This is a genomic window from Bradyrhizobium lupini (assembly GCF_040939785.1).
GTDB lineage: Bacteria > Pseudomonadota > Alphaproteobacteria > Rhizobiales > Xanthobacteraceae > Bradyrhizobium > Bradyrhizobium canariense_D.
This window is the reverse complement of sequence record NZ_CP162553.1, coordinates 4,370,815-4,540,000: the sequence shown is the minus strand read 5'-3', so window position 1 is coordinate 4,540,000 and position 169,186 is coordinate 4,370,815. Positions and strand designations below refer to the sequence as shown.

The window sequence follows — 169,186 nt, the reverse complement described above, 5'->3', positions numbered from 1 at the left end:
TAAAAGGATCATTTACAACTCGCTTGTCTTTCAAAGCAGCCTTGTGAGCTACAATGGAAGACGCACGAGCGCCGAAATGATCCGGAGATAATGAAGTATCGCGCAACAATTACTTGTTGCCCGATCCAACTCGGATCGATCTCCTCTTTACGATGTCAGAAATCACGCAGCTTACTGTCCATCCGGACTAGTAAGTGCGAAGTGATGTTTCGCGGACGACGGTATGAGCAGCCGGTGATCAAACCATCTGGTGGAGCCAGACGGGATCGAACCGACGACCTCATGCTTGCAAAGCACGCGCTCTCCCAGCTGAGCTATGGCCCCGTAACCAGAAGACGAATGCTCACTCGATGAGTGTGGTGGGCCTGGGAAGACTTGAACTTCCGACCTCACGCTTATCAAGCGCGCGCTCTAACCAACTGAGCTACAAGCCCCTAACGCATATCCAGTCAAGGACCAGGGATTCTGCAAGGTTGCAGCCCCAGCGCGTGTTCGTCCGCGAAGAAAGAGAAACGAAGACGGCGAAATCCCGCCAATGCAGCTCAACGATCCTGACGACCGTTGGCCACTGATGTTTCTAAAACGGTTCGATAGAAGCAAGCTTCTGAAGAACCATCCTTAGAAAGGAGGTGATCCAGCCGCAGGTTCCCCTACGGCTACCTTGTTACGACTTCACCCCAGTCGCTGACCCTACCGTGGCCGGCTGCCTCCCTTGCGGGTTAGCGCACCGTCTTCAGGTAAAACCAACTCCCATGGTGTGACGGGCGGTGTGTACAAGGCCCGGGAACGTATTCACCGTGGCGTGCTGATCCACGATTACTAGCGATTCCAACTTCATGGGCTCGAGTTGCAGAGCCCAATCCGAACTGAGACGGCTTTTTGAGATTTGCGAAGGGTTGCCCCTTAGCGTCCCATTGTCACCGCCATTGTAGCACGTGTGTAGCCCAGCCCGTAAGGGCCATGAGGACTTGACGTCATCCCCACCTTCCTCGCGGCTTATCACCGGCAGTCTCCTTAGAGTGCTCAACTAAATGGTAGCAACTAAGGACGGGGGTTGCGCTCGTTGCGGGACTTAACCCAACATCTCACGACACGAGCTGACGACAGCCATGCAGCACCTGTGTTCCAGGCTCCGAAGAGAAGGTCACATCTCTGCGACCGGTCCTGGACATGTCAAGGGCTGGTAAGGTTCTGCGCGTTGCGTCGAATTAAACCACATGCTCCACCGCTTGTGCGGGCCCCCGTCAATTCCTTTGAGTTTTAATCTTGCGACCGTACTCCCCAGGCGGAATGCTTAAAGCGTTAGCTGCGCCACTAGTGAGTAAACCCACTAACGGCTGGCATTCATCGTTTACGGCGTGGACTACCAGGGTATCTAATCCTGTTTGCTCCCCACGCTTTCGTGCCTCAGCGTCAGTATCGGGCCAGTGAGCCGCCTTCGCCACTGGTGTTCTTGCGAATATCTACGAATTTCACCTCTACACTCGCAGTTCCACTCACCTCTCCCGAACTCAAGATCCTCAGTATCAAAGGCAGTTCTGGAGTTGAGCTCCAGGATTTCACCCCTGACTTAAAGACCCGCCTACGCACCCTTTACGCCCAGTGATTCCGAGCAACGCTAGCCCCCTTCGTATTACCGCGGCTGCTGGCACGAAGTTAGCCGGGGCTTATTCTTGCGGTACCGTCATTATCTTCCCGCACAAAAGAGCTTTACAACCCTAGGGCCTTCATCACTCACGCGGCATGGCTGGATCAGGCTTGCGCCCATTGTCCAATATTCCCCACTGCTGCCTCCCGTAGGAGTTTGGGCCGTGTCTCAGTCCCAATGTGGCTGATCATCCTCTCAGACCAGCTACTGATCGTCGCCTTGGTGAGCCATTACCTCACCAACTAGCTAATCAGACGCGGGCCAATCTTTCGGCGATAAATCTTTCCCCGTAAGGGCTTATCCGGTATTAGCACAAGTTTCCCTGTGTTGTTCCGAACCAAAAGGTATGTTCCCACGCGTTACTCACCCGTCTGCCGCTGACGTATTGCTACGCCCGCTCGACTTGCATGTGTTAAGCCTGCCGCCAGCGTTCGCTCTGAGCCAGGATCAAACTCTCAAGTTGGACTTGAACTTTGAACCGGCTGATCACAACGTTTTGACGAGGTCCCACCATTTTTCATCGACCGAAGTCGATGAGCTGCCCGCGATTCACATCGCTGGCAACGATGGTGTAACCTTAAAACGTGTACCGCCGAAGTCTTTCGTCCCCTCTCAGAACTCAAAAGCCGAAGCTCTTCAGTATCCGAGAGGCGCAAGGACTCCGCCGTCCACGTTTCTCTTTCTTCATCTTCACTTGTCAAACAGCCCGGGACCAGGAGGCCCCAACCTTCCAGAGAGGAAGGGTTCCGACACCCTTACCGACGATGGATGAACTCCAATCGACTTACGTCGACTGTTGTGTCACTCAACAAGGTGAGGAGCATCAGTGGCGCGTTCGCTCGCCTTGGTCAGTGACCCGGCGGCGCCGCGCTCAGTGGTCGGGTTATAGGCCCCACCCATCGGGGTTGTCAACGACCATTGTCAGAAAATCGTCGCACGGTGGATTGTTCGAAAAATCCACGCGATTACAGCAGGTTAGAAAGTCGCTGAGCGGCTGGATCGCGCCAGCGCGGAGAAAAAACTCAAAAAAAGTTTGGGCTCGAGAGGGCTCCGGAGGCGGCATGAGGCGACTTGGACGCGACTTGGATCGCTCGTCCCTGGAAGGCCCCTGACGCCCGGCCGTTCGGGAAACTTTTCCATATTAGGCGCCGTACTTGAGCCACAATCCCCCGGCGTTCTGGTACAGACAAAGCTTGAATCGCAGGGATGCCAGTGGGGGCTGCCGGCGGTTTGTGTGGGGTCAGAGGAAGGCGATCATACGATGAAGCGGCCTTCTTCAGACATTCGAGACACATCGAGAGATCTTTTTCCGCTTAGCTGTTCGTAAATTCGGCCGGTCCGACATCTGGGCCTTCTGACCGCGGACGCCTATGCGGCTTGCCTTTTCCAGAGACGCCCCGAAGAGGGCGGCTCAAGGAGGGGCTCGAAACAGGGTTGCTCGAAACGGGGCTGCTCGAAATCGGGCTCTCGGATCGTTGATTGGGGGACTTGGGTTGAACCATAGGACGTCACGCGGCGCTTACGGGCGTGAGACCGGGATCATCGATCTCGGCCACGAGCCGCCGCTGTCCGTCGATGGTTCGGAAGCCGCCGTCATCGATCGCCGCCGCGTCTCGGTGCAATGGTTCAGCGGGACGATTCTAACCGGACTTTGCGGCGCAGCCCTGATCGGCGGCGCCGTTTTCGCTTCGCTCGACGGCGAGATGACCTTCGCCAAGGTGCCGGAGCGCGTCGAAGGCGCGCTGCGCGGCGCATTCGGCGCAGCCGACCGCACCGCCACGCTGCACAAGAGCGACCGCCTGCCGCCGCCGAGCGAATCCACGGCCTCGCGCAACATCGTGCGCGTCTCGACCGTCGCCCGCGTCGGCAACCGCGACGTGATGCGGGTGCGTCCCTTCATCCGGATTGCCGGCAATCTGTCGATGACGACGAGCGATCTGTCGGCGAAGATCCCGCCATTCAACGCCCAGCGCCTTCTCACCGATGTCGGATCCGATCCGAAGGCGGCATCCGAGGATCCCAACAATCCGGAAGCCGTCGAACCCGACGCCGAGGTCTCGTTCGTCACCAAGGACCTCTCCCAGGTGCTGCCGAAAGCCAAGATTTCCGCAGTGGTGGCGCTCGACGACATCCTGATGCGGGTCCGCGATGCCGCCAACTGGCGCGGCAATGGCGGGGTGCGCTACGCCGCGCTCTCCAATGCTGCGGCCGACGTCTCCGGCGCGACCGGCCCGTCCGATATCAGAAGCGCCTACGCCACCGAAGTGTCGCCGTCCGATCCCTATGCCGGCTTCGAGACGCGCGTGGTGCCGGAAAACGTCACGCTGCTGCCGAAGACCAAAGAGCAGATCACCGGCGGAAATCCCAACGGCGAACGCGTCCACGTGGTCAAGAAGGGCGACAGCGTCGCCGGCGTGCTGCGCGATCTCGGCGCCACGGCCGAGGAGATCAAGGCGATCACCGCGACGCTTGGGCCGCGCGGCCGCGACGGCGGCCTGAAGGAAGGCGAGAAGCTGCGGATCCTGATGGCGCCCGCAAGCCCCGGCGCCCGCCTGCAGCCCTACCGCGTCGTCATCGCCAACGAGACCATGGTCGAGGCGATCGCGGCGCTGTCCGATCTCGGCAAATACGTCGCGGTCGACGTCTCCAGCATGAACACCGTCGCCGACGCGGCGGCGAACGCCAACAGCGACGACGATGACGATGATGACGGCACGGGCGTGCGGCTCTACCAGAGCATCTACGAGACCGCGATGCGCAACAAAGTGCCGATGCCCGTCATCGACGACATGATCAAGATCTATTCCTACGACGTCGATTTCCAGCGCAAGGTGGCGCCGGGCGATTCATTCGACGTGTTCTACGCCGGCGAAGACGAAGGCGTGACCGCGAGCGAAAAGAACGACGTGCTGTTCGCTTCGCTGACGCTCGGCGGCGAGACCAAGAAATACTACCGCTACCAGAGCCCCGATGACGGCGTCGTCGATTACTATGACGAGACCGGCAAGAGCGCGAAGAAGTTCCTGGTGCGCAAGCCCGTCAACAACGCCATCATGCGCTCCGGCTTCGGCGGCCGCCGTCACCCCATCCTCGGCTATGTGAAGATGCATACCGGCGTCGACTGGGCCACCTCCTACGGCACGCCGATCTTCGCCTCCGGCAATGGCGTGATCGAGAAGGCCGGCCCCGAGGGCGGCTACGGCAAATACATCCGCATCAAGCACAACAACGGCTACGAGACCGCTTATGGCCATATGTCGGCCTTCGCCAAGGGCATGGAGCCCGGCAAGAAGGTGCGGCAGGGCCAGGTGATCGGCTTCGTCGGTTCGACCGGCGCGTCGACCGGCCCGCACGTCCACTACGAAATCCTGGTCAACGGCCGCTTCGTCGATCCGCTGCGTGTGAAACTGCCGCGCGGCCGCTCGTTGGAAGGCCCGATGCTGGCCGGCTTCGAGAAGGAGCGCGACCGGCTCGACGGCATGATGAGCGGCCGCGCCGGTGCCATCGCCCGGATGTCGGACGCCACCGGCGGTCCGTTGCAGGTCACCAACAGGTAAAGCCGGCGAACCGGGCCGAGATCGGCCGGACATATTCAAGCACGATCCGGATTTGACGACGTCGCGCGGGGCCCGGCTTGGCCGCATCACAACGTCAAGTTTCGTTTGCCAAAGCGGCATGAGGAGCGAATACTTTCCAAAAAACGGGAGGTCTCGCCATGAAGAACAGGCTCGCCTGCGCAGCCTTCGTCGCTGCGGTCGTCTCCGCTACCAGTGTTTCGGCCGAAAACTGGGAGGTCACCAAGCTCGTTCCGGGCTCGGCGTTCCACGGCGTGCACGGGCTTGCGATCGACAAGGCCGGCCATCTGTTTGCCGGCAGCGTCGCGGGCGCGGCGCTCTACGAGGTCGACATCCCCGGCGGTAGCGCGAAGGTTGCAATCCCCGCCCCGATCGGAATGGCCGACGACATCGCATTCGCCCCCGACGGCACCATGGCCTGGACCGGATTCCTGGCCGGCGATCTTTATTCGCGCAAGGGCGACGGCCCGATCAAGAAACTCGCTTCAGGCCTTCCCGGCATCAACTCGCTCGCCTTCCGCAAGGACGGCAGGCTGTACGCCACCACCGTCTTCCTCGGCGACACGCTCTATGAGATCGACGTCGAGGGCGTCAAACCGCCGCGCCAGATCATGGAGAAGATGGGCGGCCTCAACGGCTTCGAGTTCGGTCCCGACGACAAGCTCTACGGTCCGCTCTGGTTCAAGGGACAGGTCGCAAAGGTCGACGTCGACAAGGCCGAGCTGACCGTCGTCGCGGACGGCTTCAAGGTCCCGGCCGCGGTGAACTTCGATTCCAAGGGCGATCTCTGGGTAGTCGACACCGCGCTCGGCCAGCTCGTTCGGGTCGATCCCAAGTCGGGCGCCAAGACCATGGTCGCACAATTGAAGCCGTCGCTGGACAATCTCGCGATCGACGACAAGGACCGAATCTACGTCTCCAACATGGCCGACAACGGCATCCAGGAGGTCGATCCGGCGACCGGCCAGGCGCGGCAGGTGATCATCGGCAAGCTCGCCTTGCCCGGCGGCATCGGCGTCACGTCAGAGAACGGCAAGGATACGATCCACGTCGCCGACGTGTTCGCCTATCGCACGGTGGACGGCGCGACCGGCGAGGTCACCGAGAAGGCGCGCATGCACGCCGCCGGCGTCACGCTCGAATATCCGATGAGCGCAACGGCGAAGGGCAACGATGTGGTCCTATCGAGCTGGTTCACCGGCACGGTGCAGGTGATCGACGGCAAGACCGGGGCCACCCGCGACATGCTGCACGGCTTCAAGGCGCCGCACGACGCGCTCGTGCTCGCGGACGGCAGCATCCTGGTGGCCGAGTTCGGCACCAAATCGCTGGTCCGCGTCAGCGGCGAGCACGGCAAGGATCGCACCACACTGATCGGCGGCCTCGAGGGCCCGGTCGGGCTCGTCGCTGGATCGCGTGGCGAGGTCTATCTCACCGAAGCCTTTTCCGGCGTGATCTCGATGATCGAGAGCAACGGCGAAAAGACAGTCGTCGCCAAGGACCTGAAAATGCCCGAAGGCATCGCCCGCGCCAGAGACGGCAAGCTGATCGTAGCGGAGGTCGGCGCCAAACGGTTGATCGAAATCGTGCCGGAGACCGGCACGGTTACCGAGATCGCGGCCAATCTTCCAATCGGCCTCGTGGGTGCACCCGGAGGACTGCCGACGCACATTCCGACAGGCGTCGGCATCGGGGAATCCGGCACGATCTATTTCTCTTCTGACATCGAGAACGCGATCTACAAGCTCACGAAGAAATAGGTCGCCGCAGTAAGTTCGCCAACAACCCGCAAAACAAACCGCCCCGGAGAGGTTGACATCTCCGGGGCGGCTTGTTGCTTCAGGCTTCGAATGCCGACGATCAGTTCAGCTTCCGCTTCGACACCGGCGCCTCGAACTGGGCGATCTCCGCGGTCTGCGGCGCCTTGCCGTTGAAGGTCAGCACGTTGCCTTCGGAGGAGATCGCAACGTTGTCGCCGTCCTTGACGTCGCCGGCCAGGATCATCTCGGCGAGCGGATCCTGGACGTGACGCTGGATCACGCGCTTCAGCGGCCGTGCGCCGTAGGCGGGATCCCAGCCCTTGGCGGCGAGCCAGTCGCGGCCCGCAGCGTCGAGCGTCAGCACGATCTTGCGATCGATCAAAAGCTTTTGCAGCCGTGCGAACTGGATCTCGACGATCCGGCCCATCTCGCTCCTCTGCAAGCGATGGAACAGGATGATCTCATCGACGCGGTTCAAGAACTCTGGCCTGAAGTGCGCCCGCACCATGCCCATCACCTGCTCGCGCACGGCCGAGGTATCCTCGCCCTCCGGCTGGTTCACCAGAAACTCCGAACCGAGGTTCGAGGTCATGATGATCAGCGTGTTGCGGAAGTCGACGGTGCGGCCCTGGCCGTCGGTGAGGCGACCGTCGTCGAGCACCTGCAACAGCACGTTGAACACGTCGGGATGCGCCTTCTCGATCTCGTCGAACAGCACGACCTGGTAGGGCCGGCGCCGCACCGCTTCGGTGAGCGCACCGCCCTCGTCATAACCGACATAGCCCGGAGGCGCGCCGATCAGCCGCGAGACCGAGTGCTTCTCCATGTACTCGGACATGTCGAGGCGGACCATCGCGGTCTCGTCGTTGAACAGATACTCGGCGAGCGCTTTCGTCAGCTCGGTCTTGCCGACGCCGGTGGGCCCGAGGAACATGAACGAGCCGGTCGGCCGGTTCGGGTCCTGCAGCCCCGCGCGCGAACGGCGCACGGCGGTCGCGACCGCACGCACGGCCTCGGCCTGGCCAACGACGCGCTTGCCGAGCGAGTCCTCCATCCGCAGGAGCTTGTCTTTCTCGCCTTCGAGCATCTTGTCGACGGGCACGCCGGTCCAGCGCGAGACCACCTGCGCGATGTGGTTGGCGGTGACCGCCTCCTCCATCATCTCGCCGGAGTTCTCCTTGGCCTCGATCTCCGCAAGCTGCTTTTCCAATTCGGGGATCCGGCCATAGGCCAGCTCGCCGGCCTTTTGGAATTCACCGCGCCGTTGTGCGTTGGCAAGTTCAACCCGCAAGCCGTCGAGCTCGGCCTTCAGTTTCTGAGCGTCGGAGAGCTTGTTCTTCTCCGCGCTCCAGCGTGCGGTGAGCGCCGCGGACTTCTCCTCGAGATCGGCCAGCTCCTTCTCCAGCGTCTGCAGGCGGCTCTTCGACCCGGCATCGCTTTCTTTCTTCAACGCTTCCTGTTCGATCTTCAGCCGGATGATTTCCCGATCCATCGAATCCAGCTCTTCCGGCTTGGAATCGACCTGCATCTTGAGCCGCGCGGCCGCCTCGTCCATGAGGTCGATGGCCTTGTCCGGCAGGAAGCGGTCGGTGATGTAGCGGTTGGACAGGGTCGTGGCGGCGACCAGCGCGGAATCGGTGATCCGCACGCCGTGGTGCTGCTCGTATTTGTCCTTCAGCCCGCGCAGAATGGAGATCGTATCCTCGACCGAGGGCTCGCTGACGAAGATCGGCTGGAAACGCCGCGCCAGCGCCGCGTCCTTTTCGACGTGCTTCTGGTACTCGTCGAGCGTGGTGGCGCCGATGCAGTGCAGCTCGCCGCGGGCGAGCGCAGGCTTGAGCAGGTTGGACGCGTCCATCGCGCCATCGCCCTTACCAGCGCCGATCAGCGTGTGCATCTCGTCGATGAACAGGACGAAATTACCATCGCTCCCGGTCACCTCCTGCAGCACGGCCTTCAGCCGCTCCTCGAACTCGCCGCGATATTTTGCACCTGCAATCAGCGAGCCGAGGTCGAGCGACAGCAGCTTCTTGTCCTTCAGGCTCTCCGGCACGTCACCGTTGACGATGCGCAGCGCCAAGCCCTCGGCGATGGCGGTCTTGCCGACGCCGGGTTCGCCGATCAGGACGGGATTGTTCTTGGTCCGGCGCGACAGCACCTGGATCGTGCGGCGGATCTCCTCGTCGCGGCCGATGACCGGGTCGAGCTTGCCGTCGCGCGCCGCCTGAGTGAGGTCGCGGGCATATTTCTTCAGCGCGTCATACGCGTTCTCGGCCGTGGCGGAGTCCGCCGTTCGGCCCTTGCGCAGCGCTTCGATCGCCGCGTTGAGGTTTTGCGGGGTGACGCCGCCGTTGGCCAGGATCGCGCCCGCCTCGCTGGTCTTCTCCAGCGCCAGGCCGAGCAGCAGCCGCTCGACGGTGACAAAGCTGTCGCCGGCCTTCTCGCCAGCCTTTTCGGCGGCGTCGAAGGTGCGCGCGAGTTCGGGCGCCAGATAGATCTGGCCGGCTCCGCCGCCAGAGACCTTCGGCACCTTGTTCAGGGCGTCCTCGGTCGCCTTCAGGATTGCGCGGGAATTGCCGCCGGCGCGGTCGATCAGGCCGGCAGCGAGGCCTTCATTGTCGTCCAGCAGCACCTTCAGGACGTGCAGGGTCGAAAACTGCTGGTGCCCTTCGCGCACCGCAAGCGACTGCGCGGACTGGACGAAGCCTCTGGAGCGTTCGGTATATTTTTCGATGTTCATTTCGTGGTCTTTCCCTCGGCCTGCCCCTGGAGCCCTCAAAGGCACTCCAAACGGCATCTTCATTGGGTTTCCGATTACCGCATTGACGTTTCTCAACCGGCAACGGTCGTTATCAGCCGGCGCTGGCGCCGGCCTGACCCAGATGTGGGAAGCGAGGCCTCGGACCGGAAGAGGCGAGTTCACAATTTCGTGCGCGGATCCGCCCGCTTGGCGCCGGTGGGCCGAATCCCCTAAGTAGCGGCATGACACCCAGCGCAATGACAATCAGCCAGACCGCCGAGATCACCGGGCTCTACCGCTACCCGATCAAGGGCCTGACGCCGGAGGCCCTGCCCCGCGTCTCCCTGCGAGCCGGCCAGACCCTGCCCGCCGACCGCCGCTACGCCATCGAGAACGGCCCGAGCGGCTTCGATCCGGAAGCACCGCAGTGGAAGCCGAAGATCCAGTTCCTGATGCTGGCGCGGAATGAGCGGCTAGCTTCGCTCGACAGCCGGTTCGAGGACGCGACCAATTGCCTGACCATCCGCAAGGACGGCCAGATCGTCGCCAGCGGCGATCTCGAGACCGCCGCCGGGCGCGCCGCCATCGAGGACTATTTCAGGGAAAATTTTCAGCCGGAGCTGAAGGGCCCGCCCAAGATCCTGTCCGGCCGCGACCACAGCTTTTCAGACGTCGCCCGCAAGGTCGTGTCCATCATCAATCTCGACAGCGTCCGCGCGCTCGAGACCATGCTCGGCGGCGCCGCCGTCCACCCGCTACGCTTCCGCGCCAATCTCTACGTGAAGGGCTGGCCGGCCTGGTCCGAGCTCGACCTCGTCGGCCAGACGCTCGCGATCGGACAGGCCCGGCTGCAAGTGGTCAAGCGCATCAAGCGCTGCCCGGCCACCAATGTCGACCCTGATACCGCCAAGCGCGATCTCGAAATCCCCGCCACGCTCTCGAGCAATCTCGGCCACATGGACTGCGGCATCTATGCCGAGGTGATCGCTGAAGGCGACATCGGCGTGGGCGACGCGGTTGCATTGGAACAGCCGAAGCTGGTGTGACGCTGCGCGCTGGCCCCGCTCCGCCATTGCGAGCGAAGCGAAGCAATCCAGGAATGCGCCCGCGGAGACAGTCTGGATTGCTTCGTCGCTTCGCTCCTCGCAATGACGGCCGTCAGTTCGGCATCACATACGCATAGATCCGGCCGCGCGAGACCGGTGCTTCGCGAACGCGGTTGCCGTTGTTGCCGGAGATCATGATCGGATTGCCCTGCGCGTCGACACCGGTGATGATGCCGACATGACCGCCCCGGCCACCACGCGACATCACTGCGATGGCGCCGACCTGCGGACCGGACACGCGCGTGCCGTAATGCGCGAACGAATTCGCCATGTCGGAGCCGGTGCCACGATGACCGGTCTTTTCGAGCACCATGTTCATGAAGCGCGCGCACCACAGGCTACCGCGACCGGTCGGATTGCCGCCGACATAGCGGCGTGCCTCGGACACGAGGCCCGACCCACCGCCGAAGCCGCCGCCGCTCGTCGCGCTATTGGCCATGCCGCCGTCATTCGCGTTAGTGGCTATCCCACCTCCACGCCTCATAATTCGACGGCTGGCGCGCGTGGTCATCTCACCGCTGGTAACCATTCCAGCGTTGCCGCTCATGGCCATTCCACGACTGCCGCTCATGGCCATTCCACCACTGCCGCTCATAGCCATTCCAGCGCTGCCGCTTATGGCGATGCCGCCGCTATTGGCGTTCGGATCATAGCTGGCGAAGGTGTTGCCGAAGCCGTTCGCCTGCAATTGCGCCGCGCCGCGCTCGAAGCGCGAGCCGCGTGCATGCCGGTAATGATGATGTCTGCTGGCGTGATGCGCGTAAGCGTGCCGCTCTGCGCTATGACGATGAGGTCGTGCTGACGCCGGAGAAGTGAAGGCGGCGAACGCCGCGAAGAAAACAGCCAGCGCAACGACACAGCGCGACAGGCGAGACGCAAACAACTCGAACATTCTTCATCCTTCGTTGACACCCCACTTCCCCGTCGGCCCGTGCGGTGGCCGACATCCGCGGGCTGTATCAGTATCCTGATGTGGCGAGAACAAGACGCGGCCCCTAAGAATCTGGACGATGATTAATAAGTGCTACCATCGTATGCGCTGACCGCAGGACGGCATTCCAAAGCCGCAGCCACCTCAGGGAGAAAACCGGATGCCTCACGCCCTCACGAAGGACAATTGTCGACTCTATTTCGAAGAAGCGGGCACGGGCACGCCGATTATTTTTCTGCACGAATTCGCGGCCGACTACACCAATTGGGAGCCGCAGATGCGCTACTTCTCGCGCGGCCATCGCTGCATCACCTATTCCGCACGCGGCTACACGCCATCGGACGTGCCTGATGGCGAGGTCTACGGCTACACGCATTTCTACACCGATGCGCTCGCGGTGCTCGATCATCTGAAGATCGATCGCGCGCACTTCGTCGGCCTCTCGATGGGCGCCTATTCGTCGCTCCAGATCGGGCTCAACGCGCCCCAACGTGCGCTGTCGATGACGCTCGCCGGCGTCGGCTCGGGCTCGGAGATCGAGAACCTCGACGCTTGGCGCCAGCAGTGCCGCGCCAACGCGGAGCAATTCGAGATGCTCGGCTCAGCCGAAGTCGCAAAAGTCACGCGCGAGGCGCCGAGCCGGATTCCCTTCCTGGTGAAGGACCCGCGCGGTCACGCCGATTTTTATGCCGCCCTGGCGCGGCACGACGCCAAGGGATCAGCGCGGACGATGCGCGGCTTCCAGGCCGGCCGTCCCTCGATCTTTACGATGACGGACGCGATCAGAGCGGCCACGACGCCGGCACTCATCATCTGCGGCGACGAGGACGATCCGTGCGTGGGCGCAAGCCTGTTCCTGAAGAAGCATCTGCCGGCGGCAGGGCTCGCCATGTTTCCAAAGTCCGGCCACGTCCTCAATCTCGAAGAGCCAGCGCTGTTCAACGAAACGGTGGAACGGTTCGTCACGCTGGTGGAAGCGGGAAGATGGCCGGTGCGCGACCCGAGGTCACTGGCGGCGCATTAGCGCGAAGGCGTCACCAGGTACTGGGTCGCGTAGATGGGGTAACGGGCCGGCCTACGTCCTGCCGCCCCGCGTCAGCAGAAACACGCCCTGCTCGCCGAACAGATTCCACACCCACCAGGGCATCCGCAGCCGCAGCGGACGGCCGTAGAGGTCGAGCGCCTCGGCACGTTCCATCTTGACGTCGATCGCGTCGCAGAGCTCGACGAAATCCTTGATGGTGCAGAAATGGATGTTGGCGGTGTCATACCAGCTTGCCGGCAGGTTCTCCGTGCGCGGCATGTGGCCGCCGATCAGGAGCTGGAGCCGCATCTTCCAGAAGCCGAAATTCGGGAACGACACGATGGCGCGGCGGCCGATGCGCAGCAAATTCTCCAGCACCACTTTCGGCTGCCGCGTCGCCTGCAACGTCTGCGACAGGATCACGTAGTCGAAGGCGTCATCCGGATAATTCACGAGGTCGGTGTCGGCATCGCCCTGCACCACCGCAAGACCCTTGGCGACGCAGCGGTTGACGCCCTCGCGCGACAGCTCGATGCCGCGGCCGTCGACGCCGCGGGTTTCCAGCAGTTGGAGCAGGTCGCCCTCGCCGCAGCCGACGTCGAGCACCTTCGAGCCCGGCTTGACCATGTTGGCCACCAGCACATGGTCCGCGCGAAAATCACCGGGCTGCCCGGTCGCAAGGCCGCCCAGCGGCAACGCTTCCTGTACAGACATGACTAGCCGTCCTTAAGCATTATTGGCGGTGAGCCCGCGCGCCTTGCCTGCCGATTGCAGGAAGGCGCGGGAGATATCAAGGAATTCGGGCACGTCGAGCAGGAAGGCGTCGTGACCGCGATCGGTCTCGATTTCGGCGAACGACACCCGCGCGCTCGACGCATTCAGCGCGTGCACCAGCGCGCGCGATTCCGAGGTCGGGAACAGCCAGTCGCTGGTGAAGGAGACCACGCAGAAGCGGGTCTGGATTCCCGCGAACGCCTTCGCCAGCACACCGCCGTGGTCGGCGGCGATGTCGAAATAGTCCATCGCGCGGGTCAGATAGAGATAGGAGTTGGCGTCGAAGCGCTCGACGAAGGACGAGCCCTGGTAGCGCAGATAGGACTCAACCTGGAAGTCGGCGTCGAAAGAGAAAGTCGGCAGCTCGCGGTCCTGCATGCGCCGCCCGAATTTTCGATGCAGCGCGGCGTCGGAGAGATAGGTGATGTGCGCCGCCATCCGGGCGACAGCGAGGCCACGATGCGGATGGATGCCTCGATCGGCATAGCCGCCATGGTGCCAGTCGGGGTCGGCCATCACCGCCTGACGGCCAAGCTCGTGGAACGCGATGTTCTGCGCCGAGTGTCGTGTCGAGCAGGCAATCGCCAGCGCGGAGAACACGCGACTCGGATACGCCGCAGTCCATTGCAGCACTTGCATGCCGCCCATCGAGCCGCCGACGACCGCGAACAGCGTGTCGATGCCGAGCCGGTCGATCAGCATCGCCTGCGCGCGCACCATGTCGGGGATGGTGATGACGGGGAAATCGAGCCCCCAAACCTTGCCGGTCGCGGGATTGATCGAGGCCGGGCCGGTCGAGCCCATGCAGCCGCCGATCACGTTGGAGCAGATGATAAAATATTCGTTGGGATCGAGCGGCCGGCCGGGGCCGACCAAGGTCTCCCACCAGCCGGGCTTGCCGGTGACAGGGTGCACGTTGGCGACGTGCTGGTCGCCGGTCAGCGCATGGCAGATCAGGATCGCGTTGGAGCGATCGGCATTCAGCTCGCCGTAGGTCTGGTAGGCGATCTGGAACGGGCTGAGATCGACCCCGCAGTCGAGCCGCAGCGGCTGCTCCGAGCCGAACTGCGCGACGTGCGAACTCGGATGATCCACCTCGTGCGACCGCTCGTCGGCGGTGATCGCGGGACTCGGAATGGACTGGACGCCAACCATCTGACCATCGACCTCGTTTGCGATCGTAGAAGTGACCGCATTGACATCAGGCCATGAAAAACCCGGCCTGAACGATAGGTTCGGCCGGGATCGAAAGCGTCCCCGGCCTGTTTAGCGAGTTTTTTAACGTGGCTGCAAGCCGGCCGGCTCAAATGACCACGGAACGGGTAAAAACTACCGTCTTGGACGGTTTTCGTCAAGTCACGGCCCGGATCAGCCAAATTCGCCTGTCGCGCCACGGGCGGAAAGGGCCCGATTTCTCTTTGCATTTCTCTTTGCTTTCGCAGCCCCGACTGCCTAATCAGGATATCCATCACAGCGGTGACGGCTCGACTGATCCGCATTGGAACGCCTCTCAGCAGCACCCGTCAGACATGTCCCAACGTCCGCCCGCGCCACCATCACTCCAGGAATTGCGTAAGGAGATCGACGCGATCGACGAAGGCATGCATCGCCTGCTGATGCAACGCGGCGACATCATCGACCGCCTGATCCAGGTGAAGCAGACCCAGGAGGTCGGCTCGGCGTTCCGCCCGGCACGCGAGGCCTCCATGATGCGCGACCTCGTGCAGCGTCATCGCGGCATCCTGCCGCTCGACACGGTCGAGAGCATCTGGCGCGTCATCATCGCGACCTTCACCTATGTCCAGGCCCCGTTCTCGGTCCACGCCGACATCTCGGCGAGCGAGCCGGCTATGCGCGATTCCGCGCGATTCCATTTCGGCTTCACCGTGCCTTACGTCGCGCATTTCAGCGCGCAGGCGGCGGTCGAGGCCGTCGCGAAGTCCAAGGGCGATCTGGCGCTGGTCTCGGCGACCTCGAGCCGCACGCCGTGGTGGCTGTCGCTGGAAGAAGCTGGCGCGCCAAAGATCATCGCGCGGCTGCCCTTCGTCGAGCGCGCCGACCATCCGGCGGCGTTGCCCGTGTTCGCGGTGTCGCGCGTCGCCGACAGCGCGCTGGTGACGGAGGTCGAGACCTTCAGCGTACGCGTCTCTGGGTGGAATGCGGAGGTCGCGCGCGCCCTGTCGCCGCTCGCCGAGATCGTGGCGGTGCCCGACACCGCCTTCGACGGCGCCGCGCTGCTGGTCTCGGTCACCGCGACAAGCAGCATCGACAAGATCAAGGCTGCCCTGATCGAAGCGGGGGCCTCGGTGCGCTCCACGGCCCTCGTCGGCAGCCACGCAACGCGCTATACGGTGCCCCCGACCGGGTCGAAATCGTAAGTCGCGAACCGCTTAAGCCAGTCCGGAGTTGAAGATGTCCCGCCCCGTGCCGAATCCCGGCATTCTCGATATTGCGCCCTATACGCCCGGCAAGACCCCGGTGGCAGAGCCCGGCCGCAAGGTGTTCAAGCTCTCGGCCAACGAGACGCCGTTCGGGCCCTCGCCGAAGGCGATCGAGGCGTTCAAGCAGGTGGCGGATCATCTGGAAGACTATCCGGAAGGAACCTCGCGCGTGCTGCGCGAAGCAATCGGGCGCACCTTCGGGCTCGATCCCAACCGCATCATCTGCGGCGCCGGCTCGGACGAGATCCTCAACCTGCTCGCCCACACCTATCTCAGCCACGGTGACGAGGCGATCTCGACTACGCACGGCTTCCTGGTCTACCCGATCGCGACCATGGCCGTCGGCGCGAAGAATGTCATCGCGGCCGAGAAGAACCTCACCTGCGATGTCGACGCCATCCTCAAGGCGGTGACGCCGAAGACAAAGCTGGTCTGGCTCGCCAACCCCAACAATCCGACCGGCACCTATGTGCCGTTCGACGAGGTCAAGCGCCTGCGCGCCGGCCTGCCCTCGCACGTGCTGCTGGTGCTGGACGCAGCCTATTGCGACTACGTCTCGCGCAACGATTACGAGATGGGGATCGAGCTGGTCGCGACCACCGAAAACACGGTGGTGACCCACACCTTCTCCAAGATCCATGGTCTTGCGGCGCTGCGCATCGGCTGGATGTTCGGCCCCGAGCACATCATCGACGCGGTCAACCGCATCCGGGGTCCCTTCAACGTGTCGACGCCGGCCATGTACGCCGCCGTTGCCGCGATCGAGGACACAGCGCACCAGGCCATGTCGAAGCAGTTCACCGAGACCTGGCGCAACTGGCTCGCCGAGGAGATCGGCAAGCTCGGGCTGAAGGTGACGCCGAGCGTCGCCAATTTCGTGCTGATCCACTTCCCGACCGAGGGCAAGACCTCGGACGCAGCCGACGCCTTCCTCACCAAGCGCGGGCTGGTGCTGCGCGGCTTGAAGAACTACGGCCTGCCGCATTCGCTGCGCATGACCATCGGCACCGAGGAGGCCAACCGCCTCGTCGTCGAGGGCCTGCGCGACTTCATGGCCGGACGATGAGCGCGACCCCGCACTTCCAGCGCGTCGCGCTGATCGGCTTCGGCCTGATCGGGGGCTCGATCGCACGCGCCGCGAAGCTCCAGGGCCTGGCTTCCGAGATCGTCACCACCGCGCGCTCGGAGAAGACGCGCGCACGCGTGATGGAGCTCGGCATCGTCGATCAGGTCGTCGCGACCAATGCGGAAGCCGTGAAGGACGCCGATCTCGTCATCCTCTGCATTCCCGTCGGCGCCTGCGGCCCGGTGGCGCAGGAGATCTCCGCGCATCTCAAACCCGGCGCGATCATCTCCGACGTCGGCTCGGTCAAGGGCGCCATCGTCAGGGATATGGCGCCGCACCTGCCGGAAGGCGTCCATTTCGTGCCGGCGCATCCCGTCGCAGGCACCGAGCATTCGGGTCCCGATTCCGGCTTCGCCGAGCTCTTCATCAACCGCTGGTGCATCCTCACCCCGCCGGAGGGCGTTGATGCGGCTGCCACCGATCGCCTGCGCGCGTTCTGGGCGGCGATGGGTGCCAAGGTCGAGATCATGACGCCGGATCATCATGATCTCGTGCTCGCGATCACCAGCCATCTGCCGCATCTGATCGCCTACACCATCGTCGGCACCGCCGACGAGCTGGCGCAGGTGACGGAGTCAGAGGTCATCAAGTTCTCCGCCGGCGGCTTTCGCGACTTCACGCGCATCGCCGCCTCCGATCCGACGATGTGGCGCGACGTCTTCCTCGCCAACAAGGAAGCCGTGCTGGAGATGCTCGGCACCTTCACTGAGGATCTGGCAAAGCTCACCCGCGCGATCCGCCGCGGCGATGGCGAGGCGCTGTTCGACCACTTCACCCGCACCCGCGCCATCCGCCGCGGCATTGTCGAAATCGGCCAGGATTCGGCCGCGCCCGATTTCGGCCGGCCGCATGCGCAGCTCGGCAACAAGCCGTAGCACCGAAGTGGCCCGGATGGAGCGCAAGCGTAATCCGGGACTTCCGTCGCTTGAGGCAGGATTCCCGGATCGCGCTTCGCTCCATCCGGGCTACGAGCCTGCGTGGCTCCGTGACTAGAATGGGTAGTACCGGATCTGCGTCATGACGACGTTGTCGTCGGTCTTCGGCGCGCCGCCGACGCCGGCGAACGCGAACCGTTGCGTGTAGGAATATTGCAGGCCGGCTTTGAGCGTCCCGAAATTGCCTTGGTAGATGGTGTCGTAGATCCCGGCCGTGATCTGCCGAACCTCCCTGGTGTTGCCGTTGCAGGTCGCGCCCGCCGAGTTTTCGGTGAAGCAGCCGGTGTTGTTGTAGAGCGGATTGCCGTAGCCGAACGGCACCGTTCCAACATTGGCGAAATTCGCCTTGGCCTTTTCGAGGCCTGCATAGGAGTAGACATCGAGGCTGGGAGTCGCGTGCCAGATCAGGCCGACGGCGGCCGCCGTGATCGTCAGCGGGAGGATGGTGCCGTCCTGCGCCACCGCCGCGTCGGGGAACGGTGTTGCCGTGAAGCGGCCCAGCACGCCGTGCGAGCCATAGAGCTGAAGATCGAGGGTTTTCGGAATCAGCTCGGCGAAGATGTGTCCACCAAAGCTTCCTGTGTCGTAGGTGTGGTTGGCGTTGTTGAAGCGGTCGGACAACTGGCGGTAGAGCGCCCACCCCTCGACATGCAACTTATAAGGCCCGAGCCTTGGGTCCCAGGCGGCCTTGACCGTGACGTCGGGCACCTGATTCAGGCCGACGTTGTTGAGGTTGTTGAAGAAGCTGCCGCCGGGACCGGTCAGATTGACCTGAAGGTTGGGGTTCAGCACGCCCTGCGGTCCGATGGCGGGTGTGCCGACGGCCGGGACATTGCCGCCGAAGAACGCTGTCTGGGCATTCTCGACCGACGCAGCCAGCTTGAACTCTGGTCCGATGTCCTGCCAGACGCGCAGCCCGGGCTGCCGTGCCGCAAGAAATCCCGGAACGGATTCGAAGTCGATCACGCCGGGCGCATCGACGCCACGAGGATCGATGCCGGACTTGGTCGGCGCGTTCAGCGACCAGGATTGCCCGGCGAGGAAGTGAAGACCGAGATCACTGCGGTCCAGTTCCAGGCTGAGCTGCCGCATGCGCGGATTGAACGAGTTGGTCGCAACCGAGCTCGCCGTCTGAGCCGCACCTTCGAAATCGATCTCGCCATAACCCGCGAGGTGCGTGTCGGCATCGGCATTGCCCTCGGCCAGCACCGAGAACCTGCTCTGACGTGCCGAGAAGCGCGTTTCCGGGATGTTGAAGTTGCGGCTCTGCTGATAGGGGATGAAGTTGTAGACCGAGCCGGTATCGGAAGCGAGATTGCGCGAGCGGTAGACGCCGGTGAGATCGACCCAGCCACCGAAGGTCAACGTCACGCCCTTGTAGCAGACCTTGCCGGCCGCACATGGATCGGCGGCGAGCGCCTTGTAACTTGCTGGTAACTGAACGGCCTTCGCCTGCGCTTCACCCTGTCGCGTCTTGCGCGCCTCGGAGTCCACGCGCTGCTGGAGCTCCTTCAGCTTCGCCTTCAGCGAGTGGATTTCAGTTGTGACATTGTCGTCGGCATGCGCCTGCCCTGAACAGGCAGCGAGAATACCCAGCATCAGTCCGCAATTGATGATCCGCACTTGAAGCTTCCTCCATTTGGGAAGCGGATTGGATTCCGCGCGCCATCTCCGGCGCATGCATGCTTCCCTGGTGTGGAGTGATTTGAATGCGGCTGCGGTTATTCGCGGCGCCGTGCATCTTCTGCATCACGTTTTCCTGACGATCCTGTTTGGAATATTTTCGTTGGCTGTCGATCCGCACGCGCGACTGTCGCGATTGTCCAAGGCAACTTTTCAAGGCCTCGTTCAAGGCAACGCGCATTGGGCCCGGCCGGGACATGACCGGGCCCAGTTCGCGACGGCCAAGTGGTGGATGGCGGCTATTTGCCCTTGGTCGCGCGCATCACCGTTGGGCTCGGTGATTTCGGCGAGGGGACGAAGGCCATCGTCTCCCGCGTCGTGGGATTCGAGACGTTGCGATCACCGTTCGGATACATCGAGGCGTATGCTGCCGGCTCCTGCGACTGCCATTGCCACCGCGCGAACGCGGGCGTCGCGAGCGTGGTCGAGATGGCGATACCGGCAATGAACAGCCTGGACTTGATCATGATATCTCTCCTGCCTGGGCGACCGCATCATCGTGCGGCCGACATGGAGAGAGAGCGGAGTTTGCGGCTCGGCATTCCCAGCCAGTCATCACGATCCGGCGAAGCGGCCGTGAGTTCAGCTCGTAACCCGCATGGAGGGAGTTACGACAGCTGAGGGCGATGAATGGGGAGAGGAGACTCTGAATCCATCCTACTGCTTCGCGCTACGACTAATCTTTCCCGGCTTGAACAGATCGAGGTCGATGGCCTGTCCCATCGCCAGATATCCGGTGCGGTTGGGATGAAGCTTGTCGCCGGCGCCACCAGTCGTGCTTTCGGGAACGAACTCCGGCTTGAGGCCACCCGAGGCCGGATCGAGCGTCGCCCGATCAAAATCGATTACACCGTCGAATGTCCCCGAGCTACGGATGAATGCGTTGAGCGCCTTGCGCTTGTCATCCTGCTCGGGAAAACCATGTGCCGCGCTGGTGCTACCCAATGCCGAAACGACGGTGGCGCCGATGATCCGGGCTTGCGGCCATTTCGCACGTAGCCTCGCGACGCCATCCTTCATCGCGGCGATGACTTGGTCGGCGGTAAAATTGCCGTTCTTGCTGAAATCGTTGATACCTTCCAGCCAGATCAGGCTCGATATGCCGGACAGCGACAGCACGTCACGCTCGAGCCGCTGGCCCGAAGCGGGGCCGCCCGCGTACGGTTTGTCGGGACCATATTCGGCCGGGCCTGCGATTTGGTTGCCACCGATGCGCCATTCACTACGGCAACCTTGTTGCCGTAGACCGCCTTCAGGCGACGCGACAGCACGTTGGGCCAGCGATCGTCGCCATTCATGGTTGAGGCGGTCCCGTCGGTAATCGAATCCCCAAACGCCATGATGGCGAAGGCATCGGCAGGCGCAGTCATCTCGATCGCATCGAGGAAGAACCATGACGCAGTCGCATAGGGGAAGGAAGCCTCGTCTTCCAGGGCGCCCTTCGCGCCGGCGCCGGGCGCACTGACATAGGAGGTGGTCAGCGCTTTGGCGTGCCAGGTCATCGGGCCGCTCTGGCCGGCGACATGAAAACTGACCGCAAGCCGGCGGCCGGCGAGGTCATCGGGCCGCTTTGCAAACGGCAGCGCGATCGCATCGCTCCAGACCGAATTCCCCGGCGACACCGTAACGGAAGCCGTGCCGGCGAACGTAACCGGAATGTTGGAGCCGCGGATCAACGCGGCACTGCCCGACTGCAGGCCGACGTAAACGCCGTCAAACGTGACGGGTTTGGTGCCGAAGGCGTTGCTGAGCCGGATGCGGGCCTGACGGCCCCAGATATCCGGCCGCACGATCAGGCGAAAGGTCTGGTCCCGCGCACCGGCCGCAGGCTCGGGAAACGCGAATTTCTGTTCGGGCTGGGCTGACGGATTGCCGACGGGGTATGGGCCCTGAACCGCGCCCGTCCAGGACACCACCCAATGTTCGCTATCCTTGGCGGTTGCGGTCTGAAGCGAGGCAACGAGCAGCGATGCTGCCACGAGACAATTCAACGCGCGCATTGTTTCCCCCGAACCCCAGATAATTTGGCCGCGACCTTAGAGCCGTCAGTTGGTCTTCAATAGGGCGGCAGAACGCTACCTGTCCAGACGCGCTGACGCACTCCTCGCCCGACGCAGGAGAGAACCTCGCAGGTTGCGTCACCGGCGCCGACAAGAAGCTCTTCGCAGAAGCGATCTGTTCACAGTTTCGAACGCATCAGACGGACCGAGCTGTCCGCCCGGCAGGTTTATGAATTCACGACCTTAATACAGCGGCGGGATCTGGCCGACCTTGACCGGGCCGAGCAGCACGGCGCCGTCGACGAACTTCAGCGGGAAGCTGCGAGCTTTCTTGCCTTCCAGCGTGCTCTCGGTGCCGATCGAATTGATGCCGGCGGCAACGCCGGCATTGGCGTTCTGCTTGATGACCTTGCCGAGGCCGGGAACGGCACGGTCGAGCGCACCGAACAGATTGTTGAGGTCCTGCGACTTCACGCCGGGCGCGACGCGATCGAGGGTCGCCTGCGGCACCCCTCCTCCAGCATCTTCTCGATGCCGAGCGCGGGGATCACGCGCTCCAGGCCCGTCACGGTCATCTGCAATTCGCCGTCGAGACGGCCGTTTGCCGAGAGCCCGAGCGTGCCGGCCGCAACCGCGATCATCTCGCCCTGCTGGATCCGGGACTGCACGATTTCGATATGGCCGCCGGCGGCCTGGATCTCGCGGAAGCGCTGCGGCCACGGCTTTGGCGTGAGGTCGGACAGTCCGGTGATCTTCGCCCGCGTGTCGGCCTCGAACGGCTCGGCGAGCAGCGGATGAACGCCCTGGACGCTGCCCTGCGCGATCTGGAGCACGGTCTCGATCACGGGATGATCGGACGGAGATCCATCCGCAAGGCGTCCATGCAGCTCGACCTGTTTTGCGCGCGCGAGCGGCACCTGCATGCTGCCGTCGACACGATTGACGGTCGGCTCCTCGAACACGATGGAAGCGCGCTCCGGCACGGCGGGCAGGCCGACCACACTGCTGCGACCCTTGCTCCAGTTCACCACGAAGGTGCTCTGCGTGACGCCGTCAGTGAGCGTCGCGGGTGCGGTAAATTCGGCGATGACGCGCTTGGGATCGTAGACTTGGGCGACGACCAGGATGTTGTCGAGCTTCGCCGTGAACGGCGTCTTGCTGGCGTTCTGCGACACCAGGGCGACGCTGGCGCCCGAACACCGGACCTCGAAGCGGAAGGGGAAGCCCGCGATCGAGCGCTTGGCGCAATCATAGACGCGGCCGGATTTGGCCTCCTGCGCGCGCCAGGCGTCCGCGGCGATTTCGGCCTGCGACGCCGCATAGAACCAGAAGCAGCTCCACGCCACCGCGAGGATCAGGAGGATGACAGGGGCGATGAAAAGGCCCCAACGGGAGCGCCGGCGCGCGGCAACGGTCATATCGGACATACGGCGACCCTTTGACCTCTGATGATGGCAAATGTAAGCGAGGTTGGCTTGCTCCGAAAGGCAGAGAATTCGCTTCGCTTGGGGGCGCGGTTCTGGTAGCCGTGCCCGAAATGTCGGAAATTACCCTCCCCTCCGTCACCACTGCCAAAGGCGACCTCTGGGTGTTCGGCTACGGCTCGCTGATGTGGCGGCCGGGCTTCGAATTCGAGGAGCGTGTCCCGGCGCGGCTGGTCGGCGAGCATCGCGCGCTCTGTGTCTATTCCTTCGTGCATCGTGGCACGCCGGAGAAGCCGGGTCTGGTGCTCGGCCTCGACCGCGGCGGCGCCTGCCGCGGCATCGCCTTCCGCGTCGCCGAAAAGAACCGCGCCGACGTCGTCGCCTATCTGCGCGCGCGCGAGCAGGTGACGTCGGTCTATCGCGAGGTCATGCGCTCGGTGTGGCTGGAGAACGACGCGCGTCAGCGCGTCTCCGCGCTCGCCTATGTCGTCGACCGAGGCCATGTGCAATATGCCGGCCGGCTGTCGCTCACCGACCAGCATCGCCACGTGATCCAGGGCCACGGCCAGTCCGGCGCCAACCGCGACTACGTGACCGCGACGGCGAAGGCGATCGAGGCCGAAGGTTTTCGCGATGCGCCCCTGCATCAGCTTGCCACGATGCTGCATGGTGATGCGCATTCTCCGCACGCGCCGGCTCCGGCGGACGATCGGGAAAACCGCTAGCTCTCCGACGGCGCATAGCTCGGCGCCGAGCCGATCAGCTGCTCCTGCTCCTTGCGGCCCGCTTCGACGAGGCGGCCGGTCGCGTCTTCGATCACCGTTTGCACACGGGAGAGAAACTCGTCCTTGGATAAGCCCGGCGGCAGCGGATCGAGGAATTCCACCACCAGCGTGCCGGGATAGCGCATGAAGGTGCGGCGCGGCCAGAACAGGCCGGAATTGAGCGCGATCGGCAGGCACGGCGCGCCGCAGGACGAATAGATCTGCGCGAAGCCGCTCTTGTAGTCCGGTGGCGCGCCCGGGGCGCGGCGCGTGCCTTCGGGAAAGATCACGAGCTGCCCGCCGCTGCGCACGGCCTCCCGCGCCCGCCGCGTCATGTCCAGCAGCGCCTTGACGCCGGCATTGCGGTCGATCGCGATCATCCCGGTCTTGACCAGGAACTGGCCGAACACCGGGATCTGCATGAGCTGACGCTTGAGGATGAAAATCGGACGGTCGAAGAAGCCCGGCAAGACGAACGTCTCCCAGAACGACTGGTGCTTCGCCACAACGACCAATGGTCCCCTCGGGATCTTTTCGAGGCCGCGGAATTCCACCTTGATGTTGCAGACAGCCCGCATCAGAAACAGCGTCGCCTTTGCCCACCATTGCGCGACCGTGAGCATGGCGCGCGGCGGCAATGCGAAGGTCGGCAGCGCCACGATCGCGAGGCACACCAGCACGGTGTAGAACAGCACGTTGAACACGAGCGATCGCAGGAAAATCAAGAACATCGAGGATCCGATCAATTGCCGATCAGTTGCCGATCAATTGGCCTGTGCGGTGGCGGGCCGCTTCGCCTGCAGCCCGGAAGGCTGCTCCGACATCTCGGGCGAAAGGTCAATCCCGAAATCCTCCAGCCGCACCCTGACCTCCGCCGCGATATACTTGACATATTCCGACAGCAGCAGCCGCAAAGTGGACGCCGAGGTCCACCACGGCTCGTCGCGCCATTTGTCGCCGACCACCACGAACGGGATCAGTGTCGCCTCCGGCATCGCATGCGAGAATTCCACCAGCGCGCGCGGCATATGATAGTTCGAGGTGACCACGATCAGCGATTTGAAGCCGCGTCCCGCGGCCCAGCGCCGCGCTTCCGCGGCATTGCCGCGGGTCGAGACCGCGGTGCGGTCGAGATCGACGCAGCAACGCATGAAAGACTGGTTCTCCGGCAGCGTCCGGGAGATGTCGCTCGCCGTCGAGGTCGGGTGTACGCCGGAGATCAGGAGCCTCCTGCCGTAGCCGGCAGCGAGCAGCTCCATCGCATCCGACACCCGCGAGGAGCCGCCGGTGAGCACCACGATGCCGTCCGCCTCGCGGTCCGGCGCGATCTCGGCGCCGCGCAATTGCGACAGAAACGCAATAAAGCCCGCCGCCGCGCCGACGAAGGCGAGCGCAATCGTCGACATCACGGCCGCGCGCAGCCACCCGCGCGGCAGTTTCGGCGATCGATCGGCGGTCGGCGCGCTCATGCGATGTCGGTGATCCCTTCCCAGAGGTGATTTTAGGACGTTTTGAGGCGAAGTGGAGTCCGGTTTGTCGGCCTCAAACTATGTGGCGAAGCGCTGGGGCCGCGAACCAGATTTCCCCTCTCCCCTTGTGGGAGAGGGTGGCTCGCCGCGATAGCGGCGAGACGGGTGAGGGGTATGTCTCCGCGAACTCGCCTCGACGTTCGTGCACGTGGATAGAACCCCTCATCCGGCGCTTCGCGCCACCTTCTCCCACAAGGAGAGAAGGAAGAAAACCATCTCAATCGACATCATTCAGCGTCGCGAACAGCGTCTGGCGCGAGGCGACCGCGGTGATGGCGCCGATCAGCACGGCCTGCACCGCGAGCACGATGTAGCCGGATGGCCGCAGCGAGAAGGTGCCGAGCAGCGCGGCGAACTGGTCGCCGACGGGAGTGCCCGAAAACCAGCCTGCAATCGACTCGGAGAAGCCGAACACCAGCATGGCGGCGCCGCCGCCGATCACGCCGCCCTCCAGCCCCAGCCTGAGGAAATGACGCAGGAAGCGGTTGGCGATGTAGCGGTCGCCGGCGCCGACGAAATGCAGCACCTCGACGATCGGACGGTTCGCCGCCATGGCGCCGCGGGTTGCGAACGACACCGAGATGATGGTGGCGACGATGACGAGCGCGAGGATGCCGAGACCGGCGAGCACGGTGGCGTTGGTCATCGAGCGCATGCGCTCGATCCAGGCGCGGTGATCGTCGACGCTGGCGCTTGGCGCCACCTGGGTCACGCGGGCGCGCAAGGCGCCGAGATCGAGCGCCGTGCCGGGCTGCACGCGCGCGATGATCATGCGCGGGACCGGCAGATCGTCCATCGACAGCCCGGTGCCGAGCCAGGGCTCGAGTAGCTTGCCGCTCTCGTCCTTCGTGAACGGCTTGACCTCGACGATGCCGGCTTGCGCGCGCATGGCCTCGGTCACCGCCGCGGTGTCGCGTTCGAGATCGCGGCCCGTCTGCGGCCGGACCTGAATGGTGATCTCGCTCGCGACATCCGACTGCCATTCGGCGGCGGAGGCGCTCACCAGCAGCACCGTGCCGGTCGTCATCGAGGCCAGGAAGGTCATGATGGCGACAACGGCGACCAGCGCGCGGCCGTGGATCGAGGCGCGCGGCACGATCGGCGACATATTGCGCGCCCGGGCCGGAAGCGGCGGCCCCTCCTGCCCGAGATCGACCAGCACGCCGCGCTCGTCGGGCCTATTCATAGACGTGCAGCCGTCCCTGGTGCAGCACGAAGCGTCGCGCCTCGTACTGGTCCATCAGGGCGATATCGTGGGTGGCGATGATGACGGCGGTGCCTGACTTGTTGAGCTCGATGAACAGCCGCAGCAGGCGGCGGCCGAGCGTCGGATCGACGCTGCCGGTTGGCTCGTCGGCCAGCAGCAGCTGCGGCCGCGAGATCACGGCGCGCGCGATTGCCGCGCGCTGCTTTTCGCCGCCGGACAGGATCGGCGGCAGCGCGTCCATGCGCTCGCCGAGCCCAACCCATTTCAGGAGATCGATGACCTCCTTGCGGTAGCTCGATTCGCTGCGGCCCATCACGCGGAACGGCAGCGCCACGTTTTCATAGGTCGTCATGTGATCGAGCAGGCGGAAATCCTGGAGCACGATGCCGATGCGCTTGCGCAAGTCTGCGATCTCGTCCTTGCCGAGCTGCGAGATGTCGTGACCGAACAAGTTGACGAGCCCCCGCGTCGGGCGATGCGAGAGGAACAACAGGCGCAGCAACGAGGTCTTGCCGGCGCCGGACGGGCCGGTGAGGAACTGGAAGGAATGCGCCGGGATCTGGAAGTTGAGGTCGCGCAGGACCTCGGGCCCCAGGCCGTAACGCAATCCGACATTTTCGAACCGAACCAAGCTCAGCTCCGTTCGAGAGAGGCCGCGGGCCGCACGGCTGTGCTCCGCCACACGCGATCCGCGGGTTTTGCGGCCGTTATGGTTTCCGGTTCGTTAACGGTCGTCCTGTAGCATAATTGGTAGCATCTTTCCGTCTCGGTTCTCCACGACCGTGTCACAGTCAAGACTTGTCCATGCATCAAGGCTCGTCCATGCATATCGTCTGCCCTCATTGTACGACATCCTACGCCATCAAGCCCGCGAGCCTTGGGGCGAACGGCCGGACCGTGCGCTGTTCCCGTTGCAAGGAAACGTGGGTCGCCCATGCCGAGGATGCCATCGAGGAGGCATCTGTGCCGGCCATGGCCGCGGCCAGCCGGGCCGACGACCAGGCCGATCTCGCCGAGCAATGGAACTCCTATGCCCAGGACGACGGAGCCGCTGACGCGCCTGTCGTTGGCAGCCCCTCGATCGCCAGCGACTGGCCGGACCAGGAAGCCGCCGACACCGAGGACGAATGGTCCGCGGCCGCCCGATCCGTTGAGGAGGAAGTCGGCGGCGAACAGCACCAGTCCTGGTTCCGTGGCCTGTTCGGCCGTCGCCGCGGCGCGCGAGTGCGCCGTCCGGAGGCCACGGCGGCCCCGCGAAAATCCCATTTCGGCCTGCCGACCGCCTGCGCCGCCATGGGCGCGCTGGTCCTGGCGCTGGTGATCTGGCGCGGCGACATGGTGCGGCTGCTGCCGCAGACGGCAGCCTTCTACAGGATGGTTGGCCTCGAAGTTAACCTGCGCGCACTCGCCTTCAAGGACGTCAAGCTCTCCAGCGAGACAGTAGACGGTAAGCAGGTGCTGGTGATCGAGGGCGTGATCGTGGGACAGGGCAAGAAGCCGCTCGACATTCCCCGCTTGCGCTTCGCAGTGCGCGACGCGCAAGGCGCGGAAATCTACGCCTGGAACGCCGTTCTGGAACAGACCGTGCTACAGCCCGGCGAGCGCGCCTTCTTCCGCTCGCGCCTGGCCTCGCCGCCGCCGGAGGGCCGCAATATCGACGTTCGCTTCTTCAACCGGCGCGACATCGCCGGCGGCAGCGTATAATCGATTTCGCAGGTCTCGCAGGCAAAGTTGGTGGCGAGATTGATCCCAAGGTTGGTCTCATGTCCAAGATCCTGATCGCCGACGACGAGGATTCTGATGCGCCAGCTGGTGGCGCGCGCCATCGCCATGGACGGCCACGAGATCGTCACCGCGCAAGACGGCGCCGAGGCGCTGGAGATCCTCACGCGCGCGGACGGCAGGTTCGACCTGCTGCTCACCGACATCCAGATGCCGGTGATGGACGGCATCGCGCTGGCGCTTTCCGTCGCACGCGATTTCCCCGATTTGACCATTCTGCTGATGACCGGCTTTGCCGACCAGCGCGAGCGCGCCTCGAACCTCAATGCGCTGGTGCATGACGTCGTGACCAAGCCGTTCTCGGTCGCCGACATCCGCACGGCGGTGGCGGACGCGCTGGCGGCGAAGAAGGGATAGCGGCGTCGGGGCGCCACGTATTCCGCTGTCATGCCCCGGCTTGACCGGGGCATCCAGTACGCCGCAGCCTCTCGATTGAATCACAACCGTGTCGGAGTACTGGATCGCCCGGTCAAGCCGGGCAATGACAGAGAACTCAAAAATCCTTCAGCAGCCGCTCGATGTAATCGAGCTCGATCTGCGGGCGCGAGCTGTCCCCCAAGCGGCGGCGGAGCTCCTCGAGGATGCGGCGGACGCGCTGGGCGTCGATCTCGCCGGGGATCTTGACCGTGTAGTCGTCGCTCAGATCGCGGCCGTGAAGTGGGCGACCGAGCGGATCGGTCTGATTGCCGCCGCTCTGCTGACGGCCGGGCCGATTGCCGGGGCCATCGCCCTGCCCGTCGCCATCGCCCTGCTGCATCGCCTCGGCCATCTTCTGCGCGCCCTTGCGCAAGGCCTCGAGAGCTTTCCCCTGCGAGTCCACGGCACCATCCGAATTGCCTTCGCCGAGCTGCGAGCCGGCATCGCCCATGGCCCCGTCGGCGGCGTCCAGACTGCCGTCGTCATCGCCCTGGTCACCGTCCTGATCGCCATCCTGGCCCGGCTGTCCCTGCTCGCCCTGCTGACCTTTTTGCCCCTTCTGGCCCTGGCTCTTCTGGCCCTTTTGCCCCTTCTGCGTGAGGCCGCGCTTGGCGAGCTCGTCCTGCAGCTTCTTCAGGCGGTCGCGCAGCGACTGCTGATCCTGCTGGAGATCCGACATCGACTGGTCGCCCTGCTGCTTGCCGCGCGAGCGCTCACGCCGGGAATCCTGTCCCTGCTTGAAAGTCTTGTCGCGCAATTGCTGCTGCTTGCGGATCATGTCGCTGAGCTCGTTGAGCGCCTGCTCCATGTCGCTGTCGCCGGATTGCCCGGGCTGCGCCATCTGGAGGTTTTCCATGATCTGCGCGAGCTGCTCGAGCAGGCGCTGGGCCGCCTCGCGATTGCCTTCCTTCGCGGCCTTCTCGATCTGCTTCAACAGCTCGTCGAGATCGCGCTGCGTGATGACGGAACGATCGCGATTGGAGGATTGGCTCTTTTCCGTCGCGCGCTTGTAGTCCTCGAGCTTCTGAATCGCATCGGATTGATTGTTCAGGCTCCGTCCGGACCCTTTTGCCTGAGGCTGTCGCCGGACTCCTGCATCGCCTTTTCCGCGCTATCGAGCAGCGCATCGGGATCCTGGTCCTGCTGGGCCGAGACGGCAGCGGGGAAGCCTCCCAGGAGGAGGGCAAGACAGGCGATCGAGATCGCCTTCACGACTGGCACGCGCGCTAGCTTCCGCATTTCCGGTCCCGCGTAAACTGATTGGCGCCGTCCTCGCCCCCTTCGCCCGGCTGTTCGCCGACTTCCGATAGGCCTGCAGCTGCTGGCGCAAGACGTCCTGCTGCTGCGCCAGCTCTTCGAGCTGCTCGGGCTTGGCATGCTGGGTCTTCTGTCGCAGCTCGACCGCCTTGTCGAGGATGAGCTGAACCTCTGCCGGGAAAGGCTGCCGGGGTCCAAGCGGATTCTGCTCGGCGCGCCGGGCGAGATCGCGCACCTTGCCGGCCATCGCCTCGCGAAGCTTTTGCGTCAGCGCTTTGATCTCGTCCTCGCTGGCGCCGCGTTCCAGCGCCCGCTTGAGCGCGTCCTGAGCCGAGCGCAGCGCGGCGTTGACGCTGCCGGCGACACCGTCGTCCTCGATGGTGACCGCGAACGCCCACATGCTTCCCACTACATCGCGCAGCGCGTCGTCAGTGCGGGCGGCTTCCAGCTGCAGCGCCAGACTGCGCAGGCCGAGATAGCAGCCCGCATCCGGCGTGAACAATTCGGGTGCGATCATCAGCGCGTCGAGCGCGGCGTAGACATCCGAATTCTTGTTGGCGTCGAGCGCCAGGATGCGGCGCTGCTCGACCAGCGCGCGCGCGAGCGAGTTGGTGAACAGCCGCTCGGGCAGGCGCATGTTGAAGGGCTCGCTCTTGGCCTCGTTGCCGGCCTCGTCCTTGGCGGTGAGGGTCAGCGTGACATCGGCACCGGCATAGGGATCCTCGCTGAGGTCCTTCACCGTCTGACCGACGCCGTTGCGGGTGCGCGCATTCGGCAGCACGAGCGGGAATTGCGGCGGCTGGAATAGCGGCCGCGCGGCGGCCTTGGTGTCGGCCTCCTTGCTGCCATCCTTGACACCATCTTTGGTATCGGCGGCACGCAGGCCGATTTGCGCATCGGCGCCGGTGACGCCGTAATCGTCCTCGATCTTGTAGGTGAGCTGGAGTCCGCCACGGGCCTGGCGCTCGGGATCCTTGGCCAGCGCGATCGTCGGCGCGCGGTCCGGCGTTGCCGCAAACGCCCATTGCGGCTGGCCGGAGGGCGCGCGGACATGCGCGGTGCCGTCGCCGCTGATGGCAAAATGCTTCTCGTTGGTGCCCTTGGGCGCGGCTTCGGTGGGCGCTACTTCCTTGAGGCCGCCGGAGACGACAAGATCAAGGCTGCCGCCGGAGGAGCGAACGATCAGGGTCGAGCCGGCGGGAACGGCAAGCGGGCCGCTGGCCGGCAGCGCGGCGGCCTCCTTGTTCGCGGCCGACAGAATGACCGGCGGCTTGCCGGTGTAGAGCGGCGGCGTGACCCAGGCATCGACGCGAACATTCGTCGGGGCCAGCACGCCGTTCCAGTGGAAGGCGGCCCCGAGCCGCATCGCACGCTCGTCGCCGGCAGCGAAGAAGGTCGCAACCAGCATCACCATGACCAGCGCGCGCAGCGCCCAGGGATCATGCAGAGCGAGCCGGGGCTTCGGCAGACCGGCGCGGATGCGCTTGATCGAAGCCAGCGTGCGCTCACGCTGCGCCCGCCACAAGGCCTGCGCAACCGGGTCCTGCGAGCTCAGCGTGTCCGTCAGCGTGGTGGCCGGCCGGTGACGGATGCCGGAGCCGCGGTCGAGTCGGGTCAGCGCCTCCTCGCGGCTCGGCCAGCGGAAGCGACTCAACGGGAACAGGGTGACAATCGCGACGCCGGCGAAAACGACGAGACCGATGGCGCGGGCAATGGACGGCAGCGCCAGCCAGAGGCCGGCCCAGGACACCACCAGGAACAGACCGACGACGGTGAGAAGCCGCGCCAAATTTGGCCAGGCACGCTCCCACGCGATGGCATAAGTGGCCCGCTGCAGGGCTTGCGCCAGCTTCAGCCGCGACAGAGCGTCGCCATCGCGGATCGGGTCTGACGGGTCGGGGGTGACGCCGTTCAATCAACTCTCCAGGTTGCCCGGTAGAGAAGCGTACCACAACGGCAGCACTGAGGCATCCGTTCCTGTACGGGAGACACCCCTTTTCCCGCATAACACGAGGACGTGACTGGCCCGCCGCAACCCCGTAATTTCCGCGCCGACAGCCAAGGAAACAAAGGAAACACCATGGACAAGAAGATGCACGACAAGGGCCTGGAAGTCCGCAAAGCAGTGTTGGGCGAGGCCTATGTCAACAACGCCCTGAAGACCGTCGACGACTTCAACCGTCCGTTCCAGGAGATGCTCAACGAATATTGCTGGGGCACGGTGTGGGGCCGCGAGGAGCTGCCGCGCAAGACCCGCAGCATGCTCAACATCGCGATGATCGCGATCCTCAATCGTCAGCACGAATTCCGCGCGCATCTGAAGGGTGCACTCACCAACGGGGTCAGCCGCGACGAGATCCGCGAGATCCTGATGCAGGTCGCAATCTATGGCGGCATGCCGGCCGCGGTTGACAGTTTTCGAATCGCACGCGAGGTGTTCGCGGAGATCGACGGCAAGGCGTGAGGGGTGCCGGCGTGAAGGACGGGGACGCGACGTCCCCATGTCGTCCTGGCGAAAGCCGGACCCATAGCCACTGGCAGGTGTGGTTACGGGCACTCGGAGTTGCCACTTCGCGCCAAAACGTCTCCCTGGGGTAATGGGTCCTGGCTTTCGCCAGGAAGACACCGAGGATGGATACGGGCCGATCAACAACAACGAATAATCACCACAAGGAAACACCATGGACATCGGATTCATCGGCCTCGGAAATATGGGTTTCCCGATGGCACGGCGGCTGATCGAGGCCGGCCACCGGCTCGTCGTATTCGACACGCGCCAGGAGGTCGTCGACAAGCTGGTGGCGCGCGGCGCCACTGCGGCGACGTCGCCGAAGGACGTCGCCGACCAGGTCGAGACCGTCATGGCGAGCCTGCCTTCGCTGCAGGCTTCGCTCGCGGTTGCGACGGGGCCGAACGGCGTGATCGAGGGAAGCCGCGTCAAACGCTTCGTCGATCTCTCCACCGTCGGCTCAGCGATGGCGGTGAAGATTCACGGCCTGCTCGCCAAGCATGACATCGTGCAGATCGACTGCCCAGTTTCCGGCGGCGTCGGCGGCGCCGAGAAAGGCACTCTCGCGGTAATGGTCTCGGGGCCGAAGACCGAGTTCGAGCTGCTCAAGCCCGCGCTCGATGTCATCGGGAAAGTGTTCTTCATTGGCGAGAAGCCCGGCGCGGCGCAGACCATGAAGCTCGCCAACAACTTCTTGTCGGCCACCGCGATCGTGGCGACCTCGGAAGCGGTGGTGATGGGCGTCAAGGCGGGGCTCGATCCCGCCGTGATGATCGACGTCATCAATGCCGGCTCCGGCATGAACACCGCGAGCCGCGACAAGTTTCCGCGCTCGGTGCTGCCGCGCAGCTTCGACTTCGGCTTCGCCACGGGATTGATGGTGAAGGACGTGCGGCTGGCGCTGGAGGAGATGAAGCAGCTCGGCCTGTCGATGGAGGTCGCGGAGGCGGTCTGCCGGTTGTGGGAGACGGTCATCAGCACGGAAGGCGCCGAGTCCGATTTCACCGCGGCGATCAAGCCGATCGAGAAGAGGGCGGGCGTTGTGGTGGGCGGCAGGCCACCCGGCTAGCGCCAACACGACAGCGCAGCGCCGACGACCGGCGCTGCGCTGTCCTCCTTGGATCGATCTGCTACGAGCGGCGTCTGCCAAGTTCCGGAAGGTCGATCGGCTGCTCCAGTTGCAGGGAGGCCGAGCCCCCGCTGCATTTGATATACTTCTCGTCGCACCTGCGCATGCACCGTCTCTCGCTCGAGCATTTCGCAGAGGTATTGTTGCAGCTGACCCACGTAATGTCGCACCGTGTGACCCGGGCCGACGCGACGCCGGAGAGTCCGAGCACGAAGGCCACGCTGCAAGCTACGAAAAGCATGCGAAGCAGGCCGGCGCCGGCGAGTGAATCGTTCATTCGATCTCCTGTGTTGGCCGGGCACGTCTGCGCCTGCGGCCGGGTTTTTGACGAAGACGCAGTTCAAGCCTTGGCGAGATAGGGGATCGTGCCGGCCAAGTCCGTATCGTCGATCAACTGGAAACGGCTCTCGCTGCCGCCCCTGCGCGCTGCCGCGAATCGGCCGTAGGCGGGATCAGTAACGAAGGACTCCGCCGCTTTCGCCGTGGGAAAAGACATGATCGCGATCAGCGATGTGTCGAGAGGGGCACCTTCAAGAGTTTTCACATTGCCGCTGCGGGAAAGATACTTGCCGCCATGCTTGTGCACCAGCTCGTGGACGGACGCGGCGTAGTCCGGCACCCACTTTCCGTCAGTCACTTTGATGTCCGCGATCAGATACGCTGTCATGTCGTGTCTCCTGGCTCGAGTTCAGCTCCGCGTTGAAGGGCGGGCATCACTTGGTGCCAGAACACGGCGCGGACTTGCCAGTACGGGAACTGTAGCGGGGCGATACAAATACTGAATTGCGCCGCCCTGGATCAGCTCGCCAGCTTGCGTTCCTTGGCGAACGGGCTAAGGCCGAGCCAACTTTGCATGGCCGCGGCAAGCTGCCGATCGCCGGTGAGCAGCATCCGCCGGCTTGCGGCGGCCGCCCGCACGGAATCGAGTCCCATCCAGATCGCCGTCATGGTGCGCAGATCAACCGACACGTAAAGGTCAACGTCGAAACCGGGATCAATCGAGCAGAGATCGACACTGTCGTCGGGATCGACGATCAGCCACCACAATCGCTGCGTCGAAGGTAATTCCGGATACGCGAACTGCAGCACGCTGCGGCGGGTCGGCATCGGCGTCGTGTTCAAATTCCGCCGCATGTCCCACATCAACAGCTGGACATCGAGATGCTGAAGCGACAGATCCGACTCGATGCGGCGCTGGCCCCAGATGCCGAACGCCTCGACGATGGGGCCGAGTTCGCGTCCGGAAGCGGTCAGCTGATACTCGATCACGCCGCGCTCGGAAGCCGACGGCTGGCGGATGATGATGCCTGCAGCTTCGAGTTCCTTGAGGCGCTGGGAAAGCAGCGCAGGCGACATGCGGGGAACGCCGCGGCGCAACTCGTTGAACCGGGTCGAGCCGGCGACGAGTTCACGTAGCAGCACGACGGTCCAGCGCGTGCACAATATCTCGGCCGCCATCGCGACCGGACAGAACTGCCTGTAGCTGCCGATGGTCATGCGGGCCTCCGTGACAAGCGAAGGCGCAACCTTAGGGCCGCGGCGCGCGGCTTCCTAGTTCAGTTTCTGTATCAGCAGCGATTCATTCTCTGAACTGGCCGCGGACCGTGGTGAGCGTCTATTCGACCGGCATTGGCAAGCCGGCTGCCGCAATCGCGGCCCGCCGGACACAGGAGATTACCATGAAGAAATACGATTCAACGGCTTCCAGATTGCTCGTTTCGGTTCGCAGCGCCGCGATTTGCACCCTCGGCCTGGGCGTCGGCGTCATGCCGGCGTCCGCCGCCAATCTGACGAGGAGCATCGAGGTCAGCAGTGCTGCGGCCGAGGTGTGGTCGTTCATCGGGCCGTTCTGCGCGATCAAGGATTGGCTGCCGCCGGTGGGGCAGTGCATTGCGGACGGCAAGTCGCCGCCAACCCGGACGCTCGTCACCAGGGACGGCAAGGCCTCGTTCGTGGAGACGCAGACTGCGCGGAACGACAAAGACTACAGCTACTCCTACGCGTTCCTGTCGAGCCCACTGCCGGTGAGCCAGTACAAGTCGACCATCAAGGTCACGGCAAAGGGTGAAGGCGCATCGGTGGTGACATGGACCGGCATCTACACGCCCGACCCGGGGCGGGAGAAGGAAGCGGTCGATGCCCTCGGCGGCGTCTATGATTCCGGCCTCGCCGCAATCAGGGACCGGTTCAAGAAGTAGGGTCAATGCAGCGATGGGCGCAGCGCTAGCTGCGCTCATCGTGGACAATCACAGCCTCACAGCCACGGCGCCGGCGTATCCATCGCGATCAATTGCTCGACCTCGATGCGCGGACGCACGACCGCGTACTGGTCGCCCTTCACCAGCACTTCGGGCACCAGCGGCCGCGTATTGTAGGTGCCGGCCTGCACTGCGCCGTAGGCGCCGGCGGTCATGATGGCGATGAGGTCGCCGGGCTTTGGCGTCGGTAGCGTGCGATCGAGTGCGAGATAGTCGCCGGTCTCGCAGACCGGGCCGACGACGTCGGCCATGATGGTCGCGGCCCCCGTCGCAGGCTGCGTCACCGGCAGAATGTCGTGATGGGCCTCGTACAGCGTCGGGCGGATCAGATCGTTCATGGCGGCGTCGATGATGACGAAATTCTTGCCGTCACCGTGCTTCACATAGATCACCTTGGCGACCAGGATGCCGGCATTGCCGACGATCATGCGGCCCGGTTCGAACATCAGCGTGCAGCCGAGATTGTGGCTGACGCGCTTGACCATCGCGGCATAGGCGTCGGGCGCCGGCGGCGCCTCGCGGTCCATGTAATAGGGAATGCCGAGACCGCCGCCGAAATCGACATGCGAGATGTTGTGGCCGTCGGCACGCAGCGTCTGCACGAATTCGGAGAGGATGCGGAACGCGATCTCCATCTTGGAGAGGTCAGTGATCTGGCTGCCGATATGTACGTCGGTGCCTGTGACCTCGATGCCCGGCAGCTTCGCGGCGCGGGCATAGACCTCGCGGGCATGCGCGATCGGGATGCCGAACTTGTTCTCGGACTTGCCGGTCGAAATCTTCGCATGCGTGCCGGCCTCGACGTCAGGATTGACACGGATCGAGATCCGCGCGGTCTTCCCGGTCTCGGTCGCAAGGCGCGACAGCAGCTCGAGCTCGGGCTCGGATTCGACATTGAGGCAGAGGATGTCGGCCGCCAGCGCAGCGCGCAGCTCGGCTTCCGTCTTGCCGACGCCGGAGAACAGGATCTTGCTTGCTGGAATGCCGGCGGCCAGCGCGCGCTTCAATTCGCCGCCGGACACCACGTCCGCGCCGGCGCCGAGCCTGGCCAGCGTGCGCAGCACCGACTGGTTGGAATTTGCCTTCATGGCGTAGCAGACCAGCACCTTCTCGTCCGCGAAGGCGTCGGTGAAAACGCGATAGTGCCGCTCGAGCGTCGCGGTCGAATAGCAATAGAACGGCGTGCCGACGGTTGCAGCCAGCTCGGACAGGTTCACCGCCTCGGCGTGCAGCACGCCGTTGCGATAGTCAAAATGATTCATGGCGTTGGCTCAGTTGCCCCAGCCTATCGGCTGGGTCTTTCGTCCAGGAGCGGGTCGAGGATAAACGGTTTCTTCCTGCCCTTGGTCGCCGCCGGTGCGGCGTCCGCGCCATAGGTGGGATTGAACACGCTCGGCGTCTTCTGGGCTTCGGTCTCGGTATCGGTCGGCGGCGCGACGTTGGCCGTTGACGCGCTGGAGGCGGTCGGCGGCAGATCCAGCGGGCCCTTGCGGCCACAGCCGGCAAGCGCGAGCGCCGTCAGGCTCAAGACAATGATGGCCCACCCCGAGCCGGCCGGGCGAAACTTTGACGTCACGACGAAATCCCCACTACGCGCGGCGCACCATACAGAGATTGGCGCGCTCTGGCGAGACCCGGATGACCATGAAACATAAGCGAAATTTTGCCCCTCAGCCCAATTTTCGCTCTTTTTCCAGCCGCTTCAGCCAGGCCTTGGCCTGCGATGCCACGTTCTTCGGCGAGGTACCGCCGAAACTGGTCCGGCTCTTCACCGACGATTCGACCGAGAGCACGCCAAGCACGTCTTTCGTGATCTTCGCTTCGATTGCCTGCATCTCCCTCAGCGGCAGCTCGTGCAGCGCCACGCCGTCCTCGGCGGCTTTCGCGACAATGCGGCCGGTGACGTGATGGGCCTCGCGGAACGGCATCTTCAGCGTCCGCACCAGCCAGTCGGCAAGATCGGTCGCGGTGGCGTAGCCCTCGCCTGCAGCAAGCTTCATCTTCGCTTCATCAGGCACGAGATCTCGGACCATGCCGGTCATGGCGCGGATCGCGAGCGACAGCGCGGCGAAGCCTTCCATGGCGCCCTGCTTGTCCTCCTGCATGTCCTTTTGATAGGCGAGCGGCAGGCCCTTCATGACGATCAGCAGCCCATTGAGCGCGCCGATGACGCGGCCGGTCTTGGCGCGCACCAGCTCGGCGGCGTCAGGATTGCGCTTCTGCGGCATGATCGAGGATCCCGTGGTGAACTTGTCGCTGAGGCGGATCATGCCGACCAGCGGCGAGGTCCAGATCACGATCTCCTCGGCAAAGCGCGACATGTGCACGGCGCAGATCGAGGCCGCCGACAGCGTCTCCAGCACGAAGTCGCGATCGGAGACCGCATCGAGCGAGTTCGCCATCGGACGCTCAAAACCGAGCGCCTTCGCCGTGGCGTGACGGTCGATCGGGAACGAGGTACCGGCGAGCGCTGCAGCTCCGAGCGGGGACTCATTCAGCCGCTTGCGCGCGTCCTGGAAACGGCCGCGATCGCGCGCGGCCATCTCGACATAGGCGAGCAGATGGTGGCCGAAGGTCACCGGCTGCGCGGTCTGCAGATGCGTGAAGCCCGGCATGACCGTTCCGGCGTGCTCCAGCGCGCGCTCGACCAGCGCCTGCTGGAACGCGGCGAGCGAGGCATCGGTCTCATCGAGGACATCGCGGACATAGAGACGGAAATCGGTCGCGACCTGGTCGTTACGCGAGCGCGCGGTGTGCAAGCGGCCGGCGGCAGGGCCGATCAGCTCGGACAGGCGGCTCTCGACATTCATGTGAATGTCCTCGAGCGCGCGCTTGAATTCGAAGGCGCCCTTGCCGATCTCTGACAAAATCGTGTCTAGACCCTTGCCGATATTTTTCGCATCAGAGTCCGTGATGATGCCCTGCGCGGCCAGCATCGCGGCGTGGGCCTTGGACGCGGCAATGTCCTGGGCAAAGAGGTGACGATCGACGTCGATGGAGACGTTGATCTCTTCCATGATCTCGTCGGGACGTTCCGAGAACCGGCCGCCCCACATCTTGTTGCTCATGATCCCCTGCTCACGCCTTGCCTGTGGCCGCCGCACGTTTGCTGACGGCTGCCAGCCGTATTAAGAGGCCTCTGATAGCCATATCTGCGACCGGATGACAAACGATATGCTCGACCCCAACGACAGGCTCGACCAAAGGACAGCACGGTCGGCCACGCGCCGTATCCCCGTGGTCATCGCCACCGTGGTGGTCGGGGGCCTGGCTGGCTTTGCCGCGCTGTACGGGCTGGGCCTGGGCCGGGCCCCCTCCGGCGATCCCGCCTGCCGGGCCGCGGTGAACACCGCACAGAAGATCGCGCCGCTTGCCCATGGCGAGGTGGCGGCGCTGACCATGGCGACCGCACCGCTAAAGCTGCCGGACCTGGCCTTCGAGGACGCCGACGGCAGGCCGAAGAAGCTGTCGGATTTCCGCGGCAAGACGCTGCTGGTGAACCTCTGGGCCACCTGGTGCGTGCCCTGCCGCAAGGAAATGCCGGCGTTGGACGAGCTCCAGGGCAAACTTTCGGGCCCGAATTTCGAGGTGGTGGCGATCAATATCGACACCCGCGACCCCGAGAAGCCCAAGACGTTTCTGAAAGAGGCCAATCTCATCAGGCTCGGCTATTTCAGCGATCAGAAAGCCAAGGTTTTTCAGGATCTTAAGGCGATAGGCCGGGCCTTGGGCATGCCCACCTCGGTGCTGGTCGATCCTCAAGGCTGCGAGATCGCGACGATCGCGGGGCCGGCGGAATGGGCGAGCGAGGATGCGCTCAAGCTGATCCGGGCTGCGACGGGCAAAGCCGCAGCGTCGTTCTAAGCGATGATGTTTTAGGCGGTGACGTTGAGGTTGCTGCCGACGCCAGCGCCGACATTGGCAAGCGAGGGCTGTCCGGCGCCGAGCAGCGTCAGGACGGTGGATTTCTCCGCATCCGCGTTCTGCTTCATCAGCGTCGCCGAGATATTCGACTGCAGCGCGCCTTGCTGAGAGGCCAGCATGCTGCTGACCATCGCCATCATGTCCATTACGCAAACCCTCGTACCGGCGGTAACCTAGAGGCGGGCGGTTAACGGGACATGAATTGTCGCGAGTCGCCGTAAGGTAGGCTTTCTCCGTCTCCCGGCTCTGCTGCGTATCGCTAACGCGCTGCGCAATGTCCCGGCACGAAACCCCTTATCTCGTCGGAATCGGCTTGGCGCCGCGGTAGTCGTAAAAACCGCGCTGGGTCTTGCGACCGAGCCAGCCCGCCTCGACGTATTTCACCAGCAGCGGGCACGGGCGGTACTTGGAGTCGGCGAGGCCCTCATGCAGCACCTGCATGATCGACAGGCAGGTATCGAGGCCGATGAAATCAGCGAGCTCCAGCGGGCCCATCGGATGGTGCGCGCCGAGCTTCATCGCCGCGTCGATCGCCTCGACGTTGCCCACGCCTTCGTACAGCGTGTAAATCGCCTCGTTGATCATCGGCAGCAGGATGCGGTTGACGATGAAGGCCGGGAAATCCTCGGAGACCGCGACCTGTTTGCCGAGCTTGCCTACGAATTCCTTTGACGCCTCGAAGGTCTGGTCGTCGGTGGCGATGCCGCGGATCAACTCCACCAGTTCCATCAACGGCACCGGATTCATAAAGTGAATGCCGATGAAGCGTTCGGGCCGGTCAGTGGCGGCGGCCAGCCGCGTGATCGAGATCGAGGAAGTATCGGAAGCGACGATCGCCTCGGGCTTCAACACAGCGCAGAGATCGTGAAAAATCTTGCGCTTGACCTCTTCCTTCTCGACGGCGGTCTCGATCACGAGATCGCAGTCCGCGAGATCGTCCAGCTTCTCGCCGGCTACGATACGCGCCATCGCCTTGGCTTTGTCGTCCTCGCTGACGGCCTTCTTGGAGACCTGGCGCGTCAAATTGCCGTTGATCGTGGCCATGCCTGACTTGAGGCGGTCGGTCGAAATATCGTTGAGCACCACGTCGAAGCCGGCCAACGCAGCGACATGCGCGATGCCATTGCCCATCTGCCCCGCGCCGATCACGCCGACCTTCTTGATTACTGCCGCCATAATGTCATCCACCGGAACGGCGCGCTATCAACCGCGCCTGCCTATCCCCCTGAGCCGGGAGGTCTGATTTAATCAGAACCCGGCCTCGAAACCTAGATTGGATCGCTTCGAAGGCGTGTCCCGCGCCAAAGAAAACGCCTCAAAAAGCAACACCGGCCGGAGTTTATAGCTCCGGCCGGTGTTTAGCGCGTTTTACTTGCCGAGCTTGCCGAGTTCGGCCGTCAGCTCCGGAACCGCTTGGTAGAGGTCGGCGACCAGGCCGTAATCAGCGACCTGGAAGATCGGCGCGTCCTCGTCCTTGTTGATCGCGACGATCACTTTGGAGTCCTTCATGCCGGCCAGATGCTGGATCGCGCCGGAAATGCCGACCGCGACATAGAGCTCGGGGGCCACGACCTTGCCGGTCTGGCCGACCTGCCAGTCGTTCGGCGCATAGCCCGCATCCACCGCCGCACGCGAAGCGCCGACACCGGCGCCAAGTTTATCGGCGAGCGGCTCGATGTACTTTGCGAAGTTCTCGCGGCTCTGCATGGCGCGGCCACCGGAGACGATGATCTTGGCCGAGGTCAGCTCGGGACGGTCACTCTTCGCGACCTCCTCGCCGACAAAGGACGACAGGCCCGGATCGGCCGCCGCCGCGACGCTCTCGACCGACGCGCTGCCGCCTTCACCCGCTGCGGCGAAGGTGGAGGTGCGCACCGTGATGACCTTCTTGGCGTCCTTCGACTTCACCGTCTGGATGGCGTTGCCGGCGTAGATCGGGCGCTCATAGGTGTCGGGGGCGATCACCTTGGTGATCTCCGAGACCTGCATGACGTCGAGCAGGGCCGCGACGCGCGGCATCACGTTCTTGAAGCGCGAGGTCGCGGGCGCGACGATGGCGTCATAGGACGGCGCCAGCGAGACGATCAGCGCGGCCAGTGGCTCGGCCAGATCGTGCGCGTAAAGCGCGCCGTCGGCGAGCAGCACCTTCTTCACACCGGCGAGCTTTGCGGCGGCGTCCGCCGCGGCCTTGGCGTTCTCGCCGGCCACCAGAACCTCGACGTCCGCGCCGAGCGCGGCCGCCGCGGTCAGGGCCTTGTTGGTCGCATCCTTGAGCGACGCATTGTCGTGTTCGGCAATCAGAAGCGTCGTCATCAGAGCACCCCGGCTTCGTTCTTGAGTTTCGACACCAGCTCGGCGACGTCCTTGACCTTGACGCCCGCCTTGCGGCCCGCCGGCTCGGTCGTCTTGAGAACCTCGAGGCGCGCGGTGAGATCGATGCCATAATCGGCGGCAGTCTTGTCCGCAATCGGCTTCTTTTTGGCCTTCATGATGTTCGGCAGCGAGGCGTAGCGCGGCTCGTTGAGACGGAGATCGGTGGTGACGATCGCCGGTCCCTTCAGCTTCACGGTCTGCAAGCCGCCGTCGACTTCGCGGGTGACCTTGAAGTCGCTGCCTTCGACCTCGAGCTTCGAGGCGAAGGTCGCCTGCGACCAGCCGAGCAGCGCGGCCAGCATCTGGCCGGTCTGATTGCTGTCGTCGTCGATCGCCTGCTTGCCGAGAATGATGAGGCCCGGCTGCTCTTCGTCCGCAATCTTCTTCAGGATCTTGGCGACCGCGAGCGGCTCGACCGCACCCTCGGCCTTCACCAGGATGCCGCGATCGGCGCCCATGGCGAGACCGGTGCGGATCGTTTCCGACGCCTGCGCCGGTCCGATCGAGACCACCACGACTTCGGTCGCCTTGCCGGCTTCCTTCAGGCGCAGCGCTTCTTCGACCGCAATTTCGTCGAACGGGTTCATCGACATTTTGACGTTGGCGAGTTCAACACCCGATCCATCGCTCTTGACGCGGACCTTGACGTTGTAATCGACCACCCGCTTTACCGGCACCAAGACCTTCATCGATCCTCTTTCACTCAATCTGGGAGGGGGTTTATCAACTGGCGCGGAACCTAAAGGCCTGATCCGGCCCGGTCAACGCGCGAAGGGGTCTAATTTTGGCGCCCAGAAATGCGCGGCCCAATGGGTCAGCGATTCTGGCCCGGAACCCAGAGCATGTCGCCGGCGCCGTCATCGTTGGCCGCGCGGCTGGCCACGAACAGGAAGTCCGACAGGCGGTTCATATACTGGATGCCAGCGGCACCAACAGGTTCTTCCGGCCGGGCCGCCAGTTCCACCATCACGCGTTCCGCCCTGCGGCAAATCGTACGGGCGACATGGAGGTAGGCGGCGGCTGGCGTGCCGCCCGGCAGCACGAAGGAGGTCAGGGGTGCCAGCTTGTCGTTGAGCGCGTCGATGTCGCGCTCGAGCCGCTCGACCTGGCTTGCCACCACCCGCAGCCGCTCCGCCTTGCCCTCACGTTCGGGCACCGCGAGGTCCGCGCCGAGGTCGAACAGATCGTTTTGGATGCGGCCAAGCATCGCGTCGAGCTCGGGCGCATCCCCGGTGTGAAGCCGGACCACGCCGATCGCAGCATTGGTCTCGTCGACCGTCCCATAGGCCTCGATGCGCAGATCGTATTTCGGCCGGCGCTCGCCCGAGCCGAGCGCTGTCGTGCCGTCGTCACCGGTTTTCGTATAGATGCGGTTGAGCACGACCATGTTAACGCCCCATCGCCCACACGGCGGCCATCGCGATGACGATCGCCACGAACTGAAGCAGCACGCGCCAGCGCATCAGCTTCTGCGAGGTGTTGGGCGAGCCGCCGCGCATCATGTTGATGAGACCGAGCAGCAGCACCAACGCCACGGCGCCGACCGCAATCGGCAGGATGAAAGTACTCAGGAGAGATGCCATTCGAGGGTAAATAACACCCTCCGCGCCGGTCCGCCATGGCGTTCCCGATCTGGCTTTTAAGCCAATAATATCAGAAGCTAGCTGGATGAATCTGGATTTGCGCCAATTGCCTATCCTCTTGACCTATCCCCGCCTGCGGGGAGAGGTCGGAATGCGTTTCCCGCGCGCGGGAAGCGGAAGCAGCAACAGCAGTGCAGGTGGTGCGTGAAGGCAATCCGCACCATCTACCTTGTCGTAATGGACGCGTTCTACACGTTCCTCGCCGATGACGGCTGGGCGATCGCGAGCCACATCGCGCTGTCGACGCTGATGGCGCTATTCCCGTTCCTGATCGTCCTGACATCGCTCGCCGGCTTCTTCGGCTCCAAGGAACTCGCCGATCAGGCTGCGAGCCTCATGCTCCAGGTCTGGCCCAAGCAGGTCGCGGATTCGATCTCGGGGGAAGTCCACGACGTGCTGACCACGACCCGCACCGGCCTATTCACCATCGGCGCGGTGCTGTCGGTCTACTTCGCCTCCAACGGCGTCGAGGCGCTGCGGGTCGCACTGAACCGCGCCTATGCGGTCGTGGAGATGCGGCCCTGGTACTGGCTACGGCTGGAATCGATCGCCTACACGCTGATTGCGGCCTTCACCGCGCTCGCCATGGCATTCCTGATCGTGCTCGGGCCGCTGCTCATCGAGGCCGCGCGTGCGCACATCCCGCTGTTCGTTGAATCCAACGAGAGGATCCTCACCTGGCTGCGCTACGGCATCACCGTTGGCGCGTTGGTGGTGGCGCTGATGATCCTGCATACCTGGCTGCCGGCGGGACGGCGCCGGTTCCTCCAGATCCTGCCCGGCATCGTCTTCACCATCGTGGCGTCGCTGATCTCGGGCATCGTGTTCGGGCAATATCTGGCGCGCTTCGCCAATAATTACGTGACGATGTATGCGGGGCTCGCCTCGGTGATCATCGCGCTGGTGTTCCTGTATTTCATCGCCGCGATCTTCGTTTACGGCGGCGAGCTCAACGCCGCGATCATCAAGTCGCGGCTTCCTCACGGCGTGTCGCTGCAAGCAGCGCAGTCGCTAGCGCCCGCGGAGACACAGGCTTGACCAGAAAGGCGTCGGCGCCGGCCTCGCGTGAGGCGACTTCATCTTCGCCCCGACCTGACACCCCGATGATGGGGATCTGAGCCAGCGGCGTCGCCATGGTGCGGATCCGCCTGATCGCCTCGACGCCATTGATGCCCGGCAGCACCATATCCATCAGCACCGCGTCGAAGGCGCCCTGCGCGAGCCGGTTCACCGCGTCCTCGCCGCGCCCGATGAACTCGGCATGATGACCGAGTTCGGTCAGGATGGTGTTGAGCACAACGCGGCCGAACGGATTGTCCTCGACGCTGAGCAAGCGCAGCGCCGGAACCGCATCCATCTCGGCTTCGCCCTTCGACTTGCGGGACTTGCCCGATCCCGTGGCACACACCGACACCGTCAATGTGAAGGTGGCGCCACCGCCGGGCCGAGGCGCGACCTTGATGTCGCCGCCCATCGCGCGCGCCAGTTGCTTCACCGACGACAGGCCCAGTCCGGCGCCGCCGAAGCGCGAGGCAATGGTGACATTGGCTTGGGTAAACGGCCGGAACAGCCGTTTGATCTCGGCCATGGTGAGGCCGATGCCGCTGTCGGACACCGCGAAGGCGACACCGACGCTGCCTTTGCCCTTTGCTTTGCCTTTGCTCTTGGTCTTGTCCTTGCTCTTGACGGAACGCCAAGGCGCGACCGTGAGCGCCACGCCGCCGTGCTCGGTGAATTTCACGGCATTGTCGATCAGGTTCTCGAGCGCGGCGCGCAGGCGGACGGGATCACCGACCACCAGCCCCGGCAGCTTCTCCGAGATATCGACCTCGGCCTGGAGACCCTTGGCCGCGGCGCGACCGGCCAGCGAATCGCCGGCGTTGCGGGCGAGGGTCCGCAGGTCGAACAAATCCTGCCGCAGCGAGCTTCCACCTCCGATGCCCTTGCCGGTCCCCTTGCCGGTTCTGGCGGCATCGACGAACAGGGTGGCAAGGTTCGCCAGATGCTCGGCACCGGCCTTGATCGTGTCGGCCCAGCGTCTTTCCCGTTCGCCGAGATCCGAAGTCGCGAGCAAGTCGCTGATCGCGAGAATGCCGGTCAGGGGGTGCGGACCTCATGGGCAAAGGCGGCAAGCGCGGCCTGGACGACGTCCGGCTCGACCCGCTTGGTGCTGCGCTTGCGCAACCGGGCGGTCGGCCCGGAGCGCTTCCGAGCCACTCGCTTGGACGTCCGCGTAGTGCGCGCTGCGCGCGTTTTCGCCGCCATAACTCCCCTTCGAAGTATCCCCTTCGAACCCCGCGCTGTCAGGCGAGCATGGCACGGCGGAACACCCGGAGTCACGGCGCCGTTTGGCTAACCCCCAGAGAAACTTAACCTAATCCCACCAACCGGCGGATACCGGCCGGCGTGGCGCCGCCGGCGCGCAGTTCACGAAGGCCGGTCGAGCTGGTTGATTTCGACAGCTTCCGGCCGCGCTCGTCGCGAAGTAGCCCATGGTGGCGGTAGACGGGTTCGGGCAGGTGGAGCAGAACCTGAAGCAGACGGTGGACCGAAGTGGCGTGGAACAGGTCCTGGCCCCGCACGATCTCGCTGATGTCCTGGAGCGCATCGTCGACAACAACGGACAGATGGTAGCTCGTCGGCGTCTTCTTGCGGGCCACAATGACGTCGCCCCAGGCTTCTGGCCGCGCCGGGACGACGCCACGCTCACCATCCGGCCCCTCGCCCAGTTCGTTCCAGCTCAGGCCCACAGCGCGGCGGCAGGCGGCTGCCATGTCGAGCCGAAGCGCGTAAGGCGCACCGGTGTCGATGAGGCGGTCGCGCTCGTCCGCGGACAGCGATCTGGCGGCGCCGGGATAGAGCGGCACGCCGTCGGGATCGCGCGGCCACGGCCCATCCGCTTCACGCGCCTTAACCAGCCTTGCGATCTCGGCGCGGCTTTCGAAGGCTGGATAGACCAGGCCGAGCGCCGAGAGCCTGTCCAGCGCCGTCCGATACGCATCGAGATGCTCCGACTGCCGCCGCACCGGCGTCTCCCAGGCGATGCCGAGCCAGGCGAGGTCTTCGTAGATCGCTGTCTCATATTCCGGCCGGCAACGCGTCGCGTCGATGTCCTCGATCCGCAGCAACAGCCGCCCACCGGTCTCGCGCGCGCGGTCGGAATTGAGCAGCGCGGAATAAGCGTGGCCGAGATGCAGGTAGCCATTCGGGCTGGGGGCAAATCGGAAAACGGGTGGCGACATGCTTCGGAACTCATCATGGCCGGGCATAGCCGTCTAGACGGATGGCGTCGCTTCCGCTCGCCTGTGTCCCGGCCATCCACGTTCTTCGGAGCGGCGCACCGATCGTGTCAAGGTCCCCGAGAATGCGATGATCACCAGCCGTGCTAACAATGATGCACGTTGGAAAGACGTGGATGGCCGGGTGGAAGCCCGGCCATGACGCCGGAGAGAGTTGACGATTGCCATGACCATCCACCTCGAAACCCAATCCGATCTCGAAGAGGCCGTCCACGCGCTGGTCAAGCGCGATCCGCGCCTGAAGCCAGTGCTGGCGACTGCCGGCATGCCGGCGTTGCGGCGGCGCGAGCCGGGTTTTGCGGGGCTTGCCCACATCGTCTGCGGGCAACAGCTCTCGACTGCGAGCGCCGCGGCGATCTGGGGACGGTTGTCCGCCGCGTTCGATCCGTTCGACCACGAGGCTGTCCGCCGCGCCCGCACCGACCGGCTGGGGCGGCTCGGCCTGTCCGCCGCCAAGATCAAGACGCTGAAACATCTCGCGCGCGAGATCACCGCAGAACGGCTGAACCTCGACGTGCTCGCGGAAGAAGACGCTGATGCCGCGCATCACACGTTGATCGCACTGCCCGGCATCGGACCCTGGACCGCGGACGTCTATCTGCTGTTCTGCCTCGGCCATGGCGACGCCTGGCCGGCCGGCGACCTCGCCGTGCAGGAAGGCATCCGCATCGGGCTCGGCTTGCAGGCGCGGCCAACGGAGAAGCAGATGGCGCCGCTCGCCGAACCCTGGCGCCCCCTGCGCGGAGCGGCGGCACATCTGTGGTGGAGCTATTATCGCGCGGTGAAAAAACGCGAAGGCGTCATCGCGGGATCAACCTAGAGCTAGTTCCGTTCCGATGGAATCGGAACGGGGCTCTAGTGTTTTGTTTTGACGCGTTTTCTTGACGCGAACCGGTGTCCACTTCGCTCGAACACGCTCTAGCCCCGCAGCCCGACGCGATCGGTCCGGGCGCAATCGGCGACGAAGTCGATGACGGCCCGCACCGCCGGCAGTTCGACGAGGTCGGGATGGGCGAGCAGCCACAGGTCCGCCACGCTAGCGAGCTTCTGCGGCGCGACACGCACAAGATCGGGATAGCTTTCCGCGACAAAGCACGACAGGGCGGAGATTCCGAGTCCGGCGCGGACCGCCGCCAGCATGTCGCCCTGGGACGAGCAGCGCATCACCACCCAGGCCTGACGCGTGACGACGTCGCTCCAGCGCGCAAGCTGGAGATTGGAGGTCTGATCGGCGAAACCGATGACGCTGTGCCCCTTCCACTCGCCGCGCCGTTCCGGCAAGGACCGCCCGCCGGCGTAGCCGCGCGAGGCGTAGAATCCCGTGCCGAGACGGCCGATCTTGCGGCCGACCAGATTTTCCTCGCCGCTGTCGAAGGGCCGCAACACCACGTCCGCCTCGCGCCGGCGCACGCTCGCCGGAAACGGATGGGTGATGATCTCGAGCTGGACGTGATCGTGCGCGCGCAGGAACGCAGGCAGGCGCGGCATCAGCCAATGCGAGGCCAGCGTTGCGCCGATCGATAGCTTGACGGTCCCGCGCGCCTTATGCCCTCCGGCCGAGACTGCCGTCTCCGCCCGCAGCGCGGCCGCCGCCATTACCTCGGCGTGCTCGCGCAGCGTCCGTCCATCCGCCGTCAGCGCAAGGCCGTCGGCGGCACGCGCCACCAGCCTGGTGCCGAGCTGGGCTTCCAGCGCCGCAATCTTGCGGCTGACGGTGGGATGGCTGCTGTGCAGCCGGCGCGCCGCGCCGGTGAAACTGCCGGTATCGGCGACCGCGAGGAAGGTCTTGCAAAGGTCCCAGTCCATGAGCGGCCTCTGTTCAAATCTGAATAGTTGTCCGTTCAATATTGAACGATAAGAGGCCCCACTCCAACCCCTATAATGACGTCAAATGAAACATGGGCGGCAACTCGCCCGCGACAATCAAAGAAGGAAACGCCTCGTCATCCGCCTGCCGGCGGGCTGCGTTTCCGGGAGGACATCATGGCGCTGCCCGCTCTCTTGAAGGATTCGCTCGAGCTGCCCGTGGTCGGCTCGCCGCTCTTCCTCGTCTCCGGCCCTGAGCTGGTGATCGCCCAGTGCAAGGCCGGCGTGGTCGGCTCGTTTCCGGCACTCAATGCCCGTCCGGTGGAAAAGCTCGACGAATGGCTGAGCCGCATCGAGGACGAACTCGGCGAATACAAGTCGCGCAATCCCGGCAAGAAGGTCGCACCCTACGCCGTCAACCAGATCTGCCACGCCTCCAACGACCGGCTGATGAAGGACATGGAGACCTGTGTGAAGCACAGGGCGCCCATCATCATCACCTCGCTGCGACCGCCCGCCGAGCTCGTCGAGGCCGCACACTCGTACGGCGGCCTCGTGTTCCACGACGTCATCAACGTCAAGCACGCGCGCAAGGCCGCCGAGCAGGGCGTCGACGGTCTGATCCTGGTCTGCGCCGGCGCTGGAGGACATGCAGGAACGCTCTCGCCTTTCGCACTGGTACGCGAGGTCAAACAATGGTTCGACGGTGCGATCCTGCTGTCGGGCGCAATCAGCGACGGCTTCGCGATCGCCTCCGCGCTGACGCTGGGCGCCGACCTCGCCTATATGGGCACGCGCTTCATCGCGACGAAGGAAGCCAACGCTGACGAAGCCTACAAGTCGGCGCTGACGCAGCACACCGCGCATGACATCGTCTACACCAACCTCTTCACCGGCGTGCACGGCAACTATCTCGGGCCTTCGATCGCCGCGGCCGGGCTCGATCCGGACAATCTGCCGGCGGCCGACAAGACGAAGATGAATTTCGGCTCCGGCGGCAACATGAAGTCCAAGGCGTGGCGCGACATCTGGGGCTCGGGCCAGGGTATCGGCCAGATCGCCGACGCGCCGCCGGTCGCCGAGCTCGTCGACCGGATGAAACGGGAATTCGACCAGGCCCGACAGGATTTCCTGATGCGCGTCAGCGCCTGACGTCTCGGACCGACAATAAAACGGGAGGACACCATGAAGCTGGCAGCCGCACTGATCGGGATGTCGTTGCTGATGCTCGCCGGCGGCAGCGCCCATGCCGAAGGCAGCGACGAGATCCGCATCGGGCAGACCCTGCCCTACAGCGGCCCGGCCTCCGGCTTCGGCGCGATCGGACGGACGCAGGAAGCGTTCTTCGAGAAGGTCAATGCCGAAGGCGGCATCAACGGCCGCAAGGTCAAGTTCATCACGCTGGACGACGCCTATTCGCCGCCGAAGACCGTCGAGCAGACCCGCAAGCTGGTGGAGCAAGAAGAGGTGCTGATGATGTTCGGCTCGCTCGGCACCGCCACCAACAGCGCCGTGCAGCGCTATCTCAACGCCAAGAAAGTGCCGCAGCTGTTCGTGCTCTCCGGCGCCACCAAATGGGCCGATCCGCAGAAGAACCCGTGGACCATGCCGGGCATGGCGGCCTACGAATCCGAGGGCGTGGTCTATGCCAAATACATTTTGCAGGCCAAGCCCGACGCCAGGATCGCGATCCTCTCGCAGAACGACGATTTCGGCCGCGACTATGTCGCCGGCTTCAAGCGAGCGCTCGGGCCTAAGGCGGCAAGCATGATCATCGCGGAAGCGAGCTACGAGACCAGCGCGCCGACGATCAGCTCGCAACTCTCGACCTTGAAGGCCTCGGGCGCCAACGTGCTGTTCGGCGTCGTGCTCGGCAAGTTCACCTCGCAAATGGTCAAGGGCGTGGCCGAGATCGGCTGGAAGCCGGAGCTGTTCTTCGTGCCGACCTCGGCGTCGTCGATCTCTTTCCTGGAACCGGCAGGGCTCGACAACGCGGTCGGCCTGATCTCGTCGAGCAATCAGAAGGACACGATGGACCCGCAATGGGTCGACGATCCCGGCGTGAAGGAATACTTCGCCTTCATGAAGCGCTACATGCCGGCCGCGGACCTCTCCAACTCCAACTACGCCGCGGGCTATCACTATGCCACGCTGCTGATGACGGTGCTGAAGGGGTGCAAGGATGATATCAGCCGCGACAACATCATGCGCCAGGCGGCCTCGTTGAAGGATGTGAAGCTGCCGCTGCTGCTGCCGGGAATGGCGGTTACGACCGGCCCCGACGACTATCTGCCGTTCCAGCAGCTTCAGCTCCGGCGCTTCAATGGCAAGAGCTGGGTCGGCTTCGGCGACGTGCTGGATGATCGCTAGACGAGCGGGATGAGGAGACGCCATGATCATCAGCGGCGAACGCCAGATCAGCTATGACGACATCCGGGCTCGGATCAGGCGGGCGATGAGCGGCTTCCGCGCCCTGGGGCTTGCCGAGGCCGCGCCGGTCGCGATGATGCTGCGCAACGATTTCGCTCTGTTCGAGGTGGTTGCGGCCTCGGCCGCGCTGGGCAGTCCGGTGGTGCCGATCAACTGGCATTTGAAGGCCGAGGAGGTCCGTTACATCCTGGCCGACAGCGGGGCGAAGATCCTGGTCTGCCACGCGGATTTTCTGCCGCAGATCCGCGACGGCGTACCGGCGGATGTCCTTCTCCTGGTCGTCGCGACGCCGCCCGAACTCGCAGCGACCTTTTCGATCCCTGGGGAACTGACTGAGATCCCGGTGGGACTGACCGATTGGGACCGCTGGCGCGACGACCATCCGCAAGCGCAGGAGCCGCCGCGGCGGGCCGCAGCGATGATTTATACATCCGGCACCACGGGCATGCCGAAGGGCGTGCGGCGCATGCCGATGCAGCCCGAACAGGCGGCCGCCTCCGAACGCGTGGGCGGGATCGCCTATGGCATCAAGCCGCGGGAAGACCAAATCGTGCTGATCAACGGCCCGATGTATCACTCGGCGCCGCATTCCTACGGCATGCTGGCGTTCCGCAGCGCTTGCACCATCATCCTCCAGGCGCGGTTCGATGCCGAGGAGCTGCTGGCGCTGATCGAGCGCCACCGCGTCACGCACATTCACATGGTACCGACCATGTTCGTCCGGCTGCTGCGGTTGCCCGAAGCGGTCAGGCAGCGCTACGACCTGTCGTCGCTGCGTTTCGTCGTGCACGGCGCCGCCCCCTGCCCGCCGGACGTCAAGCGCGCCATGATCGACTGGTGGGGACCGGTCATCAACGAATATTTCGGCTCCACCGAGACCGGGATCCCGGTGTGGCACTCGGCCGAGGAAGCACTGAAGAAGCCTGGCACGGTCGGCCGCCCCATCGAAGGCGGCATCGTCAGGATCTTCCGCGATGACGGCAGCCCGTGCGGTGCAAACGAAGTCGGCGAAATCTACATGCGCCAGACGTCAGTGCCCGATTTCGACTATCACGGCAGGTCGCAGGCAAGGGCCGAAGCCGGCCGTGACGGCCTGGTCAGCGTCGGCGACGTCGGTTACCTCGACGCGGACGGCTATCTGTTCCTGTGCGATCGCAAGCGCGACATGGTGATCTCCGGCGGCGTCAACATCTATCCCGCCGAGATCGAGAACGTGCTGATCGGAATGCCCGGCGTGCGCGACTGTGCCGTGTTCGGCATCCCCGACGCGGAATTCGGCGAACGGCTGTGCGCCTTTGTCGAGCCTGAATCGGATGCCGAGCTCTCGGCCGACGCCGTCCGATCGTTCCTGCGCGGGCGGCTTGCCAATTTCAAGGTGCCAAAGGACGTCGAATTCCGTCACGCGCTGCCGCGCGAGGCCACGGGAAAGATTTTCAAGCGCAAGCTGCGGGAGCCCTATTGGACGATGTGAGGACAGGCAACGCCGTCCGAGAGTGCCGGACCGCATAAACGGGAACGAGTGGCAATCGTTCCTGCGCCTCTCCAATATTCGGCAGATTGAAGACGCGCGCTTCCGTCGCAAATGGAAGAGCAACCAATTCGAATCTCGCCTGTTGTCGACCGGCACAATCAACAGCCGGAGAATAAAAAATGTCTCGTCTCACCATGCTCGCCGCAGCTCTGCTGCTGCTCGGATCAGCGCCTGTCAGTGCACAGTCACAGCCTGCGCAGAGCGGGCCGGGCAACAACGCCGTCAACAGCTCTGATCACAACAACTCCAACGCACCGGTCGCGGGCCGCAACAGCTTCACCGAGGGCCAGGCGAAGTCGAAGATCGAGGGCGCGGGTTATTCCAATGTTTCCGGACTGCAAAAGGACGACAACGGCGTCTGGCGCGGCAAGGCCGACAAGGCCGGGACCAAGGCGGACGTGAGCGTCGATTTCCAGGGCAACGTGAACCCCGCCAAGTAAGGAGGATGAAACATGACGACCACTATTTCTCGACTCTATGACACCTATTCGGATGCGGAACGTGCGGTCAGGCGTCTGGAGGCCGCGGGCGTGCCGCACTCCGACATCAGCATCGTCGCGAACAATTCCGATAACTGGTACGGCTCCTCCACCGGCAAGGTTGACCGTGATCGCGACGGCGTCGACGATCGCGCCGAAGGTGCCGGCACGGGTGCCGGCATCGGCGCAGGCCTCGGAAGCGCGGCCGGCCTGCTTGCCGGACTCGGCCTGCTGGCCATTCCGGGACTGGGACCGGTGGTTGCCGCCGGATGGCTGGCTTCGACCGCAGTTGGTGCCGCGGCCGGCGCGGCGACGGGCGGCATCGTTGGCGCGCTGACCGAAGCCGGCGTCTCCAAGGATGATGCGTCGCGCTACGCGGAGGGCGTCCGTCGCGGCGGAACGCTGGTATCGGCGCGGGTACCCGACCAGGACAGCACACGTCTCGATGCCCTTCTGCACGAGAAGGCCGTGAACCTGCAGGAACGGAGCGCCGCCTGGCAAAAATCCGGCTGGAACGGCTTCGATGCCGCAAGCCCGCCGTTGTCACCCGACGATGTCGGCCGTGAGCGTGAGCTGTACGGCGCCGGCACGCGGGTGAGGTAGGGATGTTCCGCTCGCCGCCACGCCAGCGGCTGTGAATCCCAAGAGCGCGAGGGAGGCTCCACCAAGGTGGAGCCTCTTTCGCGTGCCCCTCCTCGAACACCACGAGGGTGCCGCAGGTCTCTCTCAACGAGCGCATTCCGCTGAAGCAGGGCCACATGTTCTCACTGCTCGGGTAATCGGCTATTGGCCGTCTGCGAAACAGTATAGCTTTCGACCGTAGAGGAAACGCCGCGGAGACGGCACGAGGTCGCGCATGCTGGACAGGACCAAGGACATTGTCGCATCCGCGCAAGCCTGGCTCGATGAGGTCGAGCTAACGCTGGGCGCAGCCGATAGCGCTGCGCTGGATCGTCTTTTCCTCGCCGACAGCTATTGGCGCGATGTGCTGGCACTAAGCTGGAACCTGCAAACGATCGGCGGCGGCGACTCGATCAAGCGGGAGCTGACAACGCTCGCGGCAAAGGCTGCGCCGGGCAGCTTCAAGATTGCGCCGAACCGAGCGCCACCGCGCTGGGTGACGCGTGCCGGGACCAACACTATCGAGGTGATCTTCAATTTCGAAACCGCACTGGGGCGCGGCAGCGGCACCGTCAGGCTTGTGCCCGACGCCACCGACGGCGACCGCCTGAAAGCGTGGACGCTCCTCACCGCGCTCGACGAGCTCAAGGGCTTCGAGGAGCAGCTCGGCACCTCGCGGCCGCGCGGCCAGGCCTATTCGCGCGACTTCCGTGGACCGAACTGGCTGGACTTGCGCAACGGCTCGCGCGACTACGCCGATCGCGATCCCGCCGTGCTGGTGGTCGGCGGCGGCCAGGCCGGGCTCGCGATCGCGGCGCGGCTGAAACAGTTGAACATCGACACCCTGATCGTCGATCGCGAGGCGCGGATCGGGGACAATTGGCGCAAGCGCTACCACGCGCTGACCCTGCATAACCAGGTGCAGGTCAATCATTTGCCCTACATGCCGTTTCCGCCGAGCTGGCCGACCTATATCCCCAAGGACAAGCTCGCCAACTGGTTCGAAGCTTACGTCGAGGCGATGGAGCTGAACTTCTGGACCGGCACCGAATTCGAGGGCGGCGCCTACGACGATGCGAAAGACCACTGGACCGTCACACTGCGGCACACCGACGGCAGTGAGCGTATCATGCACCCGCGCCATGTGGTGATGGCAACCGGCGTCAGCGGCATCGCCAATGTGCCTGTCATTCCGACCCTGGATAACTTCAAGGGCACGCTGCTGCATTCGAGCCGCTACGAGGACGGCGAGACCTGGACAGGCAAACGCGCCATCGTCATCGGCACCGGCAATAGCGGCCACGACATCGCGCAGGATCTTCACTCCAGTGGTGCCGAAGTGACGCTGGTGCAGCGTTCACCTACGCTCGTCACCAATATCGAGCCGTCGGCCCAACTCGCTTATGCGACCTACAATGAGGGCACGCTCGAGGACAACGATCTGATCGCGACCTCGATGCCGACACCGCTCGCGAAAAAGACCCATGTGATGCTGACGGAGCAGTCGAAGGAGCTCGACAAGGAACTGCTCGACGGGTTGCGGCGCGTCGGCTTCAAGCTCGATTTCGGCGAGGCCGGCACCGGCTGGCAGTTCAAATATCTCACCCGTGGCGGCGGCTATTATTTCAATGTCGGCTGCTCCAACCTCGTCATCGAGGGCGCGATCAAGCTCAGGCAGTTTTCCGACATCGAGAGCTTCGTCACCGAGGGCGTTCGCATGAAGGACGGCACAACCCTTTCGGCCGACCTGATCGTGCTCTCGACCGGTTACAAGACACAGGAATATCTGGTGCAGAAACTGTTCGGCGACGCCGTCGCCGACCGGGTCGGCCCGATCTGGGGCTTTGGCGACGGCCTCGAGCTGCGTAACATGTATACGCGCACCAGGCAGCCCGGCCTCTGGTTCATCGCCGGCAGCCTCGCGCAATGCCGGATCAACTCGAAATATCTGGCGCTGCAGATCAAGGCGATCGAGGAAGGGATTTTGGGGCAGACTGGAGCGGCAGCGGCGAGCACCGCTTGAACAACACCGTAGAAGCAGTGTCGCACCACGATAACGAACAAGAGGAGAATTCATGCCAGCCATTCTCGGCACCGGCGAGCACCGCTACCGCGTCGTTGAAAACTTCGCAAAGCTGCCGGACGGATGGCAGCTCACCGACGTCGCCTCGGTCGCGGTCGACAGCAAGGACCGCGTCTACGTCTTCAACCGCGGGGCCCATCCGATGGTCGTGCTGGACCGCGAGGGCAATTTCTTGCGAAGTTGGGGCGAAGGCCTGTTCTCGCGCGCCCACGGCCTGCACATCGATGCCGACGACAATCTCTATTGCACCGATGACGGCGACCACACCGTGCGCAAGTGCACCACCGACGGCAAGGTGCTGCTGACGATCGGCATCCCCGAGAAACCGTCGCCGTTCATGAGCGGCGATCCCTTCCACCGCTGCACCCACACCGCGCTGTCGCCGAAGGGTGAAATCTACGTCTCCGACGGCTATGGCAATGCGCGCGTGCACAAATTCACGCCCGGCGGCAAGCTGATGACAAGCTGGGGCGAACCCGGCACCGATCCCGGCCAGTTCAACATCGTGCACAACATCGCCACCGACGCCGACGGCTTTGTCTATGTCGCCGACCGCGAGAACCACCGCGTGCAGGTGTTCGACGGCAACGGCAAGTACGAGACGCAGTGGAACAATCTGCACCGCCCTTGTGCGCTATGCTGTTGCGGTGGGGCTAAGAGCCCGACCTTCGTCATCGGGGAACTCGGCCCTGGCCTGGCCGTCAACCGCAAGGTGCCCAATCTCGGCCCGCGGCTCTCGATCGTGGACGCCAAGGGCAACCGCATCGCGCGGCTCGGTGGCGAGGAAGGCCCGGGCGTTGCGAGCGGCAAGTTCCTGGCGCCGCACGGCATCGCACTGGATTCCAGGGGCGACATCTATGTCGGCGAGGTCGGCGTCACCGACTGGAAGACCAGCTTTCCGGACGAGGAGATGCCGGCCGTGGTGCGCGCGACGCGATGTTTGCAGAAGCTGGAGCGCGTGCGGGAGTAGCTGCCTCGGCACATCCACGTCGCGCTGTCAGGATGACGCTGCCTCAACGGCCTCGGACTTGGAAATCACAGCGTTTTGCGCGCTTTGCCACCCCCCGGCCGCATTGCTTGTGCCGGAATAAGTCGCTCAACGGGCTTCACAATCCCGTCACGCTGCATGTAGTATGTCAGTTACGTGCTGCTTCGCAGCGTACATTGGAGGCCAGGAGCGTTACTTGAACGCACATGTCTCGCAAGGCCATTGGCCGGTGTTGGTGCTGAATGCGGACTTCCGGCCGCTGAGTTACTACCCACTGTCTTTGTGGTCGTGGCAGGACGCGATCAAGGCGGTATTCCTCGACCGCGTCAACATCGTCGCGCATTACGATCAGGCGGTCCATAGCCCCACGCTGCAAATGCAGCTGCCGAGCGTCGTCTCGCTCAAATCCTTCGTCAAGCCGACCACCCACCCTGCCTTCACCCGATTTAACGTCTTCCTGCGCGATCGTTTCGCCTGCCAATATTGCGGCTCGGCCGAAGACCTCACCTTCGACCACATCATCCCGCGCAGCAAAGGCGGCCAGACCACCTGGGAGAACGTGGTCGCGGCGTGCTCGCCCTGCAATTTGCGCAAGGGCAATCTGACGCCGGTGCAGGCCAAGATGTTTCCACGCCAGCACGCCTTCGCGCCGACCGTGCACCAGCTCCACCGTAACGGCCGCCTGTTCCCGCCGAACTATCTGCACGACAGTTGGCTGGATTATCTCTACTGGGATACGGAGCTGGATCCGTAACGTCGGCGTGCAGGCCCTCGGCAATCCATCGTTGACTCGCGCCGCCCAACGCCGGGAGAGATCAGCGAGCTTCTATCTGCGCGCCTGCTCCAGATCGATCTGATAGACGGAAATCCGGTCGATCTCGAATGCGACGGTAGGCGGCGACTCCGCGTCGACCGGACCGACGCCGAGAAAGAATTTGGATCCGATCGCGAGATTGACGATCATGTACATGGGATCGTCGAAACCGATCGGCACCTTGATGTCGGACACCGGTCTGCGGTCGATGAAATAGACCAGGCGATCCTCCTCCCACAGCACACCGTAAGTGTGGAATGCGCTCGACGCGTCGCCGACCGCGAAGTCGAAGCCGCAGGACTGAATCTTCTGGGTCGAGGGAATCCGCCAATGCGTCGTCATCACGAGATCGCCCGGCTTTTCGCCGCGGCCTTCCAGCACGTCGACCTCCGGCGGCCAGCCACCGTCATCCGCCAGCATCCAGAACGCCGGCCACACTGCGTGCCCGACCGGCACCTTGGCGCGGATCTCGAAATAGCCGTGCTTCTGCGCGAACGTGCCCTGGGTCGTCAGTATCCCGGAGATGTACTCGTTGTCGAACAGCACCGGCTTCAACCCCGGCGGGGTACGGCTGGCGACGATCGACAGCACGCCGTCCTTGACCTTGAACGGATCGAGCCCGAGCGGCGCCGCGTTGCGCCCCGCATAGCGCGGATCGACATAGATCTGTTGCTCGCCATTGGCGCTGGTCTTGCGCTTGAAGTCGGAGCCGTCGCCGCCCCAGTAACGCGCCTCCGGCCAGGCCGCGCCGCCGGCGTAATGCGGCACCCAGCGTCCGTTTGCCAGCGGATGCTCGTCAAAATCCTCGTTGAAGGTCCGGCGTAGCGGCAAGAAGACCAGCGAGGCCGGATTGACCTTCTCCAGCCGACGGCACTCGATGGTGGAGGGATCGGTCGTGACCTGCAGCGACATGCTCATCGGGGCACCGTCGAGATCGTCCTGCGCGATGGCCGGCGCGGGCACAACGCAGAGACCGATCGCAGCCAGAGCGCCCCTCGTCCAACGCTCGATCATCACCGCACTTCGAAGACGCCAGAGGAAAGGCCGAGGTTAGCTTACTCATATCGGAACCGGCAAGAGCGGGCCGGCGACCGCGCGCCAATTCAGGAGCGCCGCTTGCACACGCGATCCAGATTTTCGTGCACTTAGAAAAATTGGGACGCCTAGGCAGCGCTCGGAAGGCGAGCGGCAGGCTCCTGCCGGGACGGAACTCGGGGCGCCGGCATCCGTTCAGAGTCGAGGCCGGATGTCGCGCGGGCGCCAGTTGTCCGCGACAGACATATCCGGTCCCGCCACAGCACGAGGGGAGAATAGTCATGGCCACAAGCGAGACGGATCACGTCTACAAGATCCTGGAACTGGTCGGATCGTCCGAGACGTCGATCGAGGATGCGATCAAGAACGCGGTCAGCCGGGCCGCAAAGACCGTTCGCGAGATGAAATGGTTCGAGGTGGTGCAAACGCGCGGCCATATCGAGAACGGTGCCGTGCGCCACTACCAGGTGACGCTGCGGGTCGGCTTCACGCTGGATGAGTGAGGCAGAAAGGCCCGGCGCGCGGGGTCAGCCTGGTTAGCTCGACGATAGCCCGTCAATTGTCGAGGATTGTTCCGACCGGAAGCGCACAATCCGCACGGAAGTTGCAACAGCCCGTTAAGGCCAAAGTGAGAGGTTTGCGCCGAAATGGAGCAAGCCTGATGACCACGGGCCGCGAACTCGGAAAGACGCGCCTTCCGCTCTGGGCAGCGGGTTTCGTCATCCTGACCTGCTTCGCCATCCTCGGCTTGAGCGCCTGGCGTGAATGGGAAACACGCAATGCCGATCTCAAGAACGCCGAGATCGACGTCGCCAATCTTGCGCATTCGCTGATCCAGCACGCGGACGACACCTTCGAACTCGTTGATACAATCCTCGTAGGCCTGGTCCACCGGCTCGAAATCGACGGGACGGGTCCGGACACGATCACCAAGCTTCAGGCCTATCTGCCGACACGAAAATCATCGGACCGGATCCGCGGCATCTTCGTTTATGACGCGAGCGGGCAGTGGCTTGCCACGACCGAGCGGCTCGACTTCTCCAAGCTCAACAACAGCGACCGCGAATATTTCCAGCGTCATCGGGACTCGCCGGAGATGGGCACGCTGATCGGACCGCCCGTGAAGAGTCGAGCCGGGGGCCAATGGGTCGTCACCGCGTCCCGCCGGATCAACGATGCCGACGGCGGCTTCGCCGGCGTTGCCCTGCTCACGATCGACGTCGGCTATTTCGTCAAGTTCTACGAGCGGTTCGACATCGGTACGAACGGCTCGGCATCGCTGCTCAACGATAGCGGCATCATGCTGGCGCGCAGCCGCGACGACAGTGGCGCCTTTGTCGGACGCGACCTGTCCAATGCGCCCTTGTTCAAGGGATGGGAAAGTCGCCCCGCCGCAGCAGTCTACTATTTCAAGTCGCCGCTCGATGGCGTCCAGCGGCTGAGCTATTACCAACGCAGCAGCCGCTATCCCCTAATGGTGCTGGCGAGCAAGTCGCGGGACGACGTGCTGGCGCCGTGGCGGCAAGCCGCGGCTGCGCGCACCACCTTCGTCCTCGGCCTCGTGCTGCTGATCGCGGTGATCGGCTTCTACCTGGTCCGTCAGCTCGTACAGCGGCAGCGCACGGCCCAGGCCCTCGTCGTCAACGAAGCAAACTTCCGCCTGTTGGCCGAGCAATCCAGCGACATGGTGACCCGGATCGGGCTGGACAACCGGCTGCTCTACGTTTCCCCCTCGTGCGTACGCATCACGGGCTGGTCCTCCGACGAGCTGCTATCCACCTCGGCCCTGGCCGGCATTCACGCCGACGACATGGAGCGGGTCGAGCAGGCTATCGCCGCGCTTAAGAATGGCGAGGCCGAGGAGACGCGGTTCGTCTATCGCCACCGTCATCGCGACAAGGGCGAGATTTGGGCGGAGGCGGCGTTGCACGTGACCCTGGCGTCGGACAGCGGTGAGATCGACGGCGTCGTCGCGGTGGTGCGCGACATCACCGAGCAGAAGGGTCTTCAGGACAAGCTCGCCTCGCTTGCAACGACCGACGGCCTCACCGGACTCGTCAACCGGCGCGCGTTCGACGAGCGCCTCGCCGAGGAATGGGCCCGGGCCCGGCGCGATGGCACGCAGCTCTCGCTCCTGCTGATCGATGTCGATCATTTCAAGAAGTTCAACGACCAATACGGGCATCTGGCGGGCGACGGATGCCTGCGCGCGCTGGGCCGGATCCTATCAACCCACACCAAGCGCCAGGCCGACGTCGCGGCGCGCTACGGTGGCGAAGAATTCGCCGTGCTGTTGCCGAACACCGGTCCCGAGGGCTGCGCCGAGGTCGGCGAAGGGATTCGCAAGGCTCTGCACGATCTCGCCATGCCGCATGCGCAAAGTCCCCCCTCGCGCCTGGTGACCGCAAGCGTTGGCGGCGCGACGAGTCTGCCGTCCCAAACCACGGCGGACTGCAGCACGCTAGTCGGCGCCGCCGACCGCGCGCTCTACGCCGCCAAGGACAACGGCCGTGACCGGCTGGTGATGTCGGGACAGGTCGTTCCCTGGCCCGCCAGGAGCGCGTGACGGATCGACCGTTGGCCCGATTTGTTGCCTGCGCTCCAGCGGGTATGGCTTGGATCACGGCCGGATGTTCGGCCAATCCGAGAGTGCTGCGGTGACCGGTCAAATCAAACTCGTCGTCTTCGACATGGACAATGTCCTCTGCGACTACGACAGGGCAAAGCGTGTCGCATGGCTGGCGAAGGTTGCGGGGACCACGAGCGAATCCGTCCACAAGGCGATCTGGGACAGCGGCTTCGAGCTGCTCGGCGATTCCGGCACACTCGATGCCGCGGACTATTTGCGGGGTTTCGGCGACCGCATCGGCTATCCGTGTCACTGGACGAGTGGATCGAGGCGCGACGCCGTTCAATGCAGGCCGATCGTGCCATGCTGGAGATTGTCGGCAGCTTGCGTCAAACCGTCGACATTGCCGTCCTGACCAACAACACGACGCTGGTCGCCGACCATATCGCAGCGCTGCTGCCGGAATTGCCACCGCTGTTCGGCTCGCGAATCTACGCCTCGGCCCGGTTCAAGACGGCGAAGCCGGACCCGCGCTGCTTCCGCCTCTGTCTGTCGGAGCTCGACGTCAAACCGGAGAACGTCCTGTTCGTCGACGATCTCATGGCCAATGTCGCCGGTGCGCGAGAGGCGGGCCTGTTCGCGCATCACCACACCTCGGTTGAGGCTTTCAGGCGGGCCCTGTCGGAGCACGGCCTGCTTCACGCATGAATGCGCGATCCGCTTTTCCCGGCGTCAGGCGAGATGGCACGCCACAAAGTGCCCGCCTGCTCCCTCCTTCAGCTTCGGTGCGCTTTCCGCGCAACGCGGCTGGGCGATAGGACAGCGGGTGTGGAAGTGGCAGCCCGACGGCGGCTTCATCGGGCTCGGAACGTCGCCCTTGAGGCGGATACGCTCGCGCTTGAGCTTGGGATCGGGCACCGGCACCGCCGATAACAGCGCCCTCGTGTAGGGATGCTGCGGATTGCGGTAGAGGTCGCTGGCCTTGGCGAGCTCGACGATACGGCCAAGATACATCACCGCGACTCGGTCGGAGATGTGCTCGACCACCGACAAATCGTGCGCAACGAAGAGATAGGTGAGGTTCAGCTCCGCCTGGAGATCTTCCAGCAAGTTGATGACCTGCGCCTGGATCGAGACGTCGAGCGCAGACACCGGTTCGTCGCAGACGATCAGTTTCGGCTCGACCGCGAGCGCACGCGCGATCACGATGCGCTGGCGCTGACCGCCGGAGAATTCATGCGGATAGCGGCGCATGTGCTCGGCCTTGAGCCCGACCTTCACCAGCAGGCTCGCGACGCGATCCTCACGCTCCTTGGCGGATGAGCCGAGCTTATGGATGACGAGGGCTTCGCCGAGGATGGCGCCGACCGTCATGCGCGGATTGAGGGAGGCGAACGGGTCCTGGAACACAAGCTGCATGTTCCGCCGCATCGCGCGCAAATCGTTGCCGCCGAGCTGGCGGACATCCTGACCGTCGAACACGACCTCGCCGTCGGTCGGTTCGATCAGGCGCAGCACGCAGCGTCCCGTCGTCGACTTTCCGCAGCCGGATTCGCCGACGAGGCCGAGCGTCTCGCCGCGGTTGACCGAGAACGAGACCCCATCGACGGCATAAACGCTGCCGACCTGGCGCGACAACAGGCCGCCATGCACGGGAAAATATTTCTTCAGGCCGCTGACGCGGAGCAGGGGCTCGGTCATGCTGCGCCTCCCAACTGCGTATCTCCCAGATGACAGGCCATACGGTGGCCGGGCGCGATCTCGCGCAGCAGCGGCTCCCTCTCGGTGCAGACGCTCATGGCGTGGCGGCAGCGCGGAGCGAAGCGGCAGCCGACCGGCGGATTGATCAGGATCGGCACCGAGCCGCCGATCGCCTCCAGCCGCACCTTGTGCTCGCTGGCGAGATCGATGCGCGGGATCGAGCGGATCAGTCCCTGGGTATAGGGATGGCCGGGATTGCCAAAGAGGTCGTCGACGGGCGCCTCCTCCACCACCTTGCCGGCATACATCACGACGACGCGTTGCGCGGTCTCGGCGACGACGCCCATGGCATGGGTGATCAGCATCACCGCCATGCCGAAGCGTTCCTTCATGTCCTGGAGCAGGTCGAGGATCTGCGCCTGAATAGTGACGTCGAGGGCCGTGGTGGGCTCATCGGCGATGATCAGTTTCGGCTTGCAGGCGAGAGCCATCGCGATCATCACACGCTGGCGCATGCCGCCGGAGAACTGATGCGGATAGTTGTGCACGCGGCCTTCGGCGTTGGGAATCTGCACCAGCTTGAGCATCTCGATGGTGCGATCGAGCGCCTGTTTCCTGGTGACATTCTCATGGCGGCGCAGGCTTTCGGCGATCTGCTCGCCGATGGTCAGCACCGGATTGAGCGAGGTCATCGGCTCCTGGAAGATGAAGCCGATCTCCTTGGCGCGGATCTCGTCGAGCTGACTGCTCGTCAGCGGCACGAGATCGCGGCCCTCGAAGATGATCTCGCCTGCCGCGATGCGGCCCGGCGGCATCGCGATCAGCTTCAGGATCGACATCGCGGTGACGGTCTTGCCGCAACCGGATTCGCCGACGACGCAGAGCGTCTCGCCGCGGTTGATGGAGATGTCGACACCGTCGACCGCCTGGAGGATGCCGTCGTCGGTGGAGAAGTGGGTTTTCAGTCCCTTGATCTCGAGCAGCGGCGCCATCAGATCACCCGCCGCGCATCGAGCGCGTCACGCAGGCCGTCGCCGATAAAATTGATGGCGACCACTGCGATGAAGATCGCGCCGCCCGGGAATAGCGCCCAGTGCGGGCCGATGTCGAGAAAGTCTTTCGCGTCATAAAGCAGCCGGCCCCAGGTCGGCGTATCCGGCGGGAAGCCGAGGCCGAGGAAGGACAGCGTCGATTCCGCGATGATGGCTGCGGCCACGTCGATGGTGCCGGCGATGATCACCGGACCGAGCGCATTGGGCAGGATATGGCGCACCACCTGCCGTACCGGGCTGGCTCCGAGAGCGCGCGCGGCTTCGACGAATTCCTTCTCGCGGATCGACAGGAACTGGGCGCGAACCAGGCGGGCGACCGGCATCCAGCGCAAGCCACCGATCACGAGCACGATCAGGATGAAAATGCCGCCCTCGGGGCCGAAAGCGGCCTTCAGCCCGTCGCGGAAGAGATAGATCAGCAGCAGCAGCAGGGGCAATTGCGGCAGCGACAAAAAGAGATCGGTGAGCCACATCAGCCCATGGCCGAGCGCGCCGCGCGACATGCCGGCGAGCGCGCCGATCAGCACACCGACAAAGACCGAGACCAGCATCGCGGCGAGACCGACCGCGAGCGAGATGCGCCCGCCATAGATCATGCGGGCGAGGATATCCTGCCCGAGATCGTCGGTGCCAAAGGGATGGGCTAGCGACGGCCCCTGCATGCCCGCCACGATGTCGATGTCGTCGATCTTGACCCGCCAGATAAAGGGGCCGACCACCACCGCCAGGATCAGAACGAGGAGCAGGAACGCGCTGACCACGGCAAGCTTGTGGCGGCTATAGCGCCGCCACGTCTCGCGCCAGGGCGAGTAGACGCGCCGCTCAGCGGAGGGAGATGCGAGGGTCAAGCCAGCCATAAAGAACGTCCGCGATGAGATTGAACAGCACGACCAGGCACGCAAAGACGAAGGTGACGGCCATCACCACCGGCGTGTCGTTGGAAAGGATGGAGGAGATCAGCAGCGAGCCGATGCCGGGGATGCGGAAGATCTGCTCGGTGACGATGGCGCCGCCGAACACCGCCGGGATTTGCAACGCAATCAACGTGACGACCGGGATCATCGCGTTGCGCATCACATGCTTGATGATCACCCGCCTCTGGCCGATGCCCTTGGCGCGCGCGGTGGTGACGTAGTCGAGCCGGATCACGTCGAGCATCGCCGAGCGCACGAAACGCGTCATCGACGCAGCCTGGAACAGGCCGAGCACCGCCACCGGCATGATGGCCTGACGGATCATCTCCAGCACCCAGTGAATTCCCGTGCCCTTGATGTCGGTCGTGTAGACGAAAGGCAGCCAGTCCAGCGTGACCGAGAAGATCAGGATGAACAGGATGCCGGTGAAGAAGGTCGGCAGCGAGAAGCCGACAAAGGCGAGCGTGTTGGCGACCTGGTCGAACAGCGAATAAGGTTTCGTCGCGGCGTAGACGCCGACCGGGATCGCGATCAGGAGCGCAAGGATCTGCGCCGAGCCGATCACGTACAGCGTCGTTGGCAGTCGCTGGAGAATGAGCGTGTCCACGTTCATCCGGCTGACGAAGGAGAAACCCCAGTCGCCGTGCAACATGGCGTTGAGCCAGTGCAGGTAACGAAGGTAGATCGGATCGTCGAGGCCGAACTTCGCCCGAAGCGCGAGAGCGACTTCGGGCGGTACGTTCGGATTGGTCGCCAGCTCGGAGAAGGGATCGCCCGGGGCGAGTGCGAGCACGACGAACAGCACGAGCGAAATTCCGAGCAGGCTCGGAATCGCGATCAAGAGGCGACGCAGGACATACTGGCTCATGAAGAAGGACCGCTCTAGGCGTGCGTGATCATTCTTCGCGATACCAGTCGAACAAATTGTCGGTCTCGTTGGCCCAGCCGGAAACGACCGGGCGCAGATTGTTGGCCGCCGCCTCGACCTTCAGGCGGTGCTGCACCGGGATGAAAACGATGTCCTGGTACATGAGGTCATTGGCCTTGATGTAGAGCGCCGCGCGCTTGACCGGATCCATTTCGCCGTCGGCGGCCAGGATGGTCGCGTCGTACTCCTTGTTGACCCAGCGCGGGAAGTTGGTGCCCTGCCACTTGTTCTCTTTGGTGGCGACGAGGTTCGAAAGGTAACGACGCATGTGCTGCGACGGATCGGGCTGGCTCAGCGGGATCTGGAACATCTCCATGTCGGCGTAGAACTTGGAATAGGTGTCGGGATTGCCGACGTCGGAGGAGAAGAACACGGAGGCGACGACCGATTTCAGCTCGACGTCGATACCCGCCTTCTGGCAGGCCTGCTTGACGATGGCCTGCGTCTTCTGGCGCGGCCCGTTGATCGCGGTCTGGTAGAGGAGCTTCAGCTTCTTGCCGTCCTTCTCGCGGATGCCGTCGGCGCCCGGCTTCCAGCCGGCGTCGTCGAGGATCTTCGAGGCCTTCTCCACGTTGAACTCCCACGAGGTGTTCTTGGACACGAATTTTTCGGGCCCGTTGAGGAAGTTGGCGGTGGTGCGGCCGGCGCGGCCGTAGATGGCCTTCTTGACCGATTCGCGATCGATCAGCAGCGAGAGCGCCTTGCGCACCGCTGGATCAGAAAACAGCGGGTGCTTGGTCTTTATCGAGGAGCGTTCGCCATCGACCTCGGTGTTGGGATCGGTGAAGTTCAGCGCGATGAATTCGGTGTCGCCGCCGACGGCGTAGACGGTTTTTCCCTTGCCGCCCTTCTCCAGGCGCAGCAGCACGTCGTCCTCGACCTGAATGTTCCAGCCGAAATCATATTCGCCAGTCTGGATCACCGCGCGCGCGGCAGAGACGGCGTCGCCGCCGCCCTTCATCTCGATCGAATCGAAATAGGGGCGGTTGGCCATGTGATAATCGGGATTGATCACGCCGCGGACAAGATCGCCCGGCTTGAACTCGACGAACTTGTAGGGGCCGGTACCGACCGGCGAGAGGTTGGTCGGCGCCTCCCGCGACTTGGACCCCATATAGTCCTTGAACAGATGTTTCGGGATGATGGTATTGGGAGCCCCGACAAAAGCGTCGGCCCAGAACGGCGTCGGCTTGTTGAACAGGATGCGGACCGTGAGGTCGTCCACCTTCTCGACGGTGATGTCGCGGAGCGTCGCGATGGTCAGTGCGGAGGTCGCCGGATCCTTGGCATATTCCCAGTTGAAGACGACGTCGTCGGCCGTGAACGGCGTGCCGTCATGCCATTTGACGCCGGGCTTGAGTTTCCAGGTCACCGACTTGCCGTCGGCGGCGAGGCCACCGTTCTGGATCGAGGGAATTTCGGCGGCCAGGACCAGCTTCATGTTGCCGTCGGGATCCCAACAGGCGAGCGGCTCGTAGAACAGACGCGCGCCGTCCTGGTCCTTGGTGCCGGTGGCGAAATGCGGATTGAGCAGGGTCGGCCCCTGCCACCACAGCAGCTTGAGCGCGCCACCGCCGCCGCGCTTGGTCGGCTTGTAGGTCGAGGCGCCCTCGGCCATGGCGACGCCGCCAAGCGCGAGAATCTGGTTGGCCAAAGGCGCGGTGAGACCCACGGCGGCAAGACGCTGAATGAAGCCGCGGCGATCCATCCGCCCGTCCTTCACGTCACCGATCATCGAACGCAGTTGTTTATCCAGCATGGTTGTCCCCGTCTGGTTCCCGTATGGATGCAGGCGGTCGCGCGAGGCGACCACCGGGCTTGGCTGGCGGTAGATGGCACACCGAATGGGGTGCGCGTCAACTGCGACCGTGTGTATGCAAACGGTCTTCTGACTGTCTGTTGGGCAAAACCATATTCCGCAGCCCATCCGATCGGCAATCCAGCATCAAAACACGCTGAATTCCGCGCTGCACTGCAGAAAATTTGATCGCCGCATCAGACGAAGTATCGAGGCGAAATTCTACGCCACGGACATGTCGAGCGGCGGCGCGACGTGGTCTGGCAGCGGACAGACGTAAGGCGTCTTGGCTGTCCGCTTCTGGAGGTCAGCCTTGGCAGCCTTGATCAGCTCCGGGTCCGTCAGCGCCTTGATACCGATGCCGGCCATCGCCTTGGCGGCCTGCACCATGGCCTTGTGCGCATGCGCGCTCTTGCCCTGCGCGACCACCTGCCAGGTGTGGAAGGGCGTACCGATTGCAACCGTGGGTGCGTGGACCTGCACGGTCGGCACCACCCAGCTCACGTCGCCGACGTCGGTCGAGCCGACCAGCGGATTGCGCTTGGCATCCAGTGGCACCAGGAAGTCAGCCAGCGGCCGGTCGGTCGGCTCCATGCCGATCGCGTAATAGACCGACTCGATGTCCTTGTCGCTCAGCGTTGCGCGGATCTCCGTGGCAAAGCCCTTGTCTGCGTCGTCGAAATGCGGCGGTCCGAGCTCTTCCATGACCCGATGCAGCGCCTGCTCCAGCGGCGTGTTCGGCAGGATGTTGGAGACCGCGGAGATGATCTTCATCTCGACCTTGGTCTCGGTCATCAGCGCCGCGCCGTCCGCGATCTTGCTCACGCGTCCGACCAGCTCGTTCATGCCAGGCAGATCACGGGCGCGGATCGAATAGCGCACGCGCGCATGCGCCTGCACCACGTTCGGGGCGATGCCGCCGGTGTCGAGCAGCGCGTAGTGCACGCGCGCGTCGCTCGGCATGTGCTCGCGCATATAGTTCACGCCGACATTCATCAGCTCCACGGCGTCGAGCGCGGAGCGGCCGAGATGCGGCGAGGCCGCCGCATGCGAGGTCCGGCCCGTGAAGATGAAATCGGCGCGGGTGTTGGCGAGTGACGGCGTCACCGCGACTTCCCAGAAGCTGTGCGGATGCCAGGTGATGGCGATGTCGGCGTCTTCGAATGCACCGGAGCGCACCATGAAGGCTTTTGCCGCGCCGCCCTCCTCCGCGGGGCAGCCGTAATAGCGCACGCGGCCCGGCACCTTGTTCTCGGCAAGCCAGTCCTTCACCGCCGTCGCGGCGAGGAGAGCTGCGGAACCCAGCAGATTGTGACCGCAGCCATGGCCGTGGCCGCCAGTCTCGACCGGACGATGCTCCGCGACGCCGGCCTCCTGGCTCAGGCCCGGGAGCGCGTCATATTCTCCCATGAAGGCAATGACCGGTCCGCCCTCGCCCCATTCGCCCATCACCGCGGTCGGAATGCCCGCGACCTGCTCGGTGATGCGGAAACCCTGATGACGCAACTCGGCGAGATGCTCGGCGGCGGATCGCGCCTCGGTGTAGCAGACTTCGGGCATGCCCCAGACCTTGTCGCTGAGGTCGATGAAACGTGCCTTGATCGTGTCGATGCCACGCCAGATATCGCTGCGGTTGTCCATGCTTCGGCCCCGTGATCCCTCGGTCAAACGAAGCGGCAATGGTTAGCAGCTTCATTGTACCGCGCCTAGCACCTCGCCGGACAGCAGCCATGCGGCCAATGCCGGAGGCCCGCTTGACCCGCCGTGCATCAAGCCTTCCCGCGCCTTTCAAAGATTTCATCCGGTGCCTCGGGAATAGTTGGGGAACGAGGCTTTCAAGACGGCCTCCTCCGGCCTAAATTATCCATGCTTCGCGCGTCGTTCCGCTAATCGGCGGAGCGATGCTCTCAGCCAGGAGAACTCCATGCCCGCCCTGACCGAATGGAGAGTGCCACCGGCCAATCAGCCGCGTGCGAGCGATTACGGTTTCGATCTCGACCGCGCGCTCGCCTCCGTCGTCGGCCTGCATGCCATCATCCCGCCGGACGCCTTCAGCGCCGAGACACTGGGGACTGAACGCGCCGGCAACGGCGTCGTGATCGACGACGGGCTGGTGCTCACCATCGGCTACCTCATCACCGAAGCAGAGTCCGTGTGGCTGCATGTCGGAGACGGGCGCGTGGTGGAAGGACATGTGCTCGGCTTCGATGCCGTCACCGGCTTTGGCCTGGTGCAGGCGCTCGGCCAGCTCGATGTCGCCCCCTTGCCGCTCGGGATCTCGGCCGAGACCCGGCTCGGCGACCGCGTCGTGGTCGGCGGCGCTGGCGGACGCACGCGCTCGGTCGCGAGCCAGATCGTGGCCAAGCAGGAATTCGCCGGCTACTGGGAATATCTGCTGGACGAGGCCATCTTCACCCATCCCGCGCACCCGAATTGGGGCGGCACGGCGCTCCTCAACGAGCGCGGCGAGCTGATCGGCATCGGCTCGCTGCAGCTCGAACGCGAGCGCGAGGCCAAGGCCGAGCACGTCAACATGATCGTGCCGATCGACCTGTTGAAACCGATCCTGGACGATCTGCGCAAATTCGGCCGCGTCAACAAGCCGGCACGGCCGTGGCTCGGACTGTTTTCGACCGAGATCGACAACCGCGTGGTTGTGATCGGGATCTCCGCCAATGGTCCCGCCGCCCGTGCCGAGCTCAAGACCGGCGACGTCATCCTCGCGGTCGACGGCGAGAAGGTCACGAGCCAAACCGGCTTCTACAAGAAGCTGTGGGGCCTCGGCGCTGCCGGCGTCGACGTGCCGCTGACGGTACATCATGAAGGCGTCACCTTCGACGTCACGGTGACCTCGACCGATCGCTACAAGCTCTTGAAGGCGCCGAAGCTGCACTGACGATCAGAACTGACGCAAGGAAGCGACGATGAGCGAGGCCGTCGTTGACGATATCGTGGCCGTGCTGCCGCCGCTGCTCAATGCGCTGGAGGCGCTCGCCTTTTTTCAGCGCAACCTGCACCCGCCGGCCTTCGGCTCCGTGATGAATGCGATTGGCGCTCCCGACGAGGCGTTGCAAGCGGCGCGCGCGGCAATCCGAGAATGGCCGGAGGAGTTCACCGGACTGCGCGAGCGGCTCGATCGTGCCTGCGACGAGACGCTCGCCGCCTTTGCCGGCCTGCGCGAGGTCGAACGTGGCAATGGCGACCTCGTCGCGGTCTTCCGCGCACTACGTCATGTGCCGCGCGCGCAGGAGGCACTCTATCCGCTGGCCGTGCGGTTTCCGCCGGTCAGCAGTTTCTTCCTCAACGCCGCGAATCGCGAGAATGCCGACCTGTTGTCGCGGCTCGAAGCCGGCGCGGACGCGCACACCGGCATCATCCACGATCACAACGAGCCCGGCAGCCGCGGTGGCTTTTCGGTCTACGTGCCCGAATATTATACGCCCGATCGCGCCATGCCGCTGGTGATGGCGTTGCACGGCGGCAGCGGCAACGGCCGCGGTTTCCTGTGGAGCTGGCTGCGCGATGCCCGCAGTCTTGGTGCGATCCTGGTGGCGCCGACCGCGACCGGCCCAACCTGGGCGCTGATGGGTGACGATTCCGACACGCCCAACCTCATGCGCATTCTCGAAACCGTGCGCAGCCGCTGGACCATCGACGCCTCGCGCATGCTGCTCACCGGCATGAGCGACGGCGGCACCTTCTGCTACGTCACCGGCCTCGACGGCGCCTCGCCCTTCACGCATCTCGCGCCGGTGTCGGCGACCTTCCATCCGCTGATGGTCGAAATGGCTGACGCTGCGCGTCTGCAGCGCCTGCCGATCTTCATCGCGCACGGCAAGCTCGACTGGATGTTTCCGGTGCAGACCGCGCGGCAGACGCAGGCGGCCCTCGCCGCCGCCGGCGCCGACGTCACCTATCGCGAGATCGACGACCTCAGCCACACCTATCCTCGCGAGATCAACGCGGAGCTGGTGCAGTGGCTGAATGGAGAATGAACAACCTCTCCTTCCCTGCGCCCTACTGCCGCGGAACAATCGATCCGGGCCGACGTTATCGCCCGTCATCGGAGGTTTCGCCATGCGGATGTTTCTTGGAATGATTTTGGGCGCGCTGCTGCTTGCCTGCGGCGTGTATGTCTATGACTCCATGCAGACGTCGTCGGTTGCTCATGGCGAGGTCGCGACGACCAATCGCACCATCGTAAACTGGGATGTCGCCAAAGCCGATTGGGACGCGCTGCGCGATCGCGCGCACAAGGACTGGGTCCGCATCTCCTCCAAGTAACGATGTGGTATCATGAATGAGGCGCCGTCGCGGGTCCGCGGCGGCGCCTTCGTATTGCGCGGTGAATATCGCTCGGCTCAGTTCATCTTGGCCTTGCGGGCGTCGGCGATGACCTGCTCGAACTCGTTCATGCTGAGCACGCCGGGCACGTGGTATTTGCCGACGATGAAGGACGGCGTGCCGCGGAAACCGAAGGCTTCGGCCTGCTCGTTGTTGCGCTTGAGCACGGCGTCGATGTCCTTGGCGTGATCGGCGAGATCGCGCTTCAACCGATCCATGTCGACGCCGGCCGCCGCGAGCAGTTCGTTGATGCGCGGCTCCGTCAGGCGCGAGCTGACGCCCATCATGGCGTCATGGGCCTGGTGGTATTTGTCCTGGAATTTCGCCGCCATCGCGGTCCGCGCGGCCGTGACCGAAACCGGACCGAGAATCGGCCAGTCCTTCATCACCAGCCGGACCTTGCCGTCGTCCTGGATGACCTGACGCAACTCGGGCTCGAGCTTGCGGCAATAGGGGCAGTTATAGTCGGACCATTCGATGATGCTGATATTCCCGTCGGGATTGCCGGCCACGGGAACGTCGGGATCGCGCAGCACCTTGGCTTCGGTCAGCACCTCGTCTTCGTCGGTTGCCGCCCGCGCCGCGGTGATCCCACCGGCGACAAGGGCGCCCGCTCCAATCAGCGTCAGCGCCGCGCGCCGCGTCGGCACAAGGCTCTTATTCCTGAATCCAGCCATATCTCGTTCCATTTCGGTCCCATTTCCGTGGATACGGTCCGAGACTGGGAGTTGTTACAGGTCATATAGAGTGTCGCGGCGCCGATGTCATCGCCACGCTATGCCGGTATCGGGGCCGGCGCTTGGGAAGCGGCAACGCGGGGCAGCATTGCCATCAGCGTGCCGGTCATCGCGGCGATCAACGTGACCTTGCCCTCGTGCTCGGCAAACGCCCTGGCCTCGCAAAAGGTCAGCGTGCGGCCGGGCTTGACCACCTCTGCCTTGAAGACGAAACGCTCGCCCCGTGCCGGCGCGAGCAGCGTAGTCTTGAACTCGACGGTGAGGATATCGGCCTCGCGAGGCATCAGGGTGAAGGCGGCGACACCACAGGCATTGTCGAGGCCTGCGGTAATGATGCCGGCGTGGACAAAGCCGTTCTGCTGTGTGAGGGCCGGCGAATGCAGCATGGCTAATTCAGCCTCGCCCGGCGCAAGGCGGACGATCACGATACCGAGCGTGTGCATCGCCGGCTGGCCGTCGAACATGGCGATGGCAGCCGCGCGATAGCCCGGGTTCTTCGGCTCATATGCAGCCATGGCTCAGGCCTCCGCCTTCTCGGCGAGGTGCCTCAAGGCCACCTCGCGGATGGCATCCGTGAACGGCACCGATTTGCGCTGGCTCCGGTCCATGTGCACGCCCGTGATCTCGCAGAACGCGGCGATCTCGCCGGTCTCGGCATTGGTCATGTCGTGCCGGAAGCGGATCGATTTGTCGCGGATCTCAAGCAGATGGCTGCGGATCTCGACGATGTCACCGGCGCGCAGCTCGCGCTTATAGGTGATGTTCTGCTGCACGGCGGCCATGCCGCGGCCGGAGCCGCGCAGATAGCTCGGCGTCAGCCCGAGGCGGGCGAACAGATTCCAGTTGGCCTCGTCGAATTTGCCGACATACCACATGATGTTCATATGGCCGACGTGATCGCACTGCCATGGATAGACCGTGCCGCGATAGGTCGCCTCCTGCTCCATCGCAATTCTCCCTGGCCTTTTCTGCCTTTGATTGTCGATACGGTAGCGTATCAACCTCCTCCCGCGTTAGCAATACGGCACCGTATCAAGAATCGGCGAGGCTGCCTGCATGAGTGACGGCAAAGGCGATGTCTGGGTCGAGGCAGGGCTCACCGAGCTCGCCCGATCGGGAGTCGAGGGGGTTCGGGTCGAGGTGCTCGCCAAGAACCTGGGCGTCACCAAGGGCGGCTTCTACCGCCGCTTCGCCGACCGTGCCGCGCTGCTCGGTGCCATGCTGGAGCGCTGGCGCGAGGGGCGCTCAATGGCGATCGCGCAGCAGACGAGCCTTGATGGCCAAGAGCCCCGCGAACGGCTGCGGGCGGTGATCCAGCTCTATTCCGAGCGGCTCAATCCCGACGGGATGGCAATCGAGCTTGCGATCCGGCAATGGGCCCGCTCGGACGAGGGCGCCGCCGCGGCGGTGGCGAACGTAGACGCGGCGCGGCTGAAGCACGTCACCGAGCTCTATCGCGCGACCGGCCTCGATACCGAGGCAGCCGAAGCGCAGGCCTTCCTGTTCTACTGCTTCATCTTCGGCCAGAGCCTGCTGTTCGTCGAGCGCGGCCCGCGCAAGCGATCGCAGCTCGTCGCGAAATCGGCCGAGAAGCTACTGGATTAAAGCAAGAGGCCGGAGCTTGGCTCCGGCCTCTGCGTCGTCTGGAAGCGTCAGGCGGCGCCCTTCAGCTTCTTGTTGCATTCGCTGTAATAGCCGCCGCCCTTCTCGATCCACTTCATGCCGCCATTGCCGTTGGTGGCCTTGTTGGCGTTGTACTGGTCGACGCAGGTGTGCAGGCGCCCCTTGCCGGGGGTCTCCTTGGCGTATTTCGGATCGACCGCGTTCGGATAGATCGCGGGGCCGGCCGGCAGGGTCGGGGCAGCAGCCGGGGCGGCCTCCTTCTTCGCCTGCTTCGGCTCGGCGGGAGCGGCGGGCGCAGCAGGAGCGGCCGCGGTCGGCGCAGCCGCTGGCGTCGCGTCCGCGCCGCACTGGGCCTTGCGGAAGTCATTCCACTTCGTGGTGCCGAGCGACCCGTCCTTCTTGGCGGCCTGGTATTTCGCGCTGCACTCCTGCGAGGTCAGCGCCTGCGCCGGCGCACTTGCCACCAGCGCGGCAAAGCCCGACAGCGCAACTGCACATAGCAACTTTGATTGAATGGTCATCCTTGGTCTCCTCCTTGATCTTCCCCCGAGGGAAGTGAACCGAGGATTGCTATCCTAGCGTGCCGCCCGCCCGCGACAAGGAAGCGATGGCTGCTGCCGCCAAAATATAGTGATCCTCCACGTTCCAATTATTCATGTCGCGTTCAGCAACGCCGGCCGACTTTCGCGCCCTTCGCAATTCCCGCAAGAAGAGTGCAGCACCATGACCCTCACATCTCGCCTCGCCGTCGTCGCTCTCGCCTCCCTGCTCGCCACCGGCACCGCCTTCGCGCAGACCGCCGCGCCGGCAGCAAAGACCGACACCAAAACCACAACCGCCGCCCCCATGGACAAGAAGGCACCGAAGGAGCACTCGGCCGAGTCGCTCGAATGCTCCAAGCAGGCCGACGCCAAGGGCCTGCACGGCAAGGAGCGCAAGAAATTCCGCTCCGAATGCATCAAGACCGCCAAGGCCGGCATGGCCGCGCCGGCTGCGGAGAAGAAGTAAATCCTTCCCCCCTGCTCGCGGCTTCGGCGAGAGGCGCGCGCATTGCGGTATGACGTGGCCGCAATTGTGCGCCTCTTGTTGATTTGCGATAAGGTGGTGTGAAGCAAATCACCGCCTCCCTGCCGTTCGAATGGCCGAGCCGTGCCAAGATGTTGAGCACGGTGGAAACGCTCGTCATTGGCACCGCCGGGGGCCTCGTGTTTCTGCTCGCGGGCCTTCCGGGGGGATTGATCTCGGGCTCCATGATCGCGGTCGGGATCGCCGCGATCGCCGGTCGCCAGCTGACGCTGCCGCCGATCCTGACCCAGACGGTGCTGGTGCTGCTCGGCATTTCGTTAGGATCAGTCGTCTCTCGCCACCTGCTTCAACAGGTCAGTGCCTATCCGCTCACCATCGGGCTGCTCGCGCTCGCGACCTTCTGCTCGACCTTCGGCTCCAGTTATTATCTCCAGCGCATTCACGGCTGGGACCGCACCTCGGCCTTCCTCGCCGGCAGCCCCGGCGCGCTGTCGCAGATCACGATTTTGGCGGTCGAGCGCGGCGCCGACCTGCCGGGCATCGCGGTGGTGCAGACCATGCGCGTCATCATCCTCACCGCGGCCCTGCCGATGGTGCTGGCGTTCGCCGGCGTCGCGCCCTCCGTCGCGCCATCGCTGACGACGACGATCGCCTCGCCGCTCGACCTCGTCGAGCTGGTCGCGGCCTCGCTGGCCGCGGCACTCCTCCTGCGGCTGATCAGGTTTCCGGCGAGCTGGATGTTCGGTGCGATGATCGGCTCAAGCGTGCTGCATGGCGCCGGTTGGGTCGAGGGCGGCCTGCCGGACTGGGTACGCGGCGTGGCGCTGGTCGGCATCGGCGCCCTGATCGGCAGCCGCTTCGCGCGGATGAGGATCAAGACGCTCGCCGGCCACATCAACGCGGCACTGGGCTCGTTTGCCATCGCCATCGCCGTTTCCGCGATCTTCGTCGGCATCGTGGCGCTCACCACGCAGGTGAAATTCTCCGACGTCGTGGTCGCCTACGCACCGGGCGCGATGGACGCCATGCTGGCGCTGGCCCTGACGCTGCACATCGATCCGATCTTCGTCGGCGCACATCACCTCTCGCGCTTCGTCTTCGTGACGATCGCGACGCCGGGCATTGTGCACCTGTTCGGCCGGACGCAGGACGATGTGGATGATTGAGCCTCAGCGCTTCACCGTCGCAACGAATCCCCACGCGGCGATCGCAGCCATCAAGAGCGAGATCAGCACGTTGTAGCCGGCAAGCGAGAGGCCGAGGAAGCGCCACTGCACCTCGTCGCAGCGGACCACCTTCACGGTGTCGAGCCGCGACAGCAGGTCGGTGGCGCTGCCGAGATTGACGACGGGACCGGAGCAGTCGGTCGGTCCCTTCCAAAAGCCCCATTCGACGCCGGAATGATAGGTGCCGAGCCCGGCATTGGCGATGCTCGCGAGCGCAAGGATCGCCAGGCCCGCGAGCAGCAGCGGTCTCGGCGCACCGCCCCGCGCCGCGAGTGCGATGAGCAGGCCGAGCGGGATCACGAGGTAATAGGCGTAGCGCTGCTCCAGGCAGAGCGGACAGGGCACAATCCCGAGCACCAGCTGGAAGAACCAGGCGCCCGCGATGGTCGCGGCTGCCGTCAGCGCGACCGCGAGCGAAGCGGCCAGCGCAGGGGTCGTGGCCGCCGGTTTGAACGCAGGTATTGCGGCACTCTGGGTTGTCACGGCAGCCTCTTTTCGATGGGTCGCTTTCCAAGGCTGTAACCCCGGCTCATGCGGCTGTCGAGAACGGCCCGGATCACTTTGGCGCGGGTTGACCCCGCTTGGTCCATGGCTATAGTCCGCCGGCTTCGCGACGCCCGCCTAGGGCCGACCGAGGGCCCCTGTGGCGGAACTGGTAGACGCGCTCGACTCAAAATCGAGTTCCGCAAGGAGTGCTGGTTCGATTCCGGCCAGGGGCACCAACTAGGCTGTTCAAGCCCGTTCTAAATCGTCCGCAACCATCCGCAGTACTCCAAACCTGGCGTTGCTCGGTACGCGTCAGGCCCGACTTCCGGCTCGATCTTCAGATGGCCGAGATGTCCAGCTTCGAGCCATCGGTCAGACGCGACAGCCGGAACGGTGCGGGATCGACGCAAGGAGTGTCGTTGACGAGAAGCTGTGCGGCCAGATAGCCAAGGCCCGGGCCCAAACCGAAGCCGTGACCCGAGCAGCCCGCTGCGAGGACGAGGCCTTCCACCCGGTCCACCTTCGACACGACAGGCACTGCATCCGGCGTGCAATCGACGAAGCCGCCCCAAGCGCTACCGAGCTTTATTTCGCCGAGTTGGGGGAAGGTTTTCCGGACACTCGCCACCACTTGGCTCACCAGCCATTTCAAGGGCGGAGGATCCAGCACGCGATTCTGTTCGAAGATCCGATCGTCGTTGGTCAGCAGCGCCGTCATTGAATCCGGCCCCGAAACGAACGATTGGCCGACGCCAATCCTGACGTTCTTCAGGCGACGCAAGAACTGCGGCATGAATTCCCGGCTGTACCGGATAGCCTGGGGCGTGATTTCGAGGTTCGCCTTGCCGCTGATCGCAAGCGTATAGCTGCCGTCCAGTCGACGCGTGATCGTGCAGTAGGGTGTGGAGACCGCCTCGCCTATGTTGATTGTCGGGGTGGAACGCAGCGCGGTCTGACGGATGCTCGCTTGGGGAAAACTGATCCCGAGCGGCCGAAGGAAGCGCGAGGACCAGGCGCCGGCGGCGCAAAGCACCGCGCTGGTTCTGATATAGCCCTTCTCCGTGTGCACGCCTGCAATCTTGCCATTGGCCAAGTCGAGCGCCCGCGCGGCGCATCCCTGGTGGATCGTGGCGCCCAGAATTCTGGCCCCTTCGGCGATAGCCGGCGCGGCGAGCGCAGGTTCGGCCTTGCCGTCCCGAGCCGAATAGGTCCCGCCGACCCATTTGTCGCGCGCTTCGGGGACGCGCTCGGCCACCTCCGCCCGGCTCAGCACGCGGGTGTCGACGTCGTACTCCCTGGCGACCTCGCGCCACCTTTCCCAGCCGGCGAGCACAGCCTCGTCGTGGGTCGCATAGACGAGTCCGCAGCGCCGAAATCCGAGGTCCCGATTGATATCGCGCGTGAGCTCGTCCCACAGCCGCATAGAGATCAACGAGAGTGGCAGTTCGCGGCGATCGCGGTTCTGCTGCCGGCACCAACCCCAGTTTCGGCTCGATTGTTCACAGGCGACGTGACCCTTCTCGAGGAGCGCCACAGAGAGGCCGCGCTTCGCCAGGTAATAGGCGGCCGTAGCGCCGAGGATACCGCCGCCGACTATGACGACATCGGCCTCGGCCGGGAGACGCTCATCGCTGTGAATGCGCTCGACATGGGGCGACATGTTCCAACGAACCTCGGCTGCCAAGAACGCGGAAGCAAAATTCCGATCAACCCTTCATCGCATCAGGCGCCCGATAGAATGTGCTGAAATCATCTAGGACTTCGCAAGATGTTCGGGTTTTTGAGCGCTTGAGCGATACGAGCTGCTCAAGCGCGATCGTCCCAGTTCGGCGCAACGGCGGCGCGACCTGCTTGTCCACGGAGACTGGACCGCTTTTCGATGCCCCAGAAAAATGGACCCAGACCGTCGCGATTGGCTCGGCGACACCGGGACGAGTGATGTCCTGAACCACGAGCGTCGAGAAGGCACCAGCGCGGCGGCAAAGCCCATTTCGGCGCCCGAAGTCATCTTCCGCACTGTCTCGATCGTCTTCCATACGCCGACATAGCCGGGTTTCATCACAAAGCTGTCGCCGGCGCGGAAAATGCGAGGCTCCTTGCCTTCCTCGGTCAGCTCCACCACGCCGGAAAGGATGTGGCAGTACTCAAAGGTCTCGCCCTTGATCGAGCGGTTCTCGCCAGGCGTGGCTTCCCAGACTCCGGTCTTCACCGAGTCGGCGCGGGAGGAGTCCTGCTCCCAGGTCCTGAGGTCATCGAGGCCGGACCGGCGAAGGCCGGTCGACGGCGTCAAGCGTTTGCTCCGATCGCAGGCAGACGGTCTAGCCTTCGAGGTCGTGAGCGGTGCCGGCATCCATGGATGTGCCGGGTTCGAGCAGCACGACCTCGCAGACGTCGTCCAGCGCGACAGGGCAATGCTCTACCCCATGCGGGACCACGATGAACTCGCCTTGCTCGATGATCTCGTCCCGATCACGAAACTTCATCAGCAGGCGGCCTTTGTGCACCAGGAAGAGTTCGTCACCGCTCCTGTGAAAGCGCCAGGCGAACTCGCCCGCGAACTTGGCGAGCTTGATCTGCATGTCGTTAATCTGACCCGCGATCTTCGGAGACCAAGTCTCCTTGAGCTGCCCGAACGAGCTGGCCAGGTTCTTCTTGTGGAGCGGCGAGAGATGCCGGTTCAGAGCGGCCACGTCACGGATGATGGCCCCAAGCTGGCGAGCGACGTCCTTGTCGTCGGCCGGATACTTGCCGTCCAACGCGGCCGTGCCGATAGTGAAGCCGGCGACTCCTGCGTCCTTCAGGATGGCGATCCGCTCAGGCGTATCAATCGAGCCGGCCACATAGACGGGCTTGGGCACCGCCGCGCACACCGCCTTGATGAGGGCCGGGACGTCTTCCTTGGAGCGATAGGCGAGCAGGTCGAGGCCATACACGCCCTCCGGCACGGCGAGCGCCTGGGCGCTCTCAACGATCTCCTCGATGCTCCCTTCGAGCACGCTCGGATGACCGGTGATGCGACCCGGGAAGGGGCAGTATTGAATGCCGGTGCCAGCAAGGATCGGCAACACGTCGTCAACATGTGTGCCGCCGAGCAAGACGTCGACGCCGATTTCAACCGCCGCTTTCGCCGAAACGATCTCACTTTGCCGGTCGAGTGAGACGACTTCGAGATAGGAGGTGGCGCCGTCTGCCTTGATGACCCGGTTGAGAACTTTGAGTCGATCAATCGGCAGGCCGATGTCCTTGAAACCGATGTGGCGAACGCCAAGCCTCAGGGCGGTCTTGAGTTGTTCAGAGGCGTCCCCGACGGTGCGATCGTTGCGCGTGAGCATGAAGATAAAGCGAAGGCCCATTAGACTACCCCTTCTTTGGTCTTAATTTGCGCGGCGACGAGCCTTCGCGCGTAAGCCAGCGCGGTCTCGAGACTGCCGGTGTCGGCGATGCCTCGGCCCGCAATGTCGAATGCCGTGCCGTGATCAGGGCTTGTACGGACGAACGGCAGGCCGAGCGTGATGTTCACACCCTTTTCGAGGCCGAGATATTTCACCGGAATCAGGCCCTGATCGTGATATTGGGCCACGACCACATCGAAGCGGCCCTTGCGGGCCTGCATGTAGACAGTGTCCCCGGGCCAGGGGCCACTGGCGTCGATGCCCTCGGCGCGGGCCGCTTCGATCGCAGGCCGGATGATCTGGATTTCTTCGTCGCCGAAGAGACCACCTTCGCCGGCATGGGGGTTGAGCCCTGCCACTGCAATGCGCGGCGCCGCGATCCCGAGGGCCTTGCCGCCCTCATTTGCGAGCCGGATCGCCGACATCTGGGCATCGAAATCCGCTTGGTCGATGGCTTTGCGCAGCGACATGTGGATGGTGACGAGAACCGTGCGGATATCATCGTTGGCCAGCATCATCGCAACGCGCTCCGCACCACCATAGTCGGCGAGGATTTCGGTGTGCCCGGGATAGCGAATGCCCGCGCTTGCCATCGCTTCCTTGTTGATCGGTGCGGTGACGATGCCGCTGACCTTGCCGGCCTTGGCTGCCGCGACGGCGGCGACGACGGCATCGAAGGAAGCTTGGCCGGACATGGCGCTGACGCTCCCGAGCGGAGGCGGCGCGATGATTTGCGTCGCCTCGACAACTTCGATGGACCGCGGCTCAGAGCGCGCCTCTTCAGGTCCGGCGATACGCCTGACCGTCAGCTCGAGACCCAAACGATGGACGATATTCTCCATCACGGCGTAGCTGCCGAATACAACCGCGCCTTCGCCGGCCTTGGCCAATGTCTTCGCCACGATCTCCGGGCCGATGCCGGAGGCATCGCCCATTGTGATGGCGAGGGGAGCGGATTGGGTCATGATACAACCAGTTCTAATACCGAGGTGCCAAGGCGGAGCTGCGTGATCGCACGACGCAGCGTATCGTCGTCGCCCAAAGCCGCCTGCCTTCATGGCGATCAGCAGCTCTCGTCCATCTCCGAGGGACGTGCGGCCAAGCGGAAAGCCTGGCTCCAGCTCTTGCAGGATCTCGAACTCACAAATGTCCAGGCCATCCAGGATCGCCTCCATGGTGTCCCCGCCTGTGGCGATCACCATATCGAAACGCTTGTCGGCCACCCGTCGAGCCGCATTTTGAGCAATGTCGCGCAGGACGGATCCGGGATCATTCATCCGTTCGATCGGAGCCTGCAGCAGAGCGATTCCAGGCTCCATTGCGATGCAGCCGGCCTGACGATGGCTGCGCGGATTGGCGCTGCCGATCGCAACAAGAATGTCGCCACTAACCGCGGCGGTCACGTCCGACGCAACCGCAAGCGGCGCAAGACGCTTCGCCAGGGCAAGGGCCATGCCCGGAGAGCCCACCCATAGGATCGACTCCGGATCCGGCAGGGCCGCAACTTGTTTGTCGAGATCGGCCTGTGTCGCAGCATCAAGGATGACGACCCTTCCGATGGAGGCCGGAACGACCTCAGCCAGCCGAGAATGTCGCGCCGGATGGACGGGGTCGCGACCGTATTCGGTCTCCGTTACAGGAATGCCGTCCACAAGCTGAACGCCGTCGACGGTTGTACGCCCAGCGCCAGGGAACGCAGGTGCAAAGACCAGCATCTTGCGGCCGCTTACGGTGAAGGCCGCTTCCATCTCGGCCGTCACATGCCCGCGAAGAGTCGAGTCGACGGTCTTGTAGAGGACAACCCGCGAAGCGAGCTGCTGGGCAAGTTCTGACTGCCGCCGCGCCGCTTGCGAAGCCGGCACTGATCTAGATCCGCTATCAACGGCGACAATCGTGGCCTCCTGGTGCGGCAGCCGGCACCGGCCGACAACGGCTTGCAAACCGCGCTCGACAAACGGACCGGCCCCATCGGCGGCGCTGGTCAGGTCGTCGGCTAGGATACCGATTGTGTATTCGCCATTGGTTCGCATGGATCAATTATGCTAAGCAAATTCAACATAAAAAGCGATATTTTTTGCGCTACATTGGTGATATGAGATCACCAATGAGGCGATCAGAAATACCTTCATTGGACGACTTGCGTGCGTTCGAGACCGCTGCGCGGCTGGGGTCGGTTCGGCTTGCCGCGAACAGCCTTGCCTTGACCCATGGGGCTGTGAGTCGCCGTATCACCAAACTGTCGGAAGACCTTGGCTTCAATCTCTTCGAAAAATGCGGACGTGGCTTGAGTCTCACTGCCTCTGGAGAAGTGCTCAACCTCACACTCGGCCGTTTCTTCACCGAGCTGGCGACAACCGTTGAGAGCTTGCGTGCTGCCAACGCACAGCAGAACTCCCTCGTTCTCTCATGCGAGCCTTCAGTCGCTATGCGCTGGCTTATTCCACGGCTTGCAAGCTTTCAGGCCGTCCATCCCGACATCGCTCTACATCTGTCAGTCGCCGGCGGCCCCGTCGAGTTTCGCCGCGATCGGATCGATATGGCTATACGTCGGCTCGACTTTGCGCTCCCAGAGGCGTGGCACGTCCGGCGCCTTTTTCCTGAAAGGGTAGGACCGGTCATGAGCCCTCAGCTCGCAGCGGTGTTTGCCTCAGGAAACTACATCGCCCTAGGTTCGAAGACTCGGGCGGACGCTTGGTCGCGATGGCTTTCCACCCACCCGTCGGTGCGGCGCCCCGCGGAGATACGCTTCTACGATCACCACTTCCTCATCGTCGAAGCAGCATTGGCGGGATTGGGCGTTGCCCTCAGCCCGCGGGTCCTTGCAACGGACGACGTAGATAGAGGGCGGCTCATCGCACCTGCCGGTTTCGATCCGGACGAAAGCCACTATGGCCTCATCTGGGCGGGAGAAACTGAACTGTCTGGGAAAGCGAACTATCTTGCTTCATGGCTGCAGGAACAGTGCAATCTGATCTAATGATTCAACTTCGCGCTCCTCAAGGGCTCGGCGCTATCAGGCGTTGAACCCGACTTGAGAAGGTGTTCTGCGATCCGACGCGTGTGCGATCACCGCCGGAAACACTTTCGCGTCAGCGGAAGCCGATTCGCTTTCCGAGATGAATTTCATCGATAGAATCCGAGAACGGCCTTGGTCTCGAGATATTCTTCCATGCCCTCGCGGCCGTATTCCCTGCCGTTTCCGGAACGCTTGTATCCGCCAAAAGGTGCGTTCGGGTCCCAGTCGGGATAGTTGAGATGAACTTGACCAGACCGGATCTGCCCGGCGACCGCCTGCATCGTTTCAATATCCGTGCCCTGCACATGCGCGCCGAGGCCGTAGACGGTATCGTTGGCGATCTCGACCGCCCCGTCGACCTTATCGTAGGGAATGATCGACAGCACCGGGCCGAATATCTCCTCCTGCGCAATTCTCATGTCGCGATTGACGTTCGAGAAGATGGTCGGCTGCGCATAGAGGCCGACCTGAAGGTCGTTGGGCCGCCCCGGCCCGCCAATGACAAGCTTGGCGCCTTCCTCCAGGCCGATGCCGATCATGGCCTGGATACGCTCGAACTGCGGCGGGTTGGCGATCGGACCATGGGTCGTGCTTTCCGCAAGCGGATCGCCGACCACCAATTCAGAAGCGGCCGCCGCCGCCAGGATCTCGACCTTTGCCATCTGTGAGCGGGACACAAGCATACGCGTCGGTGCGCTGCAGGATTGGCCGAGATTGCGGAAGGCGGCGGCGACACCGAGCGGAACAGCCCGGCTCAAATCCGCATCCGGCAAGATGATGTTCGGTGACTTGCCGCCGAGCTCCTGTGCGACGCGCTTGACGGTGGGCGCCGCTGCTTGCGCGACGAGAACGCCTGCCCGCGTCGAGCCGGTGATCGAGATCATGTCGACTTGCGGATGCGACGCCAGACCGGTCCCCACGACTGGACCTGCCCCGTTGACGAGGTTGAAGACGCCGGGCGGACAGTCGGCATCGTCCATCACCTTGGCGAACAACAGGGCACTCAGCGGCGAAAGTTCGCTCGGCTTCAACACCACCGTGCAGCCAGCTGCCAGCGCCGGAGCGACCTTGGCCGTAATCTGGTAGAGGGGCCAATTCCAGGGGGTGATGAGACCACAGACGCCGATTGCCTCGCGCATAATCGCGGTGCTGCCGCGCGCGGCGATGAACGGATAGGTCGCGAGATTGTCACGCGCGACGCGGATATGTTCGGCAGCGAGCGGCACCTGGGCGCGGCGCGCGTAAGTGATGGCGGCCCCCATCTCGCACGTGATGGCCTGCGCAAACAGCTCCAGCCTATCGAGAAGCAAACCGTGAACCCGGTCGAGCAGCGCCGCCCGCTCGGCAGCCGGCTTACGGGACCAGCCGGTAAAGGCTTTTCTCGCGGCTGCGACCGCGCAGTCTACATCCTCATCATCGCCGAGCGCGATTTCTGCGACCGGCTGCTCGATCGCCGGATTGACGACGATCGCCGTCGCCAACCCGGTCGGCTTCCGCCATTCTCCGTCGATGTAAAATTTGCCGAGGAAGCCGGCTTCCGTCAGGTATCGAACGGCCGAGGTCATTGGAAGCGATCCTTGATCCGGTAATAGGCGCCGACCAGCGGAAGCTGGGCATGCGCAAATCGCCGCCCGATTCTGTTTCAGATCTACCAGCCGCGCATCCGCGGCCACTGAGCTTCGATTGCGTCACTTCCCGCCGAGATGACATTGTAAAGTTCGTGCTGTGACGCCGTCGCGCAGGCATGATTGGGCAGAATCCTGACCTTCGCGCCGATCGGGATATGCGGGAGGGCTGCAGCCGATCTGGACCTTATGGCGAGGATGCCGTGCTCCTGGCTCGCCTGCGCGACGATCAGATTCGGATAGAGTTGGCCGGACAGATCGCAGACGAGACCGTAACCTTGGTCGACCCGCTGCGCCACGGTACCGCGATCACGTGACAGTGCCATCCAGCCCGCATCGACCAAAATCCATCCCTTCTCCGGCTTCGTGCCGATGACGGTGGCGAGAACCGAGATCGCGATGTCGTCGGTCGTGCAGACACCGACGCCGTGCATCACCAGATCGAAGAACATGTAGACGCCGGCCCGCATCTCCGTGACGCCGGTCAGGCCTTCGGCGAAATGGGCGGTCGGCGTCGAACCGACACTTACGACCGGGCATTCATGCCCCGCCGCCCGCAATGTCTCCGCGGCCGCCACGGCCACGGCCCTTTCGTTCTCTGCGGCCGCGACGAGGGCATCGGACGAGCAAAGGCTGTAGGATTCGCCGGCATGGGTGAGAATGCCGGCGAGCGTGACGCCGGCCTCGGCCAGGGCCGCCGCGACGGCGATGAGCTTGGGATCGGTGGCGGTCAGCCCGCCGCGATGGCCGTCGCAGTCGATCTCGATGAAGGCGGAGGGCGTCACGCCGGCGGCACGCGCTGCCGTGCCCAACATCGCCGCCTGTTCAGGCGAATCGAGCAGCACCTTAAGGTCAACGCCGGCTTTGCGGAGACGCATCGCCCTTTCAGCGGTGTGCGGTGCCACGCCGACGGCATATGTCACGTCCCGGAAACCGTACTGCGCGAAGTACTCAGCCTCCGCCAAGGTGGAGACCGTGATCGGCCCCGGCCCGGAGGGATAGGCGCGCCGGGCAACCTCGATGGATTTCGCGGTTTTCATATGGGGGCGCAGCACGACGCCAGCCGCGGCCATACGAGAGGACAGACGGGCGAGATTGCGATCCAGCCGGTCTTTGTCGAGCAGGAGGGCCGGCGTCGCCAGTGCGCCGACCGTCGCGGTTATCTCGCGTGGCGCGGCGTTCTGGCTATCCGTCCGGCGCATATCGGGGCGTTGCATCTCAAGGTCTCCTAGCCGAACGACTGGTTGGCGACCGCGAACGTGCGCGCCGGCCCGGTCCATGGCATCTGCGTCCCCAAGACCATGGTGGTGGCGTCGCTGACCTTCTGCAGGCCGATGTTTCCAAGCCAGTCACCGAGTTGCGAGGAGGCCGAGGTGTCGATCCGGACGAAAACACTCCCGAGGGGCGCGAGCGCGGCCCCGATCAATGCGCGCGCATCGGTCGGGCTTTCGGCGATCACAGGGCCGATGACATGCCCGCGGCCGAAGAGACGGGAAATGGCGTAGCCGCGGGGTATGCCGTCACGCAGCAGGACATAGCCGCAACCGACCTCGATCAGCCGGTTCAGCATCTCGCGCCTCATCCAGCCGGTGGCCTCGTGATCGAGACCGACTATGGCCTCGAAGTCGGACGGAACCATCGCTCTGACGTTTCCGACCGGCGGCATGTCGCGGCCCTGGCCAGGAACGCCATGATGCTGGTGCAGCATGCCGATGCTGGCGAAGCCGCGGCGTGCGTAAAGCGCAAGGCCTTCGGCGGTCGAATTCAGCGTGACGATTCGTGGTCGTGCCGCCGCGAGCAGCGCGTCCATCAGCCGGGCCCCGTACCCCCGTCCCTGAACGGCTTTCGAGACGATGACCATTCCGGCGGAAGCATGGGTGTCGCCGTAAGGCCACCACAGCGCGGTCCCCACCACAGCACCCGCACTCGTCACCACGAAACCGCGGCCAAGCTGCAGCGCAAATTCCCAATCCTTGAGCAGATACGGCCAAGACATCTCCTGCGAGAGCTTCAAGGCACCTTTCAGATGCGCTCTCGCGAAAGCGATCAGGGCCACGTCTTCAATCTCGCGTTCTCCGGCTTGGGTAGCTTCGGTTGCCATGATGCGTCGACGTCTCATGCTTGGGTTAGCGGACTAATCGTCAGTGCCTGACACGGCGAGGTCCATCTGACGATGTTCCCGCGAATCGCAGCGTATCTCGGCTGCGACAGCATTACGCGATCAGACTGACGCAGAGTTCGGCAGGGAATTGCATTGATGATCCGATAGAAGGGACGATGTGCTGTCAGTGTCTCGCCACGCCGCAGCGCGATCCCGTTCCGGCATCCGATGGCCCGGAACGATACCGGGCATCAACCGCGGATCGCTCCGATAGCGCGCTTGAACGAACGCTGCGACCTCGTCGGGTGACAGCACCGTAAATACAGCCACGGCTGAAACACTCCTCGATCCGGAATCGACCCTTCAACAGGTTGCACCCTGCGTGATGTCCGCAATGTAGTTCTTTACAGCTTGTGCATCCGGGGGAAGGACTTTGACTCGCCTCGGCAGCCCTTCTAGTCCATCGAACCGTTGCGGACGATCTGGTTGCCGGCCTAACGCTTCCTTGATCGTCGTAGCGAATTTGATTGGCTGTGCAGTTTCGAGCACAAGCATCGGCGCCTCGGGGCTCACATGCATGCGCCCGACCGTCACACCATCCGCAGTGTGAGGATCGATCATTGTGTGGTAGCGATCCCACGTGTCACGGATCGTCGCCAGTCGATCGGCATGGGTGCTCCTGCCGCTGCGGAATCCGAAACGCGCCGCCGCCGTTACGAAGCTGGGATCACCGCTGAGGTCAAACGAACCGCATTCCCGAAGTTGGTTCTCAAACAGCGATTTCGTCCGACGGGCGTCGCGACCGAGCAAGTCGAACACGAAACGTTCGAGATTTGACGCCTTGGAGATGTCCATGGAAGGACTCGATGTTTCAAGCGTGTCAGCTCGGCTTCTGACGCGATAAATGCCGCTGCGGAAAAACTCGTCGAGCACGTCGTTTTCGTTGGTCGCAAGGACGAGACGGGATATTGGAAGTCCCATCATGCGCGCAACATGACCAGCGCAGATGTTTCCGAAGTTTCCTGAAGGCACGGAAAAGTCAACGCCTGCTGACCTCCCTTCGGAGACTTGAAAATAGCCGGAGAAGTAATAGACGACCTGCGCGACCAGTCGGGCCCAGTTGATCGAATTCACTGCACCTATCTTATATCGTCGTTTGAATTCCAGATCGCTGGACACACATTTGACGATGTCTTGGCAGTCGTCGAACACGCCATCTATGGCGATGTTGTGGATGTTGTCGTCCTGCAGGCTGAACATCTGAGCTTGCTGAAAGGAGCTCATCCGTCCGAGGGGCGACATCATGAAGACCCGCACCCCTTTCTTGCCGCGCATTGCGTATTCCGCAGCGCTCCCGGTGTCGCCACTGGTCGACCCAAGAATGTTCAATTCGTCGTGCCGGCGTGCCAGTTCGTACTCGAGCAGATTGCCGAGCAACTGCATGGCCACGTCCTTGAACGCCAGCGTAGGACCGTTCGACAATTCCTGGAGGTAAAGCCGCGTCTCCAGCTTTCGAAGCGGAACGATGTTCGAGGTTCCAAAGATCTCGGGCGTGTAGGTCTTTTCGCAGATTGCCTTCAGGTCAGCGGGCGGAATATCGCTGACGTAGAGCGACAGGACCTCGAAGGCCAGGCTGGGATAGGACAAGGCACGCCACGCATCCAATGTAGCGGCGTCCACACGCGGGTAGGTCTCAGGTACGTACAGCCCGCCATCCTCGGCGAGGCCTTCAAGCAATGTTTCGCAGAACTGTCTGCGACCTGAATGTCCGCGCGTGGATACGTAGTGCATCGATGCTCTTCTTTCGAGAGGCGGCAGTGCCGCCAGCTCCATGACCTGAGTTGTACCTTTGGGAATGCCCGATGGAGTTTCCAGCCGTCAGCGGCGGTCGCGCCACAGCGCAAAACGATCCTGCATCCGATATCCCCAGATCATGGCGGGCATGAACCAGGGATCGCCACGATAGAGCGGGATGGAGTCCGGCGGACGGAAGTCAAAGGCGGTGCGCGCCCGTTCGTGGTTTCCGATCAGCTTGTGGGCCGCGTGCATCCCGATCCAAGGCGCCCAGACGACGCCTGAACCGCAGAAGCCAGTGGCATAAACCACACCGTCCTCTTCGAAGATGCGCGGGAGCATGTCGCGATTCATCGCCACATTGCCGAACCAGCTGTGCGAAAGGCGAACATTCTCGAGTTCGGGGAAAAGGTTCACCAACCCCTTGCGCAGCAGGAGCTTTGGAGCCACCGGGTTACCGACACGAGAGCTGTCGCGCCCCCTAACAGGATACGTTTGCCGTCGGGCGATGGGCGGTAATAGAACCCGACCTGGCGGTTCTCGGTCATCATCATGCGTTTGGGCATCAGCCGCTCCATGACGTCAGGTGCGAGCTCCTCGGTTGCAATGATCCGGCTGCGAACCGGGACCAGCCTGCGGCGCAGGAAGGGAACGGCGCTATCAGTATAGCCATTCGTGCAAACCAGCACCTGACGCGCCTGCACCGAACCGGCCGAGGTCACGATCCGGAATCCGGAACCATCTCTCTCGATGGAGATGACGGGCGTATCCGCATGAACCGCGACGCCCGAAGCGAGCGCCACGCGAAGCAGTTCAGCGTGAAACTTCGCCGGTTGTAGCCCTCCGATATCCATCCGGACTGTTCCACCCCGGTAGACATCGGTGCCGATGTAGCTGTGCTGCTCGGCATAAGGTACGGCGTGAGACTCGATCCGCAGCCTCTTCGCTAATACTTCCGCGCTACGCGCCATCGTGTCGTACTGCTCATATCCAAACGCGCCCTTGAACTGCCCGACCAGCTGGAAATCGCAGGCAAGCCCCTCGGTCTTGATGAAATCGTAAAGGAACTCGCGGGCGATCTTGCCTTCCGCCTCGATTGCCAGCGCCTTGTCTGCGCCGAAGCGTCGGGAGATCGCGGCGTAATCCGGCCGTATGCTCGCGCTGGTTATTCCACCGTTGCGCGTCGAGGCTCCCTCGCCCGGACTCATCGCGTCAAAGGCCGCAACCGAGCGTCCCTCGCGCGCCAGCACCAGCCCGGCCGAAAGAGAGGCATAGCCAGCGCCCACGATCAGCACGTCAAGTTTCTTGGGAAGAGTCTGTTGAGGCAGCGACCTAAGTGGTGCGGCTTCCCACCAATAGGGCGTGTCCTTCTCTGCGGCTCTGGGCTCATGCATGTCGCTGACTTCTCGTGTGTTAAAAGTGGCCTTGGATTACTGACAAGACGGATTCTGATCAGCCAACGCGATGCTTGCGACGTCTACGCTATCAAGAGGTTCTGCTGGATAGCCTTCAACGCTGTCCGCTGCCTGCCACCTGGGCTCAAGCCGTCAAATGTGGTCATCTCTAACGTCAAGCGCATCGCGCAGCCCGTCGCCGATGAAGTTGAAGCTGGTCACTGCGATCGTAATCGCAGCGCCTGGAATGATGGCAAGCCAGGGAGCGCTGGCCAGATATTGCTGGGCGCCGTTCAGCAGATTGCCCCAGCTGGGCAGCGGTGGTTGGATGCCGTAACCAAGGAAACTGATATAGGCCTCCAGAAGAATCGCACGGGCGACGGTGAGGCTTGCGGCCACGATGATCGGACCCGTGGCATTGGGCAGAATTTCGCGAAGCATGATGTGCCTGCCGCTCAGACCGACCATGCGCGCGGCCTGGACAAACTCGCGCTCGCGCAGCGAACGGACCTCGGCTTCGACGATCCTGGCAACCTCCATCCAGCTCGTGACAGCAATGATGACAGTGATCATCATCGGGCTGGGCCGGAGCGTCGCGGCCAACGCCAGCACGAGGAAAATCGAGGGGAAGGAAAGAAAGCCATCCACCGTGCGCATCAGCGCGGCTCCGATCCAGCCCCCGCGATAGCCTGCGGTCACGCCGACGAGCGTTCCGATCAGCGTTGACAACAACATCGCGGAGAATCCCACCAGTAGCGAGACACGCCCGGCCATCAAGAGTCGCACGGCCAAGTCTCGCCCCAACGGGTCGGTGCCGAAATAATGATGACCGCTCAAGGGAGGAGCAAAGCGGGCGCGCAGATCTATATAGAGCGAATCGTAAGGCAAGGCGTAGGGGCCCACGACGCACGCCAACACGAGCAGGGCGATCATCGCGAACCCGAGCAGCGCCAGATGGTGTCGCATGAACCGGCGCACCCCGCGGCTGTGCCACCAGCGAATTGGAGGGAGGTGGGCGGAGATATCAGTCATAACGGGGGACTCCTGTTGACGGCACGAACCTGCGTCTTCAGCTGAGACGAATGCGCGGATCGACGAGTGCGACAAGGATGTCTGCGACGAGATTGCCCAGCACGACAAGGATGGCTGAGAATATCAACAGCCCCATGACCATCGGATAGTCACTGTAGCCGAGGCTGTCGAGAAACAGCCGCCCCATTCCCGGCCAGGTAAAGATGGTCTCAGTGACCAACGCGCCGGTCAGAATGCTCGGCAACTGCACCCCAGCCAGGGTGATCATCGGCAACAGCGCATTGCCGACGACATGCTTCAGCAGGATGCGGCGCTCACTTAGGCCCTTGGCACGAGCCGTCTTGACGAAATCCTGGCTCAGCGCATCAAGGGTCGCGGTGCGCATGTAGCGGCTCCAGACCGCGACATGGACCAGCGACAGCACCAAGCTTGGCAAGATCAGGTGATGCAAGTAGTCCAGCACCGATCCGTCGCCGATCGTGTACATGTTCCCTGCAGGCACCCAACCGAGCTTCAACGTGAAGATATAGATGCCGACGAGGCCGAACCAGAAGGTCGGGACCGACAGCGCGACCATGGCGCCAATCGTCGCGCAATAATCGAACAGGGAATAGCGGTGGGTGGCACCGCGGATCCCGATCCAGGAACCAAGGGCGATGGCCAGTGCCGTGGACGTCCCCATCAGCAGCAGCGTAGCGAAGAGGTGACGCCCAATCACCGCCAGCACCGGCGTTCCGTCGCGGAAAGAGTGACCCCAGTCGCCCTGAACCAACCGCCAGGCCCAATCAAAATACTGAATCCACAACGGCCGGTTCAGCCCGAGCTGCTCTGCCAGTCGCTCAATGTCCTTCTGGGTCATGCCGGGATCCAGCCCGAACTGCGCGAGAGGACCGCCCGGCATGAAGTTGAGCACCGTGAAGCCAATGATCGAGACGATCACCAACAGCACGATGCTCTGCGAAAAGCGATTAAGCAGGAACCCGGGCATTCGAGTCTCCATGTTAGCTTGACAGCGCCTAGGCGCCGCCCTGCGCCTATACGGGCCTCGGGCGGCGATACGTCAACTCGCCCAAGACCAAGCCAGCGCGTTCCAGGATTCGGTGCGCGTGTTGACGTTCGGCACGACGCCGGAAATGCCCTTCTTGTTACCCTGGACCGAATTGGTCTGGTACAGCGGCAAGAAGGGCAGGTCGCGGCGAACGAGCTCTTGTACGCGACGGTAGATCGAGCGCCGCGCGTCCGGATCGAAGCTGCGAGCGCCTTGGTCGAGCAAGGCATCGACCTCTGGATTTGAATACTGCGCATTATTCGAACCACGCCCGCCCTTCGCTGCAATCGCACGCGAGTGCAAGCGATTGGTCACGTCCGGGTCGGCGCCGATCAGATACGTGCTGCCGACGATCACGGAATCGAATTGCGATTGCTGCCAGAACTCGCCCCACATCACCGCGGCGGGCAAGTTCGATATCTTCATCTCGACGCCCAACTGAGCAAATGTCTGCTGCAAGAACTGCTGCACCTGCTCGCGAAGCGGATCGCCTGACGTGGTCGAGCTGGCAAAGGACAGACGGACGCCGCTTTTGGCACGAACGCCATCCCGCCCGGGCGCCCAGCCGGCTTGGTCGAGGATCTGGCGCGCGCGGTCCAGATTGTATGCGTGTGCCGGAAGATTGGAGTTATAGTAGGTGGACTGCCTCGGCATGAAGGTCTCCGTCGGAGTCGGCACGCCGTAATAGAGCCCCTGGATGATCGATTCCTTGTCGATGGCTGCGTAGAGCGCCTCACGGACTGCAAGTTCCTTGAACTGTGGACGCTCCAAATTCAGGTAAAAGGACTCGAATGAAGCCTTTGGGACCAGTGTCACCACTCGGTTCGCCAGCGCCTTGGCTTCCTCGTAATGATCAGCTGTGATGTACGGCTGCCCCATCAGGTCCACATCACCGCTCTTGAACTGAGTGTAGAGGACGGTGAGATCGGGAATGTATTTGAAGATCAGCTTCTCGATGTGTGGGCCTTCTCCGAAATATTCGGGGTTAGCCACGAGTTCGAGATGATCGCCTGCAACCCGCTTACCCCATTTGAATGCGCCGGTGCCGACCGGCGCCTGGTTGAAGGCGGCGTTGTTTGGATTGGCCTCCTTCTCGAGGATGTGCTTGGGCACGATGAAGGTTTCGGTCAGGAACGAAAGATAAGGCGCAAAAACCTGTTCCATTCGCCACGAGATCTCCGTGGGCGAGATCACCGTGATGTCGCGCACGAGGGCATGGCCAGCTGTGCGCCAACTCCGGAAGGCGGGATTGGTGATCAGTTCGAGGGTGAATTTCACATCCTCGGCCGTGAAGGGTTTGCCGTCGTGCCAGCGCACACCGTCACGCAGACGGATGCGCCATTTGAGGCCGTCCTCCGAAATGCCGCCGTTCTTCTGGTTCGGTACTTCGACGGCAAGGTTGGGCTCAATCTCACCCTTTGGGTCGATCCGGAAGAGCGCGTCGAAAACCGAGAAATGCACACCATCATCGACTTCAATGTGCGCCATCAGCGGATTGAAGACGGTCGGCTCTTGTCCAAGTCCGACGACGATGCGACCGCTCGGTTTGGCGGGGGCCTTCTGAGCGAAGGCGGGCGTACCCAACAGGCCTGGTGCAGCGAGGCCGGCAGCCCCGGCCACCATCAATCGAAGTGCATTGCGCCGTGAATAGCTCGAGTCAAAATAGGCTTCCGTCATGACCTCTCCTCGTTCTTGGCTGTGTCCCGCCGGTATTCATTGACTCCCGCGAGCGCGCGAGCGCCCCTTGGCTGCTCGCCGGGGATGGCAGCGACGAGCTCGCGCGTGTAGGCGGATTTCGGGTCCAGGAAGATCTGCGACGGCGGTCCGCGTTCGATGATCTGTCCTCGATGCATGACGGCGATCTCATCGCAAATCTGGCTGGCAACGCGCAAATCATGCGTGATGAAGATCATCGAGACGCCGGTCTCCCGCTGAATCTGATCCAGCAGCTTCAGGATTTGGGCCTGGATCGAGACATCAAGCGCGGAGACGGCTTCGTCGGCGATCAGCAGTTGTGGTTTGAACATCAGCGCACGGGCGATGCCGACGCGCTGGCGCTGACCGCCGGAAAATTCGTGCGGATAGCGGTCGAAGGCGCCTGAATCCAGGCCGACATGGGACAGAAGCTCCCGCGCCCGCTCACCAGCCTCTCTGTGCGGCACGCCATGCGCGACCGGCCCGACTGTGAGAATTTGCCCGACCGTCGAGCGCGGGTTGAGCGACGCAAAAGGATCCTGGAAGATCATCTGGATTTTTGGCCTTAGCGGCCTAAACTCGGCCTCGGTAAGCCGGGCGACGTCGCGGCCTTCGAAGAAAATCGAGCCACCGTCGCTCTCCATGAGCTTGATCAGCAGCCGCCCGAGCGACGATTTGCCCGAACCGCTTTCTCCGACAACGCCTAGCGTGCGGCCCTGCGTGAGATCGAACGAGACACCATTGACCGCAGGCACGATGCGCTGCGTACGGAAAAGCGCACTGCCGCTACGATAGGTCTTGACCAGACACTCGACCTTCAGGATTGACGCCCTGCCGGCGGCTTCCAAGGGATTGCGGTCCTTGCCGGTCAGGTGCGGCACGGCCGCGATCAGGCGGCGCGTATAGAGGTGACTGGGCGACTTGAGCACCTGCTCGGCACTGCCTTGCTCCACGCAATGACCCTTCTCCATCACCACAACGGAATCGGCAATCTCCGCCACGACTCCAAAGTCATGGGTGATAAACATCACGCTCATTCCCTTGCGGCGCTGAATGTCGCGGATCAGTTTGAGGATCTGCGCCTGCGTCGTCACGTCGAGGGCGGTCGTCGGCTCGTCGGCAATCAGGATCGCGGGCTCAAGAGCCAGAGCCATGGCGATCATCACCCGCTGCCGTTGCCCGCCCGAAAGCCGGAATGGATACTGGTGATACATGAGTTGCGGATCGGGAAGGCCGACCTCAACCAACAAGTCTATGGCGCGGCTGCGACGGGATTTCGCGGTCCCAACGTCGTGCGCTGCCATCACTTCCTCGATCTGCGCGCCCACGGTCATCAGCGGATTGAGCGCTGAGAGCGGATCTTGAAAGATCATCGAGACGACGCGGCCGCGAAGGTTGCGGAGCTTATCGGGCGAGATGGCTACGATGTCGGTCCCATTCAGGTCGATCGAACCCGAGGCAACACGTATCGCCTTGGGCAGAAGCCCCATGATCGCATTGGCTGTGACCGACTTGCCCGATCCGGACTCTCCAATGATGCACAGTATCTGACCCCGCTTCAGATCAAAGGAGACGTTCTCGACGGCGTGAGCCCGCTCCATCCCGGCCGGCAGGCTCACGGTCAGGTCGCGCACCGAGAGTGCCACATCTTCCGAAGCTACAGCCTGAGAGGCAGAGGCCATTTGAACAGTCTCCCCTTTCAACGGCGTTGGGTCATTCTGCTGCGGATTGGCTCTTCGGCCATTGTTGCCGCCGCGACGATCGGACAGGTCGAAAATTCGCCGCTCATTTTGCCATTCCCTGTTCGGAGAGTGCGACATGATTCAAAGCTTGGTGCTCGACAGGAAAAAGCTGTCGCTCAAGCCAAAACATCGGACGAGCGGCCAACTCGATCACTGAATCGAAGTTCGTGGAGCTAACAGTCCCATCCAGCTTGATTGCTCTTGTGGAGGTCTGTTCCTGGACAAGGCTCATCCAGCGTCCCTTTAGAACTTCTGCCACTGATCGACATTGACCCGGCATTCGCGAGTTTGACTGCTTCAATCACCCCAGAGTCGCCGAAACGCGCCGTATGGGCAGCAGGAAGTTCTGAAAACGAAGTGCCATCTGGCATTTCAGTCTGCGCCGCGACGAGAGAACTCTCAGGCGGCCTGCCTTGTGCACGGCACGGCTGCACGCGCTCAACGCCTGATGCCCTGGTGCTTTGGCGAATGAGGTGGGCGCGAGCAACGTGTTCTCGCAATAATAGCTTGAACAGTAGTCGGCAAACCGCAGAATATTCCGTCTAATCACAAATTCCCGCAGAGCACCTGCCGCGAATGCTCAGCTACGATAGGTCAAACGCCGGGAGTCCTCGCTTCATGAGTGCGCCGCTCATCCATATTGAATCAAGCCCGTCTCTGCCTCAAGAGGCTGACGTCGTCGTCATTGGCGGCGGCGTGGTGGGCGTGTTCACGGCTTACTATCTCGCCCGCCGCGGCGTTAAGGTCGCCTTGCTAGAGAAGGGGCGTGTCGCCGCCGAGCAGTCCAGTCGCAATTGGGGATGGTGCCGTCAACAGAATCGCGACGCACGCGAGCTACCGATCGCCACCAAGAGTCTCGATCTTTGGGAGAGAGTAGCACAGGAGACCGGGGAAGACACGGGCTTCCGCCGCTGCGGGCTTCTCTATCTGTCGAATGACGAGAATGAGCTGACCTGCTGGGCGAAATGGCGCGATTTTGCAAAGACGGTCGGCGTTACGACACACATGTTGAGCACGAACGAAGCTAGCGAGAGAGGCAAAGCGACGGGCCGCAAATGGAAAGGCGGCGTCTCCTCTCCAACCGACGGAACGGCAGACCCTTCGAAGGCTGTGCCCGTGGTCGCGCGTGCGATGATGACGGCGGGCGGCACGGTGCACCAGCACTGCGCCGCTCGCGGCATAGAGCTCCGTGCCGGCCGGGTGAACGGCGTAGTGACCGAAATGGGCACAATCCGGACCAACACGGTGGTCATGGCAGGAGGGGCCTGGGCCTCTTCGTTCTGCAACCAGCTCGGCATTCGCTTCCCACAGGCGTCCGTGCGCCAGTCCATTCTCGCCGTGGCTCCTGGCGCGGCGGGTCTGCCCGACGCCCTGCACACTGCAGTCGTGTCGCTCACGCGGCGTAGCAGCGGCGGGTACACGCTGGCGATAAGCGGGCGCGCGCGAGTCGATCCAACGCCGCAGCAATTCAGGTTCGCCCGCGAATTCGTGCCGATGTTTGCTCGCCGCTGGCGCAGTCTCGCCCCTGGAGCATTCGAGGGCATGCGCCAAGGTCATGAATCCTTGGCGAAGTGGGCGCTCGATGAGACGACCCCGATGGAGCTGAACCGGACACTTAATCCCCGTCCCGACATGCGGCAGATTCGGCTGACACATAAAAGAGCTTGCGAATTGCTGCCTGAACTCCGTCGCGTCGCAATCTCCAATGTCTGGGCCGGCTATATTGACAGCACACCGGATGGCGTTCCCGCCATCGGTGAGGTGGGGGCGATTCCGGGCTTTATCCTTGCGGCCGGGTTCAGCGGACACGGTTTCGGGATTGGTCCCGGCGCAGGGCACCTGATCGCGGACATCATTACTGGTACTGCACCGATCGTCGACCCGCGTCCATACAGGCCGGAGCGGCTGAAAACGGGTGCCTGGGGCAAGGTCGCCGAGTTCTGAAAAGCAATCTCTCCGCCCGGTGGGAAAGGATGCTGGTTGGTGCTATGACAGTGCGTATGACGCTGAAGCCTCAAAGCCTTGACGCCGCTATGGCTCCCATCTCATGGCATTGCCTATGAAGCTCGATAAGATCGACATCAGGATTTTATGCGAACTGCAGAAGAACGGGCGGACTTCCAACGTCGAGCTCGCAGAGCTGATAAACCTTTCCCCGAGCCCGTGCCTGATGCGCGTCAAGAGGCTCCAGACGGAGGGCTTCATCACCGGCTATTCCGCCCAGATCGACGTCTCCAAGCTCGGACAAACTCTGACTGTGTTCGCCGAGATCACGCTCAAAAATCATCGCCAGATCGATTTCGCGCGCTTTCTCACGACCATCGAAAAGATAGATTCGGTCGTCGAATGTCATCTGGTTTCGGGCGGATATGACTACCTGGTGAAGTTTATCACAGCGGGAATCAGCGAATATCAAGCGCTGATGGAACGTCTCGTCGAGATGGATATCGGAATCGACAAATACTTCAGTTTTGTCGTGCTGAAGTCTCCGATCGTGAAATCCCATCTGCCTCTCGAAAGCATATTCAATAGCTGAAGAACAATCCTCCACCCCGGGGAGCATGGGCAGATCGCCGGGCCGGCGCTACGGCTCAGGCTTTTTCTGGCCTCGGAATGACAGGCGCAGTGATTATCCTTTCATCGCCGCGCGGACGTCCCTGTCTTCGAGGGTTTGGTCGAGCGTCATGCGAGTTCGTTCGATGATGCCGTCGATGTCCGCATCCGTGCAGCAGAGCGGGGGCGCAAGACCCAGCACGCCCTGGGCAAAGGCGCGGATGACGAGACCGTTGTCCCATGCGCGGTCGAATATGCGGCGCGCGGCGTCAGCTTCCGCCGGCAGGGGCGTCTTGCGCTCCTTGTCCGTGACGAGCTCGATTGCGGCCAGCATGCCGCGACCACGGACATCGCCGACAAGTGGATGATCGGCAAGCGCGCGAAGGCCTTCCATCAGGCGGTGCCCCGCCTTTCGGCCGTTTGCCAACAAGCCATTTTCGTAAAGATCCAGGCACGCGAGCCCGACCGCTGCACTGACGGGATGCGCGGAATAGGTGTAGCCGTGGCCGACGGCCGTCTTGCCGGCTCCGTCCGCAATCGTGTTGTAGACGCGGTCGGACATGAAAACGGCTCCCATCGGCACATAGCCCGACGTCAGACCCTTTGCGGTGGTCATGAAATCCGGCACGACGTCGTCTTCTTCGCAGGCGAAAAATGGGCCGACACGACCAAAGCCAGTGATGACCTCATCGACTACGAACAAAATATCGTTCTCCTTGCAAACGGCGTGCATGGCTTTCAACCAAGATGGCGGTGGCACGAGGACACCCCTGATCCCTGAATTGGCTCGACGTAAAAAGCCGCAATGCGATCTGCGCCAAGTTCGGCGATCTTGGCTCGCAAGGCCGCGACCGACGCAGCAATGATAGCCTGAGGATGGGAACCGACAGGATTACGATAGGTATAGTGCGACGGAATTTTGTGCTGCCAGCTATAAGGTACCCCAAAGCCCGCATGAAAGGCGGGGATCGCGGTCAAGCCGGACCCTGCCGTCGACGATCCGTGGTAGCCATGCTCGACGGAAATGAACTGATCCTTCTGCGGCGTACCCTTGGCATGATAATAGTACCGAATAAATCGGATTGTGCTGTCGACGGCATCGGAGCCACCTAGCGTGAAGTAAACATGGTTCAGATCGCCAGGCGCCAATTCGGCCAACCTGGCGGCCAGCCGGATGGCCGGATCGGAGCCCAACCCGAAATAGCCCGTCGCGTAAGGCAGCTCGCGCAACTGCTTCGTGGCAGCTTCAACGATGCTCTCTTGTCCGTACCCGACGTTGACACACCACAGACCAGCAAACCCGTCGAGCAATTGATGTCCCGATGCATCGGTCAGGGTCGCGCCCTTCGCTGATCTTAACACCCGCACACCCAAGGCCTCGTGACCGCGATAGGATGAGACCGGGTGAACCAGATGTGCGCGGTCCAGCTCGATCAGCGAATTGCTCAACATTTCGGCCTCCATATCAACCCGAAACGCAAAGTAGGATATCGACGACAGCAGTTCCTCCCAAGCTGCGCCTGAGCCAAAGGAGTTTTGACTTTCGTTTTTGATCGACGCCGCATCTTATACCGCGGCGGCGTCCGCCGCGTGGCGGTGCTGTTCAACTCGAAAGGTTGCTTGGCGCAACTCTCTGCCAAGGCTTCGAGCCGATACGACACAATCTGCTTCCGGCTCCAGCGAAAGCGGCGCTTTATCTTACGCGATGCTCATTATGATGCTTGTCGTACTGGCACGCGGTGCCGAGAGGATTGGAGGATACCACGACATGACCGAGTTCCGACCGAAATATATCACTTTCGATTGCTACGGCACGCTGACGAATTTCGACATGGCCGGTGCGGCAAGGCGAGTCTACGGCTCCCAGCTTTCTGCCACGACGATGGCAAGTTTCATCAAGGATTTCGCCGCCTATCGCCTGGACGAAGTTCTTGGCGCGTGGAAGCCATACTTCGAGGTCGTGCATAATTCGGTAGAGCGCGCGTGCAAGCGCAACGGTGTCGTATTTCGGCCGGAGGATGCCCAGCGCATCAATCAAGAGATCCACACTTGGGGTCCACACCCCGACGTCCCGGCGGGTCTGGCCAAAGTTGCCAGGGAGATTCCGCTGGTCATCCTGTCGAATTCCATGAAGAACCTCATCATGTCGAACGTCGAGAAGCTCGGCGCGCCCTTCCACACGGTCATCACGGCCGAGGAAACCGGCGCCTACAAGCCGCACATGAAAGGCTTTGAATACATGCTGGACAAGCTTGGCTGCGGTCCGGAAGATATCACCCACGTCTCATCCTCCTTCCGCTACGACCTGATGACAGCCTACGACCTGGGCATCAAGAGCAAGGTGTGGGTGAACCGCGGTCATGAGCCCGCGAATCCCTTCTATGAATACAGTGAGGTCGCTGACATCGGCGGGCTCGCCGCCGCAGTCGGCTTGGAGCCCCTTCGAAGAAGTGCGTGAAGGCATATCCTTTTCGGGCTCTTTCGCGGCACGTAGACCTTCGAAAATTTCAGTAGAGACTGTTGCGTGATGAATAAAGGGGGCGGTTCAACCGCTCCCTTTTTCTGTGTTCGAACTACTCATCCGACAGAATTGTGTTACTTCGCTGTCGAGGCATCATGGTGTTGTCGCGCGGATGCGGTCCGCCGCAAAATCGGAGAACCCTTCGATTCCTCTCCTGAAACCAGGAATCGCCCCCTTATTCCAATCCGCCGACATGAAGCGTTTTGATCTCAAGATATTCATCTATCCCGAGCTGGGATCCTTCGCGCCCCAGCCCGGACTGCTTTACACCGCCGAACGGCGCGACCTCGGTCGAGATCAGGCCGGTGTTCAGGCCCACCATGCCGAATTCCAGCGCCTCGGCAACGCGCCACGAGCGCTTGAGGTTTTCAGTGTAGAAGTAGGCGGCAAGGCCGAAGGGCGTGCCGTTCGCGATCGCGATCGCTTCGTCCTCCGTCTCGAAGCGGAAAAGCGGCGCGACTGGTCCGAACGTCTCTTCTGAGGCCAAGAGCATGTCAGTCGTTGCCTCACCGAGCACGACGGGGCGCGCATACTGCCGACCTTCCGGCATACGTTCGCTCTGCGAGATGATCTTCGCGCCTTTGTCCAGGGCGTCTGTGACGTGCCGCTTGATCTTTTCTATCGCCGCGCCATTGATCATTGGTCCGATTTCGACACCTTCTTCGGTGCCGGCACCGACCTTCATTTTTGCGACCCGGCTGGCGAGCCTTTTCGCAAAGGCATCGTAAACGCCGGATTGCACCAGAATGCGATTGGAGCAAACGCAGGTCTGTCCGCCATTACGAAACTTCGACGCAATCGCGCCCTCGACGGCCCGGTCAACATCGGCATCATCAAAGACGATGAACGGCGCGTTGCCGCCGAGCTCGAGGCTGAGCTTCTTGATGTTGGCGGCGGCGCCCTTCATCAGCAATGCGCCGACGCGAGTCGACCCGGTAAACGAGATCTTACGGACAGTTTCATTGGTCATCAGTTCTTGGCCGATTTCCGCGGGCATGCCCGTCACGATATTAATGACGCCCGCCGGGATCCCTGCCCGCTGCGCCAGAACGCCGATCGCGAGCGCCGAAAATGGCGTAAATTCAGATGGCTTAATGACCACGGTGCAGCCCGCAGCAAGCGCAGGTGCCACCTTGCGCGTGATCATGGCGTTAGGAAAGTTCCAGGGGGTGATGATCCCGCAGACGCCTACCGGCTCTTTCAGCACCAGAATGCGGCGATCGGCAGTGGGTGAAGGGATGGTCGATCCGTTGATCCGGCGTGTCTCTTCCGCAAACCATTTTACGAAGGATGCCCCATAGCGGATTTCTCCGAGCGATTCAGCAAGCGGCTTGCCCTGTTCCAGAGTCAGCAAGAGCGCCAGATCCTGCTCATGCTGCCGCATCAGCTCATACCAACGCTCCAAAAGTGCCGCGCGTTTTGCATGAGTAGTCTTCTTCCAAGCTTTGAACGCATCAGCCGCAGCGTTGATTGCAGCCGCAGTCTCGTTACGCCCCATATGGGGGATGGTACCAAGGACGTTCTGGCTGGCAGGATCAATGACATTGACAGTGGCTTTCGCGCTCGCATCTCGCCAATTGCCGCCGATCAGCCCTTGCTGGCGAAACAGATCCTTGTCCTTCAATGCAATCATCTACATGTTCCTTTGCCTTCGGGCCCTACTCCGCCATTCCTGCTTGCCAACCGAGCAGGTCTGCACGACGAGAACGCTCTTGGATTTGCGACAGGCGAGCAAAGCCGGCTCATTTGAGCAGTAAAGGCCGCACACCGCATTTTTTCATCGAGAATTGCCTGACGGCGCTGAAGCCGGTCAGGCGCGACTTTGAAAGTCGATTGTTCTGCCAAGCCAGATTTCGACCGCTCTGAGCATTGCGCTCAGTCATAAGCGCTGACGTAGATCTTTCGCACGGTCTCGATCGTGCGCCAGACGCCGACAAAGCCCGGTTTCATCACGAAGCTGTCGCCGCCGCGGTAAGTCCTGGTCTCACCACCCTTTTCCTCAATTTCGATGAGACCCGAGATGATGTGGCAGAACTCGTAAGTGGTGCCTTTGATGGAATGGGTCTCGCCGGGCGTTGCTTCCCAGACGCCGGTCAGCACCTTCTCGGCTTTGGAGGCGTCCTGCGCCCAGGTCTTGAAGGATGGATTGCCCGAAATGAGTCGTTCCGGAGCAGGCAAGGTGTTCTTTGGTGCGAAGTCCGGATTGGTATCGATAGTAATCAGAAGTGACATGGCATTATCCCTGGTTAATAGCCGAGTGTTCGATCAACAAGCCCGATCGGATTTTTTCCCGCGCGGTGGCGCCTGATGTTTTCTACGACGGATTGTGCCGCCGTATGCGGTTGCGTCACGGATGCGATGTGCGGCGTTATCATGACCTTCGGATGTGCCCAGAGCGCATGGCCTTCCGGCAGCGGCTCGGGGTCAGTGACATCGAGCATAGCTGCTGCAAGGCGGCCGCCGTCGAGCGCCTCGATGAGTGCGGCCTGATCGAGCTGCGGGCCGCGGCCGACATGCAGCAGTCGCGCTCCCATCGGCAAAAGCGAGAAGAGTTTTGCGTTCAGGAGGCCGCGGGTTTGCTCCGTCAGGGGCAGAAGACAGACGAGAATATCCGTTCCACTCAGGAAACTGCCCAGCTGATCGTCGCCATGAAAGCAGGTGACGCCCCCGACCACCTTTTTGCTGCGGCTCCATGCGGCAAGGGAAAATCCAAAGGGCTTGAGGCGATCGATTGCCGCTTGCGCCATCATCCCAACGCCCAGGAAACCCACGCGACGTTCGGTCGCCTGTGGAGTGACAATATCTTGCCACTCGCCCCTTCTCTGCTGCTCCCGATATGCGAGCATCTCGCGATGGAGCGCCAGCACGCCAAGCACGACGTATTCCTGCATCATGCGTATGATGCCATCCTCGACCATACGCACCAGCATCACATGATCGGGTATGATCTCGGGCACGAACTGGTCGACTCCGGCACCGATCGAAAAGAGCACCTCCAAATTGCGATAACGCGAGACGTCGTCCGGCACGTTCCAGGTCAGCAGATACCGCACCTTTTCCGGGTCGATGCTTTTCCTACCCTGGTAGAATTCCAGATCGGGGAACTCGCGCGCAAATATCTGGCGGAAAATTTCGCCCCGAGCGGCATCGGAATTGAAAAGAAACCCCATCGAGGGACCCTTCGTGTCACGCGGCGAGATGCTCGATGACTTGTTGGCGCGCAGCGAGCTCGCCGGACATCTACAGCCTAGCGGCAAGCAGAAGCTTTCTCTGCCGAATATCGGTGCGCTATATGCCGAACATTTCGAACACTTGCACCAAAACAGGTGAAACCTGCTGGCTTTCCGTGCAATGCTGCGGCAAACACGTCTGCTGTCGCAACTGGGCAGCAGGTTCATAAAGCACGACAAGCCATAGACGTTGGCATTCCGCGAAGGAATGAACTGAGATGGGACGATCCGTACGCCTGAAGTCCTTCGAATTGGTCGCGCGCGACATTCGAGACGTTGATGTGAAGCTGCTCCACGCGCTCTCGATTGCCGTCGGCTGGCCGCATCGGCCAAAGGACTGGGATTTCCTGCGCCGCGCCGGTCAGGGCATCGTCGCTGTTGACGGCATCGGGCGCGTTTTCGGAAGTGCGATGTGGTTCCCCCACGGACGCGAATTCGCCACCATCGGCCTGGTACTCACATCGCCGCGCACCCAAGCACAAGGTACCGGCCGATGGCTGATGGAACAGGTGTTCGAACGGTGCGAGGATCGGAATCTTGCCCTGAACTCGACCGATGCTGCCTATCATCTTTATCTGTCGCTGGGCTTCACCAAGGAAGCGGTCGTGTATCAGTGGCAGGGAGAGATCGTATCACCCCTTCCACCGACATCAGTTCTGGATGGCGAATTGAGGTCGGCGTCGGCCGAAACTCTCAATGAGATTGCGGCGCTGGATGAGCGCGCATTCGGCACGAGCCGCCGGGAGCTGCTTGCTCTGCTTTCGGAAGGTGCGTCAATCTGTGTACTGCGCCGCGACGGCAAGACCGTCGGCTACTCCATGAAGCGCGAATTCGGGCGTGGTCACGTGATCGGTCCCATTGTCGCCAGCAATGATTATGACGCGATCCATCTCACGGCCGTGCATCTTAAGGATCTCACCGGCCGTTTCGCCCGCGTCGATACCCGGGAGCAGACGGGCCTGTTTGCTGACTATCTTCAGCAGAGCCGCCTCGCGATCAGCGAGACGGTCACAACCATGTCCAAGGGGCGGCGATTCCTCAACCGAAAGGAAAACGAGCCGTGGGTCTACGGATTGGCCGCTCACGCGTTGAGCTGAGCTGTGAAGCGAATTGTTAGTGGCGCCTGTCCCACGAATATAAATGATAACGACCACTTATTCGGCAACTTCGATTCCGGAGTGTCGGAAAAATTTTCGCGGCGAATTTCGATATTCCGAGCAACAAAACTAAACCGCTGAATGTTGCGACTATTCCCTACGTGGCCGCTCCTCCCCATTCAAGCTACGGCCCGAAACGGTTTCCGCCCATGCGTTGTTCCGCGATGCCGGCAGCCGCTCAAGTGGCAGAACTCTGGATGCTACCCATGCAGAGGTATTTGATTTCCAGATAGTCCTCGATGCCGTATTTCGAACCCTCACGGCCGTTGCCGCTCTCCTTGACGCCGCCGAACGGTGCAACCTCGGTCGAGATCAGGCCTTCGTTGATACCGACGATGCCGTACTCGAGCGCTTCGGCAACGCGCCAGACCCGTCCGATATCGCGGCCGTAGAAATAGGCCGCAAGTCCGAACTCGGTATCGTTCGCAAGGCGGATCGCTTCCTCTTCAGTCTTGAAGCGGAATACGGGCGCGACCGGGCCAAAAGTTTCCTCCCGGAAGATCAACATGTCCGGCGTGGCGTCCGCCAATACCGTCGGTTCAAAGAACGTGCGGCCAAGCGCATGGCGCTTCCCACCGATGGCGACGCGCGCTCCCTTGGAAACCGCATCGGAAACATGCTCTTCGACTTTCTCCACGGCGGCGATGTCGATCAGCGGACCAATCGCGACGCCGGGCTCGAACCCGTCACCGATCTTGAACGCACTAACCGCCTCAGCCAGACGCGAGACAAACAAATCGTAGATCTTGTCCTGCGCAAGGAAGCGATTGACGCAAACACAGGTCTGGCCGGCATTGCGGTATTTCGAAGCCATCGCGCCCTTGACCGCGGCATCGATGTCCGCATCGTCGAAGACGATGAACGGCGCGTTGCCGCCGAGCTCCATCGATGTCCGCTTCACCGTCGACGCGCTCTGCGCCATCAGCTTCTTGCCGATTTCGGTCGAACCCGTGAATGTCACCTTGCGTACGATCGGATTGGAGGTCATTTCGCCGCCGATCGCCGACGCCGAACCCGTGATGACGGACAGCACACCTTGAGGGACGCCTGCCCGCTCCGCCAGCAGCGCAAGCGCCAGCGCGGACAGTGGTGTCTGGCTTGCCGGCTTGACGACCATGGTGCAACCCGCCGCCAGGGCCGGGCCCGCCTTGCGCGTGATCATCGCGGCCGGAAAATTCCACGGGGTGATTGCGGCACAAACGCCGATCGGCTGCTTTAGCACGATGATGCGTCGGTCGGCCGTGAACCCCGGATCGTATCGCCATAGACGCGTTTTGCTTCCTCGCCGAACCACTCGACGAAGCTTGCGGCATAGGCGATCTCGCCCTTGGCTTCAGCGAGCGGCTTGCCCTGCTCCGCCGTCATGATCGCACCGAGATCGTCCTGGTTCGCCATCATCAGATCGAACCAGCGTCGCAGGATCACGGCGCGCTCTTTCGCGGTACGGGCTCGCCACGCCGGTAGCGCAGCGTTGGCGAATTCGATCGCCCGCCGGGTCTCGGCCATCCCCATGTTGGGGACATGTCCGACCACGGCGCCGGTCGAGGGATTATCGACCGTGATGGTGGCGCCGTTATCGGCGGCTACCCACGCACCTGCCACCGGACAGGCATCGCGCAACAGGGTCGGATCTTTGAGCGTGAGTTTCGAAGCCATGATGAAGACAGCCAGGTTGGAATTAACACGTTATGATGCAGTTCGGCATGAAGCATTCAGCGCTAAGTGGAGTCGTGGCCGCTCAGAAACTGCGTCACGACCTCGATCTGTTCGTCAGCGATCAGGGCCGGCGCATGCCCGCAGTCCGCGACGGTGTGAACGCGGACATTGCGATTGCGCCGCATCATGTCCATGAGGACGCCTTCGGAAAGCAAATCCGATTGCTGCCCGCGTATGACCAGAATGGGGACATCGATCGCATCCCAGTATTTCCAGAGATCGACGCTGTAGTGCCAAGGGTTTCGAAAGGCCTGAGCGATGTTCGCATCGCACAGCGGCTTGAAGCAGCGCCCCTCCACGCTCCAGGCCACGCTATGCGTTGTCAGATGCCGCCAGTGCACATCCTCCAATCGCCCGAAAGGCGCCAGAACCCGCCGGTAGTAGCCTTCGGCCTGTTCGATCGTCTCAAACGATTTGGGCGCCTCGTTGAGATTGGCACCGAGACGAAGCAATCCGGTCCAGGGCAGATAGGGTCCGATGTCGTTGATGACGATGCGACGGATCGGACTGCCCGGAAGGGCGGCCAGCGCCATCCCGATCAAGCCGCCCAGCGACGTTCCAACCCAATCGATCTCCGTTGCACCAAGAGCTGCCATCAACACGGTCATGTCGCTGCAATATTGCGGCAAGGCATAGTCGCTGCTGTCGTGCAGCCGTTCGCTTTGTCCGCGGCCCGGCAAGTCCGGGCAGACCACCTGCCGCCCTGCCATTGCGAGAACTGCGGCGAGGTGATCGAAGTCCCGGCCGTTTCTGGTCAAGCCATGGACGCAGAGCACCGGCCGCACCGCGGGCGCGGGCCCCCAATCCGTGAATGCGATACGATGGAAGCCGCGCCGGGTCAGCCCGCGCACCGATCCGGTGCGGTCGGGCGCCCTCTGCCGTCCTTCAGGCCAGTCCGTGGGGCGCAACTCGGTGGATTTCAGCCCCATCGGTCTATTCGACAAACCGGTGGGCGTCGGCCGAGGTTTCGAAGATATGTGGCGCGACGTCGCGGCGGGCCAACGCGTCGCCGAGCTTCAGGCGCATGAATGCGCTGGTGGTGTAGCGCGAGGCATGATCGTAGCAGGTCCGCTCGACCTCGGCGGCCATTGAAAACCATTTCTCCGCCATATCGGGAGCGATGTAAGACGAATCGTAGTTGACGACTGCGGAAAACCGGCGTCCGACACGATGGAAGAGTTCGAGGATCGACGCCCGGATGACCTCGACGTCGGCATCTCTATGGACCCGATAGCCGTCAAGTCCGAGAAACAGCGTGTTGCGATCGGCATCGTACGACAGCCGCTCCGCCAGCGGCCGATTGAGCAGCCGGTCGTCGAGCTGCATCAGCGCTTCGCTGAACAGCGAAACGTCCATGGATTTCGGCGCGCGGACGATGGGCCGAAAGCCCATGAGCGCGAGAATGTCGCGCTGCATATCGATACCCGGCGCGATCTCGATCAGTTCGAGGCCTTCGGGAGTGAGGCGGAACACGCATCGCTCCGTCACATAGAGAACGGGCTGCCTGTTGGTTGCGGCAAGCTGGCCCGAAAACGTGATCTGATCCACCTTGTCGATGAATTTCGAGGACTTGCCTTCGCTGAGGATCTTGAGCTGACCATCCACGACCGACGTCTTGAGCCCACCGGTGGTGAAGGTGCCTGCGAAGATCAGCCGGCGCGCATTCTGGGATATGTTGATGAAGCCGCCGGCGCCGGCCAGACGGCCATTGAACAGGCTGACGTTGACGTCGCCGCGGCCATTGACCTGAGCCATGCCGAGACAGGCCAGATCGAGCCCGCCGCCGTCGTAGAAATCGAACATCTGGTTCTGGTCGATGATCGATTCTGCATTGATCGAAGCACCGAAATCGAGGCCGCCTTGCGGAATGCCGCCGATGATGCCGGGCTCGGCAGTCAGCGTCACAAAGTCGAACAGCTTTTCTTCGGCGGCAACCGAGGCGACTCCCTCCGGCATGCCGATGCCGAGATTGACCACGCCGCCCATCGGCAATTCCAGGGCGCAGCGGCGCGCAATGATCTTGCGGTTATCCAGCGCCATCGGAACATTGCGATCGGCCGGCGCGCGCAATTCGCCCGAAAATGCTCCGTTGTAACCAGTGGCATAGGTCTGGACATGGTTTTCGGGCTGCGCAACGACGACGCAGTCGATCAAGACGCTCGGAATTTTGACGTGACGCGGATTGAGCGAGCCGGAGGCGGCGATGCGCTCCACCTGCGCGATGACGAATCCCTTGCAGTTTTTGGCGGCCGTTGCCAGCGCCAGATTGTCGAGGGTCAACGCCTCTTTTTCCATCGAGATGTTGCCGTTGTGGTCGGCGGTGGTACCTCTGATGATCGCAACGTTGATGGGAAATGCCTTGTAGAACAGCCATTGTTCGCCGTCGATTTCGATCATCCGCACCAGCTCTTCGGTGGTGCGCGCATTCAGCTTTCCGCCACCATTGGCCGGATCGACGAAGGTGCCGAGCCCGACCTTGGAGAGAAGCCCGGCCTTGCGCCCCGCAATTTCGCGAAACAGATGCGATACGCATCCGAGCGGCAAGTTATAGGCCTCAACGTGATTGTCGACCGCCATCCGGGCGAGCTTCGGAACCAGGCCGAAATGTCCGCCGACCAGGCGTTTGATCAGGCCGGGATGCGCCAGGCGGTTGAGGCCGCGATCGGCGCCGTCTCCCGGCGCCGCCGCGAACACCAGCGAAAGGTCCCGCGGCTCTCCGGTCTGGACGAAGCGCCGCTCCAGCGCCTTGATGATTTCATCGGGCGTTCCCACGCCGACGAAGCCGGACGAGGCGACGGTGTCACCGGAACGGATGATGGCAACCGCCTCGGCGGCGTCGACGATCTTGTTGCGCATCAGGATTCACTTCCGGGATTGGCGTCGCGGGCGACCAGCCAGTCGGCGATGCTCTGGCTCAGCTTGCCCTGCGATTTGCTGGAGACGAACAGGCCGACATGGCCGCCGGGCAGCGGGATTTCGGTATAATCCGTGCTGCCTATCTTCGCTCCGAGCGCGCGCGAGCAGTCCGGCGGAATGATGTGGTCGTCCAGCGCAAAAACATTCAGCACGGGAGCCGTGATCGACTTCAGATCGACCCGGCGGCCGGACAGCTCAAAGCTGCCCTCCACCAGGCGGTTCTCCTGGTAGAGATCCTTCAGCCACTGCTTCGCCGCTCCGCCAGGATGATGCGGACGGTCCGCGAGCCACTTTTCCATGCGCAGGAAATTCATGAACTTGGCGTCGTCATCGACGATGTCGATGAGATCGACATTGTATTTCGTCAGTGAGCGCATCGGCGTCATCATCGAGAACACCGAGCTCATGAACTCGCCCGGCAGCACGCCGTAAGTATCGACCAGCTTGTCGATGTCATCAGGATCGAGGCTGCGGGTCCAAAGGTTGAGGAAGCCGTGGTGAGCGGCCTTGTCCTTGACATCGGCATGGAAGTCGATCGGAGTGATGGTGATGACGAGATTTTTCACCTTTTCCGGACGCAGAGCGGCGTAGCACGTCGTAAAGACGCCGCCTTCGCAGATGCCGAGCAGCGTGATCTTGTCATGGCCGGTTTCCTGCGCGATGCGGTCGACTGCGGCATCGATGTAGTCATCGACGTAATCATCAATTTTCAGCCATCGCTCGGTTCGGCCCGGCTGGCCCCAGTCGATCAGCCAGAGATCGAGCCCTTTTGAGAGAAGGCTGCGCACCAGCGAGCGGTCAGGCTGTAAATCAGCCATGGTATACCGCCCGATCAGGCCGTAGGCCAAAAGGACGGGCGTCTTCGCCGTCGCTTCTGCCATCGGCTCATAATGGAACAGCTCGACCTTGTCGCGGCGCATCACGAGATGCTTCGGTGTCGTGCCGATGGCGACGTCTTCATCCCGCGTATTGGCGATCAACTGTGTCGCCTTGAACATCTTCTCGGCGTTGGCCGCCATGTCACGGGCGAAGCGCGAGGTTTGGTTCTCCTGATCGCTCATCGTGCGGCTTCGCTCTTCTGGTCGCGGATCTGGCGGGCGAGCGTACGGACTTCTCGGCGAAGTTCGGTCAATTGCTGCGTCACGTCGTCGAAATCCTTGCGGGTCGGCAGCCCCAACATGGCTGACGCGGCCTCAGCGACATCATCCTGCCGACTCCGCAATTTGAGTCCCGCCTGGAGTAGCTCTTTCTGAGCTTGCAAAAACCCGTCGGTGCGCTGATTGCGGATCAGTTCCTCGTTGGAGATTTCGCTCCATTTGGCGAACGCCTCGCGCCACTCCGGATGCGGGGAGCCATCGCTGCCGGTGGCGGACATCGTCTCGTAAAACCGCTTCGACGCTTCAGGCCATGGAGCGGCAGCAACCGCATTGTAGCTCGCAAGCCGCTGGCGCATCTCGATCCAGGCCCCAAAGGCCAACGCCATTTTCCGGTCGATGTCCCAGACGTCGGCCAGCCGCGGCCCCTGCGCCATCCGCTCGATCGCCGCCGACAGTTCGTTGCCGTCGCCAAAACCACCCGGCTTTTCCGACAGACGCGCCAGCATGAACGGTGCCATCGACCCCGACCACGCCTCGACCATGCGGTTCGAGGATTCGGCCATCGTCTGCCACAGCTTCGCCCATTCGAGGCCGGGATCGGAATCAGCGGAAGCCGATTTGTCCTTCTCGCTCATGCTGCTCACTCTTTGTGCCGCTCAGGCCGCCGCGCGGTTGCCGAACGCCTCGGTGTAGATCGCCAGCGCATCGTCGAAGCTGAGTTCGCGCGGGTTGTTGACGAGAAGCCGCGTCTGCTTCATCGCATCCTCGGCGAGCTTCTTCAGGTCGCCCCTCGCAATGCCGACATCGGCCAGCGAGGCCGGCACGTTGCAATCCCGGCAGATCGCTGCGATCGCATCGACGAACAGCCGTGCCCGCTGGCTGACACTCATTCCTTCCGACTTGGGATCGACGATCGGCGCCAGTTCGGCGTAGAGGCCTTCTGCCTCCGGCAAATTGAATCGCAGCACCTGGGTCAGCACCAAGGCATTCGACAGGCCATGCGGCACGTGGAACAGCGCGCCGATCGGATAGGCCAGCGCGTGCACGGCGGCGACCGGGGAATTGGCGAACGCCATGCCGGCCAGCATCGAACCCAGCAGCATTTGCGACCGCGCTTCGAGATTAGATCCGTCCGCACAGACCGTCCGGACATTCGCCGACAGCAGGGCGAGAGCCTGCCGTGCCAACTGGTCCGACATCGGATTCTTCCGGTGCTTGCTGGTATAGGCTTCGATCGCATGGACCATGGCGTCGATGCCGGTCGCCGCGGTGACATGCGCGGGCAGGCCGAGCGTCAGCTCCGGATCAAGGATCGCCCAATCCGGAAGCAGGCGGGGCGCAACGACTCCTTTTTCTCAGTCGTCGGCGTGGTGACGATCGCGATCGGGGTCACCTCCGAGCCCGTTCCGGCCGTTGTCGGCACCAGCAGCAGCGGAAGGCGTTCGCCCTTGGCAAGGCCGACGCCGTAGATATCGTCGAGGCGATCAGGCGTCTTGGCCAGATAGGCCACCAACTTCGCGGTATCGAGCGCGCTGCCGCCGCCGATTGAGGCAACCAGCTCGATGTCCTTGTCACGGCAAAGTGCGACCGCCCGCTCGATGATATACGACGGTGGATCCGCCTCCACATCCTCGAATATTGTCAGTTCGCAGCCGCCGGCAACCAGGCCAGCCTCGGCGTTTCTGGTCAGGCCGGCATTGCGTACGCCCTTATCCGTAACCAGCAGAACACGTTTTGCCCCGTATCCAGCGACCAACTCCGCCAGCTTTTTCGATGCGCCTGCCTCGAACAGGATGTTGGGGGGTGCCTGGAAGGTAAACGCTTTCATCTGACGTCACTCCTGATCTGATCGGACGTTACTGCCGCAAGCGCCGCGGCGAGCTGTTCGGTCACGGCGTCAATCGGCTGCAAACCGTCGACGACGTTGAGCAGTCCCTGCGACCGGTAGTATTCCGTGACCGGCGCGGTTTGCTCGCGATAAACGCCGAGCCGGGTCTTGAAGACCTCGGGATTATCGTCGCGGCGCACCGGCTCGCCTCGGCTTGCCGCATCGTCGGCGCGCCCTTTGATGCGGTCGAGCAGCGCATCTTCGTCGACCTCGAGCTCAAGCACCGCATCGAGCTTGATGCCCCGGGTGGCGAGTTCCTGATCGAGCGCTTCGGCCTGCGCGACCGTGCGCGGGAAGCCGTCAAGGATAAAGCCGCTTACCGCATCGGAATGGTCGATACGATTAGCGATCACCGATACCACGACGTCGTCGGGCACAAGCTCACCCCGATCCATGATGTGCTTGACGCGCAATCCCGCAGCCGTGCCTTCCGCAACCGCCTGGCGCAGCATGTCGCCGGTCGACAATTGCGGGATCGCAAATCGAGTGACGATCCTCGTCGCCTGCGTGCCCTTACCTGCGCCTGGCGGCCCCAACAGAACCAGTCTCATATCATTGCCCATATCTCGGTTTCAGCTCTTTGCCCGCGCGATGGCCTCGACGATCAGCCGGCGCGCTTCGGCACTGTCGCCCCATCCGATCACCTTCACCCACTTCCCCGGCTCCAGATCCTTGTAGTGTTCAAAGAAGTGCTGGATCTGCTCGATCGCGATCTGCGGCATGTCGGCGATCCCGTTGACGTGTGCGTAGCGCATCGTCAGTTTCGGCATCGGCACGGCGATGATCTTCTCGTCGCCGCCGCCCTCGTCATCCATCTTGAGCACGCCGATCGGCCGCACATTGATTATGGCGCCAGGAGCGATCGGCCGCGAATTGGCCACGAGCACGTCGATCGGATCCCCATCGTCCGAAAGCGTGTGCGGAACGAAGCCGTAATTTCCGGGATAGCGCATCGGCGTATACAGGAAGCGGTCGACGAACAGCGCGCCCGCCGCCTTGTTCATTTCGTATTTGATCGGTTCACCGCCGATCGGAACCTCGATGATGACATTGACGTCCTCCGGGGGATTGTCGCCGATCGAAATCGCGTCGATATTCATTTCGGCGCCGCCTTTTGGCTATGGCGGTTTTTGATGAGATCATCGACCACCGCCGGATCGGCCAGGGTTGAGGTGTCCCCGAGCGCGCCGACTTCGTCCTCGGCGATTTTGCGCAGAATACGACGCATGATCTTTCCAGAGCGGGTCTTGGGCAGGCCCGGCGCAAACTGAATGACATCGGGTGCGGCGATCGGTCCGATCTCCTTGCGGACCCAGGCCACTAGTTCCTTGCGCAACTCTCCGGAGGGCTCCGCATCCGACATCAAGGTGACGTAGGCGTAGATGCCCTGCCCCTTGATGTCGTGCGGAAAACCGACAACAGCGGCTTCGGAAACCTTCTGATGTGCGACGAGCGCGCTTTCGACTTCGGCTGTCCCCATGCGATGACCGGATACGTTGATGACGTCGTCGACGCGGCCGGTGATCCAGTAGTAGCCGTCGGCGTCGCGCCGGCAGCCATCGCCGGTGAAATACTTGCCCGGATAGGTCGCGAAGTAGGTCTGCATGAAGCGCTCGTGGTCGCCGTAGACCGTGCGCATCTGGCCTGGCCAGGAATCGGCGATGACGAGATTGCCTTCGCATGCGCCGGTCAGCACGGCACCACTTGCGTCCACCACTTCCGGCATCACTCCGAAAAACGGCAGGGTTGCCGAACCGGGCTTCAAAGCCGTCGCGCCGGGAAGCGGCGAGATCAAGATGCCGCCTGTCTCGGTCTGCCACCAGGTATCGACGATCGGACAACGTCCATCGCCGACCACGCGGTGATACCAATCCCACGCTTCCGGATTGATCGGCTCGCCCACCGAGCCGAGCAAGCGCAGCGACGCACGGCTGGTCTGTTTGACCGGCTCTTCCCCCGCACCCATCAACGAACGGATCGCGGTCGGCGCGGTGTAGAAGATGTTGACCTTGTGTTTGTCGACGACCTGCCAAAAGCGCGATGTTGAGGGATAGTTCGGGATCCCCTCGAACATCAGCGTGGTCGCGCCGTTGGCCAGCGGCCCATAGACGATGTAGCTGTGGCCGGTGACCCAGCCGACATCGGCGGTGCACCAGTAGATGTCGCCGTCATGATAGTCGAACAGATACTGGTGCGTCATCGACGCAAAAACGAGATAGCCACCCGTGCTGTGAACGACGCCCTTTGGAGCACCGGTTGAACCCGACGTGTAAAGAAGGAATAGCGGATCCTCCGCGTTCATTTCGACCGGCGCGCAGTCGGCCGAGGCCTTTGCCACCTCGTCCGCGTACCAGACGTCGCGGCCGTCGACCCAGTCGATGCCACCGCCGGTGCGCTTGACCACGATCATCGTCTTCACGATGCCGGCCACCTTCTTCAGCGCATCGTCGGCATTGACCTTCAGCGGTACCTTGCGCCCGCCGCGCAGCCCCTCATCGGCGGTGACCAGGACTTTGGACTGGCAGCCCTCGATACGTCCGGCCAGGGCATCCGGCGAGAACCCGCCGAACACGATGGAATGGACCGCCCCGATCTGCGCGCAGGCGAGCATGGCATAGGCGGCTTCCGGAATCATGGGCAGGTAGATCGTGACGGTGTCGCCTTTCTTCACACCGTGACTTTTCAGGACATTCGCGAAACGACAGACCTGATCGTGCAACTCCGCGTAGGTGATGTGCCTGGATTCGGCGGGATCGTCGCCCTCCCAGATGATCGCGACCTGACCGGCACGCCGGGCAAGATGCCGGTCGATGCAGTTCATCGCCACATTCGTGGTGCCGTCCTCGAACCACTTGATCGAGACCTTGCCGGGCGCAAAGGAGGTATTCTTCACCTTCGTGAACGGCTTGATCCAGTCGATCCGCTTGCCATGCTCCGCCCAGAAAGCATCCGGCGTCGACACCGACGAAGCATACATGCTGCTGTATTTCGCAGCGTCAGCATGAGCCCGCCGTGCCCAGCCGGCCGGCACGTCATGGATCAGCGTATCTGACTTTTCCGTGCCCACCTTGGAGCCTCCCCGACGCACTGCGATGCGATTGTCTTGATCGGATGATGCATCGTCCGCGCTCGGAACGCGTGCAGGCAACATCCTGTGATCAGCGATTTGATTTCGCTCTGAGGCGACCGGCGCTACTTATTCAGGTCAACAGTCGACGGCTGGTTCATTGCACTTGCAAGCTCGCGAAACTGCGCGTTCATTTTTTCCATCTGCTCCTTGAGATGGCTCTGATAAACTGCACCCATTTCCTGCGGGTCCTTGGCATGCAACAGCCGTTGCGCAAGCTCGAAGCCCGAAGCCACATTTTCCTCGGCGAACGCGACGGCTCTTTCGTTCATCTCCTTCGCCGCCGAATAGGTTGAGCGAACGCTGGAATCGGCCTTCTCTCTCAACTTCTGGGATTCGGTTATGTATTTCGACACAGCCTCTTTCGCCTTGTCCAGCGTGGTCTGCGCCATTTCCCGCATCTTCTCAGCCTGCTCGTTGATCTGCTCACTCATTGCACTCTCCATTGCCGGCGCTTGCGACCACGCCAATTTCAGCTCAGCTCATCAATCGGCCCTAGCCGACGGCTCACACGGTCGGCTCAATAACCTGCTTCAGCTTCTCGCGAAGTTCATCCACGAGCACGCGGGTATTTTCGCTGTAGTCGATCGGCACGACGACGAGGTGCACACCGCCACCTTTGAAAGCGTTTTCGAGCGTCGGAATCAACGAATCCGTGCTTTCGACCCGCGAGCCTTTCGCGCCGTAGCTCTCGGCGTATTTGACGAAATCCGGATTCCCGAACGTGAGGCCAAAGTCCGGGAAACTATCGACCGCCTGTTTCCAGCGGATCATGCCATAGGCCGAATCTTCCAGGATCAGCACGACGAGATTCAATTTAAGGCGAACCGCGGTTTCCATCTCCTGCGAATTCATCATGAAGCCGCCGTCGCCGCAGACCGCGAGCACGCGGCGTTCCGGATGCAGCATCGCCGCCATCATGGCGGATGGCAGCCCGGCGCCCATTGTCGCGAGGGCATTGTCCAGCAGCAGCGTGTTCGCCACATAGGTGCGGTAGTTGCGGGCGAACCAGATCTTGTACATCCCGTTATCCAGCGCGACGACGCCGTCTTCAGGGATGACCTTTCGCACATCGTGCACGATGCGTTGCGGCGTCGGGGGCCAACGGTCCTCGGTCGCGCGATCGCCGATCCGGGCCAGGATACTTTCGCGAAGGCTTAACAGCGCGCCGGCATGATGCAGCCGCCCCTCGAGACGATCGGCCAGCAACTCCAGGCTCGGTCCAACATCGCCGACCACTTCGCACTGCGGAAAGTAGACCCGCTCCACGTTGGCCGGCGTGTAGCTGACGTGGATGACTTGAGGACCTTTGGGGCCCATGATGAAGGGCGGCTTTTCGATGGTGTCGTGACCTATGGCAATAATCAGATCGGCTCGGTCGACCGCTTCATGAACGTAATCGCGCTCGCTGAGTGCAGCCGTCCCCATGTAGAGGTTGCTGCCGCCGGGTACCGTTCCCTTGCCCATTTGTGTGGTGAAGAACGGAATTTTCGTGCGGCGGACGAAGCCGCCGATGCCGGCCGTGCTGCGCGGCCGGGACGCGGCGGCGCCGAGCATGATCAAGGGCCGCTTGGCCTTGAGGATCATGTCGGCAGCGCGATCCAGCGAGGCACGATGGGCGACCGGGATCTCGATCGGATGCGGCGCCACCATCGCGACGTCTTCGGATTCCTCGCCCGCGATGTCCTCGGGCAGTTCCAGAAGAACCGGACCCGGACGCTCTTCCATGGCGATCCGGAAGGCATCGCGAACGATTGTCGGAATGCCGCTTGTGCTGACGATCTGGAGCGACAGCTTGGTCAACGGTTTGAAAGCGCTAACCACATCGACGATCTGGAATTTGGCCTGTCGGCTGCTCATGATGCCCTTCTGGCCCGTGAGCATGATCATGGGCATGGCGCCGAGCAGCGCGTAGGCGGCGCCAGTCGTCAGGTTCAATGCGCCAGGGCCAAGCGTGGTGATGCACACGCCGGGCTTGCCAGTCAGCCGTCCATAAGTCGCGGCCATGAAGGCCGCGCCCTGCTCGTGGCGTGTCAGGATCAGCTTGATCGACGAGTTGCGCAAGCTTTCCACGACATCGAGGTTCTCCTCGCCGGGAACGCCGAAAATTCGGTCGACGCCCTCGTTCTCGAGTGCGGCAACCAACAAATCTGATCCCTTGGCCATCAGCGCGTCTCTCCCATTCGAATTCAATGCTCTCCGGACGCCGTCGCAGGCATGACGGGGCCGTCGTGTTTCAGTTCAGATCCGGCCATCGCCGTCGAGATAGCCTCGCGTCCGCGTATCCGGCATCCAGAGCGACGCGACCAGGGCGACCAGCGCCATCGCCGCGACGTACCAGAAGAACAGGGTTTCGTATCCGGACGATTTCAGCGACAATGCAACATATTCCGCCGTTCCGCCGAACATCGCATTGGCAATCGCGTAGGGAAGTCCGACGCCTAGGGCGCGCACCTCGGGCGGAAACAGTTCGGCCTTCACGACGCCACTGATCGAGGTATAGAAGCACGCAATCACAAGACCGATCATGATCAGGCCAAAAACGGCGTAGACGTTGGTGGTGCTGGACAATGCCATCAATAGCGGCACCGCAGCGAGGGTAGCGCATGCGCTGAACAGGATCATGTTGTTGCGCCGGCCGATCCTGTCCGATAGCGCCCCGAACACCGGTTGCAGCAGCATGAAGGCGATCAGGGCAGCGGTCATGATCGAGCTGACCGTCTTGGCATCCAGCTTCACGCTGTTGACCAGGAATTTCTGCATGTAGGTCGTAAACGTATAGAAAAATAGCGATCCGCCGATCGTGAATGCGAGAACGATCAGCAGCGCGCGCTTATGATGCCAGAGGCCGGAGAGAGAACCTGCCTCCTTGCGGTGCATGGTCTCCGCCGAGGCCGTCTCCTGCAACGAGCGGCGGAGATACAACGCCACAACGGCCGCGACGGCGCCGAACAGGAAAGGCACCCGCCATCCCCATTCCTTCAGCTCGTCGAGCGACAAGGTTTGCTGCAGAACCACGACAACGAGGAGTGCGAGAAGTTGCCCGCCGATGAGCGTGACATACTGGAATGACGAATAGAACCCGCGGTTGCCCTTGCCGGCAATCTCGCTCATATAAGTTGCCGCCGTTCCATATTCCCCGCCGACCGACAGGCCTTGTGCCATGCGCGCAAACAGTAGGAGCGCCGGCGCCGCGGCGCCGATTGTTTGGTACGTGGGGAGCATTCCGATCATCAGCGATCCCGCGCACATCAGCAGCACCGACAGCACCATCGAATTCTTGCGGCCATGCGCATCGGCGATCCAGCCGAACAGCCAGCCACCGAGCGGCCGCATGAAGAACCCTACGGCGAAAATGCCGGCCGTCGCCAGCAACTGGCTGGTCTGGTCGCCAGACGGGAAGAACGCCGCCGCGAAATAGATCGAGGTAAATGCGTAAGCATAGAAGTCGTACCACTCGACCAGATTTCCGGACGACGCAGCCACAATCGCCTTGATACGCGAGAGCTTTTGCGCCGTGCTGTCAGCGGGGATTGTCGGGTGCGATGCAGCAATAGCAACCATTTGCTTAGCCTCCCAATCGACGGATGATGCTTTGCGTGAAGTCGCCAGTAGACGCCTTGCCGCCCAGATCGGGCGTGCGAACGCCGTCCTTGCGCAAGACCTGATCAATTGCCGCTCTAAGACGGTTTGCGAGATCAGGCTGATCAATGTGCTCCAGCATCAGCCCGACCGCCAGCAGTAAAGCGAGCGGATTGGCGATTCCCTTGCCGGCGATATCCGGCGCCGAGCCGTGCACGGCCTCGAAGATCGCCGCATCCGGACCGATGTTGGCACCGGGAGCCATGCCGAGACCGCCGACCAACCCGGCGAGCTGATCGGACAGGATGTCGCCGAACAAATTGGTGGTGACGATGACGTCGAACTGCCAGGGATTCATGACGAGCTGCATCGCCGTGGCATCGACGATGCGATCGTCCATCTTGACCCTGCCCTCGTACTTCTTTGCAACCTCGTGACCGACCTCGAGAAAGATGCCGGTCAGCGCCTTCAGCACGTTGGCCTTGTGCACGACGGTCACCTTCTTGCGACCGTTCTTGAGCGCGTAGTCGAATGCGAATTCGATGATCTTGCGCGATCCTTCACGCGTATTGACCCCGGTCGAAATGGCGACCGCGTGCGGATCCTCCCCAATTGGAATATAGTGTTCGAAAGCGACATAGAGCCCGCCGAGGTTCTCGCGCACCAGCACGATATCGATTTCGTCGAATCGTCCTCCGGGAACCATGCTTCGAACCGGCCGCAAATTGGCGTAAAGGCCGAATTCTTCGCGCAGACGAACATTGATCGAGCGGAATCCTCCCCCCACCGGCGTCGTTAGCGGGCCCTTCAGGGCGAGCCGCGTACGTCGGATGCTGTCCAGCGTCGCCTGCGGCAGCGGATCACGGCTTTCCTCGATCGCGGCCAGGCCACCCTGCTGGATGTCCCATTCGAATGGAGAGCCGAGCGCTTCGAGAATGTCGACGGCCGATTTCACGATCTCGGGGCCGATACCATCGCCTGGAATGAGCGTAGCGGGCCGCTTCGGTTTGGATTGAGCAGGCATTACTATGTCCTCGAAGATGAGAGCCGCGGGGTTTTGTGAATGTCAGACATGCTGCCTTGCACTCAATGTACGGGGCTTGCGGCGGAGGTGGCGGGTAGCGTTTCCTGCTTGCTGATCCAAAGCACCGCGATGATCCCGGCGATTTGAAGCAAAGCCAGCGGTATCAAGGCCATGGGGAAGCTACCCGTCGCCTCCTTAATGACGCCGAGCAGCCACACCGCGCCAGAAGTGCCGATGTGCGACAGGGTATTGATGCCGGCAATTCCGGCCGCAGCAGTTGCCGGAGAGAGTGTCCCAGTCGCCAGGGCCCAGAATGGTCCCTTGATCGAATAATTACCGATCAAGACCACGCTCAGAATAGCAAGCGTCACGGGTAATGAGCTCGTGAGCATGGTCGCAAGCAGCGCCGTTGCGCATAACGCAAGTGGTATTGCGGTGTTTTGGGCATGGGCGTTCGACCTGTCCGAATATCTTCCCCAAAAGATCATCGCAACGGAGGCGATGCCAAATGGGATGGCATTCAGGAAGCCGGTCTCCATGTTGGACATCCCGAACGATTTCACGATCTGAGGCTGCCACAGCGACAACGCGTTGCTCGTGGCCGAGCTTCCCGCATAGATCAAACCGAGGATGAGCACATATTTGTTGGTCAGAATTTGCCACAGCGACATGTGGCCGACCTGCTTCGCCATCGATCGTTCCGACTGCAGGCGCGCGTCGAGCCAATTGCGCGCCTCCGGCTCGAGCCATTTTGCATCAGCGGGTTTGTTCGGAAGCCCGAAGAACGAGACCAGGCCGAGCAGGACGGCCGGAATGGCTTCAACGATGAAAAGCCATTGCCAACCACGAAGGCCGAGCACGCCATCCATCGCCAGCAAAGCGCCGGATATTGGCGATCCCAAAAAGCTCGATAGCGGTATCGCCACCATGAAAACCGCAACGATCCGTGCGCGATAGGCCGCCGGAAACCAGAAGGTCAGATACAGGATCACACCAGGAAAGAACCCGGCCTCCGCTGCACCCAACAAGAAGCGGCTCAGATAAAAAGTAATCGGCCCTACCGCGAAAGCGGAGAGAATACCGACTATCCCCCATGTGATCATAATGCGCGCGATCCAGATCCGCGCGCCAACTTTCTGCATCGCCAGATTACTGGGGACCTCGAAAAGAATGTAGGCGATATAGAACAGCGCCCCGCCCGCCCCGAAGGCAGCCTGCGTCAGGCCCAGATCCTTGTTCATTTGCAGGGCCGCAAACCCGGCATTGACGCGGTCAACGTATGAAATGAAATAGCACACCATGAAAAACGGAAGCAGGCGCCATGTAATGCGGCGCATGGTTTCCGCTTCGATCCTCGGTAGCGGCGCGGAATTCGTTGGCATGGCGTCCTCGTTTCGGGTTGACGATCAGGCAGCGAGTTGGCGCAGGACGTATTGAAAAAATTCCGCCGTTGCGGAAATATTCAAGCTCGTCGAGCGTATCGATGCGGCAGGTCAAGGGTATGATGGCCTTATTCGCACCATCGGACTCGCGGATCTCGATCGCGAGCTTCTGGAGATGCTGGGAAGGCCATTCTTTTCCGCTGCGGCAAGCGAATAGTAGGCGTAGCTCTTTGCACCGACGACAAGTGTCTGGCGTGCGCCGAAGCTGTTGAGATACTGCTTCATTATCAAGTCCCCCTTCGCTGGAATCGTCCGCCTCGCGCAGATCTGAAGCGGTCTATTTCTCCGATGCTGCAAAGGGATCGAGACCCGCTTTTTTCAGGGCCGGAGCAGCAGCAGCGGAAGCGAGGAAGGCAATCAGAGCCCGTCCGGCTTCCGGCTGACTGGCACCGGAGGTTATGCCTGCAGAAAAGATCGTGATTTTCTGGACGTCTGGCGGGAGCGGCCCGACAAGGTCGGCTCCAGCGATCGGCAGAAGTTCACTGATCTGTTGAAAGCCGAGTTCGGCGTCACCGCGTGCAACAACACTCGCGACCGGCTCCGCCGGAATCATTTTGGCCTTGTCCTTCATCTCGGCGGCGATCCCGAGACGCTTGAACAGCTCGGTGCCCACATAGACGCCGCTGGCGCTGTCGGAGTATGCAACTGACTTCGCGTTCAACAGTGCCTGCTTCAATGCGTCAGGAGTACCGATATCAGGCTTTGGCGTTCCGGCGCGTACCGCGATCCCGATTGGCGAGCGTACCAGGTCGACGCGGCTGGTTCTGACCGCCCTGCCCTGCTCGATCATCTCGCCAAGCGCGTCGCCGACCATGATGAGCACGTCCGCCGCCTCGCCGCGTGCCAGTCGCACGGGGATGGCGTTCTCCGTCGTTCCCATCGAGGGGCCATAGGCCGTGACGACCGTATTTCCCGTCGCGCGTTCAAATTGCGGTACGAGCTCCTTATAAGGCGTCGCCAAGCCTCCCGAGATCATGACCCTGACTTCGGACGCCTTGGCGATTCCAGCCGCGGCCGCCAAGACAATCAGCAAGCTTAGCGCAACTAGCCTGCGCACGACGATCGTCACGCTCATCGGCAATTTCCTTCGATGCAATTATTCGAGGACTGTGCTTGCTCGATGACGGTCGACGTCATCGAGCACTTTGGTGGTCACGTCCCTATCACCGTCTCGACCGAATTGGCGCCGGATAGCGCGCGTCGTTGTTGCGGCCTGTAAACGAGGTACGTCCCGGCCAGACCACAGAGCGCTGCCGCGCTCATCCAATATCCCGGCGACGCATTGTCACCAGTGGCAGCGATCAGCCAGGTGCAGATCGCTGCCGTAAACCCGCCGAACGTCGTTGCCAGACTATATGCGAGGGAGAATCCCGACGTTCGTACACCCACCGGCATGACTTCGGTCAATGCGACGATCATCGCGCCGTTGTAGCTGGCGTAGATGAAAGACAACCAAAGTAGGACCGTCAGCATCTTCGGGAACGTCAGGCCTGCGGCCAACCAGGAAAGCGCGGGATATGCAGTCAGAAATGCCAAAGTCGAAAAGGCGATGAGGATCGGCCGACGACCAATCCGATCGGACAACGAGCCCATGATGGGAAGCCAGATGAAGTTCGATATTCCCACGCAAATCGTCACGATCAGGCCATCGGCCGCGGTCAGCTTGAGGACCGATTTGCCGAATGTCGGCGTGTAGACGGTAATGAGGTAGAACGACACCGTGGTCATGATCACCATCATCATCCCGGCAAGCACAATGCTCCAGTTTGCGAGGATGGAGCGATAGATCTCGCGGGGTGTCGGATGATGCTTCCGCGCCAGGAATTCATCGGTTTCCTGCAGCGAGCGTCGAATGAAGAATACGAAAGGAACGATCAGGCAGCCGATGAAGAACGGAATACGCCAGCCCCAATCGTCAAGCTGCGCCGGTGCAAGCCATGCATTGAGAGCGAAACCCAGCGAGGCCGAGACGATGATCGCGACCTGTTGACTTGCCGATTGCCAGCTGGCGTAAAAACCCTTCTTTCCCGGTGTGGCCATTTCCGAGAGATAGACGGAAACCCCACCAAGCTCGACGCCAGCCGAGAAGCCTTGCAGCAGGCGTCCGATCAAGACGAGGATCGGGGCCAATATGCCAATGGTTGCGTAACTTGGCACGAACGCGATGAGCACCGTGCCGGCAGCCATGATCGACAGTGTAACGATCAGGCCTTGGCGCCGGCCGATCCGATCCACGTAGGCGCCGAGGATGATGGCGCCGAGCGGGCGCATCAGAAAGCCTGCGCCAAACGCAACGAAGGTCAGCAGCAGTGACGCGTATTCATTTTCGAGTGGGAAGAATGCCTTGGCGATGTACGACGCGTAGACGCCCGACAGAAAGAAGTCGAACATCTCAAGAAAGTTGCCACTGGTGACGCGGAGCACCATGCCAAGCTTCGACTGTCCGGTGGTAACCGTCATGCCGTCCTCCCTTTTATCGTTTATGTTTTTTTGTCTTGTTCACCCGTCTTGCAGGTGTTGCAAACTTGATCGCGGCCGGATTGACCGATACGCGAGGAGCGATCGTTCAAGCTACGATTGCTGCCTCATCGTATATCAGCTGCCTGTCACCAACCTGTCGCTGCCGCACTCCGCAAGAAAATCGGTTTGAAGACGACGCGCTTGATGAGCCGGCAGATATGGGGGGCTTCTCTCGGATGTTATTCCGTCTGAAATCCAGATCCCTGGATTTCTATCGATCCTGCAACGCGCGGCGCCACTCTTTGAGGAAGCTCGCTCGTTTCGATTGATCGAGATAGGTGAGCAATTCTGCACCAATATGGATCGGCTTGACTGCGCCGCTGCGATCCGCAGGTATCACGCCTTCCGCGCCGAGACCGAGGCGCACAGGACCGACTGACCGGGCCAGGAGAAATTTCTGGCCGCGTTCTGAAAGCAGGTAATCAAGAAACAATTTCGCGGATTCCGGGTGGGGCGCGGTGACGGGTATAAAGGCTATTCGCGACATCAAGGTGATGTAGTCGGCAGGAAACACGATTCCGATAGAGGCATCTTCCTTGGCCCGTTCGATCGCGTAAGACCCTATCATATTGTAGGCGAGCAGATGTTCGCCGGATGAAATCCGATCAAGCACCGTTCCGGTGGTCGAATAGAGCTTGATACCGGCGCTGCCAAACGCACGGACCAAATCCCACGTTGTCCTGGTGATTCCGGCATCGCGCGTGATGAACAGGAAACCGGTCCCGCTCTGCTCCGGGTCATAGGTTGCGATCTTACCTCGATAGATGTCAGGCTTTCGGCTTAGAAGGCTCTTCAGGTCAGTGCGGGTTCGGGGTACATCGGACTCCGCAACGAGGTTCTTGTTATAAACAATGACAATCGGCTCCGCCGTGATGGCATAGGCTTCGTCTTTCCAGATGGCCCAATCCGGGATATGCGCAATTTCCTTCGAGACATAGGGTTGAGCATAGCCGTCATTGACGAGCTTGATCTGCAGATCCATCGCGGAGCTCCAGACAATGTCTCCGGGTGCTGCACTGGAGGTCGAGGGATCCACGACTTGATTGTAGATATCGTTCGAGTTGATCTTTGTATGGACGATCTCGATGTCCGGATGACTTGCCCGGAAATCGGCAAGCAAGTCGGCGACGTCCGCGTCCTGGGTCGTCGATACGATGTTGAGTTGCTCTCGAGCTCCGGCGATAGCGGATGCTTGCCCTTTGAGAGGGCCGAGCTGTGCCTGCTCCGACATGGCAGGCCACGTCAGCAAGATCCCGACGCACAAGGCCAAGGCTTTGGCAGCCGACATCGTGACGTTTCCTCGTCCATGAGCCGCTTTGCGGACTTCAGTTGTTCAGGACCGCAGCCATTCGTACGGCAGCGCACAATCCGGCCTCAACTTGAGCTTTCACCATCACGCTTGGCAAGAGGAAAGCTCACGGAAACCCGCAGACCCCGGCCTTCCGGGCCAGGTGCAAGCACGATTTGGGCCCCGAGACGGTCCGACAAGGCTTTCACGATGGCCAGTCCAAGACCACTGCCTGCAGGGCCGTTCGCCATCGGAATCCGATAAAAACGCTCGAAGACGCGGGCCCGATGGGCCTCCGGAATTCCCGGACCGGTATCCTCGACTTCAATTCGCGCGGTCGTGGCGTCAACAACCGCGCGAACCAGGACCATCCCCCCGGGGCGGTTGTAGCGGATCGCATTGTCGATCAGGTTTGCCAGCAATTCGCCAATCAGGACCGTATTGCCGGCGATGACCGCGGGACAGTCGGATCGATCGAACTGGACGTCGATGTCGTTCGCGAAAGCCTGTGGGGCACGCTCCGACAGGACATTGAAGGCGACCTCATTCAGGTCAACGTTCTCCGCGGCCGGTTGCGCAATGTTCTGCTCGTCGGCCCGTGCCAGTGTCACGAGCTGCCCGAGCAGCCGTTCAAGGCGGTTGATGGCGTTATCGACCTCGTCGAGGGCAGATTGGCCCGCCGGCGTTTCCGACCCCAGGCGTCGCACCAGATCGAGATGCGTCCGCAGTATCGCCAATGGGGTTCGCATCTGATGCGAGGCATCGGCTGTGAATCGGCGCACCAGTCCGATGGCCAGATCCAGCCGCTGTAGCAGGGAATTTACCGCGAGCGCCGGTGCTAAAGCTTCCTGCGGCACCCGGGAAAGGTCGAGCGGACTGAGATTTGGACCGCCCTGAATACCGCGCGCGTCGATTTCTTGCTTGAGCTCGCCAAGCGGCCTCAGGCCTCGATCGACGGCGTACCAGCCGAGGCAAGCGATCAGGCTAATCAACCCGGCCTCGAGCATCGCCAGTCCGATCAGCATTTCACTTTCGACGACGCGGCGCGCCTGCACCGTTTCGGCCACTGCGACGAGGACCAGCCCCGGCCTGCCGTAGACCTGCCGCGCCTGCGCGCCGATACGAACCGTTTTGCCGCGATACGCGCCATCGCGATGGCCGGTTTCGCCAGCCTTCAATCGATCGAAGCCGGACAGTGGAAGATCCTTGTAACCGGTGATCAATTCGCCGAGGTAAGTCACGCTGTAATAGATGCTGTCGTGCGACTGGCTTTCCAGCATGCCGAGCGCAACCTGCGGCAAGTCGACCGTCAGTTCGCCATCTTCCACGCCGACGCGTTCGGCGATGGCGAGAACCGACCCATCGAGCAACCGGTCATGAACTGTCTGCACAACGCGCTGGATCAGCAACATACCGCCGATTCCAAGCACCATCGCCAATACAATGGCGGGCGCCACCAGATTGGTGAGGAGCGTTCGCCTCAACGACGGCCGCCAGGTGGCGATCACTGTACCTCCAGCAGATAGCCTAGCCCGCGGACGGTTCGGATTCGCGGCCCGTCAGGACCGAGTTTCTGGCGAACGCGACCAACATAGAGTTCCGCCGCGTTCGGCGCTACCGCCTCGTCGAAGCCAAATACCTCCGCGATCAGGCGCTCCTTGGAGACGACTTTGCCGGCGCGGGTCATCAGCACTTCCAGCACGGCAAACTCGCGCCGTCGCAATTCAAGCGGCCGGCCGCTCAGTGTAATCGTGCCCGCGGCGCGGTCGAACGCGAGCGGGCCACAGATCAAGGTTGGATTTGGAAGCCCCTGTCCCCTTCTCACGAGCGCACGAACGCGCGCATCAAATTCGGCGATATCAAATGGCTTGGAGAGATAATCGTCGGCGCCGAGATCGAGCCCGCTGACCTTATCGCCGGTCGCGTAACGGGCAGTCAGAATCATGACCGGAACGGTCGACCCGGCTTGCCGTATCTTGTGTAGGACTCCGAAACCCGACACGTTCGGCAAGTTGATGTCCAGGATGATGAGGCTGTAGGGTTCCAGCAAGGCGGTCTGCGCTGCCGAAGCCCCTTCAGACTCGATATCGACGGCGAACCCGGACAGCTTGAGCCGCTCGGCAAGGCCGCGCGCCATGGCGGCATCGTCCTCGACAATCAGAATCCTCACTGAACAAACCCTTGCGTTCGCACCATCCGTGCGCGGGAGACGTCACCGTGAGGCTAGAAGGACAGTATCGAAAGATCAAATCGGAGCTTCCTCGCGGATGTACGGCTCGCATCCTTCGGACACTTCGCCAGGAGAGGGCCGCGTGCTTCCCGGCATCCCCTCCCTCGACGGTTCGACTTTGCCAGGCCAGTCCCCATATCGTGTGGCAACACGTAACGATACAGCGAGCAGCTTTGATGGCCAGGAGACGCGTGAGGGAAACGGAAGCCGACGATCTCCCCCGCTATTTCGTCTGGGTGCGCGGTCTTGAGGGCCCCGAACCGCAGAAATGGATGGCGATGGATTTCGGCGTCGGTGACTGGAAACGGCCGCTCGTGCTCGCCTATCTCGAGCTACCTGAGGGCGAGCGACACTTGCCGTTGTCGGCGCTGGCCCGGCGATATCCGCCGCCGCGGGCAGAGGCTTCGTAGAGGGGCCATCCTGGACGGACGCGAGGATCTCGCCACCCCGTCAACCCAGGGCGAGCAACGCCGCATCACTGGCAGTACTGTTTTCCGCCATAGGTATGACATTTGCCGCCCTCGCTGCTGGCCGGAGCAGACGGCGCGCGCGGGCTCGGTTCGTGGCGGGACACCGCCTTTGGTTTCTGGGGCGACGGATCGGGACGCCGCTGGCACACGCCCTGGGCGTCCAGCACGAATTTGTTGTCACAGACGATCTGGACGCAGCGGTCGCCAACCGCCTTTTGCCCCCTCGCACAAACCAGCGGACAGACACGATCGGGCCGGCCGCGCACCGCATCGAGCGCGTCGAGGCTTGCGACCTTCACGTCGAATTTCGTACCGGCATATCTGTTGAAGCTGTCGAGCGCCTTTTGCGACGGTGCAGTCCAGGCGCCATCGGCCGCACCGGGATCGCAACCGACACGCTTCAGGTGCGCCTGGAGCAAGCGGGCGATGTCCGCAGGATCCATCGCTGGCACGCTAGTCGGCGCCACGGCGAGAGCAGCAGCGGGCGCGGCGGGCGGGGTCAGAGCGGCAAGCGTAGCCTGGCGCTCCTTCTCGCGCCGGTCTGCCTCGCGCTTCGCCGCCTCGATCTGTTGCTGCGCCTCCAGCGCGGCCTGCTTCATCGCCTGCTCGACCTGAAGGGCCGCGTCCTCCGCCTGCCGGCGCGCCTCCGCAACCTGCCGCCGGGCATCGTCGAGCTCGCGCTTGGCCTGGTCGGCGATGCGTTGGCGCTCCTTCTCCAGATCGCGCCGGGCCTGCTCGGAGATCTGCTGCGTGGCCCGTTCCGTCTCACGCGCCGCCTGCTCCTCGATCTGTTTCCTGAAATCGTCGCTCTTCTGCCGGACCTGCTGCTCGGCCTGCCGCTGTACGGCATCGGCGTTTTCGCTGATTTTTTCTGCGGCCTCGAGCTTGTCGAGCGCCGCATGCGCAAAGTTGGCATAGATGCCGGTGGCATGAACGGCGAGAAAGGAAAGCCAGGCCTGCTTGGTGCCGGCCTGCGCTGCAAGCTCATAATCCCGCCGGGCTCCCGCGTTCGGATCGATCGGCGGTGCAATCAGCGGCACCAGCGCCACGGTGTCGCCGCCGAGCGATCCGTAGACGAAGGGCTCCTGCCGCCGCCCCGTGCTCTTGAGCACCTCGTCGCGAACCCGGCCAAGCGTCAGGCGAAGGTCGAGGCCCGGTGTCGCCAAATGATTGAGGAGCGCGGTCGCAAACGGGCTGTGCGCACCGTCGCCGTCGCCGGCGACCGCGCCGGCCTTGGCGGCGAACGCAATCAGCGTATCCGCCGTGGCGGGCTCGATCTTGGCGAGGCCGCGGCCCATCGAACGCGTGGCGAAACTGCGTGTCATCCGCTCTGCAAACGGATTGTCGCGGCAGGCATCGAGGATGACGAGCCGCAGCCGCTTCGCCGGATTTATCGCCTGGAGAATCCGGTCCAGCGGGACCGCCTCGTCCTCGACGTCGAAATCGCTCTGCAGCCTGGCATCTGCCGGAATCAGGAAGTTCGCGCCGTTCACCTCGATGCCGTGACCGGCGTAATAGACCACGGCCATGTCGGAATCCGCGGCAACCGCAGCAAAATCGCGCACCGCCCGCCGCATCTCGATGACGCCGAGATCGCGGCGAAGCTCCACGATATCGAACCCCATCCGCTTGAACACGTCGCTGATGGCGGCGGCGTCGTTGTCGGGATTGGCCAGCCGCGCGACGCTCTGGTAGTTGGACACACCAAGGACCAGCGCCACTCGCTTGTCGGCCTGCGCGGTCGTCGCCGCTGCCAGCATCCACAACATCGACAGCGCAAGCCGGCAGACCAACCGGCTTGAACGCAACATCGGGACTGAAGGGCTCAATCGGATCATGATGCAGGCTTCGCTCCACGCGTCAGCAATGTGGCTGCAATCGATATGAGTACTATTTCGATAGCGGTCCGCCCTCGGGTCTGTGCCATCGATCACACATCAGGCCCGGCCGTCAGGCGAGACGGTTGCCGCCGCGCAGTGTCCTGCCGGGCGCCTCCCTGTTCGAAATGATAGTGGAAGGGGCATGGCATTGGGAAGCTGTCCAGCAACCTTCCGCAGATACTTGCCTCCCCGGGGCGCTTGAGCTTCTATGTCGGCATAAATCGCTTTTGCTTCGTTGGCCGCCAAGGGGTTTTCAGAATGATCCGTCCTTTCATGACAGTTGTATTGTCGATTGTAACCAGCGCCTCGTTGCTTCTTTCCGGCACTGCGAGCGCCGACAAGATGCGCCCGGGCTACAAGAGCTACGGAAACGCCCACGGCTTGAATGCCAACGCAGCTTGCCGTCGCCCGCATTTCAACATCTGCCAGGGTTGTAATGTCGTCATCCCGATGCGGGTCGCGCAAGACCGCGGTTGCGGGTTCAATTTCCAATCCCTGGGTCCGTTCGTGGGCCAGGACGTCGTCGTCTCTCCGGCGAACGGATCTACAGCCTGGTCAACTCGACGAAGGCTGTGTACCGGCCGAATTCCGGCTTTACCGGCAGCGACCATTTCGAGAGCAGACTCTACTTCGAGGACGGCGCCGGCAAGCGCACGTTCCTGAATCTGAAAGTCAACGTCAACGTCGTTCCCAGCCTGTGAGCTGCCGAGGCACCGTGCTCTCGGCACCGGTCTCAATCACCCTCACAGCTGCCTCCGCATGAATCGGCTCCGCCGGACGGACGTGCGCGACCGCGCGGGCTCGGCTCCTGGCGCGATACCGCCTTTGGCTTCTGCGGCGGCGGATCGGGACGCCGCCGGCACACGCTCTGGGCATCCAGCACGTCATTGCCGTCGCAGACGATCTGGACGCAACGATCGCCTTCTGCCTTTTGTCCCTTGGCGCACACCAGCGGACAGACACGATCGGGCCGGCCGCGCACCGCATCGAGCGCATCGAGGCTGGCAACTTTGACGTCGAATCTGGTGCCGGCGTTTCGGTTGAAATTGTCGAGCGCCTTTTGCGACGGCGCCGTCCAGGCACCGTCGGTGGTCCCGGGATCGCAGCCGACGCGCTTCAGATGGGCTTGGAGCAGGCGTGCAATATCCGCCGGATCCATTGCCGGCACGACAACCGACGCAGGGGCAGGCGCAGCCGGCGGAGTTACCGCGGCGAGTGTGGCCTGTCGCTCCCGCTCGCGCTGTTCCTGTTCGCGCCTTGCGGCCTCGATCTGCTGCTGCGCGTCCAGCGCGGCCTGCTTCTTTGCCTGCTCGACCTGAAGGGCCGCATCCTCCGCCTGCCGGCGCGCCTCCGCAACCTGCCGCCGGGCATCGTCGAGCTCGCGCTTGGCCTGGTCGGCGATGCGTTGGCGCTCCTTCTCCAGATCGCGCCGGGCCTGTTCTGAGACCTGGAGCTTCGCCTGCTCGGCCTGGCGCGCAGCCTGCTCCCCGATCTGCTTCTTGACATCCTCGTTCTTCTGCCTGGCTTGCTGTTCGGCTTGCCGCCTCAGCAGGTCTGCCTTTTCACGGGCCTTCTCCGCCGCATCCAGCTTGTCGAGGGCCGCATGAGCAGACACAGCGTAGGGGCCGCTACCGTGAACGCCGAGAAACGAGGTCCACGCCTCCCTTGTGCCGATCTGCGCCGCAAATTCGTAGTCCCGCTGGGACTCCGCGTCCGGATCGACCTTTGGGGCAATCAGCGGCACCAGCGCCACGGTGTCGCCGCCGAGCGATCCGTAGACGAAGGGCTCCTGCCGCCGCCCCGTGCTCTTGAGCACCTCGTCGCGAACCCGGCCAAGCGTCAGGCGAAGGTCGAGGCCCGGTGTCGCCAAATGATTGAGGAGCGCGGTCGCAAACGGGCTGTGCGCACCGTCGCCGTCGCCGGCGACCGCGCCGGCCTTGGCGGCGAACGCAATCAGCGTATCCGCCGTGGCGGGCTCGATCTTGGCGAGGCCGCGGCCCATCGAACGCGTGGCGACACTGCGTGTCATCCGCTCTGCAAACGGATTGTCGCGGCAGGCATCGAGGATGACGAGCCGCAGCCGCTTCGCCGGATTTATCGCCTGGAGAATCCGGTCCAGCGGAACCGCCTCGTCCTCGACGTCGAAATCGCTCTGCAGCCTGGCATCTGCCGGAATCAGGAAATTCGCGCCGTTCACCTCGATGCCGTGACCGGCGTAATAGACCACGGCCATGTCGGAATCCGCGGCAACCGCAGCAAAATCGCGCACCGCCCGCCGCATCTCGATGACGCCGAGATCGCGGCGAAGCTCCACGATATCGAACCCCATCCGCTTGAACACGTCGCTGATGGCGGCGGCGTCGTTGTCAGGATTGGCCAGCCGCGCGACGCTCTGGTAGTTGGACACACCAAGGACCAGCGCCACTCGCTTGTCGGCCTGCGCGGTCGTCGCCGCTGCCAGCATCAGAGCAATCGCCAGCGCAACACGGCCGGCCAGACGCTGCAGGCGTGACATCGGAGCCGGGAGGATCAATCCGACCATGGTGCAGGCTTCAATCCGTCAAGGGCCCTAGGCTGGCTCCGGGATGATTTCGAGGGTCTTCTCCCGTAAGTCAACCCGTCTGTGGCCTATCTCACTTCCCGGTGCCGCCGTGGGCGTCAGGCCAAACCTCCGGCGACATGACTGCGGCCGACGAAGCTCGACGTGATCAAGGAGCCGTATCAGCAGTTCTACAAGAACAATGCCGGTACCGCGCGCATCTGGTGCAGCGACTGCCGGGCCCGCCCATGCCGCCGGACGAGCCAGTGCGACGAAGCAGTAGGCATCGCGTCGGGAACGCCAGACCGATGCCTTGCGACACCATGATTATGGGTGTCGCGGCGCCCGCACCGCGGCTAAACTTGGCCCTGCGCCGCGGGGGACACGCGGTGCAGGACGACGATGATCATGACCGAACAGGGCGAGACGGGTGAAGCCATCACCATCCTCCTCGTCGAGGACGACGCGCCGACCTGCTGGCGGCTCCAGGACGCGCTGGTCAAGGCCGGCTACGAGGTGCGAAGCGCCGGTACGCTGGGAGAGGCTCGTTCGGCGCTGAGCGCGGCTGTGCCGCGCGTGCTGCTCACCGATCTGCGGCTGCCCGACGGCCACGGCGTCGAGCTGATCCGCGAGACAAGGCAACGCTTTCCCGACACCGAGATCATGGTGATCTCGGCGCTCGGCGACGAAGAAAGTGTGATCTCCGCGATCACGGTTGGCGCCACCGGCTATCTCCTGAAGGATGCGTTCCCCACTGATATCGCCACCACCGTGCGCGATCTTGTCGCCGGCCATTCGCCGATCTCGGCCTCGATCGCCCGCTTCATCGTGCGCAGGACGCAAGGTTCCGCGCAGAATGCGGCCGAGCCTCCGCCGGGCCCCGCGCTCAACACCGCAAGGCTCACCCCACGCGAGATCGATATCCTCTGGGGCATTGCCAAAGGTTTCAGCTACGCCGAGATCGCAAGCCATCTCGGCCTGTCCCGGCAGACCGTGCCCGGCCACATCAAGAACATCTATCGCAAGCTCGAAGTGCACACCCGCAGCGAAGCGGTGTTCGAAGCGGTGCAGCAGGGCCTGATCAAGCTGTGAGCGAGATCGTGGCCAAGGCACCGGTCAAACCCGGGCGGCGCCGGCTGCTGGTCTCGCGTCTCGTGCCCTATCTGCTGCTGCAGGCGCTGATAGTGGTCGCGACCGTCCTCGGGCTGCGGCTGCTCCAGCCCAGCGACCCCGACGACTTTGCGCTGAGCGAATTCTCGCTGCGCGAGGACGGCGTGGCACGTCCCGTGACGCTGCCGCATTTCACGTCGTCACGCTATTCCCTGGCCGACCCGCCGCTCTACACCGGCGCCTTCACGTTCCGCCGCGGCGATGTCGCGTCGGGATGGTCGGTATTCCTGCCGCGCTTCAGCAACGCGGTGGAAGTCTCAATCAACGGCGTCGTCATCCTGGATTCCCGACGCGATGCCAACGCCAACCGGCCCGACCGCAACACTCCGCAGATCGGGGCGATCCCGTCCTCGCTGCTGCGCGAGGGCGCGAACGAGATCGCGGTACGGCTGTTGGTTTGGGGACCGCTCAAGGGCTTTCTCGACACCGTCTATGTCGGGCCGGATGCGGCCTTGCGGCCGGCCTACGAGACACGCACGCTGATGTTCGTCACGTTGCCCGTGGTGTTCTCCGCTTGGCAGTCGATCCTCGCCGTCATCCTGGCGATCATGTGGCTGATGCGCCGCCGCGAGCCGGTTTACGGCGTGCTGGCCGTGGCGATGGTACTCGGCGTAGTGCAGGCCTTTGCGCCGCCACCGGTGCCCCCCTCAACACGTCCCGGCTCGCCGCGGTATTGCTCGCGTCCGCACCGATCGAGAGCGCCCTGGTCGTCGTCTTCGGCGTGCTGTTCTTCGGCTGGCGCTGGCCGCGCTACGGCATGCTGCTGTTCGCGCCGGGGCTCGTCGTGTTCGGCGTCGGACTGATCGCCGGCCCGCCGCTGCCGCGCATTCTGTTTCTCCTGCTTGGCATTCCTACCGTCGGTCTCTGCCTGCTCCTGATGGCCTGCGTCACCGCTGCCGCGGTGGTGCGGCGGCAGGACGCGGCAAGCTTCACGCTCGGCTGCGCGGTGACCATTGTGCTGATCTGCTGGGTCCACGACATGCTGTCGGTGTTCGAGATCGTGACCGACGAGCGCATCTTCCTCTCGCGCCTGTCCTACTCGGCGATGCTGGTCGCGATCGGCGCCGGTTTGACCTGGCGGTTCGCGCGCGCGCTGAACCAGGTCGACAGCTTTGCCGACCAGCTCGTGACGCGCGTACGTGAGGCCGAGGAGCGGCTGAAGGCGAGCTTTGCCCGCGAGGAGGAGCGTGCAAGGGCAGCCGCGCTCGCCAATGAGCGCACGCGGCTGATGCGCGACCTGCATGACGGCCTCGGCGGCCAGCTCATCAGCATCGTGGCACTGTCCGAGCGCGGGCACGAGGGCGCGACCATCACCGACGCTGCCCGTGCGGCGCTGAAGGACCTCCGCCTCGTCATCGACTCCATGGACGACATCGGCGGCGACCTGATGCTCGCACTCGGCTCCTGGCGCGAGCGAGCGACCGCGCAATTGCGACCGCACGACATCGCGCTCGACTGGCACGTGGCCACGCCGCAGGGGCTGCCGCTGCATCCCGAGCTCAGGCCATGGCATGTCATCCAGATCGTGCGCATCCTCGACGAGGCCGTGACCAACGCGGTCAAGCACGCACAGGCCCGCCGCATCGCGGTCACCATCGAGACGGTCAACGAAGGTCAGGGGCCGTTCGGTGTGATCAAGGTCGCGGATGATGGCAAGGGCTTTGCGAACGGTTCTGCGCCGGTCGGCAGCGGCAGAGCCACCGACGCGGGCCAGACCGCGCGGGGGCTTCGCAACATGAGGAGCCGTGCCGCGCGCTGCGGGGCGATGCTCGATCTGAGCTCGGATTCCTCAGGCACGCGCGTGCGGCTGCAATTGCCGCAGATTTTCCCCGACAGCGGTGCCGCCGTCGGCTGAAAAGCCCCCTCTCCGAACGTGTGGGACGCGCGGAGAGAGGGACGGGCCGGATGATTTGCCTGCGGAAGACGGGGGTTCGTCCGCAATGCTCCTTCGCCCGAACTCTTTCGTCTTTCTCAGCGCACGCCGACGCGATTGACCGGACCACCGCGATTCATCGGCGTGCCCGCGCGCACGCCGACACCGGGCGCACCGACCCCGGGCGTCGCGACCGCGACTGCGGCGGCCGGCGCAGCGACCACTGCCGCTCTCGGCCGCACCACGCAGCCCTTGGGTATGCCGACCGTCTTGCAATAGACCACCGCCTGCGCCGGGCTCGTGCCCAGCGAGACCGTCGCCGCACCTGCCAGCGCCAAAATTGTCAGCCCGGCGCTCAGCGCTCCCGCTCTTTTCGACATCTTGCTCTCCTGCTTCCCGTTCGGCGGCCCGATGCAATCACCGGGTCTCGCGGCCGACGTGCAGCCTGAATGACAAAAGACGGCGCGCTGATACATGCCATGAAAATGGGGGTACGGCGGCGGGACGGGCTGGCCGATGCCATGAACATGGCATGGACCTGCGCCCGGCGCTCGCGAGATGGTCCGGCCCGCTTGATCCCAGGCGGGACCAACGACATTCCCAAGGAGGTGTTTTATGAAGATCTCGGTTCTTGCCGTGCTGCTGCTCGCCGCTACCGCCCAGACCGCCGCTGCGCAATCCGGTCCGACGCCGCAGGAGCAGATGACCTGCCGAAGCGACGCGAACAAATTCTGCGCCGAACATATCGGCAAGCCGCCACAGATGAATGCCTGCCTGCGCGAGAACAAGTCGAAGCTTTCGGACGGCTGCCGCAAGGTCGTGGAGTCACACGGCGGGTGAGTGCTCGCGTCCACAACACAAATCTCGGCGGCGTCAAAGCCGTCAGGCCATAGACGTCGATGCGCCGGTCATAGGTCGGGCGCGCGCACGACGGCGAGGATGGACGCTAATCGTCGTCGCCGAATAGCCTGATCTGCGGAAAGCCGCCGCGCGGCCTGCTCGGGACCTCGCGCGCATCGGCATCTTCGCGGATGTTGCGCGCGACGTCGTCCCAATCGGTGCGGTCGCGCATCCCACGCGGCTCGCGGAAATCGTAGTGGCGGCGCTCGGCCCAGCGCTCACGGCGCTCCGTCCGGCGCCGTTCAGACGTGGCGCGCTTGACGTCAGAATCCCTGGCCTTGGCATAGGCGTTGTCGGATGAGGATGACGGCTCTGTCGATGCTTGCCGCTCGGCAGGCTTTGCGACTTGCGGAGGCGACGCCGGTGGCGGTTTCGGGGGCTCCACCGCTGCCGCCTGCGAAGGCTGTTGCGCTGGCTGTTCAGCGTTGGCTTGAGTGGTCTGCGTGTCGGGCTTCACCGCTTCGGACTTTGCCTCAGGCTTGGACTCGGCCTTGGCGTCGGATTTGGCTTCGGCCTGCGCTGGCGCGGCGACCATGGCGCCGAAGGCTTGCGAGCCGGTGAGATATTGCAGGCGCTCGGATGGCGCTTCCGTCGTGGCGGGCTTGGCGTCAGCGCGCTGCGCGATCTTGCTGGTATCAGGCCCCTGCTTGGGCGAGACCGGATTCATGATATTGCCGGCGACAATGCCGCCGCCGAGACCAATGGCGATGGCTGCGACGATGGTTCCTGCACCGACGAAATAGGCTGTCGAGGCGCGCATTGGTCCACTCCCTCTTTGGAGCGGGCAACGCTTGTCAATTGCAGGATGTTCCCGATATAGCCGCAGTTCCGGAAGGAACTTGCGCGTCAGATCTGCTGCGCCACCTTCTCGAGCCCAATGATGCGGGCGAGCTTGCGCACTTCCTCTTTCTGGTCGTCACGCAGCTGGAACAGCAGCGGCATCGCGGCCGACTTCAACTGCTGGACCTCGTCGCAATTGGGATCGATCGGCACGCCCTGCACGTTCGGATTGGACAGCTTGTTTGCCGAGATCTTGCGGACAACGTTGCGCAGCGCGGTCTCGACCGACGGCCAGTAATATTCCTGCGACGACGACAACTTCAGACGGTCCCTGATGCCCGCAATCTGTACGTCGGACAACAGCGAATAGGATTTCTGCGGCTGCGGCTTGGCGACGACCTTCGGCTTGGCCGGGACTTCGACGGCAGGAATCTCTGCAGCGGCCGGAGCCTCGTTCACGCTCGCCTTGGGCATCGGGAAATCGGATGGCGTGGCGGCGGCAAACGCCTGACGCAGCGGCTCGGTCAGCACGGGCATTTGCGAGAGCTTGTCCGCCGGAACCTGAACCGGGTCGATGGCGGCCGAGGCTAGCGCCAGCGTCGGAACCAGACGGTCGGCCTTGGCGGCCCGATTGGTTGCAAGCAGCTTGGGCGCCGGCGCCTGCGTGATCATTTCGGCGCTGACGCTGGGCACGCTGTCGCGGCCGAGAATGGCGGTGGTGGCGGCGCCGAGGACGAGGAAGCAGGTCAGCACGACGATGGTGATGGCTTTCGACAAACGTCTCTCCGCAACCGGCTTCAAGTCCACGTGATCACTGCCCGCAAACTGGGCGAAAATTAAGGCTTAACCGTGCCATCGCGGCGGCAATCGCGCGGACTGCGGCGACATCATCTGGAAAGGTCAACAAAATCAAGCAGCTAGCGCCAGATCGTAAGCGTCCTGGATGTCGGCCACGATCTCCGAGGCCTCCCAGACTCCACGCGGCTCGACCGATTGCAGCGCCACCGTCCAATTGCCGCCCCGGCGGGTGCGGGGGACGCTGACGATGTCGAAGCGAACATTGCGGCACAGCGGGTGGCGGGCCAGCGCATGGGCCACGCGAACGCGAATTTCGTCCAGCGAAGCCGCCGTCTTGGCGTTGAGAAAGTCGAAGTCCATCGCCTGTCCCTCTCGGTCCTGATTGGCGCCTGAGGGGATTCTGGGCGATCGATGGTTAATCTGCCGTTAAGTGACCGCTTCTAAGGAGCGCTCGATTAACTGTGATGGAGGCGACGGGCCCTGTCGGTCTCCGGGTTTTACGGGGAGAGGCGGCCACCCGCCTCTCGATACTCCGCGACCGTCCGCGCGACGAGATCGTTGGCCTCCATCACTTCGGTTACACCCGATATCGAATGCCCGCCGCTCCAGATATCGCGCCAGCGCTCGGGGCGGCTCTCGCGCGCGTTGACGTCGATGTCCTTGCCGACGTCGATTGCACCGCGCGCCGGCAGATCGTCGGGGTCGAGACCGGCTGCCAGGATCGACGGCTTGAGCATGCTGGTCTGCAGGCCCGTGAACGCGGTGGTCAGCAAGATGTCGTCCGCGCTGCCGTCGACCAGCATTTGCTTGTGACGCTCATCCGCCATGCTCTCCCGCGTCGCGATGAACTTCGTACCCATGTAGCCGAGATCGCAACCGAGCACTTCGGCCGCGCGCAATGCGTGGCCGTCGCTGATGCCCCCCGCGAGCACGATGATGCCATCGTAGAACGCACGCACCGCGCGGACGAAGGCGAACGGGTTGAGCCAGCCGGTTTGCCCGCCCGCGCCGGCGGTAAGCAGCACGAGCCCGTCGGCACCTGCTTCCGCCGCGCGTTCGGCGTGGCGGATCGAGGCAACATCCGCAAGCACCAATGCGCCGACGTCGTGCAGCGGCTTGAGCACCGTCGTGGGCGAGCCGACCGAGGTGATGACGATCTCCGGCCTGTGGTGCAGCAACACGGCGAGATCCTGCTCCAGCCGTGCATTGGAGCGGTGCACGATCAGGTTTGGGCAAAGCGGCGCGGCCTTTCGGCCGGTTTGATCTTCATGCCGCCGCAGCCGCGCTTCGATGTCGGTGAGCCATTCATCGAGTTGTTCGGTGCTACGGCAATTCGCGGTGGGGAAGCTGCCGATCACGCCGTTGCGGCAGGCCGCGACCATGAGCTCGACGCCCGAGACCAGAAACATCGGCGCGGCAATCAGCGGCAGGGCGAGACGACCGTGGAAATGTTGCAGCCGATCTGACGTCACGCGTGCCTCCCTCGCGCGGGCTTAGTCGTTCCATCCCGCATTCCCTGTGCTAGCGTCGCGGTAAACATTGGCACGCCGGAAGCCGATAACAAAGCAGCGAGGAAACATATGTCCGATCCGCTCCATGCATCGTCCCCGACTTGCGCGCAGGCGCTGCGGGCGCTGTCGCGCTATCCGGGCCGAACCGCGTTCGCGTGGCCCGGCGGATCGCTGAGCTATCAGGGCACCATCGACCTGATCGGGCGCATCCAGGGCGTGTTCATGCGGCTTGGATTGCAGCCCGGCGCGCGGGTCGCCTTCCTCACCGCGAACCGCGCCGACACCTGGTGCGCCGGCGTTGCCGCGCAATTGTCGCGGCTCTGCGTCACCTGGCTGCATCCTTTGGGATCGCCGGGAGACCAGATGTTCCAGCTCGAGGATTCCGAGGCCGAGGTGCTGGTGGTCGATGCGGCCGCCTTCCACGATCGCGGCGGCGAGCTCGCCGCGCAGGCGACCTGGCTCAAGGCGGTGTTCACCACGGGACCGGCCAACTATGGCGTCGATCTCTTGCAGGCGATCGAGATCGAAGGCCATGCCAGCGCGCATTGCCTCGCCCGACCCGACGACCTCTCCACGCTGAATTACACCGGTGGCACCACCGGCAAATCCAAGGGCGCGTTGCGCTACCACCGCGAAAATGCCGGAGCCGCGGCCGCGATCCTCGCCGACTTCGAGATTCCCGATGGCGCGCGCTACCTCGCGGTGGCACCGATCAGCCATGTCGCCGGCACGAAAGTGCTACCGACCTTGATGCGGGGCGGCACCGTGCACATGCTGAAGGGTTTCGATCCCGAGGCGGTGCTGGGGACTATCGCACGCGAGCGCATCAACTTCACGCTGTTCGTGCCGACCATGGTCTATGTGCTGCTCGATCATCCCGCATTGAGCAGGACCGACCTCTCCTCGCTCGAGCTGGTGCTCTACGGCGCCTCCGCGATGTCGCCGAGCCGGCTGGTCGAGGGCATCGAACGGATCGGGCCGGTGTTCTCGCAGCTCTACGGCCAGACCGAATGCTACCCAATCTCGGTGCTGCGCAAGGCGGATCACGATCCCAAAACGCCCGAACTGTTCCTGTCCTGTGGCTTCCCGATCGCGGCGTGCGAGGTCAAGATCCTCGACGACAACGACCAGGAGGTGAAGACGGGCGAGGCCGGCGAAATCTGCGTGCGCGCTCCGCATGCGATGGCGGAGTACTGGAAGCGGCCCGACACCACCGCCGAGACGCTCAAGAACGGCTGGGTGCACACCGGCGACATCGCTCGTAAGGACGATCGCGGCTACATGTTCATCCTCGACCGCAAGAAGGACATGATCGTCTCCGGCGGCTTCAACATCTTTCCGCGGGAAATCGAAGACGTGCTGTCACAGCACGCCGATGTGGCCATGGTTGCGGTCGTCGGCATCCCCGACGAGAAATGGGGCGAGGCCGTGACCGCTGTCGTCGTCCTGCGCGAAGGCGCAAAACCTGACGCCGATGAACTGATCAATCTGGTGAAGACGCGAAAAGGCTCGGCTCATGCACCGAAGCAGATCCAGTTCGTCAAGCAACTCCCGATGACCGGCGTCGGCAAGGTCGACAAGAAGATGCTGCGCGCGAGCTTTTGGAGCGGGCGGGGCCGGATGGTGGGATAGATAAGGTGCCTCACCGCTTCTCGATCACCAGGCTTTGCACGGCTCGGCCGAAATAGCCCTGCCGGTCGGCGAGCCGCGACATCGCAAGCCCGGCACCATCGGGGCCGATCCAGGAATCACCGTCGAGCAGGATCCATTCGCCGACCGGCTGGCGCGCAAAGCTCACGGTGAGGTCAGCGTTGATGTAGGTCCAGGCGCGGAAATCGAGCGACGAGGCGGTGCCGTTGGAAAAATCGGCCGCGACCACGGCGCGCATCGCCTGGGAGAGCGGTTCGCCCGCGATCAGGGGATGGTCGACGCGAAACCAGATCGCGCCGGCGCCGGCTTGCCCGAAGCGGCCGCGCGCAGCGCGCATCGAGACTGAACGTACGAACGGGCTGGTAGCGGCATGACCGTCCTCGAGCAGCGAGTCCTCCGGCGACGGCAGCGTAACCGGCAGCGCCTTGACGTGCTCGGGCAGCGTCAGTGCATGGCGCTTGATCTTGAGCACGGTGGCGCCGACCACCTGGACGCCGTCGGCGAGCAGCTTGACTCCGCAGAGCTGGATCTTGCGGCCCTCGCGCAAGATCTCGGTCGCGATCGTGAGTGGTGCCACCGGCACCGGGCGCATCAGGTCGATGGTGACGCGCGCGATGTCCATTGCAACTGGCGTCGGAATGCGCTCAGCCGCCCACGTCACCAGCGCGGCCGGCGCCGAACCGTGCTGCATACGCCGGTCCCACGGGCCCGCGGCATCCGGGCTGGTGACGACGCTGTCGCCGTCGACGCGGTAGATGGGGGGCATCGTTTCTCCGTGATGCACATTCGGTGCTGAGCAAAAGCTGTCGTCCCGGCGAAGTTCACAACGGCGGATCGACCGCCTCGTCGTATTCCTTCTTGAAGCGCGCGATCATTTCGGCGGCTGGCACGATGCCGTCGATGCTGCCGACGCCCTGGCCTGAACCCCAGATTTCCTTCCAGGCTTTTGGCTTGGCGCGCTCGCCGGAGGCGTCGGTGCCGAAGTTCATCTTGGAAGGATCGGACGTCGGCAGGTTTTCCGGATCCATGCCGGCGGCGAGAATCGACGGCTTCAGATAGTTGCCGTGCACGCCGGTGAACAGGTTGGAATAGATAATGTCGTCGGCCGTCGCGCCGGCGATCATCTCCTTGTACTTCTCGACGGCATTGGCTTCCTTGGTGGCGATGAAGGCCGAGCCGATATAGGCAAAGTCGGCGCCGAGAATGCGCGCGGCGCGGATCGCCTTGCCGTTGCCGATCGCGCCGGACAGCGCGATCGGGCCGTCGAACCATTTTCGTGTCTCGGCAACGAACGCCAATGGCGAGATCGTGCCGGCATGGCCGCCGGCGCCCGCCGCGACCAGGATCAGGCCGTCGGCGCCCTTCTCGATCGCCTTGTGCGCAAACTTCTGGTTGATCACATCGTGGAAAACGATGCCGCCCCAGCCGTGCACGGCCTGATTGAGCTCCTCGCGCGCGCCGAGCGACGAGATAATCATCGGCACCTTGTACTTAGCGCAGAGCTGCATGTCGTGGTCGAGCCGGTTGTTTGACTTGTGCACGATCTGGTTGACCGCAAACGGCGCCGACGGCTTGTCGGGATGCGCGCGATCATAGGCCGCGAGCTCTTCGGTGATGCGCGCCAGCCACTCGTCAAGCAGCTCCGGCGGCCGCGCGTTCAGCGACGGAAACGAGCCGACCACGCCCGCCTTGCACTGCGCGATCACGAGATCGGGCACCGAGATGATGAAGAGCGGCGAACCGATCACGGGGATCGACAGGCGTCCCTTGAACAAGGCAGGCATGGACATTGCGAGACGATCCTCTGTTGGCGGTCACATCGAAGTTGGGAGCCATACCAACAAGGCAATCTTTCCACTGTCAAGTATTGCGTTTTAGCGCCGTGGAGGGACGCCGTTACCGCAATTCCAAGCCGCGGAATTCAGCGCGGACCGACGACATCACGCAAGCAAATCCGGATTGATCAGCCGCTCGAACGAGAACATCTCGTCCCATTTCTCCTGGGTCAGCAGCTTGCGCTCGACGACGACGATCTGATGCAGCGACTTGCCGCTCTTGTAGCCCTCGCGCGCGATCTCGGCGCAGTCCTTGTAGCCGAGCAGCGGCTTCAGCACCGTGACGATACCGAGCGAATTCAGCACCATGTTGCGGGTGTGCTCCTCGTTGGCAGTGATGCCGACGACGCAATTCTCACGCAGGCTGTTGACCGCGCGCTCCATGGTGCGGATCGAGAAGAACAGCGCGAACGAGATCACCGGCTCCATCACATTGAGCTGGAGCTGACCCGCGGACGCCGCGAGCGTCACGGTGGTGTCGAGCCCGATCACGAGGAAGCTGGTCTGGTTGACGACCTCGGGGATGACAGGATTGACCTTGCCGGGCATGATCGAGGAGCCCGGCTGAAGCTGCGGCAGGTTGATCTCGTTGAAGCCGGCACGCGGGCCCGAGGCGAGCAGGCGGATGTCGTTGCAGATCTTGGTCAGCTTGCTCGCGGTGCGCTTGAGCACGCCGGAGAGTTGCACATAGGCGCCTGTATCCGACGTCGCCTCCACGAGATCGCCTGCTAGGATGAAGTCGACGCCGGTGAGCGCGCTCAGATGCCGGACCGCGAGCTTGGGATAGCCGTGCGCCGCGGTGACGGAGGTGCCGATCGCGGTGGCGCCGAGATTGATCTCGCGCAGCAGCGCGCGGGCCTCGGAGATTCGATCGACCTCCTCGCCCATGGTGGTGCCCCAGCCGCGGAATTCGGCGCCGAGCGACATCGGCACCGCGTCCTGCAAATGGGTGCGGCCCATCTTCAGCACGCGCTCGAACTCCCTGCCCTTGGCGAAGAACGCCTCCTGGAGCTGACGCAGCGCCGTCATGTAGCTCTCGAGCCGCAGGATCAGCGCCAGCCGAAAGGCGGTCGGATAGGTGTCGTTGGTGGACTGGCCGTAATTGACGTGATCGTTGGGGCTGACGTGCTGGTAGTCGCCCTTGGCAAAGCCGAGCGATTCCAGCGCGAGATTGGCGATCACCTCGTTGGCGTTCATGTTGGTGGAGGTGCCGGCCCCGCCCTGGATGAAGTCGGTGACGAACTGGTCCATCATATCGCCGGCGATGACGCGATCGCAGCCCACGATGATGGCTTCCGCGACTTTGGTGTCCACCGCGCCGAGATCGCGGTTGGCCATGGCGGCGGCCTTCTTGACGTAACCAAGCGCCTTCACGAAGTAAGGCTCCTGGTTCATCGGAATGCCGGTGATGTGGAAGTTCTCCTTCCCGCGGATGGTCTGGACGCCGTAATAGATGTCGTCGGCGATCTCACGCTGTCCGAGGAAGTCCTGCTCCGTGCGGCTCATGGGCGCTCCTTGCTTGCTCGCGCGACGTCCTCAGTTCTGGCACAGCGCGCTGGTGACGAAGGTATCAGTGCGGCAGTCATCCGGTTTGCGTTGCCTGCCCGGGATCAGAACCTTGGCCGAGCACTTTTCCGCGGAGTCGGCATTCAGGCTCTTGCCTTCCGTGTAGCCCTTGCTCTGGCAGAGTTTGTCGGCGGCGAGCTTGCAGTCGGGCGCGCCGTTCGACGAGGCCGGACAGGCCACGCGTCCCGACACCATGATCGACGGCTTCGCCAGGCGCGACAAATCGTTCATGGTCTCGCTCGGGCTTTTGATCGGCGGCAGGATCGAGGGCAGCTTTTCGAACAGCTTGCCCATTTCGTTGATCAGCCCGGGGTTTTCCTCGTGCGCCGGCGGCGACGAAGGAGCTGTCGAGGGCGCCGGTGCGGCCTGCGGTCCTTGCTCCTGCAAGCCGAGCGCCGGCGGTGCGGATTGCGGCCATCCGGTACCGCCGGCAGCGAGCAGGACCGAAAGCGCCGCAAATGTCAGCGTGCCCAGTCGCAGGACCGGATTGCCGGATCGAAGCATCATGGCGGCAACCGTAGCCGAACGAGGCGCGGTGGCAAAGCGCCTTGGGCGTTAGATCAATTTGATTGCGACGACAAAGCCGAGCACGAGCACCGCGGCGCCGATTGCCACCACCAATCCGAGATGCTTCTCGATCTTGATCCGGATCCAGTCGCCGTAGCGGTTTAGCAGGATCGCCACGATAAAGAAGCGCCCGCCACGCGCCACGATCGAGCACAGGATGAAGAGCCCGAGATTGTAGCCGGCAAAGCCGGACGTGATGGTCACGAGCTTGTAGGGGATCGGCGTGAGGCCCTTGAGCAGGATGATCACGGCGCCCCATTCGGCATAGGAGGCGCGGAAGGCGTCGACCTTGCCGCCGAGGCCATAGACTTCGATCAGCCAATGGCCAACCGAGTCGAAGAGCAGCGCACCGATAGCGTAGCCCAGAAGGCCACCCAGCACCGACGTCGCAGTGCAGATCGCCGCATAGACCCAGGCGCGTTGCGGGCGCGCCAGTGACATCGGGATCAGCATCACGTCCGGCGGGACGGGAAAGAAGGAGCTTTCAGCGAAAGCCACGGCGCCCATGATCCAGAGCGCGTAAGGCTTGTGAGCGGCGTCGATGCACCAGTCGTAAATACGTTTCAGCATGGCGCCGCGATGAAGCACCATGGGACGGATTTGTCCATGCCGAGATGGGACCGATTTGTGCCAATACTAGTGGCGCTTGCGCGCGGTGCGGCCTTCCAGCGCGACGATTGGCCGCCTGGCGGCGACACGCGGTGACGCAACTTTGGGCAGTTTCATAGCCGACTTCGGCAGTTTCTCGGCGATGCCGAGCATGTCTTCACGCCGCGTCATCTCGCGCCAGACGTCCTCGGGGCGCACGCCGGCCGAGGCCCAGAGCACGGTCAGATTGTAGAGTAGATCTGCGCTTTCCCGGATCACGGCTTCGCTATCGCCGTTGACCGCGTCGATGACGACCTCGATGGCCTCTTCAGCCAGCTTCTTCGCCATTTTTGACGGGCCGCGCTGAAACAGCCGCGCTGTGCGCGATGTTGCCGGATCAAGGTCCCTGGCCGCGAGCACAGCCAGATATAGCCGCTCAAGCAGAATCACTCATGTACGCGACGCTACTCTAAACCCATGGCCAGCGCGTTAACGCGCGATAGTAGAGCCCAAAAAGGGGCCGCCGCGGCAAGCACGACGGCCCGTTTGTGGTCAACCTTTTGTTGTGGCCAAAACTAGTAGCAGTTGGTGCGGTGGCCTTGGCCGCAGAGCTCCGACGGAGCCGTGCCGCCGTAACGCTGATACTGGTAGTTCGGGCCGGGTCCGTAATACGGGCCGTCGCCGTAATAGGCAGGGCCGCTGTAATAGGCGGGGCCGCCATAATAGGGGCCATCGTCATAGGCGTAGGCGTTGCGGGTCGCGGCGATCGCAAGACCGGTGCCGACGATGCCGGCAAACGCTGCAGCAGCCGCCGCGCCACCGCCGCCACCATGCCAATGACGGCCGCCCGCGTAGGAAGCGGTCGGGGTTATTGCGGTCAGCGCCAGCACCGCGGCGGTAGCGAGAACGGCCTTACGGCCGGCAAATCCTGAAAATCTGTCAAACATGTCCTGGACCCTCCTTGGGACCTCGAATGGTGCCTGATGACAGGCTCGTGTCTCTCAAACACCCGCATCCCATGTTGGGTTCCCCAACCCCAACACAAGCTGAACGGGGTTGCGTGATCGTGACGCAACCGCCGCTCATCCGCCGTTCATGTTGGCGCGAACAAGCTTGTCGCCAGCCGGCGCTCCGAGCGTCACCAAGCCATAACAACACCGGACCGGCGCGACTGATGTTCGAATTCACGACAATTGCTCTTCGCGGTCTGCTGGCCGCTGCAATCTCGCTTGCGGTGCTGACTGCGCGCGATGCTACCGCGGCCGAGACCGTCGTGCCCTCCATTGCGATCCACTTCACCTTCGACCGCCCGATCGATGCGAGCATGGCGCCGTTCTTCCTTGCCGCCAAGGACGGCAGCTTCGGCGCCGAACGTCTCAACGTCTCCTTCAGCAGCGCGGCCGGATCGCCGGAGGCGCTTGCGCGCGTCGCCAAGGGCAACAGCGAGCTCGCGCTCGTCGACATCAACGAGCTGATCCGCTTCCGCGACAAGGATGCGACCCCGGTCAAGGCGGTATTCGTGCTGTTCAACCGCGCGCCCTACGCGATCGTCGCCCGCAGGAGCCGCGGCATCCACCTCCTGCCCGACCTGGACGGCAAAACCGTCGGCGTTGCCGATAGCGATCTGTCGATGCGGCTGTGGCCGGCGCTGGCGCAGCAGAACGGCATCGACACGGCTCACGTGAAATTCCACAAGATCAGCGCCGCGGTGCGCGAGCCGATCCTCTCCGCGGGACAGGTCGATGCCGTCGCCGGCTTCAGCTATCTCTCGGCAGTGAACCTGCGCGACCGCGGCGTGCCAGGCGGCGATCTCGTCGCGCTTCGCTATGCCGATTATGGTTGCGAGGCCTATGGCTTTGCCGTCGTGGTCAACCCGGCTTTCGCCGCGGCCAAGCCGGACACCGTGAAGGGATTCGTCCGCGCATTGATCGCCGGCATCAACGCGACCGTCAAGGACCCGGCGCGTGCGGCGGACGAAGCCGCGAGCCGCATCGACGGCGGCGATCGCGATCTTGAGCTGGAGCGGCTGCGCACTGTCCTCGTCGACAACATCCTGACGGACGAGGTCCGTCGCAACGGCCTCGGCGACATCGACCCGGCGCGCATGGATCGCGCGATCGACCAGATCGGGCAGGATTTCAAATTCCGCAACCGGCCGGCGGCGGGCGACATCTTCGACAGCGGGTTCTTGCCGCCAGTTGCAGGGCGGTTGATCAACTGAGCAAAACCGACAGCTTCCGCTATATCTCACGGGCGATCCCTGATTAGAGTATGCGCTCACTCCGTTCCAGCCGCCCGAGCTCCTCGCCCATGCCCATTCTCCGCCTCTACACCCGCGTTCTCGAGCTGCTCGGTAAGGAGGCACGGCTGGGCTGGCTGCTTGCGGTCGTCAATCTCCTGCTTGCGGGCTCGCAATTCGCCGAACCGGTGCTGTTCGGCCGGATCGTCGATGTGCTCTCCGGCAAGACGGTCGCAGGCTCCAACTCGGCCTGGCCGTTCCTGGTTGCATGGGTCGCGTTCGGACTGTTCACCATCGTCTGCAGCGCGGTCGTAGCGTTGCAGGCCGACCGGCTCTCCCACCGCCAGCGGCAGGCGGTCCTGACGGACTATTTCGAGCACATCCTGCAGCTGCCTCTGACCTTCCATTCGGGCACCCATTCGGGCCGGTTGATGAAGGTGATGCTGAACGGCACAGATGCGCTGTGGCGGTTATGGGTCGGCTTCTTTCGAGAGCATTTTGCCGCGATCCTCTCGGTCGTGGTGCTGCTGCCGCTATCGCTCTACCTGAACTGGCGGCTTGCAATCCTGCTGTTCGTGCTCTGCATCGTCTTCACCGCGCTGACCACCTTCGTGGTGCGCAGAACCTTCGGCATGCAGATGGAGGTGGAGGAGCACTACAGCGAGCTCTCCGCGCGCGCGTCCGACGCCCTTGGCAACGTCGCGCTGGTGCAGAGTTTCGTCCGCGTCGAATCCGAGGTGAAGGGCCTGCGCTCCGTCGCCGACGAGTTGCTAGCGGCGCAAATGCCGGTGCTGTCGTGGTGGGCACTCGTCACCGTCATCACGCGCGCCTCCACCACGATCACCGTGCTCGCGATCTTCACTTTCGGCATCGCGCTGCACGACCAGGGGCTGACCTCTGTCGGCGAGATCGTCATGTTCGTGAGCTTCGCGACGCTTCTGATCCAGAAGCTGGAGCAGGTCGTGAGCTTCATCAACAACGTGTTCATGGAAGCCCCGCGCCTGCGCGAGTTCTTCAACGTGCTCGATGCGGTTCCTGCGGTGCACGACCGGCACGACGCGATCGATGCGGGTCGGCTCTCCGGCCTCGTTGAATTCAACGACGTCACCTTCTCCTATGACGGCAAGCGGCCGGCGGTCGAGGACCTCTCCTTCACCGCGCTTCCCGGCCAGACCATCGCACTGGTCGGCGCGACGGGCGCCGGCAAGTCGACGGCGATTGCGCTGCTGCATCGCGCCTTCGATCCGCAGTCCGGCTTCATCAGGATCGACGGCATGGACGTGCGCGGGGTGACGCTGACATCGCTGCGGCGGAACATCGGCGTGGTCTTTCAGGAGGCGCTGCTGTTCAACCGCTCGATCGCGGAGAATTTGCGCGTCGGCAAGCCGGACGCCACCGAGGCCGAGATGCGCAAGGCGGCGGAGCGCGCACAGGCGCTCGAATTCATCGAGCGCAGCGGCGGCTTCGAGACCAATGCCGGCGAGCGGGGCCGGATGCTGTCGGGTGGTGAGCGCCAGCGGCTGTCGATCGCACGTGCACTGCTGAAGGATCCGCCGATCCTGATCCTGGACGAGGCGACGAGCGCACTCGACGCCGTCACCGAGGCCAAGGTGAATACCGCTCTCGACGAAGTGATGAAGGGCCGCACCACCTTCGTGATCGCCCACCGTCTCTCCACCATCCGCAATGCCACGCGTATCCTGGTGTTCGAGAACGGGCGCGTGATCGAAAGCGGAACTTTCGATGAACTCGTGGCCAAAGGCGGCCATTTCGCCGACCTCGCCAGGGCTCAATTCATGATTCAGGAGAACGCACGGGCCAGCGTGACAGCGGCTGAGGCTGCCGCGACGGCCGCCAAGTCGCCTTAACAAGCCGCCTTGGCAAGTCCCCATCGTATCGTCGAAATTCGGCCCATTTCATTGCGGAATACCCCGCTGATGCCCCTATTCCCGACGCACCAGCCGGTATAGGTTTGCGGCGCCGCAAGCGGCGGCGCTGGATTTCAGAACCGAACATCAGATCACGAGAGCCGACCGGAACCGGCGGGTCTCCAAGGACCGAATCGGATAGTGCACGCTCTTCGCCCGCTGCTTCGTCAATCCCTGTTCAACCTGTTCGCCGCGGCACTCGCGTGTGCCGCGTTGCTCGCGCCGCGCGCGGCGAGCGCCGAAGCGCTGCTCCTGATCGAGGCCGATAGCGGCAAGGTGCTGCAGGCGGAGAACGCGACCATTCCTTGGTATCCGGCTTCCGTCACCAAGATCATGACCGCCTATGTGACGCTGAAGGCGGTCAAGGACGGCAAGCTCACACTCGACACACTGCTCACGGTTTCGCCGACGGCAGCCTCGCAGTCGCCCTCGAAGATGGGCTTTCGCCCGGGAACGCAGCTTACCGTCGACAACGCGCTCAAGATGATGATGGTGAAATCGGCGAACGACATGGCCGTCGTGCTCGCCGAAGGCGTTGGCGGTTCGATCGATGGTTTCTCGGCGCTGATGAACGACACGGCGCAGAAGCTCGGCATGACGCAGACGAGCTACGTCAATCCGAACGGCCTGCCCGCCGACGGACAGATCACCTCCGCGCGGGATCTTGGCATTCTCGCGCGCTCGTTCCTGCGCGACCTGCCCGAGTACGAGTATTTCGTGCACATTCCGGCAATCCGCTTCGGCAAGCGCGTCACCGGCAATTTCAACAAGCTGATCGGCCGCTATCCCGGCGCCGACGGTTTCAAGACCGGCTTCATCTGCGCCTCCGGCTACAATCTCGTCGCGTCGGCCACCCGCAACGGCCGCCGGCTGATCGCCGTCGTGCTGGGCGCCAACTCCGGGACCGCGCGCGCGGTGAAGGCGGCGCAGCTGCTGGAGCGCGGCTTCTCGCAAGATAATCTCACCTGGCTCCGCCCCTCGCTCGGCACCGTCGACAAGCTGGTGCCGGTCGACGCCTCGCCGCCGAACCTGCGTGACGACATGTGCGGCGGCCATCGCAAGCGGCCGGCCAGCGACGATGACGACGCGCTGATCGCGGCCAATGGCGGCACGTCCGGGTCCGCCTCGGCCACCGGCGGCGAAGCCCAAGTCACCTTCTTCACGGCCGGGCTTCAGCCGCCTCTGATGAAGGCCTCCGAGCTGATGGCCTCGGCCCCGGCGGCGGCCGAGCCCGTGCTGGTGTATACCGGTCCGACCCGCACCGGGACCGCCCTGATCGCGGCGGTCGCGGCCGATGCCGACCAGCAGGCCACGCCAAAGCCGCGTGGCAAGAAGTCGCGCGTCGCCAAAAAGCCCGACGCGGCAGACAAGCCGAAGGATGCCAAGACGGCGGCGGCGAAGCCCGATGCCAAGACGGCGGCGGCCGCAAAGCCGGCCGACGGCAAGTCCGCAGCTAAGCCGGCCGGTACCAAGCATGCCGCAGCCAAGCCCGATGCGGTGGCAAAGCCTGCGGTGGGCGGCGAGGCGGCCAAGCCCGCCAAGCCCAAGGCCGCGACCAAGCCCGCCAAGCCCGCCAACAACAGTTAACAGCCGACGCGAGGCGAGACCGCGCCGCACTTCGCAGTTGCGGCAGCGCCATTTGCAAGGATTCCGGTAGCCACTCCCTGACGTTTGTCCTAAGCCTCGACCGCTTGCCACCCGTTCCGGCAGGCTCGATACTGACGGCAACGAGGCAAGCCCGAGACACAACGGGCTCTGGTCAATGAGGGGAGTTTCCATGGAGCGCATCTGGCTTAAGCAATATCCGCCCGGCGTCCCCGCCGATATCGAGCCGACGCAATATTCATCGCTGGTCGACCTCCTGGAGGAGAGCTTCGCCAAGTTCGCCGACCGCAAGGCGTTCATCTGCATGGACAAGTCGATCAGCTATCGCGACCTCGACCAGATGTCGCTGGCGATGGCGTCCTATCTGCAAGGGCGCGGCCTGCAACGCGGCGCCCGCGTCGCGATCATGATGCCGAACGTGCTGCAATATCCGGTCGCGACCGCAGCCGTGCTGCGCGCCGGTTTCGCGGTGGTCAATGTCAATCCGCTCTACACGCCGCGCGAGCTCGAGCACCAGCTCAAGGATTCCGGCGCCGAAGCCATCATCGTGCTCGAGAACTTCGCCCACACCGTCGAGCAGGTGATCGCGAAGACGCAAGTCAAGCACGTCATCGTCGGCAGCATGGGCGACCTGCTCGGCTTCAAGGGAGTGATCGTCAATCTGGTCGTCCGCCGCGTCAAGAAGATGGTGCCGGCATGGTCGCTGCCGGGCGCGGTCTCCTTCAACGACGCGATCTCCGCCGGCCGCTCTCTGGCCTTCAACAAGCCGAAGCTGTCACCCGGCGACGTCGCCTTCCTGCAATATACCGGCGGCACCACCGGTGTGTCCAAGGGCGCCACCCTGCTTCATCGCAACATCGTCGCCAACGTCCTGCAGAACGACGCCTGGCTGCAGCCGGCGATGGCCGCGCCGCCGCATGTCGATCAACTCATGGTCGTTTGCGCGCTGCCGCTCTATCACATCTTCGCGCTGACAGCCTGCTACCTGCTCGCGGTGCGCGCCGGCGGCTGCAATCTCCTGATCCCCAATCCGCGCGACATCCCGGGCTTCATCAAGGAATTGGCGAAGTACCAGGTCAACAACTTCCCCGCCGTGAACACGCTGTACAACGGCCTGATGCATCATCCCGACTTCAAGAAGCTCGACTTCTCCAAGCTGAAGATCTCGAACGGTGGCGGCATGGCGGTGCAGCGCCCCGTCGCCGAGCAGTGGAAGGCCATCACGGGCTGCTCCATCGCCGAAGGCTACGGCCTGTCGGAGACATCTCCGACGCTGACCTGCAACACCACGACCAATCCGGAGTTCAACGGCACCATCGGCATCCCAGTGCCCTCGACCTGGATCTCGATCCGCGATGACGATGGCAACGAGATGCCGCTCGGCCAGCCCGGCGAGATCTGCGCCAAGGGCCCGCAGGTGATGTCGGGCTACTGGAACAGGCCGGAGGAGACCGCCAAGGTGATGACCGCGGACGGCTATTTCCGCACCGGCGACATCGGCATCATGGACGAGAAAGGCTACACCAAGATCGTGGACCGCAAGAAGGACATGATCCTGGTCTCCGGCTTCAACGTCTATCCGAACGAGATCGAGGAAGTGATCGCGAGCAACCCCGGGGTGCTCGAATGCGCCGTCATCGGCATTCCCGATTCCAAGTCGGGGGAGGCGGTGAAGGCGTTCGTGGTCAAGAAGGACCCGAACCTCACGGCGGAGGCCCTGGTCAAGTTCTGCCAGGAGCAGCTGACGGGTTACAAGGTGCCCAAGCACATCGAATTCCGCACCGACCTGCCGAAGACCAATGTCGGCAAGATCCTTCGGCGGCAGCTGCGCGACGAGAAGAAGGCGGAGGCGGCGTAAGCGCCTCTTTCGTTCATGACCGACGACAGCAACATCAGTCCGGCCGGCATCCTCGCCTTCTGGCGCGAGGCCGGCCGCGATGCCTGGTACGAGCGCAACGACGCATTCGACGCGGAGGTCAGGCGCCGCTTTCTCACGCTGTGGCAGAAGGCGGTCGCCGGCGAACTCTCGTCATGGGAGGCGACCGACGAGGGCGCACTCGCGCTCGTCATCGTGCTCGACCAGTTTCCACGCAACATGTTTCGCGGCACGTCGCAGGCCTTTGCCAGCGATGCGCTGGCGCGCGACGTCGCCCGCCGCGCCATTGCGGGGGGCGCAGATCAAAGGGTCGATCCGGTCCTGCTCGAATTCCTCTATTTACCCTTCATGCATTCCGAGCACCTGCCCGACCAATTGCACTGCGTCGCGCTGTTTCAAAACACCGACAATGCCGAAAATCTGAAATACGCGCGTGAGCACGCCGACATCATCCGGCGGTTTGGCCGCTTCCCCCACCGCAACCGTCTGCTCGGCCGCGACACCACCCCGGACGAGCAGGCCTTCCTCGACGGCGGCGGGTTCGCCGGCTGATGACATAACGGTGAAGGGTCCCGCCCTCACCGCCTGCCCTACCGGCAACATTGTGCAGCGCCGCCGCACGGTCTAAAAAGCGGGACCGATTTTCAGGGAGACTGACGATGGCGATCCAGACTGGCGACAAACTGCCCGAGGCGAAATTCCGCGTGATGACGGCCGAAGGCCCGCAGGTGAAGACCACCGACGACATCTTCAAGGGCAAGAAAGTGGCGCTGTTCGCGGTGCCCGGCGCCTATACGGGCACCTGCCACAAGATGCATCTGCCGAGCATTTTCCTCAACGCCTACGCCCTCAAGGACAAGGGCGTCGACACCATCGCCATCGTCTCCGTCAACGACGCCTTCGTCATGAACGCCTGGAAGCGCGACACTGACCAGCGCGACGAGGCCATCTTTCTGGCCGACGGCAATGCCGACTTCACCAAGGCGATCGGCATGGAGCTCGACGCCTCCGGCAACGGTCTCGGCATCCGCTCCAAGCGCTATTCGATGCTGGTCGAGGACGGCGTGGTCAAGAAGCTGAACCTCGAGGCGATGCCCGGCAAGGTCGAGGTGTCCGGCGGCGATACGCTGCTCGGGCAGCTGTAAGCTTTAGACGCCGCTTGCAGCCACAAACGACACTGTCATGCCCCGCGAAAGCGGGGCATTCAGTATTCCAGAGACAGTTGTTGTTGAATCGAGAGGCCGCTGCGTACTGGATCGCCCGGTCAAGCCGGGCGATGACGGCGGAGCATGAGCAAGAGCGCCGATCCGCGCTACTCCGCCACCCGCGCCTGTAACCGCGCCTTCACGATCCCGTCGCGCGCGAGCTGGTCGGCGCGTTCGTTCTCGGGATGGCCTGCGTGACCTTTGACCCAGTGCCAGCGCACGTCATGGGCCTTCAGCGCGGCATCCAGGCGCTGCCATAGCTCGACATTCTTCACCGGCTTCTTGTCGGCGGTGCGCCAGCCGTTGCGCTTCCAGCCGTGGATCCAGCCGGTGATGCCCTGACGGACATATTGGCTGTCGGTATAGAGATCGACCGTGCACGGCTTCTTCAGCGCTTCCAACGCGGAGATCGCCGCCATCAATTCCATCTGATTGTTGGTGGTGTGGCGCTCACCACCGTTCAGTTCTTTTTCCTTGTCGCCGAACTTCAGGATCGCGCCCCAGCCGCCGGGCCCCGGATTTCCCGAGCAGGCGCCGTCGGTGTAGATCGTGACAATCGGAAGCTCGCTCACGCCACCAGCCCCGACGGCATCAGCCCATAGTCGCGCACGCTGGAAACGCTCTGGTGGAAGCGCAGCTTGCGGACATATTCCAGCGGATCCTTCGGCCGAACCAGCGCGCCGGGCGGAACGTTGAGCCAGTCGACCAGCCGCGTCAGCAGGAAGCGCATCGCGGCGCCGCGCGCGAGCAGCGGCAGCGCGGTCTCTTCCGCCTCGGACAGCTTTCTCACCCGGCCATAGGCATTGAGGAAGGCCCGGGCCTTGGTCACGTTGAAGGAATGATCCGGCTCGAAGCACCAGGCGTTGAGGCAGATCGCGACATCATAGGCGAGCCAGTCATTGCAGGCGAAAGTGAAGTCGATGATCCCCGAGAGCTTGTCGCCGAGAAAGAAGACGTTGTCGTTGAAGAGGTCGGCGTGGATCACGCCTTCGGGCAGCTGCGTCGGCCAGACCCCGCTCTCGAGGTAGTCGAGCTCGTGGCTCAGGAACGCGCGCAGGCCGGGCTGCACCTCGTCGGCCCGCTGTGACGCGGCATCGAACAGCGGCCGCCAGCCCGGGACCGACAGCGCGTTCGCGCGCCTGATCGCGAAATTCGCGCCGGCCAGATGCATCCTGGCGAGCCCCTCGCCGACGCCGGCGCAATGGACCGCGTTCGGCTTGCGCGGCCAGACGCCTTCGAGAAAGGTGATGATCGCGGCCGACCGGCCCGACAGCTCGCGCAACGCCTCGCCGTCCGTTCCCTTCACCGGCAGCGGGCAGTTGACGCCGTGCTCGGCCAGATGCGTCATCAGCGCGAGGAAGAACGGCAGATCGTTCTTCGCCACGCGCTTCTCATAGAGCGTGAGGATGAACGACCCCTTGGTCGTATGCAGCAGGAAGTTGGAATTTTCGACGCCCTCGGCGATGCCCTTGTAGGAGAGCAGTTCACCGAGATCGTATTGATTGAGGAAGTCCGCAAGCTCGTCGGCGGCAACGTCGGTGTAGACCGCCATGAAGGTCTACTCGGCGGCGGCTTCGGGGCGCACCTGGCGCGGCAGCGGGAAGAACTCGTTCTCTTCCGCGGCCGAGACCGTCTCCACATGCAGCGTGAAGCGTTCGGCGAACGCGTCCATGATCTCCTCGACGATCACTTCCGGTGCCGAGGCACCCGCGGTGATGCCGAGGCTGGTGATGTTCTCGAACCGCTTCCAGTCGATTTCGGTGGCGCGCTGCGCCAGCACGGCGATCGGGCAACCCTCGCGTTCGGCGACTTCGCGCAGGCGCTGCGAGTTCGACGAGTTCGGCGCACCGACCACGATCAGGGCGTCGACCACCGGCGCCACTTTCTTCACCGCGAGCTGGCGGTTGGTGGTGGCGTAGCAGATGTCTTCCTTGTGCGGCCCGTTGATGTTCGGGAAGCGTTCCTTCAGGAGCGCCACGATCTCCGCGGTGTCGTCGATCGACAACGTGGTCTGGGTCACGAAGGCGAGGTTGTTCGGGTCCTTCGGGGCGATGGTCTTGGCGTCCTCGGCGGTTTCGATCAGGGTCACGGCGCCGGTCGGGAGCTGGCCGAGCGTGCCCACCACCTCCGGATGATGGGAATGCCCGATCAGGAAGATCTCGCGGCCGCGCTTGAAATGGATCGCGGCCTCGCGGTGCACCTTGGTGACCAGGGGGCAGGTCGCATCCAGCGAGAACAAATTGCGGGAGGTGGCGTCGGCCGGGACCGATTTCGGCACGCCATGGGCCGAGAACACCACCGGCGCGGTGGTGTTTTCCGGGATCTCGGCGAGTTCCTCGACGAAGATCGCGCCCTTCTTCTTCAACCCATCGACGACGTATTTATTGTGCACAATCTCGTGGCGAACATAGACGGGGGCGCCGTATTTATCGAGCGCCCGTTCCACGGTGTCGATCGCCCGGACCACCCCGGCGCAGAAGCCACGGGGAGAACAAAGCACGATCTTGAGGTCTGGTTTGGCTGACATTGAGCGATCTCGGGACCGAATCACCTCGCCAAATGGGCGGGAAGCGGTCGATGGATGAACAGGGCTTGGGTACGGTCTTACAGAGACTTCAGAGGGAATTGGGCCCCCTTTCGGGCGCTGTCAAGGCACTATCTATAGCAGAACCATTGCGTGGCTAGCCCCTCCGGGCTTATATAGCGCGAATTCCCAGTCATCGCTGATGACCACCGGTTTCGCCTCCAAAGGGGTGGGCGAAGCACAAAGGAGATTTGCCATGAGCAACGCACCTCTGATGCCCAAGGCGACCGCCGTCTGGCTGCTCGACAATACCGCGCTGACCTTCGATCAGGTCGCCGATTTCACCAAAATGCACCCCCTCGAGGTGCGCGCGATCGCCGATGGCGACGCCGCCCAGGGCATCAAGGGCATGGATCCCCTTTCCAATGGCCAGCTGACCCGCGAGGAAATCGAGAAGGGCGAGAACAACCCGGACTACCGGCTCCGCCTCCAGGAGAGCAAGGTGGTGCTGCCGCCGCAGCCCAAGCGCAAGGGCCCGCGCTACACCCCGGTCTCGCGCCGCCACGAACGCCCGAGCGCCATCCTCTGGCTGCTGCGCAACCATCCCGAGCTCAAGGACGCCCAGATCATGCGCCTGGTCGGCACGACCAAGAGTACGATCGCGAGTGTCCGCGATCGCACCCACTGGAACACCTCCCAGCTGACGCCGATCGATCCCGTCACCCTCGGCCTCTGCTCGCAGATCGAGCTCGATTTCGAGGTCGCGCGCGCGGCGAAGGAAAAGCCGATCGACGCAGCCTATGGCGGCGCCACTTTGCTGCCGGCCTCAGAAACCACCAAGAAGGACGAGTACGAACCCGCGGAGAGGTCCAGCGACGATCTCAACGTCGATGCTGTGTTCGCCAAGCTGAAGACGCTCGGCGGCAAGAAGCAGGACCAGGAGGAGGAGTAATCCTTCCACTCTTCAGTCGTCATCGAATGCAAGCGCGGCGGGGAAACCCGCCGCGTTCTTTGGTGTAACGCAAGAAGCTTCAGCAACCTCGTCATTGCGAGCGCAGCGGCGCAGCGCAGCCTTTATGGCCGGTCCGGATGGTTCAGCATGTATTCGCCGAGGTCGCGCTGGCGGCGGTCGGCGCGGGTGGTCGCGGAACTGCGCTGGACGTCGCGGTCCTTGCGGCACGCCACGTATTCGGGCGATCCGGCCGCATAGCCGCGGCTCTGGCAGACCGCGTCGTCATCATCGCCGCCCATCGCCACCGGCGTCTGGTAGCGCGCGGAGCAGGCGGAGAGAATGAGGCCCGCAAATGCAATCGCTAGAAACGGCTTCGAATTCATGGCAGGCCCTTCATCCTCATGGTGAGGAGCCCGCGCAGCGGGCGTCTCGAACCATGCAGGCCAAGCTGCCGCAGCGGGGCCTTTCATCCTTCGAGACGCGCGCCAGGCGCGCTCCTCAGGATGAGGATTGAGCGGAAAAATGCGGCCTATTCAAGCCCCATTGCAAACCTCACACCCGCCCCTTCAGCGCATCGCCGATCTCGTCCAGCACCTTGGGGTCTTCGATCGTCGCCGGCATGGTCCAAGCTTCACCATCTGCGATCTTCTTGATCGTGCCGCGCAAGATCTTTCCGGATCGCGTCTTAGGCAGGCGGCCGACGGTGATGGCGAGCTTGAACGCGGCAACGGGACCGAGCTTGTCGCGCACCAGCGCGACGATCTCCTTCTCGATCTCGGCCGGGGCCCGCTTCACACCCGCCTTGAGCACCAGGAAGCCGCAGGGTACCTCGCCCTTGATCGCGTCCTTGACACCAAGCACCGCGCATTCGGCGACATCGGGATGCGAAGCCAGGATCTCCTCCATCCCGCCGGTGGAGAGCCGATGGCCGGCGACATTGATGATGTCGTCGGTGCGGCCCATGACGAAGACATAGCCGCCGTCGTCCTTGTAGCCGGCATCCGACGTTTTGTAGTAGCCGGGGAATTCGGTGAGATAGGCTTCCTTGAACCGTTCGTCCTGATTCCACAGCGTCGGCAGGCAGCCCGGCGGCATCGGTAGCTTGATGACGATCGAGCCCATGGTGTTCGGACCGACCGGCTTTGCCGCTTCGTCGACCACGTCGACCCGATAGCCGGGCATCGGCACCGTCGGCGAGCCGTGCTTCACCGGCAGTTGGCCTAAGCCGACCGGATTGCCGGCGATGCACCAGCCGGTCTCCGTCTGCCACCAATGGTCGATCACCGGCACTTTCAACTGCTGCTCCGCCCATTCCACCGTCGGCGGATCGGCGCGCTCGCCGGCCAGGAACAGCGTGCGGAAGGTTGACAGGTCGTATTGTCGGATGAATCTTCCTTCCGGATCTTCTTTCCGGATCGCGCGGAACGCGGTCGGCGCAGTGAAGAAGGCGACAGCCTTGTGCTCGCTGATCACGCGCCAGAACGCGCCGGCATCGGGCGTGCCGACCGGCTTGCCCTCATACATGATCGAGGTCGCGCCGTGCAGCAGCGGGCCGTAGACGATGTAGCTGTGGCCGACCACCCAGCCGATGTCGGAGCCGCACCACCAGACCTCGCCCGGCTTGACGCCATAGAGGTTGAACATGGACCATTTCACCGCGACGAGATGGCCGCCATTGTCGCGCACGACGCCCTTGGGAATGCCGGTCGTGCCTGACGTATAGAGGATGTAGAGCGGATCGGTAGCGGCGACGGGCACACAAGGCGCCTTCTTGCCGTCGTTCATCGCCTTGCGGCGCAGGCCCGCCCAATCATAGTCGCGGCCGGGCGTGAGGGCGCAGACGAGCTGCGGACGTTGCAGCACGATGCAGGCCTTCGGCTTTGCCCCCGCAAGCCTGATCGCCTCGTCGAGCAGCGGCTTGTACTGCACGATCCGGCCGGGCTCGATGCCGCAACTCGCCGACAGAATCAACTTTGGCTGCGCATCGTCGATGCGGGTGGCGAGCTCTTTCGCGGCAAAGCCACCGAACACCACGGAGTGCACCGCGCCAATGCGCGCGCAGGCGAGCATCGCGACGACGGCCTCGGGGACCATCGGCATATACAGGATGACGCGATCGCCCTTGGCGACACCAAAATCCTGCATGATGGCGGCAAGCGCCTGCACTTCGGCCAGCAGTTCGGCGTAGGTGAATTTGGTGACGCTATTTGCCAGCGGCGAATCATGGATCAGCGCGACCTGGTCGGCGCGGCCGCGTTCGACCTGACGGTCAAGCGCGTTGTAGCAGGTGTTGACGACGCCACCGCTGAACCAGCGGCCGTAGACGCCTTGCGAGGGATCGAAGATCTTTTTCGGTGGCTCGATCCAGTCGATCTCCTTGGCCACCTCGGCCCAAAAGCCCTTGGGGTCAGCCAGCGAGCGCGCATAAACCTCGTGATAGAGACTTTTTCCGTCGATGTTTCCTCGGACGTTCATTCCCGCGCTCCCGTTCCCTTATTCGCCTGGCCTTGACCTTGTTGCAGGACAGACGTCCCGCCATGACAGGGATCAAGTACCGGCCTTGTTTGAGGGGTATTTTCCCGGGAACGGGCCGCGGTTCAAGCTGAAAAGAACAATGCTCAGCTATCCATCGCATTCAGCCGCTGCAGCCGCTCCTGCATGACCTTCCTGAGATCATAGCCGGGGCGGCCGAAGCTCGTATTGCGGGTGGTGAGGAAATCGCGCTGGGTGCGACGGAGGCCGCCGGCGAAGCGGGACCCGGCCGATTTCAGCACGCGCTCGTAGGTCTCGGCGATATGGCGATCGAGCACCCCCAGCTGCGGATCGGCACAAATCACCTTCTCAACCTCGCGCTTCGCAGTGGCACAATCGAACGACGGGCCATTGTCGGAATTCGCCGCGAGTGGCCGCAGCGGCTCGCCGCCGAATTTCGCAATCTCCGCGATCATGGCACGGCGGCCGGCGGCGGCGTTGTCGTTGCCGGGATCGAGCCGCAGCGCGGTCTCATAGTCGGCCAGCGCCTTCCTGCGTTCGCCCATCTTCTTGTAGAGCACGGCGCGGTTATTGTAGGTCTGCGCGAAATTCGGATCCAGTTTCAGCGCGGCCTCGTAATCGCTCAGCGCCGCGCCAAGCTCGCCCTTCAGGTGGTAGGAATCGCCGCGGTTTGTGAAGAAATTCGGCCGCGGTGCCAGCCGGAGCGCCTGATCGTAATCGGCAATCGCCTTGTCGTACTCCCCCATCGCGGCCAGCGCCAGCCCGCGATTGTCGTAATATTCGGGCACTTTCGGATCGAGCCGGATCGCCTCGCCGTCGTCGGCAACCGACTTGTCGAGCTGGCCGAGCTTCTTGTAGGCGGCGCCACGATTGGTGTAGCTGCGCGGCCGGTTCGGATCGAGGCGCAACGCCTCGCTGAGATCGCGGATCGCCTTCTCGTTGTCGCCGCCGAGATAATAGGTCACGCCGCGGTCGGACCAGGCCTGTGCATTGTCAGGCTTCAGCCTGATCGCCTGGTCGTAATCGGCAAGCGCGCGGTCGAGCCGGTGCTGGTTGGTGTAGACGACGCCGCGCAGCTCGTAAGATTCCGAATCCTGCGGATCGAGCTCGATGGCCTTGCTGAGGTCCGCCGCGGCGCGGTTGAGATCGCCGCCGGCCTCGCGCAGGAGATCGCCGCGCAGGCGCCAGGCTTTTGCGTTCTTGCCATCGAGTGCGATGGCGCGATCGATATCTCGCAGCGCCTGCGTGAGGCCGCCCGAGGTTCGCGCATTGGCGTCGGCGCGCACCAGCAATGCCGCGGCGCGATCGAGGGATGGATTCGAGGCCTGGTCGATGATGGCGCTGCAGGCCGGGATCAGCTCAGCCGGAGCGGCCTTGCTCCCGATTACGCAATCGACGCCGGCCGAAGCAGGGGCGACGAGAACGACGCTCATTGCCGCGCTGAGCAGGAGCGAGCGAAACGAGATTTTTGCAAACGAGAGCATTTGCGCGGAAGGATGCGTGCCGCACATGGCATAGGGCTCCGGGACATCAGGCTTTCACCATTGTCGCGGCAGCCAAAGAATCGGTTCAAATCGAGGCGTGCCAGCGGCGCACCGATCCCTTCCCTCCTTCGTCCCGCTCTTACGAGCGAGACGAGGAGCCTCAATACCCGTCCACCCCGTTGAGCCGCTGCAGCCGCTCCTGCATCGCCTTCTTCAAATCGTACCCCGGCCGGCCGAACCCGGCGTTGCGGCGGGCGATGAAATCGTCCTGCTCGCGTTGAAGCGCCTTCGCTTCGCCTGCATTGCGGGCTTCGCGCAACACGCGCGCGTTGGCGGCAAAGATCTCGCGGTCGAGATCTGCGAGCTCGCGGTTGGCGCAGATCGCCTTCTCGACGGGACGGCGCACACCCTTGCAAATGAAACTGGGCTTGCCCGCGACTGCCATCTGCGCGCCGATCCGCTCGATCTCGCGCGCCATCGCCTTGTGATTGGGCTTGGCCTTCTCGTGGTTCGGATCGATTTTCAACGCCGCGCCGAAATCCTGCACCGCCTTGGGCTTGTCGCCCTTCCTTAGCCAGAGTTCGCCCCGCGCGTTGAAGATATCGGCGAGACCGGAATCGAGCTCCAGCGCGCGGCTGTCGTCGGCGATCGCGCGGTCGACTTGGTCGTGCCGCGCATAAAGCCCGCCGCGCGCGATCAGCGCCTTGATCAGGTCCCCTTTCGCCGTCTTCTCGTTGTCGATCACGGCGGCGCAGGCCGTGGCGGCCTTGTCGATGTCGTCGGCTGCGGCAGCCGCGAGGCACGGCGCGATGTCGACCTGCGGCACCGCGGCCGGCTCGCCGCCGGTCGCAGCATGAGCCGCAACGAACGAGAGCGCAAAGAGCAACCCGACGCCGGACCATTGAATGAGAAAACGCATGCTCGCCACAGTTGGAAAGTCTTGAGTTAAGGTCCCCTTGAGGTCTTGCCTTGGGGCCGCACTATCCATCAAACGGCCGGATTGGTGCTAGCTTGTGGCGCCGCTCAAATCGGCTTCGGGGATCAACGTGTCGACATTCGAATGGATCATCGTGCTTCTGCTCGGCGCCGTTGCATTATCGGCGCTGGCGCGACGGATCAAGGTCCCCTATCCAACCTTTCTCGCAATCGGGGGCGCGCTGATCGCCTTTGTGCCGTCCAGCCCGTCCTGGGCGCTGGAGCCCGACCTGGCGTTGGCTCTTTTTGTCGCACCGGTCCTGCTCGATGCCGCCTTCGACACCTCGCTGCGCGATCTCCGCAACAATTGGGTTCCGGTCTCCACCCTCGTCGTCGCCGCGGTCGGCCTGACAACGGCCGCTGTGGCCTACGTCGCGCACCGGCTGATGCCTGATATGCCCTGGGCCGCCGCGGTTGCGCTCGGCGCCATCGTGGCCCCGCCGGACGCGGCCGCCGCGGTCGCGATCCTGAGCCAGGTGAAGCTGCCTCACCGGATGGTGAAGGTCCTGGAAGGCGAGAGCCTGCTCAACGACGCGACCGCGCTCCTGATCTATCGCATCGCCGTCGGAGCGATCGCCACCGAGCATCTGGCATGGAGCCAGGTCGCGCCAACCATGGCTCTGGCGCTGGTCGGCAGCGTCGTTGCCGGCTATCTCGCCGCGCGAGTCATGCCACTGGTGATCGTGCGGATCACGGAGGCTCCCAGTTCGATCATCATGCAATTCGCCACCACCTTCATGGTCTGGATCGGCGCTGAACATCTCGGCCTCTCCGGCATCCTCACCATCGTCGTGTACGCCATCACGATGGCACGCGCTGCACCCGCCCGTATGCCGGCGCGGTTGCGGGTACCGTCCTACGCGGTGTGGGATACGATGGTGTTCGTGCTCAACGTGCTCGCGTTCATGCTGATCGGCATGCAGATGCGGCCGATCTGGACGCGGCTGGACGCGGACGTGCGCTGGGACTATTGCCTGGCCGCCGCCTGGATCCTTCTCACTGTAGTCCTGGTCCGGCTGGCCTGGGTCACGTTCTACCGCACGACGCTACGCACGCTGGTGGCGCACGGGATCTATCACCCCAAGGATCCGAAGCAGGTCGCCTCCGCCAAGGGCGGCCTCATCATCTCCTGGTGCGGCATGCGCGGCCTCGTCACGCTCGCCACCGCCTTTGCCTTGCCGGAAAACTTTCCGCATCGTGACTTCATCGTCTTCTCGGCGTTTGCGGTCGTGCTCGGCACGCTGGTCGTGCAGGGCCTGACCTTGCGGCCGCTGATCCTGGCGTTCGGCCTCAAGGACGACGATCCCGTCGGCATCGAGGTCGCGCGCGCCCGCGCCGTCGCCTATCGCGCGGCGCTCGACGCGATCGAGGACGATCCGTCGGAGGAAGCCGAAATCCTGCGGCTCGAATATCGTGCCATCCTGATGCAGGCCGACGACGATCCCCATGGTGGCATCACCAACGGCGAATTGCCCGCCGATCCGCTGCGCCGCCGCGCCATCGAAGCCGCGCGAAAATCGATCTTCGACCTCCGGGCCACCGAGGTGATCGGTGACGACGCGTTTCACAGGGTCGAGGAGGAGCTCGATCGCGCGGAACTGAGCGCGGGGGGTTAGATTTCGTCATCCCGACAAGCACCCTGCACAGGTGGCTAGGGGTTTGAACCAAACGCCGCCTCTCCAGACTCATCCCTCATGACGACCCTGATCGACGACCGTCGTGTGCGCGCGCGAGATGCGTCGCCCGCACGATATTTCTATCTCCACATGGCACTGGCCTGCGCGGCCACCGCCTTTCTCGGCTTCGCACCGACCTATTTTGTGCCGCTCGCCAACCGGACATTGTCCGCAAGCCCCGTCATTCATTTCCACGGCCTGTTGTTCTTCACCTGGTCTCTCTATTTCGTGATCCAGACGTGGCTCGCCGCCTCAGGCCGCATGGTCAATCACCGTGCGCTCGGCATCGCCGGCGTTTCGCTCGCGACCGCGATGACGATCTTCGGCTTCCTCGCCTCCGTCCATGTGATGCAGCATTCCGCGGCGCTCGGCCAGAAAGAGGCCGGCATCGCCTTCTCGATCGTGCCGATGAGCGGGATCGCGTTCTTCGCTGGTGTATTCGTGCTCGCGATCATGAACACGCGAAAGCCGGAGATTCACAGACGCCTGATGCTGCTCGCGGCGGTCTCCATCCTCGATGCCGCGATCGCGCGCTGGTTTCTCACTTTCCTCGCGCCTTCGGGACCGCCAGGGCCGCCGCCGGTGCCCGTCACCATCGCGCCCGCGATGGTCGCTTCGCTGCTGCTCGTTGTCGCCATGGTACGCGACTGGCGCACCGCGGGCCGAGTGCATCCAGTCTACATCACCGGCACGCTCGCGCTGCTGGCGGTGAAGGTGCTGAACTGGCCGATCAGCGAAACGGCGGCATGGCATTCATTCGCCGGCGGGATTCTGGCGCTGGCGCAATGATGTCGTCCTGGCGAAAGCCAGGAGGTGGATTCACACTCGAAGTGCAACAGTTGAGAGGAGAAGGCCTCTGCCGGGGTTCTGAAGTCAAGGCATTTGCGCGGGGTGTTGTTGTAGGCGGCAATGGACTGACGGAAGCGCCTGGTTGGGAGCTTTTCGAGGTCGGTCTTTCGGGGGATGAAGCGGCGCAAGCGGCCGATGGCGTTCTCGATGCCGCCCTTTTGCCACGGCGCGTGCGGGTCGCAGAAGAAGGTCTTCATCAAGAGGCTCTGCAGGAAAGGTGGGCGGCGAACTCGGTGCCGTTGTCGAAGGTGACGGTACGGCGCAGTGCCTCCGGTACGGCTTTGAACAGGCGTACGAGATGGCTAGCGATACCGGCGGCGAACTTGCGTTCGATGGGAACGGCGAGCAGCAGGCGCGAGGTTCGCTCGTGGACGGCCAGGATGGCCTGCCGGTATTTGGAGAACATCATCAGATCGGCTTCCCAGTGGCCCGGGACTTTGCGATCGGCGACCTCGGCAGGCCGTTCTGCCAGCGAAACACGGCCTTCGATGAAGCTTGCGGGGCTCCCGCCTCGTTTGCCGCGGTGGCCTCGCTTGCTCTTGCCTCGAGGCAGATAGCGCCGCCAGGTGAAGTCCGTCGTGCGTGTGATCTGGGCGTAGATGAAGCGGTAGATGCTCTCGCAGGAGATCACCCTACGGCCACGTTCCCGGGCCAGCCTGCCTGCGACCTGTTCGGGTGACCAACCGCGGCTCAAGCCTGCCAAGACCTCGCGGCGCAAGCTGGCGTCCCGCTCGAGGCGAGAGCCCTTCCAGCGCCGCGCCCGGGTCTGCTGCTGAGCATAGCTTGGCTTGTAGCCGACTTGCCTGCCACGGTTCCGCCTCAGCTCCCGAGAGATCGTTGATGGCGGCCGATCCAAAGCTGCCGCGATTTGCCCGACCGAGCCGCCATTGGCCGAAAGGCGGGCAATCTCGCATCGATCGTCAAGGGAGAGCTGTTTGTAAGTCCGCCCCATGGCAACACCTCCAGATGGAAGTGTTGCACTTCGTTTGTGAACTCAGGGGACCCATTACCCCGAATGCCGAATGTTGAAGAAGCCGGAGCCGCCAACCTTTGTCAAACTTCTCCCTGGGGTTATGGGTCCTAGATCAGCGCTCGTTACGCTCGCTTGTCCAGGACGACGGCGAACACGGAACGACGCCTAGGCCCCCGCCTTGCACGTGATCCCGCCGTCCACCACGAGCTCGATGCCCGTCACATATTTCGCTTCGTCCGAGGCCAGGAACAGCGCGGCGTTGGCGACGTCGAAAGCGTCGCCCATGTGGCCCATCGGCACTTGCGCATCGCGCGCCCGCCACATCGCTTCAACATCGCCCTTGGCATAGCTGTTCGCAAGACCTGCGGAATGTTCCACCATCGGCGTCTTCATCAGGCCGGGCAGGATCGCGTTGACGCGGACATGGTGGCGCGCGAACTCGATCGCGGTGGTGCGGGTCATCTGGTTCATCGCCGCCTTCGAGGTGCCGTACGTGACGTAGGAGATGCCCATGTGGCGGATCGAAGCGATCGAGGAGATGTTGATGATCGAGCCACCGCCCTGTTTCACCATCACGGGGATGACGTGCTTCATGGCGAAATAGGCGCTCTTGAGGTTGACGCTGAAGACCCGGTCCCAGCTTTCCTCGGTCACTTCGACCACGCTGCCCATCTCGGCGATGCCGACATTGTTGTCGAGCACGTCGATGCGGCCGTAGGCCTTGAGGCATGCCGCGACCATCGCCTCGACCTCGCGCGCATGCGAGACGTCGGCCGTGAACGCGCTCGCCTGGCCGCCTTCGTCCGCGATGATCTTCGCGGTCTCCTCGGCGGCCGCGCCGTTGCGATCGACGCAAAACACCTGCGCACCCTGGCGGGCAAAGGTGACCGCGGTGGCCTTGCCGTTGCCCCAACCAGGCCCGATCGAGCCGGCACCCACCACCATCGCAACCTTGCCCTTGAGCCGACCCATCGCGTGTCTCCCTTATTATTGTTCTTTGCAGACGATCATCTTTGTGACGTTAGCACCAATGGGATGACCGACAATCTCGGACAACGTCCGGCACTTGCCGTCATGGCATAGCCGCCATTCGCCAGCTGCGTCCGAATTGCCCAGCACGACCTCCGGCATCGGCGCGCGCGCGGGCCTCCATTGAAACCAGCCGTCAACGAGGCGCGCCTCGGGCGGCGGCTCCATGCCGGGGCCGGTGCCCTTCACGCGTGCCTGCACCAGTTCGAGCCCGGCGGGGGTGACGCGCCAGTCTTCCTGCCAGTCGACCTTCGCGATCGAATGCGTCCACACCAGCGTGAACGCGGACAGCGCCAGCGCCTTCACGCCTGAGGCTGTGACGAAGCAGAGGCTCACACTGCCTCGACCGGCGCCGGCGGACGCCGCCGCCACTGCCACAGCACGATCGCAGCGGCGAGCAGGAAGCCCGCGGTGTCGCTGAACGGGAAGTCGCCGAGCAGGCACAGCGCGGCACCGAGCGCGACCAAACGTTCGAGGAACGTCAGGCGCGTGAACAGGAATCCGATCGCGACCATGCCGAACAGCGCGATCGCCACCAGCGCCTTGACAGTCGCCAATGCCACCGCGCCGTAGAAGCCGAGCTTGGCCGCCATGGGATCGCCGCCCTGCAGCATCAGCGCCGGCGAATAGACGAAGATGAAGGGGATGACGTAGCCGGCGAGCGCGATGCGC

General features: G+C 63.3%; 145 protein-coding genes, 3 tRNA genes, 1 rRNA gene, 12 pseudogenes and 1 riboswitch (1 of these 162 cut by a window edge). Of the genes and pseudogenes, 54 read left to right on the top strand and 107 right to left on the bottom strand.

Translation table 11 applies throughout. The features are described 5' to 3' along the window. Positions 1-248: 248 nt before the first annotated feature. The 3 genes from AB3L03_RS21465 to AB3L03_RS21455 form a co-directional block, all read right to left on the bottom strand. Positions 249-324 (bottom strand) — tRNA-Ala (locus tag AB3L03_RS21465). 33 nt (positions 325-357) lie between these two features. Beyond that, positions 358-434 (bottom strand) — tRNA-Ile (locus AB3L03_RS21460). A gap of 188 nt (positions 435-622) precedes the next feature. Continuing rightward, positions 623-2,111 (bottom strand): 16S ribosomal RNA (locus tag AB3L03_RS21455). Between the two features lie 1,030 nt (positions 2,112-3,141). Between AB3L03_RS21455 and AB3L03_RS21450 the strand changes: the two genes are divergently transcribed. Both AB3L03_RS21450 and AB3L03_RS21445 read left to right on the top strand, forming a co-directional pair. Beyond that, a complete protein-coding gene (locus tag AB3L03_RS21450) occupies positions 3,142-5,205 on the top strand; it encodes a M23 family metallopeptidase (RefSeq protein WP_085385476.1) in 2,064 nt (687 codons plus the stop codon). A 158-nt stretch (positions 5,206-5,363) separates the two neighbouring features. Beyond that, a complete protein-coding gene (locus AB3L03_RS21445; RefSeq protein WP_085350725.1) occupies positions 5,364-6,983 on the top strand; it encodes an SMP-30/gluconolactonase/LRE family protein in 1,620 nt (539 codons plus the stop codon). 100 nt (positions 6,984-7,083) lie between these two features. Here AB3L03_RS21445 and clpB read toward each other — a convergent pair whose 3' ends face one another. Further along, on the bottom strand, positions 7,084-9,723 hold the full coding sequence (gene clpB, locus AB3L03_RS21440) for an ATP-dependent chaperone ClpB (protein ID WP_368507005.1): 2,640 nt from the start codon (positions 9,721-9,723) through the stop codon (positions 7,084-7,086). 257 nt (positions 9,724-9,980) lie between these two features. Between clpB and AB3L03_RS21435 the strand changes: the two genes are divergently transcribed. Beyond that, complete coding sequence (locus AB3L03_RS21435; RefSeq protein ID WP_018453269.1) at positions 9,981-10,769, top strand: MOSC domain-containing protein; 789 nt, start codon at positions 9,981-9,983, stop codon at positions 10,767-10,769. A gap of 112 nt (positions 10,770-10,881) precedes the next feature. Here the strand turns inward: AB3L03_RS21435 and AB3L03_RS21430 are convergent, their stop codons facing one another. Further along, complete coding sequence (locus AB3L03_RS21430; protein WP_368507004.1) at positions 10,882-11,721, bottom strand: TIGR02594 family protein; 840 nt, start codon at positions 11,719-11,721, stop codon at positions 10,882-10,884. 199 nt (positions 11,722-11,920) lie between these two features. Here AB3L03_RS21430 and AB3L03_RS21425 point away from each other — a divergent pair, with 199 nt between their 5' ends. After that, positions 11,921-12,784, top strand: a complete 864-nt coding sequence (locus AB3L03_RS21425) for an alpha/beta fold hydrolase (RefSeq protein WP_085350728.1) — start codon at positions 11,921-11,923, stop codon at positions 12,782-12,784. 51 nt (positions 12,785-12,835) lie between these two features. Here the strand turns inward: AB3L03_RS21425 and metW are convergent, their stop codons facing one another. Both metW and AB3L03_RS21415 read right to left on the bottom strand, forming a co-directional pair. Beyond that, on the bottom strand, positions 12,836-13,498 hold the full coding sequence (metW, locus tag AB3L03_RS21420) for a methionine biosynthesis protein MetW (protein WP_368507003.1): 663 nt from the start codon (positions 13,496-13,498) through the stop codon (positions 12,836-12,838). A 12-nt stretch (positions 13,499-13,510) separates the two neighbouring features. Beyond that, positions 13,511-14,713: a homoserine O-acetyltransferase gene (locus AB3L03_RS21415; RefSeq protein WP_018453265.1), complete on the bottom strand. Its 1,203-nt coding sequence runs from the start codon at positions 14,711-14,713 to the stop codon at positions 13,511-13,513. Positions 14,714-14,803: 90 nt separating this feature from the next. Continuing rightward, positions 14,804-14,883, bottom strand: a riboswitch (SAM riboswitch). Positions 14,884-15,087: 204 nt separating this feature from the next. Here AB3L03_RS21415 and AB3L03_RS21410 point away from each other — a divergent pair. The 3 genes from AB3L03_RS21410 to AB3L03_RS21400 are packed head-to-tail and all read left to right on the top strand — an operon-like array spanning position 15,088 to position 18,000. Next, positions 15,088-15,936, top strand: coding sequence for a chorismate mutase (locus tag AB3L03_RS21410; protein WP_026232498.1), 849 nt, complete (start codon positions 15,088-15,090; stop codon positions 15,934-15,936). 34 nt (positions 15,937-15,970) lie between these two features. After that, on the top strand, positions 15,971-17,065 hold the full coding sequence (hisC, locus tag AB3L03_RS21405) for a histidinol-phosphate transaminase (RefSeq protein WP_085350823.1): 1,095 nt from the start codon (positions 15,971-15,973) through the stop codon (positions 17,063-17,065). Further along, complete coding sequence (locus tag AB3L03_RS21400; RefSeq protein ID WP_018453262.1) at positions 17,062-18,000, top strand: prephenate/arogenate dehydrogenase family protein; 939 nt, start codon at positions 17,062-17,064, stop codon at positions 17,998-18,000. The genes hisC and AB3L03_RS21400 overlap by 4 nt, the downstream gene beginning before the upstream one ends. Before the next feature lie 114 nt (positions 18,001-18,114). Here AB3L03_RS21400 and AB3L03_RS21395 read toward each other — a convergent pair whose 3' ends face one another. From AB3L03_RS21395 to AB3L03_RS21375, 5 genes and pseudogenes are all read right to left on the bottom strand, one after another. Further along, the gene (locus AB3L03_RS21395) at positions 18,115-19,683 is read right to left on the bottom strand and encodes a hypothetical protein (protein WP_368507002.1); all 1,569 of its coding nucleotides are present in this window, start codon (positions 19,681-19,683) and stop codon (positions 18,115-18,117) included. 299 nt (positions 19,684-19,982) lie between these two features. Continuing rightward, on the bottom strand, positions 19,983-20,210 hold the full coding sequence (locus tag AB3L03_RS21390; RefSeq protein ID WP_368507001.1) for a hypothetical protein: 228 nt from the start codon (positions 20,208-20,210) through the stop codon (positions 19,983-19,985). Between the two features lie 190 nt (positions 20,211-20,400). Further along, entirely contained in the window at positions 20,401-20,862 is a 462-nt protein-coding gene (locus AB3L03_RS21385; protein ID WP_368507000.1) for a GDSL-type esterase/lipase family protein, read from the bottom strand. After that, positions 20,832-21,722 (bottom strand): hypothetical protein, encoded by an 891-nt coding sequence (locus AB3L03_RS21380; protein WP_368506999.1) that lies wholly within the window; start codon positions 21,720-21,722, stop codon positions 20,832-20,834. The genes AB3L03_RS21385 and AB3L03_RS21380 overlap by 31 nt, the downstream gene beginning before the upstream one ends. A gap of 264 nt (positions 21,723-21,986) precedes the next feature. Continuing rightward, positions 21,987-23,170, bottom strand: a pseudogene (locus AB3L03_RS21375) (DUF2125 domain-containing protein). A gap of 110 nt (positions 23,171-23,280) precedes the next feature. On the opposite strand from AB3L03_RS21375, the gene AB3L03_RS21370 reads away from it, so the two are divergent. Then, a complete protein-coding gene (locus AB3L03_RS21370; RefSeq protein ID WP_368506998.1) occupies positions 23,281-23,892 on the top strand; it encodes a gamma-glutamylcyclotransferase in 612 nt (203 codons plus the stop codon). On the opposite strand, the gene AB3L03_RS21365 is transcribed toward AB3L03_RS21370, so the two are convergent. The 4 genes from AB3L03_RS21365 to ftsE form a co-directional block, all read right to left on the bottom strand. Then, entirely contained in the window at positions 23,889-24,662 is a 774-nt protein-coding gene (locus AB3L03_RS21365; RefSeq protein WP_368506997.1) for a lysophospholipid acyltransferase family protein, read from the bottom strand. The genes AB3L03_RS21370 and AB3L03_RS21365 overlap by 4 nt on opposite strands. Positions 24,663-24,695: 33 nt before the next feature. Continuing rightward, a complete protein-coding gene (locus AB3L03_RS21360; protein ID WP_204512472.1) occupies positions 24,696-25,400 on the bottom strand; it encodes a YdcF family protein in 705 nt (234 codons plus the stop codon). 277 nt (positions 25,401-25,677) lie between these two features. Beyond that, entirely contained in the window at positions 25,678-26,646 is a 969-nt protein-coding gene (locus tag AB3L03_RS21355; protein WP_007597308.1) for an ABC transporter permease, read from the bottom strand. Beyond that, the gene (ftsE, locus tag AB3L03_RS21350; protein ID WP_008135325.1) at positions 26,639-27,298 is read right to left on the bottom strand and encodes a cell division ATP-binding protein FtsE; all 660 of its coding nucleotides are present in this window, start codon (positions 27,296-27,298) and stop codon (positions 26,639-26,641) included. Before ftsE ends, AB3L03_RS21355 begins: the two co-directional genes overlap by 8 nt. Before the next feature lie 191 nt (positions 27,299-27,489). On the opposite strand from ftsE, the gene AB3L03_RS21345 reads away from it, so the two are divergent. Together AB3L03_RS21345 and AB3L03_RS21340 are read left to right on the top strand one after the other, a co-directional pair. Beyond that, positions 27,490-28,371 (top strand): MJ0042-type zinc finger domain-containing protein, encoded by an 882-nt coding sequence (locus AB3L03_RS21345; RefSeq protein ID WP_368506996.1) that lies wholly within the window; start codon positions 27,490-27,492, stop codon positions 28,369-28,371. Between the two features lie 59 nt (positions 28,372-28,430). Next, a pseudogene (locus AB3L03_RS21340) lies at positions 28,431-28,806 on the top strand (response regulator). Positions 28,807-28,942: 136 nt separating this feature from the next. Here the strand turns inward: AB3L03_RS21340 and AB3L03_RS21335 are convergent. Further along, positions 28,943-29,842: pseudogene (locus tag AB3L03_RS21335) on the bottom strand (DUF4175 family protein); the annotation flags it as partial. Positions 29,843-29,977: 135 nt separating this feature from the next. After that, positions 29,978-32,038, bottom strand: coding sequence for a TIGR02302 family protein (locus tag AB3L03_RS21330; protein WP_368506995.1), 2,061 nt, complete (start codon positions 32,036-32,038; stop codon positions 29,978-29,980). Positions 32,039-32,203: 165 nt separating this feature from the next. On the opposite strand from AB3L03_RS21330, the gene AB3L03_RS21325 reads away from it, so the two are divergent. After that, positions 32,204-32,587: a carboxymuconolactone decarboxylase family protein gene (locus AB3L03_RS21325; RefSeq protein ID WP_007597318.1), complete on the top strand. Its 384-nt coding sequence runs from the start codon at positions 32,204-32,206 to the stop codon at positions 32,585-32,587. Between the two features lie 217 nt (positions 32,588-32,804). Beyond that, entirely contained in the window at positions 32,805-33,701 is an 897-nt protein-coding gene (locus AB3L03_RS21320; RefSeq protein ID WP_018453250.1) for an NAD(P)-dependent oxidoreductase, read from the top strand. Between the two features lie 400 nt (positions 33,702-34,101). Here AB3L03_RS21320 and AB3L03_RS21315 read toward each other — a convergent pair whose 3' ends face one another. Beyond that, positions 34,102-34,428: a DUF1330 domain-containing protein gene (locus AB3L03_RS21315; protein WP_018453248.1), complete on the bottom strand. Its 327-nt coding sequence runs from the start codon at positions 34,426-34,428 to the stop codon at positions 34,102-34,104. 131 nt (positions 34,429-34,559) lie between these two features. Further along, positions 34,560-35,258 (bottom strand): helix-turn-helix domain-containing protein, encoded by a 699-nt coding sequence (locus tag AB3L03_RS21310; protein ID WP_018453247.1) that lies wholly within the window; start codon positions 35,256-35,258, stop codon positions 34,560-34,562. Between the two features lie 182 nt (positions 35,259-35,440). On the opposite strand from AB3L03_RS21310, the gene AB3L03_RS21305 reads away from it, so the two are divergent. Then, the gene (locus tag AB3L03_RS21305; RefSeq protein ID WP_368506994.1) at positions 35,441-35,959 is read left to right on the top strand and encodes an SRPBCC family protein; all 519 of its coding nucleotides are present in this window, start codon (positions 35,441-35,443) and stop codon (positions 35,957-35,959) included. 56 nt (positions 35,960-36,015) lie between these two features. Here AB3L03_RS21305 and lysA read toward each other — a convergent pair whose 3' ends face one another. The 3 genes from lysA to argH form a co-directional block, all read right to left on the bottom strand. Beyond that, positions 36,016-37,281 carry a diaminopimelate decarboxylase gene (lysA, locus tag AB3L03_RS21300; protein WP_368506993.1) on the bottom strand — a complete coding sequence of 422 codons (1,266 nt, stop codon included), beginning with the start codon at positions 37,279-37,281 and terminating at the stop codon, positions 36,016-36,018. A 23-nt stretch (positions 37,282-37,304) separates the two neighbouring features. Beyond that, positions 37,305-37,595: a lipoprotein gene (locus AB3L03_RS21295; protein WP_007615309.1), complete on the bottom strand. Its 291-nt coding sequence runs from the start codon at positions 37,593-37,595 to the stop codon at positions 37,305-37,307. Positions 37,596-37,689: 94 nt separating this feature from the next. After that, positions 37,690-39,087: an argininosuccinate lyase gene (gene argH, locus AB3L03_RS21290; protein WP_368506992.1), complete on the bottom strand. Its 1,398-nt coding sequence runs from the start codon at positions 39,085-39,087 to the stop codon at positions 37,690-37,692. A gap of 106 nt (positions 39,088-39,193) precedes the next feature. Here argH and AB3L03_RS21285 point away from each other — a divergent pair, with 106 nt between their 5' ends. Beyond that, positions 39,194-39,883: a TlpA disulfide reductase family protein gene (locus tag AB3L03_RS21285; RefSeq protein ID WP_026232493.1), complete on the top strand. Its 690-nt coding sequence runs from the start codon at positions 39,194-39,196 to the stop codon at positions 39,881-39,883. Between the two features lie 11 nt (positions 39,884-39,894). Here the strand turns inward: AB3L03_RS21285 and AB3L03_RS21280 are convergent, their stop codons facing one another. From AB3L03_RS21280 to AB3L03_RS21255, 6 genes are all read right to left on the bottom strand, one after another. Beyond that, a complete protein-coding gene (locus AB3L03_RS21280) occupies positions 39,895-40,089 on the bottom strand; it encodes a hypothetical protein (RefSeq protein ID WP_007615312.1) in 195 nt (64 codons plus the stop codon). Between the two features lie 148 nt (positions 40,090-40,237). Continuing rightward, complete coding sequence (locus AB3L03_RS21275) at positions 40,238-41,119, bottom strand: 3-hydroxybutyryl-CoA dehydrogenase (protein ID WP_018453241.1); 882 nt, start codon at positions 41,117-41,119, stop codon at positions 40,238-40,240. Positions 41,120-41,311: 192 nt separating this feature from the next. Beyond that, positions 41,312-42,256 carry an electron transfer flavoprotein subunit alpha/FixB family protein gene (locus tag AB3L03_RS21270; protein WP_085350745.1) on the bottom strand — a complete coding sequence of 315 codons (945 nt, stop codon included), beginning with the start codon at positions 42,254-42,256 and terminating at the stop codon, positions 41,312-41,314. Further along, on the bottom strand, positions 42,256-43,005 hold the full coding sequence (locus tag AB3L03_RS21265; RefSeq protein ID WP_085350746.1) for an electron transfer flavoprotein subunit beta/FixA family protein: 750 nt from the start codon (positions 43,003-43,005) through the stop codon (positions 42,256-42,258). Before AB3L03_RS21265 ends, AB3L03_RS21270 begins: the two co-directional genes overlap by 1 nt. A gap of 125 nt (positions 43,006-43,130) precedes the next feature. Next, entirely contained in the window at positions 43,131-43,703 is a 573-nt protein-coding gene (locus tag AB3L03_RS21260; protein ID WP_368506991.1) for a cob(I)yrinic acid a,c-diamide adenosyltransferase, read from the bottom strand. A 1-nt stretch (position 43,704) separates the two neighbouring features. After that, entirely contained in the window at positions 43,705-43,899 is a 195-nt protein-coding gene (locus AB3L03_RS21255; protein ID WP_018453237.1) for a twin transmembrane helix small protein, read from the bottom strand. 204 nt (positions 43,900-44,103) lie between these two features. On the opposite strand from AB3L03_RS21255, the gene AB3L03_RS21250 reads away from it, so the two are divergent. Further along, on the top strand, positions 44,104-44,997 hold the full coding sequence (locus AB3L03_RS21250; protein ID WP_026232492.1) for a YihY/virulence factor BrkB family protein: 894 nt from the start codon (positions 44,104-44,106) through the stop codon (positions 44,995-44,997). Here the strand turns inward: AB3L03_RS21250 and AB3L03_RS21245 are convergent. Next, a pseudogene (locus tag AB3L03_RS21245) lies at positions 44,924-46,224 on the bottom strand (ATP-binding protein). The gene AB3L03_RS21250 and the pseudogene AB3L03_RS21245 sit on opposite strands and share 74 nt — an antisense overlap. A gap of 104 nt (positions 46,225-46,328) precedes the next feature. Continuing rightward, positions 46,329-47,201 (bottom strand): tRNA glutamyl-Q(34) synthetase GluQRS, encoded by an 873-nt coding sequence (gene gluQRS, locus AB3L03_RS21240; RefSeq protein ID WP_085361180.1) that lies wholly within the window; start codon positions 47,199-47,201, stop codon positions 46,329-46,331. Between the two features lie 223 nt (positions 47,202-47,424). Here gluQRS and AB3L03_RS21235 point away from each other — a divergent pair, with 223 nt between their 5' ends. Continuing rightward, complete coding sequence (locus tag AB3L03_RS21235; protein WP_085361089.1) at positions 47,425-48,078, top strand: DNA-3-methyladenine glycosylase; 654 nt, start codon at positions 47,425-47,427, stop codon at positions 48,076-48,078. Between the two features lie 98 nt (positions 48,079-48,176). Here the strand turns inward: AB3L03_RS21235 and AB3L03_RS21230 are convergent, their stop codons facing one another. Next, on the bottom strand, positions 48,177-49,064 hold the full coding sequence (locus tag AB3L03_RS21230; RefSeq protein WP_018453232.1) for a LysR family transcriptional regulator: 888 nt from the start codon (positions 49,062-49,064) through the stop codon (positions 48,177-48,179). A gap of 177 nt (positions 49,065-49,241) precedes the next feature. Between AB3L03_RS21230 and AB3L03_RS21225 the strand changes: the two genes are divergently transcribed. The 8 genes from AB3L03_RS21225 (at position 49,242) to AB3L03_RS21190 (ending at position 57,950) form a co-directional block, all read left to right on the top strand. Beyond that, entirely contained in the window at positions 49,242-50,216 is a 975-nt protein-coding gene (locus tag AB3L03_RS21225) for a nitronate monooxygenase family protein (protein ID WP_018453231.1), read from the top strand. A gap of 33 nt (positions 50,217-50,249) precedes the next feature. Then, the gene (locus tag AB3L03_RS21220) at positions 50,250-51,434 is read left to right on the top strand and encodes an ABC transporter substrate-binding protein (RefSeq protein ID WP_085350752.1); all 1,185 of its coding nucleotides are present in this window, start codon (positions 50,250-50,252) and stop codon (positions 51,432-51,434) included. Between the two features lie 22 nt (positions 51,435-51,456). Continuing rightward, the gene (locus tag AB3L03_RS21215) at positions 51,457-52,965 is read left to right on the top strand and encodes an acyl-CoA synthetase (protein WP_368506990.1); all 1,509 of its coding nucleotides are present in this window, start codon (positions 51,457-51,459) and stop codon (positions 52,963-52,965) included. A 179-nt stretch (positions 52,966-53,144) separates the two neighbouring features. Then, positions 53,145-53,465, top strand: coding sequence for a hypothetical protein (locus AB3L03_RS21210; RefSeq protein ID WP_026232489.1), 321 nt, complete (start codon positions 53,145-53,147; stop codon positions 53,463-53,465). 12 nt (positions 53,466-53,477) lie between these two features. Beyond that, the gene (locus tag AB3L03_RS21205; protein ID WP_018453227.1) at positions 53,478-54,107 is read left to right on the top strand and encodes a general stress protein; all 630 of its coding nucleotides are present in this window, start codon (positions 53,478-53,480) and stop codon (positions 54,105-54,107) included. A 253-nt stretch (positions 54,108-54,360) separates the two neighbouring features. Continuing rightward, a complete protein-coding gene (locus AB3L03_RS21200; protein ID WP_085385480.1) occupies positions 54,361-56,148 on the top strand; it encodes an NAD(P)/FAD-dependent oxidoreductase in 1,788 nt (595 codons plus the stop codon). A gap of 52 nt (positions 56,149-56,200) precedes the next feature. Next, positions 56,201-57,178: a peptidyl-alpha-hydroxyglycine alpha-amidating lyase family protein gene (locus AB3L03_RS21195; RefSeq protein WP_018453226.1), complete on the top strand. Its 978-nt coding sequence runs from the start codon at positions 56,201-56,203 to the stop codon at positions 57,176-57,178. A gap of 214 nt (positions 57,179-57,392) precedes the next feature. Continuing rightward, entirely contained in the window at positions 57,393-57,950 is a 558-nt protein-coding gene (locus tag AB3L03_RS21190; protein WP_368506989.1) for an HNH endonuclease, read from the top strand. 72 nt (positions 57,951-58,022) lie between these two features. On the opposite strand, the gene AB3L03_RS21185 is transcribed toward AB3L03_RS21190, so the two are convergent. Then, a complete protein-coding gene (locus AB3L03_RS21185; RefSeq protein ID WP_018453225.1) occupies positions 58,023-59,024 on the bottom strand; it encodes a family 16 glycosylhydrolase in 1,002 nt (333 codons plus the stop codon). A gap of 302 nt (positions 59,025-59,326) precedes the next feature. Between AB3L03_RS21185 and AB3L03_RS21180 the strand changes: the two genes are divergently transcribed. The 3 genes and pseudogenes from AB3L03_RS21180 (at position 59,327) to AB3L03_RS21170 (ending at position 62,322) form a co-directional block, all read left to right on the top strand. Next, complete coding sequence (locus AB3L03_RS21180) at positions 59,327-59,548, top strand: dodecin (protein WP_018453224.1); 222 nt, start codon at positions 59,327-59,329, stop codon at positions 59,546-59,548. A 158-nt stretch (positions 59,549-59,706) separates the two neighbouring features. Continuing rightward, on the top strand, positions 59,707-61,611 hold the full coding sequence (locus AB3L03_RS21175) for a diguanylate cyclase (RefSeq protein ID WP_368506988.1): 1,905 nt from the start codon (positions 59,707-59,709) through the stop codon (positions 61,609-61,611). A gap of 64 nt (positions 61,612-61,675) precedes the next feature. After that, positions 61,676-62,322, top strand: a pseudogene (locus tag AB3L03_RS21170) (HAD family hydrolase). Between the two features lie 24 nt (positions 62,323-62,346). Here the strand turns inward: AB3L03_RS21170 and AB3L03_RS21165 are convergent. The 6 genes from AB3L03_RS21165 to AB3L03_RS21140 all read right to left on the bottom strand — a co-directional run bounded on the left by AB3L03_RS21165 (position 62,347) and on the right by AB3L03_RS21140 (position 69,648). Then, positions 62,347-63,315 carry an ABC transporter ATP-binding protein gene (locus AB3L03_RS21165; RefSeq protein WP_368506987.1) on the bottom strand — a complete coding sequence of 323 codons (969 nt, stop codon included), beginning with the start codon at positions 63,313-63,315 and terminating at the stop codon, positions 62,347-62,349. Next, positions 63,312-64,307 carry an ABC transporter ATP-binding protein gene (locus AB3L03_RS21160; protein ID WP_085350758.1) on the bottom strand — a complete coding sequence of 332 codons (996 nt, stop codon included), beginning with the start codon at positions 64,305-64,307 and terminating at the stop codon, positions 63,312-63,314. Before AB3L03_RS21160 ends, AB3L03_RS21165 begins: the two co-directional genes overlap by 4 nt. Beyond that, positions 64,307-65,224 (bottom strand): ABC transporter permease, encoded by a 918-nt coding sequence (locus tag AB3L03_RS21155; RefSeq protein WP_007597392.1) that lies wholly within the window; start codon positions 65,222-65,224, stop codon positions 64,307-64,309. Before AB3L03_RS21155 ends, AB3L03_RS21160 begins: the two co-directional genes overlap by 1 nt. Then, the gene (locus AB3L03_RS21150; RefSeq protein WP_007597394.1) at positions 65,190-66,149 is read right to left on the bottom strand and encodes an ABC transporter permease; all 960 of its coding nucleotides are present in this window, start codon (positions 66,147-66,149) and stop codon (positions 65,190-65,192) included. The genes AB3L03_RS21155 and AB3L03_RS21150 overlap by 35 nt, the downstream gene beginning before the upstream one ends. A 28-nt stretch (positions 66,150-66,177) precedes the next feature. Further along, positions 66,178-67,968, bottom strand: coding sequence for a peptide ABC transporter substrate-binding protein (locus AB3L03_RS21145; protein WP_368506986.1), 1,791 nt, complete (start codon positions 67,966-67,968; stop codon positions 66,178-66,180). Positions 67,969-68,229: 261 nt separating this feature from the next. Continuing rightward, positions 68,230-69,648 carry a M20 family metallopeptidase gene (locus tag AB3L03_RS21140; RefSeq protein ID WP_085350760.1) on the bottom strand — a complete coding sequence of 473 codons (1,419 nt, stop codon included), beginning with the start codon at positions 69,646-69,648 and terminating at the stop codon, positions 68,230-68,232. A 283-nt stretch (positions 69,649-69,931) separates the two neighbouring features. Between AB3L03_RS21140 and AB3L03_RS21135 the strand changes: the two genes are divergently transcribed. From AB3L03_RS21135 to AB3L03_RS21125, 3 genes are all read left to right on the top strand, one after another. Further along, a complete protein-coding gene (locus tag AB3L03_RS21135; protein ID WP_018453218.1) occupies positions 69,932-70,903 on the top strand; it encodes a S1C family serine protease in 972 nt (323 codons plus the stop codon). Positions 70,904-70,931: 28 nt separating this feature from the next. Continuing rightward, the gene (locus AB3L03_RS21130; protein WP_085350762.1) at positions 70,932-72,002 is read left to right on the top strand and encodes a phospholipase; all 1,071 of its coding nucleotides are present in this window, start codon (positions 70,932-70,934) and stop codon (positions 72,000-72,002) included. Between the two features lie 82 nt (positions 72,003-72,084). Beyond that, the gene (locus AB3L03_RS21125) at positions 72,085-72,291 is read left to right on the top strand and encodes a hypothetical protein (protein WP_018453216.1); all 207 of its coding nucleotides are present in this window, start codon (positions 72,085-72,087) and stop codon (positions 72,289-72,291) included. 77 nt (positions 72,292-72,368) lie between these two features. On the opposite strand, the gene AB3L03_RS21120 is transcribed toward AB3L03_RS21125, so the two are convergent. From AB3L03_RS21120 to AB3L03_RS21110, 3 genes are all read right to left on the bottom strand, one after another. Beyond that, positions 72,369-73,028, bottom strand: a complete 660-nt coding sequence (locus tag AB3L03_RS21120; RefSeq protein ID WP_368506985.1) for a DsbA family protein — start codon at positions 73,026-73,028, stop codon at positions 72,369-72,371. Between the two features lie 98 nt (positions 73,029-73,126). Then, on the bottom strand, positions 73,127-73,603 hold the full coding sequence (locus tag AB3L03_RS21115) for a PaaI family thioesterase (RefSeq protein ID WP_204512485.1): 477 nt from the start codon (positions 73,601-73,603) through the stop codon (positions 73,127-73,129). 3 nt (positions 73,604-73,606) lie between these two features. Beyond that, on the bottom strand, positions 73,607-74,035 hold the full coding sequence (locus tag AB3L03_RS21110) for a thioesterase family protein (RefSeq protein WP_018453213.1): 429 nt from the start codon (positions 74,033-74,035) through the stop codon (positions 73,607-73,609). A 109-nt stretch (positions 74,036-74,144) separates the two neighbouring features. On the opposite strand from AB3L03_RS21110, the gene AB3L03_RS21105 reads away from it, so the two are divergent. Further along, positions 74,145-74,693, top strand: coding sequence for a TetR/AcrR family transcriptional regulator (locus AB3L03_RS21105; protein WP_085350765.1), 549 nt, complete (start codon positions 74,145-74,147; stop codon positions 74,691-74,693). A gap of 47 nt (positions 74,694-74,740) precedes the next feature. Here the strand turns inward: AB3L03_RS21105 and AB3L03_RS21100 are convergent, their stop codons facing one another. Then, positions 74,741-75,232 (bottom strand): hypothetical protein, encoded by a 492-nt coding sequence (locus tag AB3L03_RS21100; RefSeq protein WP_085361101.1) that lies wholly within the window; start codon positions 75,230-75,232, stop codon positions 74,741-74,743. A 202-nt stretch (positions 75,233-75,434) separates the two neighbouring features. Here AB3L03_RS21100 and AB3L03_RS21095 point away from each other — a divergent pair, with 202 nt between their 5' ends. Together AB3L03_RS21095 and AB3L03_RS21090 are read left to right on the top strand one after the other, a co-directional pair. Then, positions 75,435-75,719, top strand: coding sequence for a PsiF family protein (locus AB3L03_RS21095; protein ID WP_018453210.1), 285 nt, complete (start codon positions 75,435-75,437; stop codon positions 75,717-75,719). A gap of 98 nt (positions 75,720-75,817) precedes the next feature. Then, positions 75,818-76,903, top strand: a complete 1,086-nt coding sequence (locus tag AB3L03_RS21090) for an AbrB family transcriptional regulator (protein ID WP_085350767.1) — start codon at positions 75,818-75,820, stop codon at positions 76,901-76,903. A 3-nt stretch (positions 76,904-76,906) separates the two neighbouring features. Here AB3L03_RS21090 and AB3L03_RS21085 read toward each other — a convergent pair whose 3' ends face one another. Beyond that, positions 76,907-77,446 (bottom strand): disulfide bond formation protein B, encoded by a 540-nt coding sequence (locus AB3L03_RS21085; RefSeq protein WP_018453208.1) that lies wholly within the window; start codon positions 77,444-77,446, stop codon positions 76,907-76,909. Positions 77,447-77,600: 154 nt separating this feature from the next. Between AB3L03_RS21085 and AB3L03_RS21080 the strand changes: the two genes are divergently transcribed. Further along, positions 77,601-77,685: transfer RNA gene (locus tag AB3L03_RS21080), tRNA-Leu, on the top strand. A 101-nt stretch (positions 77,686-77,786) separates the two neighbouring features. Here AB3L03_RS21080 and AB3L03_RS21075 read toward each other — a convergent pair. The 5 genes and pseudogenes from AB3L03_RS21075 to AB3L03_RS21055 all read right to left on the bottom strand — a co-directional run. Next, a complete protein-coding gene (locus tag AB3L03_RS21075; protein WP_204512486.1) occupies positions 77,787-79,109 on the bottom strand; it encodes an FAD-binding oxidoreductase in 1,323 nt (440 codons plus the stop codon). 345 nt (positions 79,110-79,454) lie between these two features. Beyond that, positions 79,455-79,694: pseudogene (locus AB3L03_RS21070) on the bottom strand (cupin domain-containing protein); the annotation flags it as partial. A 73-nt stretch (positions 79,695-79,767) separates the two neighbouring features. After that, complete coding sequence (locus AB3L03_RS21065) at positions 79,768-80,802, bottom strand: cupin domain-containing protein (RefSeq protein WP_368506984.1); 1,035 nt, start codon at positions 80,800-80,802, stop codon at positions 79,768-79,770. Beyond that, complete coding sequence (pdxA, locus tag AB3L03_RS21060; RefSeq protein ID WP_368509064.1) at positions 80,802-81,806, bottom strand: 4-hydroxythreonine-4-phosphate dehydrogenase PdxA; 1,005 nt, start codon at positions 81,804-81,806, stop codon at positions 80,802-80,804. Before pdxA ends, AB3L03_RS21065 begins: the two co-directional genes overlap by 1 nt. Positions 81,807-81,932: 126 nt before the next feature. After that, positions 81,933-82,871 (bottom strand): annotated as a pseudogene (locus AB3L03_RS21055) (four-carbon acid sugar kinase family protein); the annotation flags it as partial. On the opposite strand from AB3L03_RS21055, the gene AB3L03_RS21050 reads away from it, so the two are divergent. After that, complete coding sequence (locus AB3L03_RS21050; RefSeq protein WP_231190213.1) at positions 82,847-83,818, top strand: LysR family transcriptional regulator; 972 nt, start codon at positions 82,847-82,849, stop codon at positions 83,816-83,818. The pseudogene AB3L03_RS21055 and the gene AB3L03_RS21050 sit on opposite strands and share 25 nt — an antisense overlap. A 146-nt stretch (positions 83,819-83,964) precedes the next feature. Here the strand turns inward: AB3L03_RS21050 and AB3L03_RS21045 are convergent, their stop codons facing one another. The 10 genes and pseudogenes from AB3L03_RS21045 to AB3L03_RS21000 all read right to left on the bottom strand — a co-directional run bounded on the left by AB3L03_RS21045 (position 83,965) and on the right by AB3L03_RS21000 (position 96,520). Beyond that, entirely contained in the window at positions 83,965-85,422 is a 1,458-nt protein-coding gene (locus tag AB3L03_RS21045; RefSeq protein ID WP_368506983.1) for an aldehyde dehydrogenase family protein, read from the bottom strand. A gap of 83 nt (positions 85,423-85,505) precedes the next feature. Next, complete coding sequence (locus tag AB3L03_RS21040) at positions 85,506-86,699, bottom strand: alanine racemase (protein ID WP_204514008.1); 1,194 nt, start codon at positions 86,697-86,699, stop codon at positions 85,506-85,508. Between the two features lie 11 nt (positions 86,700-86,710). Beyond that, complete coding sequence (locus AB3L03_RS21035; RefSeq protein ID WP_204512489.1) at positions 86,711-87,583, bottom strand: GNAT family N-acetyltransferase; 873 nt, start codon at positions 87,581-87,583, stop codon at positions 86,711-86,713. 363 nt (positions 87,584-87,946) lie between these two features. Beyond that, positions 87,947-89,374, bottom strand: coding sequence for a threonine synthase (thrC, locus tag AB3L03_RS21030; RefSeq protein WP_204512490.1), 1,428 nt, complete (start codon positions 89,372-89,374; stop codon positions 87,947-87,949). 87 nt (positions 89,375-89,461) lie between these two features. Continuing rightward, positions 89,462-90,771: pseudogene (locus AB3L03_RS21025) on the bottom strand (NAD(P)/FAD-dependent oxidoreductase). Between the two features lie 153 nt (positions 90,772-90,924). Then, on the bottom strand, positions 90,925-91,803 hold the full coding sequence (locus tag AB3L03_RS21020; protein WP_026232479.1) for an ABC transporter permease: 879 nt from the start codon (positions 91,801-91,803) through the stop codon (positions 90,925-90,927). A gap of 37 nt (positions 91,804-91,840) precedes the next feature. Continuing rightward, positions 91,841-92,791, bottom strand: a complete 951-nt coding sequence (locus tag AB3L03_RS21015; RefSeq protein WP_018453192.1) for an ABC transporter permease — start codon at positions 92,789-92,791, stop codon at positions 91,841-91,843. A 72-nt stretch (positions 92,792-92,863) separates the two neighbouring features. Beyond that, complete coding sequence (locus AB3L03_RS21010) at positions 92,864-94,528, bottom strand: peptide ABC transporter substrate-binding protein (protein WP_085350774.1); 1,665 nt, start codon at positions 94,526-94,528, stop codon at positions 92,864-92,866. Beyond that, positions 94,525-96,228: an ABC transporter ATP-binding protein gene (locus tag AB3L03_RS21005; protein WP_204512491.1), complete on the bottom strand. Its 1,704-nt coding sequence runs from the start codon at positions 96,226-96,228 to the stop codon at positions 94,525-94,527. Before AB3L03_RS21005 ends, AB3L03_RS21010 begins: the two co-directional genes overlap by 4 nt. 103 nt (positions 96,229-96,331) lie before the next feature. Further along, complete coding sequence (locus AB3L03_RS21000) at positions 96,332-96,520, bottom strand: hypothetical protein (protein ID WP_018453189.1); 189 nt, start codon at positions 96,518-96,520, stop codon at positions 96,332-96,334. 386 nt (positions 96,521-96,906) lie between these two features. Here AB3L03_RS21000 and AB3L03_RS20995 point away from each other — a divergent pair, with 386 nt between their 5' ends. Both AB3L03_RS20995 and AB3L03_RS20990 read left to right on the top strand, forming a co-directional pair. Further along, a complete protein-coding gene (locus tag AB3L03_RS20995; protein ID WP_204512492.1) occupies positions 96,907-98,232 on the top strand; it encodes an FAD-binding oxidoreductase in 1,326 nt (441 codons plus the stop codon). 115 nt (positions 98,233-98,347) lie between these two features. Beyond that, positions 98,348-98,824, top strand: coding sequence for an Lrp/AsnC family transcriptional regulator (locus AB3L03_RS20990; RefSeq protein WP_018453188.1), 477 nt, complete (start codon positions 98,348-98,350; stop codon positions 98,822-98,824). 93 nt (positions 98,825-98,917) lie between these two features. Here the strand turns inward: AB3L03_RS20990 and AB3L03_RS20985 are convergent. Then, a pseudogene (locus tag AB3L03_RS20985) lies at positions 98,918-100,293 on the bottom strand (aspartate aminotransferase family protein). A 316-nt stretch (positions 100,294-100,609) separates the two neighbouring features. Between AB3L03_RS20985 and AB3L03_RS20980 the strand changes: the two are divergent. Continuing rightward, entirely contained in the window at positions 100,610-101,299 is a 690-nt protein-coding gene (locus tag AB3L03_RS20980; protein WP_204512493.1) for a haloacid dehalogenase type II, read from the top strand. Positions 101,300-101,537: 238 nt separating this feature from the next. Here AB3L03_RS20980 and AB3L03_RS20975 read toward each other — a convergent pair whose 3' ends face one another. The 3 genes from AB3L03_RS20975 to AB3L03_RS20965 all read right to left on the bottom strand — a co-directional run bounded on the left by AB3L03_RS20975 (position 101,538) and on the right by AB3L03_RS20965 (position 104,532). After that, entirely contained in the window at positions 101,538-102,995 is a 1,458-nt protein-coding gene (locus AB3L03_RS20975; RefSeq protein WP_368506982.1) for an NAD-dependent succinate-semialdehyde dehydrogenase, read from the bottom strand. 242 nt (positions 102,996-103,237) lie between these two features. Continuing rightward, positions 103,238-103,594, bottom strand: coding sequence for a cupin domain-containing protein (locus AB3L03_RS20970; protein ID WP_018453184.1), 357 nt, complete (start codon positions 103,592-103,594; stop codon positions 103,238-103,240). Positions 103,595-103,608: 14 nt separating this feature from the next. Then, the gene (locus tag AB3L03_RS20965) at positions 103,609-104,532 is read right to left on the bottom strand and encodes a glyoxylate/hydroxypyruvate reductase A (RefSeq protein ID WP_085350778.1); all 924 of its coding nucleotides are present in this window, start codon (positions 104,530-104,532) and stop codon (positions 103,609-103,611) included. A 278-nt stretch (positions 104,533-104,810) separates the two neighbouring features. Here AB3L03_RS20965 and AB3L03_RS20960 point away from each other — a divergent pair, with 278 nt between their 5' ends. Further along, complete coding sequence (locus AB3L03_RS20960; RefSeq protein WP_085361110.1) at positions 104,811-105,689, top strand: GNAT family N-acetyltransferase; 879 nt, start codon at positions 104,811-104,813, stop codon at positions 105,687-105,689. Positions 105,690-105,927: 238 nt separating this feature from the next. On the opposite strand, the pseudogene gabD reads toward AB3L03_RS20960, so the two are convergent. The 19 genes and pseudogenes from gabD to AB3L03_RS20865 form a co-directional block, all read right to left on the bottom strand. Beyond that, positions 105,928-107,405 (bottom strand): annotated as a pseudogene (gene gabD / locus AB3L03_RS20955) (NADP-dependent succinate-semialdehyde dehydrogenase). 62 nt (positions 107,406-107,467) lie between these two features. Continuing rightward, the gene (locus AB3L03_RS20950; RefSeq protein WP_231190210.1) at positions 107,468-108,250 is read right to left on the bottom strand and encodes an alpha/beta fold hydrolase; all 783 of its coding nucleotides are present in this window, start codon (positions 108,248-108,250) and stop codon (positions 107,468-107,470) included. A gap of 148 nt (positions 108,251-108,398) precedes the next feature. Beyond that, positions 108,399-110,321: an acyl CoA:acetate/3-ketoacid CoA transferase gene (locus AB3L03_RS20945; protein WP_368506981.1), complete on the bottom strand. Its 1,923-nt coding sequence runs from the start codon at positions 110,319-110,321 to the stop codon at positions 108,399-108,401. Continuing rightward, the gene (gene phaC / locus AB3L03_RS20940) at positions 110,321-111,442 is read right to left on the bottom strand and encodes a class III poly(R)-hydroxyalkanoic acid synthase subunit PhaC (RefSeq protein ID WP_204512496.1); all 1,122 of its coding nucleotides are present in this window, start codon (positions 111,440-111,442) and stop codon (positions 110,321-110,323) included. Before phaC ends, AB3L03_RS20945 begins: the two co-directional genes overlap by 1 nt. Further along, the gene (locus AB3L03_RS20935; protein ID WP_204512497.1) at positions 111,439-112,113 is read right to left on the bottom strand and encodes a poly(R)-hydroxyalkanoic acid synthase subunit PhaE; all 675 of its coding nucleotides are present in this window, start codon (positions 112,111-112,113) and stop codon (positions 111,439-111,441) included. The genes phaC and AB3L03_RS20935 overlap by 4 nt, the downstream gene beginning before the upstream one ends. A gap of 21 nt (positions 112,114-112,134) precedes the next feature. Continuing rightward, positions 112,135-113,306 (bottom strand): annotated as a pseudogene (locus AB3L03_RS20930) (iron-containing alcohol dehydrogenase). After that, positions 113,303-113,917, bottom strand: a complete 615-nt coding sequence (locus tag AB3L03_RS20925) for an adenylate kinase (RefSeq protein WP_026232477.1) — start codon at positions 113,915-113,917, stop codon at positions 113,303-113,305. The pseudogene AB3L03_RS20930 and the gene AB3L03_RS20925 overlap by 4 nt, the downstream one beginning before the upstream one ends. A 21-nt stretch (positions 113,918-113,938) precedes the next feature. Beyond that, positions 113,939-114,466 carry an inorganic diphosphatase gene (ppa, locus tag AB3L03_RS20920; RefSeq protein WP_018453173.1) on the bottom strand — a complete coding sequence of 176 codons (528 nt, stop codon included), beginning with the start codon at positions 114,464-114,466 and terminating at the stop codon, positions 113,939-113,941. Continuing rightward, a complete protein-coding gene (gene acs / locus AB3L03_RS20915; protein WP_368506980.1) occupies positions 114,463-116,517 on the bottom strand; it encodes an acetate--CoA ligase in 2,055 nt (684 codons plus the stop codon). The genes ppa and acs overlap by 4 nt, the downstream gene beginning before the upstream one ends. Positions 116,518-116,558: 41 nt before the next feature. Continuing rightward, positions 116,559-116,927, bottom strand: coding sequence for a phasin family protein (locus AB3L03_RS20910; RefSeq protein WP_143273907.1), 369 nt, complete (start codon positions 116,925-116,927; stop codon positions 116,559-116,561). A gap of 73 nt (positions 116,928-117,000) precedes the next feature. Then, positions 117,001-118,659 (bottom strand): acetolactate synthase large subunit, encoded by a 1,659-nt coding sequence (locus AB3L03_RS20905; RefSeq protein ID WP_018453170.1) that lies wholly within the window; start codon positions 118,657-118,659, stop codon positions 117,001-117,003. Between the two features lie 75 nt (positions 118,660-118,734). Next, positions 118,735-120,057 (bottom strand): MFS family transporter, encoded by a 1,323-nt coding sequence (locus AB3L03_RS20900; RefSeq protein ID WP_210350919.1) that lies wholly within the window; start codon positions 120,055-120,057, stop codon positions 118,735-118,737. 4 nt (positions 120,058-120,061) lie between these two features. Further along, positions 120,062-121,099: an isocitrate/isopropylmalate dehydrogenase family protein gene (locus AB3L03_RS20895; protein ID WP_204512500.1), complete on the bottom strand. Its 1,038-nt coding sequence runs from the start codon at positions 121,097-121,099 to the stop codon at positions 120,062-120,064. A 62-nt stretch (positions 121,100-121,161) separates the two neighbouring features. Beyond that, complete coding sequence (locus AB3L03_RS20890; RefSeq protein ID WP_026232474.1) at positions 121,162-122,481, bottom strand: MFS transporter; 1,320 nt, start codon at positions 122,479-122,481, stop codon at positions 121,162-121,164. A gap of 337 nt (positions 122,482-122,818) precedes the next feature. Then, positions 122,819-123,616: a substrate-binding domain-containing protein gene (locus AB3L03_RS20885; protein WP_085350788.1), complete on the bottom strand. Its 798-nt coding sequence runs from the start codon at positions 123,614-123,616 to the stop codon at positions 122,819-122,821. Between the two features lie 77 nt (positions 123,617-123,693). Beyond that, positions 123,694-125,001: an MFS transporter gene (locus tag AB3L03_RS20880; RefSeq protein ID WP_368506979.1), complete on the bottom strand. Its 1,308-nt coding sequence runs from the start codon at positions 124,999-125,001 to the stop codon at positions 123,694-123,696. A 271-nt stretch (positions 125,002-125,272) separates the two neighbouring features. Then, entirely contained in the window at positions 125,273-126,349 is a 1,077-nt protein-coding gene (locus AB3L03_RS20875) for an ABC transporter substrate-binding protein (protein ID WP_204512502.1), read from the bottom strand. A gap of 86 nt (positions 126,350-126,435) precedes the next feature. Further along, the gene (locus AB3L03_RS20870; protein ID WP_204512503.1) at positions 126,436-127,857 is read right to left on the bottom strand and encodes a sensor histidine kinase; all 1,422 of its coding nucleotides are present in this window, start codon (positions 127,855-127,857) and stop codon (positions 126,436-126,438) included. Next, complete coding sequence (locus AB3L03_RS20865; protein WP_204512504.1) at positions 127,854-128,519, bottom strand: response regulator transcription factor; 666 nt, start codon at positions 128,517-128,519, stop codon at positions 127,854-127,856. The genes AB3L03_RS20870 and AB3L03_RS20865 overlap by 4 nt, the downstream gene beginning before the upstream one ends. A gap of 236 nt (positions 128,520-128,755) precedes the next feature. On the opposite strand from AB3L03_RS20865, the gene AB3L03_RS20860 reads away from it, so the two are divergent. After that, the gene (locus AB3L03_RS20860; RefSeq protein WP_204512505.1) at positions 128,756-128,989 is read left to right on the top strand and encodes a hypothetical protein; all 234 of its coding nucleotides are present in this window, start codon (positions 128,756-128,758) and stop codon (positions 128,987-128,989) included. Between the two features lie 65 nt (positions 128,990-129,054). Here AB3L03_RS20860 and AB3L03_RS20855 read toward each other — a convergent pair whose 3' ends face one another. Further along, a complete protein-coding gene (locus tag AB3L03_RS20855; protein WP_368506978.1) occupies positions 129,055-130,809 on the bottom strand; it encodes a caspase family protein in 1,755 nt (584 codons plus the stop codon). Positions 130,810-131,501: 692 nt separating this feature from the next. Here AB3L03_RS20855 and AB3L03_RS20850 point away from each other — a divergent pair. Then, the gene (locus AB3L03_RS20850) at positions 131,502-131,630 is read left to right on the top strand and encodes a hypothetical protein (RefSeq protein ID WP_368506977.1); all 129 of its coding nucleotides are present in this window, start codon (positions 131,502-131,504) and stop codon (positions 131,628-131,630) included. A gap of 32 nt (positions 131,631-131,662) precedes the next feature. Here the strand turns inward: AB3L03_RS20850 and AB3L03_RS20845 are convergent, their stop codons facing one another. Next, on the bottom strand, positions 131,663-133,471 hold the full coding sequence (locus AB3L03_RS20845) for a caspase family protein (protein ID WP_204512508.1): 1,809 nt from the start codon (positions 133,469-133,471) through the stop codon (positions 131,663-131,665). 405 nt (positions 133,472-133,876) lie between these two features. Here AB3L03_RS20845 and AB3L03_RS20840 point away from each other — a divergent pair, with 405 nt between their 5' ends. Further along, positions 133,877-134,560, top strand: a complete 684-nt coding sequence (locus tag AB3L03_RS20840) for a response regulator transcription factor (RefSeq protein WP_018453158.1) — start codon at positions 133,877-133,879, stop codon at positions 134,558-134,560. Then, positions 134,557-136,493 (top strand): annotated as a pseudogene (locus AB3L03_RS20835) (ATP-binding protein). Before AB3L03_RS20840 ends, AB3L03_RS20835 begins: the two are co-directional and overlap by 4 nt. A gap of 116 nt (positions 136,494-136,609) precedes the next feature. Here the strand turns inward: AB3L03_RS20835 and AB3L03_RS20830 are convergent. After that, a complete protein-coding gene (locus AB3L03_RS20830) occupies positions 136,610-136,891 on the bottom strand; it encodes a hypothetical protein (RefSeq protein ID WP_026232471.1) in 282 nt (93 codons plus the stop codon). A 235-nt stretch (positions 136,892-137,126) separates the two neighbouring features. On the opposite strand from AB3L03_RS20830, the gene AB3L03_RS20825 reads away from it, so the two are divergent. Next, positions 137,127-137,351, top strand: a complete 225-nt coding sequence (locus tag AB3L03_RS20825; RefSeq protein ID WP_018453155.1) for a cysteine rich repeat-containing protein — start codon at positions 137,127-137,129, stop codon at positions 137,349-137,351. A 106-nt stretch (positions 137,352-137,457) separates the two neighbouring features. Here the strand turns inward: AB3L03_RS20825 and AB3L03_RS20820 are convergent, their stop codons facing one another. The 4 genes from AB3L03_RS20820 to AB3L03_RS20805 all read right to left on the bottom strand — a co-directional run bounded on the left by AB3L03_RS20820 (position 137,458) and on the right by AB3L03_RS20805 (position 140,461). Then, a complete protein-coding gene (locus AB3L03_RS20820) occupies positions 137,458-138,171 on the bottom strand; it encodes a hypothetical protein (protein ID WP_085350794.1) in 714 nt (237 codons plus the stop codon). An 86-nt stretch (positions 138,172-138,257) separates the two neighbouring features. Continuing rightward, positions 138,258-138,968 (bottom strand): hypothetical protein, encoded by a 711-nt coding sequence (locus AB3L03_RS20815; RefSeq protein WP_018453153.1) that lies wholly within the window; start codon positions 138,966-138,968, stop codon positions 138,258-138,260. Between the two features lie 132 nt (positions 138,969-139,100). Next, positions 139,101-139,349 carry a hypothetical protein gene (locus AB3L03_RS20810; protein ID WP_018453152.1) on the bottom strand — a complete coding sequence of 83 codons (249 nt, stop codon included), beginning with the start codon at positions 139,347-139,349 and terminating at the stop codon, positions 139,101-139,103. Between the two features lie 137 nt (positions 139,350-139,486). Further along, a complete protein-coding gene (locus tag AB3L03_RS20805) occupies positions 139,487-140,461 on the bottom strand; it encodes a nitronate monooxygenase family protein (RefSeq protein ID WP_204512511.1) in 975 nt (324 codons plus the stop codon). A gap of 108 nt (positions 140,462-140,569) precedes the next feature. Between AB3L03_RS20805 and AB3L03_RS20800 the strand changes: the two genes are divergently transcribed. Next, a complete protein-coding gene (locus AB3L03_RS20800) occupies positions 140,570-142,132 on the top strand; it encodes an AMP-binding protein (protein ID WP_018453150.1) in 1,563 nt (520 codons plus the stop codon). A gap of 10 nt (positions 142,133-142,142) precedes the next feature. Here the strand turns inward: AB3L03_RS20800 and AB3L03_RS20795 are convergent, their stop codons facing one another. The 7 genes from AB3L03_RS20795 to AB3L03_RS20765 form a co-directional block, all read right to left on the bottom strand. Beyond that, entirely contained in the window at positions 142,143-142,916 is a 774-nt protein-coding gene (locus AB3L03_RS20795; RefSeq protein ID WP_368506976.1) for a thioesterase family protein, read from the bottom strand. Between the two features lie 55 nt (positions 142,917-142,971). Continuing rightward, the gene (locus AB3L03_RS20790; RefSeq protein WP_204512512.1) at positions 142,972-143,940 is read right to left on the bottom strand and encodes a nitronate monooxygenase family protein; all 969 of its coding nucleotides are present in this window, start codon (positions 143,938-143,940) and stop codon (positions 142,972-142,974) included. A gap of 150 nt (positions 143,941-144,090) precedes the next feature. Next, on the bottom strand, positions 144,091-145,491 hold the full coding sequence (locus AB3L03_RS20785; protein WP_085361116.1) for an aspartate ammonia-lyase: 1,401 nt from the start codon (positions 145,489-145,491) through the stop codon (positions 144,091-144,093). 30 nt (positions 145,492-145,521) lie between these two features. Continuing rightward, positions 145,522-146,058 (bottom strand): hypothetical protein, encoded by a 537-nt coding sequence (locus AB3L03_RS20780; protein WP_368506975.1) that lies wholly within the window; start codon positions 146,056-146,058, stop codon positions 145,522-145,524. A 48-nt stretch (positions 146,059-146,106) separates the two neighbouring features. Then, a complete protein-coding gene (locus AB3L03_RS20775) occupies positions 146,107-146,709 on the bottom strand; it encodes a YqaA family protein (RefSeq protein WP_085385485.1) in 603 nt (200 codons plus the stop codon). A gap of 45 nt (positions 146,710-146,754) precedes the next feature. Next, a complete protein-coding gene (gene hisE, locus AB3L03_RS20770) occupies positions 146,755-147,156 on the bottom strand; it encodes a phosphoribosyl-ATP diphosphatase (protein ID WP_368506974.1) in 402 nt (133 codons plus the stop codon). A gap of 125 nt (positions 147,157-147,281) precedes the next feature. Beyond that, entirely contained in the window at positions 147,282-147,653 is a 372-nt protein-coding gene (locus tag AB3L03_RS20765) for a hypothetical protein (RefSeq protein WP_018453145.1), read from the bottom strand. Positions 147,654-147,880: 227 nt separating this feature from the next. Between AB3L03_RS20765 and AB3L03_RS20760 the strand changes: the two genes are divergently transcribed. The 6 genes from AB3L03_RS20760 (at position 147,881) to AB3L03_RS20735 (ending at position 155,499) form a co-directional block, all read left to right on the top strand. Further along, complete coding sequence (locus tag AB3L03_RS20760; protein ID WP_018453144.1) at positions 147,881-148,927, top strand: ABC transporter substrate-binding protein; 1,047 nt, start codon at positions 147,881-147,883, stop codon at positions 148,925-148,927. 89 nt (positions 148,928-149,016) lie between these two features. Next, complete coding sequence (locus AB3L03_RS20755) at positions 149,017-150,813, top strand: glucan ABC transporter ATP-binding protein/ permease (RefSeq protein WP_085350799.1); 1,797 nt, start codon at positions 149,017-149,019, stop codon at positions 150,811-150,813. Between the two features lie 201 nt (positions 150,814-151,014). After that, entirely contained in the window at positions 151,015-152,460 is a 1,446-nt protein-coding gene (locus AB3L03_RS20750; RefSeq protein WP_085350800.1) for a D-alanyl-D-alanine carboxypeptidase family protein, read from the top strand. A gap of 190 nt (positions 152,461-152,650) precedes the next feature. Further along, positions 152,651-154,336 (top strand): long-chain fatty acid--CoA ligase, encoded by a 1,686-nt coding sequence (locus AB3L03_RS20745; protein WP_018453141.1) that lies wholly within the window; start codon positions 152,651-152,653, stop codon positions 154,334-154,336. Positions 154,337-154,351: 15 nt separating this feature from the next. Then, positions 154,352-154,906 (top strand): DUF924 family protein, encoded by a 555-nt coding sequence (locus AB3L03_RS20740; RefSeq protein WP_368506973.1) that lies wholly within the window; start codon positions 154,352-154,354, stop codon positions 154,904-154,906. 107 nt (positions 154,907-155,013) lie between these two features. Further along, positions 155,014-155,499, top strand: coding sequence for a peroxiredoxin (locus tag AB3L03_RS20735; protein ID WP_018453139.1), 486 nt, complete (start codon positions 155,014-155,016; stop codon positions 155,497-155,499). Positions 155,500-155,666: 167 nt separating this feature from the next. On the opposite strand, the gene rnhA is transcribed toward AB3L03_RS20735, so the two are convergent. The 3 genes from rnhA to ispH are packed head-to-tail and all read right to left on the bottom strand — an operon-like array spanning position 155,667 to position 158,086. After that, positions 155,667-156,131 (bottom strand): ribonuclease HI, encoded by a 465-nt coding sequence (rnhA, locus tag AB3L03_RS20730; RefSeq protein WP_007597503.1) that lies wholly within the window; start codon positions 156,129-156,131, stop codon positions 155,667-155,669. Beyond that, positions 156,128-157,111, bottom strand: coding sequence for a homoserine kinase (locus tag AB3L03_RS20725; protein ID WP_085350802.1), 984 nt, complete (start codon positions 157,109-157,111; stop codon positions 156,128-156,130). The genes rnhA and AB3L03_RS20725 overlap by 4 nt, the downstream gene beginning before the upstream one ends. Positions 157,112-157,117: 6 nt before the next feature. Then, positions 157,118-158,086 (bottom strand): 4-hydroxy-3-methylbut-2-enyl diphosphate reductase, encoded by a 969-nt coding sequence (ispH, locus tag AB3L03_RS20720; RefSeq protein WP_007597506.1) that lies wholly within the window; start codon positions 158,084-158,086, stop codon positions 157,118-157,120. 253 nt (positions 158,087-158,339) lie between these two features. Here ispH and AB3L03_RS20715 point away from each other — a divergent pair, with 253 nt between their 5' ends. Continuing rightward, a complete protein-coding gene (locus AB3L03_RS20715) occupies positions 158,340-159,035 on the top strand; it encodes a DUF1013 domain-containing protein (RefSeq protein ID WP_007597507.1) in 696 nt (231 codons plus the stop codon). Positions 159,036-159,157: 122 nt separating this feature from the next. On the opposite strand, the gene AB3L03_RS20710 is transcribed toward AB3L03_RS20715, so the two are convergent. From AB3L03_RS20710 to AB3L03_RS20695, 4 genes are all read right to left on the bottom strand, one after another. Continuing rightward, positions 159,158-159,418, bottom strand: coding sequence for a hypothetical protein (locus tag AB3L03_RS20710; protein WP_018453135.1), 261 nt, complete (start codon positions 159,416-159,418; stop codon positions 159,158-159,160). 169 nt (positions 159,419-159,587) lie between these two features. Then, positions 159,588-161,510, bottom strand: a complete 1,923-nt coding sequence (locus AB3L03_RS20705; protein WP_368506972.1) for a propionyl-CoA synthetase — start codon at positions 161,508-161,510, stop codon at positions 159,588-159,590. A 143-nt stretch (positions 161,511-161,653) separates the two neighbouring features. Then, positions 161,654-163,039 (bottom strand): tetratricopeptide repeat protein, encoded by a 1,386-nt coding sequence (locus AB3L03_RS20700; protein WP_368506971.1) that lies wholly within the window; start codon positions 163,037-163,039, stop codon positions 161,654-161,656. Positions 163,040-163,172: 133 nt separating this feature from the next. Continuing rightward, positions 163,173-163,931 carry a tetratricopeptide repeat protein gene (locus AB3L03_RS20695; RefSeq protein ID WP_204512519.1) on the bottom strand — a complete coding sequence of 253 codons (759 nt, stop codon included), beginning with the start codon at positions 163,929-163,931 and terminating at the stop codon, positions 163,173-163,175. A 94-nt stretch (positions 163,932-164,025) separates the two neighbouring features. Between AB3L03_RS20695 and AB3L03_RS20690 the strand changes: the two genes are divergently transcribed. Together AB3L03_RS20690 and AB3L03_RS20685 are read left to right on the top strand one after the other, a co-directional pair. Then, positions 164,026-165,603: a cation:proton antiporter gene (locus tag AB3L03_RS20690; RefSeq protein ID WP_368506970.1), complete on the top strand. Its 1,578-nt coding sequence runs from the start codon at positions 164,026-164,028 to the stop codon at positions 165,601-165,603. Positions 165,604-165,681: 78 nt separating this feature from the next. After that, complete coding sequence (locus AB3L03_RS20685) at positions 165,682-166,452, top strand: hypothetical protein (RefSeq protein WP_204512521.1); 771 nt, start codon at positions 165,682-165,684, stop codon at positions 166,450-166,452. Positions 166,453-166,708: 256 nt separating this feature from the next. On the opposite strand, the gene AB3L03_RS20680 is transcribed toward AB3L03_RS20685, so the two are convergent. From AB3L03_RS20680 to AB3L03_RS20665, 4 genes are all read right to left on the bottom strand, one after another. Continuing rightward, the gene (locus tag AB3L03_RS20680) at positions 166,709-167,464 is read right to left on the bottom strand and encodes an IS30 family transposase (RefSeq protein WP_368506969.1); all 756 of its coding nucleotides are present in this window, start codon (positions 167,462-167,464) and stop codon (positions 166,709-166,711) included. 186 nt (positions 167,465-167,650) lie between these two features. Continuing rightward, complete coding sequence (locus tag AB3L03_RS20675; RefSeq protein ID WP_204512522.1) at positions 167,651-168,457, bottom strand: SDR family NAD(P)-dependent oxidoreductase; 807 nt, start codon at positions 168,455-168,457, stop codon at positions 167,651-167,653. Positions 168,458-168,472: 15 nt separating this feature from the next. Then, positions 168,473-168,886, bottom strand: coding sequence for a DUF1850 domain-containing protein (locus tag AB3L03_RS20670; RefSeq protein WP_085350811.1), 414 nt, complete (start codon positions 168,884-168,886; stop codon positions 168,473-168,475). Then, positions 168,847-169,186, bottom strand: the 3' portion of a protein-coding gene (locus AB3L03_RS20665; protein WP_018453127.1) for a TRAP transporter permease. Its footprint extends 1,772 nt past the window's final position; 340 of the gene's 2,112 nt are visible here — the last part of the coding sequence; its start codon lies off the right edge, out of view; its stop codon occupies positions 168,847-168,849. The genes AB3L03_RS20670 and AB3L03_RS20665 overlap by 40 nt, the downstream gene beginning before the upstream one ends.

Excerpts from the sequence above, each read along its gene's own strand:
- AB3L03_RS20675 (WP_204512522.1), bottom strand. The coding sequence starts at position 168,457 with ATGGGTCGGCTCAAGGGCAAGGTTGCGATGGTGGTGGGTGCCGGCTCG.
- AB3L03_RS21435 (WP_018453269.1), top strand. The coding sequence starts at position 9,981 with ATGACAATCAGCCAGACCGCCGAGATCACCGGGCTCTACCGCTACCCG.
- AB3L03_RS21145 (WP_368506986.1), bottom strand. The coding sequence starts at position 67,968 with ATGCTGGATAAACAACTGCGTTCGATGATCGGTGACGTGAAGGACGGG.
- AB3L03_RS21040 (WP_204514008.1), bottom strand. The coding sequence starts at position 86,699 with ATGCAACGCCCCGATATGCGCCGGACGGATAGCCAGAACGCCGCGCCA.
- AB3L03_RS20760 (WP_018453144.1), top strand. The coding sequence starts at position 147,881 with ATGTTCGAATTCACGACAATTGCTCTTCGCGGTCTGCTGGCCGCTGCA.
- AB3L03_RS21235 (WP_085361089.1), top strand. The coding sequence starts at position 47,425 with ATGACCATCCACCTCGAAACCCAATCCGATCTCGAAGAGGCCGTCCAC.
- AB3L03_RS20840 (WP_018453158.1), top strand. The coding sequence starts at position 133,877 with ATGACCGAACAGGGCGAGACGGGTGAAGCCATCACCATCCTCCTCGTC.
- AB3L03_RS21035 (WP_204512489.1), bottom strand. The coding sequence starts at position 87,583 with ATGGCAACCGAAGCTACCCAAGCCGGAGAACGCGAGATTGAAGACGTG.
- AB3L03_RS20855 (WP_368506978.1), bottom strand. The coding sequence starts at position 130,809 with ATGCTGGCAGCGGCGACGACCGCGCAGGCCGACAAGCGAGTGGCGCTG.
- AB3L03_RS21415 (WP_018453265.1), bottom strand. The coding sequence starts at position 14,713 with ATGGTTGGCGTCCAGTCCATTCCGAGTCCCGCGATCACCGCCGACGAG.
- AB3L03_RS20785 (WP_085361116.1), bottom strand. The coding sequence starts at position 145,491 with ATGAGCCGCACGGAGCAGGACTTCCTCGGACAGCGTGAGATCGCCGAC.
- AB3L03_RS20775 (WP_085385485.1), bottom strand. The coding sequence starts at position 146,709 with ATGGTGCTTCATCGCGGCGCCATGCTGAAACGTATTTACGACTGGTGC.
- AB3L03_RS20685 (WP_204512521.1), top strand. The coding sequence starts at position 165,682 with ATGACGACCCTGATCGACGACCGTCGTGTGCGCGCGCGAGATGCGTCG.
- AB3L03_RS20825 (WP_018453155.1), top strand. The coding sequence starts at position 137,127 with ATGAAGATCTCGGTTCTTGCCGTGCTGCTGCTCGCCGCTACCGCCCAG.
- AB3L03_RS21180 (WP_018453224.1), top strand. The coding sequence starts at position 59,327 with ATGGCCACAAGCGAGACGGATCACGTCTACAAGATCCTGGAACTGGTC.
- AB3L03_RS21200 (WP_085385480.1), top strand. The coding sequence starts at position 54,361 with ATGCTGGACAGGACCAAGGACATTGTCGCATCCGCGCAAGCCTGGCTC.
- AB3L03_RS21075 (WP_204512486.1), bottom strand. The coding sequence starts at position 79,109 with ATGTCGCCCCATGTCGAGCGCATTCACAGCGATGAGCGTCTCCCGGCC.
- AB3L03_RS21370 (WP_368506998.1), top strand. The coding sequence starts at position 23,281 with ATGTCGGAAATTACCCTCCCCTCCGTCACCACTGCCAAAGGCGACCTC.
- AB3L03_RS21390 (WP_368507001.1), bottom strand. The coding sequence starts at position 20,210 with ATGATCAAGTCCAGGCTGTTCATTGCCGGTATCGCCATCTCGACCACG.
- AB3L03_RS21095 (WP_018453210.1), top strand. The coding sequence starts at position 75,435 with ATGACCCTCACATCTCGCCTCGCCGTCGTCGCTCTCGCCTCCCTGCTC.
- AB3L03_RS20970 (WP_018453184.1), bottom strand. The coding sequence starts at position 103,594 with ATGTCACTTCTGATTACTATCGATACCAATCCGGACTTCGCACCAAAG.
- AB3L03_RS21365 (WP_368506997.1), bottom strand. The coding sequence starts at position 24,662 with ATGTTCTTGATTTTCCTGCGATCGCTCGTGTTCAACGTGCTGTTCTAC.
- gluQRS (WP_085361180.1), bottom strand. The coding sequence starts at position 47,201 with ATGTCGCCACCCGTTTTCCGATTTGCCCCCAGCCCGAATGGCTACCTG.
- AB3L03_RS21205 (WP_018453227.1), top strand. The coding sequence starts at position 53,478 with ATGACGACCACTATTTCTCGACTCTATGACACCTATTCGGATGCGGAA.
- AB3L03_RS20800 (WP_018453150.1), top strand. The coding sequence starts at position 140,570 with ATGTCCGATCCGCTCCATGCATCGTCCCCGACTTGCGCGCAGGCGCTG.
- AB3L03_RS20795 (WP_368506976.1), bottom strand. The coding sequence starts at position 142,916 with ATGCCCCCCATCTACCGCGTCGACGGCGACAGCGTCGTCACCAGCCCG.
- AB3L03_RS20905 (WP_018453170.1), bottom strand. The coding sequence starts at position 118,659 with ATGGCCAAGGGATCAGATTTGTTGGTTGCCGCACTCGAGAACGAGGGC.
- ispH (WP_007597506.1), bottom strand. The coding sequence starts at position 158,086 with ATGTCAGCCAAACCAGACCTCAAGATCGTGCTTTGTTCTCCCCGTGGC.
- AB3L03_RS21315 (WP_018453248.1), bottom strand. The coding sequence starts at position 34,428 with ATGACAGCGTATCTGATCGCGGACATCAAAGTGACTGACGGAAAGTGG.
- AB3L03_RS21100 (WP_085361101.1), bottom strand. The coding sequence starts at position 75,232 with ATGACCATTCAATCAAAGTTGCTATGTGCAGTTGCGCTGTCGGGCTTT.
- AB3L03_RS20695 (WP_204512519.1), bottom strand. The coding sequence starts at position 163,931 with ATGCGTTTTCTCATTCAATGGTCCGGCGTCGGGTTGCTCTTTGCGCTC.
- AB3L03_RS21195 (WP_018453226.1), top strand. The coding sequence starts at position 56,201 with ATGCCAGCCATTCTCGGCACCGGCGAGCACCGCTACCGCGTCGTTGAA.
- AB3L03_RS21105 (WP_085350765.1), top strand. The coding sequence starts at position 74,145 with ATGAGTGACGGCAAAGGCGATGTCTGGGTCGAGGCAGGGCTCACCGAG.
- hisC (WP_085350823.1), top strand. The coding sequence starts at position 15,971 with ATGTCCCGCCCCGTGCCGAATCCCGGCATTCTCGATATTGCGCCCTAT.
- AB3L03_RS21280 (WP_007615312.1), bottom strand. The coding sequence starts at position 40,089 with ATGGACATGATGGCGATGGTCAGCAGCATGCTGGCCTCTCAGCAAGGC.
- AB3L03_RS20890 (WP_026232474.1), bottom strand. The coding sequence starts at position 122,481 with ATGCCAACGAATTCCGCGCCGCTACCGAGGATCGAAGCGGAAACCATG.
- AB3L03_RS20880 (WP_368506979.1), bottom strand. The coding sequence starts at position 125,001 with ATGACGGTTACCACCGGACAGTCGAAGCTTGGCATGGTGCTCCGCGTC.
- AB3L03_RS20990 (WP_018453188.1), top strand. The coding sequence starts at position 98,348 with ATGAAGCTCGATAAGATCGACATCAGGATTTTATGCGAACTGCAGAAG.
- AB3L03_RS21140 (WP_085350760.1), bottom strand. The coding sequence starts at position 69,648 with ATGGACAACCGCAGCGATATCTGGCGTGGCATCGACACGATCAAGGCA.
- phaC (WP_204512496.1), bottom strand. The coding sequence starts at position 111,442 with ATGAGCGATCAGGAGAACCAAACCTCGCGCTTCGCCCGTGACATGGCG.
- AB3L03_RS20925 (WP_026232477.1), bottom strand. The coding sequence starts at position 113,917 with ATGAGACTGGTTCTGTTGGGGCCGCCAGGCGCAGGTAAGGGCACGCAG.
- thrC (WP_204512490.1), bottom strand. The coding sequence starts at position 89,374 with ATGCACTACGTATCCACGCGCGGACATTCAGGTCGCAGACAGTTCTGC.
- AB3L03_RS21065 (WP_368506984.1), bottom strand. The coding sequence starts at position 80,802 with ATGGGCCTTCGCTTTATCTTCATGCTCACGCGCAACGATCGCACCGTC.
- AB3L03_RS20910 (WP_143273907.1), bottom strand. The coding sequence starts at position 116,927 with ATGAGTGAGCAGATCAACGAGCAGGCTGAGAAGATGCGGGAAATGGCG.
- AB3L03_RS21165 (WP_368506987.1), bottom strand. The coding sequence starts at position 63,315 with ATGACCGAGCCCCTGCTCCGCGTCAGCGGCCTGAAGAAATATTTTCCC.
- AB3L03_RS21285 (WP_026232493.1), top strand. The coding sequence starts at position 39,194 with ATGCTCGACCCCAACGACAGGCTCGACCAAAGGACAGCACGGTCGGCC.
- AB3L03_RS20875 (WP_204512502.1), bottom strand. The coding sequence starts at position 126,349 with ATGTCGGCTGCCAAAGCCTTGGCCTTGTGCGTCGGGATCTTGCTGACG.
- AB3L03_RS20725 (WP_085350802.1), bottom strand. The coding sequence starts at position 157,111 with ATGGCGGTCTACACCGACGTTGCCGCCGACGAGCTTGCGGACTTCCTC.
- acs (WP_368506980.1), bottom strand. The coding sequence starts at position 116,517 with ATGTTGCCTGCACGCGTTCCGAGCGCGGACGATGCATCATCCGATCAA.
- lysA (WP_368506993.1), bottom strand. The coding sequence starts at position 37,281 with ATGAATCATTTTGACTATCGCAACGGCGTGCTGCACGCCGAGGCGGTG.
- AB3L03_RS20885 (WP_085350788.1), bottom strand. The coding sequence starts at position 123,616 with ATGAGCGTGACGATCGTCGTGCGCAGGCTAGTTGCGCTAAGCTTGCTG.
- AB3L03_RS21175 (WP_368506988.1), top strand. The coding sequence starts at position 59,707 with ATGACCACGGGCCGCGAACTCGGAAAGACGCGCCTTCCGCTCTGGGCA.
- AB3L03_RS20975 (WP_368506982.1), bottom strand. The coding sequence starts at position 102,995 with ATGATTGCATTGAAGGACAAGGATCTGTTTCGCCAGCAAGGGCTGATC.
- AB3L03_RS20740 (WP_368506973.1), top strand. The coding sequence starts at position 154,352 with ATGACCGACGACAGCAACATCAGTCCGGCCGGCATCCTCGCCTTCTGG.
- AB3L03_RS20995 (WP_204512492.1), top strand. The coding sequence starts at position 96,907 with ATGAGTGCGCCGCTCATCCATATTGAATCAAGCCCGTCTCTGCCTCAA.
- AB3L03_RS20745 (WP_018453141.1), top strand. The coding sequence starts at position 152,651 with ATGGAGCGCATCTGGCTTAAGCAATATCCGCCCGGCGTCCCCGCCGAT.
- AB3L03_RS21360 (WP_204512472.1), bottom strand. The coding sequence starts at position 25,400 with ATGAGCGCGCCGACCGCCGATCGATCGCCGAAACTGCCGCGCGGGTGG.
- AB3L03_RS20680 (WP_368506969.1), bottom strand. The coding sequence starts at position 167,464 with ATGGGGCGGACTTACAAACAGCTCTCCCTTGACGATCGATGCGAGATT.
- AB3L03_RS20700 (WP_368506971.1), bottom strand. The coding sequence starts at position 163,039 with ATGTGCGGCACGCATCCTTCCGCGCAAATGCTCTCGTTTGCAAAAATC.
- AB3L03_RS20820 (WP_085350794.1), bottom strand. The coding sequence starts at position 138,171 with ATGCGCGCCTCGACAGCCTATTTCGTCGGTGCAGGAACCATCGTCGCA.
- ppa (WP_018453173.1), bottom strand. The coding sequence starts at position 114,466 with ATGAATATCGACGCGATTTCGATCGGCGACAATCCCCCGGAGGACGTC.
- AB3L03_RS20900 (WP_210350919.1), bottom strand. The coding sequence starts at position 120,057 with ATGGTTGCTATTGCTGCATCGCACCCGACAATCCCCGCTGACAGCACG.
- AB3L03_RS21010 (WP_085350774.1), bottom strand. The coding sequence starts at position 94,528 with ATGACGGAAGCCTATTTTGACTCGAGCTATTCACGGCGCAATGCACTT.
- AB3L03_RS20755 (WP_085350799.1), top strand. The coding sequence starts at position 149,017 with ATGCCCATTCTCCGCCTCTACACCCGCGTTCTCGAGCTGCTCGGTAAG.
- AB3L03_RS21155 (WP_007597392.1), bottom strand. The coding sequence starts at position 65,224 with ATGGCTGGCTTGACCCTCGCATCTCCCTCCGCTGAGCGGCGCGTCTAC.
- AB3L03_RS21305 (WP_368506994.1), top strand. The coding sequence starts at position 35,441 with ATGAAGAAATACGATTCAACGGCTTCCAGATTGCTCGTTTCGGTTCGC.
- AB3L03_RS21005 (WP_204512491.1), bottom strand. The coding sequence starts at position 96,228 with ATGGCCTCTGCCTCTCAGGCTGTAGCTTCGGAAGATGTGGCACTCTCG.
- AB3L03_RS21130 (WP_085350762.1), top strand. The coding sequence starts at position 70,932 with ATGAGCGAGGCCGTCGTTGACGATATCGTGGCCGTGCTGCCGCCGCTG.
- AB3L03_RS20895 (WP_204512500.1), bottom strand. The coding sequence starts at position 121,099 with ATGCCTGCTCAATCCAAACCGAAGCGGCCCGCTACGCTCATTCCAGGC.
- argH (WP_368506992.1), bottom strand. The coding sequence starts at position 39,087 with ATGAGCAACAAGATGTGGGGCGGCCGGTTCTCGGAACGTCCCGACGAG.
- AB3L03_RS21400 (WP_018453262.1), top strand. The coding sequence starts at position 17,062 with ATGAGCGCGACCCCGCACTTCCAGCGCGTCGCGCTGATCGGCTTCGGC.
- AB3L03_RS21020 (WP_026232479.1), bottom strand. The coding sequence starts at position 91,803 with ATGACTGATATCTCCGCCCACCTCCCTCCAATTCGCTGGTGGCACAGC.
- AB3L03_RS20735 (WP_018453139.1), top strand. The coding sequence starts at position 155,014 with ATGGCGATCCAGACTGGCGACAAACTGCCCGAGGCGAAATTCCGCGTG.
- AB3L03_RS21310 (WP_018453247.1), bottom strand. The coding sequence starts at position 35,258 with ATGACCATCGGCAGCTACAGGCAGTTCTGTCCGGTCGCGATGGCGGCC.
- AB3L03_RS20960 (WP_085361110.1), top strand. The coding sequence starts at position 104,811 with ATGGGACGATCCGTACGCCTGAAGTCCTTCGAATTGGTCGCGCGCGAC.
- AB3L03_RS21410 (WP_026232498.1), top strand. The coding sequence starts at position 15,088 with ATGTCCCAACGTCCGCCCGCGCCACCATCACTCCAGGAATTGCGTAAG.
- AB3L03_RS21120 (WP_368506985.1), bottom strand. The coding sequence starts at position 73,028 with ATGGCTGGATTCAGGAATAAGAGCCTTGTGCCGACGCGGCGCGCGGCG.
- AB3L03_RS21045 (WP_368506983.1), bottom strand. The coding sequence starts at position 85,422 with ATGACCTCGGCCGTTCGATACCTGACGGAAGCCGGCTTCCTCGGCAAA.
- pdxA (WP_368509064.1), bottom strand. The coding sequence starts at position 81,806 with ATGACCCAATCCGCTCCCCTCGCCATCACAATGGGCGATGCCTCCGGC.
- AB3L03_RS21275 (WP_018453241.1), bottom strand. The coding sequence starts at position 41,119 with ATGGCGGCAGTAATCAAGAAGGTCGGCGTGATCGGCGCGGGGCAGATG.
- clpB (WP_368507005.1), bottom strand. The coding sequence starts at position 9,723 with ATGAACATCGAAAAATATACCGAACGCTCCAGAGGCTTCGTCCAGTCC.
- AB3L03_RS21015 (WP_018453192.1), bottom strand. The coding sequence starts at position 92,791 with ATGCCCGGGTTCCTGCTTAATCGCTTTTCGCAGAGCATCGTGCTGTTG.
- AB3L03_RS20980 (WP_204512493.1), top strand. The coding sequence starts at position 100,610 with ATGACCGAGTTCCGACCGAAATATATCACTTTCGATTGCTACGGCACG.
- AB3L03_RS20830 (WP_026232471.1), bottom strand. The coding sequence starts at position 136,891 with ATGTCGAAAAGAGCGGGAGCGCTGAGCGCCGGGCTGACAATTTTGGCG.
- AB3L03_RS21000 (WP_018453189.1), bottom strand. The coding sequence starts at position 96,520 with ATGAGCCTTGTCCAGGAACAGACCTCCACAAGAGCAATCAAGCTGGAT.
- AB3L03_RS20710 (WP_018453135.1), bottom strand. The coding sequence starts at position 159,418 with ATGAATTCGAAGCCGTTTCTAGCGATTGCATTTGCGGGCCTCATTCTC.
- AB3L03_RS21160 (WP_085350758.1), bottom strand. The coding sequence starts at position 64,307 with ATGGCGCCGCTGCTCGAGATCAAGGGACTGAAAACCCACTTCTCCACC.
- AB3L03_RS20780 (WP_368506975.1), bottom strand. The coding sequence starts at position 146,058 with ATGATGCTTCGATCCGGCAATCCGGTCCTGCGACTGGGCACGCTGACA.
- AB3L03_RS21355 (WP_007597308.1), bottom strand. The coding sequence starts at position 26,646 with ATGAATAGGCCCGACGAGCGCGGCGTGCTGGTCGATCTCGGGCAGGAG.
- AB3L03_RS20715 (WP_007597507.1), top strand. The coding sequence starts at position 158,340 with ATGAGCAACGCACCTCTGATGCCCAAGGCGACCGCCGTCTGGCTGCTC.
- AB3L03_RS21445 (WP_085350725.1), top strand. The coding sequence starts at position 5,364 with ATGAAGAACAGGCTCGCCTGCGCAGCCTTCGTCGCTGCGGTCGTCTCC.
- AB3L03_RS21220 (WP_085350752.1), top strand. The coding sequence starts at position 50,250 with ATGAAGCTGGCAGCCGCACTGATCGGGATGTCGTTGCTGATGCTCGCC.
- AB3L03_RS21210 (WP_026232489.1), top strand. The coding sequence starts at position 53,145 with ATGTCTCGTCTCACCATGCTCGCCGCAGCTCTGCTGCTGCTCGGATCA.
- AB3L03_RS21225 (WP_018453231.1), top strand. The coding sequence starts at position 49,242 with ATGGCGCTGCCCGCTCTCTTGAAGGATTCGCTCGAGCTGCCCGTGGTC.
- AB3L03_RS21110 (WP_018453213.1), bottom strand. The coding sequence starts at position 74,035 with ATGGAGCAGGAGGCGACCTATCGCGGCACGGTCTATCCATGGCAGTGC.
- AB3L03_RS21430 (WP_368507004.1), bottom strand. The coding sequence starts at position 11,721 with ATGTTCGAGTTGTTTGCGTCTCGCCTGTCGCGCTGTGTCGTTGCGCTG.
- metW (WP_368507003.1), bottom strand. The coding sequence starts at position 13,498 with ATGTCTGTACAGGAAGCGTTGCCGCTGGGCGGCCTTGCGACCGGGCAG.
- AB3L03_RS20790 (WP_204512512.1), bottom strand. The coding sequence starts at position 143,940 with ATGTCCATGCCTGCCTTGTTCAAGGGACGCCTGTCGATCCCCGTGATC.
- AB3L03_RS21230 (WP_018453232.1), bottom strand. The coding sequence starts at position 49,064 with ATGGACTGGGACCTTTGCAAGACCTTCCTCGCGGTCGCCGATACCGGC.
- AB3L03_RS21265 (WP_085350746.1), bottom strand. The coding sequence starts at position 43,005 with ATGAAGGTCTTGGTGCCGGTAAAGCGGGTGGTCGATTACAACGTCAAG.
- AB3L03_RS21270 (WP_085350745.1), bottom strand. The coding sequence starts at position 42,256 with ATGACGACGCTTCTGATTGCCGAACACGACAATGCGTCGCTCAAGGAT.
- AB3L03_RS21260 (WP_368506991.1), bottom strand. The coding sequence starts at position 43,703 with ATGGTCGTGCTCAACCGCATCTATACGAAAACCGGTGACGACGGCACG.
- AB3L03_RS21320 (WP_018453250.1), top strand. The coding sequence starts at position 32,805 with ATGGACATCGGATTCATCGGCCTCGGAAATATGGGTTTCCCGATGGCA.
- AB3L03_RS20965 (WP_085350778.1), bottom strand. The coding sequence starts at position 104,532 with ATGGGGTTTCTTTTCAATTCCGATGCCGCTCGGGGCGAAATTTTCCGC.
- AB3L03_RS21125 (WP_018453216.1), top strand. The coding sequence starts at position 72,085 with ATGCGGATGTTTCTTGGAATGATTTTGGGCGCGCTGCTGCTTGCCTGC.
- AB3L03_RS20945 (WP_368506981.1), bottom strand. The coding sequence starts at position 110,321 with ATGCGCAACAAGATCGTCGACGCCGCCGAGGCGGTTGCCATCATCCGT.
- AB3L03_RS21115 (WP_204512485.1), bottom strand. The coding sequence starts at position 73,603 with ATGGCTGCATATGAGCCGAAGAACCCGGGCTATCGCGCGGCTGCCATC.
- AB3L03_RS21150 (WP_007597394.1), bottom strand. The coding sequence starts at position 66,149 with ATGAGCCAGTATGTCCTGCGTCGCCTCTTGATCGCGATTCCGAGCCTG.
- AB3L03_RS21345 (WP_368506996.1), top strand. The coding sequence starts at position 27,490 with ATGCATATCGTCTGCCCTCATTGTACGACATCCTACGCCATCAAGCCC.
- AB3L03_RS21135 (WP_018453218.1), top strand. The coding sequence starts at position 69,932 with ATGCCCGCCCTGACCGAATGGAGAGTGCCACCGGCCAATCAGCCGCGT.
- AB3L03_RS20845 (WP_204512508.1), bottom strand. The coding sequence starts at position 133,471 with ATGGTCGGATTGATCCTCCCGGCTCCGATGTCACGCCTGCAGCGTCTG.
- AB3L03_RS20705 (WP_368506972.1), bottom strand. The coding sequence starts at position 161,510 with ATGAACGTCCGAGGAAACATCGACGGAAAAAGTCTCTATCACGAGGTT.
- AB3L03_RS20810 (WP_018453152.1), bottom strand. The coding sequence starts at position 139,349 with ATGGACTTCGACTTTCTCAACGCCAAGACGGCGGCTTCGCTGGACGAA.
- AB3L03_RS20860 (WP_204512505.1), top strand. The coding sequence starts at position 128,756 with ATGGCCAGGAGACGCGTGAGGGAAACGGAAGCCGACGATCTCCCCCGC.
- AB3L03_RS20765 (WP_018453145.1), bottom strand. The coding sequence starts at position 147,653 with ATGTTTGACAGATTTTCAGGATTTGCCGGCCGTAAGGCCGTTCTCGCT.
- AB3L03_RS21255 (WP_018453237.1), bottom strand. The coding sequence starts at position 43,899 with ATGGCATCTCTCCTGAGTACTTTCATCCTGCCGATTGCGGTCGGCGCC.
- AB3L03_RS21185 (WP_018453225.1), bottom strand. The coding sequence starts at position 59,024 with ATGATCGAGCGTTGGACGAGGGGCGCTCTGGCTGCGATCGGTCTCTGC.
- AB3L03_RS21215 (WP_368506990.1), top strand. The coding sequence starts at position 51,457 with ATGATCATCAGCGGCGAACGCCAGATCAGCTATGACGACATCCGGGCT.
- AB3L03_RS21425 (WP_085350728.1), top strand. The coding sequence starts at position 11,921 with ATGCCTCACGCCCTCACGAAGGACAATTGTCGACTCTATTTCGAAGAA.
- AB3L03_RS20935 (WP_204512497.1), bottom strand. The coding sequence starts at position 112,113 with ATGAGCGAGAAGGACAAATCGGCTTCCGCTGATTCCGATCCCGGCCTC.
- AB3L03_RS21325 (WP_007597318.1), top strand. The coding sequence starts at position 32,204 with ATGGACAAGAAGATGCACGACAAGGGCCTGGAAGTCCGCAAAGCAGTG.